Origin of the sequence: Flexivirga meconopsidis, from assembly GCF_026162425.1 — a bacterium.
Classification (GTDB): domain Bacteria; phylum Actinomycetota; class Actinomycetes; order Actinomycetales; family Dermatophilaceae; genus Flexivirga; species Flexivirga meconopsidis.
In genome coordinates this window covers 792,448-1,023,133 of record NZ_JAOBQJ010000001.1, presented here as the reverse complement: position 1 = coordinate 1,023,133, position 230,686 = coordinate 792,448, and the positions used below count along the sequence as shown (strand labels likewise).

Genomic DNA, 230,686 nt, shown 5'->3' with positions numbered 1-230,686 from the left:
GTGCCGATCGGCTGACGTCAAGTCAGTTACGGCGCAGGATCGCGACCAGGAAGTCCGACTCCGGACCGAACGGCCGCACGTCCCACGTGCCGAGAAGCGTGTCCGCGACCAGGCCGCCACGGTCGGCGTCGGCGAGGAAATCCTCGAACGCATAACCCCGGCCGGCGCCGAACCCGATGGCCGCGCGCCCGCCGGGCACGAGGTGCGCAGCCAGTCGCTCGAGCACTCGTGCTCTGGTCGTCGGCGCGAGGAAGGTCATCACGTTGCCGGCGCTGACCACCAGGTCGAAGGGTTCGGCGACGCCTGCCGCCGGCAGGTCGAGCGTGGCCAGATCCTGCACCAGCCACGTCGGCCCCGGGTGGTCCTGCTTCGCCGCCTTGATCAACGTCGGGTCGACATCGACACCGACGACCGTATGGCCCGCCCGGTGCAGGGCAGCCCCGACCCGGCCGGGACCGCAGCCGGCGTCGAGGATGCGCGCACTACGCGCCGCCATCGCATCGATCAGCCGCGCCTCGCCGTCCAGGTCGGCACCGTCGCGCGCCATGGTGCGGAAGCGCTCGACATACCAGCTCGAGTGCTCGGGGTTCTCCTCGACCTGACGCATCCAGAGGCTTTTGTCGACCATCACCCCATCGTGCCCGGTCGGGGCTACCCGTTCCTCAGCGAGGCGCGCCGAACGCCCGCGCCCTGCTGGCGGTATGCCACCCGCACCCGATCCGCCAAACGCGCCCATCGCCCGACGACAGCTCCTATGGTCGGACCCATGGAAGACAACGGATTCCTGCACCGCTACTACCTCAACAACCCGGGTCGCTTGATGCACAAGTGGATCCACTACTTCGACATCTACGAGGACCATTTCAGCCGCTATCGCGGCACCGACGTGCGCTTCCTGGAGATCGGCGTCGGCCGTGGTGGCAGCCAGCAGATGTGGCGCGACTATTTCGGACCCGACGCCGACATCGTCTGTCTGGACCTTGAGGACCTGTCCGATCGGGTCGACCCGAAGGTGGCCACCTTCTACCAGGGTGACGAGACCGACACCACGGTGCTCCAGCGGATCGTCGACGAACACGGGCCGCTCGACGTCGTGCTCGACGACGGCAGCCACATCAGCTCGCACATGGTCAAGACCTTCGAATTCCTCTACCCGACGATGGCACCGGACGGCGTCTACATGATCGAGGACGTGCACGCGTCATACAGCCCGCCGCACGAGGGCGGCTACAAGCGAGCAGGCACGATCATCGAGTACACCAAGGACCTGCTCGACCGGCTCAACTTCACCTACGTCAAAGAACTTCCGCGGGACGACAAATTCGGGCGCACCACGCAGGGCATCCACATCTACGACTCGATCATCGCCTTCGAGCGCCGCCCGAAGGCACACCCGCAGTGGCTGATCACCGGCGGCAGTGGACGTCTCGGCGACTGGGCCTTCCAACCCCGTCCCCCGGTGCACGACCTGCCCGGCGACTGACCTCACCCAACCCATGCCCGGCCGGCTCAGCACACCTTCTGCAGGTCGACCGCGTTCGCCATGATGCCGTAACCGGTGGCGTTGGGGTGGATCCAGTCGGGGCTGGCGTATGCCGGCAGCAATTGTGTCGGCTTGGCCGGATCCCGCACTGCCGCATCGAAATCCACCACCGAGTCGAAGGCGCCCGAGCTGCGGATCCAGCTGTTCACTTGTTGCCGGATCGCCTCGCCTTGCGGGGTATACCCCTCATATCCCTCGTATGGCGTGAGCGTCCCGCCGACGACGGTCACGCCCTGCGCATGACCCTGCTTGATCAGCGACTGATAGCCGGCGGTGATCTGATCCGCGGTGATGCCCGGGATGGTGAGGATGTCGTTGATGCCTTCGAGCACGACGACCGATTTGACCCCGGGTCGGGCGATGTCCCGCGCGAAGCGGTCGACACCGGGATCACCGGCCTCGGGGACCAATCCCCCTGCCAGCAGCCGGTTTCCGCTGATCGACTGATTGAGCACACCGCACTGCTTCGGCCCTGGGCGGGCCATCAACCGCTTCGCGACCTGGTCGGGATAGCGCAGGTCCGCATCGACCGGGGTGCCGTTGCCATCGGTGATCGAGTCGCCGAAGAAGGCAACCGTGCCCCGGGCCGGAGTACGCACCGAGATGCCGGACAGGAAATAGCGAGCCGAGTCCTGGACCGCGAATGCCGCTCCCCCGTTTGCGGATTCGTCGCCGGTTGCCGTGTAGTTGGTGCTCAACCCCAGCCAGTGCCAAGTCACCGGACCGGTCGCTTGCGGGAAGTAGGACGACACCACGACCTCGGAGCCGGCCTCCGCCCGGAAGACCACCGGGTCCGACTGCACGTCCTCACCGGCCGGGATGGTCACTGTGCGCTGTCCGCCGAAGGTGACCCCACGCACGCTGCGCGGGTCGACGGCGGCACCGCCAGCGGCCGCTCGCCGAGCGACAGTCGTAGCCCCGATGACGAGCGGACGATCGCCATACAAGTTGCTGAACCGCAACCGAATCGCGCTCCCACCGACCGAGATTCGCGCTACCTGGCGTAGTGTCTGGTCGCCGAAACCGGTGGCTGACGTCCCAGTCACGCCGTGCGTAGCGACTGCGACGCCCCAGGTGCCAAACCATTTGTTGGCGCCCCCGGACGTCGCGGCAGTCGCCGGCACGACGAGCGCGACAGTCATGCCTCCGGCCGCGACGACGGCAGCGCACCACCGAATCCCCTTGCGTTCGCTCACCATTTGTCCAACACCGTCTCCGGCCCGTCCTTCGCGATCTGCTGTGCCTTGTCGTAGCTCTCGATGAGGTTCTGATACTTCGGCACGATGAGTTCGGCCATGAGGTCGCGCCATGGCAACCAGTCCTTCTGGTTCCAGGTCTTCATGAGGTAGGCGATGACTGCATAGGTGTCGATCGGCACCGCACCGGCCTGCACGATGCGGGCCAGCGTAAGCTCGGTGGCCATCGTGGTCCAGTTGCCCGAGGCGTCGATCACCGCGAAGACACGGTATCCGGCGGCCAGCGCGTCGACCGTGGGGAACGCCAGGCAGACACTGGTGAGGCAGCCGGCGATGATCAGCGTCTTGCGGCCGGTCTTCTCGATCGCAGTCACGAAGTCCGGCATCTCCCACGCATTGATCTGACCCTGGCGGGCGATGTAGGTCGCATCCGGGTTGTTGGCGTGCACCTCCGGGATCAGCGGGCCATTGGGCCCGTCCGGCACGGATGCCGTTGTCAGCGTTGGGATCTTGGTGAGGTATGCCGCGCGCGACAGCGCGGACACGTGCCGCCGCAGCGCCGACTCCTCGATGTCCTGCACCAGCTGGAACAGCCCCGACTGGTGGTCGATCAAGCACATCACCGCGTCGTCAGGATCGACGACCGCCGGCATCTTGTCGAAGTTGGCTGCTGCGGTCATGACGGAATCCCTTCCACGATCTCCTTGAGAATGCCGAGCTGCTGGTAAAGCGTGATCCGATCCCAGAAGATCCACGCTTCCTTCAACTGGTTCTTGTCGTTGTAGACCAGGCGCATCGCCGCCTCGACGTCGAAGGACTTCCCGGTCGGCTGGATCACCTTGCCAGTGGCTACGTCGGTCATCGGTCCGGTCATGGTGGCGGTCACCCGCTCCCAGGACGCTGCGGTGTCACCTTCGATCGTGATGCCGATGCTGTTGAATTTGATGTCGGGCAGCGCCGACCACAGCATCGTGAAGAAGCTGACCAGCTTTTGTGCGTCGAGTGGCTCCGGGTTCTGCGGCTGGTGCATCACGAAGTCATCGCTCGCCAGGTCCAGGATCTGTTGCGGATCATGGGAATTGCCCGCCGCGAGCCAGGCGCGCACGTCGTCGTGGGTCGGCATGATTGCTGCTCCTTGCTGTTTGGTGATTCGACTGTTCAGGTTTCTCCGGCCGGCTCAGGCCGGTGCATCCGCCGAGACCTGATGGATCTCGGCCACGAAGCCGCCGAGGAACTGCACCATCGCGCTGGTGCGGCCATTGGCCGTATGCGGGTCGGCGACGACCTGCGCGCCGGCTGCGGTCGCGGTCGCGAGCGTCGCCGTGAGGTCGTCGACCACGAAGCCGGTGAAGTCCCACCCGTAGGGGTAGGGCTGATGGCCGTTGGTCTCCAGCACCAGCAGACGGCCGTATCCCGACTCGTAGGTGACCCGCCGGATCGTGGTGTCCGGCATCCCGACCTCCGCGCCGTCCGCGACAGGGTCGTCGGTCTGCACCGTGCCGCGAGTCAGTGTCGTGAATGCCGCGAGGAAAGGATCGATCGTCAACGGCCCCAGGTAGATTCGCGCCTCCGGGATATGCGTCAACTCCGGGAAGCCCATCTCCGCCGGCGGCTCGTAGAACTGCAGAGCGCTGCCGCCGGGCAGCCGCACGATCGACTGTAGGCCACCGAGGTCGTCGAAGGGCGCCACCGCGAAATCCAGGCCGGCCTCCGTCGCCCGGCCGATCATTTCGTCGCGGCGACGGATGCGGTAGCCGTGCTTGTCCTGGCCGAACGGATATGGGATCGGGGTGGAGAAGCCGAACAGCGAGAGCAAGCCGTAGGGCGACAGCAGCACCGACACCACCGAAAGACTCGGCTGCGGGCAGATATTGAGCTCGCCGTACGTTTTGACCTCGCCGCCGAAGACGGCCTGCAACTGCTCGGTGAGCGGCGCCATGTCGGCGAACGTGGTGTAGATGTGCGTGGAGTCGTATGCCGGGCCGTGCCCCTCGTCCGGCTCGTAGTCAGGCTCGGCGCCCGGTGCGGGCTCGGTCGTCGCCATCGCTCACCACCCGCTCACAACTCGCCCTTGGGCGAGCCGTCGCTGCTCGGCACCGGCGTGAGGAGCATCCAGTCGGACGGTCCCGCTGCCAGCGACGCGACGTCGACTCCCGCCTTCTGCAACGAGTCGCCGTTGGCATGACCCTCGAACGCCTCCTGCGACGCCCACTTCTCGATCGTGACGAACTTGCCGTCGCTCTCGTGCAGGGCATAGAGATCGCAGCCATCCTCCTGATGCACGATCGGCAGCAGCCTCTGAAAGGCCTCTCGTACGGCGTCCTGCTTGCCTTCGGCGGGGGTGATGACCGCGGTGATGACGACTGCGGACATGACGACACTCCGTTCCGCGTGGGTCGGGCGCACCTTTTCGCCGTGGTACGAAAAGCGCGACCCCGAATCGGTAATTCCCAACCCTTGCAGGGTGATTCGAGGTCGCGCCATATGCGAACCTCCACAGATCCGGTATCTCGGCTGTGGATGTCCACACTCGTCAGGTCAGGCCGGCAGCTGCTCTGCGATCCAGGAGACGACCTGATCGGCAACGAAAGCGATCTGCTCGTCCTGGCCCTGCAGGTAGTGCGTGCCACCCTCGACGGGCACCAGCCGCTTGCGCTCGTGCGGCACTGCGTCATACATCATCCGCGCGTAGCTCGGGAAGCAGACCTGATCGGCGGTGCCGTACATCACCAGGGTCGGCACGCTGGTGTGCCGCAGTTGCCGCGGGCCGTCGCAATTGGACTCGTCGATGCTCCATTGACTGAGCCAGGACCGCAGGCTGGAGTAGTGCCCGAGCGTCGCCGGCATCATGTTGGCCTCCTCGGCCGTGCCCCACACCGTGCCGGGGACGCGATCGGACGGATCGATCGTGCCGTCGAGGAAGCGGGGGTCGGCCGCGGTGCCGTGTATGACGAAGGGCAGGTCCTTCACCGGACCCTCGGCACGCTTGAGCTCGTCGAGCTGGTCATGCACCCACGCGGTGATCCGCCGGTTGCGGGCGACCTGCGCGGCGCGGTAACGGACGAGGAAGTCCTCGTCGTACGGCGCGGTGCGCGAGCCGTCGAACAGGTCGAATTCCGGGTCCCGCTGGGTCGGGTCCTGCTCGTCGAGGATCGCCGGGTCGAGCCAGTCGGTGTAGACCAGTGCCCGCCCCGGGTGCGCCATGAGGGAGATGAGGCCGTCCACCGGCGGCAGGTGCGCCGCAGTGAGATCGACCGGGTCCCCGGCGGGGGTGGCGGTGATCGTCGGATGCTCGGCCTGGCTCTGATAGAGCGCCGCGAGTCCGCCACCGCCGGAGTTGCCGACCAGCAGCACGCGCTCGTAGCCGCGGTCGCGCAGGAATGCCACCGCGGCGCCGATGTCGAGCACGCAGTTCTCCATGATCAGCGAACTGTCGTTGCCGAGGTAGCGCGTGGTCAGGCCCACGGCGTCGACCCCGCGGGCGGCGAGCGGCTCGAGCAGGTAGTGACCCATGAAGTTGGACGCCGGATGCGTCACGATCACAACGGTTTTCGACGGCTGCTCCGCCTTGTGCAGGGTGCCCCAGATCTTCCCCGCCATGCGAGCGATGCCGGAGTAGATCTCGATCGTGTTGCTGGTGGCCATCGGGATGGCCAGTAGTTCGGGCATGGTGTTCCTCGTTCCTCGCCGCGTGCGGCGCTGTTGCCGATGAGTCAGGCGCCCGCGGCGCCGGGTCCGCGACCCGACCACGTCCAGGCATAGGCGGGGTCCTCCGCGGCGCGGCCGCCCTCACCGAGTCCGAGCGGCCGGAAGGTGTCGACCATGACCGCAAGCTCTTCGAATTTGGTTGTCCCGAGCGATTTTTCGATCGCCCCGGGGTGAGGCCCGTGCGCGTACGCGCCGGGGTGCAGTGACACCGACCCGAGGTTGATGCCGGAGCCGGCGCGGGCGGTGTAGTCGCCGCCCGCGTAGAACATCACCTCGTCGCTGTCGACATTGGTGTGGTAGTAGGGCAACGGCACAGCCTGCGGGTGATAAGCAGCGTTGCGCGGCACGAAGTTGCACACCACGAAGCCCGCTCCCTCGAAGACCTGATGCGTCGGCGGCGGCTCAACGATGCGGCCGGTGATCGGCTCGAAGTCGTCGACGTTGAACGTCAGCGGGTAGAGGCCGCCGTCCCAACCGACAACGTCGAACGGATGCGTCTCGTAGACCAGCCGGGTGCCGACGACGCCACTGGGCGAGTCACCGCGGTGTTTGACGAGCACTTCGACGTCGGTGCCCTCGACGACCAACGGCTCCGTCGGCGCGTGCAGGTCCCGCTCGCAGTATGGCGAGTTCTCCAGGAACTGCCCGTAGCGCGACATGTAGCGGTCCGGCGGCGCGATGTGACTGTTCGCCTCGACCGTGTAGAGCCGCAACGGTGCTCCCGCATCGGGCAGCCAGCGGTGCGTCGTCCCACGCGGCAGGATGACGTAGTCGCCGCTGCGGGCGTGCAACATGCCGAAGACCGTCTCGACGGTGGCGCCGCCACCCTCCACGAACACGCACTCGTCACCCATGCTGTTGCGGTAGTAGGGCGACGGGGCGCCAGCCACGACGTAGCCGATGCGCACGTCGTCGTTGCCGAGGATCAACCGGCGCCCGGTGACGGGATCGGTTTGCTGCCAGTCGTTCTCGCCCCACAGCTCGTGCAGTTTCAGGTGTCGGGCCAGCACCGGGTGGTTGTTCGTGGTGGTGAGGTCCGGCAGCTCCCACACGGTGCTGTCGACGATCGATGACGGCACGCCCTTGTGGTAGAGCAGCGAGGAGTTGGACGCAAAGCCCTCCTCCCCCACCATCTCCTCGTAGTAGAGACCGCCCGCGCTCCCGTCGCCCGTCGGACGCCGAAACTGGGTGTGCCGCTTGGGCGGGATCTCGCCGACTCGTTGGTAGAAGCTCACGTCATACCTCCTGCGGTTCGACGTCGGGCGGCACGTAGCCGCGCTCACCCGGCAGGGTGTAGGGCCCACCGTCGACCTCGGCGACCGGATCCGGCCGGTTGTCGAACTCCAACTGCAGCGCCCGGGATATCACCGAGTTCATCGCGTAATAGCCGACGATGTAGGTCAGTTCGAGGATCTGCTCGTCGCTCAGTGCGGCGCGCAGGGCGTCGAAGACCTCGTCGGCGACCCGTCCGCGATCCAGAGTCAGGGCGTCGGCATACGCCAGCACGGCGCGTTCGGCCGGGGTGAACAGATCGGATACCTGCCAGGCGCGGATCGCCGAGATCCGCTCGTCGGTCTCACCCTGCGCACGCAACGCCTTCGCGTGCTGGGAGTAGACGAACTGACTGCCCACCGACCACGCGGCCCGGGTCTGGCCGAGCTCGCGCAGGCGCGGATCGAGCACCCGGGCCGGATTGTGATACATGGCGTAGGCGTCGACGAAGTGCCGCAGCACATCGGGCACCAACGCGAAGACGGTCCACCAGTCACCGGGGGTGCCGGTCTCGGTCCCAGGCTCGGCCACCGGGTCGCGGTCGCCGAAAACCTGCTGGTACATCTGCGCGGTGTAACTGTCGGTCACTTCGTCGCGCGGAATCTGACGTAGTCGTGGCATGTCACGCCTCCTTGACGAAAAACCTTGTCATTCCTGGTATTCGGCGCCGATGACGATCGCGGCGAGCCAGGCACGCTCGGTGCCGTTGTTGGTCCAGCGGTGGCGGGTGGCGTTCTGGACGACGGTGTCGCCGGCCTGCAGCACGGTGCTGACGCCGTCACCGACGTCCATCGTCACCTCGCCGGACAGCACGACGATGAAGTCGATCGAGTTGGTGCGGTGCATGCCGGGGTTGTCCTGCTCCATCACCTCGAGCAGTCCGGGCACCTCACGCTGCATCTCGGCGACCGCCTCCTCCATCTGGTCCTCAGCGGGGAAAGTCACCTCGTCCGCCGTCGGCACGCTGAAGATGCTGAAGTGGTAGCCGCCGGGCGGCGGGCAGAACGGCGGGTACTGCGTCGGGGAGCCGTCGTCCGGGAAGGTGGGCGCCTCGGTCGCACCCCAGAGCGACACGGTGGTGATGCCACCTCCGAGCGCTAGGGCAACCTCGGGTACCTGCTCGTCGGAGGCGATGACCGGGATGCCTTCCTTGTGCCCGGTGACGACGCGGCGAACGTTCTTCATGACTACTCCAAACATTGATGCTGCATTGAGGGCGCATGCGGTTTGCATACTATGTGACCTGCGACACTGTGCTGCAACGCCGACCCTACGCCAGATGTTCCCGACGGTCTCCTTTTTTGCATGCAATTAAGCTAGGGTGTTGGTATGACGACAACGGACCCGAGCACCGCGGCCAGCACCTTCTCGACGGCCAGCATCAGCACCGCCGCAGCGCGCGAGGTCATCGCCGCCGCCGAAGCGGAGGCGGCCGCGATCGGCGTGCCCAGCGTGATCGCAGTCTGCGACGCGGGCGGCATCCTCAAGGCCTTCTCGCGGATGGACGGTGCCGCGCTCATGTCGGTGCAGGTCGCCCAGGACAAGGCCTACACAGCGGCCGGTTTCGGGATGCCGACCGACGGCTGGCACGACTTCATCAAGGACGACGCCCCCCTCGCAGCCGGGGCACCAACGGGCATCGACCGTCTGGTGATCTTCGGCGGCGGCTATCCGATCATCGTGAACGGCGCGGTGGTCGGGGCCATTGGCGTCAGCGGCGGCCATTACGCACAGGACATGCAGGTCGCGCGCGCCGGACTGGCCCACCTCGAGTGACGTGCAGCCACGCCGATGCGGCGACGGCGGCGGCGCCCGAGTCGCCAATGGCGGAAGATGGCTCCATGACGACCGAACGGCACGGCGACGCCCAGGACTCCGACCTGTCCGCAACGGCTCCGCGTCAGAAAGCGAGCGCCGTGTATGAGGACCTGCGCACCCGCATCCTCGGCGGCCGGCTTGAGTGCGGAGTCTGGCTGCGGGCCGAGGCACTTGCCGACGAGCTCAACGTCAGCCGCACCCCGGTGCGCGAGGCGTTCCGCCAGCTGGCCTCGGACGGTCTCATCGAGCTCATCCCCAACCGTGGCGCCCGGGTGGCGCTGATCAGCGACGAGGATCTCGAGGCAACCTACGAGCTGCACGCCATCCTCGAGGGGTATGGCGCACGCCGCGCTGCCGAGCTGCAGCTCGCCGACGTCGGGCGGTTGCGCGAACTGTGCGATGTCATGGAACGCACGCTCGCCACCGGCGATGCGGACCGGTATGACGAGATCACCCGGCTCAACCTGGAGTTTCACGGCGATATCCACCGCGCCAGCGGCAACGTCGCGCTGCCCGGCATGATCGCCGGTTTCGCGCAGCGGTCGCTGGTGCGCCACACGTTTGCCAACTACACCCCCGCCGAGATCGAGCGGGCCTTCGACCAGCACCGCGAGATGACCGACGCCATCGAGGCCCGTGACGGGGCGCTCGCCGAGGCGATCATGCGGTCCCATGTGCTGGGCGCCCGCACCACCCTGCGCCGGCGGCTGGCCGAGCTCGCCGAGCAGGACGAGGCGTCCGCCTCCTGACTTCGAGGACCAGATGAAGTTCGTTCGCCTGACCCATGACGGCTCCCCACGCCTTGGCGCACTCACCGAAGATGGCACCGTCCGGCTCACCCCGGCAGGAGTCACTCTCGGTCAGCTGCTCGCTGACCGGTCGCTGCGCGAAAACCTCACAGCCACAAGTGAATCGGTCATTCCATTCGACCCGACGACGCTGCTGCCGTCACTCGAGCCAACCGCGCTGATGATCAATGTCGGCGCCAACTATCACGAGCATGCACTGCCGTCGCAGGACGCGCCGGTCCCGTCGGTGACGTGGTTCAGCAAGGCGCCGCAGACCTGGATCGCCGCCGGCGCACCCATCCGGTTGCCGGTCGAGTTTCCCGACCGGGTCGACTACGAGGGTGAGCTCTGCGTGGTGTTCGGCGCAGACTGTCACCGGGTCAAGGCAGCCGACGCGTGGGACTACATCGGGGGTTATACCGTGCTCAACGACGTCTCGGCTCGGGACGCCTGGCCGCAGTTGTCGGCCGCGACCACGCCGGCCGAGGAACGCGCCGCGTGGAACCGCATGCTGCTCGGCAAACAATTGCCCACGTTCGGACCGGTCGGACCTGCCGTGGTCACCGCCGACGAAGTGACCGACCCGTTGGCGATGACGCTGACGACCACCCTGAACGACGAAGAGGTGCAACGCACCACGGTCGCGAAGATGAAGGTCGGCATACCGGATCTGGTCGAGCAGTTGTCACGCTACTTCGCCTTTCGCCCCGGTGACGTGATCAGCACTGGCACCCCGGGTGGCGTCGGTCAGGCTCGTGGCCGCTTCCTGCGGGCCGGCGACCGGGTCACCGTGTCGGTGGATGGTGTCGGAAGGCTGACCAATCCCGTTGTCGATTCGTCATTTTCGCCATCACCCTGAGCGAAGTTAGCGACCTGGAGCACCCAGCACAGCTCCCCGATGACCGCCGGTGAGCGCAGGTCGGCATCCACCAGCCGGCCGTAGTGGGCGAGTCGATTGCGCAGCGTGTTGGGGTGCACGAACAGCGCCGCCGCCGCGCGTTCGACCTGCATACCGTGCGCGAAGTACGTACGCACCGACATACCAAGCGCGTCACCCGCATCACCCAAGGCAGCCAGCGGACCGAAGTAGCGTCCGCGTAGTGCCGCGGTCACGTCCTGGTCGTCGACCATCGCCGGGCGGATGCCCAGCGAGGTCATGTCGTGGCTACCGGTCATTCCGAAGCAGGTGAGGGTGCGCAGCACCCGGGTGGCGAGTCGGTAAGACTCCGGTAGCTCACCGAGTGGGACCGACGGGCCGAGGGCGACCTGCAACGGCGCGGGCACCGGGGGTGGGTCGGCGACGAATCCGGCCAGATCTCCGTCTGACTCGGCGAGTATGCCGACCGCGCCGTTGCGCTGGTCCAGTCCGAGCGCATGGGCGAGCTCGCTCAGCGCTCCCTCGAGCGGCATCCGGACCCGGACCGCGCGATAGTGCAGCTCCGGGTCCAGCCCGTGGTTGCGCGCCTGCTGGACGAGTTCTGCCGCCGCGAGGTTGCCCACCAGCACGTCGTGCACGAATGCCGCCCGGTCACCCCGGTCGGACCGCCCGAGCGTGCGTTCGGTACGACGGAAGCCGCGGGCCATGAGCACTGTTGCGATGTCCTCCCAGGCGAGCGCAGCCTCCACGAACTCGTAGAGCGCCTGGCTCGGCAGCTCCAATCGCCGAGCGACGCGATGAGCCTCGGTGACCAGCGCGCTGACCCCGATGTGCCAGGCACGGGTCAGATCCTCGAAGGCCACTCCGCGGCGTGCTCGATCCGCACCTGCCGCGTCGAGGATCCGTGCATCACCGACGCCGACCGGCACCCCGGAGGTCCACGCATGCTCCAAACTCGTGCGATAGGCCATCCCCAGGTCGAACTCGGCAGTCAGCTCGCCTGTGCCGGGATAGGAGCGCAACTGGTGGCGGGCGGGCTCGCGCACTCGGGCGAGGACTTCGCGTTCGGCGAGGGCCAATGCTTCGAAAAGACGCTCAGCGCCGACCGATTCGTCGTCCGAGTTGCCCGATCGGTCCATGACGGCCGCCCTTCTTATGTCAAGACTAGGCGCTTGGACTGGCCGGCTGGCCCAAACCAACCGCCCAGTTCCGCGCAACTCACCGAGTCAGGTCGAGACCGGATCGAACGATCGAGTCCGTGTCGATGCCGTGATAGCGGTAGACGCTCTCCAGGTCACCGGCCTGACCGAAGCCGGTGACTCCGAGTTGCACCGACGGCACCCGGTGTATGCCGGGCAGGAACGACAGCGTGTGCGGGTGCCCGTCGAGAACGGTCAACATCGGCGCAGCGCGGTCGGCGCTGAATGCCGAATCGAGCACGGCCGTTGACGCCGCACCGAGCCCGCGCCGTGCCTGCACCGCCCGGTAGACCAGGTCGGGACTGGTCACGCACACGACGTCCACGGCAATTCCCATGTCCGACAAGCGATCCGCGGCTGCCATTGCCTCCGGCACGACCGCGCCTACGGCGGCGATCGTCAGCTGCGGGGTGGTTTCGCTGCGGCGCAGCAGGTAGGCGCCGGCGACCGCCTGCCGACGGCGGCGTTCCCGGGCCGCCGGGTCGGTCGGCACGTCGGCGAGGGTCTGATCGACCGGTCGGGTCGACAGCCTCAGATAGACCGACTGACCGTCGGGTCGACCCAATTGGCCCAGCCCGGCGAGCAGCGCCCACTCGGTGTCGAGCGCGAACGCCGGCTCGTAACTGATGCAGCCCGGCTGCTCCAGCCCGATCGACGGGGTCTTGACCGACTGGTGTGCACCTCCCTCGGGGGCGAGACTCACCCCCGAGGGTGTGCCGACCAGGATGGACTGACCGCCGGCGTAGATGCCGAAATGCCAAGGTTCCAAGGCGCGTTCGACGAACGGGTCGTAGAGCACGCCGATCGGCAGCAACGGCTGGCCCCACCGACTCCACGTCGCGCCGAGCTCGCCGATCGCGCTGACCAGGTTGGTCTCGGCGATGCCGAGTTCGATGTGCTGCCCGGCCGGCCGCTCGCGCCAGTGCAGGATCGTCTCGGCATCGTCGGCAAACCAGTCGTTGCGTTCGGTGGCCGACCACACCCCGACCTTGTTGACCCAGCCACCGAGGTTGGTGCTGGAACTGACGTCCGGACTGACCGTCACCACTCGTTCGCCGACGGCTGGTGCCGCCCGATTCAGGTCGAGCAGGGCACGACCCAGAGCTGCCTGTGTTGTGGCGGTGCCGCCGGGGGTCCGCCCGAGATCGGCTGGCACTGCTGGTGGTTCGGTCGTCACCTGCTCCGAACGGTGCAGTCGGGCAGCGGCCACGGCACACGCCGCAGCCTCGGGTGTCCCGTCCGCAAATCGCTGCCATGGCCGCTCGGCGTCCATCCCGACCCGCGCCGCCAACTCGGCGAACTGCGTCTCGGTCAGTAGTGCCGAGTGGTTCTGCGGGTGTCCCTCGGTGGCCAGGCCGAAGCCCTTGACCGTGTAGGCGAAGATGACCGTCGGCCGGGTGTCGTCGATGCTGTCGAACGCTTCGTCCAACGCGGTGTGGTCGTGGCCGCCGAGGTTGCGAATGGCGTCATACAAGGTGTCGTCGGGCAGGTTGGCCACGAAGGTGCGCAGCTCGTCGGCATACGGCCCGGTCCCCGGCAGCCGGTCCCGCAGCTGCTCAGGGGTGCAGCGCAGCAGCCGCTGATACTCCGGGTTGGTCATCTCGTCGATGCGGGTGCGCAACCGCTCGCCGCCGGGTCGGGCGAACAGTTCCTCGAGCAGTCGCCCGTACTTGACGTTGATCACCTGCCAACCGGCAGAGGCGAACATTCCCTGCAGGCGACCGGCGCCGATGTTCGGCACCACCCGGTCCAGCGACTGCCGGTTGAGGTCGACGATCCAGACGATCTCGCCGAGCTCGGCCACCATCGGGTCGATCACGGTCTCCCAGATCGCGCCCTCGTCGAGCTCGGCATCGCCGAGCAACGAGTACTGCCGACCGGTGCCGGCGGTCTCCGGAAAATGACCGTCCACATAGCGCCGCGCAATGGCACCCCAGATCGGCGCCGTCGCACCGATGCCGACCGAACCGGTCGAATAGTCCACGGGGTCGGGATCCTTGGACCGGCTCGGGTAGGACTGCAGACCGCCGAACGCGCGCAGCGTGGGCAGGTAGCTCTCGTCGAGCTCACCCAACAGATAGTTGATCGCATGCAATACCGGAGATGCGTGTGGCTTCACCGACACCCGGTCCTCGGCTCGCAGATGCCGGAACCACAAGGCCGTCATGATCTGCACCATGGACGCGCTCGACGCCTGGTGACCGCCGACCTTCAGCCCGGTCGGGTTGGGTCGGACCCGGTTCGCGTGGTCGATGATCGCAGTCGAGAGCCAGAGAACTCGGTTCTCAATGTTGTTAATAACCGACTCGGCGGTCGCTGCAGCCGGCACGTTTGCGGGCGGACTGTCGGGTGCGATGGTCATCGGGACCTCCAATATGATGCCGGCGATCGGCATGCTCTGCGGGTTCTCGGATCTTCTCGCGGCCGATGTGCCGAACGAATCCGCGCCATCGTCGCCACGGGGGTCAACACATCTCCACCGCCGATTATTGCATGCAATTCTAGCCGGTCTGTTCGCGGCCACATCCGTACACGTTCTCCCTAGACTTGGACACCGCTCGTCACGCCGTCAGCCGGAAGTAAAGAGGCCGCCATGACCCGCACGCTCATCGTCGACGGCGCCAACGTCGTCGGCTCCCGGCCGGACGGTTGGTGGAAGGACCGCGCCGGTGCCGCGCAACGACTGCACGCACGCCTTGACCGGGCCGACCTGGACTTCGACCGAGTCGTCCTCGTGTTGGAGGGCAAGGCGAAGGCCGGCGTGGCCCAGGCAGATTCGGGTCCGGTCGAAATCGTGCACGCGCCGCGCGAAGGTGACGACGAAATCGTCGAGCAGGCGGGGCAAGCGGTCCGCGCCGGCGAGCAGACGACGGTCGCGACCGCCGACCGCGGCCTGGAAAGCCGCGTTCGCGCGGTCGGCGCCGCTGTCATGGCGCCGGGCAGCCTGCTGCACGAGCTTCCCGACTGAGGCGGAACAACTCCGCTACCCGGCATCGACGACAGCCGGGAGTTTTCGTGTATCGACTTATTTTCGAATATTTGTTGATGTTGCGAATGCAATCTGCTTGGGTGATGCGCATCACATCGGAGGTTGCGTCATGACCGATTACGACGTCATCCAGATCGGCTTCGGACCGGTCGGACAGGCACACGCCGCATTGCTCGGCCGGCACGGGCACTCGATCGCGGTATTCGAGCGCTCGCCTTCCCTCTACCCGCTGTCGCGCGCTGGCCACGTCGACCACGAGGCGATGCGCATCTTTCAGAGCGTCGGGGCCGCCGACGCCATCGAGCGCCACGCCATCCCGATCCCGGACTACGACTGGGTGAATGCGGCCGGCGACATCCTGCTGCACCTGGACTGGAACCAGTCGACGCCCTCCGGCTGGCGCTCGGACTACCTCATGTACCAACCCCACGTCGAGACCGCGCTTCGTGCGGCGGTCGACAAGGTGCCCGAGGTCGAAGTGAACCTCGGGTGGGAGGCCACCCGCATCGAGCAGTTCGACGATCACGTGGAGCTGACAGTCCGCGAGGGCACCCGCGACTCCGGCTCATGGGCTCCGACCGGCCGCACCCGAACAGTCACCGGCCGTTACCTGATCGGCGCCGACGGGGCGGGCTCCTTCACTCGCCAGTCGGCGGGAATCCGTTGGGACGACTACGGATTCGAGGAGGACTGGCTCGTCCTTGATGTCCGCCCGAACGACCCGGACATGCACATCGACATGCCAGAAGCCGGGCAGATCTGCGACCCTGAGCGGCCGATCTCGTTGTTCCGGTGGCTCGGACGCGAGCACGCCCGCTGGGAGTTCATGCTGCTGCCGGGCGAGACACCGGAGGGTATGACGCAGGAATCACGCGGCTGGCAGCTGCTGAAGCGCTGGGGCGTCACCCCGGAGAACGCGTCGATCGTCCGGCGTGCGGTCTACACGTTCCGCTCGCTGCTGGCCAAGGACTTCCGGTGCGGTCGCATCGTGCTCGTCGGAGACGCGGCCCATCTCATGCCGCCGTTCATGGGACAGGGCATGTGCTCCGGCTTCCGCGACGCGGCGAACCTCGCCTGGAAACTCGACCTGGTGCTGCGCGGTGTCTGCCCGCAGGCCCTGCTCGATTCCTACACCGACGAGCGTCGGCCGCACGTCGATCAGGTGATCAGGACCTCCATCGAGCTTGGCCGGATCGTCTGCGTCAGCGACCCCGACGCGGCGGCCGAGCGTGACCGGTTGTTCCTCTCAGAGCAAGCGCCGCCGCCTGCTCCGTTTCCCTGGATCACCTGCGGAATCATCGATGCGGCAACCGATTCCGAGGCCGGCCACCTCGCGGTGCAGGGCAGGGTCTGCACCGGTGACCGCACCGGACGAGCGGACGATGTGCTCGGTAACACGTGGCACCTGCTCAGCCCCGACGGCGAGCTGTTGAACGGCATCGACACCGCCGGACGTGCCGTGCTCGACGCGATCGGTGCACGGGCCGTCCACGTCAGCCGATCACGGCGCGGCGCCGACAGCGTCGTCGACGTCGATGCCACCTATCACGCGTGGTTCCGGGACGGCGGCTTCCGGGCGATCATCGTGCGACCGGACTTCTACAGTTACGGAACCGCCTGCACCAGCGAGGAACTCAACCATCTGCTCGGTCGGCTGGGCGAGCAGCTCGGGGTGCGGACAGCAGGCGCGCTGCGTCCCGCCGGCGTCATTCGGTAGGCCGGAGCCGGGCCAGTCTGGTGCGCAGCCGTTCGACCCGGTGGGAGTTGCCGGGCAGCGTGACATACCGGTCTCCGAAGGCCGCCAGTAGCGCATCGTCGAGCCGTCGTACCGCACCGGGCGGGGTGCGATATGCCATCACCCGGTCGATCTCGTCGGTGTCGACCGCGCGCAGAGCGCTGGCCAGGTCGGCGAGCGAGCCGATGCCGAGTTCGTGCACGAGGCCGGCAATCCACGCGTAGTGATCGGGACGCGACCAGCCCGCCTCGGCGTACTGGCCGGCGAGGTATGCCGCCAGCTCACGCGGGCTGATCCGGTCGTCGGCGACGTCGTGCTCCTCTGCCTCGGGCACCGCCCGGCTCAGCGTGTCCCGGATCGTGCTGAACTCCTGGTCGGCCAACTCCAGCAGGCCCGCCGCAAGCGTGAAGCGACGATCGAAGTCGGAACGGTGCGCCCTGGGCACCGTTCCCTTGTAACGGATGTCGTGCTCGAACTCGGCCCACGCGTGCTGCAGCACTGTGCGGATCTGCACCTGCAACTGGCGCCCCTCCAGCCCAGGGTATGACGGGACGTCCTCCTCGGCAGGGCGTACCTGAAGGTGCCGGCTGGCGTATCCGAAGCGTCCTTCGCTGGCGGTCTCCTGACCGAGGTCGCGGTCGTCGAGGACCACGGCCTCGGCCGCGAGGAGCTCGGCGACCGCGGCGACGTCGCCGCGCACGTAGGTGATGACCCGCACCCCGATCAAATCGCCGATGTCGTGCAGGGGGTCGGCGTAGAGCGGCGCATCACCGGCCCGTCGACCGGCCTTCTCGGCGAACGACGCGATGCTCTTGGCACGGCCGGTCACGCTCAGGTAGTTCAGGCCCGCGTCGTCGAGGATCCCGGTCACGAGCGCCACTGCCTCGGTTGCGGCCAGCTGCAGTTGCGGGAAGCGCGCGGCATACTCCTGGGTCGCGCGACGGACGACGTCCACCCGACGCTCAACCTTCGGCACCCGCGGGGAAGGCTTCAGGTCAGCGGGCAGGCGCGGGGTGACGATATAGCCGTCGGCGAAGTTGCCGTAGGTGACGACGGCGGCCGGTGACCGCTCGCGCAGCAGCACGACATACGCACAGACGACCGCGTCGACCTGGTCCTCGGCGTCGCGCAGCTGCGACTTGCGGGTGGCCCGCTCGATGCCGGTCACCAGGTCGCGCCAGGCCGCCGAGGACACCAGCCGCATCTGCGGCTGGGCCGCGGAGAGTGACTCCAGCAGGCGCACGAGGGTGAGCAGCTCGGCGCGAAGCTGCTCCAAGGTGCGGCCGGGTTTGTTCTTGTATTTCAGGGTCCGGCCCAGCCGGAACAGCGCCACCGTCGCCGGATGCGGGTAGACCTCGACGGCGCGCCGTGGCGCGGTCGACGTCGGGTCCATGTCGAGGCTCAACGCCGCGCAGAGGCGTGCCCCGCGCGTGCCGTCCGGGAACTTTCCGGTGTTGGTCGGGTGCGCTCCTGCTTGGAAGGGCGCGAAGTCCCGGCCGAGATCCTTCTCCGCCTGCCGACTGCCCGTGGCGTTGGTGACCACCAGCGGTGCGTCGACGCCCACCACGCATCGGTCGTCCAGGTATGGCGTCAGCGCCTGCACGATCTCGGCGTCGGACACCACCGCCGACAGGTGCGCCAGCACCCCGTCATCGTCCAGCACCGCGACACCGGTTGGGTTGCGCGAGCCCCACGCGAGGTCGAGACCGACGAAGTACATGGCAGGCAGCATGCCGCATCAGCACCCGGATGCCGCAGAACGCGCAGCTCGAGTGCCGACACTCGGCCGGTCCGGAGAGGTAACAAGATGCCATGGCCGGTTGGCTCCCTGCCGAATCCCTTCCACGGTGCCCCCTGCTGGCCCATAGTTCTGGTGTGCGCTCAACACGGAGCGCCGAACTGGGAGGGGAAACCTAGTGAAGACCTGGATCAAGAAGTCCGCGATCGTCGCCGTTGCAACCGCTAGCGTCGTGGGGGGCATCACGACGGGGTCGCAGGTGACGCACCGCGCATCGGCTCGTACGTCCGGAGTCGTACGAGCCGATGGACCAGGGCAGCCTAGCCCGCTGTGTGTCGCCTGCTGGTAACGGTGCAGCGGATCGACGGTTCAGTGTCGACCTGAGGACGGCGATTCACGCCGAGACAATTGAATGATCAGGAGCTACCGCTCTTGAGGGCAGCCGGGCCATCTCGTACTCCGCGAGGTGGCCCTGCTGTTTGTGTCGGCCATGGGGTGAGTACCACCGCTGTCCGTTCGGTGGACCGCACTAGGGTGGCGTGACCGGCCGGCACCTGGACCCGCGAACCGGCCAGGATCAACTCCTCGACGACGACGTCGAACATGTCGTCACTGACCGCCAGGCTCGCGATCGGCGCGTGGTCCCCGGCGTGGATCAGAGCGTGCGATGTGGCGCGTCGGCCCGGCAAAGCGTTCCACTGGGCCAGCAGCCGATCAGCCGCCGCGTCATCCTCGACCTCGAGCGCCGTGGCGCACCGCTGATCCATGGTCGACATACGCCTTCTCCTTTCGTATGGCGGTGCAGCCGCCCTCTACCCCGCAACCTGCCGGTGAGCTGCGGTCCCGCATTACGCGCTGCGCGGCAGTTGCGCATCGGGCTCCTCCTCGGCAGTCGGCGGGGGCACGTTCAGCGCATCGAGGCCGAAATGCTGCCGCACCCAGTCGTCGTCGTACACGCTGTCGAGGTAACGCTCGCCCAGATCCGGTGCGATCGTGACGGCCGACAGCTTCCGGGCCGGGTCGTGGGTCGCGAGCCAGTCGAGTGCACCCGCGAGCACCGTTCCGGTGGATCCTCCGAAGAGGTATCCGCCGGCGGCGAGTTCGCGACATACCTGGATGCCGCGGATCTCCGGCACCAACACGAAGTCATCCACGAGATCGGGGTCGAACATCGCCGGCGGCACGCCCGCACCGAGGCCGGGTACGTGTCGCGGACCGGCGGGCGTACCGAAGGTGACGCTGCCGACGCTGTCGACACCGACCACCCGGGTGCGTCCGCCGGTGGTTTCCCGGACGTACCGAGCGCAGCCCATCAGCGTTCCAGTAGTGCCGGCACCGACGAAGAGCACGTCCAGGTGCGGGAAGTTACGCAGCACGGCCGGCGCGGTGCGACGGTAGTGCGCACCCCAATTTGCCTCATTCGCATACTGATTCAGCCATAGATGCCCCGGCCGCCCGGCGAGCTCGCGGACGACTCGCAACCGGGCGCCCAGGTATCCCTGCTCAGGGTCCGGCCGGGTGACGACGTGCACCTGTGCCCCCAGTGCGCGCATCAACCGCAGGGTCACTGGGTTGCACCGGTCGTCGGTGACACAGAGAAAGCTCAGCCCCCGATGAGCGGCGATAGTCGCCAGTGCGACACCGAGATTGCCGGAGGACGACTCGACCAGGGTGGTCCCGGCAGGCAGCCGCCCCTCGGCCTGCGCAGCGTCGATCATGGACGCGGCGGCCTTGAGTTTGATGGAGCCAGCCAGGTTGGCTCCTTCGACCTTGAGGTGGATGGGTCGGCCCACGATCGGCTCGGCGTCGACGAACAGTTCGTCCTCGTGGAAGTCCTCCGGTCGGCTCACGACGGGCATCGGGCCCACCCCGTGACGTCGGATCCGATCGGGCGCCGGTTCGGCCGCCCGGAAGGTGCAGTGCGCATCGATCCCCCTCGGCGTAGGTCGCGCCGTGCCCGAAAGTCCGGGGCCGGCGCCGACAGCTGTGGTGTACGCCGCCGACGCTAGGAGGGTCGCTCATCGCCGGGTTATCGCCACGCTTTCGTATGGCGGGGGCCGCTCGCCCGATGGGCGCTGGTCAGGCGGGGATGCTCGACAGCGCCGTCCCGGCCGGTGCCGCGAGGCGGGCACAGGTGGCTATGACCTCGCTGATCCCATAACGGAAGGTGCCGATGTCGTCTCGGCCGACGATATGCAGCACCGATTCGTCGACGAGCGCCTCGAGCGCGCGGCGCGTCTCGCCCACCGGACGAGCCACCAGTCGGGCGACGTCGACAGCGGTCAGGTCGGTGTCGGCCCGGAGCGCCATCGCCTCCAGCGCGACGAGGGATGCCGGCCGTAGATGCGCCCGAATCGACCGGACCGCAGCGTCGCACCCGGCATCGGCGTCGCAGATCTCGCGCAGCAGCACCTCGGTCTGCGCGGCAAGGTCTCCTACCGTCCAGTGCGGGCGCTTGTCGAGCAGACTGCAGACACCGACCACCACGGCAGGTGCGCCGCCGGTGATCGCGAGCACCGCGTCGAGCACGTTGGGATCGTCGTCCCGCTGGGCGTCGGCGACGTGCGAACGCAGATAGTCGCGGGCGACCTCGCGCGACCACGGCCGCAGTTGCAGCACCTGCGCGGCGCCGCACCGTCGGCTGCGGGAGGTCGCGATCACCAGCGAGTCCGGTCCGCTGCGCGGCAGCCGAGCGAGCATCGAGGACGGGACTGCATCGAGCACCAGCACCGTGCAGCGGGTGGCCAGCACGGCCTCCACATGATGGCGGAGCATGGCTACCGGTGCGTCATCGACCTGCACCTGCGGGCTCAGTCGGCGCAGCGCCGCAATCAGTACCCGGCGCTCGACCTCGTCCTCTTCGACCCGCTCGACTCCGACAACGTGGACCCCATCCGTCGCGAGCCCCGTCATACCTCGAAGCCAGCCTTGGATCAGGGTTGTCTTGCCCACCAGCGGTTTTCCGGTGATGACGACCGGTTCGTCACTGCCCTCACGGCCATCCCAGAAGCCGTCGAGCAGGGCAAGCTCGTGCTCCCTGCCGAACACTGGTCGGCTCCCCTCAGAACGCCGGCCGCCGGGGCGTGGCCGGTCGACTGGCGCCGCCGCCGGAGCGCCGGTCTCGGTCAGCAGTCGCGCCTGGAGCCGCTGGAACTTATCGTCCGGTTCAATGCCGAGGTTGTCCCGCAGGTAATCGCGATAGCTGCGCAACTGCTCCAGCGCGTCGACGCGGCGCTCGACCGCGCACAGTCCGTCGATGAGCAGCCAGCGTGCCTGATCTCGGGTCGGATGGGCGGCGACGAACTCGTGCAGCTCCGGCAGCGCCTCACGCTGTCGGCCTGCGTCGCTCAGCCAGGCGAACCGCTCCTCCTCCGCATCCAGTCGGCGCTCGGCCAACCCTTCGGCGACCGTTCGAATGTCAAGCGCGTCGAAACCTTGGTAGGCCTCCCCCCGCCATACGTCCAAGGCACGGTCCATCAGGATGATCGCGTGCTCGATATTTCCTGACCGACTGCTGTGGCGCGCTGCCTCGACCCCCGCGCAGAACCCATCGGTGTCGAGGTCGAAGGCATCCATCACCAGGGCATACCCTGGCGCGACGGTCCGGATCGTCTGCCGACCAGCGGCGTAGGGCGCAAAGATCTTGCGCAGGTTCGCCACGCAGATCGCGATCTGGGTGCGATGCGTTGCCGGTGCTCCCTCGCCCCAGATCACATCCGCCAGGGTGTCCACCGCCACCGGTCGACCGTGCGCCATCGCGAGCATGGCCAGCACCGTCTGCTGGCGCCGTCCGCCCAGGCAGAGTTCGGCGCCGTCGGCGCCCGCTCGAAGCGGTCCGAGCAAACCGATCTCGATGCGCCCGGCACCGCTCGTCCTACCCCACCCGTTCGTCATCAATGTTTCAGTCATCGCTGACCGCCTCCCCGCGCCGACCGGCGCACACTCGTGACGAGATCGAGGGTGCGTCGGTCGAGGCGGAGGTCAGGGTCGTGTCAGCGGCAAGTCAGCACGACATCCGTTCCAAGTCACGCGCTTTGCGGCAGGTCTCCCTCGCGGTGCCGCGCGCGCTCGGCAAGTGCGAGAAGCACGGCGGGCACCAGCGTCGCGAACGAGGTGCCGAGCACCCACGCGAACGGTGTGCCGAACGCGTTGCCCGGCACCACGTTGGGGTGTTGCAGGCTGTGTTGCACCGCAACCGTGACCAGGGTCGCCGAGATCGCTCCGCCGATGCGCTGCAGCAGGTTCAGCTGCGGGGAGGCATCGGGCACCGAGGACGACGGAATGCTGGCGAAGGCACTGGTCATGGCGGGCACGATCGTCATGCCGACGCCGGCGCCACGCACCACCAGACACGCCAGGATGAGCGTGTATGACGTGTCTGCGCGCAGCGACAACAGCGGCGCAGTGGACACCAACGTCAGCGTGATGCCGAACAGCATGGTCGCTCCGCAGCCGAACCGCTTGATCGCCCTGCTGGACACGGCGGCCGAGCCCAGCACTCCGGCACCGCCGACCGAGAGCAACAAACCGGTGGTCACACTGCTGTTGCCACGACCGAGCTGCAAGTAGAGCGGCATGACGACCATCGGCCCGTAGAGCACGAAGCCGAGCATGAAGACGTTGCTGGCCGAGAGCCGGTAGATCCGGTTGCTCAGCAGGCGCAGGTCGGTCATCGGCGCGCGCTGCCGCAACTCGCAGCGCACGAAGATCATCCCCGTGGCAACAGCACCGGCCAGCACAAGCGCCGCCGTCTGCGTCAGACCCTGGGCGACGCCCATCAGATGGATCGCGAGGACCAGCAGCACGGCGGCGGCCGACCCGGTGACCGCCCCGAGCTTGTCGAGCGGAATCTGCTGGCGATGATCGGAATTGCGCGGGATCGTGCGCAGTGCGCGAACCAGGCAGAAACCGCAGATCGGCAGGTTCACCCAGTAGACGGCCGGCCAACCACCCGCCTCGATCAACAAGCCACCAATGGTCGGGCCGAGCAGCGGGCCGACGAGCATCACCGACCCGCTCAACGCCTGCACCTTGGCGATCCGCTCACGAGGCACGCTTTGCACGAGCAGGATCGTGGCTGCGGGCGCGAGCACACCCCCGGCAAGCCCCGACACGACACGGCCGGCAACCAGGATTTGCAGCGTCGGCGCGAATGCGCACATCGCTGACCCGGCGGCGAATCCGCCGACAGCAGAAGCAAATACGGTGCGGATGCCGAAGCGTCTGGTCATCCAACTCACCAAGGGCATTGACGCGGCAAGCGCGAGCAAGTAAGCGGTAACGACCCACTGCACATCGCTGAGTCCGCCGAGGCTGCGCGCGGTGGCGTCGAGGGAGACGTTGACGACGGTGCTGTCGAGGAGTGGCAGGAAGGAACCGACGATGGACAACACGACGATGCTGAGCGGAATCCCCATGCTCCCTGGCGACGAAACACCCTGTTTTTCAGTGATTTTCGAGTCTGAGGCAGCGTGCCGTGGCCGATACGCTTGAATGGTCACGAGAGCAGCTCCTGAATCTCGTCGAGTAGCGACTCGGCGGTGTCGCGCGCCCCGGGCCCGTCGCGGTGGCAGATCGTCACGGTCAATTGATCCCGACTGGTGAACGCGCTGACGAACATTGCCGAGTAGGGCACCAACATCGGCAGGGTGAACAACCGTCGCGCGGTCAGGCCGCCACCGCTGAAGTTCGGCAGGTGCGCGGTGCCGTGGTCCGAGATCACCGCACTGCAGGGGTGCCATTCGATGCCGTCGCGCACCTCCGGGCCTGCCGCAGCGTCGGACAACGTCTGGGCGAAGCCGTTGCTGCCCCGATAGCCATTGACCAGCGGAGCGGCTTCCTTGGCCGACATGAGCGCGACAAGCAGGTCGCCGTGCACCGCCGACCAGTCATCGGTGGCATCGACGTCGAGGAAGATCGGCGCGCTCAGGTTTGCCGTCGACCGCACCGACTTGTCGTGCCGCCGCATGTCGACGGGTATGACGACGCGGGCGTCACCGTCGGTGCCCGGCCGTGGCGCCCGGCGGGCGACGGCCACCGCGATCCGAGCCGCGACGCCAGCCTGCCCACCGACGGTGATCGTGCGCTGGGTCCACACCGGACGACCGGCGTCAGCTAGGTCACCCGCAGGTGCGAAGGGCGAGGCGAAGGACCCGACCGAACAGGGCTGGAAACCTCCGTCCCGCACGGTCAACCCAGCTGCCCTGGCTGCAAAGTGTGCGTCGGTGAGCGCGCTGAATGAGCCATGCGGCTCCTCGCCCCGCATCGCGCGGAAGATGTCGTGCACCCAGTGCTCGAGCCCGCGGCCATCGGACACGGCGTGGCTGGTGCGGAAGATCAGCAGATGAGGTTCACCGGCACGACCAGGCTGCACGATGACATCGGCGACCGGACCCCGGACGATATCGAAGCCCTCGTAACACCACGGGTGGGCAAATCCGTTGTCCCGCAACGGAACAGCAGGATCGATGATTCGAACACCGGGTGGCTCACCACCCTCCTTCCACCAGGTGCCCTTGCGAGTGACCCGCATGCCGGGGTTGGCGTCGGTCGCGCGGTCGACGGCTGCGGACAAGGCGGTCAGATCGAGGTCTCCGGCGCACTCCACGACCAACTGGATAGTGCACGCGCTGCCCTTGACGAGGGCGTTGAGATAGGAGCGCTCGACGTGCGACACGCGCCGTCGGTAGCTCGTGACGTCGATGACGGTCATGACAATCCTTCGATCGAGACGGGTAATGGTTGGCCGGCCGCGAGCGCCACATGCGCTCGCAACGCCGGCAGATACGTCGAACGGACCCACCAGGCGTCGGAGACCCGGCGCCAGCCGGGCGACCACGGCGGGACCGGGACCACGTCGGGCTGACGCCCGACCCAGCCTGCGGCTTTGAGCATGGCTTCGATCTCGCTGAAATCGCCTAGTCCTACTGCCCTTTCGACGCTCGGAGCGTCGGGTAGGCCGAGCTTTCGGCGCGCCCACAGCATCGTGTGCGGCCGCTGCCGGTCGTCCTGCACGTCGACACCGACTGGGCCAACGGTCGAGAGCGCGACGGCTGCGATACCGGGCACGCTGGACGTCGAACCGTGCACACCCAGCTCGGGCCACTGCCAGCGTCCAAATCGGTCGACAGTGGGCGCTCCCGGATCCGCGCCGAGCAGTTCGGTTGCAGCACGTCGCAGCTCCACACGAGCAGAGACCGAACGGCGGCGGCCGAAGTCGTCGTGTGCCGGGGTGGTGGAACGCCGTACCCACCACCGCAGACCCCAGAACGGGACGGCGGACCGCCTGGCGTCTTTGGCGGTGGTGGGTGTGGCGTTCATGAGTCGATCCGCTCAGCAGGAACCGACGACGGCCGCGTGGTAGCTCGCGCCATACGCGAAACTGGAAAGGAGTGCGACCCCTGTGGCGTTTGCCTGCAGCCGGTCCAGAGCCGCGATGAGACCGAAACCCGCTGCGGAGCCATAGGTTTCGCCGACAATCTCCTTGGGCGCAATCGTCTCGGCGCTCTCTAGTCCGGCCGCCTTCATGGCGAGCTGTTCGGCGTCGTCGACCAGGGCGTAACCGTTGCCCGCCGACACGAACAGGTCCACCGCCTCATGACCGGAGCGCTTCAGCGCGAGCTCAAAGGACCGGCCCCATGCAGCGCCGTCGTCAGCCAACCGCGCGCCACCGGCGTTGTCGGCGCAGGCCCCGAAACCGAGGAAGCGGCCGATCGGTGCACTACCGGCCGCCTCGGCGGCCTCCTCGGTCTCCAGCAACACCGCGACCGCTCCGTCGGCCAGGACCGACCCAGTGCCTCCACCGACTCGGACCACGCCGTCCGCCGCGTAGGGATGAATCCGCGCCTGCACGTCGAGCGCGACCTGCGGGAACTCATCGACGACGACCACCAGGATCCGGTCCGCGGCGCCGCGCTCCATCACCTTCGTCGCAAGATGTAGCGCGTCCAGCGCGCTGGTGCCGCCACACGTGAGCGTCGCGGCGTAACCCCGGTAGCGGTTGAGCATCGCCAGGTGTCCGGCGGCGGCGTTGACGACGGTATTCGGAAAGGCGAGTGCGTTAGCGCCGGAGACCCCGCCTCGGACCAGTCCGGTATGGAAGTCGCCCACTGCACTCAACGGACCGAAGCCAGTCCCGAACACGACACCGGTGTCGGCAGCCACCGCGCGGGATGGCTTGCCGATCTGCGCGTAGAGATCGGTGACGGCCGCAGCTGCGAGGATGCTCATCGGATCCATGCGACGCGCCTTCGCCGGGTTGATCTTCCGGGCGAGTGGCCGGGTGTCGATCGCCCCGAAGGCGATCGAGCCCAGCCCCGCGATGTCACGCGGAGCGCCGAAGGTCGACGACCCATCGCGCAGAGCGGTCCGCAGCTCGTCCGAGGTCACCGCCTCCGCGGTGAGCCCCGAAACACCGCTGATCACAACCTTCTTCGCTTTTGCCTGCGGGAGTCTTTCCACCCGTCCGGGCGCGGTCAGCACCACTGACGCGTTGTTGCCGCCGAAGGCGAAGGAGTTGGACAACGCGACCGAGGTGTCCTGCTTACGACCGGCCTCGGGCACGATGTCCAGCCCGCTGCGGTCGGCGGCGTCCCCCGTGTTGACTGTGGGGGGCAGCATCCCGTGGTGGATCGCCAGCACCGAACAGATCGCCTCCACGGCCCCGGCCGCACCGAGTGTGTGCCCAGTCATCGACTTCGTCGAGCTGACTGCCGGAGCTGACTGGCCGCCAAGCAGCAACCGCACCGACTTGGGCTCGACCGCGTCGTTGGTCGGGGTCCCGGTGCCGTGCATATTGATGTAGTCGACGTCGGTCGCGGTCAGCCCGGAGCTGCGCAGCGCTTCGGACATCGACCGAAGCGGCCCGTCACCCGACGGGTCGGGCGCGGTCTGGTGGTAGCCGTCACAGGTGAGGCCATAGCCGGTGACCTCGGCGTACACGGTCGCGCCGCGTTCCTGCGCCGACTCAAGCGTCTCCAGGACCAGGAATCCGGCACCCTCGCCGAGGGTCAGGCCGTCGGACGCGGCCAACGGTGAGCACGGGCCTTCGGCGAGCGCACCCAGGCTGCTGAAACCGTATGCCGACAGGGAGGCGAGCGGGTCGACGCCTCCGGTCAGCACGGCGTCAACCTCGCCGCTCCACAACAACTCGGCCGCGTAGCCGATCGCGACCGCGCTGGCGGCGCATGCGTTGGAGGTCACCGCCCGGGGACCGGTCACCCCGAACCCGGCGGCGAGTGCGTCGGCGGCGCTATGCAACACCGATCTGGCGGCCAGCCCAGGAGCGGAGCTATCGGCACCGTTGACCAGGTAGTCCCGATGGAATTCCTGCAGGCTCGGCATCGGGCCAAGGCTGCTGCCGACGATGAACCCGAGGCGCTCGCCCAGCTGCCCGGGGTCGATCCCTGCGTCCTGCAGGGCTTCTCCGATGGCGACCGAGCCGAGGCCGACGCAGCGGTCGACTCCGTCCTCACCCTCGAAGGCTGCCTCGCCGACGAGCGCGGTCGGCATACCGGAGGTGTCGAACAACGTGTTCTCCCGGATACCCGGTCGACCAGAGACGAGGGAATCCCAGCACTCCTGCACCGTGTTCCCGACGTCGCAGATCAGTCCAAGGCCGGTGACTACGACTCGTGTCATGCTGCTCAGCCCATCCGCTCGGTGGTCGACCGGGAGACAACCCGCGGGATGCTGACCGTCTGCAGCTCGGCATCGCCCGCTTGCAGCTCGGTGCCCGAGACCCAGAACGGGGCGTCGACCACCACGAAGGCGAGCCGCTCGGCGGGGTTGCCGGCGGGAGCCTCGAACGCGACCGAACCGACGACGGTGTCACCCGCGCGCACCTCGGCCCCTGGCTCGAGTGCCGCGTCGTTCGACACGACCACGGGTGTGATCTTGCGGTCGTCACGGGTGGGGGCGGCCAAGGCGTCCGACCCGCGGAACTCACCAATGCGCTGCCAGTCCACCAACCACGCCAGGTCGGCAGCGCTGACGTCCAGGCCGGCGAATCCTGCTGCATAGAAAGGGTTTCCGGCCTCTGCCTGCACGCGGCTCAGTCCGGTGGCGGAGACCTGTCGGCCCCCCTCGCCCTCGGTGGTGGCAAGCACGTGCGCGCGGACCTGCTCGAAGGTGTCAGACAGCAGCACGTAACCGTACTCTCCGGTGGTGCCGACGCGGGCGATGTAGTGAGTGCCGTCGACACCATCGACCTCGGCCGGTGCACTCTGGTGCAGGATCAGACCCGAGATGTCGAAGTCGAGGTAGTGGGCCGCGACCTTCCATGACGCAGGTCCTTCCACCGCGACAACGCCCCATCCGGCGGGCGCGACGTCGATCTCGACGCCATCTGCGGCCTGCGCGAAGAATGCCTCGACGTCGGCGACGGCGACCGGGGTCTGCGTCAGCAGCCAGGTCTCGTCTTCGAGCTCCCAGTGGGTGACGACCGCGAACGGCTCGGCGTCGTCGGTGAGCAGCAGTACCTCGCGGACCTGATCGGGCTCGACGAACTCGGTGCTCTTGGACAGCACGGTGTCCAGGTAGTCGAGGCGGTCGGCGCCAGTTACGCGGACCAGCACGCCGGCCGGCTGATAGCAGGCACTGCCGCTACGGACCGTGTCGTAGTCGGCCGCAGCAGTCTCCTGCTGGCCGGGGAGCAGTTCGGTGTCAGTGCTGAGTGTCATGGCTGATGTCCTTTGCAGTGAGTGGTTTTCGGATCTTGTCCGGTGCGGTTATTGATGCCTTATGCCGGTTGTTTCAGGGCGTTCTCGGTGGCGTCGAGCGGATGGTTGAGCACGGCGAATCGCCAGGTCGCGGTGGCTTGCTGCGCGCACCCCGAGCGGGTGAGGCAGCCGACCAGTGGGCCGGATTCGGTGGATCGCACCAGAATCTCGGGGTGGTCACCCCCTGCGTCCGACGAGTCGATGTGCAGCCACCGGCCATCGCGAAGCGGCAGGTCGACTGCGCTCGCCCAGCGCTGCCACCGCTCCCCCAGTGGATGTATGACGGGAGTCCCGCCCGGCGACCAACAGACCGCGTCAGCACGGGACGGGCTGTCCGGCGTCAGCCAGACGACCAGTTCCCCATCGGCCGCGGGTGTGCTGTCAGCAACGGCCACGGTGAGCGCGGCGATGCCGGCTCTCGCCGAGCTGACCGCCCGCAGGGACAGGCCTTCGTAGCGGAGCGATCCCGCCTCGTCACTCCATCTTCCCGGCTCAGGCACACCCCAGCCGATTCCGTGGCTACGGGACTCACGGGTGACGTCTCGGGTCACCCAGACGCCGGCCGACCAACGCGGGTTGTGCGCGAACGACCGCGACCGCGGATGGGCGGAGCGGAACACGTTGCGCGCGAACGGCTTCCATCCGATCACGCCGCCCGCCGCAGCATCGGAGCGAGCCGTCTGCGCATGTGCCTCCTGCGCGTCGGTGCGTCCTGGCAGTGCGTCGACCGACCCGGTCTCGCCTGCCCGGGCGAGGGTGTCTTGCGCCATACCGAAGTGGATGCGCAGGCCGGGGTCGTCGCTCGGGTCGAAGCGACGTTCGAGCATGGTGCTGGTGACCACGCCTAGTCCGGTTACGTCAGCAGTCACCGTGATATCACGGCTGAAATCGTCCTGGTGCCAGCGGATTTGGCTGCCAGGTTGGAGCAGGCGCTGCGCTGCCGGGAGTTGACCCGTGTCGCGCACGCCGAGCCCGTCACCGATCGGATCGGTGCGATCTTCCTGCGACGTGGAGACCCGCACCCAACCGGTGCGCAAGCCTGCGAGGTGATAGCTGCGCAGTAGGAGCTGGGGCTCGACATTCTCCGCGACAAATCGCTGAAACAGTGCATCCGGTGTCAGGCTGAAGTGGCATTCGATCCGACCATCCTCGAGCTCTTCGGCGACGGTCACTCCGTCCGGCCGCCGTTCGACCGTCAGCGTGCGTGGGTGTCCAGCTCGCCAACCAGTGACGCGGCCACGGCCCGCCGTCGGCCACAGCGAGGTGAACACCGGGCCGAGGTGATCGGGGTGCGAGACCTCGGCGCTGCCATCCGGGTTGACCCGGAGCAGCAGGTCGCCGGCGGAGACAGCCACCGCGTCGGCGGTAGGCGCCGAGATCGGTGCGTCGCACTCCGACGAAGGTGCCTCGTAGCGGTAGCCGTCCATCTGCGCACTGAGCACTACCTTGCGGTCGATGTCGATCACGGTGTCGATCTCGAAATCACTTATGGCAAACGGCACTCGAACAGTGCGACGGCCGTCGGAGGTGACCTCCAGATCACCGTCGAGATGTGTGGGCAGCGCACGCGGGATGAACCGGGTGGTCGCCTGGTCACGGATGCGATCGCGGATATGGGTCGGCAGCGTCGGATGGATCTGCTGCAATACCAGAGGCAGATAGTTGCACAGCTGCACGTTGCCGTCCGCCCCCGGCACAGTACGGTCGATCGCGACGCAACCGACCCTGCGATAGAGCGTGTAGGCGGCGGTGTTCGCAGGGTTCACCGTCAGTCGCAACACGCCGAACTCGGTGCCGACCATGCGCTCCACCGCGTCACCGAAAAGTGCCGCGGTGAGTGTTCCCCGGCGATACTCCGGCGCCACGAAGAACATGTCGGCGATGAGCTCACCCGGGCCTGCGACCCGTCGACCGTCCGAGCGGAACAGCCCGAACGTGCCGACCAGCCGGCCATCGGTTTCGGCGACCAGAAAGGTCTCGGTGTCACGATCGGCGAGTTCCTGCAGCAACTGGTCGGCGGTGATCCCGCCAGTGACCGGGTTGGGGACGTCACGGTGTCGGTTGAACAACTCCGCAACGTCACCCGCGTCCGCCGGCTGGAAGTCTCGAACGGTGGTCATCGTTGTCTGCCTTACGGTTTCAGGCCGCCTGCTCGGCGACTCGTTCGGTCACGGTGAGGGAGCCGGCGGCAACGAGTTGCCCGTCGACCTCGGCCTTCACCTGGACCGGCCTGAGGCTGCCGAACGACTCGCCGAGCTTCGCGGTGAGGTCCAGTCGGTCGCCTGGCCGGACGAGCGCGGCAAACTTCATCTTGTTGATCGCGCCCAGGTAGCCGACCTTCTCCGAGACGGCGTCGTCTGCGGCCGCACTCAGTTCGAGATGCTCGGAGATGTAGACGACCGCGACCAGCTGAGCCATCGCCTCGACGATGAGGACGCCCGGCATGATCGAGTGAGTCGGGTAGTGACCGGCGAAGTGCGGCTCGGAGATCGTCACATTCTTGACACCCCTGCCCGACCTGCCGGGCTCGACGTCATACGCCTTGTCGAGCATCAGCATCGGCCACCGGTGCGGCAGCATCTGCAGCAGCTGGTCGGCGCCGTAGCTGAACCGCCCGCTCATCAGGCCGACTTCGCTTCGATGAAGTCCATCATTGCGTTGATGGAGCCGAATGCCTCGGTGTCGCTGTCGGAGATCGCGACGCCGAACTCCTCCTCGACCATCACCACGATCTCGAGGGTGTCCAGGGAGTCCATCTCGAGGCCGCGGCCGAACAGCGGCTGGTTGTCGGAGATCAGCTCGGGCGAGGTTTCCAGGCCGAGGCTGTCGATGATGCGTGACTTCAGCGTCCAGTTGTTGTCGAAGCGACGCTGCGCCTTGTCCTTGATCGCGTCGTAGGTCTGTGCCATGGTCCTGCTCCTTCATTGGTCATGTATGACGAAACATGCTGTCTCGTAGGGGTTTTGAGGATGATTTGAGTCTGGTGGGCGGCGTTATCCGTTGATCATTCCGCCGTCAACGGTGAGCGTTTTCCCGGTGATATAGGACGCCTGCGGGCTGGCGAGAAAGGCGACCGCGGCCGCGACCTCCTCAGGCTGCCCCACCCGCTGCAGCGGGATCGCTGCGACCGCCTGCTCCAGGGCCGGCTTCGGCACGGTGCGGGTCATGCTGGTCTCGATGAACCCTGGCGCCACGACGTTGACCCGGATCTTCTTGGCCGCAACCTCGGCCGCCATCGACTTGGCAAGCGCGATGATGCCGCCCTTGCTCGCGGAGTAGTTGGGCTGGCCCGCGCGACCGGCCACTCCGCTCGTCGAGGCGATCATCACTATCGAGCCGCCGGTACGGAACATGTGCTTGGTCGACTCACGAGCGGTCAGGAAGGTCCCGGTCAGGTTGGTGTCGATCACCTGTGACCACTTCGCGCTCGCCATGGCAGCGACGAAGCCGTCGGCCGTCACCCCTGAGTTGAGCACCGCGACACCGACCTTGCCGAAGCTCGCGGCGAGCTCGGCGAACATCCCGGTGATGTCCTCCTCGCACGAGATGTCCGCGCGCACGACGTAGGCCTCGCGACCGGCCGCGCGCACAGCCGAGGCAGTCTCCTCGGCGCCGTCCTTGTCGCTGTTGTAGTGGACGGCGACGTCGCAGCCGCACCTGGCGAGCGCGACGGCGCATGCGGCGCCGATGCCGCGTGATGCCCCGGTCACCAATGCCCTTGTTCCTGCTTCGAATTCGATCATGCGCCTGCTCCTTCTCCGGTTTCTGTCCGATCTAGTCCATTGGCCTCCACAAGCTGCACCCGCAGTTCGCTCACATAGGTCTGGGCCTCCTCTGGCCCGGGCAACCAGGTCTGTTCGACCTCCGGCAACATCTCGCTGACCGTGATCGGGAGGCTCGGGTCGCGGCGCTCCGCCGCACGGGTCATCGCGGCGAACATCGCGACGAAAACGGGGGACGTCAGGTCGAAGAAGACGGGTTTCTCCTCTCCCGGGAACTTGGCGAAGACTCGGTCCGGAAGCCCGATGTGCCTCTGCCAGGCGCGAACCGACCGGTAGTCGCGCGCATCGTTCCCGCCCGCCGCACCGATAAGGTTGAGATCGCCAGGCAGCACCTTCCAGGTCTCTCGGAAGATGACGAGCCCGTCGAGGCTCACCCGTGGCACGTGTCGGCCGCCAAGTCCGACCTTGAAGGCATCGGCCGCAACGATCGACAACGGCACGCCCCAGAATTCGGCGATGCTCCATTCCCGGCCGTCGGCGGCACGCACCACCCGGTGGCCCTCGGCGGTCCGGCACAGTGCGAGCTCCCCAACCGGCAACACCGCACCGCGGTCCCGCAACGGGGCTTTGCTGAATCCGACCAGCGTGTCGGTCGGCCCGACCACTGCGGGCACGAAACGCCCGGTGTTGCGCCGCCACCCGAACGGGAACGCCGGCACCACCCGCCCGCCACCGCATTGCGCGTCCACCGCACGGCGCACCTGCTGCTGCTCATCGAGCGACCAGGTGAACGCGGGAGTGTCGAGCGACGGAATGCATGCGTGCAGTTCACCGACAACGACGGTGAACCGACCCGCCGCGAGGTCGTCGACGCTGCGGGCGCAGACCTGCAGGTCCGGACTGTGGATCGCGGCGTGGCGCCACCCCGGCGCCGGCATCGTGCCGAACACCGCGGCGAAGCGGTCGGCGCACTCGGCGGCGCTGAGCTCGATGGCGCGCTGCTCCAGATCCGCCGGACCGACCGCCAGCACCTCACCCCAGGCATCGGCAAGGGCGGCTTGAGCGCGGTGCAAGGGCAACTCACCCTCGCCCCAGAACATCCGGAGCACCTCTGCCCAGATCTCCGCGAGCGGAACATCCTCATCGGTCGTTCGAGCAACCCTGTCGGTGGCGGATTCGATCGCTTCGGTGTATTCCTGAGCAAGCCGGCCAGAGAACCAGTTGGCCGAATCAGCAAGCATGGCAAGGGGTTCGGCGACCGCATCCAACAGTTGTGGACCGATCGTGAGATCGCCGGCGCGGGTGGTGTCCTCGACGCAGATATCCCGGCCGGCATACGCCTTGCCCTGCCCGCGTGCGGTCGGGTCTTTGCCCGTCACCGCGACGAACTCGCGCTCCAACTCGGTGAAGGCCGCCACGAGCTGCTCGGCGGTGCCGGCGCGTGCAACGCCGTCACGAGCTTCTTTCAGCCGGCCCCAGAGGGCGAACAGTTCGGCACGCAGCCGAGGTTCCCCGACCCGGCCGATGCGGGTGTCGAGCACCTGCTCGGCATCGATCGCGATCGGCAGATTGGCACCCCAGGTGAGCAACCGCTTGCGCGCTAGCCGCTGGACGACCGCGTGCGCGGTCTGCTGGACCTCGGCGACGGGGCGGTCGGCGGTTTCGGCGACGACGGATGCGATCTCGTCGATCGTCCGGTCGCCGTCAGCCTCCCGCACCACCCAGGCCTCGATGCTTGTGAGGCGTTCCGGCCGGCGGCCGGGGACCACGATGCTTCCGCCTTCGTCGTCCAGTTGCAGGCTGAGGTCGGGTCGGAGGTATGGCGGGAGCCAGCGACGCACCTCGGCGCGTCGGGCGAATGCCTCGCCGACCTCAAGCACCGCCCACGCCTCGAAAGCGCAGTGCCTCCGGTCGACCAGCTCGTCGGCGGCGCGGAACTCGGCGACCGTGGGCGTGTCCGGGTCGATGTCGACGAACTGGATCGGGCCGAAGAAGCCGATCGTTTCGGCTTTGCTGCAGTAGCGCTGCCAGTAGCGCGCGACGATCCGCTCGCGTGCGCGTGCCTTGCTGTTGCGCCGCTCGATCGGGGTCGCGAGGACCTTGTCGAGATACTCCAGGAACGGTCGGTTCTGCCAGGCGATCGCCAACCGGAACCTACTGTCGGCGCACACGTGATGCAGCAACTCGGCATCGCGCAGGCTGTGTTCGGCGTACTTGTCGGCGAAGTCGCCTTCGCTCTGGTTGCCGGCGATGGCCTGGTCCGCATCCTCGGCCAGCTCCGGGTCCCCGAAGGCAGCGAGCTCCTCCACCGCGAAGCCGGCTGACCGGACGGCGACGGTCTTCCAGAGCCGCCACCGGGTGTCACCGAGTGGCACTACCGCTCCAAAGTCGTTGCCGCCTTTTACGATTGGTTCGATCAGTTGCGTCATGGCGCCACCTCGACGGGTCGTGCTGACAGTGCACGCGCCAGCCGCGCGATGCCTTCCTCGGTCTTGTCCGGCGAATTCGCGCTGAAGCACAGCCGGAGGCAGTTGCGGTAGTCGTCCTGCGCGCTGAAGAACGCGCCCGGCACGAAGGAGACGCCTTCGGTGGCAGCCATGGGCAACAGGTCACGGGCGTCCAGTGAGACGTCGTCATGGGTGAGCCACACGTAGAAACCGCCACCCGGTTCGTTCCACGTCCAGCCCGATGCGTCACCGAAGGTCTCCGCGAGTGCCCTCGTCATCGCGGCGCCCTGACGGCGGTAGGTGTCGCGATAGTCGGCGACCAGCCCCTTCCAGTCGCCGAGCGCGAAGAAACCGGCCGCGATCGCGTGGTTCAACGGTGCCGGCGACAGCGTCATCGACTCCACGACATGGGCGAGGCGGGCACGCACGTCCTCCGGAGCGCTGATCCAGCCAATGCGCAGGCCGGGGGCGAAGATCTTGGAAAACGTCCCGAGGTAGATCGTGGACGGGGCCAACTCGGCGAAGGGCACCGGCGTCGGCTCGCCGTCGAACGACAGCAGACCGTAGGGGTCATCCTCGACGATCCGGACGCCACGGTCCGCGCACGCCGCGGCGATGAGTTCGCGACTGACCCGGTCATGGGTCGCGCCGGTCGGATTGTGGAAGTTGGGATTCGTGTAATAGAGCGCCGGCCTCTCCGGTGCGGCATCCAACTGCGCGGCCAGGCTCTCCTCCGTCAGGCCGCCAGTGATGTCGATCGACACGATGCGCGCGCCCGCCGCCCGGAAAGCCGCCAGCGCGCCCGGGTAGGTCGGCGCCTCGCATGCGATGACCTGGCCCTCCCGAGCGAACGACTGGGCGATGGCCGCCAAACCCATCTGCGATCCGGCCGTGGGTATCACCGAACGCGGATCGGCCGGCACCCCCGATGCCGCCATTACTGAATCAATCGCTCGCGCAAGACCTTTCGAGATACCTGGGGTGGTGTACTGCAGGATCGTCGCTCCGCCGAGCAGGAGCATCCGGTGAGCATCGTCGGCGATCTGCTCCCACGGCAGAACCGATAGGTTCGGCATCCCGCCGGCGAACGAGATCGTGCCCGGCTTGGTGCTGAACAAGTCGGGACTCGAGGCCGTGTCCTCGCGGATCACGACGCCACGTCCAGCGGCTGCGCGGTCGCCTCGGCGATCGCGCCCCACAGCCCGTCGATGGTGCCGAGCTTGCCGGAGGCGATGTCACCGGGCGACAACTTGATGCCGTATCCCCGCTCGACCGCGATGTAGAGACCGAGGGTGGCCATCGAGTCCATGCCGAACTCGACGAAGAGCTTGCCGCCGTCGAGCGGCCGCTCGACGCCTTCGGGAAGGTAGTCGTCCAGGAGCTGGGTGAAGGTGGTGTCCATGATTTTTCTCCTCGTTGATGTGATGTGTTGTCGATGGCTGGATGGATCGGGATCAGGCGCCGGCGGGTGCTCGGCCCACGGCCGTGCCGCGACGTTCGGCGACGACGGCGCCGAGCGCGACACGGTCCGGTTTTCCGTTCTTGGTCAACGGAATTGAGTCGACGTGCAGGATGAGGTTCGGGCGGCGTGCGATGTCGAGACTTTCCATCAGCGCCTGAGTGATCGCCTTCTCGGGAAGATCGCCGACCACGCACAGCACCAGGCGTCCGTCGTCGCCCGGTTTCAGCGCGACGGCCTCCTCGACCCCGTCGAGGCGCTCGGCGGCGGCCTCGATCTCGGTGAGGCTGACCCGGATGCCCTGCCGCTTGATGACGTCGTCGTCGCGGCCGCTGAAGTAGAGGTAGCCCTCATCGTCGAGCCAGCCCTGGTCGCCGGTGTGCAGTTCGAGGCCGCCGTCATACGCGACGTATTGACGCTGGCGGTCCAGTGGCATCCGCCAGTAGCCGGCCATCATCGTCGCGCCGCGTACCACGATGGTGCCGATCGAACCGGCCGGCAGCTCTTCGCCTGCCTCGTCGACAATGCGGATGCTGTTGCCAGGGATCGCGCGCCCGACCGATGTCGGTCGAGTGACGAGTTCGTCCGGCCGAAGGATGCTGATCCGCTTGCACTCGGTCATGCCGTACATCGAGGCGTACTCCGCTGCGGGGAAGACCGTTTGTAGTTCGCGCCAAAGGCTTTCGCCCATGCGGGCACCGGTGTTGGTGAACAGTCGCAGGCCGCTCTCGACCGGGCGGCCGGCGGTGAGCATCAGCAGCATCTGAGCGAGCGAGGGCACGAGCGGCGCAACCGTCACCCGGTGGCCGACGATGAGGTCGACGAGCGAGGTATCCATGTCACGGCCGGCGAGAAGCACGGTGCCGCGCGCCGCGACGGTGAGGAATACCTGGTAGAGGCCGTAGTCGAAGGCCAACGGCAACCGCAGCAGCACGACGTCGTCGGGGCGGTAGCGCAGCACCTGACCCACCGAGGCGGTCGCCCGCAGGACGGCGTCGTGCGGGCACATCACGCCCTTGGGGGCGGACGTCGTGCCGGAGGTGTAGAGCAACAGCGCAAGATCCGTGCTGCCGGTCGCGTAGGGCTCATCGGCAGCGGCATGCACGTCCAAGGCTGTCAGCCAGGCGTCGCGCCGCCAGACGACGGACTTGACTGCGCAGCTTGTATTTTCGTCATCAACGATGACGACCGACGCCTCGCAGTTGGCGGCGACCTGCTCCAACTGGGTGGCAGTGAGGTCGAGATGAACCGGCACCGCGACAGCTCCGATGCGCGCAGTCGCGAAGATGAGGGCAACCGTGTGCCGATCCGGGGATGCGGTCAGCACCACCCGGTCCGACGGCGCGACGCCTTCACGAGTAAGCGCTGCGGCGTGCGTCACCGTCAACTCGCCCAGCTGCCGATAGGTCAACTCACCATCGCGGTCGATCAGAGCGGTCTTGTCCGGGGACGTGGCGACCGCCTCGTTCAGCAGGTCGAAGATGCTCGACACGGTTCCTCCTTCGGGTAGCTCGAGGTGCATGACCCGATTCGACCGCCACTCCCTTCCGCATCGTTATTTCGTTCATCAGCAACCGATTTAAGGCAGCGATAAGGGCCTGCTCCGCGGTGACACAAGAACGGCCCCGGGGCCGGATCGTGTCGATCCGACCCCGGGGCCGTTCTTTGGTAGCCGGAGCGTCCTATGCGACGCGACTCATCCGCTGCAGGGTTGCCGGCGTGCTCACCGGTCGCATGGTGACGCCCGCTAGCACCCGCTTGGCCATGCCAGTGAGGGTTCCGGCGGGAGGGAGCTCCACGAACGTTCGCGGCCCAAGCCGCGAAATGCTGTCCATCACCAAGTCCCAGCGCACCGGCGACACGAGCTGATGGACCAGCGAATCTGCCGCTGCCACACCGGATTCGAGTGGCTGACCGTCCCTGTTCGACAACCAGGTCGCGGCCGGTTCGGCGAAGTGCTCCTGCCCGACGGCGGCAGCGAAAGCAGGTTGGGCGGGAAGCATCGCGTCGGTGTGAAATGCCCCGGCGACCGACAGCGGACGCACTCGCACGCCCTCAGGTGCCCGCTCTGCAAGTGTCGCGAGGCGCTCGACCGACCCTGCGGCGACTACCTGTCCGGCCGAGTTGCGGTTGGCGACCTGCAGTCCGCAATCGGTGACCAAGGCGGCCACGACGTCCGGGTCGCCGCCGAGCAGCCCGGTCATGCCCGTGGGCCGCAACTCGCACGCCCGCGCCATCTCCCGACCGCGGACGGCGGCCAGGCGGATGGCCTGGTCAGGTTGCAGACACCCAGCAGCAACTGACGCGACCAGTTCACCCACCGAATGGCCAGCGGTGACAATCGGTCCGTCGCCGGCAAGTGTTGCGGCGGGCGCCACCTGCAGGGCGAGCAGCCCGGCCGCGACCAGCAACGGCTGCGCGACATCGGTGCGGACGATTCGATCGGCCGGCGCCTTGGTGCCAAGGTCGAGCAGATCGAGGTCGGCGATCTGCGACCACCGCTCGACCAGCTCTCGCAATTGCGGGTCGCGCACCCAGCTGGCCAGCATCCGCGGCGTCTGCGCGCCCTGACCGGGTGCGACGACGACCGTGCTCGGCGCGTTCACCGGCGGGCCAGCTTCCGGGCCGACCCCGCCTGCCGACGGCTGCGCATGTCGCGCAGCGCTGCGTCATACGCATCGGGCTGCGGTTCGGCGACGGCGGTGCGGTTGCCCGGGTGCACGAACTTGCCGAGCAGCGCAACACCGATCATCGCCGCGGCCATGATCAGGAAGGCGACGTGCACCGAATCGGCGTAGCCGGACTGGACCGCGTGGGTGAACGCGGCACTGGGACTGCCCTCGTGTCCACCCCCGGTGGCGCAGGTCCGGCCACCGCCGATGCTGTTCGCGACGCACTCGGCGGCGCTGCGCGGAGCACCCAGTTTGCCGAAGCTGGTGGTCAGCTTGTCGGTGAACTGCTGCGTCACCACCGCCGACATCGCGGCCAGTCCGACGGCCGCACCGAAGTTGCGCAGCGTCTGGAAGATCCCGGTGATCTCTCCGTATGACGAGGAGTCACCGCGGTTCAGCCCGTCGGTGCTCGCCGGGGTCAGCATCAGGCCGATGCCGGCGCCGGCCATGATCGCCGGCCACAACTGCGGGCCGACGAATTTGCTCGCGTCGAACGACAGGTCGCCCATAATGCTGGCCCACCAGTAGAAGCCGCCGGCACCGATCGCGCCGCCGAGCATCAACGGGATCCCCGCTCCACGCCGGTCGAAGATGCGGGCGCCCACCCGGCTGCCGACGACGAATCCGATGAAGAACTTCAGCATCGCCAGACCGGAGTTCTGCGGCGACAGGCCTTGGGACACTTGGCCGTACACGCTGATGAAGAAGAACAACGGGATCATCGCCGCCGAGGCGAGTGTCACCGCCGCAGCCGACGCGGCAAAACCGGCGTCCTGGAAACGACGCAACTGCACGAGCGGGTGCTTGGTGCGCGCTTCGAGCGCGAAGGCCATCAGCAGCACGCACGCACCGGCTGCCGCGACAGTCAGCGCGGTGCGCTGTGGCCAACTGGTGGACTGTTGCACGCCGAGGATCAGCAACGTCATGCCGACGGCAATGAGCACCGCGCCGCGCAGATCGATCGGCGCGCGCGACCGGGTGCGCGACACGGAGGTGACGCTCAGCACTAGCAGGGCCAGCACGGCGATCGGGACATTGATCCAGAAGATCGCTCGCCAGTCGACGTCGGCCAGGTAACCGCCGACGATCGGGCCGATTGCAGTCATCGCGCCGGTGATGGCGAAGAACCACGCCATCGCGCTGCCGCGGCGACGAGAGTCCACCGAGCCGGCGACGATGCCCAGCGCCGCAGGAAACATCAGGCCGCCGCTGGCGCCCTGCAGCACGCGGGCCGCGATCAGCCAGCCGGCCGCCGGCCCGCCGGACGGGGTGAGCGAGCAGAGCACCGACGAGACCAGGAAGCCCGCCGTGCCGAGCAGAGCCATGCGCTTGTCGCCGAACCGGTCGGCGAGTTTGCCTCCGAGCGCGAACGTGGCCGCGGTGGCGAGGACGTAACTGTTGATGCCCCATTGCAAGGCGTCGTGCGAGATCCCCAGACCGGCCTGGATGGCCGGGCCGCAGATCGCGACGATCGTCTGGTCGATCATCACCATCGACACGGCGAGGATCGACGCCGTCAGGGCGGTGTACTTCCCGATCGGTGATCGTTGTGTCTGACTCATCATCTCTCCGGTCAAGTCGGCGGCACGCTGCATCGGATCGGCAGGTATGCCGGGGGTTCCGCTCATTGCCGTCCCACGTTGACCGAGGCGCTTATCGCCGCTTTATCGGTCGGATATTCTGCAGCCGGTAGCGGAGATCGGCTGCAGATCGCAGAGGTCCGGACTCCGGCGGGTAGTAGTGGAGGGGCTTTCCTTGGCGGCGATCGGCCATGACGAGACAGAGCAGGGCGACGCCGCCGAACTGCTGGCAGCCCTGCGCCCCACTGGGATCGATTCCCAGACGCTTGCCGCATACCTCTACGTCGTGCGCAAGCCCGGCTGCTCCGGTGATGAAGTGGCCGATCATCTCGGGGTGTCGGACGCCGAGCCCCTACTCGCCGATCTGCTCAGCGAACGGTTGATTGGCGAGGAGGAATCCGGCGAGCTACGTGCCCTCTCCCCCCGCTCGGCCCTGCTGCGGCGCATCGACGAGGAAGAGGCGCAGCTGCAGCACCGACGCACCCAATTGCTCACCGGTCGCCGGGCTGCCGAGTTGCTGCTCGACGAGTACGAACAGGCACGCGTCTACCGCGAGGACGTCGTGGAGGTGCTTGCCGATCGGCACTCGGTGATGGACCGCATCAGTGAGCTCGTCATGTCGCTGCAGCGTGAGTCCCGCGCGATGATCACGACCGAGCAGGACCCAGAGTCGCTGAAGTCCGCCAAGGCGCAAGATCTCGAACTCATCGACCGCGGACTCGACGTGCGCACGATCGTCTTGGCGGGGCACCTGCGCCGATCGCGCGAACTGCTCGACTATCAACTTGAGATGGCCGACGCCGGCGCGCAAGTGCGGGTCGCGACCTCGCTACCGACCCGCCTTACGATCTGGGACCGGTCCGCGGCGCTGCTGCCGATCGACCCACTCGATCCATCACGTGGCGCCTGTCTCGCAACCATGCCGGGGTTGGTCGACGCGTTGGTGCAGACCTTCGACGCGTGCTGGGAGGCGGCAGAGCCGCTGTCTCGGTACGTGTCCGGATCTACCGGCAGCAGAACCGATTCCGAGGATTCCTGGACACCGAGCCCGCTCGAGCACGAGGTGTTGCGGCTGCTCGCCGGCGGGCACAAGGACGAGTCCATCGCCCGGCGGGTCGGTATGTCGCTGCGTTCGGTGCGCCGGGTGATCGCCAAGATCAGTCAGGAGCTCGACACCTCCTCGCGCTTCCAGATGGGTGTCCGCGCGATTCAGCGAGGGCTGATCTAGCACCGGACCTCACGCGGGTATCGCATCGTCCTGCAGCACCGGGCTCGCTTCGCCGGTCGTCATACCGAATCGAGTCACGCCCGCCGGCAACGCCCCGCAACCGCTGACCATCGCACCCAGCTGTGACCAGGTCGGGGGGTGCCAGGTGACCTGCACCTGCGCCGACCGAGAGGGCTCGGCCAAGCGGCGGTAACGCATCGTGCGGTATCCGTCGGCCAATGCATGGAAGGCCTCATGCACTGCCACGTGTGAGTTGTCCGTCGCGTGCACCCGGGCGGTCGTGCCGACGAAACGCACCACTGCGACCAGCGGTCCGGCAGCTGGCAGAGGGCGGGCAGCGAACTCAATCAGCGCCTCCTCAGCACGACGCTCCCGCATCACGTGCGTCCAACCGGCGATGGGCTTGCCAGGTGCCGGCGCGAACACTCGGCAGGGCACTCGCGCCAATCCCACCGCAACGGCCGCCGCCGTGCGGTGCGCCCCGTCCAGCACCATGAAACGGCCGTCGCCGAGGGGCGCGACCGCCACCGGTACGACGACTCCTCGACTCTCGATCTGCCCGGTCAACGCCGCAAGTCGCGACGGCTCGACCGTCTCGTGCTGCACCAGCGCACCCGGCGCCAGCATCCTGATGAGACTGCTCATCGTTCCCCACCCTCTCGTCCGTGCTCTGTCACCGGTCGGTCGACCGGTGACGTCCCGGAGCGTAGAAAGCCGGGCGGCCCTGTCGCACGGTCCCGAAGCACGCGTCAGATCGGTGTCAGCGAGGCGTCACGGCCGCTTCCTACCGTCGAGATCACGAGCACACCGGCATACCCGTGCCATCGGCGAAAGCGAGCAGCAGACCATGCATTCCTCCAGCCCCGCGGTGACCACCTCCATCCAGGGTGTGTCCGTCGCGTCGATCGCGCGAGACGTGGGCACCCCCGTCTACGTGTATGACGCAGCGGTGCTGCACGACACAGTCACGCAGGTGGCAATCGCGCTGACCGACCGTGCTCGACCCGCTTTCCGGCTGCAGGCCAATCCCAATGTCTCGGTCTGCGCCGCGATTCACACGGCGGGTGCGGTGGCGGTGGTCGGGTCGCCTGCCGAACTGACCACCGCTCTGCTCGCGGGCTGCGACGCCGACCAGATCGTCTTCGCAACCGTCGACGCCTCCGAAGACGTCGAAGCCTGCCTGCGCTCGGGTGTCGGTGTGATCGTCGCCGCCGATCTCGAACAACTCACGCTCATCGACCGGGTCGCCACGGCCCGCGGCACCCGTGCTCCCGTCGGTGTGCAGCTCGACCTCGGCATCGACGAAAAGGACCTGGGCAAGGCAGCGTTCGCCGCCCGATTCCCGTCGCTCGACCTGATCGCAGTGCGGTCGAACAGGCCACCGGCCAGTCTTTCGCGCGCGGTGGCCGGGCCGGACAGCGTTCGCCACCTGATCGACACAGCCCGGCGCATCGACCAGATGCACCCGCTGCGGCTCGTCCTGCTCGGGGACGACCTGAACCCGACGGTCTCGAGCGCCGCCCAGTCCGACGCAGACCAGCTGAGCGCCTTCCTCGAGCCGGTCGGAGCCGCCGACGTGCTCGTTGAGTACGGCCTCTCCTTCACCCGCCCGGCCGGCCTCCTGGTCGCTCGTGTCCGGAACGCCACGGACCGCGGCGACACCCAGCACGTCGTCACCGACATCGACCTGGTCACCGATCAGCACCAAGCCGCTCCTGTGCTCCTGCCCGACGACGAAGGTCGCGGGGAGCGTGCATCGTTGCTGCGCGGCCCCGACCCAAGTGGCCAACCCTCACCGGTGCAGCTGCCCGTTGTCCGACCCGGCGATCTGCTCGCCGTCCGCCATGGCGGGCCCGTCGGCGTGCCAATGCCCATGCGCCAGGTGCTCTCACGAGGCCTACCTGCCGAGGTTCTGGTCGCCGATGCCCAACCGCGACTCATCAGGGTCGCCGATACCACCGAAGACCTACTGCGCGGTCAGCGACTGGTCCGCAGTGAGCACAACCCGAGCCGAACGGGTCGGGCACACCCGATCGGGTGACGCGGGAAGCGTTGACCCACAACACATTTCATCAGAAAGGAAGCATGTGATGACACTCGCACCGACCCGCTACGGCACTGAGACCGACACGTTCGGCCTCGTCGTTGGCGCGCTCTCCGAGGTACGCGGCCGGCCAGTCCTCGACGCGACCGCGGACACGTCCCTGTTTCACGAGATCGGCCTGGACTCCACCGGCGTGCTCGACCTCCTGCTGCATCTGTCCGATGCGTTCGGCGTCGAATTCGACGTCGAGGAGCTGCGGATGCGCGATTTCGCGACTGTCGGCACACTCACCGCATTCGTGCAGCGCGAGACCGGACGCTGAGCCCGCGCTATGGCCATCGCCCCCAGCCCCGTGCCGGAGTTTGCCGTCATCGGCGGCGAACAGGTCGAGACCTACCTCGCCGGACGCGAAACCGAGACCATCGCCTTGGTCGAGAAGACGTATCTGCTTCACCACCAGGGCGATACGGTCAATCCACCGTCCTACTTCCTGCGCTTCCCGGACCGGCCCGAAAACCGCATCATCGCCTTGCCGGCCTCGGTCGGCGGCTCAATCGGGGTCGACGGCGTCAAGTGGATCTCCAGTGTGCCGGGCAACGTCGCGCTCGGGGTGCCCCGTGCCTCGGCGGTGAGCATCCTCAATGACCCCGCGACCGGCTACCCGCTCGCTTGCGTGGAGTCTTCCATCATCAGCGCGACCCGCACGGCCGCATCGGCCGCGCTCGCCGCGACAGTGCTCGGCGCTGACCGCCGGATCGAGACCCTGACGATCGTCGGCGGCGGGCTCATCGCCCGCTACGTGTTGCACTACCTGCTCGCTGCCGGCCTGACCTTCCGTCACGTCACGCTGTATGACGCCTCGGACTCGCACGCCGCGGAGTTCGCCGAACACTTGACGCGCACCTTGGCCGACACAACCGTCTCGATTGCCGAATCTGCAGGATCTGCAGTGCGATCCGGCGACCTGGTGCTGCTGACGACGGTCGCTCCCGAGCCCTACCTCACCGATGCTTCCGACTTCGACCACGCGCCGCTGGTGCTCAATGTCTCATTGCGCGACGTGGGCGTCGACGTGGTGCTGACTGCGTGCAACATCGTCGACGACGTCGAGCACTGCCTGAAGGCCGACACCTCGGTACACCTGGCCGAGCAGCGCACCGGAAACCGCGACTTCCTCGACGGGACACTGGCCGACGTGCTGCTGGGCCGCGTGCAGGTGCCGTTCGACCGGACGGTGGTGTTCTCCCCGTTCGGTCTAGGCGTACTCGATCTCGCGGTCGCCAAACGCATCTACGACGAACTGCGCGACACCGGCGCGTTGCGGGAGCTGCCGGGCTTCTTCCACGAGTTGCAGCGGTTGCCGTGACCCCCGTCATACCCGAAGGAAGGAGGGCCGATCATGCAAGCACACGTCTGGCTCGCACGGCGCGACAGCGCTGACCCCGCTGGCCTGAGCCCGCGAGAGTTGTTGCGCCGCAACAAATATCAGCAGGAAGACGACCGAGAGCGGTTCACCACCGGCGCCACGCTCGCCCGCTACGCACTGCGCCGGCTGACGATGGATCAGTCCGCCGAAGTGCACCGTGAGTGCCCCGAATGCAAGGCCCAGGACCACGGTCCGGTCGGCGCGGCGGGCGCTCACGCCGGCGAGTGGTCGCTGTCGGTCTCCCACAGCGGGGACCTGGTCGCGGTCGCCATCGTGCCTGGGCCAGAAGCCGTCGGCGTCGACGTGGAGGTCGCCGACCTGGAAACGATCAACCGGGTGCGTCGCCTGCTCTGCCGGGACGATGAACTCGCCGAGGACCTTGCCGCACCGGACCTGCACGAGGCGCTGCTGGTGCGGTGGGTACGCAAGGAGGCGATCCTCAAGGCGGCCCGGATCGGTCTCGGTGTGCCGATGCGTCATCTGCGGGTGAGTTCCTCTGCCGAGCCGGCAGCGCTGCTCAGCTGGTCGGAGCGATCCGTGCCGGACGGATTCAACGCCCGGCACGTGGTGTGCGAGGACCTGCCGCCCGAGGTGCTCGCCGCGGGCGACGACCGATCCAGAGGTGCGATCGCGGTGCGCGGCACCAGTGAGCTCTCGGTGCGCCTGCACTGGGTCGGTGCGGAGCTGGCAGCAGTGCGCGCGCACGACACCTCCCCCGCAACCGAGTTGGTCGGTTGCACCGGCTGAACAAGACCCTCGGCCGCCCACCCACGCCCCCGTCATACCGCATTTCCCCCGGTATGACGGGGGTTTCGCGCGTCCCGGGGCGCTCCGGGGCGCATGGCCGCAACACCCTGCCATGTCAGTTTGTGCCCCTTCCGAAACCCTTCGCATCGACTCCGGGCCGACCCATAGTGGTGACATCGCAGCGAGCGGACGATCAGGAACCGCTCACGAGAGAAGTTGTCGAGGAAGTCATGAAGATCAATCTTCTGGGGTGGGTTTCCCTTCGCGATGACGGTGTCGGGGTGCCGCTGGTCTCTCGGCAGGCACGCACCCTGCTCGCGTTGCTGGCGCTCGAGCCCGGGCGGTCGCTGTCCGCGGACTACCTGGTGGACCAACTGTGGTCCGACGCCGAGTTGGGCAACGCGCGTAACGCCCTGCAGGCCAACATCACCCGGCTGCGGCGAGCGCTGCGAGCCGGCCTCGGCACCGAGCGGGGGGACGCGCTGCTGCAGACGGTCGAGGGAGGTTACCGATTGGCGCTTCGCCCGGAGGAGGTGGACGTCTTCGCGTTCGTCGGCGAGCTTCGGGAGGCTGAGATGCTCGGCCGCGGCGACCCGGTGCGCGCCACGCACCTGATCGACACCGCACTCGCCCGCTGGCAGGGATCGGCACTCGACGGGGTATCGGACGCTCCGGCGCTGCGCGCCGAGCGGGTCCGGCTGACCGAGCGCCGCACCACTGCTCTCGAATTGCAGGCCGGGCTGCGGCTGGAGGCAGGCGACGTGCGGTCGGCGATCGCCGACCTGACGCACCTGGTCGAGATGCACCACGAGCGCGAGAATCTCAACGAGCTGCTGATGATGGCGCTCTACCTCGACGGGCGTCAGACGGAGGCTCTCGACGTGTTCCGGCGAGTCCGCAACCGGCTGCGCAACGAGCTCGGCGTCGACCCGAGCCACCGACTCAACCACCTGCACCAGGCGATCCTCAGCCACGATCCGAAGCTGTCCCGACGTTTCCACCGCGACGCCCCTGTCGGCGCCGTTGCGTGACAGCCACGACAAGGCAACAGGAGCACCCGCGATGACCGACCTCAACGACCGCACCCTCGGCGACCTCGAACGCCGACTCGAACTCACCGAGTTGCCCACGCCGACGCTGCAGGAGCGCACCGCGCAGCTGCACCGGATGCAGACCGACCTGCGATCCGGAGGCGACATCGAGGCCACCGAACGCCAGCACCGCAAGGGCAAGCTGACCGCCCGCGAACGCCTCGACCTGCTCTTCGACGACGGCACCTTCCACGAGATCGAAGGGTTCCGACGGCACCGGGCGACCGGTTTCGGCCTGGAGCATCGGCGCCCTGCGACCGACGGGGTGGTCACCGGCTGGGGCCTGGTGCACGGTCGCCGAGTGTTCGCCTACGCCCACGACTTCCGCATCTTCGGTGGAGCGCTCGGGGAGGCGCATGCGCAGAAGATCTGCAAGGTGCTCGATCTGGCGGTCAGCGCTGGATGCCCCGTGGTCGGTGTCAACGACGGAGCCGGGGCCCGGATCCAGGAGGGCGTCACGGCGCTCGCTGGTTACGGCGAAATCTTCCGTCGCCACGTCACTGCCTCCGGCGTCATACCCCAGATCAGTGTGATGGTCGGCCCATGCGCTGGCGGCGCGGCATACTCCCCGGCGCTGACCGATTTCGTCTTCGCCGTCGAGGGCATCGCGCAGATGTTTGTGACCGGACCAGACGTGGTGGCCGCAGTCACCGGAGAGTCGGTCGGCATGGACGAATTGGGCGGCGCCGCAGTGCATTCCGAGATTTCAGGGGTTGCTCACTTCGCCCATGACAACGAGGCCGACTGCTTCGACGACGTGCGCTTCCTCCTCTCGCTGCTCCCGCAGAACAACCACGATCATCCTCCGGCCGACCAGGTCGTCGACGACCCGACCGACCGTCGCGTCGACACACTCTGCACGATGGTGCCGGCCGATCCGAAGATGCCCTACGACATGCGGGCGGTGATCAACGAGCTCGTCGACGACGGGCAATGGATCGAGGTCCACGAACGCTGGGCGCGCAACGTCGTGTGCGTGCTCGCCCGGATCGGCGGCGAGGTCGTCGGCATCGTCGGCAATCAACCGACCGTGCTCGCCGGCGCACTCGACATCGCGGCGTCGGAGAAGGCAGCCCGTTTCGTCACGATGTGCGACACATTCGGCATCACCCTGGTGACCCTGGTCGACGTTCCCGGTTTCCTGCCCGGGGTCGACCAGGAGCGGCGCGGCATCATCCGACACGGCGCCAAGTTGCTCTACGCCTACTGCAATGCGACCGTGCCGCGCATCCAGGTGGTTCTGCGCAAGGCGTATGGCGGCGCATACATCGTGATGGACTCACGCTCCATCGGCTGCGACTTGTCCTTCGCCTGGCCGACCAACGAGATCGCGGTAATGGGCGCCGAGGGCGCTGCCAACATCATCTTCCGCCGGGAGATCGCCTCGGCGCCGGACCCAGAACTGGCCAGGCGCGAATGCATCGCCCGCTACCGCGACGAGCTCATGCACCCCTACTACGCGGCCGAACGTGGCCTGGTCGACGACGTGATCGACCCGGCGCTGACCCGGACGGTGCTGGCGGACGCGATTGCGACGCTCACCCGCAAGCGGGTCCGGCTACCCGAGCGCCGGCACGGCAATCAGCCCGCATAGGCGCCCCACGAAGTTCTCAGCCACCCGCCTCCTCCGGCACCAAGCGAAACAGCCTGATCCGACGGTCCCCGGCCCAGCGCACGTAGCTGTCATACCCCGGCCACACCCGCACCAGCTGTGGCCAGACACGGTCCCGCTCGGCATCATCGAGCGGGACCGCGCGGACCGGGAGGCCCGCCGTGCCGAGCTGGATCTCGGCGTGCGGGTCGTGCCGCAGGTTGAGCACCCACGCGGGGTGGTTGGCCTGCCCGAAGTTCGAGCCGACCACCACATAGCCACCGCCGTCGCGCACGTAAAGCAGCGGCACCGCACGTGGCCGGCCGGTGCGGCGTCCGGTGGTGGTCAGGGTCAGCTGCGGCAGCAGCGCGGTCGGCACCACATGCACGCGGCCGCCGGACCAGCGCGTCACCGCCTTGTCGACCGGCACCAGCTTGCGGACCGCGAACGCCACCGGCTTGATCGTGGTCAGTCCGCCGAGAAACCGGGGCAGGTGGGGGTCGGTCGTCATACAACCGCAGCCTAGGTCGTATGACGCCGCATGCGGCGCGACGGGACGGGACTGCGCGGTCGACACCTTTCGCTCGTAGCATGGCGGGCATGTCGAACAACTGGTACGACGTGCCGACCGGCCGTGACCGCAGCGATCCGGAGGCGCAGCGGGCAGCCAACGACGATTTCCTCTCGTCCTGGGATGAGGAGCCGCCGGGCCCGCCGGATGACGGTTACGCCTATTACGACGACGGCGGCGGGGACGGCGGAGGTGGCGGCTACGGCGGCCTGATCCCCGGTCTGTTGATCGGTGCCGGCGTCGCGGCGCTGTGCGCGATCGGCATCTACGTGGTGGCCGACCGGGGCGACAACTCCTCATCCCAGCAGCAGCAGTCGGTCTATACCTATACGCAGAGCGGTACGGCGAGCACGGTCACTCAGGCACCGAGCACATCGACACAGACGGTCACCGGTGAAGGCGGGACCAAGACGGTCACCGTGCAGGCACCGCCGGTCACCGTCACCAAGAATGCCGGCGGCGGCGAGCGGACGGTCACCCAGACCAAGACCACCACCGTGAAGGAGACCTCGAAGGAAACCGCGACCGCAACCGAGACCAGGACGGCGACGGCGACGACGACCAAAACCGAGACCGCACCGCCGAAGACCATCACCCGCACGGAGACGGTGACCGTCAAGCCGGGCAACGGCAACGGCAACGGCTGAGCCGTATGTCGGGGGGCGCCCTTAACCCGCGTGCTGCTGCACGACGGCACCAAGCCGCGGCAGCGCCGCCTTCACGTTGTCCTTGGCCTTGCCCCGCAGCCCGTTGTACGCGCGCTTGAGCGGCTCCCGGTCCGTCGCGGCGGCCCGCCGGTCGGTCACCTGCAGCAGCGCATCCGCAACCTCGTCGCCGCGGCCGGACAGGTAGCTGCCGAAGTCACCGGCGCCGCCGAAGTCGGCCCAGAACGGCTGCAGCGCCGCCGCGAAGTCCGGCAGCATCCGGTCGGTCGCGGTGGTGGCGATGGTCGGGCTCACCTTGCGAATCGCGGCATATCCACCCTTGATCGCTACTCCGCCCAGTCCCTTCTTGCCCTTGACCTCGGCATCGATGACACCGACCAGGTCGGCCACGACGGCGGGTCGGGTGTCGGCGGCGAGCAGGGATTCGGACAGCGTCACGGGGGGTGCCTTTCGCAGATGTATGGCGGGAGTCCCGCGCAGTCTATGCGGGTGTCCGGCCGCGGACGCACCGCAGGCGCCGACCCCGGTCCCGTCAGACGGCGAACGCCGCGCCCGTAGCGGGCGCGGCGTTCGTCGTCTGATCGGTGTTCGGCTCAGAACCGGCCGTAGGCAACCGGGTTGCCGTAGACGGCCTGGATCTTCACCACGTCGCCCGGCTTCGGCGCGGCGACCATCATGCCGCCGCCGATGTAGATGCCGACGTGGTAGGCGTACGACGAGCTGCCGTAGAAGATGAGGTCACCCGGCTGCGGGCTCGACACCTTGGTCGCAGCGAACATCTGCGCCGTCGCGGTCCGCGGGATCGACTTGCCGGCCTGCGCGAAGACGTACGAGCTGAAGCCCGAGCAGTCGAAGCCGGCCGGGGTGTTGCCGCCCCAGACGTAGGGGACGCCGACGTACTGCTTGGCAATGGCGACCACACCGGAAGCGGCGGGCAGCGTCGGCTGCGGCTTCGGCTTGGGTGCCGGCTTCGGCTGAGCCTTCGGCGCCGGGTTGTACTCGGTGTTACGCGGGGCCTGGGTGGGGCGCGACTGCGAGCGCGACACCGACGAGGTCCGCGGACGCACCTGGGTCTGGGACCGCTCCTGGGTCTGGCTCTCGGCCCGCGGCTGGGTCTGCGTCTGGGCCTGGGTCTGCGCACTGGCGCGCTCGGTGGAGGCCGCAGCAGTCTGCTGGGTCTGCTGAGTCTCCTGCTTGGGCTCGGCCTTCTTCTTCGGCTTGACCACCAGCTGCTTGGCCTCTGCCGAGGTGGCCAGCTGCGGCTTGGCGTCAACGGTGGCGAGCAGCTGCTTGGCCTGCACGGCCTCGACCGGGGTGGCGGTCGTCGCAGCGTGCCCGGAGCCGGAGAACGAGGCGACACCGGTCGCCGCGTCGGCGGCCTGCGGGGCGGCGATGGAGGCGACGAGGCCACCGGTCACGGCCACAGCCGCGGACACCCGCGCGGTCGAATTGAAGGTGGTCGAAAGCTTGCTCGGGGCGCGGTGGCGACCGCGGGGGGCAATAACGGACACGAAGTACCTCTCCTGCGCCTACGAGGTGAGCTGTCGGGCTCGGGTGGAGATACCCGGTCTCGGCGCAACAATCCCCGTGATGTTGCGACGCTACTTGGCCCCAAGGACGGCTTTCGCCGCCCGGTGGTGGTTCCCCCGCTCCTGCCGGCGGTAATCAGCACTCCCGGCTGGCTGGCAGGACTCGGCGTTGCCATCCGGGGGACCTCCGGTCGGAGGGCCGGACAAAAAGGTACACGGCTGGCATTCGAAAGTCACAGTGAGGTCACGACCTGCGGGCGAGTCTGTGTGCGCGCTTTGTCACCCCGGCCCGGAACCGTTGCAACGACGGGGTTTTCAGCCTGCGTCGACGAAGACGTGCGACGCGACGTCGCGGGGTAACGAAACGGCTTCGACCGAGCCCGCCTGCACCAGCACCCGGTCACCGTCGACCTGCGCGTGCACGGCGGCACCAGGCGCGATGCCACCGGCGGTGAGCACGCTGATCGCATCCTGGTCGGCCTGCGCGGGCTCGCCGATGCGACGTACCACGAAGTTCGCGGATGCGGCGGTGATGACTTCGGTCAGCGGACGCACCCCGTCCCGGAACTTCTCGACCGTCTCGCGCTCCCCGAGCTCCTCAAGGCCGGGGATCGGGTTGCCGTATGGCGACAGGTGGTGCTCGTTGAGCAAGGCCAGGATCCGGCGCTCGACGCGCTCACTCATCACGTGCTCCCAGCGGCACGCCTCGTCGTGGGCATATTCAAGGTCGACGCCGAGGACGTCGACGAGCAAGCGCTCGGCGAGGCGGTGCTTGCGCATCACTCGAATCGCGAGCGTTCGACCTTCCGACGTCAGCTCGAGGTGCCGGTCACCGGCGAGGGTCAGCAGGCCGTCCCGCTCCATGCGGGCGACGGTCTGCGAAACCGTCGGGCCGGAGTGCCCGAGTCGTTCCGCGATCCGCGCGCGCAACGGCAGGATGCCCTCTTCTTCGAGGTCGAAAATGGTACGGAGGTACATCTCCGTGGTGTCGATCAGCTCACTCACAGGCCTAAGCCTGCCACTTCGCTCTGACGGCTGCTATTTCGACCGCAGCCGGCAATATGCGATTGAGTCGCAGCTGAATTTTCTGTCCGGCGCGGGAATGGTCCGGCGCCGACCTCCGTTGTACGGGTTGGATGTCGTGGACTCCTCCCCTCTGACCTCGACATCCCGAACCGTCCGGTTCCACGGACGGGGTGAGCGGGCCGGTTCGTCCGGCCCAGCTCGGACGGCTGGCGCACTCCCCCTGGGCGCCAGCCGCTTCCTTTTCCCGGCCGGTTCCGGGTCCGGTGGTGACGTGATCTTTAACCCGTTGCGCTCGGCCGCCTAGCCGTTTTAGCGTTGCGGCACACGGGAAAGGAGGTGGTCCAAGAGTGAATTCTCAAAGGACGCGTGAGGTGGTTGCGCGCTAGCGCAACCTACGTTCGTCCCGGCTACCTCCGGTCAGCCGACTCAAGGACGAAACGGACGTTCGGTAGCTACTCCAACGCAGCCACCGCAGCCCGTGGGTGTGCGATTCGTCCAACGCACAAGCCGGCACCGCCGGAGCCCACGGGCTGTCCCATGCCCGCCAGCCGGCCGCCACTCCCCCGCCTCAGGGCTGCCGGCGCTCGATCCGCCAGGTTTCGGGGTTGGCAAGGTCACCATCGGCGCACCGCACGTAGACCAGCCGATCGTGCAAACGGCTGGCCCGGCCCGCCCAGAACTCCACCTCGTCGCAGCGCACGGCATACCCGCCCCAGTGCACCGGCAGCGGCACGTCGTCGGCGCTGCCGGTGTCCGGCCACTTGCGCTCGTATGCCGCAACGGCGTCCTCCAACTCGATGCGCCCGGATGCGGGTTCGGACTGCCGCGACGCCCACGCGCCGATCCGCGAGCCGTAGGGCCGGCTCTGGAAATACTCGGTGACCGTCTCCCGGTCGAGTTCCTGCGCGGTGCCGACGAAGCGGATCGCGCGGTACATCGCCGGCCAGGTCAGCGCCGCGGCGATGCGCGGATTGGCTTGCAGGTCAAGGCCTTTACGGCTCTGCAGGTTGGTGTAGAAGCCGGGCCCGGCCGGCGTCAGATAGCGCAGCAGCACGGTCCGCACGTGCGGCTGACCGGCGCCGTCGACGGTCGCCACCGAGATCGCGTCCGGCTCCGGCACGTCACCGCGCTCCTCCTGCCGGATCCGCGCATCGTCGACCCACCGCTCGACGACCGCCCAGGGCGCGGGCGGCAGCTCACTCTCGTCCAGTCCCTCGCCCGCGTAGTCCCACCGCTTGATCGGCTGCATGCGCCCGACGCTACCGGTGGGAGACTGCTGCGCTGTGACCACCCAGCTCGTCATCCCCGATTCCCTCAAGCCCGCTGACGGTCGCTTCGGCTCCGGACCGAGCAAGGTCCGTGGCGAGCAGTTGGCGGCGCTGCAGCAGCTCAGCCCCGAAGTGATCGGCACCTCGCACCGGCAGGCGCCGGTCAAGGCGCTGGTGGCGCGCGTGCGATCCGGCATCGCCGAGCTGTTCGGGCTGCCCGACGGTTACGAGGTCGTGCTCGGCATGGGCGGCAGCAATGCCTTCTGGGACGCGGCCGCGTTCGGCCTGATCCGTGACCGGGCCGCGTTCGGGGTGTGCGGTGAGTTCGGCGGCAAGTTCGCCTCGGTCGCCACCCGCGCACCGTTCCTCGGGGAGCAGACCGTGGTGGAGGCCGAGCCGGGCACCGCCGCCGTGCTGGGGGCGGTCGACGGTGCGGACGCCTACGGCTACGCGCAGAACGAAACCTCCACCGGGGTGATGACGCCCGTGCACCGAGTGCCCGGCGCCGGCGCCGACGCGCTGATGCTGGTCGACGCGACCTCGGCCGCGGCCGGGTTGCCGGTCGACCTGAACCAGACCGATGCCTATTACTTCGCGCCGCAGAAGGGCTTCGCCTCCGACGGCGGCCTCTGGCTGGCCACGATGTCGCCCGCGGCCCTCGACCGCATCGCCGAGCTCAGCGCAGACCGCTGGATCCCGGACGTGCTCAATCTGCAGATCTGCGTGGACAATTCGCGGCTCGACCAGACCTACAACACGCCCGCGATCGTCACGCTCGCGCTGCTCGCGGAGCAGCTCGACTGGATGCTCGCCCACGGCGGCCTGCCCTGGTGTGTCGATCGCACCGCGGCATCCAGCCGCACTCTCTACGACTGGGCGGACGCCGCGGACTTCGCGAGGCCGTTCGTGAGCAACCCGGCGTCCCGGTCGCAGGTGGTCGGCACGATCGACTTCGACGGCGTCGACGCGGCAGAGGTCGCGAAGGTGCTCCGGGCCAACGGCATCGTCGACACCGAGCCCTACCGCAAGCTGGGCCGCAACCAGCTGCGGATCGGCATGTACGCCGCGGTCGATCCGGCCGATGTCGCTGCGCTCACGGCCTGCATCGACTACGTCGTCGATCACCTCTGAGCACCGCAGGACCCGCTGACCATTCACGCAGGCGGGTCGGTCACGATGGCCTGATGACCGGCGACCTCAATCTCACCCGGGACGAGTGCGCCCGGCGCAGCGCAGCCCTGACCACGCACAGCTACACGGTCAGCCTCGACTTGAGCGCCGCAGCCGATCCCGAAGTCGCCACCTTCGAGTCCGTCTCGACCGTGCGCTTCACCAGCACCGACGAGGAGACCTGGCTCGACCTGGTCGCCGACGAGGTCACCGACGTCACGATCAACGCCACCCCCTCCCCCATCTCGTATGACGGGGCACGCCTCCTGCTGGACGGTTTGCGCACCGACGGCAGCGAGAACGTCGTCCGGGTCGTCGCCCGTTGCCGCTACAGCCACACCGGCGAGGGCATGCACCGGTTCACCGACCCGGCCGACGAAAACACCTACGCCTACACGCATTTCGAGCCGACCGACGCGCGCAAGGTGTTCGCCTGTTTCGAACAACCCGACCTGAAGGCGCGCTTCACCGTCAGCGTCACCGCACCCGCTGCCTGGCACGCGTTCGGCAACCAGCCGGTCACCGAGCAGACGACAACCGCCGGGGTCCGCACCACCACGTTCGCTCCGACGCCACCGCTGTCGACCTACCTTGTCGCCGTTGCGGTCGGACCGTTCCACCGGAGCAGTGCGACCTGGACGATCGAGCGCCCCGACGGCAGCACTCAACAGGTCGATCTGGGCGTCGGCTGCCGCGCGTCGATGGCGCCGCATCTGCCCGCCGAGGAGATCTTCGAGATCACCCGGCGCGGGCTCGACTTCTTCGACGCCGCCTTCGAATTCCCTTACCCATGGGGCAAATACGACCAACTGTTCATGCCCGAGTACAACATCGGCGCCATGGAGCATCCGGGACTCGTGACGTTCAACGAGAACGTCTACCTTTTCCGCGGCGCGACGACGACCGCCCAGCGCGAGTCGCGCGCCGAGGTGATCATGCACGAGATGGCGCACATGTGGTTCGGCGACCTGGCGACGCCGCGGTGGTGGGACGACACCTGGCTGAAGGAGTCCTTCGCCGACCTGATGGGCTACCTCGCTGCGACCGAGGCCGCCGGATTCGACGGACCCTGGCTGACTTTCGCGCTGCGCCGCAAGCAGTGGGCCTACGAGCAGGACCAGCTGCCGACCACCCATCCGATCGTCGCGGATGTGCCCGACCTGGACGCGGCGCGAGTCAACTTCGACGGCATCACCTACGCCAAGGGCGCGGCCGTGTTCAAGCAGTTGATGTCGTTCGTCGGCCGGGACGGGTTCTTCGCCGGTGCCCGGGAGTACTTCCGGCGTCACGCGTTCGGGAACACGACTCTCGCCGACCTGATCGACTGCCTCGAGGACGCCACCGGCCGCGACCTGACCGGCTGGGTCGATGCCTGGCTGCGCACGTCCGGGCCGTCGACACTGTCGGCCGATGTCTCGGACAGCACCGTCACCATCGCCCAGCGGGCCACCGATCCGCTGACCGGCGAGCGCGTGCCGCGCGATCATCGGGTAGTGCTCAGCGCGTTCGCCGACACTGCCGCCGGTCTGCGCCGGACCCTGTCACAGCCGGTGACCATCACCGGCGACACCACCCTTGTCGAGCTTCCGGAGGACACCCAGGTCGACCTGGTCGCACTCAACGACGAGGACCGCACTTACGCGATCACCTGGTTGGCACCGGACCAGGCGCGGCTCGTGGCCGCCGGCGTCGGCCAGGTCGAGCCGGCCCTCACCCGGGCCGTGCTCTGGTCGACGCTGTGGAATCTCACCCGCGGCGCCGAGCTACCGGCCAGCCAGTTCCTCGACGCCGTTCACACCAATCTGCCGGATGAGCCGGATGCCGGATTGCTGGCCCTCGCGTTGGGCATGGCGCGCACCGCGGTCACCGACTTCCTTCCCCCAGCGGCCCGACGGGCCGCCGGCGAGCGGCTGCTGCACCTGGTGGAAGCCGGTGTCGCTGCTGCAGATCCGGGTTCGGACCTGCAGCGGGCATGGACGTCGGCGCTCGCCGACATCGCGCCGCTCACCCCGTCGGGTGCGGCACCAGTGCGACGCGTCCTCGACGGCGAGCTGCCCGGTCCGCCGATGCCACCGAACCTGCGCTGGGAGCTCGTGACGGCGCTGGCCACCCTCGGCGCAATCGAGGAGCGGGAGCTGCACGCCGCCTACGCCGCCGACCACACGATGACCGGCGCCACGGCATACGCCAGGGCACTGGCGAGCCGGCCCGGGGTCGCGGTCAAGGAGGAGGTGTGGCGCCAACTCACCGCGGGCACCGGCCTCACCAACGACCGGCAGCGCGCCCTGCTGTCCGGCTTCGTGCACTCCGCACCGCAGGACGTGGCCGGCTTGCGCGATGCCTACTTCGCGGGCCTGAATACCTGGTGGCGGACCCAATCCCGCACGATGACCGGCCGGCTGGTCGCCGGCCTCTTCCCGCAGACCAGCGTCGATGAGGGCAGCAGCGACAACCCAGTGGTCGCCGCGGCGCGCGACTGGCTGAAGGACAACCCGGACGCGCCATACGTGTTGCGACGCGGCGTCGTCGAGCAGCTCGAGCACACGGCGCGGCGGCTACGAGCCCAACAGCTCAGCTGACCAGCCAGGACAGCACGGTGACCCCGATCAGCGAGACGAGCGCGACGACGACCACGATGCGTTGGGTGCGGGGCTTCATCATCTGACGTACACCTCAGGCAACTCTTTCGGTCTCGGCGACGTCGCGCGGACGCACCTCGAAATGCGGAATCGGTCGACCCTCGAGGCGCACCCGCAGATCCTTGCTACGCATCAGATAGGTCATCGCGGCCACCACGGTAGCTGCCGTGGCGATGCTGCCGACCAGGATGGTCCACCGGGCACCGAACTGCGCGCCGATCCAGCCGATCACCGGCGACCCGAGCGGGGTGCCGCCCATGAAGATCGCCATGTAGAGCGCCATCACCCGACCGCGCATCACCGGCGTGACGCTGAGTTGCACGGTGGCGTTGGCGGTGTTGAGCATCGTGATCGCGCAGAGCCCGGTCGGGATCAGGAACACCGCAAACAGCAGGTATGACGGGGCCAGCGCAGCGAGCGCGGAGAACACCGTGAAGCCGGCGAGCGCCATGATCAGGATCCGCAACCGCGGCCGCTGCCGACGAGCGGCCATCAGCGCGCCCGCCAGCGAGCCGATCGCCATCACCGACCCGAGTAGGCCGTATTCGGCTGCACCGCGGTGAAATACGGTGGTCGCCATCAGCGCGATGGTGATCTGGAAGTTCATCCCGAAGGTGCCGAGCATGAACACCATGAACATCACCAGCATGATGTCCGGCCGGTGCCGCACGTAGGCCAGCCCCTCGCGCACCTTGCCCTTGCCGCGGACCTGCGGTGCGGGGTCGAGCTCGGCCGGGTGCATGACCTTCAGCGCGATCAGCACCGACACGAACGAGAGCGTGTTGAAAATCAGCGTGTTGCCCGTGCCGATCAGGCCGATCATCAGGCCGGCAACCCCCGGGCCGATCAGCCGGGCCGCGTTGAACGACGTGGCGTTGAGCCCGACGGCGTTGGTCAGCAACTGCGACGGGACCATCTCGGAGACGAAAGCCTGCCGGCTCGGGTTGTCGAGCGCGGTCGCCACTCCCTGCAGCGCCGCCAGCAGGTAGACCTGCCACAGCTGCACGACCCCGGCGAGGACGACGGCGGCGAGGATCGCGGAGGTGATCGCGAGCGCGGTCTGGGTGCCGAACAGCACCCGCCGTTTCGGGAAGCGGTCGGTGATCGCGCCGGCGAACGGCGCAAGCAGGACAACCGGCGCGAACTGCAACGCGGTGACGATGCCGAGTGCGGTGGAGTCGTGGTCGGTGAGTTCGGTCAGCACCAACCAGTCCTGGGCGGTGCGGCCCATCCAGGTGCCGATATTGGACACCAGCGCGCCGGTGAAATAGACGCGGTAGTTGTAGACGGCCAGTGAGGCGAACGTGCGACTCACCTGGCGGTCACCACCCGCTCCAGGATGTCGACGGCCTCCCGCAGCACCGCGCACTCCTCGTCGCTGAGGCCACCCATGTGGCTGCGCATCCACTCCTCCCGCGACCGGCGAATGTCGGCCAGTCGCGCCCGTCCGTCACGGGTCAGGTGCAGTCGCACCTGACGACCGTCGTCGGGGTCGTCCTCCCGACGCACCAGACCCTGGTCCACGAGCGCGCTGACGGTCCGGGTCATCGACGGCGCGCTCACACACTCGATCTGCGCCAGCTGTCGTGGGGTGAGCACTTCCTTGTCCAGCTTGAGCAGCACCGTCGCCTGGTGCGGGGGCAGGATTGCCTCACCGGAGAAGCGGATCCGGCGGCTCATCCGCAACACCACCGAACGCAGATCACCGGCCAGCTTGCGGCGCTCGGCAGAAGTCATCTAATTAGCATAGCTCATTACTCAAGCTAACTATTTTGCCGCGGTCCGGCGACTCGGCCCGGCGACCATCCAGCCGCACCCCCGACGGGTATCATCGGACTCCCAGGAAACTTCCAGGGTTGCGGAGGAAGGTGGGCTGCATGAGCGCGATCAGTTCACCCGAGGCCCGCTTGCTCGTCGTCGAGGACGAGACCAACATCCGCGAACTCCTCGCGACGAGCTTGAAGTTCGCCGGGTTCGAGGTGCACACCGCGGCCAACGGCAACGAGGCGATCTCGGTTGCCGGCAATCACCACATCGACCTGGCGGTGCTCGACGTCATGCTGCCGGACATGGATGGCTTCACCGTCACCCGCAAGCTGCGCGGCAACGGCTTCGACGTGCCGATCGTCTTCCTCACCGCACGCGACGCGGTCGAGGACAAGGTCAAGGGCCTGACGGTGGGCGGCGACGACTACGTCACCAAGCCGTTCAGCCTGGAGGAGGTCGTCGCCCGCATCCGTGCGGTGCTGCGCCGCACCCACGTCGAGGACGAGACCCGGTCCACGGTGCAGGTCTCCGACCTGGAGCTCGACGAGGACTCCCATGAGGTACGCCGGGGCGGCCACGTCATCGAGGTGTCCCCCACCGAGTTCAAGCTGCTGCGCTACCTGATGCTCAACCAGGGCCGCGTGCTGTCCAAGGCGCAGATCCTCGACCACGTCTGGGACTACGACTTCCGCGGCGAGGCAGGCATCGTCGAGAGCTACATCTCCTACCTGCGGCGCAAGATCGACGTCGGTGACGCACCCGCTCTGATCCACACCAAGCGCGGCGTCGGTTACGTGCTGCGCGCCCCGCGCGAGTGACACTTTTGGTGTGACCGACAGCAGCAACTCCCCTCTCGCGCGCATCCGTCGCGAACTCCAGGCGATGCCGCTGCGACTGCGCGTCAGCGCGCTGCTGGTATTGCTGCTCGCGGTGGCGCTGCTCATCACCGGCGCCGCGGCCACCGCGCAGGTGCGCAGCTTCATGACGCAGCGCCAGGACGCCGAATTGCGTGCAGCACGTGCGTATCTCGTCGACGGTGCGGTGAAGAATCGAGCCACCGAGCAGCAGGCGTTCGCCTACGTGCCGACCAACACCTACGCGATCTCGCTGCAGGGTGTCGACGGCACCGAGGAGAGCATGATGACCGGCCCGGGCGACAAACGGAACCCGGCGTCGGTACCCGCCATACCCAAGCTGACCGCGTCGGACTCGCGGGTGCGCTCCGGCCGGGTCTTCACCGTCGGGTCGAAGGCCGGCGGCGGACGATGGCACGTCGTGGCGGGCACCGTCGACGACTCCGGCACGACCTATGTATATGCCGTCGCCGTCTCGATGGACCACACCGACGAGGTGGTCGACCACCTGGAGCTGGTCATCGTGCTCGTCGGTCTGCTGGCGCTGCTCGCCTGCGCCGTGCTCGGCTGGTTCGCCGTGCGCCGCACGCTGCGCCCGCTGCGTCAGATCGAGGACACCGCCCGCGGCATCGCCGCCGGCGACCTCACCCGGCGCGTGCCGGCACCGCGCGCCCAGGACGAGGTCGGCAGCCTCAGCAAGTCGCTCAACGTGATGCTCTCCCGAGTGGAGGACTCCTTCGCCGTACGACGAGCCTCCGAAGAGCGGATGCGCCGGTTCGTCGCCGATGCGTCGCACGAGCTGCGCACGCCGCTCGCGACCGTTCGCGGATATGCCGAACTCTTCCGGCAGGGTGCGGTCTCCGGCGAGGCCGACACCCGGGCCGCGATGCGCCGTATCGAGGACGAGGCGACCCGGATGGCCGTCATGGTCGACGACCTGCTGCTGCTCACCCGGCTCGACCGGATGCACCGCGACGCCCCGGCGGCCGACCGGCCGCACGTGCCGATCGACCTGACGGTGCTCGCCGCGGATGCCGTGCAGGACGCGACCGCGATCGACCACGACCGATCGGTGCGGCTGCGCGGTCTCGGCGGACCGGTGCGACCAACCATGGTGCTGGGCGACGAAGCCGCACTGCGCCAGGTGGTGACCAATCTGATGGCCAACGCGATCCGCTACACCCCGCCCCGCACCCCGCTCGAAGTCGTGGTCGGCACCCAGGGCGGCACCGCCGAGCTGCACCTGGTCGACCACGGGGCCGGCATCGCCAGCGACCTGCGGGAGCGGATCTTCGAACGGTTCTACCGAGCCGACCCGTCACGCAACAGCGAGCACGGGGGCAGTGGGCTCGGCCTGGCCATCGTGACCGCGATCCTGCAGTTGCACGACGGCGTGGTCGAGGTCCGTGACACCCCCGGTGGTGGCGCGACGTTCGTGGTGAAAATACCCTCGACAGCAGACCCGGAGAGTTCGGACGACGAGCCCGCCGGAGGCACAGGAACCCCACAGTATCGACGAAGCGGTGCGACAGCCGACCCGACTTGAGTAGCTGTCGCCCCGGTACAAAGCGGGCATCACACATCAGGAGGGCGTGAGCAGATGTCGTTCGACCAGCACCGGTCCGACCAGCCGCAGGAGGACCCCCGGCGGGGTCAGGACGCCGACGCGACCGGGTCCATCTACTCCGGCGACGAGCACACCTCCCCGATCCCGCGCTCTCCCGAGCAGCCGTATGACGCAGGCAGTCGCCCGGCCGACCCGTTCGCGCCGCCCCAGCAGCAGCCCGGCACCGCGTCGTCCGCGCAGCACTACGGCCAGCCCTACGACCCGGCTTCGCAGCAGCAGTCCTACGCCCAGGGCGGATACGGGCAGGGCCAGGCATTCGGCGCCGGCGCCCACTCGCAGCAGCCGGCACCGGCATACGGGCAGGGCGGCTATGGCGGGGTGAGCACGACCACCGCGCCGCGTAAGCGCGGCCGCAGCTGGGCCGCGATCCCGATCGCGGCGATCCTCGCGGCCGCACTCGCCAGCGGCGGCACCTACGCGCTCACCCACGACGACAACGGAAGTTCGGCCGCGACCGGCGGCAACACCACTGTGGTGAACGCCAATCCGGCCGACTTCGCCGACGCGGGCTCGGTCAACTGGTCGGCCACCGCGTCCAAGGTCACCCCGAGCGTGGTGTCGATCACCGTGCAGAGCGGCAACAGCGGCGACCAGGGTTCGGGCGTCATCCTGGACAAGAGCGGCAACATCGTCACCAACAACCACGTGGTGACCGGGTCCGGTGCGAAACCGACGGTGCTGGTCACGCTGAGCGACAACAAGACCTACCAGGCGAAGGTCGTCGGCACCGACCCGAGCACCGACCTCGCGGTCATCAAGCTGGAGGACCCGCCGAGCAACCTGACGCCGATCAGCATGTCGAGCAAGAAGCTCGTGGTCGGCCAGCCGGCGATGGCGGTCGGCAACCCGCTCGGCCTGGCCGGCACGGTGACCACCGGCATCGTGAGCGCGCTGAACCGTCCGGTCACCACCCAGGCGGTGTCCCCGAACGACGGTGGGAACAACGGCGATCCGTTCGGGGGCAACAACGGAGGCGGAAGCGGGGGGCAGTCCTCGCAGGCCACCACGGTGACGACCAACGCGATTCAGACCAGCGCAGCGATCAACCCCGGCAACTCCGGCGGAGCACTGGTCAACGGGTCCGGGGAACTCATCGGGATCAACTCCTCGATCGCCACTCTCGGACAATCCTCAGCTTCTTCCCAGTCCGGAAACATCGGCATCGGGTTCGCTATCCCTGTGCCCGTCGTTCAGAACATCACCAGCCAGCTCATCAAGAGCGGCAAGGCGACCCACGCCCAGCTCGGGGTGCAGGTGTCGACCCAGACCAGCACGGTCAAGGTCGGCGACGCGATCGTGCAGGCGGCGAAGGTCGTGAAGGTAAACGACGGGTCCGCGGCCGCCAAGGCCGGCATCAAGGTGAACGACATGGTCGTGCAGTTCAACGGCAACCAGGTGGTGGGCTCGGACTCGCTCGTCGGCTTCGTCGGCGCCGAGAAGCCGGGCACCAAGGTCACGCTGACCATCGTGCGCGATGGGAAGCAGCAGAACGTCCCGGTCACGCTGGGTGAGGCATCATCCTCGTGACGCGGTGACGATGAGGATCGCCGGGTGACTCTCCCTTCCTCCGTGCTCGGCGGTCCTGACGGGGTGGATCCGGCTTGTGACGGGGCCGGATCTCGCGAGGGGCGCCTCTGTGGCGATGTCCGTGGGAGGGATTGAGCGTATAGTCGCTCTTCCCCCACCGACAGCCACGAGAGGCGCCCCTTTCGTCATGCCTGAAACCAGCTCGTATGCCGATGAGCTCGCCCACGAACGCGCCTACCTGACCGACGCTCGCGCCGACCTTGCCCGGATGCGCGCGAGCGCGGAGTCCCTCGATGCATCCCGCGGAAGCGACGCCGACTCAGCTGCCGTGCTGGCCGAAGTGCTCGCCCGGCGGGTCGCAGCGCTGCAGGACGACCCGCACACCACGCTCTTCTTCGGCCGGATCGACAGTGACGGCAATGCCGGTCCGGCCGGCTCCGGCCGGCACTACATCGGCCGGCGCCACGTGAGCAGCCCGTCCGGTGACCCGGTGGTGCTCGACTGGCGTGCGCCGATGTCGACCGCGTTCTACCGCGCCTCGCACACCGAGCCGATGGGGGTGTCGTTGCGCCGCAGGTTCGGCGTGGACCGCGGGCAGATCACCGCGATCGAGGACGAGCACCTCACCAACCGGGCCGAACCCGAAAAGTCGAGCGACATCCTCGCCTCGGAGATCGAGCGTCCGCGCACCGGCCCGATGCGTGACATCGTCTCCACCATCCAGCCGGAGCAGGACGAGATCGTCCGGGCCGACCTGGCCACCTCGGTCTGCGTGCAGGGTGCACCGGGCACCGGCAAGACGGCGGTCGGGCTGCATCGCGCGGCCTGGTTGCTCTACACCCACCGCGACCGGCTGGACCGCTCCGGCGTGCTCGTCGTCGGACCCAACCGCGCGTTCCTGGAGCACATCAACGCCGTGCTGCCGGCACTGGGCGAGGTCCGCGTCGAGCACACGACCGCCGCAGAGCTGGTCGCGCACGCACCCGCGAAGGCGACCGAGTCGACGCAGGCGGCCGTGCTCAAGGGCGATCCGCGGATGGCGGACCTGCTGCGCAACGCGCTATGGGCGAGGGTCACCCGCGCCGACGAAGCCCTCGTCATACCGCGCGGGGCGCGCAAGTGGCGCATTCCCGCCTACGAGGTGCAGGAGATTGTCGACGAGCTGAAGTCGCGAGGTGTGCGCTACGAGGCCGCCCGCACCATGCTGCCGATGCGCCTGGCGCACGCGGTGCTGCTGCGGATGGAGCGGTCCGGGGACTCCCCCGACGACCGGGTGCAGGCGGCGATCGCGAAATCGGCGGCGATGCGGGGGTACGTCGCGACCATCTGGCCGGCCGCTGAGCCGCGTCAGGTGTTGTTTGATCTGTGGTCATCGGCCGACCGGATCGCCGAGGCCGCGGATGGTGCGCTCTCCGGAAACGAACAGGCAATCTTGTTGTGGCACAAGCCTGCCCGCACCAAGGGCAGCGCGAAGTGGTCAGCTGCCGACCTCGCCCTGCTCGACGAACTCGGCGACCTGATCGAACGGACGCCATGCCTCGGCCACGTGGTGCTCGACGAGGCGCAGGACCTGTCGCCCATGCAACTGCGGGCCGTCGGCCGCCGCTGCTCCACCGGGTCGGTCACCGTGCTCGGAGACATCGCGCAGGGCACCACGCCGTGGGCGACCGACTCGTGGCAGGAGGCCATGACGCACCTCGGCCAGCAGGACCATCACCTCGAGGTGCTGGACCGCGGCTTCCGGGTGCCGGCGTCGGTCATCGAGTTCGCCGCGCGCCTGCTGCCCAGCATGGCCCCCGGGCTCGGCGCGCCCAGCTCGGTGCGCAGCAATCCGGGCGTGCTCGAGGTCCGGCAGGTCGACAGCTCCGCCTTGCCGACCGCTGTGACCGAATCCATTACTGCGGCAATGCGATCCGAGGGATCCATCGGCGTGATCGCACCGAATGCCGACGTCGCGAAGGTGTCGAAGGCGCTGCGCTTCGCCGGCATCGAGCACGGTCGGCTCGACGCAGATCACGGCGACGACGCCGACCATCGGGTCCAGTTGGTCCCCGCGACGGTCGCCAAGGGACTGGAGTTCGACCAGGTGCTCGTGCTCGAACCGGCGGCGATCGCCGCCGCCGAGCCCGACGAGCGCACTGGACTGAGACGGCTGTATGTCGTTCTCACCAGGGCGGTTTCGGCACTCACCGTGCTGCACAGCGAGCCGCTCCCCGACCAGCTCTGTGGATAACTTCTGCAGCGCGTCGGCCGGACTGCCTAGCGTCGACACATGACGTCCGCACCCCGCGGACACCGTGTGGAGGGATCGACATGCAACCCAGTGGCACCGGCGCATACGCCGTCGACAGCAACCAGCTCGACCAGCACAGCCGCGATGTGGCCAACGTGGCCGAGGAGATCGCACACCTGATGGGGGTGATGGACGGCAAGCTGCACGCGCTGCAGGGCACCTGGAAGGGCCAGGCATCCGGACAGTATGCGCAGCTGCACGGCGAGTGGAAGGCCGCACAGACGAAGGTGCGAACGGCACTGACCGACATCGGTCTTGCACTCGGCTCGGCGAGCACCGCCTACTCGCAGGTGGAGGCCGACGTCACCCGGGCATTCACCCCCAAGTGACCGGCGAAGCGGCGCCGACGGCCGGTCAGCCGGCCGTCGGCGCCGGCTTCCTCACAGGCTCGCGGCGAGTTCGGTGGCTTGCCGGATCGCCCGCTTCGCGTCGAGCTCCGCGGCGACGTCGGCGCCACCGATCACGTGTCTCGCCGCATCGTCGTCCGCGGCAAGGTCACGGACCGATTCCTGACCGGCGCACACGACGATCGTGTCGACCTCGAGCAGCCGCTGCTGCGGCGCGGCCTTGCCCCTGCGCACGGTGACGTGTAGACCTGCGTCGTCGATACGGTCATAGCTGACGCCGCCGATCATCTCCACCTTGGCGTCCTTCAGCGCGGCGCGGTGGACCCAGCCGGTCGTCTTCGCCAGGCCCTTGCCCAATGGTGCGGGCTTGCGCTGCAGCAGGTAGACCGTGCGCCGTGGCTGCGCCGGCCGCTTCTCAGTCAGTCCGCCGACCGCGGCCGGGTCCTGCGTGACACCCCACTGCTCCTGCCACTCCGACAGCTTCTTATGCTGATCGTCCAGCAGGAACTCGCTGACATCGAAGCCGATGCCGCCCGCGCCGATCACCGCTACCCGCTGACCGGCCTCGACCTCACCGCGCAGCAGTGCGTCATACGCCACCACCTTCGGGTGCTGGATGCCCGGGATGTCCGGCACCCGCGGCCGCACGCCGGTCGCGACCACCACGTCGTCATAGCCACGAAGTTCGGCATCGGTCGCGGTCACCCCGAGGCGGACGTCGACACCGAGCACCTCGAGCCGGCGCTGGTAGTAACGGACGGTTTCGGTGAACTCCTCCTTGCCTGGGATGCGCATCGCCAGCCGGAACTGCCCGCCGATCTGCGAGTCACGCTCGAACAGCGTGACCCGGTGCCCCTTTTGCGCCATCGACACCGCCGCGGCCAGGCCGGACGGCCCCGCCCCCACCACCGCGACCTGCTTGCGGCGGGCCTGCGGCACGCCGAGCAGCACGAGCTTGGTCTCCCGGCCGGCGCGCGGGTTGACCAGACAACTCGCCTTCTTGTTTGCGAACGTGTGGTCCAGGCAGGCCTGGTTGCACGCGATGCAGGTGTTGATCTCGTCGGCGCGGTCCTGCCCAGCCTTGACCACGAAGTCCGGGTCGGCCAACAGCGGCCGGGCCATCGAGATCAGGTCGGCCTGACCGGAGGCGACGATCTCCTCACCGACCTCGGGAGTGTTGATCCGGTTGGACGCCATGACCGGGATGCCGACCTCTTGTCGCAGCCGGGCCGTCCAGTCGACGAACGCGGCGCGCGGCACCGACGTGACGATCGTCGGCACCCGCGCCTCGTGCCAGCCGATGCCGGTGCCGAACATCGAGGCCCCGGCCTGCTCCAGACGCTGCGCAAGGGTGACGACCTCATCCCAGGTCTGACCCTTTTCGACCAGGTCCACCAACGAGATGCGGTAGTCGACGATGAAGCCGGCACCGACGGCGTCCCGCACCCGGCGGACGATTTCGGCCGGGAAACGCATGCGCTTGTCGGCGGTGCCACCCCAGGCGTCGGTGCGGTCGTTGGTGCGAGCAGCGAGGAATTGGTTGATCAGATAGCCCTCGGACCCCATGATCTCGACGCCGTCGTAGCCGGCCCGCTGCGCCAGCCGGGCCGCTCGCACGTAGGCGTCGATGGTCCGCTCGACTCCCTTGGCCGAGAGCGCGCGTGGGCGAAACGGCGTAATCGGCGACTTGCGACCGCTCGCGGACCGGATCATCGGGTGATAGCCATATCGACCAGCGTGCAGGATCTGCAACAGGATTCGACTGTCGTGCTGGTGCACGGCATCGGTGATCCGGCGGTGCTTGTCGGCAGCGCGCGCGGTCCGCAGCAGCGATCCGGCCGGCAGCAACCAGCCCTCGACATTGGGTGCGAAACCGCCGGTAATCAGCATTCCGGTGCCACCCTCGGCACGGGCCGCGAAGTAGGCAGCGAGCTCGACGAAGTGTTTGGACCGGTCCTCGTAACCGGTGTGCATCGAGCCCATCACCACCCGGTTGCGCAGCGTGACACCGTCGATGGTGATCGGGGACAACAGGTGGTCGTATGCCATCAGACCTTCTCTCGGGTGGGGGTGGACCGGGCGAGTTTGCTTGTCGCCGTGGTCATTTCGCCGTCGAGCGCGGCGAGCATCTCGTCACACCACTCGACGTAGCCGCGTTCTTGCCGGATGCCGCCGCGCAGCACCAGCCAGACCGGCAACTCGTCGCCGGACAACCGCGCCGGATCCGGAAAGTGCCGCTGCTCGTCGGCCAGGTAATAGTCCAGTTGCGCCGCGTGCGCCGCCCGCTGCCGACGGATGTCCGCCACAATCGCCGAGCGGTCACCGAACGGCATCGCGCGCACCTTGACGGCGAACTCGCTGCGCTGAGTCGTCTCAGCCGTCGGTTCGCGGGTCCACTCGGTCAGGCGGATCTGACCGGCGCCGGTGAGGCGGTAGACGGTGCGGTCGGGCCGGACTCCGCCACCGGAGTGCCGCTTGCCAGTGATCAGCCCATCGGCGTCCATCCGGGCCAGCACCCGGTAGATCTGCTGATGCGTCGCGGTCCAGAAGAATCCGATGGACTTGTCGAAGCGCCGGGTCAGGTCGTAACCGCTCGCGGGCTGCTCGGCGAGCGAGACCAGGATCGCGTGCTCCAACGACATGCGCCGAGTGTCATATGCAACAAGGTGCATGTCAAGGAGTCCGGCACTCGCGCACTCGCCGCATCAATCGGGGTCGCCCGGTGTCTGATACCCGGCAAATTTGGCATTTTTCCGACACGGCGGAGACCCGTCGCACGAATGAGCTTCTGGACGGACGCCCGTTCAACTAAGTTGCGGACAATGGACATCATTGCGACCACCCAGAGTGAACGCCGGGGTCCGAAGTTTCAGGCGCGAAGGCAGCAACTCGCCCAGGCCGCGCTGGTGACCCTCGCGGAATTGGGCTATGCCCACACCAGCCTGCGGGAGATCGCGCACAACTCCGAGTTCTCGCACGGTGTCGTGCACTACTACTTCAGCGACAAGGCCGACCTCATCACCGAGTGCGTCGCCTGTTTCCGTAACCTCTGCGTCGACGCCTACGCCGACGTGCTCGCCGAGGCACAGACGGCACAGGAGCTTCGCCAGGCCGTCATCGACCGCCTCACCAACCGCATCTCTACCAGCTGGCCGTACCAGCGCATCTGGTACGACCTGCGCACCCAGGCGATGTTCGACGAGACACTGCGCAATGACGTCCAGTCACTCTTCACCCTGTTCTACGACACGACGTGGCAGATCATCACCCGCTACGCCGAACTCGCCGGAGTGACCCCGGTGGTCGGCCCGGAGCTCAGCCATTCGATGGTGGACGGCCTGACCCAACGCGCCGTGGCCCGCTACGTCCACGGCGACACCGAAGCGATCCCGGCTTTGCGCAGCGGCCTCAACAGCCTCTTCGACATCATCGTGCCGACTGACTGACGCCAGTCTCAGAACTTCACCTGGGCGCCCATCACCACCGTCCGCGCCTCCGGAAGCCGGTAGTACTCAGCGGGATTGGCCGCGTTGTGCGCCATTGCCAGGAACAGCCGCTTGCGCCATCGCGGCATCACCCGGTCGCGCCCACCGTGCACGGTGATCCGGGACAGGAAGTAGTAGACGTCGTCCGGGTCGACCTCGACGCCTTGTTTGCGAGCCAGCCGCAACGCGGCCGGCACATTCTGATCGTCCTGGAAGCCGAAGTTGAGTCGCAGATGCCGGATCGCGTCATACGCGTCGCCGAGCACCGCTGCCTCCACCCGATCCTGCGCAGCCACATGCGGCACGTTGTGCGACACCGCGGACACGATGAACACCCGCTGATGGATGACACTGTTGAAGGAGGCGTTCTCCCGCAGTGCGAGTGGCACCGTCGGCACGTCGGGGTGCAGGAAGACAGCCGTGCCAGGCACCTTGGTCACCGGGCACGAGTGCAGCCAGTCGAGAAACTCCTCGATCGGGCCCTCGAGCTCGGTCCGCCGCTCGGTGACCACCCTGCTGCCGCGTCGCCAGGTCAGCATCGCCGTCGCGACGGCGACCGCGATCAGCATCGGCAGCCAGCCGCCGTGCAACACCTTGGTCAGGTTCGCGGCGAAGAAGGTCACCTCCAACGCGCCGAAGAGCACGCCGACCAGCACCAACTGCCACCTCGGCCACTGCCACGCCGATTCGGCATACACCAGGAACAGGGTCGTGGTCAGTAGGAAGGTGCCGGTGACCGCGAGTCCGTAGGCCGTGGCGAGCTTGTCCGATGAGCGGAACACCACGAGCAACACCATCACACCGACGAACAGGGCCCAATTGACCGCGGGCACGTAGATCTGCCCGCTCTCGCTCTGGGAGGTGTGCCGCACGGTCAGCCGCGGCAGGTAGCCGAGACGCTCGGCCTGTCGCGAGACGGAGTAGGCGCCCGAGATGACCGCCTGCGATGCGATCACCGTCGCCGCGGTCGCGAGCACCACCAGCGGCCACTGCAGCGCCGACGGCGCGAGCAGGAAGAAGGGGTTGCTCACCGATGACGGGTGCTCCAGGATCAGCGCGCCCTGCCCGAGGTAGTTGAGCGTGAGGCACGGGAAGACCAGGAAGAACCACGAGCGCCGGATCGGCGCCTTGCCGAAGTGACCCATGTCGGCATACAGCGCCTCGGCACCGGTGATCGCGAGCACGACCGCACCCATCGCGACGAACGCGACATACGGCCGGTCGATGATGAACTCCAGCGCGTATGACGGCGAAAGCCCTTTGATGACACCGGGGTTCGGGATGACCTTGGCCAGGCCGAGTCCGCCGATGGTGACAAACCAGAGGACCATCACCGGCCCGAAGAAGCGACCGACCGCTGCGGTGCCGAACCGTTGCACGAGGAACAGCCCGGTGATGATCAGCGCGCCGAGCGGCACCACCCAGTCCTGCAGTCCCGGTGCCGGCACCTCCAGGCCCTCGATCGCGGACATCACCGAGATCGCCGGGGTGATCACACTGTCGCCGTAGAACAGCGAGGCGCCGATCACCCCGAGCAGCATCACCAGCCCGAAGCGGCGGCCACCCGGTCGCACATGTCGCCGGGCCAGCGCGGCGAGCGCCATGATGCCGCCCTCGCCGTCGTTGTCAGCACGCAGGATGAAGCTGACGTATTTGATGCTGACGACCACCGTGATGGACCAGAAGACCAACGAGATGACGCCATACACATCACCCGGCGACGACCGCACGGTGTTGTGGTCGATGGAGAAGACCGTCTGCAGCGCGTAGAGCGGACTGGTGCCGATGTCGCCGAAGACGACGCCCAGCGCACCCAGCGCCATCGTGGCGAAGCCGGCCCGAGGGGCCGATCGGTCGGGGGTGTTCACGAGGCGTCATTGTCCACCAGTTAGCTGCAGGTATGACGAAGCGGCCGCCCTCCCTTGCGGGAGGACGGCCGCCTCAAGCCGAAGTCTTGCTCGAGACTCCGTTTGGAGTCGGGGTCCCCGCCAAGTATCGGAGCGAGGAACGAGCGGAGAACTTCGTGGGGTGATCAGAAGCCCGACATTTCCGGGCTTCTTCCTCACCCTCCGCTTCGTCAGAAGCCCATGTCGCCCATGCCACCCGACGGGTCGGCCGGCATGGCCGGGGTCTTCTCCGGCTTGTCGGCGATGACCGCCTCGGTGGTCAGGAACAACGCGGCGATCGAGCCGGCGTTCTGCAGCGCCGAGCGGGTCACCTTGGTCGGGTCCGGGATGCCCATCTTCAGCATGTCGCCGTACTCGCCGGTGGCGGCGTTGAGGCCCTCACCGGTCGGCAGGGAGCGCACCTTGGCGGCGACGACACCCGGCTCGAGACCGGCGTTGGCGGCGATCTGCTTCAGCGGCGCCTCCGAGGCGACCTCGACGATGTTGGCACCAGTGGCCTCGTCGCCCTTGAGCTCCAGCGCGTCGAACGCGCCCTTGCCGGCCTGCAGCAGCGCAACGCCACCACCGGCGACGATGCCCTCCTCGACCGACGCCTTCGCGGCGCGGACGGCGTCCTCGATGCGGTGCTTGCGCTCCTTCAGCTCGACCTCGGTGGCCGCGCCGACCTTGATGACCGCAACGCCGCCGGCCAGCTTGGCCAGGCGCTCCTGCAGCTTCTCGCGGTCGTAGTCGGAGTCGGAGTTGTCGATCTCGGCGCGGATCTGGCTGACCCGGCCCTGGATCTGGTCGGCGTCACCGGCACCCTCGACGATGGTGGTCTCGTCCTTGGTGACCACGATCTTGCGTGCCTTGCCGAGCAGGTCGAGCTCGGCGTTCTCCAGCTTGAGGCCGACCTCCTCGGAGATGACCTGACCGCCGGTCAGGATCGCGATGTCGCCGAGCATTGCCTTGCGGCGGTCGCCGAAGCCCGGCGCCTTGACGGCCACGGACTTGAACGTGCCACGGATCTTGTTGACGACGAGGGTCGAAAGTGCCTCTCCCTCAACGTCTTCGGCGATGATCGCCAGCGGCTTGCCGGACTGCATGACCTTCTCCAGCAGCGGCAGCAGGTCCTTGATCGAGGAGATCTTGGAGTTGACGATCAGGATGTAGGGGTCGTCGAGCACGGTCTCCATGCGCTCGGTGTCGGTCACGAAGTAACCGGAGATGTAGCCCTTGTCGAAGCGCATGCCCTCGGTGAGCTCGAGCTCCAGGCCGAAGGTGTTGCTCTCCTCGACGGTGATGACACCTTCCTTGCCGACCTTGTCCATCGCCTCGGCGATGAGCTCGCCGACGGACGCGTCGCCACCGGCGGAGATCGCCGCAACGGCCGCGATCTGCTCCTTGGTCTCGACGTCCTTGGACGCCTTGGTCAACTCGTCGGACACCTTGGCAACAGCGGCCTCGATGCCACGCTTCAGCGCCATCGGGTTGGCCCCGGCGGCAACGTTGCGCAGACCCTCCTTGACCATGGCCTGTGCGAGCACGGTGGCCGTGGTGGTGCCGTCACCGGCGACGTCGTCGGTCTTCTTGGCGACTTCCTTGACGAGCTCGGCGCCGATCTTCTCGTACGGCTCGTCGAGCTCGATCTCCTTGGCGATGCTCACACCGTCGTTGGTGATCGTGGGCGCGCCCCACTTCTTCTCCAGAACGACGTTGCGGCCCTTCGGGCCGAGAGTGACCTTCACGGCGTCGGCGAGGGTGTTCATGCCCCGCTCCAGACCGCGCCGGGCCTCCTCGTCGAATGCAATGGTCTTGGCCATGTGCAGTCCAATCCTCACGTGATTGTCGTACGAAGTCAGTTGTATGACGCCCGCGACGGACGAGCCAGGCGCGCCGCGGCATTCGGAACCGCGCCGCACACGCGGCCCTCGTCATACATCCGATTGTCACTCTCAAGCAGAGAGTGCTAATGCCCATTATTGGCACTCTCCACCCGAGAGTGCAAACGGCATCGGGGTCGACCGTTCGCCCCCGCCCCGTCTCGTCATCCGGACCAGGCGTTGACGGCGACTGTGAGCTGGGTCACGATCCTTTTCCAATTGATTTCGTAAGTCATACGAAACATTCTCTTGAAGGGCGAACTCGGTGCCGAACCCCGCACAACCGGCCGACACCCGCGATCGGGTGCTGGCAGCGATCCGGGACACTCGCGCGGCGACGGTCAGCGAGTTGGCCGACCGCACCGGCCTGTCCCGGCCGACCGTCGAGTCGTCTCTCGCCAGGCTCGTCGAGGCGGATCTGGTGCGCCAGGAGCAGGAAGCCCGCTCGAACGGCGGTCGCCCCGCACGGGTGAGCCGCTTCCGCGCCGATGCCGGTGTCGTCGCCGGCATCGATTTGACCGGTGCCGAGGTCCGCATCGTGGTCGCCGACCTCGCGGGCGAGCTGCGGGCCGTGTCGCCGGGCGGTACACCGACCCCGACCCAGGACCGTCAGGAGCTGTCGCCGCTCGCTGCGCTGCTCGAGGAAACCCTCCTGCTTGCGGGTCTGCAGAAGGGCGATCTGCGCGCCGTGGGCATCGGCGTCGCAGGTCTGGTCAGCGTGGACGGTGTGCTGGAGACTGCGCCCGAGGTGAAGGCCTGGCAGGGCCGCAACCTGGGTGAGTTGTTCAGCGAAGCGCTCGGCGTCCCCGCCACCGTCGACAACGACCTCACCCTCGCCGCGACGGCCGAGGCGCAGGGACCCGCGCTGGCCGACTCACCGATCGGCATCTACGCCTCGACCTGGTTTCACGTCTCGGCACGCACCGTCGTCGACGGCAAGGTGCTGCGTGGCCGGCGCTCGGGAGCTGGCGAAGTCGGGCTACTGGCCGCGTTCGCAGACGCCGACACCCCGTCGGGCACGCTGCGCTCGGCACTGCCCGAGGTGATCGGGTCGCTGCAACGACTGCGTTCGGACGCCGACGACCCGGAGGGCAACGTCACTCTCGAGCGGCTGACCACGGCAATGGCACCGTCCATCGCGGCGCTCAGCCTGGCCACGGACCCGGACCGGATCGTGCTGGGCGGCGAGCTCGGCGTCTTTCATGACCTGATCGCGCCCCGCCTGACCCGGGCCATCCGCGACGCGATTTCCCTCGACTCGTTCTCCATCGACGTCGTACCGAGTGCGCTCGGCGACCATGCCGTCGCACTCGGGGCCCTGCATCACGCATTCACCCACCAGCCGGAAGCGATCTACGGAACCCCACACATGACAGCCCCCGCCATACCCACGCTCGAAGCTGTACGCGCTGCCACCGAGTCGGCTGCCCTGACTCCCTTCGACGCGGCGATCATCGGCGTCGGCGCGCGCGCCGGACTCGCCCGCCACGTGACCGCGGTGGGTGGCAGCATCGTCGCCGCGGTCGACCCCGACCCCTCGACCGCGCAGGCAGCCCGCGAGCTGTTCGGGGAGGACGTGCCGCTGCTGCCTGACGTCGACACCCTGCTGGAGCGCTTCCCGTCGTTGGACGGCGCCATCGTGGCGAGCCCCGACGACACGCACGCCGACATCGCCGTGCAACTGCTGCAGGCCGGCGTGCCGGTCTACCTGGAGAAACCGCTCGCGATCACCACGGCCGACTGCGACCGGGTGCTGGAGACGGCTCGCGCGACCGGGACCAAGCTGTATGTCGGCCACAACATGCGGCACATGCACGTCGTCCGGCTGATGAAGCAGATCATCGACCGCGGAGAGATCGGCGAGGTCAAGGCGATCTGGTGCCGGCACTTCGTCGGCACCGGCGGCGACTTCTACTTCAAGGACTGGCATGCCGAGCGGGCACGCGCCGGAAGTCTGTTGCTGCAGAAGGGTGCTCACGACCTCGACGTCATGCACTGGTTGGCTGGGTCCGCGACGCGGGAGGTCACCGGCATCGGTGACCTCGCGATCTACGGACAGGTCAGCGACCGCCGCGACAACAGTGACCGACGGATGCGCGACTGGTTCTCGACCGACAACTGGCCGCCGCTCAGTCAGACCGAACTCAACCCGGTCGTCGACGTCGAGGACATCTCGATGATCATGGGCCGGCTCGACTCGGGGGCGCTGATCAGCTATCAGCAGTGCCATTTCTCCCCCGACTACTGGCGCAACTACACCGTGATCGGCACTGAGGGACGCCTGGAGAACTTCGGCGACGGAGAGGGCGGCGAAGTGCGAGTCTGGAACGCGCGGTCCGGATTCCTGGAGAAGGGACACGTGCAGTACCCGATCGTCGGCGACGCGCACGGACACGGCGACGCCGATCGCCTCACCATCGGCGAGTTCGTGCAGTTCGTCCGGGCCGGCACAGCGACCGACACCTCACCGGTATCAGCACGTGATGCGGTCGCCGCCGGCGTCGCCGGAGCGGAGTCAATCCGGAACGGCAGCAAGCCAATCCGGGTGCCTCAGGTCGCGGAGTCGGTGCTCGACTACTTCGCGAACAACCAGCGAGACGACGGGAACGACCGCCGATGACCCGCTATGCACTGCGCCGGGTCGGCTTCATGATCCCAACCTTGATCGGCTCGACCTTCCTGGTCTACCTGTTGGTCTTCCTGATCCCCGGCGACCCGGTGCTCGCGCTGGCCGGCACCAAGCGGGTGTCGCCCGCCACCGCGGAGGCGATCCGCAACCAGTACAACCTGAACGACCCGTTCGTCGTGCAGTACGTGAAGTACCTCGGGAACGTCCTACATGGCGACTTCGGCACCGACTTCAACGGCAACTCGGTGATTTCCACGATCGGCACTGCCCTGCCCTACACCGTCGCCCTGGCGCTGACCGCGTTTGCGTTGAAGCTGGTCATCGGGTTGTTGCTCGGAGCGTGGGCCGGACTGCGCCCGGGCAGGACGGCCGACCACGCCAACCTCGCCTTCACGATCCTGTTCCTCGCAGTGCCCGGCTTCCTGGTCGCCTATCTGGTGCAGTATGTGCTCGGCATCAGGCTCCACCTCCTGCCGATCTCCGGCGTCCGGCATGGCTACCCGGTCGCGTTCGTCCTGCCAGCGTTGGTGTTGGCGCTCGAAACCGCTTCTCCCCTGGCCAGACTCACCCGAAACAGCCTGCACGAAGTCCTTCGCTCGGACTATGTGCAGACCGCGCGCGCCAAGGGCGCCAGCCCGTCCCGGGTGCTCTGGCGGCACGCGTTGCGCAACGCCTTCGTGCCCATCGTCACCTATCTGGGGTTGTCGATGGCCAGCCTGCTCGGCGGGTCGGTGCTCGTGGAGTACATCTTCAATCTGCCAGGTCTCGGCGGCTCGCTCGCGCAGGCGATTCAAAGCCAGGAAGGTCCTGTCGTCGTAGGCATCTCGGTCTTCCTGTTGCTGTTCTATCTCGTCTCGGCATTGTTGATCGACCTCCTCTACCCCGTCATCGACCCGAGGGTGCGCCATGCTTGATCAGACTCAGAGCGCGATCGCCACCGATCGGACGGCAGCCACTCGCAGGGTCGCTCCGACGAAGCGTGGCAACCCGACCCTTCGCGCGCTGCGTGCTGCGTGGCGTCGGCCAACCTTCCTCGTCGCCGCCGTCATCATCATCACTACCTGCCTGATGGCTTTGGTTCCAGCGCTTTTCACCTCGACCGATCCACAGGACTGCACGCTGAGTAACTCGCGCAAGGGCGTGTCGGCAGGACACCCGATGGGTTACGACATGCAGGGGTGCGACTACTTCAGCAACGTCGTGCACGGCGCCCGGACCTCCATGGAGGTGGGAGTGCTCACCGCACTGTTCATCTTCATCGTCGCGCTGATCACCGGATCATTGGCCGGCTACTTCGGCGGCATCGTCGACAGCGTGGTCTCCCGATTGGCCGACGTCCTGCTCGGCATGCCGGTCATGGTCGCGAGCCTCGTCGTGCTCTACCAATTCCGGGAGCGCACCATCTGGACGATCGTGTTCGTGCTCGTACTTTTCGGCTGGGCCGGCACCATGCGCTACATGCGCGGCAGCGTGCTTCAGGTGAAGAACAACGAATACGTCCAAGCGGCAAGGGTTCTAGGAGTCTCCAGTCTCACCATTCTGCGTCGGCACGTGCTGCCCAACGCGATCATGCCGCTCATCGTGATGACGACCCTCGGCGTCGGAGCTGGGATGACCGCAGAGGCCGGTTTCGCGATCCTCGGTGTCGGACTCAAGTTGCCCGCCTACTCATGGGGCCTGCAAATTGCCCAAGCCAGCCGTGACGGCAACTGGCAGCTCGCGCCACACCTGATGCTGTTCCCCGCCCTGATGCTCGGACTGTGCACTCTTGCCTTCGTCGTCATCGGCGAAACCTTGCGTGACGTGCTCGATGTCAGGAGTCGATGACCTTGCCACTGCTACAGATTCGCGACCTTCATATCCGCTTCCAGAAGGACGGAGCTCAGCTCGACGCAATCTCAGACCTCAGCCTGGACATCGAGCGAGGGAGCACCACCGTCGTACTCGGCGAGTCAGGGTCGGGCAAGAGCCTCACTGCCAAGGCAGTGATGGGCCTCTTGCCTCCGGGCGCTGAGGTCGTGTCGGGGTCCGTCCGCTTCGACGGCCGCGAGCTGGTTGGTCTCGCCGATCGGGAGCTGCGCCGTTTGCGTGGGGATGCGATCGCGATGATCTTCCAGGACGCACTGACGGCTCTCAATCCAGTCACGCCGATCGGCAACCAGATCGCGGAAGTGCACCGCATCCACGAACGAATCTCCAAGCGTGAGGCGTGGTCCCGCGCGGTCGCGTCCCTCGACGCGGTCCGCATCCCCGATGCCGCGCGACGGGCGAAGGACTACCCCTTTCAGTTCTCCGGAGGCATGCGCCAACGCGCGATGATCGCCATGGCCATCACCCGCAACCCGGATCTGCTGATCGCCGACGAACCGACGACAGCGCTCGATGTCACTGTGCAGGCGCAGATCCTCGAATTGCTCGATGATCTCCGTGCCGAGCGCAACCTGGCGTTGCTGTTGATCACCCACGACATCGGGGTCGCCGCGCAGTCCGCAGACAACGCCGTGGTGATGTATGCGGGCAGACTGGCCGAACGCGGCACGATCGGCGAGATCCTCGACGAGCCCGCTCATCCCTACACCTCCGGGCTGCTCGGCTCCGTGCCCGGGCCGGAGCATCGCGGCCGCGACCTGCCGACGATCCAGGGCGCTCCGCCGTCCCTGGACGACCTGCCCGGCGGATGCGCCTTCCATCCACGCTGCGCGCTGGCCACGGACGTATGTCGTGACCGGCTCCCGGCCAGGACCGACTTCACCACCACCCACACGACGTGGTGCCACCATGCCGAGGAGGCGCTCGATGGCCAGCCCGCTGCTGCAACTGTCTGATGTGCATCGCAACTACCGGGTGCGCAGCACCCCGCTGCGACGACACTCGGGCGAGGTGCACGCCGTCAACGGTGTCGACCTGGTCGTCCGGCCCGGGGAGACCGTCGGCATCGTCGGCGAGTCCGGCTGCGGGAAGTCGACCCTTGCTCGACTATTGGTTGGCCTTGAGCAGCCGACGTCCGGCACGGTGAGCTGGCGCGGAGACGACGTCTCCGGGCTGAACCGGGCGCAAAGACACCATTTCCACCGCAGCATTCAGCTGGTCTTCCAGGACCCGCACGCGTCGTTGAATCCACGTCGTAGCATTCGTGATTCGGTTGCCGAGGGCATCCTGACCCACGGCTTGGTGCCGCGCAACCAGGTCGAGGACCGAGTGACCGAACTGCTGTCGCAGGTCGGGCTGAACGCCGGTTACCTACACCGTTACCCGCACGAACTGTCCGGCGGCCAGCTGCAGCGCATCGGCATTGCTCGAGCGCTGGCCGTCGAGCCGCAGCTGCTCGTCTGCGACGAACCGGTGTCGGCACTCGACATCTCGATCCAGGCCCAAGTGCTGAATCTGCTCAACGACCTCAAGCGAGAACTCGATCTGGCGATCGTCTTCATCGCGCACGACCTCGACGTCGTGCAGCACATGGCCGACCGGATCGTCACGATGTACCTGGGCAAGGTGGTCGAGTCAGGCCCGTGCGAGGAGGTCTACGGGACTTCCGCGCATCCCTACACCTGGGCACTGTTGTCGGCGACACCGCGTCGCGCCGGATCGGACCGGGAACGCATCATGCTTCAGGGCGATCCGCCCTCACCGGTGGAACTTCCCACCGGGTGTGTTTTTCACACCCGGTGTTTCGCCGCCCGGGCGGAGTGTTCCACACAGTCTCCAGCTCTTCTCCCCGTAGCCGGAGCCACCGAACAGCATTCTGCCGCCTGCCATTTCGCTGACGAGATCGCCAAGTCTTCGACCAGCATCCCGCAGAGCGCCTGACCCACACTCGACCGTAGGACGCCCCCATGGTTCTCATTCGGCCTCGCCGCACCGCCGCAGCTCTCGCCGCCGCAACCTGTGCCGTCACGCTCTCTGCGTGCGGACTCAACGGGCAGAAGGCAGCGCTCGGCGCCGGCGACACCTCACGCACGCTGACCGCGGTCACCATGGGGACGATCAAGCACCTCACCGGCCCCCAGGATCCTGGATCGCAGATCGCGATGACGATGTGCGAGGGGCTCACCCGGCTGGACGCCACCAACGGCGTGCGGATGGCGGCCGCCAAGTCGGTCACCACGACGGACAACAAGACCTGGAAGGTCGTGCTGCAGCCGAATCGCACCTTCGACAACGGTGAGCCGATCACCGCCCAGACCTGGGTCGACTCGTGGAACTTCACGGCGTACGGGCCGAACGGGCTTGTGTCCAACTACGCATTCGAGCCCCTCCAGGGGTACGACGCGCTCAACCCCGAGAACCCGGACAGCAAGCCGAAGACCGACAAGCTGTCCGGTCTGAAGGTCGTCGACAAGTACACCTTCACGGTGACAATGGCTGCCCCGAACAACGAACTGCCTTTCATGCTCAGCGGATTGGCGTTCTGCCCGATGCCCAAGTCGGCGTTCGAGGACCCGGCCGCTTACGACAAGCACCCGATCGGCAACGGGCCCTACAAGTTCAGCTCCTTCGACGCGCGTAAGGGCGCGGTGGTGGTCGACAATCCGCGCTACCGCGGTTGGCGGCAGCCGAGCCCACCGTCCGCGATCGAGTTCCGGGTCTACAACGACGCCAACACGGCGTACAACGACGTGGCCGCCGGCAACGTCGACATCATGCGCAACCTTCCACCCGCGCTGGTGTCCCAGGCGAAACGGACACTGGGACCGAAGGGGGTGACGGTGATGCCAGCGAATGTGTTGGAGCAGTACGTCACCTGGCCGACCTACCTCGACAAGTCGTATCCGGCGGAAGTCCGTAAGGCGTTCTCGATGCTGATCGACCGTGAGGGAATCGCCAAGTACCTATTCCTCGGTTCCAGTGCCGCCGCTCGGTCCCTGGTGCCCAACTCGGTGACGTCCTACCGTCCGGATCCGTGCGGGCAGACCTGCGACTACAACCCGGCAGAGGCGAAACGTCTGCTCGACAAGGCTCAGTTCCGCGGCACGATCCCGGTCTATTACGCCTCCGACTCCGCGGCGAACGCGACGACGGACGCCTCGACGGTGACTGCAATCACCAATGCAGCAAAGCGGGTCGGGCTTACCATCGAACCGAAGCCGACACCCGGCAATCAGCTGACCGAGATGGTTTCTGACCACGCGCTCACCGGACCGTCGATCCAGTTGTGGGGCTCGTCTTTCCCGGGGTCGTCCGAATGGATCGCATCCATCCAAGTGGATGCGAACTACGGTCTGAAGTACCAGAATCCGACGGTTGCGACCGCAGTCAAACGCGCGGTAGCCGCGCCGTCCCGCGCGGAGTCGGACCGGGCGTGGAACACCGCCGAGGACCAGATCCTCGCCGACCAGGTGATGCAGCCGCTGTTCTACCAGCGGGAGTACATCGGGCACCGGCCCTGTGCCAGACCCGGCGCGAGCGGTGGCGACATGATCATCGTGCGCACCGAGTTCACCTGCCGCAGTTGACGTTTGGTGAGCCTCACAACCCCAGCGACCGGCCGACGATCTCCTTCATGATCTCGGTCGTCCCGCCGTAGATCGTCTGGATGCGGGCGTCGGCATAGGCCTGCGCGATCGGATACTCGGCCATGTAGCCGTAGCCGCCGTGCAGCTGCAGCCCGGTGTCGGCGATCTTCTTCTGCAACTCGGTGGTCCAGAACTTCGCTCCGGCCGCATCGGCGACGCTGAGCTCACTGGCGACGTGGCGCCGGACGCAGTCGTCGACGAAGATCCGGGCGACCTGGGCCTCGGTGGCCATCTCGGCGAGCACGAACCGGTTGTGTTGGAACTTGCCGATCGGTCTGCCGAACGCCTGACGTTCAGTCGCGTAGTCGAGCGACAACTGCAGGATCCGCTCGATCGCCGCCGCCGCGATGACCGCGATCGACAGCCGCTCCTGGGGGAGGTTCTGCATGAGCGAGACGAACCCGCTGCCTTCGGGACCGAGCAGGTTCTCCTTCGGCACCTTGACGTTGTCGAAGAACAGCTCGGCGGTGTCCTGCGCGTGCATGCCGAGCTTGTCCAGGTTGCGACCGCGCTCGAAACCGTCCATCCCGCGCTCGACCACCAGGAGGCTGATGCCCTTGTGTCCGGCATCGGGGTCGGTCTTGCAGACGACGATGACCAGGTCGGACAGGATCCCGTTGGAAATGAACGTCTTCTGACCATTGAGCAGGTAGTGGTCGCCTTGGTCCTGCGCGGTCGTCGCGATGCCCTGCAGGTCACTGCCGGCGCCCGGCTCGGTCATCGCGATCGCCAGGATCTGCTCACCGCGGCAGACGCCGGGAAGCCACCGCTTCTTCTGCTCATCGCTCGCAAGCTGCAGCAGGTAGGGCAGGATGATGTCGTTCTCGAGCGCGATGCCGAGACCGTCGACGCCGAGCTTCACCTGCTCCTCGGAGAACGCGACGTTGAAGCGGAAGTCGCTCGCCCCTCCGCCGCCGTATTCCTCCGGCACCGCCATCCCGAGCATGCCGGCTCGACCGGCGGCCTCCCACACCTCACGGGAGACGATGCCGTCGGTCCGCCACTTCTCGACGTGTGGCAGCGCCTCCCGCTCCAGGAAGGTGCGCGCCGATGCGCGGAACGCCTCGTGATCCTCGTCGAAGAGGCTGCGCTTCATTTGCCGTCCTCGAAGCGCTCCCCGCGGGCCGCCTTGTCCTGCAGCAACTTCGGGACCGCGAACCGATCGCCATAAGCCTCCTGCAGCTCGTTCGCGCGACGCTCGAATCCAGCGAGGCCCCCGTCATACCCGTTGATGAACTGCAGGACACCGCCGGTCCACGCCGGGTAGCCGATGCCGAAGATCGAGCCGATGTTGGCGTCCCGGATGCTGGTCAGCACCCCTTCTTCGAGGCAGCGCACCGACTCGAGCGCCTCGACGAAGAGGAACCGCTCCTTGATGTCGTCCAGCGGGATCTGTTGCTCGGCAACGGGAAACAGCTTGGCCAGGTCGGGCCAGAGGTCGCCGCGCTTGCCGTTCTGGTCGTAGTCGTAGAAGCCTTTCCCAGCCTTACGACCCGGCCGGCCCTGCTCGATCATCGTGTCGATGACCGTGCCTGCTGGGCTCTCCGGCACCTGCTGCCCCTCGGCCCGCAGTGCGTCCTCGGTGGCCTTGCGGATGCGCTGCATGAGCTCGAGATTGAGCTCATCGCTGATCTGCAGGGTGCCGACCGGGTAACCGGCCTGCGTTGCGGCGCGCTCGAGTGAAGTCGGGTTGACGCCCTCAGCCAACATCGCCAGGCCCTCGTTGGTGAAGGTGCCGATGACGCGCGAGGTAAAGAAGCCGCGCGAATCCTGCACGACGATGGGCGTTTTGCCGATCTGCAGCACCAGGTCGTATGCCGCGGCAAGTGTCTCGTCGCTGGTCTCGGCACCGACGATGATCTCGACCAGCTGCATCTTGTCGACCGGCGAGAAGAAGTGCAGCCCGATGAAGTCGGCCGGGCGCTGCACCCCCTTGGCGAGCTCGGTGATCGGCAGCGTGGAGGTGTTGGTCGCGAGCAACGCGTCCGGCGCAACGTGATCGACGACCTCGCCGAAGACCTTCTGCTTCAGAGTCGGGTCCTCGAAGACCGCCTCGATCACCGTGTCGCAGCCGCTGAGCGCCGTGGGGTCACCGGTCGGCGTGATGCGGGCGAGTAGCGCGTCGGCCTTCTCCTGCGTGCTGCGACCTCGGGCAATCGCCTTGTCCAGCAAGCCTTTCGAGTAGTCCTTGCCCTTGTCGGCAGTGGCGTCGTCGACGTCCTTCAGGACGACGTCCACCCCGGCCTTGGCCAGCGAGTAGGCGATGCCGGCACCCATCATCCCGGCGCCCAGCACGCCGACCTTGCGCGCCTGCCGGGGTGCCGGCCCCGAAGGACGGGAGCCGCCCTTCTTGATCGCCTGCAGGTCGAAGAAGAACGCCTGGATCATGTTCTTGCTGATCTGCCCTGCCGCCAGCTGGGTCAGGTAGCGGCTCTCGATGCGGCTGGCAGTGTCGAAGTCGACCTGCGAGCCCTCGACGGCGGCGGCGAGGATCGCATAGGGCGCCTCGTAGGGCGCGCCCTTGAGCTGCTTGGTCAGCGACGCCGTGAACGCGGGGATGAACTCCTTGATCGGGCCCCCGGCGGGCGTGCCACCCGGGATCTTGAATCCCTTGACGTCCCAAGGCTGCACGGCGTCGGGGTGCTCCGCGATCCACGTGCGCGCAGCCTGGATGGCGGCATCCTGGTCGGCGACGACGTCGTCGATGATGCCGACCTCGCGTGCCTGCGCGGGACGAAGCTGCTTGCCTTCGCCGAGCACCTTGGTGAGGGCATCCGCCAGGCCGAGCATGCGCACGGTGCGGGTGACACCGCCACCACCAGGCAGCAGCCCCAGCGTGACTTCGGGGAATCCGAACACGCCGGCGCCCTCGGTGGCGATGCGGCGGTGCGCGGCGAGGGCGATCTCCAGGCCTCCGCCGAGAGCGGAGCCGGCGAGGACGGCCACGACCGGCACACCGAGCGTTTCGATGCGCCGCAGGTCGCTCTTCATCGCCTCGGCGCCACTGAAGAACTCGCCGGAGGTCTCCGGGGTCACCTCGCGCAGGCGGGTCAGGTCGCCGCCGGCGAAGAAGGTCTTCTTCGCGCTGGTGAGCAGCACGCCGACGATCTCGTCCTTGTGCTCCACCAGCCAGTCGGTGGCCTCACGCAGCGAGCGGCGGAAGGCGTCGTTCATGACGTTCGCCGAGCCGTTGGGGTCGTCGAGGACGAGGGTGACGACGTTGTCGTCGTCCTTGCGAAGGGTGATGGTCTCGGTCTGCAGCACGTCGGCCACGGTGGTTCCTCTCGAAAGCTGGTTGGTCAGGTGCCGCGAATCAGTGGAGCGACTCGACGATGGTGGCGATGCCCATGCCGCCGCCGACGCAGAGCGTCGCGAGGCCGAATCGCTTGTCCTGGCGCTCCAATTCGTCGAGCAGGGTGCCCAGGATCATCGCGCCGGTGGCACCGAGCGGGTGGCCGAGCGCGATCGCGCCGCCGTTGACGTTGACGATCTCGTGGTCGACGTCGAGGTCACGCATGAAGCGCATCGGCACCGCCGCGAAGGCCTCGTTGACCTCGAACAGATCGATCTGGTCGACGGTCATCCCGGCCCGGGCGAGCGCCTTGCGCGCGGCCGGCGCGGGGCCGGTGAGCATGATCGTCGGGTCCGCGCCGGACACCGCAGTGGCGACGATCCGTCCGCGTGGGGTGAGCCCCTGTGCCGTGCCGGACTCCTCGGAGCCGATGAGCAGCAATGCCGCGCCGTCGACGATGCCGCTGGAATTGCCCGCGTGGTGCACGTGATCGATGCGCGGCACCCAGTGATACTTCTCCAGCGCGACGGCGTCGAAGCCGGCCTGGTCACCGATCGTCGCGAACGACGGCTTCAGGGCCGCAAGGCTCTCGACCGTGGTGTCCGGCCGCAGGAACTCGTCGCGTTCGAGCACCGTGACGCCGTTGTTGTCGCGCACCGGCACCACCGCGCGGTCGAAGCGGCCGTCGGCCTGCGCCTTGCCGGCGCGGCTCTGGCTCTCGGCCGCGTAGGTGTCGACGTCCTCGCGGCTCCAGCCCTCGATGGTGGCGATCAGGTCGGCACCGATCCCCTGCGGCACGAAGCCGGTCGCGTGCGCGGTCTCGGGGTCGAAGGCCCAGGCGCCCCCATCAGAGCCCATCGGCACGCGCGACATCGACTCCACGCCACCGGCGAGAATCAAGTCGTGCCAACCCGATCGGACCTTCTCGGCGGCAGTGTTGACTGCTTCCAGGCCGCTGGCGCAGAAGCGATTGAGCTGCACGCCGGCGGTCCTCGGCGGCAGGCCCGCCGCGAGCGCGGCCGTCTTGGCGATGACCGAACCCTGGTCGCCGAGCGGGCTCACGACACCGAGGATGACGTCGTCGATGGCGGCCGGGTCGAGTCCGGTATGCCGCTGCCGCACCTCGTCGATCAGACCGGTTACCATCTTGACCGGTTTCACCTCGTGCAGCGAACCGCTCGCCTTGCCCCGGCCCCGGGGGGTGCGGATCGCTTCGTACACATACGCTTCCACAGGCATCAGGAGTTTCCTTTCGGTCCGGCGTCGGCCGGCTTGATCGCTCCGGCGTCGGCCAGTGCTGTCAGTTGATCGTCGGTATAGCCAAGGTCGTGCAGGATGGTGGCGGTCTCGTCGGCGCCGCCGTCAGCCGGCAGCGTGGTAGGGGTGTGGCTGAACCGCGGAGCGGGTGCGGGATGCCGCAGCCCGTCGCGTTCGACATACACCTCACGGTCGGCGAGGTGTGGATCGCCCGTGACTTCGGCCGGCTCCAGCACGGGAGCGACGCAGGCGTCGAGGCCGTCGAACGCCGCGATCCATTCGTCGCGGGTCTTCTCGGCAATGCGGGATGCGAACACGGATCGGGTTGCCGGCCAAGAGGATTGGTCGAGCTGCGCGGCAGGGTCGAGGTCGAGCTCGAGCCCCTGCAGGAGCTGGCCGTAGAACTTCGGCTCCATCGCCGCGACCGACAGCCACCTTCCGTCGGCTGTGCGGTAGGAGCCATAGAACGGAGCACCGCCGTCGAAGACGTTGCCGCCGGGTGCAGCGGCCCACAGCCCCGACGCCAGCATCGCCTGGTGCATGCCGGTGAGCAGTGCCGCGCCGTCGACGATGGCCGCGTCGACCACCTGCCCTTCGCCGGTGCGTGCAGCCGACCACAGGGCGCTCAGCACGCCCACCGCGAGCAGCATCCCGCCGCCCCCGAAGTCGCCGAGCATGTTGAGCGGTTGAGTCGGTGTGCCGTCGGCAGCAACGCACGGGGCAAGCGCTCCGGACAGTGCGATATAGCCGAGGTCGTGGCCCGCCGTTGCTGCGCGCGGGCCGGTCTGCCCCCAGCCGGTCATCCGTCCGTAGACCAGCCGCGGGTTGATCGCGAGCAGGGCCTCGGGGCCGAGCCCGAGTCGTTCGGCGACGCCCGGGCGGAAGCCCTCGGTGAGCACGTCGGCGGTCGCGGCGAGCTTGCGGACGGCTTCCTGCGCCTCAGGCTGCTTCAGGTCCAGCTGCATCCAGCGGCGGCCGCGGTTGAGCACACCATGCGTCGGCCGCATGGCCTCCTCGTCGTCGCCGGCAAGGCGGCCGACGCGGATCACCTCCGCGCCGAGGTCAGCCAGCAGCATGCCGGCGAACGGTGCCGGCCCGATCGCCGACAGCTCGACGACCCGGACCCCGGTGAGCGGCCCGGTCACTTCTTGCCGCCCTTGACGAAAGCCGCTGCCAATGCGACGAATTCGGGGTCGGCGAGGCGGGCTACCTGTCCGTCGCGCTCCAGGTCCAACGCGGCGTCCAGGCCACCGATGGTCGCCTGATTGATCGCCCGCTTGGTGGCCGCGAGGGCCCCGGCCGGGCGATGCACGAGAGCCGTGCAGATCTGCGCGATCCGATCGTCCAGCTGGTCGGCTGTGCAGACCTCGCTGATCAGGCCGGTGGCGACCGCATCGCGCGCGGAGATGCGTTCGCCGAGCAGCGCCGCTCGCATGGCGCGTGAGCGGCCCATCGACGCTGCGAAGGTCAGCGTGGTGCCACCGTCCGGCATCAGTCCGATGCCGGTGAACGGCAGGAGCAGGTAGGCATCGTCCACCGCGAGCGCGATATCGGCGGCGAGGGCATAACCCGCGGCAACCCCTGCTGCGAGCCCGTTCAAAGCTGCCACAACAGGTTTCGGCGATGCGGTGATGCGCCGAATGACCTCGGAGGTGGCCTCCATCGCTGCTGCCGGGTTGGCGCTGAGCTGGTCCGCACCGGTCAGGTCGGCGCCACTGGAGAAGGCGCGGCCGGTGCCGGTGAGGACCAGCACGCGCAGCTGATCGTCGGCCTCGACCCGGTCAAGGCCGGCAAGCACGGCGTCCTTGACCTCGGTGTCGACCGGATTGAGCCGGTCCGGGTTGGTGAAGCGCACGGTCAGCACCTGACCGTCGGCGCTGACCGCGGCGTGTGCGGTCTCACTCATTGCTGCACTGTCCCCTCGTCGGCCGCGACCTGCTGTCGCAGTGTGGCTTTCACAACCTTGCCCGAGGCGTTGCGCGGCAAGGCGTCGAGCAGGTGCAGCTCGGTCGGCTGCTTGTAGCGCGCGAGCCTGCCGTCGGCGAAGTCACGCAGTTGCTCGATGGTCAGTGAGGCGCCAGGTCGCAGGGCGGCGACCGCCACGACGGTCTCGCCCCACTTGTCGTGCGGGCGGCCGACGACGGACACCTCGGCGATGTCCGGGTGGTCGGCGAGGGCATTCTCGACCTCGACGCAGTAGACGTTCTCACCACCGGTGATGACCATGTCCTTCACCCGGTCGACGACGTAGACGAATCCCTCGTCGTCGACTCGGACCAGGTCACCCGAATGGAACCAGCCACCCTCGAATGCCGCTGCAGTTGCTTCGGGTTGACGCCAGTAGCCGAGCATCTGGGTAGGGCCGCGGTAGAGGATCTCGCCCACCTCGCCGGGTGCGACGTCCTGCCCGAGCGGATCGACGACCCTGGTCGCCAGGGTCGAGATCGGCTTGCCGACGGAGCCAAGCTTGCGGATCGCGTCCCGCTCGCCCAGCATGCAGGTCACCGGGCTCATCTCGGTCTGGCCGAAGACGGCGACGTTGGCCCCGCCGGGGAAGGCCTGCGTCATACCGCGCAGGAGTTGTTCGGTAGCCGGTGCCGCTCCCCAGCTGAGCACCCGCAACTGCAGGTCGCGCGGTGACCGCGACTGCTCGGCGACCATCGCCTGCCACTGCGCCGGCACCAGGAACGTGCCGGTGACGTGCTCGTCGCGCATCAGGTCGAGCGTCTCGCCGGCGTCGAACGCCGCAGTCGGCTGGAGCACCACCGTGGCCCCGGCGAGCACCGTGCCGCTGAAGACGCCGAGGCCGCCGATGTGGAAGAGCGGCGTGCCGAGCAAGGTGATGTCGTCGTCGCTGCTCTGCCAGGCGCGCAGGCAGGTCACGCCGTTGCCGTGCAGGTTGAGGTGGCTGAGTACGGCACCTTTCGGGCGGCCGGTGGTGCCCGAGGTGAACATGATCAACGCCGGGTCGTCCTCGGCGACGTCGACCACCGGGTGCTCCGGATGGTCGGCGCCGACGAAGGCCTCCCAGGCGACGCCCGCGGCGGGAGCTTCGCTCGCGGCAGTCACCACGACCCGCGGCGCGATGTCGGCGTCGGCGAGCGCCGCCTGCAGGCTCGGCAGCAGCGCCGCATCGACGACCACGACCGCAGGCTCGGCGTCGCCGAGCAGCACCGCGAGCTCGGGCGGGGTGAGGCGGAAGTTGAACGGGACGGCGATCGCGCCGAGCTGCTGGGCTCCGACGACCGCGTCCAGGAACTCGGGGCGGTTGAAGGTGAGGAGTGCGACGCGGTCACCCTTGCGGACGCCGCCGGCATACAGCGCATTGGCGAATTTGCTTGCGCGCTCCTGGAATTCGCGCCAGGTGATCGTGTCGCCCTGCCAGCGGAACGCCGCCTTCTCCGGCTGCTGGAAGGCGTGCCGGGCCACCAGGTTGGGCCACGTCGTACGGCGCACAGCGCGAGTCTCCGCGTCCAGCGGCGGCACATCGGGAACGACGGTCATCGGCATTTCCTCCGGGGAGCACTACACCTGTGCAGCGCCATACTTACATAGCGATCGCTAAGCTGGCTAGAGTTCCGGGCAGAAAGGAGCGCGATGACCACGAAGACCGCCGACTGGCGGGTCTACCCCGCCGCCGAGCTCACCCCGATCCTCGCCGCGTCGTTGACCGAGTTTGCCGAGCACGGGTATGACGGCACGTCCGTGCGCTCAATCGCGGGTCGCGTCGGGGTGACCGTGCCCGCTCTCTACTACCACCATGAGAACAAGCAGGCGCTGCTCGTCGCGTTGCTCGACCGGGCGATGGAGCTGATCACCAGCCACAGTGAAGCGGCAGCTGCAGAGGCCGGCGCCGACCCCCGAAATCGGCTGAGCGCGATCGTCGAGGCGATCGTGCACTACATGGTGCAGTGCCGCGACCTGGCGTTCCTCAACTCCGAAATGCGCTCTCTCACAACGGAAAACCGGGCGCGCTACGTCGCGCAACGGGACCGGGTCGACCAACTGCTGCGGGACTGCATCCAGGCCGGCATCAACGACGGGAGCTTCGGCGTTCCGTGGGCCAGCGACGCCACCCGCGCCATATTGTCGATGTGTCAGGGCATCGCCGGCTGGTACGACCCGGCCGGCACCGAGACACCGCAGGTCATCGCCGACCGTCACGTGCACCTCGCACTGGCGATGGTGGAGGCCGGCGACACCCGCCTCACCGAAGGAGCAAAGAAGGCATGAAAGGTCTGTCCGGAAAGACCGCGATCGTCACCGGCGCGAGCCGCGGCATCGGCTTCGCCGTCGCACAGCGGCTCGTGGAGGAGGGCGCGAACGTCGTCATCACCGCGCGCAAGGAAGAGGCTCTCGCCGAAGCCACCCGCACGCTGGGCGAGCGTGCCCGTTACGTGGCGGGAAAGGCGGACGATCTGGACCACCAGGACGAGGTGATCGCGACCGCGCTGGACTCCTTCGGCAGTCTCGACTTCATGGTGAACAACACCGGGATCAACCCGGCGTACGGGCCGTTGATGGACATCGACACCGGTGCTGCCCGAAAGATTATGGAGGTCAACGTGATTGCCGCGCTCTCCTGGGTGCAGAAGATCCAGGCAGCCTGGCAGCGCGAGCATGGCGGCGCGATCGTCAACATCGCCTCGGTCGCCGGTCAGCGTCCGGCGCCGGGCATTGCGATGTATGGCGTCAGCAAGGCTGCGTTGATCCATCTCACCGAGGAACTCGCCTTCGAGCTCGGCCCGAAGGTGCGGGTGAACGCGGTCGCCCCGGCCGTGGTCAAGACCGACTTCGCCAAGGCGCTCTACGACGGCCGCGAGGATGAGGTGTCTGCGTCATACCCGTTGCAGAGGCTGGGGGTGCCCGATGACATCGGCAGCGTGGTGGCCTTCCTGCTGTCGGACGACGCCGGCTGGATGACCGGTCAGACGCTGACCATCGACGGCGGTGTCCTCCTGAACGGTGGCGCGGGATGAGTGAGCTTCCGGGGCTGGATCTCGAGCGACTGCAACGGTTTCTGGCCGACGAGGCACCGACGCTCTTCGACGGTCCCCTGACCGGTGAGGTGATCGCCGGCGGCAAGTCCAACCTCACCTACATCGTCACCGACGGCACGAGGGAAGCCGTCGTCCGTCGCCCTCCACTTGGACACGTGCTGGCGACTGCGCACGACATGGGCCGGGAGCACCGGGTGATGGCGGCCCTTGCCGACACTCCCGTCCCGGTGCCGACGATGTATGCCGAATCGACCGACACCGACGTGATCGGCGCGCCGTTCTACGTGATGGAACGCGTGCAGGGCACGCCCTACCGAACGGCCGAGGAGCTCAATCCCCTGGGTTCGCAACGGGTTCGAGCGATCGCCGACGACGTCACGGACACCCTCGTCGCGCTGCATGCGGTCGACCCGGCGGCAGTCGGGCTCGGCGACTTCGGCCGCCCCGAGGGATATCTCGAGCGTCAGGTGCGTCGCTGGCGCAAGCAGATGGACGGCTCCCGCAGCCGCGAGCTCGCCGGCGAGCAGGAGCTGCACGAACGCCTCGCGGCATCGATCCCCGCGCACAGCGACGCGACGATCGTGCATGGTGACTACCGCATGGACAACACCCTCGTCGATGAGAACGACAAGGTGACCGCCGTACTCGACTGGGAAATGGCGACTCTCGGCGATCCGCTTGCCGATGTGGCACTGATGCTGGTCTATCAGTCGCTCGCCGAGATCGCGCCGCATGCGGTCTCGACGGTGTCCCAGGCAGATGGGCACCCGAGTCGCGCGGACATCGTGCGGCGGTATGGCGAGAAGTCAGGCCGCGACGTCAGTCACCTGGCGTTCCACGAGGCGCTTGCCTACTACAAGCTGGCCGCCATCCTCGAGGGCATCTACTTCCGTTACCAGCAAGGTCAGACCGTCGGGGCCGGCTTCGAGCAGGTTGGTGAGTCGACCGAGCCGCTGATCGCGGCGGGGCTCGCCGTCATACAGGACTATTCCGTCAAGGATTGAGGATTGCCAATGGATTTCGCGTATGACGAGAAGACCGAAGAGCTGCGTGGCCGGGTGCGCGCGTTCCTCGACGACGAGGTCACGCCGGCCGAGCCGGTATTCGAGGAGCAACTCGCCGCACAGCCCGACCCCTGGGCGTGGAGCACCGTTCCGGTGCTGGAGGAGCTCAAGGACAAGGCCAAGTCGCAGGGCCTGTGGAACCTCTTCCTGCCCGGCGACAAGGGCGCCGGCCTGACCAACGTGCAGTATGCGCCGCTCGCCGAGATCCTCGGCCGGTCGTCGCTGGCGTCGGCCACGATGAACTGCGCGGCGCCGGACACCGGCAACATGGAGGTGCTCAACGAGTTCGGCACGCCGGAGCAACAGGAACAGTGGCTGAAACCGTTGCTGGCTGGGCAGATTCGCTCGTCGTTCGCGATGACCGAGCCCGATGTCGCGTCGTCGGACGCGACCAACATTGCGACCCGGATCGAGCGCGACGGTGACGAATATGTGATCAATGGTCGCAAGTGGTGGATCACCGGCGCGATGGACCCGAACGCCAAGATCTTCATCGTGATGGGCAAGTCCGACCCGTCCGCCGAGCGGCACCGGCAACAGTCGCAGATCCTGGTGCCACGCGACACCCCGGGCCTGACGATCAAGCGCGGGATGACCGTCTACGGCTACAACGACGCCGACCACGGTGGTCACGCCGAGTTGGAGTTCACCGACGTGCGGGTGCCGGCGAGCAACCTGATCGGCGACGAGGGTTCGGGCTTCGCGATCGCGCAGGCCCGTCTCGGGCCGGGCCGCATCCATCACTGCATGCGCTCGATCGGCTTGGCGGAGAAGGCAATCGAGCTGATGTGCGAGCGCGCGGACGGCCGCACCGCGTTCGGCCGGCCGCTCAGCGAGCAGGGGGTGATCCGCAACTGGATAGCCGAGTCGCGGGTCAAGCTCGAGCAGCTGCGGTTGCTGGTGCTCAAGACCGCCTGGCTGATGGACACCGTCGGCAACAAGGGTGCGCACACCGAGATCCAGGCGATCAAGATCGCGACCCCGGAAACCGTGCAGTGGATCCTCGACAAGGCGATCCAGACGCACGGTGCGGGCGGTCTGTCGCAGGACTTCCCGCTGGCACGGGCGTATGCCGGGATCCGGACGCTCCGTTTCGCCGACGGCCCGGACGAGGTGCACAAGGCCTCGCTCGCGCGGCGCGAGTTGCGGCGGCAGGCGGCCGAGCGCGACGGGCGCGGCAACTGACCCGCGACTGATGCGAACGCGACGAGGGGGACCACCTGCTGGTGGTCCCCCTCGATAAGTTCGGTGCGGCCGGTCAGTCGCGGTCGCGGTCGAGCTCGAAGCCGAGCCGGCGCGCGGTGCGCTGCCGCATCCGGCCGGCCCGCAGCCGCTGCAATCGCTTGACCAGCATCGGGTCGTGGCGGAGTGCTGCCGGGGTGTCGATGATCGCGTTGAGCACCTGGTAGTAACGGGTGGAACTCATGTCGAAGGTCTCGCGGATCGCCTGCTCCTTGGCACCCTGGAGCTTCCACCAGTTGCGCTCGAAGGACAGGATCGCGACATCGCGCTCGCTCAGCTCGGCGTCACCGGTCGGCATCACCTGCTGGTCGGCGGCAGCCATGCGGAAGTCCCTTCGTCGTGATCGATGTCCGGGCACGATGATAGGCCCGAATCACACGCGTGTCATTCCGGCAAGCATCTGCATCGGCATGTCGTGGCGGATGTGACTGGAGTGATCAGCGCGAAGCGGCGATGTCCGACAGCCCACGCACCGCGAGCAGCGGTGTCCCGCGCAACCACAATGCTCCAAGCGCCCCGACCAGGCCACCGGCCATCACCGTCGGCGCGACTCCGAGGCTGGCGCCGGCCGCCCCACCGATGAGTGCCGCGAGCGGACGGACGCCGTAATTGATCGTCGAGAACGCGCCGGACACCCGCGAGCGCAGCCCGTCCGGGGTGACCACGGCCGACACCGCATTGTTGTTGACGTCGTAGAGCATGATCCCGAACGCGCAGAGGAACTCCACCCCGGCGAGGACCGCGATCGCGCCGACGCCGCCACGCGGAGCGAGCGGCAGCGCCATACAGGGCAGTGAGCCGAGCACGGCACCGCATGCGATGGTCCGGCCGATGCCCAGCGCGGCCGAGCACCGCGTCGCGACGACCGCACCGAGCAACGCACCCAGGGCACCGATGCCCATCGCGAGGCCGATCTCGCCGGGATCGAGCAGTAACGTCCGGCTCGCGAAGAGCACCACGAGGGCGAGCACGACGAAGTTGCCGAAGTTGAGCGTCGTGGAGCACAACAAGTTGGCACGCAGATAGTCGTTGCGCCGGATGCACCGCAGGCCGGCAAGCACGCGCGAGCCGATCGCGCCGTCGGAGCGGTCGGGCTTCGCCTCCTGGACGCGGACCCTGGAGAGCGTGATCGCCGAGACGAGGAAGGACCCTGCGTCGGCCAGCAGTGCGATGGGTGCGCCGAGCACCTGCACGAGGCCACCCGTAAGTGGCGGACCCACGAGCGAGGCCGTCGAGCGCGACGTGCTGAGCATCGAATTAGCCTGCAAATATTGCTCTTTGCGGACCAATGACACGAAGAATGGCGGCCACGCGGTCGACTGGACGACTGCCGCGAAACCGGCAAGAAGGGCGACCGCGAGCAGCAACGGAAGGCTCAGTGCACCCAGCGCGTGCGCGACCGGTATGACGCACAAGACCGCCGCCTGCGCGACCGCCGAGGCGATCATCACCGCACGCTTGCTGCGCCGGCCGTCGACCCAGACCCCGACCACGATCGCCACGAGGTATGGCGCCCAGGCCGCCGCCGTGAGCAGCCCGACCTCGAAGGCACTGGCGCGCATCGTGGTCACCGCGAGCAGCGGCAGCGCCAGGCCGGAGATCTGGCTGCCGACCATCGACACCGATTCGCCGGCCCAGAAGGTGACGAACCGGTGATCGCGCCAGAGCAAGGGCGGCGCGGAGGTGTCAGTCGTCATCGCTTGCCGACGGCATCGTCCAGAGCAGCATGCGCACCGGACGCGCGTCACCCGGGATCGTGCCGTCGCCGCTCTTGCGCCGGACGTATGGCGCCAGCAACTGCTCCCAGGCGGCTTCAAGCTCGGCGAGTTCGTCGGCGCTGAGCAGGATCGTGGTGTTGGCGCGACCGGCGAGTTTGCGCCATACCAAAGGCAATCGGGGCTCGTCGTCCTCCCGCCAGCGCCCGACGAGGTCGCCTTCGGTGCGCTCGGTCGCGGCGAGCAGCGCGGTCTGCGCGGTCGCTGACTCGTCGTCGGTGACGACCATCCGGTAGCCCCGCGAGGTTGCTTCCCACCAGCGCTCCCGGCCGCTGCCGGGGTGGTCGCTGTCGCGGACGAGGCCGTGCTCGGCGAGGTGCCGCAGGTGCCAACTGGTCACTGACGGCGTCGCGCCGACGTCGGGCGCGAGCGCAGTCGCAGTGCTCGGTCCGTCGGCGTTGAGTTTGGCCAGGATCGCCAACCGCACCGGGTGGGCCAGTGCGCGCATGCCCTTGGCATCGAGCTCGACGTCGCCATACGGATTGGCCATGCGGGACTCCGTTAACGTGAGAGAACTCTCTTGAGAGGAGCCTCTCACGTCATACGGGCGGCGGCAAGGGAGCACTTGTCACGTCACAGGTGGACTTGTCACGTGAAGGAACACGTGACAAGTCCACCGTTGACGTGACAAGTCCACCGTTTGTGGACGAGCCCGGACTACTCCATCGAGTCGAGGATCGCCGCGATGTCCTCGGTGCTGGTGTTGGGGTTGACCACCGCGAAGCGGGCGAGCGTCTCGCCGTTGTGCGACGTGGGTACGACGAACGCCGACTGCTCCTCCAGCAGCTTGTCCGACCAGGCCTGGTAGTCCTTCGGATTCCAGCCGGCGCGACGGAAGACGACGACCGACAGGTCGGGCTCGCGCACCAGCTCAAGGTAGGGCCGCTGCTCGATCTGCGCAGCGGCGAACCGGGCGATCGACAGGGTGTGCTCGATCGCCTCGGTGTAGGCGTCGGTGCCGTTGGCCACCAGCGAGAACCAGAACGGCAGGCCGCGCGCCCGGCGGGTCAGCCCGATCGAGTAGTCGGTCGGGTTCCAGTCAGGTGCCTCGGTCAGCACGTCGAGGTATGACGCGTGCTGGGTGTGCGCGGCGCGGGCGAGCGCCGGCTCGCGGTAGAGCAGGGCGCAGCAGTCGAATGGCGCGAAGAGCCACTTGTGCGGGTCGACGATGAACGAGTCGGCTCGTTCGACCCCGGCGTACTTGTCGCGGACGCTCGGCGCGGCGAGGCCGGCCCCGCCATACGCGCCGTCGACGTGGAACCAGATGCCGAACTCCTCGCACACGTCGGCGACGGACTGGAGGTCGTCGATGATGCCAAGGTTGGTGGTGCCCGCGGTGGCCACGACCGCGAAGAAGGTCTCCGGCCCGTGCTCGAGGATCGCCTTGCGCAGGTTGTCGCCGGTCAGTCGCAGGTTCTCATCGACCGGCACCTGGACGAGATCGGCGTCCATGACCTCGCACGCCGACTGGATGGACGAGTGCGAACCCACCGTCGCCGCCACCCGAAATGGCCTGGTGTTGTTGCGTGCTCGGGCACTCGCGCGAGCGGCCACCAGCGCTGACAGGTTGCCGATCGTGCCGCCCTGCACGAACGCACCGCCGGCGGACTCGGGCAGCCCCGCAAGGTTTGCGATCCAGCGGAGCGCCTGGTTCTCGGCATACACCGCACCGGCACCCTCGAGCCACGACCCGCCGTAGATCGACGACGCACCGACGACCAGGTCGAACATCGCGGCCTCGCGGGTGGGCGCGCACGGAATGAACGAGAGGTAGCGCGGGTGGTCGGTCGACAAACAGGCCAGCGCAAGCTCGTCCTCGAAGAGCCGCAGCGCAGCCTGACCACCCATCCCCTGCGCCGAAATCGCACCACCGGCAACGGATTCCAGCTCGCTCGCGGTGCGCGGCGCATCAAGGGGCACCGGATCGAGCGCGAGTCGATCGGCGGCATACTTCAGGATCGCCTCGCCGAGTTGCGAGGTCTCTTCGGTAAAGCTGTGCACCCTGCGAAGTGTAGGACCCGTGAGCGTCCCCGCAGGCCGCCTGGTTAGCTGGACGTATGACGGTGCGACCCCTGCAAGAACTCGTCCACCCGTCCTGGCTGCCGGTGCTCGAGCCGGTTGCCGACAAGGTCACCGCGTGCGGCGAGTTTCTCCGCGAGGAGGTCGCGTCGGGCAACGGCTACCTGCCTGCTGGCGACAAGGTGCTGCGGGCCTTTGAGCAACCGCTGGACGACGTGCGAGTGCTGATCGTCGGCCAGGACCCCTATCCCACGCCGGGTCATGCGGTCGGACTGTCGTTCTCGGTGGCGCCGGAGGTCAACCCGGTCCCGCGCAGTCTGCAGAACATCTACCAGGAAATGACCAATGATCTCGGGTGTGCCCGTCCGGCCACCGGCGACCTCTCACCATGGGCAGATCGCGGCGTGTTGCTGCTCAACCGAGTGCTGACGGTGCGCGCCGGCCAACCGGCGAGTCACCGCGGCAAGGGCTGGGAGCATGTCACCGCCGCCGCGATCAACGGCTTGGTCGAGCGTGGCGGCCCGCTCGTCGCCATCCTCTGGGGACGCGACGCACGCAACCTGGCACCGCATCTCGGGCAGGTGCCGTATGTCGAAAGCGCCCACCCCTCACCGCTGTCGGCACATGCCGGCTTCTTCGGATCCCGGCCGTTCAGCCGCGTCAACCAGTTGCTCGCCGAGCAGAGCGCCGAGCCGATCGATTGGAGTCTGCCGTGAACCCGGCACCGCATCATTGGGAGAGATTCGTCGCGATCGGCGACTCCTTCACCGAGGGCATGGTCGATCCGTCGCCGGCCATTGATGACGAGTATGTCGGCTGGGCCGATCGGCTCGCCGCTTGCCTGGCGGACCGAAATGCCTCTGCCGGAAAGCCTTTCGGCTATGCCAACCTGGCGATCCGCGGCAAGTTACTCGCCGACGTCACGGGACGGCAGCTGCAGAACGCGCTGGAGCTGCAACCGGACCTGATCAGCATCGTGGCCGGTGGCAACGACTGCCTGCGCCCGAAGGCCGACCTCGACGCCCTCGCCGACGAGCTCGAAGGCGCCGTGGTCACGGCGCGGGCCAGCGGTGCGGATGTGTTGCTGTGCAGCAGTTTCGACCCATCTGCCGCGCCGCTGGTGCGTAAGGCGCGACCGCGTGCCGCCATACACAGTGCGAATGTGTGGGCCATCGGCCAGCGACAGGGTGCGTATGTCGTCGATCTGTGGACCCTGCGGGCGCTGCGCGATCCGCGGATGTGGGGCGTCGATCGGTTGCACCTGTCGACACAGGGCCATCAGCGGGTGGCGGCGCAGGCCGCGTGGACGCTCGGTCTGCGCGAGGGCGACCGCGACTGGGCGGTGCCCCTGCCGCCCGCTCCCCCGCTCGGGCGGCTCGAGGCGGCGCGCGGGCACGCCACCTGGGCGCGCGAGTATCTCGCTCCGTGGCTGCAGCGCCGGATCCAAGGCCGCAGCTCGGGTGACGGCCGATCACCCAAACGTCCTGAGCTTCAACCATTTTCGTCAGGAGAGGCGCTCCATGACTGACAACCGCGGTGCTCTGATGGCCGCCGAGATCGCCGAACAGCCGGAGATGCTTGAGCGCATCCTCGGCTCGCAGCAGGCTGCGCTCGCGCCGGTGGTGCAGCGGCTGCGCGACTACAACCCGCACACCGTGCTGCTGGTGGCACGCGGCACGTCTGATCACGCGGCGCTCTACGCGAAGTACCTCATCGAGACAAGGCTCGGCCTGCCCGCCGGGCTCGTCTCCACCTCCGCTTACACCGTGTATGACGAATCTCCCCACCTGCAGGGCGTCGTGTGGATCGCGGTCAGCCAGTCCGGCGGCTCCCCCGATCTCGCGCAGTCGACGAAGGCGGCACGCGAATCCGGTGCGCTGACAATCAGCCTCACCAATAGCGAGACCTCGGCAGTGCAGGACGCGGCCGAGATAGCGCTGCACCTGGACGCCGGGGAGGAGCGCTCGGTGGCGGCGACGAAGACCTACACCGCGAGCCTGCTCTGGCTGTGGCTGCTGATCGAGACCTGGGCGGGAGGGGACACCTCCGCAGCCGGCCGGGTGCCGCAGTGGGCGGCGGACTCACTTGATCTGCCGACAGTGCCCGACGTCGCCTCGCGCTACCGCTTCGTCGACAAGCTGGTCACGACATCGCGCGGTTTCGCCTACCCGACAGCCCGTGAGTCGGCATTGAAGTTGATGGAAACCTGTTATCTGTCGGCGCATGCCTTTTCGGGTGCCGACCTCATGCACGGGCCGCTCGCGATGATCGACGAGGATCGGCCGGTCATCGCGATCGTTCCGGAGGGTCGCGGGGGTGCCGCACTCGAGCCGGTGCTCGGGTCGTTGCGTGAGCGCGGCGCAGACGTCTGTGTCGTGGGTCCGGCTGCGGTGCAACCGGATTCGCCGGTCTCGATCACGTTGCCATCCGGCATGCCGGAGCAGCTCGCGCCGATCGCGCAGATCATCCCGCTGCAGCAGCTCGCCCGGTTGATGGCGCTGTCGCGCGGTTACGACCCGGACCACCCGCGCGGGCTGCGCAAGGTGACCGAGACGCGCTGAGGCCGGCTGCCCGAGCGCGCAGCTACCCCGCGGTACGCCCGGCAAAAGTCGACCCTCGGCATACATCCACGCCGTGACGCGCCGAATCTTCGGCGTGTTGCTATGCCGAGGGTCGAGAAATGCCGGTGTCCCCGGAGGCGTCGCTACTGCGCGAGCTCGGCCGTGATCGCGGCGACGAAAGTGTCGATGTCGGCCTCGGTGGTGTCGAAGGTGCACATCCACCGCACCTCGCCGGTCGACTCGTCCCAGAAGTAGAACTTGAACTTCTCCATCAACCGCAGCGAGACCTCGTGCGGCAGGATCGCGAAGACCGCGTTGGCCTGCACCGGCCGCGGCACCGTCAGCCCGGGCAGCTCGCGCACCGCATCGGCGAGCCGCTGCGCCATGGCGTTGGCGTGAGTTGCGTTGCGCAGGTAGAGATCTCCCGACAACAGGGCGATCAGCTGGGCCGAGACGAAGCGCATCTTGGAGGCGAGCTGCATCGACTGCTTGCGCAGGAATTTCACGCCCCGCACCCGGTCGGGGTTGAGCACGACGATGGCCTCGCCGACCATCAAACCGTTCTTCGTGCCGCCGAAGGACAGGATGTCGACGCCGGTGTCGGTGATCAGCTCCTGGAACGAAACTCCAAGAGTGGCAACGGCATTTGACAGCCGCGAGCCGTCGACGTGGAGGGCCCATCCTTGCTGGTGCGCATAGTCGGCGATCGCCCGGATCTCGTCGATCGTGTATGCCGTGCCGAGCTCGGTGGTCTCGGTGATCGACACCACGCCCGGCTGCGCGAAGTGCTCGTCCCCCATCCGGTCGGGCACGGTGCGCAGCAGGTCCGGGGTGAGCTTGCCGTCCGGGGTGTCGATCAGGTGCAGCTTGAGCCCGGCAACCTGCTCCGGCGCGCCACCCTCGTCGACCGTGATGTGCGCCGTCGACGTGCAGATCACCGACTCCCACCGGTGGGTAACCGACTGCAGCGCAACAACATTGGCGCCGGTGCCGTTGAACACTGGGAACGCCTCGGCCTGCGCGCCGAAGTGGTCCCGGAAGACATCCTGGAGCCGCTCGGTGTAGACATCGTCGCCGTAGGCGGTCTGGTGGCCGTCGTTGGCGGAGGCAATCGCGGCGAGCACCTCGGGGTGGATGCCGGAGTAGTTGTCACTGGCGAACCCGCGCAGCGCAGGGTCGTGCAACGGCTGGGGTGCGGTGTCTGGCGTCGTCACGGCTTCATCGTCTCGATCGACCCGTTGACCTCGTCGGCCGGCCGATCGAACAGCTGGACCATCCAGGTCGCGAGCTCGGCGACCGGGGTGAATTTCTTGTAGCCGTCGGGCTTTTCAGCCTGCATTGCCGGGGTGACGAGCGCCAGGATGCGCACGATCGCAGCGGCCGCGTCGGTGTCCTTGTATGACGCGGCGACGCTCCGCAGCCACATCTCGGCGCCGGCCTTGGCGGTCAGGTAGGCCGCGTTGGTCGCACTCGGCTTGTCCAGCCCGGTGGTGGAGACGATCGCCATCCGGCCGTGCGGGGACCTACCGATCGACTCGTGCAGCGCGCGTGTGGCGTGTTGCAGAGTGCGAATCAGGTTGGCCTGCAAGAACTCCCAGTCGGCGAGGTCACCTTCGACGATGCCCTTGCCGCCGCGCCAGCCGCCGACCAGGTGCAGCAGGCCGTCGACGCGACCGTGCTGGCGCACCAGCTCCGCACCCCATTCGATGGTGGCCGGCTCGTCGAGCAGGTCGACGACCGAGGCGATCACGCGATCGGGTGCGATGGCAACGACCTCATCGAGGCGCTTCTGGTCGCGTCCGGCCGCGATCACGGTGGCACCGGCGGCGGCCAGCGCCTCGACCGTGGGGCGGCCGAGGTCGCCGGCGGCGCCGGTCACGACGACGACGGAACCCTGCAGGGTGCTCATGCGGGTGCTCATGCGGGGTCCCCGCGAAGTATCCGGAGGAGCGAAGCGGGGGAGGAACTTCGTGGGGTGCTCATGCGGCTGCGGGCTCGGGAGTGGCGGCGGTAATGCCGGCGGTGGAGTCGATCACGTCCTTCATCTTCTTACGGAGTGCTTCGTAGAACACGTTCAGGGGGAATTCGTCCGGCTGCACCAGGTTGGTCAGTTCCTTGACCGGTCCGTCGAGCGGGAGCGCCGAGGCGCCCTTGGCCCAGGTCGAGGCGGGATGCGGCGCGACATACGAGCTGACGAACTCGTAGGCGGCGAGCCAGTGTCCGACCCGCGAGCGGTCGATGCCGCTGCGGTAGAGGCGTTCGACGTCCTCGCAGAGTGCGACGACGACCTCGGGCACCCGCCGCCAGTCGAACGACAGCTTGTTGTCGGTCCAGTGCAGCGCATTGTTCTTGTGCAGGTAGGCGAACATCAGCTGGCCGCCGAGCCCGTCGTAGTTGCGCACCCGGTCACCGGTGATCGGGAAGCGGAAGAGCCGGTCGAAAAGGATTGCCAGCTGCACCGAGCGCGCGTAGGGCTGGCCCTCGGCCTCGAGCGCGACCGCCTGACGGAAGGTGTTGAGGTCGCAGCGCAGCTCTTCCAGCGCATACATCCAGAACGGCATCCGCTGCTTGATCATGAAGGGGTCGAACGGCAGGTCGCCGTGGCTGTGCGTGCGGTCGTGGATCAGGTCCCACATCGCGAAGGTCGACTGCGCGAGCTGCTGCGAGGCGATCAGTCGCTCCCCGTCCGGCGGCAGCTGCAGTGACAGTAGCTCGGACGCGGCACTGACCACGCGGCGGAAGCGGGCGCCCTCCCGGTCGCAGAAGATGGCGCCCCAGTGGAACTTCGGAACCTCGCGCATGGCAACGGTTTCGGGGAAGAGCACGGCGGAGTTGCTGTCGTAACCCGGGGTGAAGTCGATGAAGTTGACGGGCAGGAACATCGGGTTGTCGTACGTCTGCTCGACCTGCGCCAGCCAGTCGGGCCAGGTGACGCTGATCAGCAGCGCCTCGAAGACCCGGTCGGGGTTTCCGTTCTGGGTGTACATCGGGAAGACGACCAGGTGCTCGGTGCCGTCGGCGCGCGACTGATCGGGGCGGAAGAGCATGAGCGAGTCGAGGAAGTCGGGCACGCCGAAACCACCGTCGGCCCACTTTGCGAAGTCGGCCGGCAGGGCGTAGAGGTAAGCGGCGTCGTGCGGGAATCGCGGTGCCAACGCTGCGATTTCGCCGACGATGATCTGCACCAGCTCAGCCGCGCGGGCGTGCGACTGCTCGTCGGGGATCGAGCCGTCCTTGACCTGCATCAGGCGCAGCTCCTCGACAGCGGACTTCAGCGAGGCCCACTCGTCGGTGCGCTCGACGCCGGAGCCCAGCGGGGTGACGCCAGTCTGCGGCCGGCGACCGGCGGCGGCCCAGGTGACCAGGTTGGTCCAGAAGCGACGGTGGTCGAGCTCGTCGATCGAGTCGTCGCCGACCAGGTCGGAGTCGGCCAGCACGACGACGCGGCCTGCGCCATACGGCAGGGCGACGGCGAGCGGCTGCCGGGCGGGGTATGCCGTGTCGCTGGTCCGCGCGAGCACCTGGGCGTCAAGTGCAGCAGAGGCGTCGAGCACGCCGGCGCGGTAGAAGCACAGCTCGTCGACACCGGCGAGCAGGCCCTGGCCGAGGCCGCCCTCGACCTGCGCGAGCACCCACGTGGCGTTGTCGTGGAAGCGACGGCCGCCCTCGCGGGACTCGTGGACCGTCGTGCTCACGACGCGGACGCCGAAGCGGGCGAGCAATGCGCTCACGTTGTTGCCGTAGGTGTCCTGGTCGCACTCCGCGAGGACGACGAGGCCGCCGCCCTGTTCGACGTACTGCACGACCGTGTCGATCTCGGCCTCGTCGAAGACCGGCGGCAGGTCACCGGTGACCCGCTCGGCCTGCTCACCGGCGAGGTGGTCGATGACCAGCACGTCGGCGCCGGCGAGCGCGGCGTCGTCGATGCGGCCGGAGTCGTGGCCGGTCACCTCGAAGCCGCGGGCGCGCAGGGCGTCCGCAGCGAGTTCGAGCGAGGAGTCGGCCGGGTTGGCGGGGTTCATCCGCGCTGCGGTCTCCCGACGCAGCGCCCATGCGCTGCTGTGTGCCTGTTCGACCACGACCTTCGGGAAGACGCTCATATCGGCCACCTCTTTCGCTCTTCGTCGGAAATTTTGCCGTCTAACTCATCGTAGGCAGTAAATATTGCGGTCGCCAACCCGGGTGCGCTCGGGCGTGTGACCCGCATTACGCTCCCTCGTATGCCGGTCGAACGCGTCCTTCCCACCACCGATGCTGCCGACCTGATCGAACTCACCCGGGAGATCGCGCGTCGCGAACTCGCGCCCAGGGTCGAGCAGGCCGAGGCCTCGGCCACTCCCCCGCGCGAAGTCTTCGGCACCCTCGGCCGCGCCGGGCTGCTGTCGCTGCCCTACCCGGAGGAGTATGGCGGGGGCGGCCAGCCCTACGAGGTCTATCTGCAAGTGGTCGAGGAGCTCGCCGCCGCGTGGATGAGCGTTGCCGTCGGCGTCTCGGTCCACTCGCTGACGGTGTTCCCGGTCGACAAGTTCGGCTCCGACAGCCAACGCAAGGTGCTGCTGCCGGACATGCTCGGTGGCGAATTCCTCGGTGCCTATTGCCTTTCCGAGCGGGAGGCGGGCTCCGACATTGCAAGCATGCGCACCCGGGCGACGGTTGCCGACGACGGCAGCGCGACGATCAGCGGCACCAAGAGTTGGATCTCCCACGCGGGCAAGGCCGACTACTACACGTCGTTCCTGCGCACCGACGACACCGGCGGCAAGGGCATCTCGTGCTTCGTGGTGCCTGCGGATGCTCCCGGGCTGAGCTTCGGCTCGCCCGAGCGCAAGATGGGCCTCGACGGCGACCCGGTGGCCGAGGTGCACTACGAGAAGGTGCCGGTGTCCGCCGACCGGATGATCGGCGAGCGTGGGCAGGGTATGTCGATCGCGCTCGCCGCACTGGATGCCGGTCGCCTCGGGATTGCCGCTGCCGCAACGGGATTGGCTCAGTCCGCCGTCGAGCTGGCTGCGTCATACGCCAAGGAGAGGGTGCAGTTCGGGCGGGCCATCGCCGATAACCAGGGCCTGGCCTTCCTGCTCGCCGACATGGACGCGCAGACCGCCGCTGCACGGGCCACCTACCTGCACGCAGCCCGGCTGAAGGACGCCGGCAGGCCGTTCAGCAAGGAGGCGGCGATCGCCAAGCTGATCGCGACCGACGCCGCGATGAAGGTGACGACCGACGCGGTGCAGGTGCTCGGCGGCGCCGGTTACACCAAGGATTTCCCTGCCGAGCGCTTCATGCGCGAGGCGAAGGTGACGCAGATCTTCGAAGGCACCAATCAGATTCAGCGACTTGTGATTTCGCGGCACCTGCTGCGCCAGGTCGGCAACGGAAAGGGCAGCAACGCATGAAGATCGACAACCAGACCGTCGCACTCGTGACCGGCGGCGGATCGGGCCTCGGCGAGGCGACCGCCCGGCGACTGCACGAGGCGGGGGCGGCCGTGGTGCTGCTCGACCTGCCCTCGTCGGCCGGCCCGCAGGTCGCCGAATCCCTCAGTGAGCGTGCGCGATTCGTCGCCGCTGACGTCACCGACGAGCAGCAGGTGCAGGCGGCCGTCGACTCCGCTGCTGAGCTCGGCACGCTGCGCATCGTGGTCAACTGCGCGGGGATCGGTACGCCGGGACGGGTGATCAGCAAGCGCGGTGTCTTGCCGCTGGAGGACTTCCGCAAGGTCATCGAGGTCAACCTAATCGGCACCTTCAACGTGTTGCGACTCGCTGCGGCGGCGATGGTCGACAACGAGCCGATTGACGGCGACCGCGGGGTGATCGTGATGACCGCCTCCATCGCCGCGTATGACGGGCAGATCGGCCAGGCGGCATACGCCTCCTCCAAGGGCGGCATCGTCGGCCTCACGCTGAGCGCGGCACGCGACCTGGCGGACAAGGGGATTCGCGTCGTCACGATTGCGCCCGGCACCTTCGAGACGCCGATGCTGGCCGGTCTGCCGAACGACGTGAAGTCGGTGCTCGAGGCTCAGGTGCCGCACCCGTCCCGGCTCGGTCAGCCGGCGGAATACGGCTCGCTGGTCGCCCACATCGTCGACAACCCGATGCTCAACGGCGAGGTCATCCGTCTCGACGGCGCGCTCCGGATGCCGCCCCGCTGACCCGGCCCGGGCTGGTCGAGTAGCCGAACCCGCTGGTCGAGTAGCGGCGAGGCACGAGCCGCGTATCGAGACCACGCCGCAGGTCTCGATACGCCTCCCCCGCTACGCTCCTCCGGCTACTCGACCAGCGGGATAACACGCCTCCCCCGCTGCGCGCCCTCTCGCCGAGGGGCTCACCTACCGTCGAGAGGCTCACATATTCGGGCTCCCGTAGCCGCATATTGGTGAGCCTGTGGGCGATAAGTGAGCCTCTCGGCGGAGGGTCAGTCAGGCCTGGGACGACTTCTGCCAGAGGTTGATCCCCTCGTCGACCGCGTGCCGGTCGATCTTCTTCAGCTCGTCCTCACTGAAATCGAGGTTGTCGAGCGCACCGAGGCTGTCCTCGAGTTGCTGCACGCTGGAGGCACCGATCAGCGCCGAGGTGACCCGCTTGTCGCGCAGCACCCACGCGATCGCCATCTGTGCGAGCGTCTGACCACGCTTCTTGGCGATGCGGTCCAGCGCCCGGATGTGCTTCAGCGCCTCATCAGTGAGCATCTTCGGATCGAGCGACTTGCCCTGCGCGGCACGGGAGCCGTCCGGCACCCCCTTGAGGTACTTACTGGTCAGCATCCCTTGCGCGAGCGGTGAAAACGCAATGCAGCCAACGCCGTTCGCACCCAACACGTCAAGCAGGTCCTCCTCGACCCAACGATTCAGCATCGAGTATGACGGCTGGCTGATCAGCAGCGGCGTGCCCATCTCGCGCAGGATCCGCACCGCTTCCCTGGTGCGCTCACCGCTGTAGGAGCTGATCCCGACATACAGCGCCTTGCCCTGTCGCACGGCGGTGTCGAGCGCGCCGAGCGTCTCTTGCAGCGGAGTGGACTCATCGAAGCGGTGGCTGTAGAAGATGTCGACGTAGTCGATGCCCATCCGCTGCAGCGACTGGTCGAGCGATGCCAGCAGATACTTGCGCGACCCGCCGCCCTGGCCGTACGGCCCCGGCCACATGTCGTAACCGGCCTTGCTAGAGATGATCAGCTCGTCCCGGTAGCGCTTGAAGTCCTGAGCGAAGATCGTGCCGAAGTTGCGCTCGGCCGAGCCGTACGGCGGGCCGTAGTTGTTGGCCAGGTCGAAGTGCGTGACGCCGAGGTCGAACGCCCGGCGCAGCACCGCCCGCTGCCGGTCCAGCGGCACGTCGTCCCCGAAGTTGTGCCACAGGCCGAGCGAGATCGCCGGCAGGTCCAATCCACTTGTGCCGCAACGGCGGTAGACCATGTCGTCATACCGGCGCTGATCTGCTTGGTAGTCGTCCGCTCGAAAAGTCACCGCAATATTCAATCGCACGGCCGGCAGCGGTGGGGTCAGGTCCGCCGCAACGATTCGTCCCGGGACGACGCCGCCCGGTAACATCGTGCCCGCTCCGGACCGACCGTCAGGCCCTCCGCAGCATGCCGGTGTAGCTCAGTTGGTAGAGCGCTTCACTTGTAATGAAGATGTCGCGGGTTCGACTCCTGTCACCGGCTCCACAGTTTGCGCGCATGCGCAACACTGACCCCATCGACACCACAACGCGCCCCGACACCCACGACCACGGCCCGAGCCGGCTGCGGCCGTGGACCTTCGTGATCGCGTTCGGCGTGGTGAGCCTCCTCGCGGACATGGTCTACGAGGGCGCGCGCAGCATCATCGGCCCCTACCTCGCGACCCTTGGTGCGTCGGCGGCGGTCGTCGGACTCGTAGCCGGCGCAGGCGAATTCATCGGATACGGCCTCCGGGTCATCTCCGGGTATGCCGTGGGCCGCACTCAGCGCTACTGGACCTGGACGATCCTCGGTTACGCGCTCACCGTGCTGAGCGTGCCGCTGATCGGGGTGACCGGCGCCGTCATACCGGCCCTGCTGCTCTACGGCACCGAGCGCCTCGGCAAAGCGGTGCGGTCCCCCGCCAAGGACACCCTGCTGTCCTACGCGTCCGCCGGCACCGGACGGGGCAGCGCGTTCGGGGTCCACCAGGCGCTCGACCAGACCGGTGCCGTCGCCGGGCCGCTGTTACTGGCCGCTGTGCTCGCCTGGCGTGAGGGCGACTACCGGCTGGCCTTCGGCGTGCTGATCGTCCCCGGCCTCGCGGTGCTGGCGGTGCTCTTCTGGCTGCGGCGGCGCGTGCCCGACCCGACCGTCTACGAGGACGAGGCCCGCGGTGCGGAGCCGGCGAAGCCCGACACACCCCGTGACGGCAGCCGGCTGCCACGCCGCTTCTGGTCCTACACCGCACTGGTCGGGTTGCTCTCCTGCGGCGTCGCGTCCTTCCCGCTGCTGGCTTTCCACGCGCAGACGCAGGGCCTGCTGACCGACGCACAGGTGCCGCTGCTCTTCGCGGCCGCGATGGTCGTCGACGGTGCCACCGGCCCGATCGTGGGCCGGCTGTATGACGCGCGCGGCCCGATTGTGTTGCTCGCGGTGCCGATCGCGGCCGGCCTGTCCGCGATCGCTTTCACCGACAACGCCGTGCTCGTCTGGGTCGGCGTCGCGATCTGGGGCGTGGTCAACGGCGTGCTCGACTCGACGGTGAAGGCGGTGGTCACCGAGCTCGTCCCCACCACCCGGCGGGCGGTTGCTTTCGGCTGGCTCGCGCTCTTCCGCGGGGCCTCGCTGCTGGTCGCGGGCGGCGTGCTCGGCTTCCTCTACGACCGTGGCCGCGTCGCGCTCATCGTGGTGATCCTCGCCGCCAACCTGGTCGCGCTCATCGGACTTGCTCCGTTGTTGCGGCGGTTGCAACCTGCTCGATAGCACCGTCGCGCAGGTCCAACGCGACGTCGGTGATGAGATCCTCCTGACCGCCGACCAGCCCGCGACGCCCAACCTCGACGAGGATCGACCGGACGTCGACTCCATAACGCTGCGAGGCGGATTCGGCGTGCCGCAGGAAGCTCGAGTAGACCCCGGCATGGCCGAGCGTGAGCGTCTCCCGGTCCACCCGGACCGGACGCTGCTGCAGCGGTCGCACCAGGTCGTCGGCGGCATCCTGCAACGCGTGCAGGTCGGCGCGGTGCTGCCAGCCGTGCAGATCGGCAACCGCGACGAACGCCTCGATCGGACAGTTGCCCGCGCCAGCTCCGTGCCCGGCAAGGGATGCGTCGACCCGCGTCACGCCCTCCTCCACGGCGACCACCGAGTTGGCCACCGACAGCGACAGATTCTCGTGCGCGTGTATGCCGAGCTCGGTCGTGGGCTCGAGAGCATCGCGCAATGCACGCACCCGCTCGCGCACATCGCGCATCGTGAGCCTCCCGCCGGAGTCGGTCACATAGACGCAGTGCGCGCCGTAGGACTCCATGAGCGCGGCCTGACGCGCCAAGTTTGCAGCGTCGCTGAGATGGCTCATCATCAGGAAGCCCGACACGTCCATGCCGAGTTCCCTTGCCGCAGCGATGTGTTGGGCGGCCACGTCGGCTTCCGTGCAATGCGTCGCGACTCGCACCGAGCGGACACCTGCGTCATACGCCTGCCGAAGGTCGGCGACGGTGCCGATGCCGGGGAGCAGCAAGGTGGTCAGCCGGGCCCGCGAGAGTTGACCCGCCGCTGTTTCGATCCACCGTAGGTCGGCGTGCGAGCCCGGGCCGTAGGTGAGCGACCCACCGGCCAGGCCATCACCGTGCGCCACCTCGATGCCGTCGACCCCGGCGGCATCGAGCGCTGCGACGATCCGGGCGACGTCGTGCGGCTCCATCCGGTGTCGCACGGCGTGCATGCCGTCGCGCAGCGTGACGTCCTGGAGGAAGATCCGCGGTGCGGGTGCGTCGCTCATCGAGCCACCTCAGCGCGCTGTGCCGCGACCGCCATGCCCTCGCCGACTCGCAATGCGGCGGAGGTCATGATGTCGAGATTTCCGGCATACGCGGGCAGGTAGTACGCGGCACCCTCGACCTCGAGGAACACCGAAACCTGGTGCGTCGCAGCGATTCCGCCGGTCAAGGTAGTGATCGGCTGGTCGTCCGGAACGGGCACGATCTGCACCTGCTGCTTGAGCCGATAGCCGGGCACGTATGCCGCGACATCAGCCACCATCGCCTCCACCGAGCGGCGCATGCGGTCCAGCGCCGCCTCGTCTGCCGCCTCGACAAGCGCGAGCACGGTGTCGCGCATGATCAGAGGCGGCTCCGCCGGATTGAGCACGATGATCGCCTTCCCGCGCGCCGCCCCACCGACCTCCTCGATCGCGCGGGCGGTGGTCTCGGTGAACTCGTCGATGTTCGCGCGAGTGCCGGGGCCCGCGGACCGGGAAGCAATCGAGGCGACGATCTCGGCATACGGCGTCGGCACCGTCCTGCTGATCGCGGCAATGATGGGGATGGTCGCCTGGCCGCCGCAGGTCACCAGATTGACGTTGTCGGCGTGCCGGCGCTGCTCGAGGTTGACCGCGGGCACCACGAACGGCCCGATCGCCGCCGGGGTGAGGTCGACCAGTCGCTTCCCGTATGCCGCCAGCCGCGCGGCGTTGGACCGGTGGGCGGCGGCGGAGGTCGCGTCGAAGACGATATCGATGTCGTCGAAGCCGTCCAGCTCGATCAGACCCTCGACACCGCGCGCCGTCGTCGGGATGCCGAGACGACGTGCTCGCGCGAGCCCGTCGGACGCATCGTCGATGCCGACCATCGCCACGAGTTCGAGTACGGACGAGAGCCGAGTTATCTTGAACATCAAATCGATTCCGATGTTTCCCGGCCCGATGACGGCCACCTTGACCCGGTTCATGAGACCTCCTCGAACACTGCTGTCACCTCGTCGAACCCGGAGCTGCGCGCGGTCACCGACCCACCCGGCGGCACGGCGACCATCGGTCCGAGCGCGCCGGAGAGGATGACCTGACCGGCGAGCAGCGGGTCACCAAGCGCGGCTGCGGTGCGCGCCAGCCACTGCAGCGCGACCAGTGGGTCGCCGAGACACTCCACACCCGCGCCTTGTGACACGACCTCGTCGCCGACGGCCAATGTCATCGTGACGTCTTTCGGCTCGACCTCCGCAAGAGTGCGACGATCCCTGCCCAGCACGTACTTCGCGGACGAGGCGTTGTCGGCCACGGTGTCACCGAATGTGATGTCCCAGTTGAGGATTCGGGAGTCGACGATCTCCAGGGCCGCCACGGCATACTCCACCGCGGAACGCACCTGGTGGAGTGTCAGCTCACCGTCCGCGAGATCGTCCCCGAGCACGAAGGCGATCTCGGCCTCGACCTTCGGCGCGATGAGCCGGCCGGTGGGCACGACACCGTCGACGCACTCCATCTCGTCGAACAACACCCCGAAGTCGGGGCGATCGACACCCAGTTGCTTCTGCACCGAGGGCGAGGTCAGTCCGATCTTGCGGCCGGTCACGGTCGCTCCAGCGGCCTGACGGTCGATGGTCAACTGGTGCTGGACGGCATAGGCCGCGGTGATGTCGTCGGCTCCGATCAGATCGCGCACCGGCGCGCATGGCCTCGCGGTCTCGGCTGCGCCGGCGAGTCGTCGGGCGGCAGCGCGCACTGCTTCGGCCGTGTCGGGTGAGTGGTTCATCGATCGTCACCGTTCGTGGGTATCGGCTGGGCGAGGCGCGGGAACAGCCGCTCAGCGTTGGATCGGTCTATGGCAGAACGTGTTTGCGGTGTCAGGTCAGCCCGTTCGTGCTCCTGCCTCATGTATTTGACAGCGAGCTTCGGCGCGAACGGGAAATCGGAGCCGTAGAGCACCTTCGCCCGGTCGGCGACCGCGAGCAGGCTCGGATAGGTCGCCGGTGTCGAGGACAGCGCGACGTCGAACCAGAAGCGCTGGAACATCTCCATCCGGTGGGCGACGGCACGATTCCGGTCCAGGGCAAGCGCGGCGAGCTTCCACTTCGGCTCGGTGCGCAGCGTGGTGAGCAGGATGCGATGCGCGACGTAAGGGACGAAACCGCCGGCGTGCGCGAGGATCCAGCGGACGCGCCGATAGCGCTCCATCGCCCCGGAAAGGATCAGGCTGATCGCGGTGCGGGTGGTGTCCAGCAGGAAGTCGGCGGTGAACGACGGGATGCCCTCGACCGGATCACCGGGCAGCTCGCCGGGATGCACGAAGACGACCGCGCCGCGTTCGTCGAGCAGGCCGAGAAGCCGCTCGAACGCCGGATCGCCCAGGTAGCTGCCGCCGTTGTTCGCCAGCAGCACGATGCCGTCCGCGTGCAGCTCGTCCAGTGCGAAGTTGGCCTCGGCGATCGCGCCGTCGACGTCGGGCAGGGTGAGCGTCGCGAACATTCCGAAGCGGTCAGGTCGCTCTGCCACGACACCCGCGGCGTACTCGTTGACCCGGCGTGCCCACCGGCGAGCCTCGCCTGCGTCGCCGAACCACACACCGGGAGTGGACACCGAGAGAATCGCGGTGGCGATGCCGTTCGCGTCCATGAGCCGCAATGACTGCTGTGCAGACCATTCCGGCAAGGGGATGCCACCTGGCTGAATCCCCTTGTCGTGGAGCAGTTTCGCGTAGTCGGGTGGGATGACGTGGTGGTGGACGTCAATCCGGTTGCCCTGGCTCATCGTGCGACCTCCCCGTCATACAGCCGCAGCAGCTGGGGCGCGGGTGACGGCTGACCTTGTCGTATGACGCAGAAGACATACTTGTCCGGGCGCAACACGACCACCGACCCTTGCCTCGCACCGGCGCGCCGCAGCCACCGATGCAGACTGTCGTCCACCGTCTCCAGGTCGACAAGCTCCCCGGTGGGACGGTCGTCACCCGCGCTGCCCTGGGGACGGGTGCCCATCTCGAACAAGGCGACCGGGGTCGGTGACAGGTGTGCCCACTCCGCGACGTCGACCACATCGCGCGGGTCGACGCCGATGCCGACCAGTGTCCATCCGGCACCGACGGCGTCGTCGAAGCGAACTGGGCGGCCGGAGTAGGTGCGGACCGGCGGCTGAGGCATCAAGGCTCCCTCGACACCGCGCACACCCCGCGCCGCACTGAAGTAGGCACCCCGCTTGAAACGCGGCTTCGGCTTGATCTTGGCCTCGCCGATTACCTTGCGTAGCACCGGCATTCGGCTGCCACCGGCGATCCCCCAGTCGCGTGCCCGGATCGCCCACGGATTGTCGGTGCTGACGACATCCTTGTTGAACACCGAAAGCGCGATCATCCCCCGCGCGTGAGGGCGCCGCTCGGCCTCGTAACTGTCCAGCAACGCTGGGTCCGCCCCGCGCAGTATGACGTCGGCGAGCTTCCAGGAGAGGTTGTCGGCGTCGCGCAGACCGGAGTTCATCCCCTGCCCGATGAACTGCGGCGTCATGTGCGCGGCGTCACCGGCGAGCAGCATCCGACCGGACCGCCACTGAGTCGCGATGAGCGCGTTGAAGGTGTAGACGAGCCGACGGTCGATGATCACCTCATCCGGATCAACATGGCGCGACAGCAATTGCTTTGCCTTCTCGACAGTTTCGAAGTCAGCGGTCTCGTCACTGTCGTGCAGCATGAACTCGAAGCGGTGTCGCCCGTCGGGCTGCGGACAACTGACGGTCGGCAGCGCCGGGTCACACACGAAGTCGAAGTAGGGCAGATGCCGGAACGCGTCGACTCCGTCCCTCGCACGCAGATCGATGACCAGCCAGCGCTGCGGAAAGCTCTTGCCCTCCATCGAGATGCCCAGCTGCGTCCGCACCGTGCTGCGGCCTCCGTCGCATGCCACGACATACCGTGCGGTGCTGGATTCGACTGTGCCGTCGACGAGTTCGATCTCTCCTCGACCGTATGACGCTCCCGCACACGCTTGATGTGTCACCCGGACACCATGGGAGTCCTCGTCGACCTCCAGCACGGCCCGCCCACGCCGCACGGTCACTCCCGGCCGATCCGCGAGGGTCCGCTCCAGCGTGCCCTCGAAGGCCGGTTGGTAGAGGAAGTTGGAGGTGGGCCAGCCGTTGCGCCGGCTCGGGTCGTTGAACCGGGCGATGACCGAGCCGTCGGCGCGCACCCACTGCACGGGCAGGTCGACGGTCATGTCGGCGTGCAGCTCGTCGGCAAGGCCGGCATTCTGCATGATGCGCAGGCATTCGTCGTCGGTGTAGACCGCGCGCGCCATGCCGTAGAACTCCGGTTCGCGTTCGAGCACAAGCACTTTCACGCCACGCAAGCCGAGCAGGTGTGCCATCGTCAGTCCGGTCGGGCCGAGTCCGACGACGCAGACGTCGTAGTCGGGGTCGCTGATCACGTCGCTCATCGGCCCCTCCCCCAGGGTGTGACCAGTGCGGGGTCGTCGTGCCGCAACGAACCGACGGCATGGCCGAGCTGCGCGAGGCGCTGACCGACGGCGGCGCCGACCTGGGTGTGCCCCCAGATCGAGATCGAGTCGTAGGTGCGTGGCGCCCACTCCGCCTCGAGCTCCGGGGTGATGATGATCGGGTCCCAGCCCAGTTCCCACTCGAAGCCCGACGGCGTGACGCAGTAGAACGACAACTCGCGGTCGTTGCTGTGCTGCCCGACGCTCCACTGCATCCGGAAGCCGTGCTCGGTCACCCGGCCGTACGCCGCGAGCAGATCATCGAGCGACACCACCTGAGTGTTGAGGTGCTGGATCGAGGTGCGGATCGGGTTCAGCGGCAACCCGTTCAGCCCGGCGACCGCGACCGAGTGATGCCGCTCGTTCACCCGCAGGAAGCGGATCCGCAGCCCGAGCCCGGCGATGTTCTCCTGGATCCAGTCCGACAGCCGGGCGTCGAACACTGATGCATAGTAGGCGCGGACTTGCTCGGGGCGGCGCGCGGTGAGGGCGAGGTGCCCCATACCGGCTCCGCCGGTGACGAAGCCCGACTGGAGCATCCGCAACGGGTCAGCGGTCAGCTGTGCCCGAGTGAAGATCTCCGTCGCCATTCCGTTGGGTCCGGGAAAACGCCACAGCCGTTCGACCCCACGCAGGGCGCACTCGTGCGGGGTTCCCTCGACCACCGGAAGCCCCGCCTCGTGCACCCGGGCGAGGACGATGTCGAAGGTCTCGTGGTCGCCGATCAACCAGCCGGCGGCGGTGACGTCTTCGGCGGTGCCGCGCCGGATCAGGAATCGGCAGACGTGGTCGTCGAGTCTGAATCGCATGGTGTCCCTGTCGAGTTCGTCGACATGCAGACCGATCGCGTCGGCAGCGAACCGGCGCCAGTCGGCGAACCTGTCGGACTCGACGACGACATACCCGAGCTGGACTGCGCCGAAGACATCACGCCCGGCCGTCGCCCCGGTCACCGCTCGCCGCCGAGGAAGTCGACGGCCAGCCGATTGAACAGCTCCGGCGCCTCCCACTGCACCCAGTGCCCCACCTGGGACGCCAGGTAGGCGTCGCAGCGCGGCATCGTCCTGGCGAGGGTCGCCGCTCCGGACGGGCGGTTGATCTTGTCCTCGGTGCCCCACACGACGAGCGTCGGCACCTCGCAGGTCGCCAAGCGCTTGTCGCGAGTCAGGTCCATTCGCAGCAGGGTTCGCGGGGCATTGCGGCCGCTCGGCCGACGCAGCGGCGGGTTGGCAATCACCTCCGGGTCGAGGCTGTCCCGGTAGCGACCATCGATGACGTCGTCCGGCAGCGCGGAGTCATCGGCGACCAAGTAGGTGCGGATGAAGGTGTTCATCTTCTCCCAGGTCGGACCGTCACCGGAGTAGTAGGACAGCAGCGCGTTGAGCCCCTTCGTCGGAAGCGCACGGGTGGTACCGATCCCGCCGGGGCCGTTGAGCACCATCCGCTCGACGCGGTCCGGCCGATCGAGTGCCAGCCGCAGCGCGGCTGCCCCGCCATACGAGTTGCCGACGAGGTGCGCACGATCGATGTCGAGCTCGTCCAGCAGTCCGCGCACCGATGCCGCCAGATCTCCGAAGGGATCGTCCGCATCGATGTACTTCGCCGACCGGCCATAACCGGGCAGGTCAGGTATGACGAGAGAGAACCGGCCCGCGAGCGCATCGATGTTGGTCCGCCAGTTCGCGACCCCGCTCGCCCCGGGTCCACCTCCGTGCAGGAGTACGACGGCCGGGCCCGAGCCCATCGTTGCCACGAAGATGTCGCGGGCGCCGACCCGGATGGTGCGTTCAGCGAGCTCTGTCATGGTCTACCAATCTGATGGAATCATCATCTTTGTGAACTTGATGAGTTCATCAGATATTGATGGATGCGTCAAGATGGTCGCGCACGGGACCGGCGAACGAGGAGATCGAGATGACTGCGGCATCCCCTGCGCCGGACGATGCGCCCCGAGTGACCGGGCACAGCCGCCGCAAGGCGCGCACGCGAGCCGCGCTGCTCCGCGCCGGGCAGGAACTATTGATCGAAGGTCGTTCCGAGGTCAGCATCGAGGAGATCACTGGTAGGGCGCAGGTCGGCTTCGGGTCCTTCTTCAACCACTTCCCCGGCGGGAAGGATGAGCTCTTCCGCGAGTCGGTGATGACCCTGCTCGACGCCTACTCGGCGTGGATCGGTTCTGCCACAGAGGATTTGACGGATCCGGCGGAAATCTTCGCACGCAGCTTCCGGCTGACTGGACGCCTCGCGATGAGCGAACCGGAGCTCTTGGCCCCTCTGCTCGCGACCGGCACGCGCGTCCTCGCCGTGCGGCGAGGGCTGCGCGAACGAGCACTCGACGACATCAGCCGCGGCGTCTCCGAGGGCCGCTTCATTCAGCAGGACCCTGAGGTGTTGCTGATGACCGTCGGGGGCGTCCTGCTCGGCTTGGTGCAGCTGGTGTCCGACCCAGACTCGAAGGCCGAGGAAGCGGTCATCGACCAGGTGACGGCGTCCTCGTTGCGCCTGCTGGGACTGACCGCGGAGGAGGCGGAGGAGATCGTCACGCATCCCCTGCCGGACCTCGCCGCCCTGGAGCAGTGGTCCTGACCGTCTCAATGGCCGGGGACAGCAACCACCCATCGGCCGTCGTCGCTCAACCACCGATCCAGCATGAGACCGACCCGGGCCAGATCGGCATCGAGCTGCTCGTCGTCCAGCACCCGCGTGGTGTAGGTGTGTTCCCACCGCTGCCCGGCCAGGGTGTATGCCGCACGCACGGCCACCAGGTCGGCGCCGGCTGCCGGCCTCACCGCCACTTCACTGACGACGCCGCAACCCAAATCGATTGTCCCGCTTGCAGTTTCGACCCATTCGCGGGTGTAACGCTGCACGAGGACCACGCCGGTTGCGAGGACGTGCTCCCGGCAGGTCGCGAGCAGCGCGGCTCGCTTGTCGTCATCCGGCACGTTCACCAGATGGGAAGCGAGCAGCACCGCGTCGAACCGGCGCCCGAGTCGCAGGTCCTCGATCGTCGAATGCACCGTCGCAGCACCCTCGATCAGGTCCAGCATGTCGAGCGACTCGTCCACCGCGGTGACCGAATGCCCAGCAGCGACAAGCGGATGCGCGAGGCGGCCGGCGCCTGCCCCGAGATCCAGGACCGACCCCGCCGGCCGGATCGCCGACTCCAGAAGGGCCGGGATCTCGCCGGCAGGCAACGCCGTCCACAGGTCGATCGGGCAGCCGTCGGGCGTCATACGGCCTGGGCCGCGGCCAACGACGTGCGAATGCCGGACGCTCATGCAAACGAGCCTAACCACGTGCGCCAAGCTGGAGTCGTGCCAGCATTGGATGATGAGTGGGCGACCCACCGGCCCGCGGTATTCGGCGTCGCCTACCGCCTGCTCGGCAGCGTGGCCGACGCCGAGGACATAACGCAGGACGTCTGGCTGCGCGCCAACGGCGCCGACCTGTCCGACGTCGCCGACCTGCGCGCGTGGCTGGTGACGGTGGCGGCTCGTCGTTCCTACGACATCCTGAAGAGCGCCAGAGTGCGCCGAGAGTCGTATGTCGGCCCCTGGCTGCCCGAGCCTTTGCTGACCGGTCCCGACGCATCAGGACCGGTGCTGGTCGACGAGTCGGTGACGGCAGCGATGCTGCTGGTGATGGAGCAGCTCACTCCGCCAGAACGCGTCGCCTTCGTATTGCACGATGTTTTCGACCTCGAGTTTTCAGCGATCGCAGCCATTTTGGAGGTGTCCACCGCGACCGCACGACAGTACGCGTCCCGAGCCCGACGCCGCATCGATGCCGAACGGCCCGCCGCGGAGGTCTCTCCCGCGCAACGCGAGCGCTTGCTACGGACGTTCCGGGCGGCGTACGAGGACGGCGACCTGGCCGGGCTGGTGCGGCTCCTGCATCCAGAGGTCGCCTACGTCACCGACGGCGGCGGCCGGGTGTTCGCGGCGCAAAAGAGCATCCATGGCGGGGAGCGCGTCGGCGAGGTCATGGTGCGCGTCGGCCGGCAGTGGCGGCCAGACCGCATCGACCTGGTCGAGGTCGGCGGCGAACTCGCGCTGATCTTCCACCGGGACGGCGCGATCTACTCGGTCGACACGGTGCAACTCGACGACGGACTGATCACCGCCTACCGCCGCGTCATCAACCCGGAGAAACTCACCCACCTGTGAATGTCACACCGGCGCAGGCTGTCTCGTCTCCCTAACGCCACCGACGACGGGAGACCCCATGCAAGCCATCACCGTGACCGACCAGGCAGCCGGAGCCGCAGGACTGTCACTGACCGACCTGCCGCACCCCCACGCCGCCGAGAACGACGTCATCGTCCAGGTGTATGCCGCAGGCTTCACCCCGGGCGAGCTCGCGTGGCCGGGCACCTGGACCGACCGAGCCGGCCGCGACCGCACCCCCAGCGTGCCCGGACACGAGCTGTCCGGCGTGGTCGTCGAACTCGGTTACGGCACAACCGGTTTGACCGTCGGTCAGCGCGTATTCGGGCTCACCGACTGGACCCGCAACGGCTCGCTCGCCGAGTATGCGGCGGTCGAGGCGCGCAATCTCGCACCGTTGCCCTGGGAGGTCGACGGCGTTGCCGCCGCCGCGATGCCGGTGTCCGGGCTCACTGCCTGGCAGGGCCTCTTCGACCACGGCCACCTGCAAGCCGGGCAGACCGTGCTCGTGCACGGGGCGGCCGGAGGCGTCGGCTCGATGGTCGTCCAGCTGGCGAAGGAGATCGGCGCGCGGGTCATCGGCACCGGACGTGCCGCCGACGCCGCCCGGGCGTCCGAGCTCGGCGTCGACGTCTTCGTCGACCTGGCCACCGACGAGCTCGAGCAGGCCGGCCAGGCCGACGTGGTCTTCGACGTCATCGGCGGCGAGGTGTTCGACCGCTCGCTCGACCGGGTCCGGCCCGGCGGCACGCTCGTCACCATCGCCGGGCCGCCACCGGCCCAGCCGGTCGACGGACGTGCGGTGTTCTTCGTCGTCGAGCCCAACCGCGCGCAACTGAGCGAACTCGCTGCCCGGTTGCGCGACGGACGCCTCACGCCGAAGATCGGCTCGGTGCGACCACTCGCCGACACGCCGGCGGCGTTCGCGCCGGGCGCACGGTCCTCGGGCAAGACGATCATCAAGGTCGCTCGGGATTGACCTGCGTCAGAGCACGGGAACGCTGCCACGGCCAGGTCATCAGCGCCCAAAGCACCAACAACACCAACGCCTCGACCGCGAGATAGGTCGGCCACGGACCCATGTAGTCCAGCACCGACCCCGAGTCGGGCTTGCGGTTGAGGAAGCCGAAGTTGGTGCCCGCCAGCGCGTTGAAGATCATCGCGAGAGCCGCCCAGGCGACGGTCGCGAGCAGCGCGCACCGATAGTCCCGCCACGTCGGGCGCATCCGCCGACCCCACGCCAGGTAGATCGCGGTCCACACCAGGAAGAGGTGCAGCAGGAAGAAGCTGAAAAAGGTGCTGTCCGGGAAGTCACCGCTATCGAGGTCGGGGGTGATCAGCGCCTGCGATCCGAGCACGAGCGCCCAGAAGTAGGTCAGCCCGAACGCCCAGTGCCGACCCGACCAAAGCGCATACGCCGCAACGATTTCCGAGACATCACTCAGCTGCAGCGGAAGCTCCGACAGCGTCGCCCGCTGCATCAGCTTGTCGACCGTGCCGGCCACGAAGGTCACCGCGAAGACAATCGCAGCGGCCCGCGAGAACCCGCGGGCCTGCTGCTGCGACTGATTCCTGCCGAGCCACACCAACCCGACTGCGCCCACCACAAAGATCGCGAGCACGACAAGATGAGACGTGCCGAAGGTTGCGAACTCGCGCTGCGTCATACCGACAGCTTCGGTCATCGACGATGAGTTTCCCAGCAACCCGGACTCATCAGGTATGACGCCGGCCCGCGCACGTAGCATCCGGTCGCCTGCGTCCGTGCACGCTCAGGAGTCGTGGTTCAGCTACCACCCAACACGTCGACCAGGAATCGCGCGAGATCCCTTTGCAGCTCGCGGGATTCGTCGAGCACAGCATCCATCAGGTAGAACCCGTGGATTGCACCGTCGTAACGCTTGGCGGTGACCGGCACCCCCGCACGTCGCAACTTCGCGGCGTAGCTCTCACCCTCGTCGCGCAACACGTCATACCCCGCAGTGGCGACGAATGTCGCCGGCCAGACCGAGAAGTCCGCGGCCCGCAACGGCGACACCCGCGGATCGTCGGCCAGGTCCTCGTCCACATAGTGCTCCCAGAACCACTTCATGTCAGCAGCGTCCAGCCCATACCCACTGGCGAATTCCAGGTAGGAGCCGCTCTCGCACAGTCTGTCGAGCGGTGGGTATATCAGGGCCTGGGCGGCGATCGGCACGCCAGCCGCCCGCAGCTCGGCGGTTGCTGCAGCGGCAAGGTTGCCACCGGCGCTGTCCCCGATCACGGCGATCCGAGTGGGGTCCACCCCAAGCTCCGCTGCGTTGTCATGCACCCACCGAATCGCTGCGACGCAGTCATCGAGCGGCGTGGGAAATCGGTGCTCGGGCGCCTTTTGGTAGTTGACCGTGACGACTGCAAAGCCGGTGTCTCGTGCCAAGACCGCGGCCGGCTCGTCGACCAGGTCGATGTTTCCGATCACCCAGCCACTGCCATGCAGCACGATGACCGCAGGCGCCGGCAACGGGGCCTTTCGCGCACGCATGATGCGCACCGGCAGGTCCGCGGTCGGGCCGACGACAAAGCGGTGCTCGACCTCCACGCCTTCTGGTGACGGACGCTGCATGTCGAGATAGCCGAGGACGGCGAGCCGCGCTTCCGGGACGGTCATCGCGGCAACTCCGGGGGCCCCGGTGGTCTCCGCCAGATGCGCCGCAGCTTGTGGATGCAAGGTCATTGAACTTCTCCATGGTTGGTGGTGAATGCCAGGACAGTTCCGATCAGAGCCATTCCGGCTCCGACGAAGATCGGTGATCGCCAACCGAGGCCGATGGTGATGGCCAGGCCTCCCAGGGCCGAACCGATCGCGTTGCCGAGGTTGAAGGCGGCGATGTTGGCTGCCGACGCGAGAGTCGGCGCGTCCCCTGCGAAGCGCATCACCCGCACCTGCAGCGCGGGCGTGGTGGCGAATCCGACCAACCCGATGACGACCAGCAGCACCGCGACAGGTGCCTTCCAGGACGCGACGCAGCCATAGCCGAACAACGCGACCGGCAGGAGGACCGCAAGGACGCGCAGACTCGCGGCGAGGTCCTTGTCCGCGGCGCGGCCGCCGACGACATTGCCCACGAACAGGCCGACACCGAACGCGATCAGCAGCCACGGGACGGCCGATGCCGGGTATCCCGTCACGTTCGTCACCAGTGGTTCGACGTAGATGAACGCGCCGAACAGGCCACCGAAGAGCAGCATTGTCAACCCCATCGAGACGATCACCTGCGGCCGCCGCAGCACGGCGTACTGCGCTTTGGTTTGCTGCGCAGGAGGAGCCGGTAGTGCCGGCACGAGCGTCCTGACACCGGCCATGGCAAGCACCCCGATGGCAGCAATGATCCAGAACGCCACTCGCCAGCCGAGTTGCTGGCCGATGAAGGTGCCGAACGGCACGCCGAGAACGTTGGACAGAGTCAGGCCCCCGAACATCACGGCCAGCGCACTCGCCCTGCGATGTGCCGGCACCAAGTCAACAGCCACGACCGCGCCGATCCCGAAGAATCCGCCGTGGCACAGCGCTGTGATCATCCGACCGGCAACGGCAACAACGAAATTCGGAGACAACGCGGTCAATGCGTTACCGAGCACAAAGAGTGCCAACAAGACAAGAAGGGCAGTTCTGGGCTGCCGGCGCGCCAGGAACGCAGTCACCGTGAACGCACCGACGACGACCGCAAGGGCGTAACCCCAGATGAGTGCGCCGGCGGCCGGCACCGTCACTCGCAGATCGGCCGCGACACTCGACAGTAGGCCGGAGATGACGAACTCCGTGAGTCCGATCCCGAAACCGCCGAGGGCCAGTGCATAGAGTCCGCCGCTGAGGCCCCGGCTGGACGTGCTCGACGGCGAGACTGTTACCGGACAGTCGTTTTCGGGCAGGGTAGAGCTAGGCATGACGATTCTCCTCGGAGCTGAGCGTGCCGCCAGATCGGCGCACGGTGGCGAGTGGCCTGTTTGCCGGTTACTCGGTGATGGAACTGCTCGCGAGTAGCCGCATGGCGGCATCGCTGGGTGATCCGGGCACGGCATGGTGCAGCAGCAAGCGGTGACCGTCGTTCTCGGGCAGGTGCAGGACCTCAAAGGTCAGGTCGAGTGGCCCGACGTCCGGGTGGTGGAACAGTTTCGTGCCGTGAGTGCAAAGCTCAACCGGATGCTCTGCCCAGATGCGGGCGAAATCCGCACTCGCGAGGCAGAGTTCGCCGACCAGTCGGGAAAGTCTCACGTCCCCGGCGAACGTGCCGGAGACGTACCGCAGGGAGGCCACCGCAAGGTGCGCCTCGAACTCCCACTGCCGGTGCAGCGACCGAGCGTGCTCCTCGAGAAACATCATCGCGACCTTGTTTGGGGGCGTCTCGCCATACGGTGCGGTGGCCGGCAGGTGCGGCGCAAGCAGAGCATGACCGAGCCGGTTCCAGGCAACGATGTCTTGCATGGGCGACAGGGCGATCGCCGCGATGTCGGGCATTCGGTCGAGTAGCACCGTGATGTCACCACGCAACCGGGGGCCGGCCGACGGGCCGCCCGCGGAGTCGGCCGCCAGGCGGTGCAGGTGTGCCCGCTCGGTGTCGCTCAGTCGCAGTGCACGGGCGAGGGCATCCAGCACCTGGGTCGAGGGATTGGAGGCAGCACCCTGCTCCAATCGCGTGTAGTACGTGAGTGATACGCCGGCAGCCTCGGCAAGCTCTTCTCGACGCAGCCCCGGCACGCGACGCTCACCGTAGACCGCTTCTCGGCCAAGGCCCGCCGCCTCTGGACTGACCGCGGCACGACGGCTGCGCAGAAACTCGGACAAGGCCGGGTAGCCCTGCGCAGGGGACTGGAGGTTGCCTGTCATGTCCGCCATCCTGCTACGCCGTCGCCGGTCGTACCTGTCCCTGCGAGTGCCACCCGTGTCCGCTGGCCGGACCACCAAGGCGGCCCCAATGTTGCAATATGCAATACTTGCAGTATGCAAGGCACCACTACGGCCGACACCCTCCAGCGGCTGACCCGGCAATTCCTCGCGGTCGCCACCCACAGCGTCGACGACGCCGCCGAGCTGACACTCCCGCAGATGCGCCTGCTCTTCGCAGTCGAGGAGCACCCGGGAGCGTCCTGCGCAGAGCTCGCGCGCGCACTCGCCGTGGCCGGCTCGACGGTGACCCGGGTCGCAGACCGCCTGGTCGACACCGGTCATCTACGTCGGTCGCACGGCGACCGCGGACGAGTCATCGTCGAGCTCGAACTGACCGACAAGGGCACGGCCGCAATCGATGACGTCGTGGCCTGGCGCAGCCGGTTCTTTGCCGACCTGGTGGCCGACCTGGACAACGACCCGGCTGCCGTGCGTGCGCTCACCACCGTGAGCGCTGCGCTCGACGCCGCATTGAGCACCGAGGTCACCCGGTGAAGCCGCAGCCTCGCCAGCGACCTCTCGGCGACTTCGCCATCACACCGGCGATGCTGCGCATCGCCTTCTTGGCCATACCTGTTGGCATGCTCGGCGCAGTCGCGGCATACCTGCTGCTGAAGCTGATCGGCCTGACCACCAACCTGGTCTTCTACGCGCGCTGGTCGACCGACCTCGTCGCCCCCGGTTCCCAGCACCACCCCTGGTGGCTCGTGCTCGGAGCACCCATCGTCGGCGGGCTGGTCATTGGCGTGATGGCCCGCTTCGGCTCGGACAAGATCCGCGGTCACGGCATGCCCGAGGCGATCGAGGCAATCCTCACCGGTGGCAGCAAGGTGCAGCCGAAAGTCGCTGTACTCAAACCGGTTTCGGCGGCAATCAGCATCGGCACCGGTGGACCGTTCGGAGCCGAGGGCCCGATCATCATGACGGGCGGGGCCATCGGCTCGATCCTCTCGCAGCACTTGCACCTCAGTGCCGACGAGCGCAAGACGCTGCTCGTCTCGGGTGCCGCGGCGGGCATGGCGGCGACCTTCAACACCCCACTTGCCGCAGTGCTGCTGGCGGTGGAACTCCTTCTCTTCGAATGGCGCCCGCGAAGTTTCGTCCCGGTCGGCGTCGCGGTGACAGTGGCCACGCTGCTGCGCGCGCCGATGCTGGGCAGCAACCCGATCTTCCCGGTGACCGCGACGGCACACATCCCGGCCGAAGCCACCCTGCTCGCCGCAGTCGTCGGCCTCACCGGCGGACTGCTCGCGATCGGGGTGACCTGGCTGGTCTACCGCTCGGAGGACGCCTTCGCCCGCCTGCCGATCCACTGGATGTGGTGGCCGGCGATCGGCGGTCTCATCATCGGCCTCGGCGGCCTGGTCGAACCGCGCGCGCTCGGTGTCGGATACGACGTGATCGACCAGCTTCTCACCGGGCAGGCCGGCCTGTCGCTCATTGCCGGCATCCTCGTGATCAAGACGCTGATCTGGGCGCTGTCGCTCGGCTCCGGCACAAGCGGCGGCGTACTCGCCCCCATCTTCATGATCGGCGGCGCCCTCGGCGCGCTGGAGGGACAGCTGCTGCCGCATGTCTTTCCCGGCTTCTGGGCGATGCTCGGCCTGGCCGCGGTCGTCGGCGGAGTAATGCGCTCGCCGCTGACCGGTGTCGTCTTCACCATGGAGCTCACCCACGCCTGGAGCGCGGCGCTGCCGTTGTTCGTCGCCTCGGTCGTCGCCTACGCGGCCTCCACGTTGCTGCTTCGCCGCTCGATCCTGACCGAGAAGATCGCCCGCCGCGGCCTGCACCTCACCCGCGACTACTCGACGGACCCGCTGGAGACGTTCTTCGTCCGCGAGGTCGCCGAGCTCGGACCGCAGCCCGCCGCCACCGCGAAAGCCCTACTGGCACAGGGAGGTCCGGCGCTCGAAGGATCGGCAACCGTGCGACACGCGGCATTCGTCTTCGCGACCGCCGACGGTGACCTGTGCGCAGTCCTCGAGGACGGCGAGCCGGTGGGCGTGCTCACCATGCGGGCGTTGCTCGTGCCCCGGCTGCACGACATCACCGAGGAGCAGGTGCGCGAGCGCCACCTGGGTCCGCGTCGCCGCCCCGCGGCGGTATGACGGGGGTCGCTCCCGGCATACGAAACGGCACCGGGCGCCGGCGATCCCTCGAGGATCGCCGGCGCCCGGTGCGCAGCGCAGCTAGCTCACATGCCCTTGGAGTTGAGGTACTGCTGCAGGGCCATGACCGTGCGCGCGTTGAAGTGCGATGCGCCGTCCCGCGGGATGCCCAGGTAACGCTGCATCGCCGCCGTGGTGATCGGGCCGATGATGCCGTCCTGGTTGACGCCGAGCCGGGCCTGCAGTGCGATGACCGTGCGCGCGCCCAAGTAGTTGGCGCCGTCCTGCCGGATGCCGAGCCAGTGCTGGGTCGAGCGGGTGGTCAGCGGGCCGACGATGCCATCGATCACGAGCGCGCGGTTGTCACTACGCGAGGTCGGCGGCTGCGGCTTCGGGGCCGGCGCCGGACCGCCGCCTCCGCCACCGACCTGGACCGCCAAGCCGTTGGCGCGGGTGAGACCGGCACGCTTGGAGCAGACCGGCCACGCGCCGGGGCCCTGCACGGCAAGCGTCTTCTGGGCGATGAGGATCTGCTGCTCACGCGTGGCGTACTGCGCGCTCGAGGCGTACTGCCCGCCACCGAAGCCGAGCCAGGTCTGCTTGGTGAACTGCAGACCGCCGTAGAAGCCGTTGCCGGTGTTGATCGACCAGTTGTTGCCGGACTCGCAGGTTGCGACCCGGTCCCAGACGTTCCAGGGGGTCTCGGCCTTCGCGTGGGACGCGGTGGCGAGGCCGGTGCCGACCGTGGCGCTCGACGCCATCACGACACCCATCGCGCGGCGACCCGCGGTGAACGGGCGCGCGACCTTGTGACGAGGTTGGTACGACAAGATCAAAGTCCTTTCCTGACGAACGCCTGCGGGGTCAGCTGTCGGGTTCGGGCGCCAGGTGCCCGGCCGGTTGGTGCCGGCTTCACCCCAAGACGAGCGTCGGCTCGCCGAATGTGGGTCCCCCGCCCTCTACGACCGGCACTCGGGGTATGTCGGTCGTGCGCCCGCGAGGTTCGACGTCCGGGCGCGCGGATGAAGCAATGCCATCTGCATGTGCGGTTGTTGATCCGATGTGCAGTTGTGCCCGGCGACTCCGCCGGGTCGAGCCGTTGCCCGAAGGCGGTAGCACGTTACGGGATTGACGCATGTGACACAAGGTGCGAGTTGGAAACCTGTGCATGACGCAAGCCGACACGCCGGGATGTGGATCTTTTCTTCGGCCAGGTGTTCGATTGCCCGGGCCTGCCCGGGCCGCGCTCGCCTACCGTCGGCGCGCGCGTCGACGGCGGATCGCCTGGCGATCCAGCGGAGCCGACATCACATCGCCCAGCACGACACCGGTGCTGATCGCGAGCGCGACCGCGGCGGCGCCCATCATCGTGCTGATCGCCTGCGCCTGAGTGGCGACCGAGGAGCTGACAATGCTGCCGGCGACGGCTTCGTACATACCGCGGAAGATCCGCATGCCGGGCAGCAGCGGCGACACTGCCGGGACGACCATCACCAGCGCCGGTGCCCCGAGCCGCAACCCGATCATCCGGCCGAGCACGCCGATCGCCACCGCGGCGATCGCGATCGAGGTCGTCGCGCCGAGGCCGGCGGAGGAGATGCCGAAGAGGTGGAACGACTTCGGCAGCCCGTTCGCCAGGAAGAGGCCGAGCCCACCGAGCAGACCGGCCGGCACCAGGTGCTTGGGCAGCACGCGCATCGTGACCGCGCCCGAGACACCACCGATCGCACCGCAGATCACCTGCAGCCACAGGGAGGCCGGCGTCGAGGTCAGCGAGAGTGCCTTGGGTGCGGTCAGCTCGAGGTCGAGCGCCTTGTCGATGCGCAGGGTGAGCGACAGTCCGGCGGCGACGCCGACGATGATTCCGGAGGTGGTCAACAACACCCCCAGCAACCGACCCGCACCGGTCACCGGATAGCCGGTCACCGCATCCTCGACCGCCGATGCCATCGCCCGACCGGGTAGGAGCACGACGATCCCGGCGGCCACGGCATACCCGAAATCGTTTGTGGTCATGGTGAGTCCGAGCCAGTGGTGCACTGCGACGAGGTAACCGAGCCAGGCGAGCAGCACCGACACGGCGGCGCCGATCGTCGCCTCGTAGAACGAGGGAACGGCCCGCTTGCTGAGCCAGCGGCCAATGCGGTCCACCAGCAGGGTCGAGACGATCGCGACAACGATCGCCATCGCGTGACCACCGAGCAACGCACACACCGAGCCGGCCAGTCCGGCATATCCGAGCGAGACCAGCCAGCGTGGGTAGAGCCGGGAGGACCGCTGGATGCGACGCAGCTTCTTGGTGGCTTCCTCGACGTCGTCGATGCCACCGGAGACCAGGTCCTCGACCAACCCGTGCACGGCGGTAAGGCGGGCGAAGTCGCGGGTGTTCGAGCGGACCACGCGCAGGAGGGTGACGGGTACACCGGCCGGCGTCGGGGCTTGCACCAGCAGCGATTGGTTGGTGATGTCCACCTCGACCCGGCGCAGCCCGGCCGCAGCGGCGACCGCGACCACCGCGGCCTCGACGTCCCGGGTGCCCGCACCGCAGCGCAGCAGCAACTCACCGACGCGCACCGCGAGCTCGAGCGCGCTCCGCACGGAGGCCTCCTGCTCGGGCGCCTCCATCGTCCGCGGGTCGCGGTATGGCGTGTGCCGCAGCGAGTCGGCGATCGGCAGAGGCTCGGTGACCGGCTCCCCTTGCAGGAAGCGCAACCGACCCGAGATCGGCAGCCCTCCCGGATCGGTTTCCTGCTGCTCCATCCGGACAGCGTATGACGATCAGGTGGCCGTCGGATATGACGCGCCTGAGCGCGCCCTGATTGCCTTATCTACCAGGAAGATTGGGCAACACGCCCTGCATCGGAACGCTGCTGTCGGTCTGGAACGGCCACCAGTTCGCGCCGGACGACAGGTGGGTCAGCGCCCACAGGCCGCAGATGATCGCGATCGCGATCAGCACCCCGACGATGATCTGGGTCAGCGGCTTCCCGCGGATCACGCCGCGCACGATGCTGCGCGACCCGCGGCGCAGCGGGATGCCGCCGGGTCCCCACCACATCACCAACAACGCGATCAGCATGCCGACGCCGAGCGGCGCCGGCCGGGCCAAGTAGGCCGAACCCCCTTGGGTCATCGACCACGCGAGCGCGACGACGGCTGCCGCACAGGCACCGACGAACGCCGGGATCAGCACCGTCAACACAGTCGCGAGTGCGGCCAGCACCCCGTGCCAGGGCGAGGTCACCGCAGCGACGAACCCGTCGGACTTGCGCCGCCCGCCGCTGAATCTCCGCAAGACCATGGATGTGACGGTCTTGTCGCACCACCGCGCCGCGATCGCCCACAACACCACCAGCACGAAACCCACCGTCGGCCACAACGCGGTGATCCCGACGGCCGCAGCCGCGAGCGCGGCGAGCGTGCCCGTGCGGGCCGGCTGACCGATGCGGGGGTCCGGCGGCGGCACGAACTTGCCGGGCGGGAGCGAGGGCACCGGACGGTCACCCTGCGGCGACGGCTGTGGGCGGCGTTGCTCGCGTGGCTCGAAACCGACCGGCGCAGAACGCTGTCCAGCGCCCCGGTCGTAGGGCAGTCGTTCCGTCCCGGGCGTCGCACCGCGCAGCCGCTCGGTGTCCGGGGCGGACGATCGGGGGCTCGGCACGAATGCGGTCGCCGGCTTGCCGGTGACGGGAGCGGCCTGCTGGCGGAAGGTCGTCGGCCGGCTGATCGCCTCGGTGGGCGGCTTGGTCGCCCGCATCGGGATGTGGCCGGTCTGTCCGCCGGAGGCAAAGACGTCGAGCTCGGCGAGCACCTCCTGCGCCGCCGGCCTGGCCGCCGGGTCCGGGTTGAGTGCGGCCTGCAGCAGCGGCCGCAGGCGGGGTTCGACCCCGGTGAGGTCCGCCTGCCCACGACTCACCCGATCCAGCACCACCGTCATCGGTCCGCGGCCGAACGGCGGCTGACCGGATGCGGCATACGCCAGGGTTGCCGCCCAACCCCACCAGTCGGTGGCCTGCGTGACCTCGGCGCCCTCGACGATCTCCGGCGACAGATAACCGGGCGTGCCCATCACCAGACCGGTTGAGGTGAGCCGAGCGTCGTCGGCGACGTGCGCGATGCCGAAGTCGATCAACACCGGGTCGTCGCCGACCAGCAGCACGTTGCCGGGCTTGAGGTCACGGTGCACGATCCCCGCCGCGTGTATGGCGCCGAGCGCGTCCGCAAGGCCCCGGCCCAGCCGGGCGAGCCGGGCCGCGCCGAACGGGCCGTCCTCCTCGACGACCTCGTCAAGGGGTGCGCCCGGCACGAAACTGGTGACCAGATAAGGACGTTCGCCGTCCACCTCGGCGTCCAGGAACGACGCGACGTTGGGGGATTTCACCCGCACGAGCGTGCTGACCTCACGGCGCAACCGCTCGCGGGCACCGGCGTCGTGCGCGATGTGGTCACGCAGCACTTTCACCGCGACGGGGTCGCCGTGCACGTCGAGTCCCTTGTAAACCACGCCCATGCCGCCCTCGCCGAGCCGGCCGATGAGCCGGTAGTTGCCGAGCAGCTGCTGGGTCGGTGGCAGGACGACGGTCGGGTCGTCGTAGGCCTCGTTATACGAGTCAGGGCCGCGGGTCGGCAGCCGATGCGTGCCGCTGCCGGCACCCGGACGGGCGGCATCGGCGCGGCGATCGGCGGTCATGTTGTCCACGGTAAGCGACAACGCCTGAGAAGCCGCAGAGACGCCCCGGGGTGCCGGAAGTCACGTCGGGGGCGGGCCTTGGGTCGAAGTCGGGTTCAGGTCGTGATGTAGGACTCGAGCTGATCGCGCTCGTCCTGCAACTCCTGCAGCCGGAACTTCACGATGTCGCCAATGCTCACGATGCCGACGAGCTTGTCGTCCTGCACCACCGGCAGGTGCCGGATGCGGTGCTCGGTCATCAACCCGGCGAGGCTGCGGATCTCATCCTCCGGCCCGCAGGTGTGCACGGTCCGGGTCATCAGCTCCGACACCGGTCGCTGCAACAGCCCGTCGGAGTGCTCGGGCAGCGCGCGGACGACATCCCGCTCGCTGATGATCCCGGTGATCGCCCCGTCGTCGACCACGACGACGGCGCCGATCCCGTGGTCCGCGAGGGTCTGCACGAGTTGCTGCACGGTGGTGGTCGCGGGGACGGTCACGACCTCGGGTCCCTTGCCCTTGATCAGCTCCTGGATGCGCATGTCTCACGGTATCCCCGGGTAGACCTCCCCGGCCAGATCTCGGTCAACCCGACGGGTCGGCGGTGCCGTGCGCCGATACCCTTGGACCCGGCGGGGCCCCGGCCGGATTCGTTCGTCGAAGGAGTTGTGCTCGTTGCCGAAGGACAGGTTCGACCTCGTGATCGCGGCCAACCGGCTTCCCGTCGACCGGGTCACCCAGGACGACGGATCGGTCGAGTGGCGACGCAGCCCCGGCGGACTGGTGACCGCGATGGAGTCGGTGATGCGCGGGCGCGACGGCGCGTGGATCGGCTGGTCGGGAGACCCGGGCGAGGCGCCCGAGCCGTTCCGCGAGGACGACATGCAGCTGCACCCGGTGCCGTTGTCGGCCGACGAGGTCAGCGACTACTACGAGGGTTTCAGCAACGGGTCGCTGTGGCCGCTCTACCACGACGTCATCGTGCAGCCGACGTTCAAGCGACGGTGGCGGGCGGCGTACGAGCGCATCAACCGGCGGTTCGCCGAGGCCGCCGCCGAGCTGGCCGCGCAGGGCGGCACGGTCTGGGTGCAGGACTACCAGCTGCAGGAAATGCCGGCGATGCTGCGCGAGCTGCGACCTGACCTGCGCATCGGCTGGTTCAACCACATCCCGTTCCCTCCGGTCGAGCTGTTCATGCAGTTGCCGGCCCGCGAGAGCCTGCTGCACGGGCTGCTCGGCGCGGATTTCCTTGGTTTCCAGCGCAAGGCAGACGCATACAACTTCCTCAACGCCTGCCGACAGTTGCTGGCGGCAAGTGTGAAGGGCGATGTCGTACGCCTCGCCGACGGTCACGCCACCCGCGCCGCCGCGGTGCCGATCTCGATCGACGCGCAGGCGATGGCCGACCTGGCCAACACTCCGCAGGTCAAGGCGCGGGCCGCCGAGATCCGCGAACAGCTCGGCGATCCCGAGCACCTGATGCTCGGTGTCGACCGGCTCGACTACACCAAGGGCATCCGCCACCGGCTCAAGGCGGTCGGCGAGCTCTACCAGGAGGGCACGCTCGATCCGTCCACCACGAAATTCATCCAGGTCGCCACCCCGAGCCGGGAACGGCTGGAGGCCTATCAGCACATCCGCAGCCAGGTGGAGCGCACGGTCGGCCAAATCAACGGAGACCACTCCCCGATCGGCGCGCCCGCGGTCACCTACCTGCACCGCTCCTTCCCGCGCGAGGAGATGGCGGCGTTGTTCCTGGCCGCGGACGTCATGCTGGTCACCCCGCTGCGCGACGGGATGAACCTCGTGGCCAAGGAATACATCGCCGCACACGACGGCACCGGAGCGCTCGTGCTCAGCGAATTCACCGGCGCCGCATCGGAACTCAAGCAGGCCTACCTGACCAACCCGCACGACATCAGCGCGTTGAAGCAGTCGATCATGAATGCCATCCAGGCGCCGCCCGACGTGCTCGCGCGCCGCATGCGCGCCATGCGCCGGCAGGTGATGACCCATGACGTGCAACGCTGGGCAGAGGATTTCCTGACCAATCTCGCCGCCGCACCGGAGCGCCCTCGCTGATGCCCCTGGAAAGCTCTCTCGCACAAGCCCTTTCGGCGTATGCCGCCCGCACTCCCGTCCTGCTCGCGACCGACTTCGATGGCGTGCTCGCCCCTCTGGTGCAGGACCCCTCCAAGTCCCGGCCGGTCGACGGGTCGATGGAAGTGCTTCGCGAAATCGCGCGCACGCCAGGCATTTTCGTGGCCGTCGTCTCCGGGCGTGACCTGGCGGCGCTCCGTCAGCTGACCGGCGTGACACCGCAGGACAACATCACGCTGATCGGCTCCCACGGCGCCGAACCGGACCGGGAGCTGCCGCTACACGTCGACTTCGACGATGCCGCGAGGCAGCGGCTCACGGGAGCGACGCGAGCACTCGACGCCGTCGTCGCCGCGCATCCCGGCACCCGGCTCGAGCACAAACCGGCCGGCGTCGTGCTGCACACCCGCGGCCTCTCCGAGGCGGCGGCCACCGCCGCGTCCCAGCACGCGCTGGCGGTCAACCTGCCCGGCGTGCACAAGATGAGCGGCAAGCAGATCGTGGAGTTCAGTGTGCTGCCGGTGACCAAGGGCCTTGCCCTGCAGGCCCTGGCCGAGCAGCACGGCACGGTCGCTACCTGCTACCTGGGCGACGACGTGACCGACGAGACGGCGTTCGCGGTGCTGCCCGCCGACGCCGGCAACGTCACCATCAAGGTCGGGCCGGGGCAGACCGGCGCGCGGTTCCGCATCGACGGCCCGGCCGAGGTCGTTGCGGTCTTCGAGGCCGTCCTGCGAGACCGCTGAGGCGGTTGGCCGCGGGGTTTGACCAGCCCATCCACGCAAATGCACACAATTTCGGACGTTTGCGCACACGCGGCCCCCGTCATACGACAAGATGGGGCTGTGGCCGACGTCACAGGTGACGTCGCCACTTCCATTCACAACGGATCGTCCGGCACGTTCCTGCCGGTGAAGGAGATGCATCAGCATGGCCACTGTCACGTATGACGAGGCAACCCGTGTCTATCCCGGGGCCGACGTCGCATCGGTCGACAAGCTCAACATCGACATCCAGGACGGCGAATTCCTGGTGCTGGTCGGACCGTCGGGTTCGGGCAAGTCGACCGCATTGCGCATGCTCGCCGGCCTCGAAGAGGTCAACGAGGGCCGCATCCTGATCGGTGACCGCGACGTCACCAACCTCTCCCCCAAGGACCGCGACGTCGCCATGGTGTTCCAGAACTACGCGCTCTACCCGCACATGACGGTGGCCGACAACATGGGCTTCGCCCTCAAGATCGCCGGCGTGCCCAAGAGCGAGATCCGCAGCCGCGTCGTCGAGGCCGCCAAGATCCTCGACCTCGAGCCGTTCCTGGACCGCAAGCCGAAGGCACTCTCCGGTGGTCAGCGGCAGCGTGTCGCAATGGGCCGGGCGATCGTCCGGTCGCCGCAGGTCTTCCTCATGGACGAGCCGCTGTCCAACCTCGACGCGAAGCTCCGGGTCCAGACCCGCACCCAGATCGCCTCTCTGCAAAGGCGATTGGGCGTCACGACCGTCTACGTCACGCACGACCAGGTCGAGGCGATGACGATGGGCGACCGAGTCGCGGTGCTCAAGGACGGCCTGCTGCAGCAGCTCGACACCCCGCGCCGCATGTACGACCACCCCAACAACGTCTTCGTCGCCGGCTTCATCGGCTCCCCCGCGATGAACCTGCTCGAGGTGCCGGTGACCGAGGGCGGCGTCAAGCTCGGCTCGATCGTGCACCCGGTCAAGCGCGACCCGTTGGCCAAGACCGGCGACAAGGTGATCGTGGGCATCCGCCCGGAGGACCTGACGCCCGCCAGCGAGGGCGGCATCCCGGTCGAGGTCGATGTCGTCGAGGAGCTTGGCGCGGACGCCTACGTCTACGGCCGCACCGACGTCGGCGGCGAGAGCGACAAGCAGATCGTCGCCCGCGTCGACGGCCGACAGGTGCCGGACAAGGGTCAGACCATCCACTTCGTGCCGAAGGGTGAGGGCGACCACCTCCACCTGTTCGACCCGGAGTCCGGCGAGCGCCTGGGCGACTGAGCTCTTTCGGCTCGATTCCGCGCGTCGGGACCCGCTGGCTGCGCTGCGCGGGTCCCGGCTGTCATCTTCGCGGCCTCTTTCGGCTCGATTCCGCGCGTCGGGACCCGCGAGATCTCTCGGCGGCATACCTCAATGAGGAGGTATGCCGCCGAGTTGCGTCATACCGGCTGATCGGCGAGCACAATGGACCCGTGGCTCTCGACATCACGACCGCCCGACCCTGGCCGGCCCTGCTCGACCTGCCCTGGCGGCTGCCGCTGGAGGACTGGCCGGAGGAACGGCTCGCCGCACTGCCGCGAGGCATCTCCCGGCACGTGGTGCGCTTCGTGCGGCTGGAGGGGCGGGTCATCGCGATCAAGGAGATCAAGGCCGACATCGCGCGGCGCGAGTACAACATGCTGCGCATGCTGCGACGGTTGGGACAGCCGGTGGTCGAGCCAGTCGGTGTCGTCGCGGGACGACTCACCAAGGACGGTGAGCCGCTCGACGCGTGTCTGCTGACCCGGCACCTGCAGTTCTCCCTGCCCTATCGAGCGATGCTCAGCCAGAACTTGCGGCCGGACACCGCGGCCCGGTTGATCGATGCCCTCGCCGTACTCCTCGTGCGACTACACCTGGTCGGCTTCTGGTGGGGCGACGTGTCGCTGTCCAACACGTTGTTCAAGCGGAGTGCCGGTGAGTTTGCGGCATACCTGGTCGACGCCGAAACCGGTGAGTTGCACGACAAGCTGACCAACGGCCAGCGCGAGCACGATCTCGACATCGCCCGGGTCAACATCGCCGGCGAGATGATGGACCTGCAGGCCGGCGGCTTCGTCGGCGAGGACATCGACCCGATCGCGATCTCCGACCGAATCATCCAGCGCTACAACGTGCTGTGGCAGGAGCTGACCGCCGTTGAGCGGTTCGACGCCGACCAGCGGTGGCGGGTGGACGAACGGATCCGGGTGCTCAACTCGCTCGGCTTCGACGTCGGCGAACTCGACATCACCACCGACTTCGATGGCACCACCATCCAGATCCAGCCGAAGGTCGTTGATGCCGGCCATCATTCGCGTCGCCTGCTGCGGCTGACCGGCCTCGATGTCGAGGACAACCAGGCGCGCCGGTTGCTCAATGACCTCGACGCCTTCCGGGCGGCCCACGAGCGACAGAACGACGATGAGGAGCAGGTCGCGCACGACTGGCTGATGCAGGTTTACGAGCCGATCACCCGCAGCGCTCCACCGGAGATGCGCCGCAAGATGGAGCCGGCGGAGCTCTTCCACGAGGTGTTGGAGCACCGGTGGTACATGTCGGAGAAGGCCCAGCGTGACTTCACCATTGAGGAAGCCGTGCAGGACTACATCGACACGGTGTTGCCCGACAAACCCGACGACAGCGCGGTGGTCGGGGTCGACACCGACGCCATACCCGTGCGGGCGAACCGCTGACCGACGCCCCGCCGCCTCGGTCAGGCGAGCGGGCGCCCCTCGGCATCGTCAATCTTGTGCAGTAGCAACAGGATGAAGTCGATCAGCGACCAGACGCCGCACGCTCCGAACGTGACCAGCTTCAGCACGCCGAGGCCGATCTGGCCGAGGTAGAACCGGTCGACGCCCAGGCTGCCCAGGAAGAAGGACAGCAGGACGGCGGTCATCCAGTCCTTGCTGGAGAAGACCCCGGGCACCTGTTTGGCCGGAAAGTAACCGCCGCCGCTCACACTGCGCACCGCGGTGTCGCCCTTCAGCGCGCCGGTCGCGGCGAGTTGCTGCAGCTGCGCATACGGCACCGGGCCCTGCTCCTGGCCCATGTTCATGATGAAGAACGAGTCCTGCGCCGGAGCGCCCCAGGCCGGACCGGGCCCCGGCTGCTGCGGGGGCTGCTGGGGGTAGGGCTCATTCGGGTTCGGCGTCCCACCGTAGCTACTCATCGTTGATCCCTCGTCGGGTGGATTGTGCGGGTCACCATACGTGACGTCGCGAACCGATCCCACGGTTTCATCACGGAACCGGGTGGTTGCCCCGTGCGTCTGCACTCCGAGCACGAAGCGTGCGAGGCTTCGGCACACCACCCGGTTCACGACCGGGTGCCCCATCGATGCAGGGAGGAATCGACAGCAATGTCCAACTACGGCAATAGCGGCGGGCAGGGACCGCAGGACCCCTACGGCCGGCCGGCACAGCCCGGATACGGAGAGCAGCCGAGCCTCGGCGGGCAGTATGGCGGCCAGCCCGCGCCGGGCCGGTACGGCGGTCCACAGCCTGACTCGTCCGGCCAGTACGGCCAGCCCACGCCCGGACAGTACGGTCAGCCGCAGTACGGTGGTCAGCCGCCGTACGGCGGGAACGCGTTCGGCGACCAACTGCCGCCCGACACCTACGCCAGCTGGGGCCAGCGGGTGGGCGCCTATCTGGTCGACGCTCTCGTCGCGCTGCCCGGCATCATCCTTTATGTCATCGGTGCCGCCATGCAGAACGTCTACGTGCTGCTGCTCGGCTTCCTGCTGATCGTCGGCATCCAGGCCTGGAACCGTTGGTACAAGGCCGGCACCACCGGGCAGAGCATCGGCAAGGGCGTCATGCACGTGCGGCTGGTGAGCGCCGACTCCGGCCGGCCGATCGGTCCGCTGATGGCCTTCGTGCGCGATCTCTGCCACTTCGTCGACGGCGTGATCTGTTACATCGGCTACCTGTTCCCGCTGTGGGACCGCAAGCGGCAGACGCTGGCGGACAAGATCGTGGGCACCGTCGTGCCGCACGGTGACAAGTAGTCCGTAGCAATCGTTGCGAGAGGGCCCGGAAGCTGCGCGCTTCCGGGCTCCTCAGCGAAACGGCAAGAACGTCAGGACTTTTCGGCCCGCTGCCGGGCGACTTCGTAGAGCGTGACTGACGCCGCGATGCCGGCATTGAGCGACTCGACGGTCGAGCTCATCGGCACCGACACGATCTGGTCGCAGGTCTCGCTGACCAGCCGCGACAGACCCTTGCCTTCGGAGCCGACGACGATGACGAGTGGCTCACCCGCGAGGTCCAGCGCCGGCAGTTCGACCTCACCGTCCATGTCCAGCCCGATGACGAAGAAGCCGGCCTTCTTGAATTCGTTCAGCGTGCGAGTCAGGTTGCCGGCCAACGCAACCGGGATGCGGGCAGCCGCTCCGGCGGACGTCTTCCACGCACTGGCGGTCATCCCGGCCGAGCGCCGCTCGGGCACGATCACGCCGTGCCCGCCGAACGCGGCGACCGAGCGGACGATCGCGCCGAGGTTGCGCGGGTCGGTGATCCCGTCCAGCGCGACCACCAGCGGGACGCCCGGTGCTTCGGGGTTGATCAGGTCGTCCGGGTGGGCATAGTCGTATGGCGGGACCTGCAGCGCGAGGCCCTGGTGTGTCGCCCCGTCGGTCATCCGGTCCAGCTCGGTGCGTTGCGCCTCCATGATCGGAATCGTCTGATCCGCAGCGATTTTCAGCGATTCCTTGACCCGGTCGTCGGAGTCGATGCGACCTGCGACATACAGTGCGGTGGCGGGTACACCGACCCGCAGCGCCTCGACGACGGAGTTGCGTCCGGCGATCACCTCACCGCTCTGCTTGGCGGACTTGCCTCCGGACCGCGACGGCGCCGATCGCTTGGTGGTCTCCGCCTTCCGGGCAGCCTTGTACGCCTTGTGATTTGGCCGGTCGCTCGCCTTGGGCGTGGGGCCCTTGCCCTCCAGACCGCGACGGCGCTGACCGCCGCTGCCGACGAGCGGACCCTTGCGCGAGTTGCCCTTGCGGACCGCGCCGCGACGGCTCGAATTGCCAGGCATGTCAGTCCTGTTCGTTAGTTGTGGATTTTGGGGTGGTGACGGTCCACCGCGCACCGTTGGCCGAGTCCTCGACCGCCACACCGGCTGCGGTGAGCTGCTCGCGGATCCGGTCGGCGGTGTCGAAGTCGCGCGCCTTGCGAGCCTGTGCCCGCTGCTCGATCAACCCATCGACGAGCACCGCGAGCGCGTCCTGCGTGCCGTCGACGGACGTTGAATGCCATTGCGGGTCACGGGGATTGACCCCGATCACGTCGGTCATCGCCACGACCTGCCGGGCGAGCTCGCGTGCGGCCGCAGCATCTCGCTCGTCGAGCGCGACATTGCCCTTGCGGATGGCGTCGAAGACGACGGCCAGCGCCCCCGACACCCCGAGGTCGTCGTCCATCGCGCTCGCAAACTCCTTGGGGATCTCCACCTCGGCGAGTTCGACGACCTCCCCTGCCGGCAGCGCGCGGTCGAGGAAACCCTCGATGCGGTCGACCGCAGCCGCGGCTTCGTCGAGCGAGGTCTCCTGGTATTCGATCGTCGACCGATAGTGCACGGTGCTGAGGTAATAGCGCAGCACGAGCGGGCGCACGGTCTTGGTCAGCTCGAGCACGCCGAGGGTGTTGCCGAGCGACTTGCTCATCTTCTCGCCGCCCATCGTGACCCAGCCGTTGTGCATCCAGTAACGGGCGAATCCCAAACCGGCGGCACGGGATTGGGCCTGCTCATTCTCGTGGTGCGGGAAGCGCAGGTCGATGCCGCCGCCGTGAATGTCGAAGGTGTCACCGAGCCAGCGCCGGGCCATCGCGGAGCATTCCAGATGCCAGCCTGGCCGGCCGCCTCCCCACGGCGTCGGCCATGCCGCAGTCTCGGGCTCACCCGGCTTGTGCCCCTTCCAGAGCGCGAAGTCGCGCGGATCGCGCTTGCCGCGGGGGTCGGCGTCGGCGGCCGGCTCCATGTCGTCGATGCTCTGGTGCGTGAGCTCGCCGTATGCGGGCCACGAGCGCACGTCGAAGTAGACGTCACCCGAGCCGTCCTCCGCCGGGTAGGCGTGCCCGGCGTCGATCAGCATCCGGATCAACTCGACCATGTCGGTGACGTGGCCGGTGGCGCGCGGCTCGTAGGTGGGCCGCTGGACCCCGAGCAGGTCGAGCGCGTCATTGGTCTGCCGCTCGAAGAAATAGGACCAAGCGATCCAGTCGGCGCCGGCCTCGGCCGACTTGGCGAGGATCTTGTCGTCAATGTCGGTCACGTTGCGCACCAGCCGCACGTCATACCCGTGCCCGACGGTGAGCCACCGGCGCAGGATGTCGAAGGCCACCGCGAAGCGGACGTGCCCGATGTGCGGGGCACCCTGGGTGGTGAGACCACAGATGTAAAGGCCGACCTTGCCTTCCTGCAGCGGCTCGAACGGCCGCTTGCTGCGGGACTGGGTGTCGTAGATCTGCAGAGTCACCCGGCGAGTTTATCGACGCGACGCAGGTGATCCTGAGCCCATTGACCAAGGGCGCGGTGACGCCTCTTTGGATCCTGTATACAGTGGTCCTCGTGGTCTTCCCAGTCCGGTGCTCAGTCGATTGCAGACGCCGTGATCAGTCGTCGCCGCGCACGGCATCGAGCGCCGCCGTCCGCGCCCGCTCGGCGTGGGCGCCGCCGATTCGACCGGCAACCGTCGCCTCGCCGCGGGCGATCGCATCGCAGAGCTGTTCGTGCTCGGACAGGCTTCGCGGGGCACGCAATTCGGCGCTCAACTGGAAGACCCAGCGCACCCGCCACTGCATTGGCCGCACCATGTCGTGCAGCAGTGCATTGCCGGCCAGCCGGACGATCTCGGTGTGGAAGTCGGAGTTGAGCGCGCTGATGGCGGCGAAGTCACCGGCGTCGGTGGCCCGGCGCGCCTTGTCCAGCACCGCCCGCAATCGGTCGACCGACACCTCGCCGGCCGCGACCCGCTCGGCGGCACGGGCCGAGGCGTACTCCTCCAGAGTGCGGCGCACGTCGAACAGATCGTTGATCGCGGCTTCGTCGAGGCTGGCCACCAGTAGGCCGCGACGCGGCTGGGTGAGGACGAACCCCTCGGCTTCCAGGACGCGCAGCGCTTCCCGGATCGGGTTGCGCGACACCCCGAGTTGTTCGGCCAGCTGGGTCTCGATCAGTCGCGCTCCCGGCTCCAGCCGCCCGTCCACGATCCGGGAGCGCAACTCGTCGGCCACCTGTTCGCGCAGCGGCCGGTGCGCATCGCCCAGTCGTTGCGCCGGGTCGGGCGCGCGCGTCGTCATACCGGACACAGTATGCAAACTTCCAAGCACCACGAAGGCGGAGTGACCCGAATGCGCGCAACTGGGGCTGTGTGGGGACGAGTGACCACCGTCCTCGATCCGTTCATCCTGGCGCTGGCCGCGGTCATCGGCTTCGCGGTGTTCCTGCCGGCAACCGGTGCCGCGGTGCCGGTCGTGGATCACGCGACCACCATCGGCATCGCGCTGCTCTTCTTCATGTATGGCGGCAGGCTCCCCACCGACGAGTTCGTCGACGGTCTGCGGCACGCCAGGCTGCACCTGACGGTGCTGGCCTGCACGTTCGTCCTCTTCCCGCTGCTCGGCCTGCTGATCCATCTGGCGACCCCGATGTTCCTGCCGCCGCTGATGGTGGCCGGGCTGCTCTTCCTCACTCTGCTGCCGTCGACGGTGCAATCGTCGGTGAGCTTCACCTCGATCGCGCACGGCAATGTGTCGGCGTCGATCTGTGCGGCGACCATCTCCAACCTGCTGGGGGTCGTGATCACCCCGCTATGGGTGCTGGTGGCGATGGGCGGCACAGTGACCCCGAGCTGGGCTTCGGTGCAATCGCTGGTGATTCAGCTGATCGTGCCGTTCATCCTCGGGCAGTTGTTGCAGCGCTGGGTGGGGCCGGTGCTGCGGCGCTACAAGACCTACCTGACCAAGGTCGACCGCGGCGTGATCCTGCTCGTCGTCTACGGCGCATTCAGCGACGACATGCGCGCGCACATGTGGACGCAGGTCGGTCTCGGTCCGATCCTGCTGACTCTCATCGTGTGCGCCGTGCTGCTCACGATCGTGATGTTCGCGCTCGCCGGCGCGACCCGGCTGCTGCGATTCAACCGGGCCGACCGCCTGGCGATCTTCTTCGCCGGCTCGAAGAAGTCACTGACCACCGGGCTACCAATGGCCGCAGTGTTGTTCGGTCCAAAACAGGTCGGCATCCTCGTCATACCGGTGATGATGTTCCACCAGCTGCAGCTGATCGTCTGTGCGCAACTGGCCCGCCGGTGGAGCAGGGATCCGGTGCCGGAGGCGCCGGACGACCGGGTCGCCGTGACGGCCGGTCAGTGACCGCGCGCGATCCATTCGGCGAGATCGGGTGCCTCGTCGCCGATCGTGGTGTCGTCGCCGTGGCCGGTGTGCACTACGGTCTCCGGCGGCAGTGACAGCAGCTTGGTGCGGATCGACTCCACGATGGTGTCGAAGTCGCTGAAGGAGCGACCGGTCGCGCCGGGTCCGCCCTGGAAGAGGGTGTCGCCGCTGAAGACCACGCCTTCGTCCGCGATCCGGAAGCATCACGCGCCCGGTGAGTGGCCGGGTGTGTGCAGGACATCCAGGCGGGCGCCGCCGACGATGATCTGCTGCCCGTCGGCGAGTTCGCCGGTCGGTGGCTGGTCGATCACCGCGTCCCAAAGCATCCGGTCGTCGGGGTGGATCGACACCGTCGCGTCCGGGTGCGCCGCGAGCACGTCGGCGACCGCGCCGATGTGGTCGTCGTGGCCGTGTGTGCACAGGATCTGGGCGAGCTTCCGGTCCCCGATCGCGGCCAGGATCGGTGCGGCGTCGTGTGCGGCGTCGATGACCACGCACTCGTTGTCGTCACCGACGATCCAGACGTTGTTGTCGACCTCCCAGGTGCCGCCGTCGAGACTGAACGTGCCTGAGGTCACGACCTTTTCGATGCGTATGGCGCTCACTCGCTCATGCCTTCGCTTCGTCGATCACGACGACGGAGCGCAGCACGTCACCGCGCTCCATCGACTCGAACGCACCCTCGACCGCGTCCAGTCCGATCCGCTCGCTGACGAACCCGTCGAGGTCGAAGCGGCCCTGGCGGTAGAGGTCGACCAGCATCGGGAAGTCTCGCGAGGGCAGGCAGTCGCCATACCAGCTCGACTTCAGCGCACCGCCACGACCGAAGACGTCGATCAACGGCAGCTCGACCGTCAGCTCCGGGTTGGGCACCCCGACCAGGACGACGGTGCCGGCCAGGTCGCGTGCGTCGAAGGCCTGCCGGTAGGTCTCCGGGCGGCCGACCGCGTCGACGACGACATCGGCGCCATTGCCACCGGTGAGTTCGCGGATCTGCTCCACCGCGTCGACACCCTTGGAGTTGATCGTGTGGGTTGCGCCGAATTCCTTTGCCTTCTCCAGCTTTCGGTCGTCAACGTCGACAGCGATGATCGTTGTCGCCCCCGCAACGGCGGCTCCCGCGATCGCGGCGTCGCCGACGCCACCGCAGCCGATGACTGCGATGCTGTCACCGCGGCCGATGCCGCCGGTGTTGACCGCGGCGCCGAAGCCGGCCATCACCCCACAGCCCAGCAATCCGGCCGCGACCGCCGACGCCTCCGGGTCGACCTTGGTGCACTGGCCGGCCGCGACCAGGGTCTTCTCGGCGAAGGCACCGATGCCGAGCGCGGGGGTGAGTTCGGTGCCGTCGGTCAGCGTCATCTTCTGGGTCGCGTTGTGCGTGTTGAAGCAGTACCAGGGCTTGCCCTTGGCGCAGGCGCGGCACTGACCGCAGACCGCACGCCAGTTGAGGATCACGAAATCACCGGGTGCGACCTCGGTGACGCCCTCCCCCACGGCCTCCACGGTGCCGGCCGCCTCGTGGCCGAGCAGGAACGGGAACTCGTCGTTGATCCCGCCCTCGCGGTAGTGCAGGTCGGTGTGGCACACCCCGCACGCCTCGACATTCACGACGGCTTCGCCGGGCCCGGGATCGGGTATGACGATGTCGACGAGTTCGACGGCCTCACCCTTGCTGCGGGAGATCACACCCTTGACGGTCGACGGCATGCCGGATCAGCTCCTCTTGACTGGACGCAGGTACACCACCCGACTCTAGGACGTGCCGCATTGCGCGTGGCAGCTGCCGAAATGCGCGGCGGTCAGTAGCGGCTGAGCACCAGGTTGGTCTTGAGTATGTCGGTGCGCAGCAACCAGCCGTGGGCGTCGGCGATGGCCATGGCGTCGGTCCGCAGTTGGGCCGCGGTGTCGTAGTCATCGGCCTTGAAGGACAACTCGACGACGGACTGCGCGGACTGTCCACCGGATGCCTTGATCGGCAGCACCTCGATCGCCGACTTGCTGCCCTCGAAGCTGCCCGCCCACTCGGTGGAGGTCACCGCGCCGTGGACTCGGGAGGCCTTCAGGGTGTTGGTGCCCCAGTTGCCGGACTTCCAATCGACAAGCTTTCCAGGGGCTTTCGACACCGCGATGTCGACGGCGTCGCTGTTGGACGGCATGCCAGTGCCGTCGACGTTGGTGCCGGGATCCTTGTCGTTGCTGAAACTCAGCGTCTGTTTGCTGTAACCCCAGTCGACCTCTGCGTCGTAATTGGTATCACTGGAGTCGAATCCGGCCGCGTTGGCCGTGTTCAGCGCCGCAGTGATGTCACCGCCGGTGACCGGAAAGCGCTTCTTGTAGGTGAGCTCGAGCGGGTCGCCCTGCTTGTTGCGCAGCCGCACGCTCCAGCCCTCGTTGTTCAGGTCGAGCGCATCGGTGTCGATGTACTCGTAGCTGCGCGCGCTGCCGTCACCGGTGATCCCGAACGCCGACCGCACGGCTGCCGTGGGGGCGCCGCCGCTGAGGGAATTCGTGCCGAGGTTCAGCTTGATTTCGTATGTCGGGGTGGCGTTGCTCGCGGCGGACGCGCTGGGCACCGTCGCGATGGTGGCGACCGGTGCAACGGCGACTGCGGCCAAGGTTGCGAGATGACGAACGGCGCTGCGGTTGCTCATAAGTCGCGAGTCTTATGCAGGGCGGGTGCGCCTCGAGCGGCGCGGACGTGAACTTCGCGTGACGGGTCAGTTCCGCTGCGACCGGATGCGGTCGAGCGGCACCGCGTGGCGGGTCCGTCTGTTGAATCCGGTGGTGGTGGTCGCCATGAAGAGTGAATTCAGCAGTGCCTCCTCCACGACGTCCTGGGTCGCCCGGAACAACGGGTCGAGCGCGACGTCCGGCAGGCCGGCCGGTGCGGTTGCGGTGTCGAACGCGATCGCGTAGTCGCCGCTGCCGCCTGCGTAGTCGGCGCCGACGCGGCCCATGGCGAAGACGGCGCGCTTCGCCATACGGCTGAGTTGGCGGCTGTCGGCACCCGTGTCGCACGCGAGCACGATCATGCACGAGTTTCCTTGGGGCGTCTCGGATTTCGGCGCCGGCACCTGCGTGCCCAACACGGTGAGGGTGCCGGTGAAGTTGGACTGGACAAGCGCACCAAGGGTGCAGTTGTGCCGGCCCGGGAGCGACACGAGACGAGATGACGTGCCGATGCCACCCTTGAAGCCGAGTGCTCCGGTGCCGGTGCCCGCTCCGACACATCCCTCGGCGACCGGCCCCGAGTCGGCAGACCGGAGGGCGTCGTGCACATGTTGCGCGGTGATCGGCCGGCGTCGGATGTCCGAGAGGTGCCCGTCGTTGGTCTCGCCGACCACCGGGTTGAGGCTGGTGAGCGTCTCATTGCCCGGTAGGTCGAGCACGTAGGAGACGAGCGCGTCAGCGACCCGGAACGCCGACAGTGTGCCGGTCAGCAGGATGGGAGTCTCGAGCTCACCGAGCTCGGCCAATTGCGTGGCGCCAACGAGCTTTCCGTAGCCGTTGCCGACGAAGAGCCCGGCAGGCAGCCGGCCACCTGCGCGGTCGAGCGCGTCCGGCACGATCGCGGTGACGCCGGTGTGCAGGTCGCCGTCGTCGAGGGTGGTGTGCCCGACCCGCACCCCCGGCACGTCGGTGATCGCGTTGTGCTCGCCGGTGTCGAGATCGCCTGGTGCGACCCCGAGGTCGCGTGCGCGGGCCCGGGACGGAGTGCTCATATGGCCTCGACCACGAGCGCGGTCGCGATCGCCGCGACGCCCTCGCCGCGGCCGGTCAGGCCGAGACCGTCGGTCGTCGTGCCGGACAGCGACACCGGCACCCCGCCGAGCGCTTCGGACAGCACGGCCTGCGCCTCGTCGCGGCGCTTGCCGATCTTGGGGCGGTTGCCGATCACCTGCACTGCGGCGTTGCCGATCCGAAAACCAGCATCGGACAGTATCTTTCGGGCCTCGGCCAGCATCGAGACACCGGATGCGCCGGCCATCTCGGGGCGGTCGACGCCGAAGTGGACGCCGAGGTCACCGAGGCCCGCAGCGGAGAAGAGCGCGTCGCATAGGGCGTGGGCGGCGACGTCGCCGTCGCTGTGGCCCTCGATGCCGCGCTCCCTCGGCCACTGCAGACCGGCCAGCCAGAGCGGACGGTCGTCGTCGGCGTAGGCGTGCACGTCGACGCCGATGCCGGTGCGAGGGATCGTCATGACAACTCCTTGCGGATGCGGGTGACTGCGGCAGCGACATCATCGACCGCGGTGTCGACCACCAGGTCGGCGGCCCACGGTTCGTAATCGCGCGCCTCGATCTGCGCCCAGCTCGGCTTGACCAGACCAGGCACGTCGGTAGCGCGGCTGGTCGCCCGGCGACGGTGCTGCTGCCGGTCGCCGCACGTCACCTCGACCTGCAGCGGGCGAGCACCGGCCGATGCCGCGACCTCCAGCCATCCCGCGCGAGACGCCGCGACCGGGTTGACCGAGTCGGCGACGACGCTGACTCCGCAAGCGAGGATGTCGCGGGCGGCGGCCATCGCCGCGGCATACGGGGCGATCTCGTCGGCGTCGAGCGCCCCGACGTCGGCGAGCGCCTGCTGGATCGAATCCACCCGCACGTGCGCGAAACCGGTTGACCGACAGAGGCTTTCGGCGAGCGTCGTCTTGCCGGCACCGGGCAGGCCACCGAGTATGACGAGCGTCGCGTCAGCCATCGGCGAGCAACCGATCGACGGTTTCGAGATCGGCTGGGATCGTCACCTTGATCGCCCGCGGATCGCCGTCGATCACCAGCACCTTCCCACCCTGTCGCTCGACCAGGCCCGCGTCGTCGGTCGCACCGACACCGTCGGCATGCGCGTGCTCCAGCGCCGCCCGGGTGAACCCCTGCGGCGTCTGGATGGCGCGCAGCGTCGCCCGGTCCGGGGTCGCGACGACGTGACCGTCGGCATCGATTTGCTTGATGGTGTCGGTCACCGGCAGGCCCGGCACCACAGCGTCGGCTCCATCGGCCACCGCGGCCGCCACGGCCGCGAAGAGCGACTGCGGCGCGAGTGCGCGTGCCGCGTCGTGCACCAACACCACGGTGACATCGTCCGGCAATGCTGCGAGGCCGGCCGCGACCGAGTGGGTGCGCTCGGCGCCGCCGGCTACGACGACCGCATCCGGCACCAGGGCGCGGAACTCGTCGAGGTGGGTGGCGGGGGCGACGACCACGACGGCGTGCCGGACGGCCGGTGGTCTCGATACGCCGGCATCGGCCGGCTCGTGCCTCGCCGGCCGATGCCGGCTACTCGACCAGCCTGAATCACTACTCATCCAGCCTGAATCACCACTCGACCGACCCGAGTCGCTGCGCGACCAGCCCTGCGCGCGGGTGACCGCGTGCTCGACAAGCGTGCGACCGCCGATCCGGACGAGGGCCTTCGGCATACCCGCTCCGAGGCGGGTGCCCAGGCCGGCCGCAACGACAACGATCCCGACGGAAACTCCGCCGGGATCGTTGGTCGTCAATGACTCGGTCAGGACGCGAGCACCTCGTCGAGGGTGGCCTCCGCCTTGTCCTCGTTGGTGTGCTCGGCGAGCGCCAGCTCGGACACCAGGATCTGCCGGGCCTTGGCCAGCATGCGCTTCTCACCTGCCGAAAGGCCACGGTCCTGGTCACGACGCCACAGGTCGCGCACGACCTCGGCGACCTTGATCACGTCACCGGACGCGAGCTTCTCCAGGTTGGCCTTGTAGCGGCGCGACCAGTTGGTCGGTTCTTCGGTGTGGTCCGCGCGCAGCACCTCGAACACGCGGTCGAGGCCTTCCTTGCCGACGACGTCACGGACGCCGACCAGATCGCAGTTTTCGGCCGGAACTTCGATCGTCAGATCGCCTTGCGCGACCTTCAGGACCAGGTACTGCTTGTCCTCTCCCTTGATCTTGCGGACTTTGATCTCTTCGATGAGGGCCGCTCCGTGATGCGGGTAAACGACCGTCTCGCCGACCTTGAAAACCATATGTTGTTTGCCCCTTTCGCGACCTCCAGAATACCACGGGTTGCGCAGGTCACATAAACGTTTCCGCAGGTCAGCGACCTGCGGAGGGTATGACGGCAGTCTTGACAACAGCGGCTCCGGCATGCATGGCACCACCCGTTCGGCTCCGGCGGAGCACTCGCGGCGCCGCCCGGTCATCTGCTGCGGCACGGGCCCGCTAGGCTGACGCGCGTGACGCGACGACTGCCCCTTCGCCATTCCAAGGCATCCCGTGCGGCGCTCGGTGCGCTGACTCTGGCCACCGCTGCGACCACGCTCAGTGGCTGCATGTATCTCTCGCCGGACCAGACCACGAAGAGTTACATCGCCTCCGACGGCACGACCGCCAAGGTCGGCGACGTCCAACTGCAGAACGTGCTGATCGTCACCAGCGACAAGGGGCAGCCGGGCACGTTGTCCGGGCTCGCGGTCAACAACGCCGAGTCGCAGGTCAAGTTGACCATCGCCACGCCCGGTGCGGCCAAGCGGGAAATCACCATCCCGGGCTCCACCGCCGTACGCCTGGACGGCAAGCCCAACGGCGCCGACCCGGCGACCGTGTCACCGGCGGTCAGCATCTCCTCGGTCGCCTCCCAGCCGGGCCTGGCCCAGCAGGTCGTCTTCTCCACCCCGAATGCCGGGGCGACCCAGGTGCAGGTGCCGATCCTGCTCAACCAGCCGCCCTACGGCAGCGCCGACCCGTCCCACCCGACCTTCACGCCGCCGGAGACCACCGGCGCCGAGGAGCCCCCGGCCTGATCGAACCCGTGCACCGGCCTCAGGCCGTCACGGCGCCTCGAACTTGTAACCCAACCCGCGCACGGTGACGATGTAGCGCGGGTTCGCCGGGTCCGGCTCGACCTTGGCCCGCAGCCGCTTGATGTGCACGTCGAGCGTCTTGGTGTCCCCGACGTAGTCGCTGCCCCACACCCGGTCGATCAGCTGCCCACGAGTCAGCACCCGGCCGGTGTTACGCAACAGCAGCTCCAGCAGCTCGAACTCCTTCAGCGGCAGCGCCGTCGGCTCACCGTCGACCACCACCGTGTGCCGGTCGACATCCATCCGCACCGGGCCGCTCTGCAGCGTCGCCGGCAGCAGCTCGTCAGCCTCCTGCCCGCGCCGCAGGACCGCCTTGATGCGGGCCAGCAGCTCGCGCGAGGAGTAGGGCTTGGTCACGTAGTCGTCGGCACCGAGCTCCAGCCCGACGACCTTGTCGACCTCGGAGTCCTTCGCGGTGAGCATGATCACCGGGACGTTGGACTTCTGGCGCAGCGCCCGGCATACGTCGACCCCCGACATACCCGGCAGCATCAGGTCAAGCAGCACCAGGTCGGCACCGCCCCGGTCGAACTCCACCAGAGCATCCGGGCCGGTCTCGGCGAGCGCGACGTCATAGCCCTCCTTGCCGAGCAGGTAGCCAAGCGGGTCCGAGATCGATTCTTCGTCCTCGACCACAAGGATGCGCGTCATGGAGTGACCTTCTTTCGGGGGTTGATCTGCGGAGTTCGTTCAGGCTGTATGACGGGGGCCGCGGGCGCCGGGCGCGCTGCGGGCAGCCGGATCGTGAACGTCGACCCCTGCCCCTCTTCGGACCACACGCTCACCTCGCCGCCGTGGTTGGCGCACACGTGCTTCACGATGGCCAGTCCGAGGCCGGTGCCGCCGGTGCGGCGAGAGCGCGCCGCATCGACCCGGTAGAAGCGCTCGAAGACCCGGTCGAGATCGGCAGGCGGGATGCCACGCCCCTGATCCTTCACGACGAGCGTGATCAGGTCAGGTCCGGGCTGCACGGTGACGCCGACCCGGGTGCCGGCATCGGAGTAGTTGAGCGCGTTCTCGACCAGGTTGCGGACCGCGGTGGTGATCAGGTTGCCGTCCCCGTAGACGTACGCGGGCTGCGACTGGTCGCCGAGCGCGGTCGAGATCTCGATGTCCCGGTCGGCGGCGACCACCTGCAGGTGATCGACCGCATCGCGCACGGAGGCGCGCACATCGACCAGCACCGGCTCGTCGAGGGTGTCGGCGACCTGCAACCGCGACAGCTCGATGATCTCCTGCACCAGCCGCGCCAGTCGCGAGGTCTCGACGTGCATCCGGCCGGCGAACCGGTGCACCGCGTCCGGGTCGTCGCGGGCGTCGTCCATCGCCTCGGCGAGCAGGGTCAGACCGCTGACCGGGGTCTTGAGTTCGTGCGAGACGTTGACCACGAAGTCGCGGCGGGTCTCCTCGACCCGGCGCGAGTGGGTGCGGTCCTCGACCAGCACCAGGACGTGCTGCTGACTGAGCGGAGCCACCCGCACGCCGATGGTCAGCCGGCCCTGGCCGAGCGGGCCGCGCGCCACGTCGAGTTCGACCTCCCGGACGTCGGCGTCCCTGCGCACGTCCCGCACGAGCCCGCGCAACTGCGCGTGCGACAACTCGGCGTCGCGGACCAGACCGAGCGCCTGGGCGCTGGCGCTGGAGCGCACGACCTTGTCCGACGCGTCGATGACCATGGCAACCGAGCGCAGGGCGTCGAGGACGTCGACCGCCGGGGAGGCCAGGGGCGACAGCGGCTCGGGCGGCGTCATACGAGCGGCAGGAGCGTGGTCGGGGCGGCGGGCTCGCAGCGCATATCCGGCAACGAGGCCGACGATCAGGGCCACCACCGCGGCGACGACTGCGAGCAACACGGCGCCCAATGTACGCACTCGCCAGGGTCACTCCGAACCGCCAGTGCGCCGTATGCCACCGGTCTGCCCGCTGTTCACCTGGTGTCCCGACCTCGTTCACCGCGTGCTGCGACGGTCGTCCGCGTCAGCCGCTTCGTGCTGCCCGAATATGGCGCGGCGTGACTTTCGACATACAGTGCTTCGGCCAATGGCCCGACCAGCGAGGATCTGAGACAACCATGCGCGATGCATTCCACGACGATCTCGACCGGATCTCCGACGACCTGGTCGAGATGACCTCAATGGTCGACGCCGCGATGAAGCGCGCCACCAGCGCCCTGCTCGACACCGATCTGGCGACGGCGGAGAGCGTCATCGCCGCCGACGACGACATCGACCAGCTGCGCCGGGACGTCGACGACCGCGCGGTCGACCTGCTCGCCCGGCAACAGCCGGTCGCGACCGACCTGCGCATGGTCGTCACCGCGATGCACATGGCCAGCGACATCGAGCGGATGGGCGACCTCGCCCGCCACGTCGCCAAGGTGGCCCGGATGCGCTACCCCGAACCGGCGGTGCCGGAGCCGTTGCGCTCGACCATCGGCGAGATGGCTGTCGTCGCCGAACGGCTTGCCACCGCTACCGGCAAGGCGATCGCCGACAAGGACGTGCGCGGCGCCAACGAGATCGAGAAGATCGACGACGAGATGGACCAGCTGCACCGCAAGATCTTCGGTGAGCTGCTGAACCAGACCTGGGAGCACGGCACCGAGGCCGCCGTCGACGCGACGCTGATCAGCCGCTACTACGAGCGCTTCGGCGACCACGCGGTCGCCGTCGCCAACCGCATCGTCTATCTGGTCACCGGCCGCTACGGCACCGAGGACGAAGGCCTGCAGGACTGATCCCGGCGGGGCTGCGGTCGCCCGAGACGCGCAAACCCGGCGATCTCGTAAGCGAGGGTGACGCCAGCCGCACGCTTGCTCACCAGACGCGCAACCACCCGGGCGATCCCGTAAGCAAAGGTGACGCCAGCCGCACGGTTGCTTACGAGACGCGCAACCACCCGGGCGATCCCGTAAGCAAAGGTGACGCCAGCCGCACGCTTGCTCACCAGACGCGCAACCACCCGGGCGATCCCGTAAGCAAAGGTGACGCCAGCCGCACGCTTGCTCACCAGACGCGCAACCCCAGCGATCCCGTAAGCAAAGGTGACGCCAGCCGCACGCTTCCTTACGAGACGCGGGGCGTGCCGCACGGTTGCTTACGAGACGCGGGAGACGCCGGCGGCGCGCAGCCGGTATGCCGTGACGACCTGCTGCATGAACGCGTCCTCCTGGATCCGCAGGCCCAGCAACGGGATCCGGAGCACGGTCTCACCTCCGACGACGACGGAGTTCTGCCGCAGCGCGTCCGCCAGGACGTTGGCCGGCTCCTGGTGGTGGGCGCCGTCGATTTCCACGAACAGCCGCACTCGTGGCCAGCCGGCGTCGAGATAGATGCGGCCGTGCGGGCCGCGGCGGATGACCTGCCGGGCCGGTGGTGGCAGACCGTGGCGACGGCAGGCGGCACCGAAGGCGAGCTCGCCGAGCGCCTGCGCACCGTCGATGACGTCGGCGACCACGGTGCGGATGAGCTTGCGGCGGCGATAGAGCCCCGCCTGCGGAAGTGTCCGTGCGAGCAGGTCGGTCGCCACCAGCCGCTGTTGCACTGCCATTGCGATGACGAGCGCCGCCGCCCGGTCGCTGATCGCCCACTGCGCAGCCCGCAGCACCGCCAATTCGCTGCGCACCCACGGAAGGTCCTCCGCGATCACCTGATCGGGGCCGTGCTCCCAGAGATCACCACGGATCGGCACCACGTGCCGGGTCACACCGCTCACGGCGATCGGGCTGCGCCCGTGCGGGACGGAGATGTGGACCGTCGGCTCACGCCAGCCGGTCAGCCCGGCGTGCTGCAGCGCGCTGACGCCGTCGAGTGCGCTCACCCGGCCGCTCTCCCAGACGGCACGATGTCGCAACGCCACCTCGTCGAGCTGTGCGGCAGTGAGGCCGATCGTGCGCAGACCGTGCGCCCGCCATACACCGGCGGCGAGGAGTCGGCGCACCTGCCACCGGTCGACCCCGAGGGTCCGCAACTGCGCTCGGGACAGCACCCACCCCTGCGGCTCGGCAGCCGCATGCAGGCGGCGCAACGTCATGGCGTCCACCCGAGCCACGGTGGTCGCAGATCGGCAGCCCGTCGTCGCGGGTCGCGAAAGTTGTGGACGGATGCGGCAATTCGCGGGAGATGTGGACGCGCACACGCCGCGGGATCCCGTAAGCAACAGTGCGCCTGACGTCACCCCCGCTTACGAGACGCGCAAGAGCCTCGCCGATCCCGTAAGCGACAGTGCGCCCGGCGTCACCCCCGCTTACGAGACGCGCAAGAGCCTCGCCGATCCCGTAAGCAACAGTGCGCCCGGCGTCACCCCCGCTTACGAGATGCGCGCAACCGCACGCTGGCTTACGAGACGCGCACCTGCCGCGGATCCCGTAAGCGACAGTGCGCCTGACGTCACCCCCGCTTACGAGATGCGGCCGTCGCGGATCCCGTAAGCAACAGTGCGCCTGACGTCACCCCCGCTTACGAGATGGGCCGGGACTTGCTGATCCCGTAAGCAACAGTGCGCCTGACGTCACCCCCGCTTACGAGACGCGCAACCACGCCCGCTTACGAGATGCGCGGGGCTCGCCGTCAGCGGCCCTGGTTGGCGACGGCCTCGGCTGCGGCCTTCGCGGCGACCGGGTCGAGGTATTCGCCGCCGGGAACGGTCGGTTTGAGGTCGTCGCCGAGGCGGTAGACCAGCGGCTGGCCGGTCGGGATGTTGAGGCCGACGATCTCCTCGTCGCCGATGCCGTCGAGGTGCTTGACCAGCGCACGCAGCGAGTTGCCGTGCGCGGCGACCAGCACGACCTTGCCGTCCTTGAGGTCCGGCACGATCGACTGCTCCCAGTAGGGCAGGAAGCGCTCGATGACGTCCTTCAGGCACTCGGTGCGCGGCATCTCGTCGCCGAGGTCGGCGTAGCGCACGTCGCCGTCCTGGCTGAACTCACTGCCGGGCTCGATCGGCGGCGGCGGCACGTCGAACGACCTCCGCCAGATCATGAACTGCTCCTCGCCGAACTCCTCCAGCGTGGCCTTCTTGTCCTTGCCCTGCAGCGCCCCGTAGTGCCGCTCGTTGAGCCGCCAGCTGCGGCGCACCGGGATCCAGTGCCGGTCGGCGGCGTCCAGCGCGAGGTTGGCGGTGGTGATTGCCCGGCGCAGCAGTGAGGTGTGCACCACGTCCGGCTGCACCCCGCCGTCCTTGATCAGCGCACCGCCGTGCTCGGCCTCCGCGCGCCCCTTGTCACTGAGTGGCACGTCGACCCAGCCGGTGAAGAGGTTTTGGGCGTTCCACTCGGACTCGCCATGACGAAGCAGCACCAAGGTGTAGGTCATGGCGTCATCTTAGGAGCGCGCCTGCTCGCCGTGGCCGTGGTCCAGCAGGTGGCGGAACGCCTCGAGGTTGCGCGTCGATTCGCCGCGGCTGATCCGCCAGTCCCACTCCCGCTGCATCGAGCTGCGAAAGCCAAGCACCAGCAGGTCGTTGAAGACGTCGTCGGACGCCTCCAGCACGGTGCCGAGCAGGGTGTCGAGGTAGTCCTCGTCCACGGCCGAACTCGGCACCCGGGCGACCACGTAGACGTCGCCGTGCTCATCCGTCGCATAGGCGACACCGGGGCGCCGCAGGTTGCGCCGCAGCAAGAACTGGGCGAACTCCGCGTGGTTCTCATCAGGATGCCGTATGACGAAAGCTGTTGCAGTCAAAGCAGTTTCGCCGGCCACCAAGGACACGACAGTCTTCAGCTTGCGCTCCCCCGGCAGGCTGACCACGAACTCCCCGTCGCGCGCGCCGAGCTCCCAGTCGATCTCGGCATCGGCCAGGTAGCGCTCGATGACGGCGGTGGTCTGGCTCACTTCAGATCGCCTCCTCGACTCGGGGCAACTCGGTCACCACATCGCTCACCGCGCCGCGCGCACGTGCGTAGACCTGCAGCAGCTGCTCTGCGGTCGCGTCCCAGCCAAACTCGCCAGCATGCCGAACAGCATTGTCGGACAACCGGGCTCGACCGTCCGCGTCGTCGAGCATGGCTGCGATCGCAGTCGCCCATTCCTCCGGGTCGTGCCCATCCACCAGTCGGCCGGCGTCCCCCACCGCCATCGGCAAGCCGCCGACATCCGCGGCGAGGACCGGTGTGCCGCAGGCTTCCGCCTCAAGGGCGACAAGGCCGAAGGACTCTGAATACGAAGGAACCGCAAGCAAATCCGCCGCGCGATACCACTCCGCAAGCTCCACTCGCGAGACCGGAGGCACGAACTGCACCACATCCGCTATGCCCAGGTCGCGCGCGAGCTGCTGCAGCGCACGCGGCTTGTCGAGCCCGCTGCCGCTGGGGCCGCCGAGCACCGCCACGACCAGCCGGGACCGCCTGGCCGGGTCGAGCTCCAACAGCCGGGCGACCGCGCGCAGCAGCACGTCCGGCGCCTTGAGCGGCTGGATGCGGCCGACGAACAGCACCACCTCCGCGTCGTCCGGCAGACAGACCGCAGCGCGAGCCGCCGACCGGCTGCCCGGAGTGAAGGTTTGCAGATCCACTCCGGGAGAGACGATTTCGACGCGATCGGGGTCTGCGTCATACAGCTCGATGAGCTCGCGTGCCTCCCGCTCGGTGTTGGCGACGAGGACGCTCGCGGCCCGGACCACCTGCTCCTCACCGATCTCCCGGCCAGTGGGTTCGGGCCGGTCACCCTCGGCCAGCGAGGAGTTCTTCACCTTCGCCATCGTGTGCATCGTGTGCACCAACGGCACATCCCAACGATCGGCGGCAAGCCAACCGACCTGACCGCTCAGCCAGTAGTGCGAGTGCACCAGGTCGTAATGGCCTTCGGGGTGCCGCGCCACGTGTCGCATGACCCCCGCGGCGAAGGCGCAAAGCTGACCGGGCAGGTCGTCCTTGGCGAGCCCTTCATACGGCCCCGCGTCGATGTGTCGCACCAGCACCCCAGGCGCCAGCCGGACCGTGTCGGCCAACGCCGCCGAGGTGCGCCGGGTGAAGATCTCGACCTCGACCCCGCAGGCGGCGAGCCGCTTGGCGGTCTCGACCACATAGACGTTCAGACCGCCGGCGTCACCCGTGCCGGGCTGATCCAGCGGCGAGGTGTGCACGCTGATCATCGCCACCCGATGCACGGGAGCGGGCGTCTTGCGGTCGGCAGTCACCGATCCAGTCTCGCACCGCGCCGGTGGTCGGCCGCGACCGAGGACGGCATTCGAGATCACCCGGACGCGGGACTGCCCAGCCGCTGCATTGCTGAAGTACCTTGATCGACATGCGTGGCGAGGGCATGCAACTGCGGGTGCTATCCGCCGTCGAACTGCGATGCGGCGCCGACACCCTCCCCCTCAGCCAACTGGAAAGAGCCCTGCTCGCGCGCGTCGCGGTGGGCACGAACGCGGCGGCGAGCGTCGACGCGCTGGTCGCCTGGATCTGGGGCGGCGAGGCGCCCACCTCCGCCCGCAACCGGGTGCAGGCGCTGGTCTCCGGGCTGCGCCGAAAATGCGATCGGCCACTGCTGGAGACAACCAAGTCCGGCTACCGACTGGCCGACGAGGTCGAGTCCGACCTGGCGACCTGGCGAGACCTGGTCGCGGCCGACCCCGAGCTGGCGCCTGACGAGCGGTGGCGCTCGCTCGACACCGCACTCGCGCTCTTCGACGAGGCGCCGTTGCAGAACATCCCGGGCACCGAGGACGTGCGCCTCGCCCAGGAGACCCTGCAGTCCGACCGGCTCGCCGTCCTCGAGGAGAGCGGAGATCTCGCGCTGGGCCTGGGAGAGCTGCGGGGGCTGGCATCGACTCTCACTCAGCTGGTGCAGGAGCATCCCTTCCATGAGGCATTCGTCGCCCAGCTCATGCGAGCGCTCGCGGCGACCGGCCGGCAGGAGGAGGCTCTACGGGTCTATCGCGACACCTACCGGCGACTGAGCGACGAGCTCGGCGTCGGGCCGTCGGACGTGCTGCGGGCGGCCCATCACGACGTGCTGCACGGCACCGCGGCACCGGACCTGGCCGCGTCCAGCGGGGACCAGGATGGGACCGAAACCGTTGCCGCACAGGCACTTCCGATCCCCCGGATGCTCCCTCGCGACCCGGCCAACTTCGTCGGACGCGACGCCGACGTGGAGACCATCCGGCGCGCGGCCAGCGATGCGCTACGCGCGCCGGTGACCGTGAGCATCACCGGCACGACCGGTGTGGGCAAGAGCGCACTCGCCGTGCACGGCGGACGCTTGATCCAGGCCACCTTCCCCGACGGGACCTTGTATGCCGACCTCGGCAACGGAGATCAGGCACTCGCGGTCGGTGAGGTGCTCGGGTCGTTCCTGAGATTGCTCGGTCTGCGGGGTGACGCCATACCGGAGGAGCTCGCGGACCGGGTCGGGCTCTTCCGGTCGATCCTGGAACACCGCCGGGTGCTGATCGTGCTCGACAACGTCGCGGAGATGACGCACGAGGCGACGGCCGCGCTGGAGCTATTGGTGCCGGTGGCCGCGGGTTCGATGGCGATCGTGACCTCCCGCACGGCGCACCACGACCTGCCCGACGCGCTCGCAATCCGCTTGCGCTCCTTGCAGATCGACGAAGCGACCGCCCTGCTCGCCGCAATGCTCGGCGACGACCGCGTCGCCGCCGACCGGGACGGCGCGAGTGCCCTGCTCGACGCGACCGGCCGGCTGCCGCTGGCCATCCGTCTGGTCGCCGGCCGCCTGGTCAATCGTCCCGACCGGCAGTTCGGGGACATGGCCCATCGCCTGGTCTCGCAGCCGATGCAGGACCGCGATCCGCTCGAGGGCCTGCGCGAGAGCGTGCGGATGGTGTGGGAGCGCCGTTCGCCGGCTCAGCAGAGCGCCATCGGCTTGCTTGCCCGGCTGCCGGTGGCGGGGTTCAGCGCGTGGCTGCCCGGCGCCCTGCTCGGTGACGAGGACGCCGGTGACGAACTTATCGAGGCGCTGCTGGCGACCAACCTGATCGAGCCGGTCACCACCGACGACGGGATGACCCTCTACCGGTTGCACGACCTGGTGACTCAGTTCGTCACCTCGACCCACCGGGTCGACGACGCCGACGTGACGGCGGCAACGGTGTCGATCGGCCGAGCGCTCCTGCGTCGGGCCGCCGCCGGGCACAACGTCTTTCATCGGCGGCTGGTCCCCTCTCCGCCACCGTTGACCGACGACGACAATGCCCCGCTCACGAGCAACGCGGTGGCGGTCCGGGAGTTCTTCCGGTCCGACGGGGCGGCGATGCTGACGATCGCAGACGCGCTGGTCCCCACCACACCCGACCTCGCGTGGCGGCTCGTGCTCGCGTCGGCCAACGCACAACACACCTTCAGCGGGCACCGCAGTTGGTTGCGGGTGGCGACCAGCGTGCGGGCGCGGTTGACCGGACCGAGCGCGGACCAGCAACTGGGTCGTGCCCTGCTGCAGCTGGCGGAGTCCTGGCATCGGCAGGATCTGCGCTCGCAATCGCAAGATGCGCTGAGCCTCGCCGAGGCGGCGCGCAAGGCGCTCACGCTGCTCGGCGAGACCGACGGCGCGGCGGCGGCCGACATCGTCGTCGCACACGCTGCGGTCTCGCTCGGTCGTCGGGCGGCCGCTGAGCGCGCGCTCGACCGGGCCGAGAGCCTCCTGCGCCACCACCCGGACGCGACCTACCCGGGGTGGGCCTGCGCCATACGCGGGTTGTTGCACAACGACTACGACGAGCTCGATGCCGCCGAACACGAGCTGGTGCGTGCCCGGGACATCCTCGCCGGCGACGGCGACCGGATCGCCTACGCGACAGCCACCATCGAACTCGCCCGGGTCGAGTGGCGCCAGCACAAGCTCGGCACGGTGAATGTGCTTGTCACAGAGGCTATTTCACTGCTTCAGAAGTACAACGAGCAGCACCTGCTGTCCTATGCGCTCGATGCGCGCGCCGAGATGAGCTATCAACTCGGCCGTGACGAGCAGGCACTCCAGGAGGCCGATGTCGTATGGCGCAGGGCCGTCGACTCGGCGGACGACTTCCTCGCCGCACGCGTGCGCCGGACCCGCGCACGGGCACTGGCCGCCCTCGACCGTCTGGACGAGGCCGAGTCCGAGCTGCGGGCCAGCATCGAGGAGTGCACCACGCTCGACCGGCCGCTGAGTGTGGCCGCGGCGATGCACGACCTGTCCGCGGTGCTCAGCGCCCAGGGCAGACACGCCGCAGCCGCCGAATTGCGCCGCCTGGAACGAGCCGCGCGTGCATCGGCAGATCTCGCGTGCCGCGAGGAGTTCGACGAGGCATACGGCCGCGAAGTCGGTCAGGACGCCGGGCCTGCCGGACGCTGACTCCGACCGGCCGACGGCTCTCACGCGCCGTGCGGCGTGCAGCCTCGCGGCAGGAGCTGCGAAACCACCTGCGGAGATCCCGCAGCGATGTGGTGACGGTGTCAGCCGGCGAGGCCGGTGGTCGCCAGGTAGAGCGTGCCCTGCCCGGACGCCACGGCATCAGTGGCGGTCGCGTCGAGGAAACAAGACTCTCCGGACGCCAAATCCACTGTGCCGTCTGGACATTCGACCCGCACCGACCCGCCGAGCGCGAGCGCGATGCGCGGGCCGTCCTGCCCGGGGAGGTCTGCCGGGTCGGCGCCTGGCTGCACCACGTGCAGTTGGAAGTGCGGCACGTCGATCGGGAACGACTGCACCCGGCAACCGGCCGACTGCTCAGGCACCATCGTGCGGTGCACATCGACGATCCGCAGCAACTCCTCCACATTGATCTGCTTCGGCGTCAGGCCGGCGCGCACGATGTTGTCGGAGTTGGCGAGGATCTCCACGCAGGTGCCGCGCACGTAGGCGTGCAACACACCCGCCGGCACGAAGATGTAGTCGCCCGGCTGCAGCACGCGGTGCACCATCATCGGCAGCACCACCAGACCGATGTCCCCGGGGAACTGCTCGGCGATGCGCAGCACGGCGTCGATGGCATCCGCTGCGGCACCGTGCTCGCGCCCGCGGCAGGAGGCCATCACCGACTCGACCAGCCGGGTCCGCTCATCGCCCGCAGTGCGCAGCACGGCGGCGAGAAGCGCTGCCATCGGCTCGGATTCGGCCGCTGCGCCGTCGACGAGCCGGGTCAGCTGCGCCACCTCGAGGGACCTCAGCAGTGCGGCTGCCTCGTCATACGGACGGAGACCGGCGAAGATCTCGTATGGCGTGACCGCGACCAGCGCCTCGGGCTTCGGCCAGCCGTCCGCATAGGTGCCGGCCGGCGCGTCGAGCGCCTCCTGCGCATTGGGGTGGGTCTGGATCGACAGCGCGCGCTCCGGGGCGAGGACCTTGAGCAGGAACGGGAAGCGGCCGCCGAACATCTCGACCACCTGCGCGCCCATCGTGCCGACCGGATCGTCGGCCACGAGCTTGTCCAGCGTGCTACCTGCGATGCCGGACGGCGCCGCCTCGTGAGCCCCCATCCAGAGCTCGGCCTCGGGCTCGGCGGTGGGCGCCGCCCGTCCGGTGAGTTCGGCGAGGACAGTGCGCGAACCCCAGGCGTACGCCTGGATCTGCGGGCTGAGCTTGCCGATCATCTACGCGCCTTTCGGGCCGAGGAAGTCACCGATCAGTGACCGCACGCGCGGTCGGTGCGTCCACAGGATGCCACCCGGCGGGAGCACCTCGAGGCGGGCATCCGGCAACAGGTCGGCGAGTTCCTCCGCGACGTGCACCGGGTGCGCCGGGTCGTCCTCCTGCGCCAGCACCAGCACCGGTGCGGTGACCCGTCGCAGCGTCTGCCGGTCGGTCATGGCCACTTCGTAGGGGATGGTGCGCAGGGCACGCGACACATCGGTGCGGACGATCGTCGCGGCCTGGTCGCGGCACCAGCCGACGACCTCCGGGCGGCGGCGCTGGTCGGCCGGCTGCTCGGCGAGGAGCAGTCGCGCGACGCCGTCGACATCGCGCTCCTGCGCCAGCTCGCCCATCTGCACGAGCCGGTCGAGCGCGGCGTCTCGCCTAGCCAGGTCAAGGACAGCGGGTATGACGAGCACGATGCGCTCGAAGCGACCCGGCTGCGACTCCAGCAGGTGGCACAGCGCACCCGCACCCATCGACACGCCGAGTGCCTGGGTGGCTCCGACGTGGTCGGCAACGGCGCCAAGCTCGGCGGCGAGCGCGGCGTAGGTCCAGGGTGTCTCGGGCGACGACGAGGCGCCGTGCCCGCGGAAGTGGAAGAACGCGCGACTGCCGGGGACCGACCCGCCGAATGGGCGCGTGGTCGCGATTGAGCCTGCCAGTCCGTGCGCGAAAACCGTTGTCGGTTCACCGGATCCGGTGATCAGGTATTCGAGCGCGCCGTCCTTGGTCGGCAGCAGCGAGGTGCGTGCGGTGGAGCTGGGAAGGGGGTTCGGGCTCACCACGGACCGTAGGGACCGCTGTTGTTGCGCTTCGCGGTGCCGATGACCTTCTGCAGGGCCGGGCGGACATCGGCCAGGTAGACCGCTGCGCCAACCACTGCGGCGATCCCGAAGATGCTGAGCGGGTTGGTGATCACCAGGAAGCCGAGCACCGCGGCGACCGCGGTGATCGCCAGCCAGGCGGGTTTGCTCAGTTTCCCGGCCGCGGTGAACGCGTCAGGACGCCGCCGGATGCAGTCGGCCAGCGCGAAGACCTCCATGGCGAACAGCACGACGCCGAGCACTAGCGCCACGTATCCCTGCAGTTCGAAGAGGTTGCCCATATCGGCAAGCCTAACCCGGACGCGTTCAGCCCACGGTCAGACTCCGACCGCGGTGACCGCACCGACCGGCTCGCCGTGACCGAGGACGTCCATCTTCCCCAGTGCGTCGACCGCCGGGCCGTCGATGCCGGCCCGGCGCAGCAGCGCTGCCATCACCACCGGCCGGGCGCGCTGGGCCCCGTCGGCGATCTTGACCGCGAGCCCGCGCCCGTCGGGCAGGCCGACCGCGTAGACCGCCTCGGCCCCGTCCTTGGCGATCAGGCCGTCCACCCCGCGGATCAAGGCGGTCACGTCCCGATGGGTGCCGCCGAGGTATTCGGGGTGCCGGCGGATCGCGTCGCGGATCGTGGCCTCGTGACTGCCGTCTGCGGCCGCAGCAATGGCGCCGAATGCGCGGGCCAGCCCGGCCGGCGAGATCGCCATGACGGGCGCACCACAGCCGTCGATCGCGGTCGCGGCGATCGGCTCTGCGGCACGCTCGCTGACCGTCGTCGCCATCGCCTGTTGCAGCGGGTGGGCCGGATCCCGATACGTCGCGGTGTCCCAGCCGTTCAGCACGCAGGTGGCGAGCATCGCGGCGTGCTTGCCGGAGCAGTTCTGGGTGATCGAGGTCGGGCCGTTGCCGGCGCGGAGCCACTCGTCGCGGGTCGTCTCGTCATACGGCAGATCGGGGGTGTTCTGCAGGTCATCCTCGGTCAGTCCCGCTCCGGCGAGTATGGCGCGCACGCCCTCCAGGTGGAACGCCTCACCGGAGTGGCTCGCGGCGGACAGCGCGATCAGCCGTGGCTCCGGCAGGGTGAGCCCGGAGCGCAGCATCGCGAGAGTCTGCATCGGCTTGTTCGACGACCGCGGGAAGTGCGGCGCGGTGGCGTCGCCGATCGCGAAGTCGATGTCCCCGTCAGGGGTCGTCACGACGGCGACGCCACGGTGGACGGATTCGACGAAGCCGCCGCGCTCGACCTGCGCGACGACGGGTGCTTCGGACAGGGCGGTGAACGATGCAGACACGTCCTTGACGATAAGGGCGCCCCGTCATACCCCGGCGAGGGGGCCGGTTGGCGACAACGAAAAGCGCCCGCCGGCAAGCTGTTTCGCTGCCGGCGGGCGCCTTCGAGATCACGCGAGAGGTCAGGCCTTCTTCGCGGTCGTCTTCTTGGCGGCCGACTTCTTGGCCGGCGCCTTCTTCGCGGTCGTCTTCTTGGCGGTCGCCTTCTTGGTCACCGCGCGACGAGTCGGACGCTTCGCGGTCGGCTTGGCGGCACCCTCCTTGGCGGCGTTGCTGCGCTGCGCGGTCTTGGCCTCGGCCTCGAGCTCAGCGGCCTCGTCGCCGACGCGGCCGGCGAGCTCGGCGACACCCTTGGCGGCCTCCTTGCGCGCGGCGAACACGGCACTCACCGCGGTGTCCTGGGTGTCCGAGACGGTCTTGCGCGCCTGGGCGACGGCGGCCCTGCCACGGTCGGTGACGTCGTCGACCTGCTCGGTCAGCTTCTTGGCGGCCGGCTGGTTGCGCAGCTCGCGAGTGACGTTCTCGCCGCGCTCGACCAGGCCGTCCCAGCCCTTGGCGAGCTCGTCGTAGGTGCGCTCGAAGCCACCGGCGACCGACTCGTAACGCTGGGTCGCGACCGACGGCAGCGCCTCGACCTGCTCGCGAACACCGTTGACAGTGCTCACGATCCGGGTCTGCACATTCTTGGGGGCGAGCTCGCTGCGGAACGCGGCGGCGGCGCCGGCAGCGCTGTCGAGGGTCTCGCGGACGTTCTCCACGGCGTAGTCGGCGACGCCGACCAGGGCGTAGAACGGGGCAGGGTCGAGGGTCTTCTTCAAAGTGTTGGCCATGAGGTGCCTACCTTTCGGTGTCGGTGCCGTGAAGCGGCGAGGGAGTCGGTTAGTTCAGTCGCCCACGAAGGATTCGTAGACGTCGAGCAACGCCTTGCGCTGCCGGTCGGTCAACCGGGGATCGGCCTTGATCGCGCGACGTACGTCGAGCTCGGTCGCGCCGTCCGGGACGGCATCGAGGATGCCGGCCTGCACGTAGAGCTGCTCGGCCGAAATGCGCAGGCCCTTGGCGATGGCCTGCAGAATCTCGGCACTGGGCCGCTTGAGCCCTCTCTCGATCTGCGAGAGATAGGGATTGGAGATCCCGGTGCGCTCCGCGAGCTGCCGCAGCGAGAGTTGCGCCTGCTGGCGCTGCTCCTTCAAGTAGCTGCCCACGTCACTCACCGGGTTCGGACTCACAACTCCATCATGCTAACTGTAGTTAGCATTTTGCAAGCTGGAGTGAGCGTGAGGCGGGTCACACCGCGCGAAACTCACCGAAAAGGTGCGCGCCACGCCGCGAAACCGCCGTACGACGGCGCGCCGGCCACCTATTCGGCGAGTTATGCCCCAAGCCCCGCGAAACTCACCGACAAGGTGCGCGCCACGCCGCGAAACCGCCGTACGACGGCGCGCCGGCCACCTATTCGGCGAGTTATGCCCCGAGCCCCGCGAAACTCACCGAAAAGGTGCGCGCCACGCCGGGAAACCGCCGTACGACGGCGCGTCGGCCACCTATTCGGTGAGTTATGCGCGCGGCGCCCGACCTACGGGGCGACGATCGGCGTCTGCGCCGCGGCGATCTCCCCGGCGTACAGCGTGGCGTCGAGGGGGGTGTTGCGCTTCACCACGCCGAGTGCGATCGGCCCGTCATCGACGTGCCGGGCGACCGAGGTGATCCGCCCGACCGGCCGCTCCCCCGGCGCGGTGACCAGGTCGGCGCCCGCGTCCGGCAGCAGGTGCCCGGAGCCGTCGAGATGCAGGAAGACCAGCCGCCGCGGCGGCTTGCCCAGGTTGTGCACCCGCGCGATCGTCTCCTGGCCGCGGTAACAGCCCTTGTGCAGATGCACCGCCGTGCGCAGCCAGTCGAGCTCGTGCGGGATGGTCCGATGGTCGGTGTCGGCACCCAGCCGCGGGCGCCAGGCAGCGACGCGCTCGGCCTCGGCCGCCCAGGTGCCGGCGAGCGGCCGGTCACCGATCTCCTCTATCAAGCGCTCCCGCGGCACGATCAGCTCGCGCCAGGCCCGGCCGGCCGCCGGATGCGGATCCACCTCGCTGTATGCCGCAGTGTCCGATCCGAGCTGCGGCCACGGATCACGCCAGGCAATCACACCGCGCGAATCCAGCTCTGCGGGAAGGGATTCGGCACCGATCGGCTCGCCGAGCACTGCATAGGACCCGGTCACGTCGGCAACCTCGACGCGCAGCATGAAGCGCATCTTGTTCAGCCATTCGACAAGCGCCGGCGCGGTGCCCGGCTCGACGCTCAACCAGGTCGTGGCACCGTCATCCACCACGTGCAGCGCGTGCTCGATGTGCCCGTGCGGGCTAAGCACCAACGTCTCAGTGGAGGTGTATGGCGCCAGGTCGGTCAGCGCCTGGGTGGTCATCGAGTGCAGCCAGCTCCGCCGGTCCGGGCCGGTCACCGTGACCACGCCGCGGTGGGAGAGGTCGACAACGGCCAGGCCCTGCTCCAGCAGACGCTGCTCGCGCATCGGATCGCCGTAGTGCGCGGCGACACCGGCGTCGATCCCCTCACCGGGCACCGCACCGTGGCGTTCGAGCAGCGGGCTGTCGTTGGTCGTCGCGGTCACTACACCAGCGTACGTCCGGGCGAGGTGAGCGCTGGAGGGCCGCCGCCCACTTACACTTTCGGCCATGACTCGGGACGACCAAGGCGGATTCGACGACTTCTCGTTCGACGACGTGGCGGGCGAGCGGCGCCTGCCGCAGCACGACGCCCGCGTGCGACGGACCGCCGGGCCCACCGAGACTGCGCAGACGACGACCGAGCCGGCCGCAGAGCAGCAGCCTGCCGCCGAGCCGGCCGAGGCCTCCGGCGAGCGCGCGCCATTTGCCGACGAGGACCTGAGTCAGCTGCCTCCAGCCTCGCCTGCGCCCGAGGGTTCGACGCACCGGTCGCACTCCGGCCGCGGCCGCTCGCGCGGCTCGGGCTCCGCGTCCGGTGGATCAGGCGGGTCCCGCGGCTCCGGAGGCTCGGGTGGATCCGGCCGCGGCGGCCGTGGCCGCAAGCGGACCAAGAAGAAGGCCGGCTGGCTCAAGATCACCCTGCTGACACTGGGGTCCATGGTGCTGGTGATCGCCCTCGCACTGGGCGGCTTCCTGCTCTACCTCAACCACGTCCTCGGCTCCAACATCAAGCACGGTGCGGCCCTGCCCAGCAGCAAGGTGAAACCCGCTGCGGACGCTGGGGATTCACAGAACATCCTGCTGATCGGCAGCGACACCCGCTCCACCGACCCGAAGAACACCTCCGACGGGCGTTCCGACGTCATACAGCTGGTGCACATCAGCGACGGCAACAAATCGGTGCAGGTGATTCACTTCCCGCGTGACATGTACGTCTCGATCCCGGGGCACGGCAAGAACAAGATCAACGCGTCCTATGCGTATGGCGGGCCGGCGCTCCTGGCGCAGACCATCTCCGACCTGCTGGGCGGTGTGGTGATCAACCGCTACGCGATCATCGACTTCCAGGGCTTCGCCGACCTGACCGACGACCTCGGCGGCGTGAACGTCTACGTCGCTCAGCCGTTCAACGAGAAGGGCTACGGCAACTTCAAGCAGGGCTACAACACGATGAACGGCAAGGAGGCGCTCGGCTTCGTGCGCGAACGCCACCAGCTCGCGCAGGGCGATGTGGATCGCGGCCGCAACCAGCAGGCGTGGATAAGCGCGGTGGTGAAGAAGACGCTGTCGGCCGGCACCCTGCTCAACCCGGTCAAGCTGACCAACACGGTCGAGGACCTGACCAAATACACCACCGTCGACCAGGGCACCTCGACCGGCGACATCCGCGGCCTCGCGTTCGGCCTGCGCAACCTGCGCTCGGGTGACATCAGCTACTACACCGCGCCGCTCGACCCGAACAACCCGTTCGGCAACGACCCGGTCGCCGGTTCTATCGACAACGTCGACATGGCCCAGATCAAGAAGCTCGGCCAGGCCGTCTACCACGACAAGATGTCGTCGTACACCAACGGCAAGAACGAGATTCGCTGACTACCATCGGTCGGGTGCCGATCGAACTCGACCCGACCATGCATCCCGACCTCGCGCCGCTCGCCTGGCTGCTCGGCCAGTGGGAAGGGACCGGCGTCGCCGGCTACCCCGACCAGGACGAGGTCCAGTTCGTCCAACAGGTGAGCTGCACCCACGACGGTCGCCCGTTCCTGCGCTGGGAGGCACGCAGCTGGGTGCGCGCGGAGGACGGCAGCCGCGGCGAGCCCTTCGAGAGCGAGGTCGGCTACTGGCGCCCGCTGCCCGACGCCGACGTTGAGCTGCTGCTCGCCCATCCGACCGGCGTCGTCGAGCTCTACTACGGCAAGACCGAGCCGGCTAAGGCAGAGCTGCGCACCGACGGCGTGCTGCGCAGCCCGTCGGCCCGCGAATATACCGCCGGCCACCGCCTCTACGGCTACGTGCAGGGCGGGCTGATGTGGGCGACCGACATCGCCGCAATGGGCCATCCGCTGCAGAGCTACGCCTCCGCCCAGCTGCAACGGGCGGCCGGCCCGGTGTTCACCGCCGGCCCGGACGAGACCGCGACCGACGAGGTATGACGCTCAGCGGTTGATCGCCCACTGCGCCGCGTAGGCGACGACGCCGGTCGCCAGCACGGCCGCCGCGCCGTAGGCGAGGCGCGCGGCGGGTTCGGTGGCCGACAGGTCGGACAGCACCCGTCGTACGGCGGTGCCGACCGCGGCAGCCACCAGGCCGGCGATCAGCAGCACATTCCAGTGACCATCGGTGCCGAGGCCAACCAGCACGCCGACCGCGGCGCCGAGCAACAGGCTGATCGGCAGCACCCACTCCGCGGCGGCGCCGCGACCGAGCATGGTCTGCGCCACCAGGCCGAGCGCGCTCGCACCGGCGACGACCGCCACCGACACGTCGCCGAACGGGTGGGACGCCGCGCCGGCATAGAACGACCCGCTCGCCAGCACCGCGAGCCCGAGCGCGCTGCCGGCGATGGACAGCACCAACGCGTGCCGGCCGTCGGTGCGCAGGAGTTCGTGCAGAAACGCCAGCACCAGCGAGATAGCGAGGACCACGCTGAGCGCCCGCATGCCGTCGGCGGTGTCGCCGGAGAAGGCCACGACGCCGGCCGCGCCGAGGGCACCGACCGCGAGCACGGCACTGGTGCCGGGCGGGCGGGGCAGATCGAGCAACAGCGGCCAGCCCCAGGCGAGCACAAGGCTCGCGAGCAGCGCGGCATACGCGGTCACATCGTGCCCGGCGTAGCCACCGAGGATCAGCAACGCCGCCGCAAGCACCCCGGAGACGAGGCCGAGCGGGGCGACGGTGAGACGGGCGGGGGACGCGGTCACGCTGGCGGGTGGCACAGGGCGCATCTTCCCATCACCCGCCGGCGAACGGCGGTAACACCTCGACAGTGCTACCGGCCGCGAACTCGGCGCCCGCGCCGATCCGGCGGCCGTCGACCAGCAAGGACGCCACCGCGAACACCGGCTCCAGATCGGGGTGTGCGGCCACGGCGGCAGCCTGCAACTGCTCGGGATTGCCCGCCTCAAGTTGCTCCTCGTGCACACCGGCGGCGGCCTGCGCACCGGCCCAATAACGCACCGTGACCTGCTGCATGAGGCGGCCTTCCTGACGGTTTCGCGGAGTGTGGCGCCGGTCACCGCGGCACCGAACCCGGTGAGCGACGCTGCCGGGTTCTCTATTGTTGCAAGGTATGACGCGATCCCCGGACCACGGTTAGCCGTCTCGTGGCCCGACTGCTCCTGCTCACCGACTCGCCCGGCGCGAGTGTCGAAGTGCTGCCCGCACTCGGTCTGCTGGGGCACCGGGTGCGCATCCTGCCGCCCGAGCCGCAGGCCCTGGTCGAGCCGCCCGACTGTGACGTGGTGCTGCTCGACGCGCGCCGCGACCTGGCCGGCGCTCGCGGGCTGAGCCGGTTGCTGCGGACGAGCGGGCAGTCCGCGCCACTGCTCGCGGTGTTCACCGAGGGCGGTCTCGCAGCGCTGACCGCCGAGTGGCAGATCGACGACGTCATCCTCGACAGCGCCGGGCCCGCGGAGGTCGAGGCCCGAATCCGCCTCGCGACCAGCCGGGTCGCCCCCGAGGAGTCGGAGGAGCCGGCCCGCATCACCGCCGGTGAACTCACCATCGACGAGGAGGCGTATGCCGCACGCATCCGTGGCCGCACCCTCGATCTGACCTACAAGGAGTTCGAGCTGCTGAAACACCTCGCGGCCCACCCGGGCCGGGTATTCACCCGCGCCCAGTTGCTGCAAGAGGTGTGGGGTTACGACTACTTCGGCGGCACCCGGACGGTCGATGTGCACGTGCGCCGTCTGCGCGCCAAGCTCGGCCCCGAGCACGAGGCGCTGATCGGCACCGTGCGCAACGTCGGCTACCGCTTCGTCGGGTCGTCGGAGCAGCGGCAGCAGCAGGAAGCACCGAGCAACGCGTGAGCCGGACGCGACCGGCGTCGCAAATGCACCGGTGCGGCAGGATGAACTCGTGACTGCCGCATCCCCGACCGCCGCCGAAGAACTCCTCGCCGTCGCCGCGCGCGCGACCGCCGCCGACGGCGTCGAACCCTTCTCGGAAGCAACCAGGCTGGCGCTGCGTCATACCGAACCCCAGCACGTGATCCGCAGCGCCGACGCGGTCGTCGCGGGTGGGTATGTCGCGGACGACGGCTCGGCCGAGATCGTCGTCGACCCCGGCCACCGCCGCCGCGGCTACGGCGAGCGCATGGCGACCGCGGTGCTGCAGCAGCGGCCGGACGCCCGGCTCTGGGCGCACGGGGACCTGCCCGGGGCACAGGCGATCGCAGGCAGCCTCGGTCTGCAGGTGGTGCGCAACCTGTGGCAGATGAGCCGGCCGGTCGACGCCGACCCGCGGATCGAAACACCGCAGGTGCCAGCAGGTTTCACCGCTCGCACCTTCCACCCCGGCGATGAAGAGGCGTGGCTCGACCTCAATGCGCGCGCGTTCGTCCACCACCCCGAACAAGGCCGTATGACGAGGGCCGACCTCGACGAGCGGATGTCGCAGGACTGGTGGGACCCGCAGGGGCTGATCCTCGTCGTCGACGACTCCTCCGCCGTCACCTCGCCGTCATTGTCTGACTCGGCTGGCATCGTCGCCTCGCACTGGACCAAGATCGAGCCGGCCAATCCGAGCGAGGGAGAGGTCTACGTGGTGGCGGTCGACCCGGGGCACCAGGGCCACGGCCTGGGCAAGGTGGTCACCGCGCTCGGCCTGCAGCACCTGAAAGACCGTGGTGTCAGCCGCATCTCGCTCTACGTGGAGGGCGACAACGAGCCGGCCGTGGCGACATACACCCGGCTCGGTTTCGAGCGCAGCGCCGTCGATGTCATGTACGCGAGGCCATAAGCTGCGGCCTCGCCCCAGCTTTGCAACGATAGGAACCATGGACGCCACGGAGCCGGCCACTTCCCCCGCCGTCGATCCGGCCACCCAGACGGCAGCCAGCGACGCGTCGCTGGTGCGGCTGCAGACCCGCGCGGCGCAGCGCGCCCGCGGCTCCAACGGCCGCTTTATCCGGGTCGCGCCCGAGCTGGCGACGCCGGACGAGCAGCTACCCGACGACCGGTTCCTGGATCGGGAGATCTCCTGGTTGCAGTTCAACGAGCGGGTCCTGCAACTGGCCGGCGACCCCCTGGTGCCGCTGCTCGAACGTGCCCGGTTCCTGGCGATCTTCGCCTCCAACCTCGACGAGTTCTTCATGGTCCGGGTCGCCGGTCTCAAGCGCCGCATCGCCACCGGGCTGGCGGTTCGCTCCGCATCCGGGCTCGAACCGCGCGAGGTGCTCGACGAGGTCAGCAACGCCGCGCACGAGCTGATGCAGGTGCACGCGCGGATGTTCCAGACCCACATCCGTCCGGCCCTCGCCGACGAGGGCATCCGCATCGTCCGCCCGGGCGAATGGACCGACGGCGACCGCGAACACCTGAACACCCTTTTCCGCAACCAGATCTACCCGGTGCTGACCCCGCTCGCGGTCGACCCGGCGCACCCGTTCCCCTACATCTCCGGCCTGTCGCTCAACCTCGCGGTCGTGCTGATCAACCCCAAGACCGGCCGCGAGCACTTCGCCCGGGTCAAGGTGCCGCCACTGCTCCCCCGGCTGATCAAGCTGCCCGCCGGCGAGCAGGACGACAAGCTGTATGACGCGCGCTTCGTCACCATCGAGGACGTCATGGCCGAGCACCTGCAATACCTCTTCCCGGGCATGGAGGTGCGCGAACACTTCACCTTCCGGGTGACCCGCAACGAAGACCTGGAGGTCGAGGAGGACGACGCCGAGAACCTCCTGACCGCCCTGGAGAAGGAGCTCACCCGCCGGCGCTTCGGACCCCCGGTGCGCCTCGAGGTGGCCGACGACATGGACGACCACGTGATGGATCTGCTGATCCGCGAGCTCGGCGTTCGTGACGACGAGGTCTACCGACTGCCCGAGCCGCTCGACCTGCGTGGGCTGAATACCGTTGCCGATCTTGACCGTTCGGAGTTGCGGTGGCCGGCATTCGTCGCCAAGGCGCATCCGGACCTGGCACCGGTCGAACGCTCCGCACAGTCGGACGTGATGGAGGCCATGCGCGCGGGCGACATCCTGCTGCACCACCCTTACGACTCGTTCTCGACGTCGGTGCAGGCCTTCATCGAGCAGGCCGCCGCCGATCCGCACGTGCTCGCGATCAAGCAGACGCTCTACCGCACCAGCGGTGACTCGCCGATCATCGACGCACTGATCGACGCCGCTGAGGCCGGCAAGCAGGTGCTCGCGGTCGTGGAGATCAAGGCCCGGTTCGACGAGGAGAACAACATCACCTGGGCCCGCAAGCTGGAGCGTGCGGGCGTGCACGTGGTCTACGGGATGGTCGGGCTCAAGACGCACGCCAAGCTCTGCCTGGTGGTGCGCGAAGAGGGCGGCGAGATGCGCCGCTACGCGCACGTCGGCACCGGAAACTACAACCCGAAAACCGCTCGCCTCTATGAGGATCTGGGGCTGCTGACCACCGACCGGGAGGTGGGCGAAGACCTCTCGCGTCTGTTCAACCAGTTGTCCGGTATGGCGCCGCGCAGCAAGTTCAAGCGCCTGCTGGTCGCCCCGCGCTCGGTGCGCACCGGGCTGATCGAGCAGATCGACCGCACCATCGCCGCGGCGCGGGACGGCAAGCAGGCGCGGGTGCAGATCAAGGTCAACTCGATGGTCGACGAGGAGGTCATCGACGCCCTCTACCGCGCGTCGCAGGCCGGCGTCGACGTCGACATCTGGGTGCGCGGCATCTGCGCCATACGACCCGGGGTCGAGGGGTTGTCCGACCGGATCACCGTGCGCTCGATCCTCGGCCGCTTCCTGGAACACTCGCGGGTGTTCCGCTTCGTCATCGAGGGCGAGGACGACGTGGTCTTCATCGGCAGCGCCGACATGATGCACCGCAACCTGGACCGCCGGGTCGAGGCGCTGGTGCGCCTCAGCTCCGGTAGGCACATCGAGACGCTCGCTCGTCTGCTCGACCAAGCGATGTCGCCGGAGACGTCGTCCTGGCACCTGCACGGCGACGGACGCTGGGAGCGACACCACCTCGACACGGAAGGAAATCCGTTGCGCGACCTGCAGGCCGGGCTGGTCGAGACCTACGCCAAGCGCAAACGCAAGGCCCGCCGCCGGTGACGGCGCGCACCACGACCCGGCGCCCGACGACGGTGCCGGCGGCCGGTGCCGTGCTGTGGCGGCGCGACGGCGAGCAGTTGCAGGTGGCGTTGGTGCACCGACCCAAGTACGACGACTGGTCATGGGCCAAGGGCAAGCTCGACCCGGGCGAGACCTGGGTGAGTGCGGCGGCCCGGGAAGTGTTGGAGGAGACCGGTTTTCGACCACGCATCGGCATCCCGCTGCCGCGTTCGGTCTACTCGATGCAGCGCGGACAGCTGAAGGAAATCCGCTACTGGGCCGCCGAAGTGATGGGCGGCAGCGGCGAGTTGGAGAACGAGATCGACGAGGTCGCCTGGCTGAGCCCGGCGGCGGCGCAGACCCGATTCAGTTACGTGCGCGACGCGCTACAGCTGCAGGCGGTGGTCGATGCCCACCGCAGCAAGCTCCTGCAGACCTGGCCGCTGGTGGTGGTGCGGCACGGTGACGCGGTCGCCCGCAAGGGATGGTCCGGTGACGACTGGAACCGGCCGCTGGACGACCTCGGCAAACGGCGCGCGCGAGCCCTTGTGCCGGTGCTTGCGGCATACGGCGTGGAGCGAGTGGTGACCTCGCCGTCGGCCCGTTGTTACGGCACGGTGCAGCCGTATGCCGCTGCCGCCGGGCTGCGCCTGCGCACCAAGGACGGCCTGTCCGAGGAGGGTTTCGCCGCCGACCCGGCCAAGGCGGTGCGCCACACCGACCGGGTGCTCGAGCACGGCGAGCCGGCCGCGATCTGCACCCACCGGCCGGTGTTGCCCGCCGTGCTCGGCGATCTGCGACGTCGTACCACGCCAGGTTCCGGAGCCTCACGCGCTCTCGGCGAGATCGAACGGACCGGGATGGACAAGGGCGAGGCCCTGGTCTGCCAGGTCGTCGGCACCGGCAAGGGCGCTCACGTGGTCAGCGTCGAACGGCAGCGCCCGGCGGGGGCCTTTCTCCCCACGTTGTGACGGCATTCACCCGTTGTTCACCAACGCGGCGGTATTGCGTCATGCGACGTCCCTAGCGTCGGCGCGACGGGTGAATCGCTCGTCATCGCTGACCTGGAATCCCTCGAAAGGCACCACTCGTGAAGATCACGCGTATTGGGCGCGCCTCCAGCGTCGCCGTCGTCGCGGCGCTCGCGCTCGCTGCTTGCGGTAGCTCCTCCAACAACGACAGCTCCAGCTCCGCACCCGCGGGTGGCTCGGGTTCTGGCGCCGCCGCCGGCACCGCTACCGCATCCGGCGCGGGTGACTGCTTCTCCGGCAGCCTGAACGCAGCCGGTTCGACCGCGCAGCAGAACGCGATCACCCAGGCGATTTCGAGCTACCAGAGCAAGTGCAACGGCGCCAAGGTGTCCTACAACGGCACCGGTTCGGGCGCGGGCATCACCTCGTTCATCGCCAAGCAGGTCGACTTCGCCGGCTCCGACTCGGCGCTCAGCCCCGACAAGGGCGAGCCGGCCAAGGCCAAGGCCGCGTGCGGTTCGGACGCGCTGAACCTGCCGATGGTCACCGGCCCGATCGCAGTCGCGTTCAACGTCAAGGGCGTCGACAAGCTCAACCTCACCCCCGACCTGATCGCCAAGATCTTCTCCGGCAAGATCACCAAGTGGAACGACCCGGAGATCGCCGCCGCCAACAAGGGCGCGAAGCTGCCGGACACCAACATCTCGGTCTTCTTCCGGTCCGACGAGTCGGGGACCACCGACAACTTCACCAACTACATGAACAAGACCGCCCCGAAGATCTGGACCGACGAGAAGTCCAAGAAGTGGACCGGCAAGGTCGGCCAGGGCAAGTCGAAGACCGCTGGTGTTGCGACCGCGGTCAAGGCCACCGACGGCGGCATCGGCTACATCGAGTGGGGCTACGCGGTCCAGAACAAGCTCAACTTCGCCTCGGTGAACGGCGTCGAGCTGACCGGCGCGTCGGCGGGCAAGGCCGTCGAGGCCGCGCAGGTCGTCGGCACCGGCAAGGACCTGTCGCTCAAGCTGGACTACACGACCAAGGAGCCCGGCGCCTACCCGATCATCCTGGTCACCTACGAGATCGTCTGCTCCAAGTACGCCGACGCGACCAAGGGCAAGAACGTCAAGTCGTTCCTTTCCTACATGGCGTCGCCGGACTTCCAGAAGACCCTCGAGGGCGTCGGCGCGGCCCCGCTGCCGGCCGAGATCCAGAGCAAGGTCGTCGACTCGATCAACTCGATCAGCTGACGATCCGACAGCATCACCTGCGGGGGTATCGCGAGGCACGCGATACCCCCGCAGCCACGATCGGCCCCAGATAATGAGAACCAAACCTCCCGCCATACGCACCCCCCGGCTATCAGGTATGACGCTGCCTGAGCACCTCACGGAGATCAGATGAGTTCATCGACCGGCGCCTCGCTCTCGGACGAGCTGCCCGACCCCGACGGACGCCCGCCACTGCGCGGTGACGACGCCAACACCGGCCGCGCCGGCGACAAGGTCTTCGGCGGCCTGGCCATCGGCAGCGGCATCGTCGTCATTGCAATGGTCGTGCTCATCGCGATCTTCCTGCTCTTCCAGGCGATCCCGGCGATCGGCGACGACAAGGTCAACTTCCTCACCAGCCGCGAGTGGAACGTCTCGGGTCGCCGCTTCGGCATCCTGCAGATGTTGTGGACGACGGTCGTCACCTCCGTCGTCGCCCTGATCATCGCCGTGCCGTTCGCGGTCGCGATCGCGCTCTTCCTCACCCACTACGCACCCAGATGGTTGGCCGGCCCGGCCGCCACGGTGATCGACCTGCTGGCCGCCGTGCCGTCGATCGTCTACGGCCTGTGGGGCGTCATCATCGTCGCGCCGAAGTCCGAGGGCCTGCAGAACTGGCTCAGCGACGTCCTGGGCTGGTTCCCGCTCTTCGCCAAGGTGCCAAGCGTCGGCGGAGGCACCACGATGTTCCTGGTCAGCATCGTGCTGGCGATCATGGTGCTGCCGATCGTCACAGCGCTCACCCGCGAGGTCTTCTCGCAGGCGCCGGCGGCGCACCAGGAGGCTGCCCTCGCGCTCGGCGCCACCAAGTGGGAGATGATCCGCACCGCCGTGCTGCCCTTCGGCAAGCCCGGCATCATCAGCGCCTCGATGCTCGGTCTCGGCCGGGCACTGGGCGAGACCGTCGCCGTCCTCTACATCCTGTCCGCTCTGCCGGACAGCTCGAAGTGGACCTGGTCGCTGTTCAACGGCGGAGACACCTTCGCCGCCAAGATCGCCAACAGCGCCTCCGAGTTCACCGGAGGCACCTCGACCGGCGCCTACATCGCGGCCGGTCTGGTCCTCTTCATCCTGACCTTCGTGGTCAACGCGGTGGCGCGGGTCGTCATCGAGCGTAGGAAGGCATTCAGCGAATGAGCCTTGATGTGAAGGATATTCCCGCTTCCGAAGCCGGTGACCTCGGCGGCATCGACCACGGCAAGTCCGGCATTCGCGTGCTGAAGAACAACATCGCCACGGTCCTGATCTGGGCGGCGTTCCTCATCGCACTGATCCCGCTGGTGTGGATCCTCTGGACGGTGCTGTCCAAGGGCCTTTCCACGATCCTCACCGTGACCTGGTGGCAGAAGGACCAGTCCGGGGTCGGCGCGCCCGGCTTCGACACCAACGTGCGCGGTGCTCGTCACGCGATCATCGGCACCCTCGAGATCGCGGCGGCGACCTCGGTCATCGCCATCCCGATCGCGGTGATGACCGCGATTTACCTGGTGGAGTACGGCCGCGGCAAGCTCGCCCGCGGGGTGAGCTTCATGGTGGACATCCTTTCCGGTGTTCCGTCGATCGTCGCTGGTCTGTTCATCTACGCGGTGTGGGTGACTTTCTTCGGCTGGAAGCTCAACGCGTTCTGCAGCTCACTCGCGCTGGTGCTGCTGATGGTCCCGGTGGTCTGCCGGTCGACCGAGGAGATGCTGAAGCTCGTCCCGAACGAGTTGCGGGAGGCGTCATACGCGCTCGGGGTGCCGAAGTGGAAGACGATCGTCAAGGTCGTGCTGCCGACGTCATTCTCCGGCATCGTCACCGGTTCGCTGCTCGGTTTCGCCCGCGTCGCCGGTGAGACCGCACCGCTGCTGATTCTCGCGCAGTACACCCAGTTCCTGAACTACAACCTCTTCTCCGGGAACATGGCCGCGTTGCCTACGCTGATCAATGTCAACGTGCCGAACATGGCCGGTGACCAGGTCAGCGCCGACCGGGTCTGGGGCGCCGCCTGCACGCTGATCCTGCTCGTGCTGGTCATCAACCTCCTGGGCCGATTGATCGGCCGCCTCACTCGGGTCAAGAGCTGACCCCTTCGACGACTGACTCCCACCACTAGCAGCTAGGAAGCAACACATGGGCAAGCGCATCGACGTCAAGGACCTGAACGTCTTCTACGGGGACTTCAAGGCCGTCGAAGGTGTCTCGATGACGGTCGAACCGCGTTCGGTGACCGCGTTCATCGGTCCGTCGGGCTGCGGGAAGTCGACCTTCCTGCGCACGCTCAACCGGATGCACGAGGTCATCCCCGGCGGTCACGTGCAGGGCAAGGTCATGCTCGACGACGAGGACCTCTACGCACCGGGGGTCGACCCCGTCGCCGTGCGGCGCACCGTCGGCATGGTCTTCCAGCGGCCGAACCCGTTCCCCACCATGTCGATTCGCGACAACGTGATCGCCGGGCTGCGGCTCAACGGGGTGAAGAACAAGAAGGTGCTCGACCAGAAGGTCGAGGAGTCGCTGCAGGGCGCCAACCTCTGGAACGAGGTCAAGGACCGGCTGAACAAGCCGGGCGCGGGCCTGTCCGGTGGTCAGCAGCAGCGCCTCTGCATCGCGCGCGCGATCGCGGTCGAGCCGCAAGTGCTGCTGATGGACGAGCCGTGCTCGGCGCTCGACCCGATCTCCACGCTCGCCATCGAGGACCTGATCGGCAAGCTCAAGGAGCAGTACACGATCGTGATCGTGACGCACAACATGCAGCAGGCCGCCCGCGTCTCGGACAAGACCGCGTTCTTCAACCTCGAGGCCACCGGCAAGCCGGGCAACCTGATCGAGATGGACGACACGCAGCAGATCTTCAACAACCCGAGCAAGAAGGCCACCGAGGACTACATCTCCGGTCGCTTCGGCTGATCAGTCGCCCTCGTATGACGTGAGCTTCGTCATACAGATCGGATGTTTGCCGGATTCAGGTGTTCTGGTCGGGTGCCCGACCTGCATCATTGAAGGGTGGTCAAGGACAAGGAGTCCCGACGCCCACGGTTCCTCGCCCGCAAGGGCGACACGCTGAAAGTCGCCGACTCCGCAGGTAAGAAGCACACCGCCCAGGTCGTCGCACTCGACGACGACCTCACCAAGGAGCATGGCAGTTTCGCCTTCGGCTACTGCAAGAGCTGCGACTGGACCGGCCGCGCCCGACGATCGCGCGACAAGGCTCGCGACGACGCGCGTGACCACCACAAGCTCTGCGACGGCAAGGGCAAGGTGGTGCTCGGAGTCACCGACCACCGCTGAGCGCCGCGGTCAACGCGGGGCCCGCGTGGGATCAATCACGGGCCGGCCGGTCAGGGATGGAACAAACCACCGGGTGCATGCCGTTAGGCTTCATGTTGCGTCGGGCCGCGGCAGCCCCGGGTCCCAAAATTCGCCGCTACGAGCGGCCGTGCGCCGTGAGGCGCTCCCGGCCCGACGCAGCTACTCTCGCTAACTCAGATCCCCAGCCCGCCATGCGTTCGCCGCACGGTGCAGGTCATGGGCGGTCGTGAGCAACTGGGCTGCGCTACGCGTCGCCTCGGCGGCTGATGCGTCGTCGACCACGTCGTGCTCGTCGGCCCGATAGGCACGGCCGATGGACACCACCCGGCAGAACGCCGACGCCCGGTCCAACGCCACCGCCAGGTCGCCGTCGAACACGCCGGTGAGGATCGCATCGACGAGCTCGCGCAGCGCTTCCGGCGACGGCGGCTCCGCAGCACCGGCCACCGCATGCGACACATCCGCGTGGTGCCGGCCGAGGTCGTAATCAATGGCGACCCCCACCCCGTCCCGGCGCACCCACTCCCGGATCGCATAGAGCCGCCAGAGCGCACCCGGCAGGCTCACCGCAGGGCGTCCGGCCCACAGCTGCGCGACGGTCGACATGCCGAGTTCGTCGACCAGAGTCACCAACCGCCGCGTCAGGTCCGGGTCGTCGGCAGCACGTCCGGTGCCGACCAGCACCGCGGCCGTCTCGTGCGCCACCTCGGAGACTTCGGCGGGATCGAGTCCACTCTCCTGGGCATCGAGCGCACCGGGGCTGAACATCGCCGGCCGGCGCGGCTTGCGAGGCTCGTCGCCGTGGTCGGTCATGTCGCTCCTTCGCCGCGAGGGATTGATCTGACCGGTCGAGGGTAAGCGATCGCCCTGGGAGCCAAACGGGCAGAACGTCGTGTGAGGTGTTAATCCATCCGGTTGAGACCAAGGACCACGACGACCGCCTGGCCGGCGGCGTTGCTGGCGGCCAGGTCGACCTCGGCGTCGATGCCCCAGTCGCCATCCCCGTCGGGGTCGGAGACCACCTGGCGGACTTGCCACTTCTCCTTGCCTTCGTCGATCCGCAGGTATGACGGGCCGCGCGCATCGGCGTCGAGCACCATCTCGTCGTGGTCGGCAAAGTATGCGGAAAGGTCGTCGTGCCAGGCGGATTCGTCCATCACGGTCTCAGTGGGCGGTTCGGTGGAAGCGGCGACAGAGCGCTCGAGAGCGGCAAGAGCGATCACGTCCCGGCGCGCGGCCAACTCCAGCCGGTGGAACATGCCGCGCCGGATCTGGACCCGGAATGCCTTGCCGTTGGCGGTGATCGGGCGTGGCGTCAACGGCACTTCCGCGGCGCGCTCCTCGTGCAGCGAAGGGTTGGCCAGCTCTTCCCACTCGTCGAGCAGGCTGGAGTCGGTCTGCCGGATGACCTCGCCCAACCATTCGATGAGATCACCGAGTTCGTCGTTCTTGCGCGCATCCGGCACGGTCTGCCGCAATGTGCGATAGGCGTCGGTGAGATAGCGCAGCACGATGCCCTCGGACCGGGCGATGTCGTAGAAGCGCACCAGATCGCCGAAGCTCCAAGCGTTTTCGTACATCTCCCGAACCACCGACTTCGGCGACAGCTCGGTCTCACCGACCCACGGCTGGCTGGCCCGATAGGTCTCGAAGGCGGCATCAAGCAACTCGGCCAACGGTCTTGGCCAGGTCACGTCCTCCAGCAGCTCCATCCGCTCGTCGTACTCGATCCCGTCCGCCTTCATCTTCGCGACGGCCTCCCCGCGCGCCTTGCGCCGTTGCGCCAGCAACACCGGACGTGGGTCCTCCAGGATCGACTCGATCACCGACACGACGTCGAGTGCCTCAACCTCGCCGTCGGTCCCCTCGACCGCCGGCAGCACGTCCAGGGCCGCGAGCGCGAAGGGTGCCAGCGGCTGATTGAGCGCGAAGCCTGACTGCAGGTCGGTGACGAGTTGCACACCTCGTCCGTCGGGCAGCGGCTCCGGCAGCCGCTCGACGACCCCTGCGGTCAGCAGCTCCCGGGTGAGGGTGATCGCGCGGCGGGCGAGCCGCCGTCGGCGCCGTTCGTCCTCGTGATTGCCGCGCACCAGGTCGCGCACCGCGACATACGGATCGCCTTCGCGGGCAATGAGATTGAGCAACATCGAGTGGGTGATCCGCATGCGTGAATGCAGCGGCTCCGGGTCGGCGGATACTAGCCGCTCGAAGGTCTCCTCGGTGTAGTTGACGAAGCCTTCCGGTGGCTTCTTGCGCTGCACCTTGCGCAGCTTCTTCGGGTCGTCACCGGCCTTGGCGAGAGCGCGGGCGTTCTCGATCTGATAGTCCGGCGCCTGCACCACGACCGACCCGCTGGTGTCGAAACCCGCGCGGCCGGCCCGTCCGGCGATCTGGTGAAACTCCCGCGCCTTGAGCAGCCGCTGGCGACTGCCGTCGAACTTGGTCAGCCCGGTGAAGACCACGGTGCGGATCGGCACGTTGATGCCGACGCCTAGGGTGTCGGTGCCGCAGATGACCTTGAGCAGCCCGTCCTGGGCAAGCGTCTCGACCAGTCGGCGGTACTTCGGCAGCATGCCGGCGTGGTGCACCCCGATCCCGTGGCGCACCAGGCGGTTCAGCGTCCGCCCGAAGCCGGCAGAGAAGCGGAAGCCGCCGATGATCTCGCCGATGCGGTCCTTCTCCTGCCGGCTCAGCATGTTGATGCTCATCAGGGCCTGGGCCTGCTCCAGAGCGGCTGCCTGGGTGAAGTGCACGACGTACGCCGGGGCTTCCTTCGCCTGCAGCAGCTCCTCGATCGTCTCGTGCAGCGGAGTCATCGCCCATCGGAACGCGAGCGGCACCGGACGCTCGGCGGTCGCGACCGTCGTCGTCGGCCGACCAGTCCGGTCGGTGAGCTCCTTCTCGAAAAGGGCAACGTCGCCCAATGTTGCTGACATCAAAAGAAATTGCGCCTGCGGCAACTCCAGCAGCGGCACCTGCCATGCCCAGCCGCGCTCCGGCTCGGAGTAGAAATGGAACTCATCCATGATCACCAGGCCGACGTCGGCGCCCGAGCCCTCGCGAAGGGCGATGTTGGCCAGCACTTCCGCCGTACAGCAGATCACCGGGGCGTCCGGGTTGACCGAGGCGTCGCCGGTCAGCATCCCGACGTTGTCGGCTCCGAAGACCTCGCACAGTGCAAAGAACTTCTCCGAGACCAGCGCCTTGATCGGCGCGGTGTAGAAACTGACCCGGTCGCCGGCGAGCGCCGCGAAGTGTCCTGCCGTCGCCACCAGCGACTTACCGGATCCGGTCGGTGTCGCCAGGATGACGTTGGCGCCGGCGAGGAGTTCGATGATCGCCTCGTCCTGGTGCGGATAAAGCGTCAGTCCGCGGGAGTCGGCCCACTCGACGAAGCGCGCATAGATCTCGTCGGCATCGTCGGTGGCCGGGAGTCGGTCGGTGAGGGTTGTCGTGGTCATCGCCCGCTCATGATCGCAGGCGGGCGCCCTCCGGGGCGTACGCGCCGTGCGTTCGGCACAGCCACCGCAGCGCGTCGGGTATGGCGGAGACCCACACACTCATCCGGTGACCGACGCGCCGCCAGGTCATCGAGGTCACCGACATCGGCGGCCGCGCATCGCGCGCGAAACGCTCGCTCACTCTCCCGGAGACCGGGTCCTGCAGGGCAACCAGCACCCATGCCGACACCCTCGGCGGCGCATCGCGCTCCATCCGCAGCAGGTCGTACCGAGCCGGCAGCGACTTGCCGAATGGGTTCCAGGAGTTGAAGATCGGCTTGAAATAGCCACCGAGCACGATCATCGAACCGAAGCGGTCGGGGTGGTTCATGGCGGTCACCGCGGCGCACCAGCCGCCGGCGCTGTAACCGAGCGTGGTCCACGACGCCGGATCCGGCCTGACCCGCAGATTGCGGATCACCCATTGCGGCACATCCTTGCTCAGCCAGGTGTTCATCGGCATGCCCGGGCCGTCGACGCACTCGGTGTCGAGGGCGCCCGGCGTGTAGTCCGGTGCCACGACGATCGTCGGCGTCATACGCCCCTCGCGGACCAACTTGCCGATGACCTGACCGATGCCGATCGGTCGACGCATGTCTCCGGGGCCGCCCGGCACGCCGTGGAAGGCCTCGATCACCGGGAAGGTGCGGTGTGACTGCGCCGGATCGGTGTATGCCGCAGGCAACCACAGCACCAGTCGCGTGGGGCGCCCGGTCGGGCCCGGGACGCGCACCGTGACGTACTGCCCGCCGCCGCGCGGGTGCGCGCGCAACCGCATGGTCCCCTCGGTGCGCTCGCGACTCGCGGCATACGACGTCCGGGCCTGCGCGTCGGCGGCGTCCGCCGACCGGTTCGCACCGAGCAGCGGGAGGCTCGCGCCATGAGTTGCCTCGACACCGTGTGGTTTCGCCTGGCCGAGCAGGTCATTGCGCAAGTCACCCCAGTCGGCATACCAGCCGTTCTGTTGATTGAGCGTCGCACCGACCGCGAGGACGACCAAAAACGTTGTCAACGCTTGCATTCCAACTCGACCGGTGACGGCGAGCACGGTGCGCCCGGAAAATCTCGGCCACCAGATCACGCCACCGGCGAAGGCAGCGACCGCCAGCAGCCAGCAAAGCAGCACCGTGCCGGTGCCATTGGGTTCCACGACGACAATCCCCCGATTCCGTCAGCACCGCGGGCGCCCCGATGCGCCCAGCGGACACATCATGCCCGGCAATCCTGAATGCTTCAGGAGGCGGCTCGCGCCGGGGCGAAGGCCGGGAGGGTCTTGCCCAACCAACCCAGGCCGACCGGCAGCGCGGCCATGAAGACCGAGATGCGGTGCCCGACCCCGGGCTGGCTGAAGGTGGTCACCGACAACGGCGGGCGCGCGACCCTGGCCAGCTGCGCGGATACCTTGCCGGAGGTGGGGTCGGCGTCGGCCACCTGCAGCCACAGGCTGGTCCGCGGCGGGCGGTCCGCCGCGAGCTGCAGCAGGTCGTAGCGTGCCGGCGGGCCGGCCTTGCCGAACGGGTTCCAGTTGGTCAGCTCCGGGGTGAAGTAGCCGCCGATGACGATGCTCGCGGCATACCGGTCCGGGTGGAGCAGCGCGGCCATCGCCGAGCACCAGCCGCCGGCGCTGTAGCCCATGGTTGCCCAGGAGTCCGAACTCGTGCGCACCCGGAAGTGTGCGCTGATCCATTGCGGCACGGTCTGGGTCAGCCAGGTCTCCATCTGCACGGCACCGCCGTTGAGGCATTCGGTGTCGACCGCGCCGGGCATGTAGTCGGGGAAGACGAGGATCGGCTCGCCGACCTTCTTGTCGGCGATCGCCTTGGCCATCACTCCCTCGACGTGGTCGACCAGCTTCCAGTCCAGCGGGCCGCCGGGTGCGCCGTGGAAGCCTTCGATGACCGGGTAGAGGCGATCCTGCTGCTTCGGATCGGTGTATGACGCAGGCAGCCACACGATGACCCGCCCGAGACGCCTGCCCTTCGGCAGGCCGGTCAGACCCGGCACGGTGACCCGCACATACTGACCTGTCGGTCCCGGACTGGGGATCAGCTTGAGGCTGCGCTCCGTCGCGACCCGCGTTGCCCGGAACTTCGCTACCGCCGAATCATCCTGTTGTTGCTGCATTTTCGGGTCGACCCGCGGTTGCGGTTTCGCGCCGGCGACCTTTGTCTCGCCCTTGGCAGCCGACGGTTGCACCCCGAGCGCCGCGTCGCGCACCTCACCCCACCCGACATACCAGTCGTACTCGTGATTGAGCGTGGCGGTCGCAGCGGCCAGAGCACATACGATGACCGCGACCTGGGTGGCCAGCCGGGCGGCGATGCCCCGGATGCTGCGCTCACCGATGAACTGCCAGAACCACACCGTCACGCCGACGACACCAGCCGTCAGCAGCCACAACGCGATCATCGTGCCCAGACCGTTTGGGCCCATGGCTCACCCACTCCCCCGACTTACGAACACGCCACCTGGACTCGAATGGTCATCGGTCAAACTGGACGGACGGTGGCAGCCCCCTGCACGTACGGCGCAGGCTACGTGACGGCCCGGGCGGGCGGTCGGGCGGATGTGACGGGCACGCGGGCGCCGACTACGCTGGGCCACCGCAACGCAGGGGCCTTTAGCTCAATTGGTAGAGCTGCGGACTTTTAATCCGTAGGTTGTGGGTTCGAGCCCCACAGGGCCCACCAATTGTTTTGGTCATGACGTCGGGGACGTCGATCCTGAGGCGTGAGCCGGCGGCTTTCCGCCGGCGCTGCTGCGGGTGGTCGTGACGGTCTCCATGGCTTGCGACGCGGATGGGAATCCCAGGTAGCTTGCCAGCAAGACCATCAGGGCGGACGGCGCAGCGTCATTGACACCGTGTCGGCGCGCCAGTGTGAGGTGCGTGCGAAGGCGTTCGTCGGTGACACCTTGGGCGGTCAGTGCCGTGATGATTGCAATGCTGCGGTCCCGGTCGGTCAGGGCGGGGTTCGACCATGAGCCGCCGCCGGCGGCGGCAATCGCCGCGTCGGCAAACATCGTCCCGACGCGAGCGGCCAGCTGCTCCGGCACGTTGTCTTCAGGGGCCCCAAGGATCGCGGCGTACACGCCAATCCCTCGAGAACGTACCGCCGCTGACTCGACCGCGGCTGCCTCCGTGCCTTTCATGACTCGGCCCGGTCGTAAAATGCGCGGGCCGTATGCGCGATCCATTCGGGTCGCTCCCATCGCGGCCAACGCTGGCGCGCCGTTGCGTCAATCGTGGCAACCGCGGTGTCGGCGGACACCCCGGTTCGGCGGATCCGACGGGCTTCGTCGCGTACCCACGACAGGTACTCGGCAACGCGGTGCAACAGGTTGATGTCGCTTACCTCTCCGTGCCCGGGGACAACGACTTCCGGCTGCCACGAGATCAGCTCGTGCAAGAGTCTTATCCATCCGTCCCCGTCCGTGTCAGTGTCATACGGCGGGAAGTACGGAGTGATCGGGAAGATGTCCGTCTCAAGCAGGTCCCCGCCAAAGAGCACTCTGTCATCGACGAGTACCACTTGGTCCGAGCCGGTGTGTGCAGGACCGACCGAGCGCAGCAGCGCGGTGCGGGCGCCGAGGTCGAGCTCCAGTTCCCCTTCGTAGGTGATGTCCGGGTCGACCAATTCGACGCCGGCCAGGTACTCGGCAGTGGAGGCGCTCAGCCCGCGGAACATCTGGAGGTAGCCCGGTCCTTTGCGCCGCAGATCGGTGCGTTGTCCACGGTTGAAGACAATGGTCGCCTCATCGCGAAACGCCTGCGCGCCGAACCCGTGCTCGGGGTGGAAGTGGGTGACGGTGAGGAACATCTTCCGCCCAGGGGCAAGCGCCCGCGCGCGCTCCAGCACGTACGAGCCGTTGCGTGGACCCATGCCGGTGTCAATCACCAGCACCGACGTGTCGCCGACCACGATGCCCACATTCGGCACGAGCTCGACTCGCCGATCCGGGATGACAAACACACCGTCGGCCACGGGCGCCGGCTCGCCTTGCACGATCGGCGCGGGACTCATCGAGACGTCGGGCGGCGCGTCTGCGGACATCGCCGCTTGGTGTTGATCAGCTACTTCGGTCCGTTCGCGGTGCCCCATCAGGTATCCCTATCTGATCGTTGTTCAGATGCGTAGGTTCACCGTAACAGGCAAACTGATCAGTGTTAAGTTGCAAGTATGTCGAGTTCGTACCATCACGGGGACCTGCGTGAGGCACTGTTGGAAACAGCGGGCAATCTGGTCGCCGAGCGCGGCGTGGACGGCTGGTCGGTGCGCGAGGCGTCGGCGCGTGTCGGGGTCAGCGCCAGTGCGGCCTACTACCACTTCGCATCACGCGATGATCTGCTCACCGCACTCTCGATCCGCGCGCTGAATCGACTGGGCGAAGCCTTGCGGGAGGCCACCGAGTCCGCCGGTGGTGGTGATGTCCTCGCTCGGTTGTGTGCCTACGCTCGCTGCTACGTACGGTGGGCGTGCGACGAGCCAGCGGCCGCGCAACTGGCCTTCAGCCCGGCCCGGCAGCGGCAAACCGGCACGGTCGATCCGCATCCGCACCAGGTGTTGGACGACGAACTCGATCGTCTCGTGGAAAGCGGCACCCTTCCCCGGCAGTCCAGACCGGGCGCGGACTTCCTGGTGTGGTCGGCGGTACACGGACTTGCCGAGCTGGCACACCTCAACCTCGTACGCGGCAACGGCCCCACTGATCTGGATCTGCTCAGCGACCGGCTCGTGCGAGCGACCATGTACGGTCTGCGCGACGAACACTCAGCGCCAATCCCGGCGGTGGGCTCCAACCACACCGAGGCATAGACTCCCGGTCAATAGCTTCCGACTTCTGTCTCACTTGAGTGGCTCGGGCGTCACGGACATCAGGACGACGTCGCGGACCGCAGTATGGAACCTCGCGCAGGGCCGGTGCAGGACTCTCGTGCACGATGCACACAAGCGCACGTCCGCGGATTTGGTGAAATACCCACCAGCCTCACCCAAAACTTGCTGGTCCTAGTCTGATCAAATGGTCAGCGCGAAGAAGCAGCCTCAGCCGGACGATGCCGGCGTCGAGCACAATGTGTCCAGCCCCGACGATCGGAACCGGATCCATGAAGCGGCTGCCAAACTCTTCGAGTCGCAGGGCTATTCGCAGACGACGCTGACGGAGATCGCGCGGCTCGCCGGAGTGTGCCTCGACGTGGTCGAGGAGCATGGGCCGAAGATCAGGCTGCTCGGTGCGGCGTTCTGGGCGCGGTTCGCCGGGGACGAGCAGGAGCTCGATCTCGCGACATACCCACTGGCGGATTTCGATGCTACCGATGTGGCGGCGATCGCCCGGGTGATCAAACCGGTGATCGACGGCATGGCCGCGTCGCTGGGCGTGCTCCGGGCGATCGAGGACGCCGCAACCTGTGACTCGGAGGCGGCGTCGTTGCTCGAGGACCTGCAGTTCGCGCACCGGTCCGACACGTTGAAGATGCTCGCCCAGCACCCGGGACTCTCGGCACGGCGGCGGCGCAGCGTCGCGGACGTCCTGATCTACACCTTCTCCCACCACTGCTATGAACACCTCGTCATTGGCTGCGGGTGGTCGCGTGAGCGATACCGAAGGTGGGTCGCCGAGCACATCGTCACGACCATCGACTCGGTGCTCCCCGCCGGTCGCTGACCGCCGCGACGACGGACTCGATCCCGGGCGCTTCGGCTGCCTGCCGCTGCAGGCGGGCCGCCGATCGGCGATATGCCTGCTGCGACAGCAGGCGGTGCAGTGCCCGCTCAGCACGGGCGCGGGGGATCTGGTTTCGCCGAATCCCGATGCCCAGACCGCTCCAGCGCACCCGCGCCGCGACCTCACCCTTGTCCTCGGACGCACCAACCGAGAGCACCGGGACGCCATGCCGGATCGCGAAGCCGACCCCGCCATACCCGCCGTTGGTGACGAACGCCGACAACCGAGGAAACACAGCGTCATACGGAAGGAACGGGCTGCGCCGCGCGTATGACGGCAGCCGCCCAAGGTCCATGGAATCCGGCGCCGAGATGACCAGGTTGAGCGCCATCCCCTCCGTCGCCTCGACGACGGGCAGGATCAGGTTGTGCGGATCGGGGACTGCCGAACCCTGTGTCACCAGCACGGTTGGCCGGTCCGGATCGAGGCCGCTCCACCAGTCCGGCAGCGGGTGATCCCCGTCGCCGCTGCGCGAGAGCGGCCCGGCGAATCGCACCGGCACCGTCCCTTCCCGTGGGTATTCGAACCCGGGGACGGTCAGCTGCACGATCTCGTCGACCCACGACAGCCAGTCCATGACGAACCCCGGCAGTCGAGCGCCTGCGCCGGCGGCTGCCGTGGCCGCCGCCGACTGCAACGAACCGAAGACGAGGCGCTCAATCGCCAAGCGCGCCGCCGCGTTGCGGACTCGGCCGGCAACGCCGGTGGTGGGCGCCCACCCCGTGCCGACCGGCGGCACGCCCACGGCAGGCAGGTTGAGCGGGTTGCAGCCGAGCGCAACCACCCGGGGACGCGGCCCGGTGTTGAGCGCGAGTGGGATCACGCCGAAGAACATCGTCTCGGCCAGAACGGCGTCGGTGGGCTCAGCCGCGATGAGGCGGTCTATCGCACTCGCCTGCGCCGTCATCGGCCGCAGAAAGCCGTGCTCGAGGTCGAACTTCGCCTGGGCGAGTCCGCGCAGCTCCCGACGCTGCGGGAACCATTCGTCCATCGCAGTCTCGTCGAAGTCGACCTCCGCGGGTAGCGGGACCCATTCCACGCCGGCACGTTCGACCTGATCGCGAAACCGGCTACCGGTCAGCAAACGGGTGCGATGCCCGCGCTGCACCAAGCCTTCCGCGGCCGCCAACGCCGGCGCCACGTGCCCCTGAAACGGCGCTGCACAGACAAGCACTGAACTCATCGAACCTCCCGGGTGTTAATTGACTACACTATAAGGGTAGTCAATTTGGAGGGTATCGATGCCGCCGGCCAGACGGGCATATCACTCACAGCTTCGCGCCGACCGCGCTCGACGCACCCGAGCAGTCATCGTGCAAGCCGCGGCCGAACTCTTCGCGCTGCACGGGTATGCCGGGACGACCTTGTCGCAAGTAGCTCAGCAAGCCGGGGTGAGCCTCGAGACGGTGAAATCGCTTGGCCCGAAAGCGAATTTGCTGCGGGCAGCCTTCGAGTCTTCCTTCATCGGCGACGAGCGCGACCCGTCCCGACCGCCGTTCGAGCTGAGTTCACTCGACCTGTCGAACAGCTCGGTGGTCGCGCGACTGTTACTCCCCGTGGTCAACGGCTTCGCCGCCTCGAGCGGGATCTACCAGGCTTTGGAATCAGCTGCGGCAACCGAACCCGAAGCGGCCGCATTGCGCGAACAACTGCTGACGAGCCAGCGAGACGACCTCGCGGGGATGCTCGCCGCGCACGGCGACGTCCCGCCTGCTCGGCGCCACGGTGTCACCGATGAGCTGACGTTCGTCGTCTCCCACACGGCATACGGGCATTTCGTGCTGCGCTGCGGCTGGTCGGCCGATCGGTATCGCCGATGGGCCGCCGAGCGAGTGGCCGCCATCCTGCGAGCGGCATCCCGCTGAAGGTGCGCCTCATGCTCCGACTCCGCCCAACTTCGGCCAGCCGTCTGAAAGACTGACCACCCACCGGCCACCACGTGCAAGGGTGATGCATCGAATGAGCGGAATGCAGTTCGGGATCTTCACGGTCGGCGATGTGACGCGTGACCCGACCACACTCACAACGCCGAGCGAGCACGAGCGCATCAAGGCCACGGTGGCGATCGCCAAGAAGGCGGACGAGGTCGGCCTCGACGTCTTCGCGACCGGCGAGCACCACAACCCGCCGTTCGTGCCGTCGTCTCCGACCACGCTTCTGGCCTACATCGCCGCCCAGACCGAGCACCTGCTGCTGTCGACATCGACCACCTTGATCACCACGAACGACCCGGTGAAGATCGCCGAGGACTTCAGCGTGCTGCAGCACCTGTGCGACGGCCGCACCGACGTCATGCTCGGCCGCGGCAACACCGGGCCGGTCTACCCGTGGTTCGGCAAGGACATCCGCGCCGCCATACCGCTGACCGTCGAGAACTACCAGCTATTGCGCACCGTCTGGGACGACGAGGTCGTGAGCTGGAGCGGCAAATTCCGGGCCGCACTCCAGGGCTTCACACTGGCACCGCGCCCACTGGACGACGTGCCTCCCTTCGTCTGGCACGCATCGATTCGGTCTCCCGAGATCGCTGAATTGGCAGGCTATTTCGGCGACGGGTTCTTCGCCAACCACATCTTCTGGCCGCCGTCGCACACGCAGCAACAGGTCGAGCTCTACCGACAGCGCTTCGCCGACTACGGCCACGGGGCCCCCGAGCAAGCGATTGTCGGACTCGGTGGCCAGATCTTCATGCGGCGTAACAGCCAGGACGCGGTCAGGGAGTTCCGGCCCTACTTCAACGAGGCGCCAGTCTACGGCCACGGGCCGTCACTCGAAGAGTTCACCCGGGAGACGCCACTGACCGTCGGGTCGCCGCAGGAGGTCATCGAGCGCACTCTCGGCTTCCGTGAGTACGTCGGCGACTACCAGCGCCAGCTTTTCCTGATCGACCACGCCGGGCTGCCGCTCAAGACGGTGCTCGAGCAACTCGATCTGCTCGGCGAGGAGGTCGTGCCGGTGCTCCGGGAAGAGTTTGCAAAGGGGCGGCCCGCAAACGTACCCGACGCTCCGACTCACGCGTCGTTGCTGGCTGCCAAGGAAGCTGCCGACACCGCCCCGAAAGCCGAACCCCAAAGCGCACCAACCACTTCGAAGGATGATCAGGCATGACCACCATCGCCGTGGTGACGGCTGGACTGCGCGAACCCTCAAGCACCCGGCTGCTCGCCGACCGGCTCGCCGAGGCGGTCCGGCAGGATCTGCCGGCCGGCAGCGTCGAGTTGCCGGTGATCGACCTGCGGCTCTATGGCAAGGCGCTGATGGACGCCACGCTCACCGGATTCGTCAGCCCGGAGCTCCAGTCCGCGTTCGACACGCTCGCCTCTGCCGACGGACTGATCGCCGTCACCCCGGCGTTCAACGCCTCGTTCAGTGGACTCTTCAAACTGTTCTTCGACGTCCTGCCGCTGCCCAGCCTGGACGGCATGCCGGTGCTCATCGCGGCCACCGGCGGCACCGAACGACACTCCCTGGTGCTTGAGCACTCGCTGCGCCCGATGTTCTCCTACCTACACGCGATCGTCGCTCCCACGGCCGTGTATGCCGCTACCAGCGATTTTGGCGGTGACGGCAGCGACCTCAGCCCCCGAATCGACCGCGCCGCAGCAGGATTCGTCAGGCTCCTCACTGCGTGCGGGCCTCGACATACGCCCGCCCCCGCTGGCGGCGACGAACTAGATCAGATGCGCGCCCTGCTCGGCGGCATACCCAACACCGGCAACCCGAATGGAACGGAGCACCGATGACCAACACCGAAACCTGGCCGGCCCTGGCGGTCGACAGCTGGACCGACACCCGCAAGACCTTGCACCTCTGGCTGCAGATCGTCGGCAAGATGGAGATGGTCTCCACTCCGCTGGTCAACCACTGGTGGAACGTCACCTTCCAGGTGAGCGCTCGCGGCTTTCGCACCGGGATGATGTTCTTCGAGGGTCACCCCTTCGATGCCGAGTTCGACTTCATCGACCACAAGTTCTATCTCCGTCGCGCAGACGGCCACGAGGTCGCCATCGCACTGGAGGCCAAATCGGTCGCGGCCTTCTACGGCGAGGTGCAGGACGCGCTCCGGACGCTGCGCCTGCGCTGCGACATCGTGCCCAGCCCCAACGAGGTCGACCCGGCGGTGCCGTTCGCCGAGGACACCGAGCCTCGCCCGTATAACGCATCGGCGGCGCAAACCTTCTGGCGTCAATTGGTAGCTGTGCAAAGGACTTTCATGATCTGGCGCGCCGGCTTCGCGGGGAAGGACAGCCCGACCCAGCTGTTCTGGGGGTCTCTCGACCTGTCCTGCGTGCGCTTCTCCGGGCGCGGCGCGCCGAAGCCACCGCCGGCGCTGCACGTGCCAAACCTGCCGTCGTGGGTGATGGACGAGGCCGAGAGCCGGGAGAATTTCGCGGCCGGCTTCTGGGCCGGCGGTTCGGCAGAGGGCTCGTTCTACACCTACGCCTACCCCGAGCCCGACGGCTTCCGGTCCGGCAAGGTCAGCGTCGGCAAGTTCGACGACACCTTGGGCGAGTGGATCCTGCCCTACGACGAGGTGCGCAACAGCGACGACCCGGACGCGATGGTGCAGGCATTCCTCAACGAAACCTATGGGCTGGCGGCCGATCTCGGAAACTGGGATCGCACACTGCTCGACGTCGACCCGCACCGGCTCGACGCGCAGATCTATCACGGCGCCGACCGGTCGCCCCTCTACTGATCCACTCCCGAAAGGCCGCAGCCACCGATGCCCGACTGGACCGCCCGCATAGTGCAGGACGTCGACGACCTGGACGTGTCGGTGTTCGAGGCGCTCGCCACCACCGACAGTCCGCTGCTCGACCGATTGATGCCCCGGCTCACCGATGCAGCGGACCACTCCAAGCTCTGGCTCGGCATTGCCGCCCTGCTCGGGGTGAGTCGCAAGCGGCGTGCACAACGTGCGGCGATGCGTGGTGTCGCCACCATCGCGATGAGTAGCCTCATCACCAATCAGATTGCGAAACGGACCAATCGGCGACCGCGACCGTCCTTGCGGTCGGTGCCCCTCAGCCGGATGTCCCGGCGGCTGCCGACCTCGACCAGCTTCCCGAGCGGCCACGCCTCGAGCGCCGCCGCCTTCGTGACCGCGGTGAGCCTCGAGCTGCCGGCGCTGGCCTACCCGCTGCGGGCGCTCGCCGGCCTGGTCGGCGTGTCCCGGGTCGCGACGGGTGCGCACTACCCCTCCGACGTGGTCGCCGGCTGGTTCCTCGGCAGCACGGTGGCCCGCATCGGCGGAAAGCTCGTGCCGCCGGCGGCGCCACCCGAAAAGCACCTGCACCACCGTGCTCCCCTGCAGCTCGGCGAGCGCCCCACCGGGCGCGGCGTCGTGCTGGTCGTCAACCCCGCGTCGCACAGCGGGCAAGGTGCGGATGTGCTGCGCAAGGTGCAACGCAAGCTGGCGGACGTGGAAGTCGTCGAACTCCGCAAGGAGGACGATGTCGAGCAGGTGATGCGCGAATCCGCTTCTCGGGCAGAGGTTCTCGGTGTGGCCGGCGGTGACGGCACCGTCCGCTCGGCAGCAGCGGCAGCCATCGCAGCCGGCGTGCCGCTCGCCGTCTTCCCGGCCGGCACCTTCAACCACTTCGCCAAGGACGTCGGCGCATTCGGCCTGGACGCCGCGATCACGGCAGTCAAACGCGGCACCGCGGACAAGGTCGACGCGGCATACCTCAACGACGAGATCTTCCTCAACACCGCGAGCATCGGTGCCTACACCGACTTCGTGGAGATTCGCGAGAAGTACGAAGGACGCATCGGCAAGCCGCTCGCCGCGGCGTGGGCGGCGTTGGTCGTCAAGGACCGCAACCTGCGGGTGCGGGTGGACGACACCACCAGCGAGATCAACCTGCTCTTCCTCGGCAACGGCAAGTACCAGCCGAGTGGCTTCGCACCGGCATTCCGGGAGCAGATGAGCGACGGCCTGGTCGACCTGCGCATGCTCGACGTCGCCGGACCCTTCGGACAGCTGAAAGTATTGGCAGCGTTGCTGACCGGGCAATTGGCGCGCAACAAGCGCTATCACGAGCTCAGCGCTCCCGAGATGCAGATCGACATCCTCAACGGCCCGGTCAGGGTGGCCCGCGACGGAGAGCTCGGCGAGATGACCGAGTCGTTGCGGGTGCGCGCCGACCGGCGGGCGCTGACCGTCTTCTGTCACGACGCAGCGTTCTGAGCGCAGCTGGTCTCGATAGACACTGACCTCGATACGACACTGGTCTCGATACGCCGTCCCCCGCTTCGCTCCTCCCGGCTACTCGACCAGCAAGACCCAGCTACTCGACCAGCTAGACCCGGCTACTCGACCGGCGGAGAAGACTTGACTTGGTCCAGAAAACTCGGAAGGGTGAGTCACGTGCCGGACCACTTCGAGGAGACGCTGCGCAAGGCCGGTCTGCGCGTGACGCAGCCTCGGCTCGCCGTGCTGACCGCCGTGCGCGACCATCCGCACGCTGACAGCACGGTCATCGCCGAGTCGGTCCGCGAGCAGTTGCCGACCGTCTCCCGGCAGGCCATTTTCGACTGCCTCAACACCTTCGCCGACACGCACCTGGTGCGCCGCATCCAGCCCGCGGGCTCGGGCGCACGCTACGAGCTGCGTGTCGGTGACAACCACCATCATCTCGTCTGCCGCTCCTGCGGCGCGGTCGTCGACGTCAACTGTGCCGTGGGCGAGGCGCCGTGCCTGCACACCACAGACGACCACGGTTTCCAGATCGACGAAGCCGAGGTCATCTACTGGGGTGTGTGCCCCGATTGCGTTGCCGCGCAAAAAGTTTCACCCACCTGAGTACGACACCGAAAGGAAGTCATGAGCACCACCGACGAACAGCCTCTGGCTGAGATCAACGATGAGGACGCGGGCGGCAAATGCCCGGTTATGCACAATCTCATCCCGCCGACGCAGGGTGACGCCAACCAGCAGTGGTGGCCGCAGCGGCTCAACCTGAAGATTCTGGCCAAGAACCCGGCGGTCGCCAACCCGTTGGGCGAGGACTTCGACTACGCGGCCGCATTCAGCAAGCTGGACCTCGCGGCCGTCAAGGCGGACATCGGCACGCTGCTCACCAGCTCCCAGGAATGGTGGCCGGCCGACTTCGGCAACTACGGCCCGCTGATGATCCGTATGGCGTGGCACAGCGCCGGCACCTACCGCGTCCAGGACGGCCGCGGTGGCGGCGGCACGGGGCAGCAGCGCTTCGCCCCGCTGAACTCCTGGCCGGACAACGTGCTGCTCGACCGTGCCCGCCGCCTGCTGTGGCCGGTCAAGAAGAAGTACGGCCAGGCGCTCTCCTGGGGTGACCTGATGATCCTGGCCGGCAACGTGGCCCTGGAGGACATGGGCTTCAAAACGTTCGGCTTCGCCGGCGGCCGCCCGGAGGCCTGGGAGCCGGATGACGACGTCTACTGGGGCCCGGAGACCGAGTGGCTCGGCGACGAGCGTTACACCGGCGAGCGCGACCTCGAAAACCCGTTGGCCGCAGTGCAAATGGGCCTGATCTACGTCAACCCGGAAGGCCCGAACGGCGAACCCGACCCGTTGAAGTCCGCGGTCGACATCCGCGAGACCTTCGGCCGGATGGCGATGAACGACGAGGAGACCGTCGCCCTCATCGCCGGTGGCCACACCTTCGGCAAGACCCACGGCGCGGCGCCCGCCGACGAGGTCGGCCCGGAGCCCGAGGGCGCGCCGCTGGAGCAGAACGGCATCGGCTGGAAGCAGCCCTTCCAGACCGGCAAGACGGTCGACGTCATCGGCTCCGGCCTGGAGGTCACCTGGACCTACCACCCGACCCGCTGGGACGACGAGTTCTTCCACATCCTGTTCGGTTATGAGTGGGAGCTCATGGACTCCCCCGCGGGTGCCAAGCAGTGGCGCCCGGTCAACAACGGCGGGGCCGACATGGTGCCGGAGGCGTCCGGTGACGGCAAGCGCGAGCCGCGCATGCTGACCTCCGACCTTGCGCTGCGCTTCGACCCGGCATACGAGAAGATCTCGCGCCGATTCATGGAGAAGCCCGAGGAGTTCGCCGACGCATTCGCGCGTGCGTGGTTCAAGCTGACCCACCGCGACATGGGCCCGAAGTCCCGCTACCTCGGACCCGAGGTGCCGGCCGAGGACCTGATCTGGCAGGACCCGGTCCCGCAGACGCAGGCACCGAGCGCCGAGGCCATCGCGGCCGCGAAGCAGCAGATCGCCGACGCCGGCTTCTCGGTGTCCGACCTGGTCAAGACCGGTTGGGCCGCGGCTGCGTCATACCGCAACTCCGACAAGCGAGGCGGCGCCAACGGCGGCCGCCTGCGCCTGGAGCCGCAGAACTCCTGGCAGGTCAACGACCCGGCGGCCATCGGGCCGGTCGTGACCAAGCTGGGACAGATCGCGCAGGACACCGGCATCTCGTTCGCGGACGCGACCGTGCTGGCCGGCAACGTCGGCGTCGAGCAGGCGGCCAAGGCCGCCGGACACGACGTGGAGGTGCCGTTCACGCCGGGCCGCGGTGACGCCACCCAGGAGCAGACCGAGGTCGACTCGGTCGCCTACCTGGAGCCGCGCATCGACCCGTTCCGCAACTACACCGACTTCGAGCCGGTCGCCCCGCTGGAGTACCACCTGATCGACCGGGCGAACCTGCTGAATCTCAGCGCACCGGAGATGACCGTGCTGATCGGCGGTCTGCGGGTGCTGGGCGCCAACACCGGTGACAACAAGGACGGGGTCCTCACCGACCGTGTCGGTCAGTTGACGAACGACTTCTTCGTCAACCTGCTGGCACTCACCACCGACTGGAAGCCGGGCGACACCAAGGGTTCCTACGTGGCGACCGGGCCGGACGGCCAGACCTGGACCGGCAGCCGCGCCGACCTGGTGTTCAGCGCCAACTCCGAGCTGCGTGCGGTCGCCGAGGTCTACGCCTCCGACGACGCCGCCGCCAAGTTCGTGCAGGACTTCGTCGCCGCCTGGGCGAAGGTCATGGACAACGACCGGTTCGACGTGAAGAAGTAGCAGCGGCATACGAGAAGGGCCCGTGGCGCGATCGCCACGGGCCCTTCCTTGTTCGTATGACGGGGGCTGCGACCCTCAGGCGCGCCCCTGACGGTGCGCCACGTCGTACTCGTGCTGCTTCTCCGCGGCGCGGAAGAACAGTGCGCCGCCGCCGAAGCCGACGAAGAAGGTCGCGAGGGTCTGACCGATCCACTGCGCGTCGCCCTGGAAGAACTCGCACAGGATGACCAGCACCAGGACGATGCCGGGCACCACCCAGGACTGCACCTGCCAGCTGCGCGGTTTGACCAGCAGCGAGGCGATGATGCCGACGACGAAGCCGAGCACCGGGCCGGTCAGCCAGGTCGGGCCGGGCAGCGACGAGGTGTCCGGCTGGAAGATGAAGTTGAGGAAGAGCAACAGGATGAATGCGCCGAGGGTGATCACCACCCAGAGCAGGCCCTCCTGCTTGGCGTTCAGGTCAGAGCCGGGCGCGGCTTTGACGGGCGAGTTGAAGATTCCCATGTGCTGCACTCCTCGGACGGGGAACTACCACCGTACTCGTCGGTCACTTACCCGGAAGTTACCGCAGATCGGGCGGTTGTGGTGTGGGTAACACGTCGCAAGGCCATAACGCCGCGGCCCGATGGGGCGAGCCCGGACCGGTTCGCGGGCTACCATCGCGCCCATGAGGGCACGTATCGGGGGAATTTTCCGGGCACGGCGTCGCGCGTTCGCGGCGGTAGCGGCCAGCGGACTGTTGACGTTGGCGGCGTGCACGAGCAGCGGCTCGGACGGCGGATCGAACGCCGCGTCGACCGGCGGATCGCAGGCAACACCAACGGGATCGAGCGCCCCGTCGGGTCAATCGGGCAGCGCGTCGAGCGCTGGCTCGAGCTCGGCGTCGGCCAGCGGATCGGCGCAGGCCGGTCCTCGCATCACCGGCAAACCGGCGTCGGTCACCGTGCTGGTGTCCGGTGACGAGCTGCCGCACCCGGAGCTGATCGCCGACGCGAAGCGCAATGCCGGCGGCACCGGCTACGACTTCAGCCCGATGTTCGAGCAGGTGAAGGGCCCGGTGAGCTCGGCGGACGTGGCGATCTGCCAGATGGAGACGCCGCTCACCAAGACCGACACCGATCTGTCGCACGGCATCAGCATCAACGCGCCGCACGAATTCGCCTCCGCCATCAAGGGCGCCGGGTATGACGGGTGCAGCACCGCCAACAACCACGCCTTCGACCGCGGACTGGCCGGCGCCCGCTCGACCCGCGACATCATGCAGCAGGTCGGGCTGAAGGCGGCCGGCCCGGGCCCCGACGCGTCGACGCCGGGCCAGCCGGTCTTCTACGAGGCCAAGGGCCTGAAGATCGCTCAGCTGTCCTACAGCTGGACACTGGACAACACGATCGGCAACCAGACCAAGGTGCCCACCGGAGCGCCGTGGTTCGCCAAGAACCTCTACTCGGTGGTCGGTGTCGCCGGGATCGTCGCCGACGCCAAGGCGGCCCGCGCCCAGGGCGCGGACCTGGTGCTGGTGTCCATGCACTGGGGCATCGAATACACCCCGAACCCGAGCGCCGAACAGCGCCAATTCGCTTCGGGCATCCTGAATTCCGGGCAGGTCGACTACATCATCGGCAACCACCCGCACGAGGTGCAGCCGTGCGAGAAGATCAACGGCAAACTGGTCAGCTACAGCCTCGGCAACGCGATCTCTTCGCAGGGACTGGGTGTGCTCAGCCTCCCGGCCGCCACGCAGGACGGCGTGCTGATGTACGTCACGTTCACTCGGGACAACGCCGGCAACGTCAGCCTGAGCCAGAAGTTCCGTCCGACCTACGTCGACCGGCAGAACGGGCACGTCATACAGCTGGTGACGCCGAAGTCGAATCCGCAGTCGTGGCAACGGACTACCTCGGTGCTCACCGCGAACGGCAACCCTTGCGGAGCACAGGCCGTGCAGTAGACCGGCGGCGCTTCGGCATGATGGGCACATGGCTCGAGGAGTGACCGGCACCTACCGGCTGCAGCTGCACGCGGGCTTCACCTTCGCCGACGCGGCCGCGCAGGTGGGCTATCTCGCCGACCTTGGCGTTTCGCACCTCTACCTGTCGCCGATCCTGCAGGCCGCGCCCGGCTCGATGCACGGGTATGACGTCGTCGATCACGCCCGGATCAGCGACGAACTCGGCGGACTGGCCGGCTTCGAGGCCCTTGCTGCCGCTGCCCACGAGCACAGCCTGGGCATCGTCGTCGACGTCGTGCCCAACCACATGGCGTTCGTGGCGCCCGAAGTGCTCAATCAGCAGGTCTGGCAGGTGCTGCGCGACGGTCGGGATGCCGCGACCGCCGACTGGTTCGACATCGACTGGAAGGCCGGCGGCGGCCGGATCGGTCTGCCGGTGCTGGGCAAGCCGCTCGACGAGGTCCTCGCCGACGGCGAGATCACCCTGGAGAAGGCGTCGGACGGCGACGAGCCGGTGCTGCGTTACTACGACCACGTCTGGCCGCTCGCGCTCGGCACCGACACCACCGACGATGTCGCCGAACTCCTGCAACGCCAGCACTATCGGCTCGCCTCGTGGCGGGACAAGGATGAGGTGCTCAACTACCGCCGGTTCTTCGAGGTGGACGGGCTGATCGCCGTCCGGGTCGAGTTGCCGGAGGTGTTCGAACAGACCCACCGCCTGCTGTTGCGGCTGCATCATCAAGGGCTGATCGACGGCTTCCGCATCGATCACCCGGACGGCCTCGCAGACCCGACCGGCTATCTCGAACGCCTCACCGCTGCCTGCGCCAAGGGCACCCCGATCTGGGTGGAGAAGATCCTCGAGCCGGGTGAGCGCCTGCCGTCCTCGTGGGCGTGCGCCGGCACCACCGGGTATGACGCGCTGCGCGTCGTCCAGGAGGCGCTCACCGATCCGGCCGACGCGTCGGTGCTGCACGACACCTGGGTGGCGGCCGGAGGCGATCCGGACTACGCGCACGTGGTGGAAACCGCAAAGCGCCAGGTGGTCGACAAGTCGCTCGGTCCCGAGGTCGACCGGTTGACCCGCCGTGCCCGGGAGACACTGCCGGATCTCGACCCGGAGCGGTTGCGGGAGGCGGTCATCGAGCTCCTCGTGGCGGGCGAGGTCTACCGCGCGTATGTGCGCCCCGACCACCGGCTGTCGCAGACCGCCCGTGCCCGGCTGCGCGACGCGTTCACTGAGGCGGTCAACCGCCGACCGGACCTGCGGACCGAGCTGGATGCACTTGTGCCGCTGACGACGCTGGCCGAAGACGAAGCATCCGCAACCGATTTCGGCGTCCGGCTGCAACAAACCTGGGGGCCGGTCATGGCCAAGGGCATCGAGGACACCACGTTCTACCGGTGGCACGAGTGCATCGCGCTCAACGAGGTCGGCAGCGACCCGAGCCGGCTGCCGGTCTCGTCGCCGCAGGCGCTGCACGAGTCGGCCGCCGACCAGCAGCAGCACTGGCCGCGGACGATGACGACGCTGTCCACCCACGACACCAAGCGCAGTGAGGACGTGCGCGCCCGGCTGCTCGCGGTCGGTGGCGATCCGCAGTCGTGGCAGACGATTTCGGCGGTCACGCTGAGCGCTGCCAAGTCTGCAGGGGTCGACGGGCCGACCGCGCACTTCGTCTGGCAGACACTGCTCGGTGTCGGCGAGATCAGCGAGGAGCGGCTTTCGTCATACCTGGAGAAGGCGCTGCGCGAGGCGAAGCTGCACACCGCGTGGGTCGACGGCGACCCCGAATATGAGCGCCGTGTCATCGATTTCGCGCTTGCCGCCGCGACCGGCGGACCTGTGCGGGAGGCGATCGACCGGGCGCTGGCGGCGGGCGTCCGTGCGATCCGCGCCACGGTGCTCGGGGCCAAACTGCTGCAGCTCACCATGCCGGGCGTCGCGGATGTCTACCAGGGCGCCGAGCTGGTCGACCTCTCGCTGGTCGACCCGGACAACCGGCGACCGGTCGACTACGACCGGCGGCGCGAGTTGCTGAGGCAGACCGGCGACGGATCATTGGATGCCGAGAAGCTGCACCTGGTTGCCGCCGCGTTGCGTGCCCGCCGTGAGCATCCGCGCGTTTTCGGGCCCGAATCGTCATACCGCCCGGTCGAATCCAGCTCCGAGCACCTGCTTGGCTTCAGCCGGTCGGCACCCGGCGGCCGCCTCGCCGAGGCTTTCGGTCGCGGCGGCCGCAGCACCTTCGTGACGCTGGCGACCCGCGCACCGGCTCGCCTGTCCCGAACCGGCGGCTGGGCCAACGCCACCTTCCAACTGGGTGCCGGCCGCTGGCGCGACCGCATCTCCGGCGTCAGCCACGTCAGCGACGGACACCTCGGGGTCGCCGACGTGCTCGGCAGTTGGCCCGTCGCGCTCCTGGAGAAGGAGGACTAGCAGCGATGACCGAATTCGCAGTCTGGGCACCACGGGCCGAACGCAGTGTCGATCTGCTGCTCGGCGACTCGACGACGCCGATGAGCAACGACGGCGAATGGTGGCGCGCGGATGTGGAGGCCGTGCCCGGTGACCGCTACGCGTTCAGTGTCGACGGAGGTGACGAGCGGCCGGACCCGCGCTCGCTCTCGCAGCCCGACGGGCCGCACTCCCGGTCCGCACTGGTCGATCTCGGCGCGCACCGTTGGACAGCTGCCGACTGGCCGGGCACTCCCCTGCAGGGCTCGGTGATCTACGAGCTGCACGTCGGCACATTCACCGACGGCGGCACCTTCGACTCCGCGATCGAGCGGCTGGATCACCTTGTCCAGCTTGGCATTTCGATGGTCGAGCTGATGCCCGTCGTCGCGTTTCCTGGTGAGCGCGGCTGGGGATATGACGGCGTCTCGCCATACGCGGTGCATGAGGCGTATGGCGGGGCCGCCGGTCTGCAACGGTTCGTCGACGGCTGCCACGCTCGGGGCCTCGGCGTATGCCTGGACGTTGTCTACAACCACCTCGGGCCGAGCGGCAACTACCTGCCCGTCTTCGGCCCCTACTTCACCGACCGCTATCAGACCCCGTGGGGCTGGGCGGTCAACCTCGACGGACCCGAAAGCGACGAGGTCCGTGGGTATTTCATCGACAACGCGCTGATGTGGTTGCGCGACTTCCACCTGGACGCGCTACGGCTCGACGCCGTGCACGCGCTCTTCGACGAGCGGGCGGTGCACTTCCTGGAGGAACTCACCGGGCGGGTCGACGAGCTGGCGGCCTCGCTTGGTCGGCCGCTGTCGCTCATCGCGGAGTCCGATCGCAACGATCCGCGCACCGTGAGCCCGCGCGACGACCACGGCGCCGGCCTCGGTCTGCACGCACAGTGGGCGGACGATGTGCATCATGGGCTGCATGTCGCCCTGACCGGCGAATCCCAAGGTTATTACGCGGATTTCGCGCAGACCGACGCTCTGGCGAAGGTGCTCACGACCCCGTTCTTCCACGACGGCACCTGGTCGAGCTTCCGTGGACGACACCACGGCCGGCCCGTCGACCTGACCGAGGTCGAGCCGTGGCGTTTCGTGGTGTCGCTGCAAACGCACGATCAGGTCGGCAACCGGGCGACCGGGGACCGGCTCTCGCAACTGGTCGGCACCCGGCGCCTCGCCTGCGGTGCCGCGTTGCTGCTGACCAGCCCCTACACGCCCATGCTCTTCATGGGTGAGGAGTTCGGCGCGTCCACTCCCTGGCAGTACTTCACCGACCACCAGGACCCGGAGCTTGCGGCCGCAGTGTCCAAGGGCCGTCGCGCGGAGTTCAGTGAGCACGGCTGGTCTGCGGATGTGCCTGACCCGCAAGCACTTTCGACCTTCGAAGACTCCAGACTGCATTGGGCGCAAGCCCACGAGGGCGACCACGCGACGTTGTTCGACTGGTATGCCGAGCTCATCCGGCTCCGGCGCGAGATCCCCGCGCTCGGCAGCGGCACTGCCGGTCAGTGGCCGGCGTTGCCCGCCGTGCGGCGTGCCGGCGGCGGTGTCACCGTGCGCCGTGGCGCCTACCTGGTGATCTGCAATCTCGGGCAGTACGAGATGTCCTCACCCGGCGAGCTGGTGGCGTCGTTCGGCGACGTCGAGACCGATGCCATTGAGTCCGGCGGCCCGGTCGTCACAGTCGGCGCCGAGTCCGTCGCGATCGTCCGGCTGCCCGACCCAGCCGCACCGCCCACGTGAGCGCCCGACTGCTGGTGTTGCACCACTCCCCGACCCCGCTGCTGCGTGAGCTGCTCGACGCCGTGCTCGCCGGGGCGAGGTTCGACGAGATCGAGGGGGTCGACGTCGACGTCGTCGAGGCGCTGTCGGCGACCGTCGATGACTTTCTCACCGCCGACGGCTATCTGCTGGGCACTCCCGCCAACTTCGGCTACATGTCCGGCGCGATGAAGCACGCCTTCGATTCCACCTATGACGACACCCGCGGGAAGGTCTCGCGACGACCGTTCTCCTTCTGGATCCACGGGCGCTCCGACACCACCGGTGCCCGCAGATCACTGGAGTCGATCACCACCGGACTCGAATGGCGGCTCGCCGCCGAACCGGTCGAGATCCTGCGCGCACCCACCGACGCACAGCGCGAGGCACTCACCGAACTCGGCGGCACGCTCGCCGCGCTGGTCGCGTCGGGCTGAGGTGGGGCGACGTGCGGTGTCGCGCGTGGCGTGTGGTGCGCACACAAGCCGCAACCGTTTCGCGTTATGCACGCCTCCAGCCCGCGCACCGTGCACAAGCCGCAACCGTTTCGAGTTATGCACGCCTCCAGCCCGCGCACCGTGCACACGGCGCAACCGTTTCGCGTTATGCACGCCTCCAGCCCACGCACCGTGCACACGCCGCAACCGTTTCGCGTTATGCACCCCACCAACCCGCGCACTGCACACACGCCGCAACCGTTTCGCGTTATGCACGCCACCACCCCACCCACCGTGCACAAGCCGCAACCGTTTCGCGTTATGCACGCCCGACTGGCGGCGGGTGACTGACCGGGGCCGCAGGCCGGTGCGGCAGGATGCTCGGGTGAACCCTTCCACCGCGATAGCGACCGTGCTGCTCGACGAGCTGATCCGGCAGGGAGTCCGTGAGGTCGTCCTGGCGCCGGGTTCGCGCTCCGCACCGCTGGCGTATGCCGCGGAGGCAGCCGAACGCGAGGGCCGACTGCGACTGCATGTGCGTGTCGATGAACGCGCGGCCGCGTTCCTCGCGCTCGGGCTGGGCAAGGCGACCAGGCTGCCGGTGCCGATCATCACCACCAGCGGGACCGCGGTCGCCAACCTGCACCCCGCGGTGCTGGAAGCGGCGCAGGGTTACGTGCCAATGATCGTGCTGACGGCCGACCGGCCGCAGGAGCTTCGCGGCACCGGGGCCAACCAGACCACCGATCAGGTGAAGATCTTCGGCGGCGCGACGCGCTGGTTCCACGAGTTCGGCACTCCGGAGCGCCGCAACGGACAGCAGGCGATCTGGCGGTCGGTCATCGGACGCGCCATGGCCGAGTCGCAGGGTTACCCGTCGGGGGATCCGGGCCCGGTGCACCTCAACGTGCCGTTGCGCGAACCGCTCGTGCCGGATGCGACTGCTGACATCGGCAACACCGATGCTCCCGACTGGCCCGAGTCACTCGCCGGCCGCCCGCATGGCGAGGCGTGGCTCAGTCTGCGAAACCCGCACTCGCACAAGAAGTCCGCAGTCGAGGGCCCCGGCATCGCGCCCGTGCCACGCACCCTGGTGCTGCTCGGTGACCTGCCAGACCCGCAGGACGCGGCCGAGTTGTCGGAGCTGGCAGATGCGGCGGGCTGGCCGATGCTGGCCGAGCCGTTCGGCGCCTACCGACGCGGTCGGGTCACCCCGCACGGGCCGCTCCTGCTCCGCGCTCACGGCTGGCTCGAGGAGCACCTTCCCGAGCGGGTGCTCGTCGGAGGCCGCGTCACCCTGGACCGCGAAGTCGTTGCGCTACTGCGCAATCCGGCGGTCACCGTCGAAGCGGTCACCCCGCTCACTTCGTGGTCCGACCCGGGCCACGTCGTGCGGCGCGTCCACGACTGGGACGACATCGAACGCAGCCACGAGGCGGTCTCCGCGTGCGCCGACCGTGCGTGGGCGTCAGCGTGGCGTGCGGCCGGGCAGGTCGTGTCGGCGACAGCTGCTCCGCTGATCGAGTCGAGCTGGCCCAGCGGGCCTGCCGTCGCCCGCACAGTGTCGCGCAACCTGCCGGAGCGCGGGGGCATCTACCTCGGGTCGTCCAACACGATCCGCGACCTGGACCTCGCACGCGACCCGCGAGAGGTTGCCCGTGGTGTGGTCGCGGTGGCCAACCGGGGCCTCGCCGGCATCGATGGCGTCATCTCGTCCGCGATCGGCTTCGCGCTCGCGCACGCGCCGCACCCGACCGTCGCGATGGTCGGTGATCTCACCTTCCTGCACGATGCCAACGCGCTGCTGATCGGCCCGGACGAGCCCCGCCCGCACTTGACGATCGTCGTGATCAACGACAACGGCGGCGGCATTTTTGCCACCCTGGAGTCCGGCAAACCCGAACTCTCCGGACCCTACGAACGCATCTTCGGCACCCCGACCGACACCAGCATCGGGCAGCTGTGCGCCGCCCATGGGGTCCCCCACGAGATCATCGACGACCAGGAGGCCCTCGCCGACCGGATCAGCAGGCCGGGCAAGGGGATTCGGGTTTGCGAGGTGCGCATTCCGCGGACCGGTCAGCGGGAGTTCCGCCGGCAGCTGGGCGACGCAGTCGACGCGGCCCTCAGTTGACCTCCTCGGACCGGACGCCCCAGCTCGCCGACCAGGTGGCGCCGGGCTCGAGCACGATCAGCGCCTCCCCGGTGGCGAATGCGCCGGCGGGGCAGGTCATCGGCTCCACCGCCACGCCGGTATGGCGAGCGCGTCCGGACGGAAGGCTGTCCCCGGTGAACGCCTGCGCGTAACCGAAGTCGGCGGCGTCCGCCCACAGCGTCGTACGACGTCGGCCGTCCGACACGCTGATCCGCCACCGCCCGTCGTCACCCGCCGTCAGCCCGGTGAACGCCGTGTCGATGACAGCCCCCGTTATCTGCCGGGGCGACCGGAAGTCGACGTCGCTGCCGGCGACCGACGCGCGGCCGGTGGGCAGCAACCGGTCGTCGACGGTGAGGAACTGCGCGGCGGGTAGCGACAAAGTAAGCTCGTCGACGGCGTCCTCGCCGACCGTCAGATAAGGGTGCGCGCCGAACCCGAACGGCGCCGGCGCGGCGCCGAGGTTGGTCGCCGACGGGGTCACCGTCAGGCCTTCGTCGCCGAGTTGGTAACGCACTCGCAAGTCGAGGATCGCGTCCCAGCCCGGGGATGGCATCAACCGGTAGCCGACGATGAGGGCGGAGTCGGCTTGCTCCACCAGCTGCCAGTTCGCCCACCGCACCAGGCCGTGCGACGCGTTGAGCTTGGCCGGCTCGGTCAGCGGCAATTGCTGATCCTTGCCGTTGAAGGTGTAGCGACCGTCGGCGATCCGGTTCGGCCAGGGCATCAGGAGCTGCCCACGGCCGCCGTCCGCCCTCGCATCCACCGGGTAGCCGAACAGCGCCGGGCGGCCGGCGACGTCATACGCACGGATGCCGCCGCCGACACTGACCGCCGTCAGCCGTTGCTCGCCATAGGAGATCGTCCATTGTTCGCCGGAGGGCGAAAGCGCTTCTGTCTCAGGCATTCCCGAGGATCTCCTTGGCCTGCTCGCGCATCTCGACCTTGCGGATCTTTCCGGTCACGGTCATCGGGAATGCATCGGTGACGTGGACGTACTTGGGGATCTTGTAATGCGCGAGTTTGCCGTCGGCGAAGGCGCGCACGGCCTCGGCGTCGAGCGGCGGTTCGCCGGATCGCATGATGACCCAGGCCATGAGTTCCTCGCCGTACTTCTCGTCGGGCACGCCCACGACCTGCACGTCGGCGATTGCCGGATGGGTGTAGAGGAACTCCTCGATCTCGCGTGGGTAGATGTTCTCGCCGCCGCGGATCACCAGGTCCTTGATCCGGCCCACGATCGCGACGTAGCCGTCATCGTCCATCGTGGCGAGGTCGCCGGTGTGCATCCAGCGAGCCTGGTCGATCGCCTCCGCGGTCTTGTCCGGCTGGTCCCAGTAGCCGAGCATCACACTGTAACCGCGGGTGCAGAACTCCCCGGTCGCACCGCGCGGCACGGTCAACCCGGTCGCCGGGTCGACCACCTTGATCTCGAGCATCGGCATCACCCGACCGACGGTCTCGGTGCGCCGGGCCAGGTCGTCGTCGGTGCGGGTCATGGTCGACACCGGCGACGTCTCGGTCATGCCGTAACAGATCGCAACCTCACCCATGTTCATCTCGGCGATGACCCGCTTCATCACCTCGACCGGGCACGGCGAGCCGGCCATGATGCCGGTCCGCAACGTGCTCAAGTCGTATGACGCCTCACCCTTGTCCAGCAGGGCAAGCTCGGCGATGAACATCGTCGGCACGCCGTAGAGCGACGTGCAGCGTTCTGCCGCAACGGCTTCCAGGGTTGCGGCCGGCTCGAACGACGGCGCCGGGATGACCATGCAGGAGCCGTGCGAAGTCGCCGCCAGGTTGCCCATCACCATGCCGAAGCAGTGGTAGAACGGCACCGGCAGACAGATCCGGTCCTGCTCGGTGTAGCCGACGAGCTCACCGACGAAGTAGCCGTTGTTCAGAATGTTGTGGTGCGAGAGAGTCGCGCCCTTGGGGAAACCCGTTGTCCCCGAGGTGTATTGGATGTTGATCGGGTCGTCCGCGGACAGCCCGGCCGACCGGGTCGCGAGGTCGTCGTCGGTCGTCGAGGACGCCTTCGCCAGCAGCTCCTCCCAGCTCGGGTCGCCGATGTAGACGACCTGTTTGAGGTCACGCACATCGGGGCGCACCTGCTCGACCATCGATCGATAGTCAGAGGTCTTGTGCTGGATGGCGCTGACGAGCATCGACATACCGGATTGCTTGATGACGTAGGCCAATTCGTGGGAGCGGTAGGCCGGGTTGACGTTGACCAGGACGGCACCGACCCGCGCGGTCGCATATTGCAGCAGGGTCCACTCCGGGCAGTTGGGCGACCAGATGCCGACGCGGTCGCCCTTGTCGATGCCCGCAGCCATCAGTGCCTTGGCGAGCTCGTCGACGGCCTTGTCGAACTCGGCGTAGGTCCAGCGACGACCACTGGGCAGATCGACGAGCGCGTCGCGCCCGGAGTGCTTCTCGGCGGTGCGCCGCAGGTTGTCGGCGATCGTGTCGCCGAGCAGTGGCGTGTCGGAGATCCCGCTGGCGTAGGACGGTTGGGCGGTGGTGGACATGCTGCAACTCCTCATGTGACCGGCGACACGTTCAGCTTAAGTGGACGCGGCGGAATAGGCTTCCGGGGTGCCCCGATCCGCACGCAGCTTCGCCGACGACATCCGGGCGCGCAGCGACGAGCAACTGCGCGCCCTGTTGCGCGCACGGCGCGACCTGGCCCGGCCGGCGCCGGCCGACGTGACTGCGCTGGCCGCTCGCGCCGCGACCCGCGCGAGCGTGCAGCGCGCACTGGAGAACCTCACGGCGGACCAGCTGCGGGTGCTCGAGGCGCTGGTCGTCGGAGGCCAGGACGAGGCCGCCGCCCTCCTGGACGCGCCGGCCCGAGCTGTGCGGACCGCGCTCACCAGACTCTGGGACAGCGCGCTCGTCTGGCGTAGCCCGGAAGGCTATCGCGCCGCCCGTGCCGTGCCGGAGATCCTCGGCACACCAGCGCGTCTCGGGCCCACAGTCCGCGAGCTCGGGGTGCGCGATCGCAGCCCGGACGCACCCGCTGCCTACGAAACTCTCTCGCCCGCGGCGCGGTCCGCCGTCGACCGTCTCCGCTGGAGCAGTCCTCGGGCCAGCTTCGACGGCGAGTCGGCCCGCAGCATCCGGGACGAGCTGGTGCAGGCGGGCCTCGCCGCGCCGACCGACGACGGCATCGTCATACCTCGGGAAGTGGGGCTCGCGCTGCGCGGCGGCCGGCTCTACCGCGACGGCCTGACCCCGCCGACGGTGCCCGCGTCCGTGCTCTCCCAGACTGACGTCGACGCAGCGGCCGGTGCCGAGACACTCGAGCTGCTGTGGCGGGTCGAGGCCCTCGCACTGTTGTGGGAGTCGGATCCGCCACGTGTGCTGCGGTCAGGCGGACTCAGCGTGCGCGACCACCGGGCAGCGGCGACCGCCCTCGAGGCGACCCCCGCACTCGCAGCGTTCGTCATCGAGATCGCCTACGCCGCAGGGCTGCTCGGCCCGGACGGTGATTTCGAACCGAGCTGGCTCCCCACGAGGCTGTATGACGAATGGGCCGCCGCGGCTCCGGCCGAGCGTTGGGCCACTCTGGCCGCGGCCTGGCTCGACACCGCCCGTGCTCCCTCGTTGGCCGGCACGAACTCACCCCAGGGCGGCGTGATCAATGTGCTCAGCACCGACGTCGGCTGGCCGATGATGCGCAACCGGCGGCTGGATGTGCTGCAGATCCTGCACGACCTGGACGAAGGCACAGTCGCCGCAACAGATTTCGTCGATGCGATGCTCCACTGGCGCAGGCCGCTCCGGCTGCCGGAGGGAGCGCCCACCAGGGCCGACGAGGTGCTGCGCGAGGCGGCCTGGCTCGGGATCACCGGGCGGGGTGCGCTGTCGTCGCCGGGACGTGCGCTGATCGACGGCGGCGATGCGGCGGCCGCCATCGCTGCTGCGTTGCCGGTCGCGGTGGATCACGTGCTGTTGCAGGCCGACCTGACGGCTATCGCCCCGGGACCGCTGACCGAGGACCTACGGCGGCTGATGCAACTTGCTGCCGACGTCGAATCCCGAGGCGGAGCAACGGTTTACCGCTTCACCGAGAGCAGCGTGCGACGGGCGCTCGACACCGGCATACCCGCCGCCGAGCTGATCGCGAAACTGTCGGACGCAAGCCGCACCCCCGCACCGCAGCCGCTGGAGTACCTCATCCTCGACGCCGGCCGGCGGCACGGCCAGACCCGCATCGGCGCGGCTGGGTGCTATTTGCGCAACGATGACGCCGCCACGCTTGACGCCGTCGTCGCCGACCGACGCCTGTCACCCCTGCAGCTGCACAAGATCGCCCCGACGGTGGTCGTCTCCCCTGCGCACCCCGGCACGGTGCTGGAAATGCTTCGGCAGCACGGGTATTCACCGGTTGCGGAGGGTGCGGACGGACACGTCGTGCACGCCGGCCGCGATCATCCGCGCGCACCGCAACGCCGGGAGAGCTCGGCAGGCGTCCGGCTGGACAGCGTCGACGACCGGGTGATCGACCAGTTGCTGACCCGGCTGCGCCAGGGCGATGCCGTTGCAGCGCAGGCCGCGCAGAAGGAAGGTCCACGCATCCCATCGACCGATCCGACCGTGACCCTCACCCGTCTGCACGATGCGGTGGCCGACCGTGCTCCGGTCTGGATCGGCTTCGTCGACACCGACGGCGAGCTGCGCCGCACGCTCTTTCGGCCCGAGCGCGTCGAGGGCGGCCGGGCCACCGGGTCGGTCGGCGACGGCAACGAGCGCCGCACCTTCTCGATCCACCGGATCTCCGGCGTGGTGCCTGCCTAGCTCGCGCGCGGTGTGCCCGGATGCTCGCCACGGGTCAGCGACTGACGTACTTCGCCGCTCACTGACGTCACCGGCAATGAGTGACGTCATTGCAAGGACGCCACTCATTGCGTACGTCGTCATTCGCCACGCAACGACGTCAGTCGACGGTTGGGCGCGCCCACTCCTCGCGGGTGATCGCGTATTCGACCTCGCCTTGCTCGGTCCCGGGCAGCGGGTCGTCGAAGTGCGGGTGGAAGGTCCGCACGTAGCGCAGGCCGACCTTCGACATGACGGCGCGTGACCCCTCATTGACGGCCATGGTCTGCGCGATGACCCTCGCCATACCGACGGATTGGAAGGCGTGGCGCAGCAATTCGCGGGATGCCTCGCTCGCATATCCCTTACGCCAATGGTGCTTCGGGATGCGGTAGCCGAGTTCGGCAACAGCGGGGTCGTCCGGCCGATCAGGGCCGTGCGCCTGGGACAGCATCATCAGACCGGCGAAGTCGTGCGTCTCGTCCCGGAGGAAGGCCATCCAGTATCCGAGCCCGGCGATCTCACGCCCGAGCGCGATGCGCTTCAGGTGCGACGTGGCCACTTCGTCACGGTCCCGAGCCCGGCCCCACAGATAACGCAGCACCTCCGGGTCGGCGTCGAGTTCAACCTCCAGCTCCAAGTGCTCGTCCCGCAGTGGCTCGAGCACGAGGCGCTCGGTGTGCAGCACCGGCTGCGCCATACCCCTTCCTTCCCCGAGTGGGACGCTCAGCGCACCCCGCCCATCAGCTTCAGCACCGGTCGGTTGCCGGCGGCGACGAGCACCGCGACGACGATTGCAATGATGCCGAGAGTCCAGAAGTACGGCGACTCATTTGCCGAGTCGTAGGCGCTGCCGAGCTTGCCGGCCATCGTCGAGCCGAAAGCCACCGACAGGTAGAACAGCCCGACCATCTGTGAGGTGAATGCCTCCGGCGCGAGCTTGGTCGACAGCGACAGGCCGACCGGCGACAGGTTGAGCTCGGCCAGGGTGAAGACGAGCAGGATCAGCGCGAGCCCCCAGATCGGAGCCGCCTGCGCACCCGAGGGCATCAGCAGGAACATCAAGAACGCGACGCCCATCAAACCGACGCCCAGCGCGAATTTGTTTGGCGTGGAAGGCTGTCGCGGCCCAAGGCGCGTCCACAGCGCCGCGAAGAGCGGCGCCAAGGCAATGATGAAGACCGGGTTGATCGACTGCACCCACGACTGCGGGAAGTCCCACCCGAGGAAGTTGCGGTCGAGCCGCTTGTCGGCGTAGACCGCCACCACGGTGAACTGCTGCTGATAGAGCGACCAGAAGACCGTGCTGGCCAGCACCATCGGCACGAACGCCCACACCCGACGGCGCTCCACCGGCGTGACGCGTGGCGTGCGCAGCAGGAAGGCGAAGTAGCCGACGGCCGCAATGCCGATGATCCACAGGACGATGTCGGCAAGGTTGTCGACGTTGATCGTGCCGAGTCCGACCAGCACCGCGATGACCACAGCGACCGCGACAGCGCCACCAATGTATGGCGCAAACTGCTTGCGCGGCAACGGATTCGGGACCTCGTGCGAGCTCTGCGGGAGCTGCCTGCGGAAGATGGTGTACTGGGCAAGTCCCAGCGCCATACCGACTGCGGCCGCGCCGAAGCCCCAGTGGAAGCCCTTGTTCGTCTGCAGCCAGCCGGTCAGCAGGGGACCGATGAAGGCTCCGAGGTTCACACCCATGTAGAACAGCGAGAAGCCGCCGTCGCGTCGCTCGTCGTCCGCGGCGTAGAGGCTGCCGACGACGACTGTCGCGTTGGCCTTCACGCCGCCGCTGCCGACCGCGACACACACCAGGCCGACGGCGAGACCGGTCACGCCCGGCAGCGCCGCGAGTGCGATGTGTCCGATCATCACCAGGATCGCACTGGCGAAGAGGGTCCGCTCGCTGCCGAGCAACCGGTCGGCGACCCAGGATCCGGCGATCGCCGACAGGTAGACCAGGCCGCCGTACGCGCCGACGATGCCGGTCGCTACCTGCTCGGAGTAGCCGAGACCGCCCTCCCCCGCGGAGTAGTAGATGTAGTAGGCGAGGATCGCCTGCATCCCGTAGAACGAGAAGCGTTCCCACATCTCGACGCCGAAAAGGTTGGCGAGCGGCCACGGGTGGCCGAAGAACCGGGTGTCGTCGGTTCCGCGTGCCGCGGTCCGGGTGTCGGTTGGTGCGCTAGACATCGGGGCAGTGTTGCATATCGAAATATGCGTTCAGCCCGATGCCCCCGCTGCCGCAAGGGTCTGGCTCCTACCGGGCCTCGGCAAAGCTCCGATGACAGGTGTCAGAAGATGCGGACCCGCTGATCGTCCGACAGCGACATACCGTCGCCCTCGACCACGCCGAACGCCTCGTCGAACTCGGTGAGATTGCGTGCCACGTTGGCCCGCGCATCGATCGGCGAGTGCGGGTCGATGGTGATCAGCCGTTTGGCCTCCGCCTCACGCGCCTTGCCGCACCAGACCTGCGCCCAACCGACGAAAAACCGCTGCTCGGGGGTGAACCCGTCGAGTTCGGGAGACTTCTCGGTTTCCTGCGCGATTTGGAAGGCCTTGTAGCCGATCGTGAGACCCCCGAGGTCACCGATGTTCTCGCCGACGGTGAGCGCACCGTTGACGGTGTTGCCCGGTGCGTCACGCGGCTCGACACTGTTGAACTGCTCGATCAGCTTGCCAGCCAACGCATCGAAGCGTTCCCGGTCGCCGGCGGTCCACCAGTCGGTGAGGTTGCCGTCGCCGTCATACCGCGAACCCTGGTCGTCGAAGCCGTGGCCGATCTCGTGCCCGATCACGCCGCCGATGCCGCCGTAATTGACCGCGTCCTCGGCGTCGACGTCGAAGAACGGCGGCTGCAGGATTGCCGCCGGGAAGACGATCTCGTTCATCACCGGCATGTAGTAGGCGTTGACGGTCTGCGGGGTCATGAACCACTCGCCGGAGTCGACGTCGTCGCCGACCCGGTCAACCATCCGGTCGACCTCCCAGGCGGTCGCCGCGGCGATGTTGCCGATCAGGTCGTCGGAGCGAATCTCTATGGAGGAGTAGTCCTTCCACTCCTGCGGATAGCCGATCTTCGGGGTGAACTTGGCGAGCTTCTCCAGCGCCTTGGCACGGGTCTCCTCGCCCATCCACGGCAGCGTCTCGAAGTCGCGCCGGTAGGCCTCCACGATGTTGGCGACCAGTTGCTCCATCCGCTCCTTGGCGTGCGGAGGGAAGTGCTTGTCGACATACAACTGACCGGCGGCCTCGCCGATCAGCCCTTCGACCAGGGCGACGCCACGCTTCCAGCGCTCGCGATTTTCCGGGATGCCCGACAGGGTGCGCCCGGCGAAGTCGAAACGCTCGTCGACCATCGCCTGGTGCAGGTATGGCGCGCGCTCCGACACCAGGCGCCAGGTCAGCCAGGCCTTCCACTTCTCCAGCGGCTCGTCGCGCAGCGCCTCGGCGAATCCGGTGAGGTAGGAAGGCTGTTCGACGTTGACCGGGTCGAGAATGCGCGCCTCGGCGCCGACGCCGTCGAGCCAGGCGTCCCAATCGACGCCCGGGCTGACTTCTTCCAGCTCAGCCCGGGTGAGTTTGTTGTAGGTCTTCACCGCGTCGCGTGAGGCGACTCGATCCCAGTGCGCCTTGGCCAGCCGTGTCTCCAGCTCCATCACCTGATCGGCGAGCGACTCGTGGATGCCGGCCAGTCCGAGCAGCCGGCGCATGTGCGCGACGTACTTCTCCCGCGTCTCGGCGTGCTGCTCCTCGCGGTAGTAGGACTCGTCGGGCAGACCGATGCCGGCCTGCATGACGTAGAGGATGTAGTGCGCCGAATCCTTCGCATCCGCAACCGAATAGAAGCCGACGAACCCGTCGACACCGCGGCGGGTGAGCTGCCCGGACACGCGAAGCAGGTCGGACTTGCTCTGTGCCTCGTCGATCAGTTCCAGGTCGTCGGCCAGTGCCCCGGCACCGATCTTCTCGATGCGCTCGGTGTCCATGAACGATGCGAAGAGGTCACCGACCTGCCGGCGCGGCGTGTTCGGCTCGGAATTGCTGGCCGCGGCCTCCTCGATCAACTCGTGAACGGCCTGCTCGGCGTCCTCGCGCAGCTTGTCGAAGGTGCCGTATCGCCCACGGTCCGAGGGGATTTCGTTCTTCGCGACCCAACCTCCGTTGACGAATCCGAAGAGGTCGTCCTGTGGGCGGATCGAGCGGTCGAAGTTCTCCAGGGTCACGCCGGACTTCATGTCGTTCACTCCTCTTTCTGAGTATGACGAGGCACGCTGCGGGTTCAAATTATGCTGGCCGCTGCAGGTTCCGCAGCGGGTATCGGCCGATGACTCAACCGGCGAGCGCCTTGACCACGCGCGACGGGGACGGGCGCCCGAGCTGCTGCGCCATCCAGGCCGAGGTCTCCACCAGCTTGTCGAGGTCGACGCCGGTCTCGACACCGAGACCGCGGCACATCCAGGCCAGGTCCTCGGTGGCGAGGTTGCCGGTCGCCGACTTGGCGTAGGGGCAGCCGCCGAGTCCGCCGGTCGACGCGTCGACCACCGTGACGCCGTGGCCCATCGCGGTGACCGTGTTGGCGAGCGCCTGCCCGTAGGTGTCGTGGAAGTGGACAGCAGTGGACTGTGCGGGGATGCCCTTGGCGTCCAGCGCCGCGAGCAGCTCGGTGACGTGCCCCGGCGTACCCACGCCGATCGTGTCGCCCAGGCTGAGCTGGTCGCAGCCGAGATCCATCATCCGCCGGGACACGTCGACGACCTGGTCGACCGGCACCGGGCCCTCCCACGGGTCGCCGAAACACATGGAGACGTAGGCGCGCACCCACAGCCCAGCCTCCCGCGCCCGCTTGACGACGGGGGCGAACATGTGGATCGACTCCTCGACCGTCCGGTTGAGGTTTTTGCGGGCGAAGGTCTCGGTCGCCGAACCGAAGATCGCGACGGCGCCGACCCCGGCGGCGAGCGCGCCGTCCAGGCCACGCTCGTTGGGCACCAGCACCGGCCGTTTCGGACCGCGACCGACCTCACCCAGCTGCGCGAGCAACTCGGACGCATCGGCCAGCTGCGGGATCCAGGACGGCGGCACGAACGAGGTGGTCTCGACCGTCTCCAGCCCGGCGTCCACGAGGCGGCGGATGAACTCCGCCTTCACGTCGGTCGGCACGACCGCCTTCTCGTTCTGCAGTCCGTCACGCGGTCCGACCTCGTAGATCGTGATCGCCTCGGGCATCGTCGGCATTGACGCGACCTGTGGCAAGTCCATACCGCCATGCTGCCACTAGCTGCGCACCGCCGCGGCACCCGGAAGGATTCCGGGCCGCCGGGCGTTATGCGTAGGCGGCTTTTCTTCGAAGGGACTCACCACGTGACCGACGGACCACTCATCGTCCAGAGCGACAAGACCGTGCTGCTGGAGGTCGACCACCCGCAGGCGACCGACGCCCGGCGGGCGATCGCGCCGTTCGCCGAGCTGGAGCGGGCACCCGAGCACATGCACACCTACCGGGTGACACCGCTCGGGTTGTGGAACGCCCGCGCGGCCGGGCACGACGCCGAGCAGGTCGTCGACGCGCTGATCCGCTACAGCCGCTACCCGGTGCCGAACGCGCTGCTGATCGACGTCGCCGAGACGATGGACCGCTATGGCCGGCTGCGGCTGACCAAGGACGACGACGGTCGACTCATCCTGACCTCGACCGACCAGGCCGTGCTCACCGAAGTGCTGCGACACAAGAAGATTGCGCCAATGGTCGGCGAGAAGGTCAGCGACTCCTCGGTGTTGGTGCACCCGTCGGAGCGCGGCGCGATCAAACAACAGCTGATCAAGGTCGGCTGGCCGGCCGAGGACGAGGCCGGTTACGTCGACGGTGAGGCGCACCCCATCTCGTTGCAGCAGGACGGCTGGTCGTTGCGGCCCTACCAGCAGCAGGCGGTCGACGGCTTCTGGCACGGCGGCTCCGGCGTGGTCGTCCTGCCCTGCGGCGCCGGCAAGACTCTGGTCGGCGCGGGCGCGATGGCACAGGCCCAGGCGACCACGCTGATCCTCGTCACCAACACCGTCTCGGCCCGGCAATGGCGCGACGAGTTGCTCGCCCGCACGAGCCTCACCGAGGACGAGATCGGCGAATACTCCGGCGCCCGCAAGGAGATCCGGCCGGTCACCATCGCCACCTACCAAGTGCTGACGCACAAGCGGAAGGGCGTCTTTCCCCACCTCGAACTGCTCGATGCCCGCGACTGGGGCCTCATCCTGTATGACGAGGTGCACCTCCTGCCCGCGCCGATCTTCCGGATGACGGCCGACCTGCAGGCCCGGCGCCGACTCGGCCTGACCGCGACCCTGGTGCGGGAGGACGGCCGCGAGTCCGACGTCTTCTCGCTCATCGGCCCCAAGCGCTACGACGCGCCCTGGAAGGACATCGAGCAGCAGGGCTACATCGCGCCCGCCGATTGCGTCGAGGTGCGGGTGACCCTCGACGACAGCGACCGGATGGCCTACGCCACCACCGAGCCCGACGACCGCTACCGCTTCGCGTCCAGCGCGACCGTGAAGGACTCGGTCGTGGAGCAACTCGTCGACCGGCACCGGGGCGAGCCCACCCTCGTCATCGGCCAGTACCTCGACCAGCTGGAGACGCTCTCCGACCGGCTGGGAGCGGAGCTGATCACCGGCGAAACGCGAGTCGCTCAGCGGCAGAAGCTTTTTCAGCAGTTCCGCGACGGTGAGATCAGCACGCTGGTCGTCAGCAAGGTGGCCAACTTCTCGATCGACCTGCCGGAGGCCAGCGTCGCGATCCAGGTGTCCGGCACCTTCGGCTCCCGCCAGGAGGAGGCGCAGCGCCTCGGCCGGGTGCTGCGCCCGAAGGGCGACGGTCGCGCCGCGCACTTCTACACGGTGGTCACCCGCGACACGGTCGACGCCGAGTTCGCCGCCCACCGACAGCGTTTCCTCGCCGAGCAGGGATACGCCTACCGCATCATCGACGCCGACGACCTGAATGACGCCCAGCCCGCCACCTGATCGTTTCTGCCGAATCCGCGCGCTCGCCGGCCCGACCTGACCTAGGTTGACACCTGACCAGCCAAACACTGGTCGTTCCGCAGGCGGAGGTGGAGGTGGAGGATGTCTCCCAGTCACGGTCGTCATCGCGCTCGGCGCAGCCTGTCGGCGCCCGCCAAAGCGCTGCTCGCCGCAGCGTGCGTCATCGCCTTGGTGGCGGTGGGGCTGCTCGTGACCCGGCCCTGGGACGACGGGTCCACGACGGCCGGAGACGCGGGCACGCGGCCGAGCCGCTCGTCGCCGTCGGCCGGCTCGTCGAGCGCGGGCGGGACGCCGATCGTGGCAGTGTGGACCGGCACCCCGGACGACCCCATGGTCACCAAACTCGCTGCCCGGATGGGTAATTCGTCATACCACCTGGTGGCGGCGAGCTCGGAGTCCGAGGCCGATGTCCTGCTCACCACGGGCACGACGTCAGGTCCGGCACAGGTGGCAACCACGCCGGTCGTGCTCGCGATGCCACCGGCGATGGCGCAAGTGGCCGGCACGCCGACCCCGCAGAACCTGCAAGCCTGGATGAATGGCAAGAAGACCTGGGCGAGCGAGGGCAAACCGGCCTGGGGCAGATTCACGCTGACCGTTCCGGACCCGAAGTCGAATCCGCTCGGTGCGGTGGCCTACGGAGCACTGACGACGATGGTCAACGGCGGCCCGATCACCGCGGAGCCGAACCTGCTGCAGCCCACTGATGCCGAACTCGCGGTGCTGCACGCCGGTCAGGCGATGAACCCAGTGCCGACCACGGCAGCGGCCGACGCGACCCTCGACGCGTCCAGCGTCGACGCCTTCGCGGCGAAGACCTCGGGGGTCCTGACGACCGAGCAGGCTGTGATGGCGCACAACGCGACGCGTGGCGCGCTGTCCTTCTTCCCGATCCCACTGCTCGGCGGAGTCGCTGCTCTGCCGGTCAATGCAGCCGTGGCGCCGCAGGCGAAGAATCGGCAGGCGGCCGGCATGGTGCTGCGCGACCTGCGTTCCGCCGACGGTCGCGAGGCGCTCAAGGCCGCCGGCTTCCGCGGCCCGAAAGGCGAAGCGCCGGACTCCCCCACAGCGCTGAAACTCACTGCGCCACAATTCTTTTCGGATGCACAACTGGCCGCCGCACGCACCGGCTTCGCAACCGCCCAACGGCGCAACTCGATCCTGGCGGTGCTCGACCTGTCCGGCTCGATGAACAACACCTTCGGCACCACCGGCCAGAGCAAGATCGCCCTCCTCAAACAGCTGACCGGCCTGTCCTACACCGTCGCCTCACCCAAATCGGTGTCGAGCGTCTGGTTCTTCGCCAGCCGCGGCGGCAAGGACGAGGTGTATGACGAGGCGCCGCTCGCCGAGAACGACAAGCTGATCGACGGCAAACGGCACGCCGAGAGTGTCATCGAGCAGACCCAACGCCAGTCAGCAGTGGGTGGCACGCCGCTCTACCTGGCGATCGAGCGCGCCTACGACTACGCGGTGAAGAATTACACCCCGGGGATGACCAACCAGGTCCTGGTGTTGAGTGACGGCGCCGACGAGGACAACTTCAACTCGCTCACCGTCGACGAGACTGCCGCCTATGTCGCGCGGCGGTACAACCCGGACAAACCCGTCCAGCTCACCCTGCTGCTCACCAGCCCCAAGGAGAACGGCGCCGAACTGTCGAAGATCGCGGCCGCCGGGCACGGCAAGGCCGTGCCGGTGACGTCCGAGGCCGATGTGCCGAAGATCTTCGCCGCGGCGATCCGGAGCTGATCGACTCGCCCGCGCTATCCGGACAACCCGCCGCGCCATACGGATGAAATGACCGAACTACCGCCCAGTCATTGAGAATTCGGGCCTGAACCCTGTGCAGGCTGACGCTTGTTTGCTTCGGTGATGCACGTCACATCACGGTGACGTAGAGCAACCAGGAGAAGCCCACATGTGCGAAGACCACGCGACCCCGAGCGACGCGGCACAGCCGACCGAAGCCTCCCGAGGGATGGGGCGACGGGCCCTACTGCGCGGCGCGTCCGCGACCGGCGTGCTCGCCGGAGCCGGTCTGCTGGCGGCAGCCGGCCCGGCATCGGCGAGCAGCACCGGCAGTCCGAAGCGCCCCTTCGGCCCGCTCGAGCTCGTCCTGCTCGGCACGGAGGCCGGCCCGCCGCCGGAGGCCTACCGGGCCGGCATCTCCACCGCGCTCGTCGTCGACGGCAAGACCTACCTGATCGACTGTGGCCGCGCATCGGTGACGCAGTACAAGAAGGCCGGGCTGAAGTATGCGTCGCTGGAGGCGATCTTCCTGACTCACCTGCACGCCGACCACATCGCCGACTACTACAACTACGTCATGCTGAGCGGCCTGCCGTCGAGCATCGACAAGGACATGATCGCCGGACCGGTCAAGGTCTGGGGGCCCGGACCGGCCGGTGCGCTGCGGCCGGCATTCGGCGGTGCACAGGTGCCGACGGTGGCTCCTGCCAACCCGACACCGGGCACCATCGACCTGACCACCAAGCTCGATGAGGCCTACGCCTACAGTCACAACGTCTTTCTCCGGGACAACGGCTATCGCGACCCGCGCACGCTGCGTCAGCTCACCGAGATCGCCGTGCCGGACGTCGGTCAGTCACCGCTCGGCGACACCGCACCACCGATGAAGCCGTTCAAGGTCATGGAGGACGACCGGGTCAGCGTGTCGGCGGTGCTGGTGCCGCACGGCCCGGTCTTCCCGGCGTTCGCCTTCCGCTTCGACACCGACCACGGCTCGGTCACGTTCTCCGGTGACACCCGGCTCAACGACAACCTGCTCGGGCTGGCCCGCGGCAGCGACGTGCTGGTGCACGAGGCAATCGCCGACCCGCGCAAGATCGGCTTGACCGGCGCGCAGCTGGACCACCAGCTGCAATCGCACGTGCTCAACTCCGAGGTCGGCGGTGTCGCCCAGCGGTCCGACGTGCCGCACCTGGTGCTGTCCCACCTGGTCGACTGGGGCCGCGAGATCAACATCGGCGAGTGGACCCGCCTCGCGCGGCGCGGGTATGACGGCAAGGTCACCGTCGGCCAGGACCTCATGCGGCTCACGGTCGCGCGCCGCTGACGGTCGCGCTCGTCATACGGGGGCGGACTGGTCACGTCAACTGGGGACTTGTCACGTGCAGGAACACGTGACAAGTCCCCAGTTGGTGGACGAGTCGCCAGTTGGTGGACAAGTCCCTACTTAGTGGACAAGTCCCCAGTTGGTGGACGAGTCCGTCAGTCCCGCAGGTAGGCCAGCACTGCGAGCACCCGCCGGTGCCCGGTGGTGTCATCGGGCGACAGCTGCAGCTTGGCGAAGATCCGCTGGGTGTGTTTCTCGACCGCTCCCCCGGTGACCACGAGGCGCTGTGCGATGGAGGCGTTGGACAGCCCCTGCGCCATGAGTTCCAGCACCTCCCGTTCGCGCGGAGTGAGCGCCTCCAACGGATCCCGACGCCGGGTCATCAGCTGGGCCACCACCTGCGGATCGAGCACCGTGCCACCGGCCGCGACCGAGTCGACCGCGCTCAGGAATTCGTCGATCTCGCCGACGCGGTCCTTCAGCAGGTAGCCGATGCCGCCGGTGCCGGCCGCGAGCAGCTCGTCCGCATACGCTTCGACGACATACTGCGACAGCACGAGAATCGGTGCGGTTGGCCAGGATTCGCGGATCCTCACCGCGGCTCTCAGCCCCTCGTCGGTGCCGGTCGGCGGCATTCGTACGTCGGTGATCACCAGCTCGGGGCGCTCCCGTAGTGCGGCCTCGACCAGGGCCTCACCGTCGCCGACGCCGGCCACCACCTGGTGACCGGCGTCGGAGAGGATGAGTTGTACGCCTTCGCGCAAGAGGGTCGAATCATCGGCCAGCACGATCCGCATGCGCCTCAGATTAAGGGAAACGCCCCCATGATCGTGGTCGGTCCACCCACCGGCGACTCGATCGTCAGCGTGCCGCCGACCGACCGCACCCGGTTCTGCAGGCCGAGGATGCCCTGACCCTTGGACGGGTGCGCCCCGCCCTGGCCGTCGTCGGTGACCGACACCAGCAGGTCGCCACCGGAGACCTGCAAAGACACCAGACCCTGCGTGGCGTTGCTGTGCTTGGCGACGTTGGTCAGCGCCTCGGTGACCACGAAGTAGGCGGCCTGCTCAATGTGCGGCGGCAACGCGGCCACCTCGCCGAGGTCGGCCTCGACCGACACCGGGATCATCGACCGCCCGGCGGCCTCCCGCACCGCGGCGACCAGCCCGCGGTCGGCCAGCACGGGCGGCGCGATGCCCTTGGACAGTGCCCGCAGCTCGTCGAGGGTCTCCTGCGTGGAGGCAATCGCGGCACGCAGCCCCATCACCGCGTGTGAGTCGTCCCCGAGCTGGCGCTCCATCCGCGCCAGGTCCATCTTCAATCGCACCAGTCGCTGCTGCGGTCCGTCGTGGATGTCCCGCTCCAGCCGGGACAGCTGCGCGGACTCCGCGGCGCGTCCGGCGTCACGGGTCTGGGTCAGCTCCTTGATCTGCTCCTCCTGCTGGATGCGGCACAGCATCGAGGTGGCAAACAGCCCCTGCACCCGGGCCAGGCCAATGTTGACCGCCGGCAGGGTGGCGAGGAAGAACAGGCCGAGCACCACGTTGAACACCAGCGCCAGCGGGTAGGAATGCAGCCCGATCAGCTCGGCGAGGTCCTGGTTGTCGCCGCGGTTGTGCAACGCCCACCCATAGATCGGCCAGGTGATCCCGGCGAGCGCGGCGGCCCACCAGCTGAGACTGATGATCCAGGTGATGGTCGAGACGATCCAGGCGATCATCGACCAGGCGACGTCCAGCCAGACCTGCGGGCTGCCCGCCGCCCGGACGGCGTATGCCGGGAGTGTCTCGCCGGTGCGGCGGCTGAGCGGGCGCGCGGCGGGCGCCGGCATACCGACGAACTTCTCGATCAGGCGGCGTTCGAGGGCGGCGCCGGCCGCGGCGACCGCGATGGCGGGCGGCAGCGCGACCGGTGCGAGGACCACCGAGAGGCTGATCGACAGCAGGGTGACGTTGATGCAGAACAGCGCCAGGTGGATCGGCCAGGACAGCAGCAGATAGGCGCTGCTGGCGAGCGTCCGGCGCACGAGCTGCGGCAACGGTGTCTTGAACGGGACGGGTAGGCGCTCGTCGGACACAGCCGAACTGTCGCGCATCTGCATCAGAAATGTCATGTCATTCACGCTATGGACGCCGACGCGTCCCGCCGATCCCGCGGACCGGTCAACCCGATGTCGGGCCAGCCCGACACCCGATCCCGCGCGAGCCTGCTAGAAGATGCCATCGAGCAGGTTCTGCACCGGGTCGATCGCGAAGTAGACCACGAACAGCGCGGCGATCAGCCACATCAACGGCGGCACCTGCTTCACCCGGCCGCGGGCGAGCTTGACCACCACGAAGGCGATGCAGCCGGCGCCGATACCGACGGTGATCGAATAGCTGAACGGCATCAGCACGATGGTGAGGAATGCCGGGATCGCGATGTCCCAGTCGCGCCAGTCGATGGCGCCGACCTGCTGCATCATCAGGAAGCCGACCAGCACCAGCGCGGGCGTCGCCGCCTCGTAGGGCACCATCTCCACGATCGGTGCGAGGAAGGTCGCCAGCAGGAAGAGCACGCCGGTGACGATCGCGGCCAGGCCGGTGCGCGCGCCCTCACCGACACCTGCGGTGGATTCGACATAGCCGGTGTTGGAGCTGACCGCGGCGGCGCCACCAGCAGCGGCGGCGACCGAGTCGACGATCAGGATCTTCTGCGCGTCGGGCGGGTTGCCGTCCTCGTCGAGCAGGTCGGCCTCGGCGCCGATCGCGACCATCGTGCCCATCGTGTCGAAGAAGTCGGCCAGCACCAGCGAGAAGATCAGCAGCAAGGCGGTGATCACACTGATCTTGCTGAACGACCCGAATAGGCTGAAGTGCCCGAGCAGCCCGAAGTCCGGGGTGGCCACCCAGCTGTCCGGGATCTTCGGCACGTTGAGACTCCAGCCGGTCTCGTTCTTGCCGTCCGGCGTGCGGGCGCCGAGGTTGCCGATCGCCTCGACGATCAGCGCGAGCACAGTGGTCGCCAGGATCGCAATCAGTATGGCGCCCTTGACTTTTCGCACGTAGAGCGCGATCACCAGGACCAGCCCGATCGCGAAGACGAGCACCGGCCAGCCGTTCAGCTGACCGCCGACGCCGAGCTGCACCGGGGTGCCCGCACCCGCGCGCACGAAGCCGGCGTCGAAGAGCGCGATGAAGGTGATGAACATGCCGATGCCCACACTGATCGCGGTCTTCATCGGCGCCGGCAGTGCCTTGAACGCCGCCACCCGGAAGCCCGACACGACCAGCACGAGCATCACGATGCCCTCGAGCACGACCAGACCCATCGCGTCGGCCCACGTCATGCCGGGCAGGGCGGCGATCGAGAAGGTGACGAACGCGTTGAGGCCGAGGCCGGTCGCGATCGCGAGCGGGTAGTTGGCGATCGCGCCCATCGCGATCGTCATCACGCCGGCGACCAGACAGGTCGCGGCGGCGATCATCGCCAGGTGCGGCTGATCGGTGCCGCCGCCGAGCAGTTCGCCCTTGCCGCCGTTGTCCCGGACGGTGCCGATGATCAGCGGGTTGAGCACGATGATGTAGGCCATCGCGAAGAACGTCACCAGGCCACCGCGGATCTCGCGGCCGATGGTCGAGCCACGGGCGCTGATCTTGAAGTAGCGATCGACCGGGTTCAGGGCGGGGGCGGGCGCTGACACGGGCTAAAGATTAGGGCCCCAGTAGGCTGCTGCGTGTGACGGATCCGGAACCCGACGAGCTGCTGCCGGTCAAGGTGGACGTGCTGCGGGTGGTCGAAGTGGGCATCGCGCTGTGGGTCGTCGCGCTGATCGTGACTCTCGTCATACCGTCGCTGCACGAGGGTGGCCGCGACTGGTGGCCGTGGACCTGCGCCACCGGTGCCGCGCTCGGCGCGCTCGGCTGGGCCTACGTGCGACGCGGCCGCGGCAACGCCTCGGCCGCCTGAGGGTGCTTCCCGTCGCGCATCGAAGGGTGCCAGAGTGGCGGTATGACGCAAGCGCCCACGACGCAGGAGACCTCCACAACTGTCGTGCTCTTCGGAGCCACCGGCGACCTGGCCCGCCGCAAGCTGCTGCCCGGACTCTTCCGGCTCTTCGCGACCCGTCTGCTCGGTGACCTCCGGGTCGTCGGCACCTCGATGGAGGACCTGACCCGGGACGAATTCATCGAGTTGACGCGCAAGTCCATCGACGACTTCTCCAAGCATGCGGTCGACGAAAAGATCTGGGGCGCCTTCGCCAAACGCCTTTACTACGTGCCGAGTTCGGCCGGTCCGGCCGCACTGGAGAAGACCGTGCGCGAGGCGGAGGAGGGTATGCCGGAGCCGATCCAGCTCCTGCATTACCTGAGCGTGCCGCCCAAGGCGGCACTCGACGTCATCGGGACGTTGCGTGAGGCGGGCCTGGTCAAGGGCGCCCGGGTGATCATGGAGAAGCCGTTCGGCACCGACCTGGCGAGCGCGCGGGCGCTGAACGCCGCGGTGCACGAGGTATTCGACGAGCAGCAGATCTTCCGGATCGACCACTTCCTCGGCAAGGAGGCGGCGCTGAACATCCTGGCGTTCCGCTTCGCCAACGGTCTGTTCGAGCCGATCTGGCACCGCAACTTCATCGAGCACGTGCAGATCGACGTGCCCGAGGAGCTGGGACTGGAAGGCCGCGCCGGGTTCTACGAAGGCACCGGCGCGTTCCGCGACATGGTCGTCACGCACCTGTTCCAGGTGCTCGGTTTCACCGCGATGGAGCCACCGACGTCGCTGGAGCCGGAGGCGATCACCGAGGAAAAGAACAAGGTCTTCCGGTCGATGCTGCCGCTGGAGCCGATGGACGTGGTGCGCGGGCAATACCAGGGTTACCGCGACGAGAAGGGTGTGCACCCGGAGTCGGAGACCGAGACGTTCGTCGCCCTCAAGTGCCGCATCGACAACTGGCGGTGGGCCGGCGTGCCGTTCTACCTGCGCACCGGCAAGAAGATGGCCGAGGGACAGCGGATCATCTCGATCGCGTTCCGCGAACCGCCGAAGTCGATGTTCCCGCAGGGCTCCGGTGTCGGCCAGCACGGGCCGGACCACCTGACCTTCGACCTGGCCGACGAGGCGCGAATGTCGTTGTCGTTCTATGGAAAGCGGCCTGGGCCGGGCTTCCGGCTGGACAAGCTGTCGATGCAGTTCGCGGTGCACGACACCGACTGGGCCGGTTCGGTGCTGGAGGCCTACGAGCGGCTCATCTACGACGCCGTGCGCGGTGACCGCACGCTGTTCACCACGGCCGAGGGCATCGAGCGGCTGTGGGAGATCAGCCAGCCGCTGATCGACAACGAGCCTCCCGTGCGCCCCTACGCACCCGGCTCCTGGGGGCCGAACCAGATCCACCAGCTCGTCGCGCCGCGCACCTGGCGGCTGCCGTTCGAGCGGAAGTGGCGCGAGAAGCACTGAGCGGCGGGTGGTTCGCACATCTCGCGCGACCGTCGTCACAAAAAGTGCAGCCCGCGCGGGACCGGACCGCCATACCCCCAGGCGGTCAGCTGCTGACGTCGACCGCGAAATCGTCGAGCACCGGCGCATCGATCTGCTCGGGTGCGGGCTCGGGGATGTCGCTCTCGCTGTGCGCGCCGCACCCGTGGTCGAGCGAGACGACCCGGCCGTCATCGGGCGACCACTCGCCCGCGCAGACGCCGAAGACACTGCGCAGCGCGCCCGGCATCGGCACGAAGAAGCCGCAGGTGGTGCAGTGCATGCTGGCCTGCTCGGCGACGTCGGTGTGCGGGCCGGAACTGCCGTCATACCAGCGCTGGGCGGCGGCGTCCCGGCCCTCGGCGGACAGCACGCGCGGTCGCCCGAGGCCGAGCTCGAAGAACGCGACCTGGTCGACGTCCTCCTCGCCGGTGGCCTCGAAGCCCTGCTCCAGCAGCGGGTCGTCGGCGACGTAAGGGCGCTCGTCACCGGCGCCGAGGTCGCCGGGTGCGAGACGCTCGACATACGGCACCCAGTCCGGGGCGAGTACGGCGGCGTCGGTCGGCAACAGGTTGGTTTCGCACACCGTCGCGAACTTCTGCCGCGGCGCTCGCGCCACCGAGATCGCCCAGTGCCAGCCGACGTATCCGCGGGAGAGGCACTGGAAGTAGTGCATCGCAATGCGCTCGCCGAGCATCACCGAGCCGGCGTGATCGCCGACCGTGCCCGGCTCCGCGATGCTGAGCGCAGCCTCGTGGGCGAGCTCGACCGCACCCAACAGGACCTTGTCGGACTTCGTCTTCTCTGCCTTGGCCATGACTTAGACCTCGAGATCGTCCGCGACCGCGCGCAGCACGGCCACGATCTTCGCGCCGTGGCGCTTGTCGGGGTAACGGCCGCGGCGCAGGCCGTTGCCGAGGTCGTCGAGCAGCTTGATGAGGTCCTCGACGATGACCGCCATATCGTCGGCGGGCTTGCGGTGCCGCGCGGCGAGCGACGGACCCTGATCGACCAGCGTCACGCTGAGCGCCTGGGCGCCGCGACGCCCTTCGGCGACCGAGTACTCGACCCGGGTGCCGCTCTTGACCGCGGTGGTGCCGCTGGGCAGCGCGCTGGAGGGCAGGAAGACGTCCTGTCCGTCGTCACCGGAGACGAAGCCGAAACCCTTGTCGGCGTCGAAGAACTTGACCTTGCCGGAAGGCACCGTGCCACCTACTCGTGAATGTCGTCGGGAAACGTTGTCGTCGGGTCGGACGCGCCGGCGCTCCCCTGCCGAGCCCGCGCAATATCCAACCGCGCAAGATTAACGCCTCGGTGCGCCCACCCACGAATCCTTTGGCCGTATGCCGGGCAGCCCACCGGTCACTCAGGCCAGTTCGGCCACCCTGCCGGTCAGCTCGGTGAGCGAGCCGACGACCAGGTCGGCACCGGCCTCCCGCAGGGTTGCGGCGTCGTGCGGCCCGGTCGTCACGCCGACCGCGAGTGCATCGGCGGCGTGGGCCGCCTGTTGGTCGCCCACGTGATCACCGACGTATGCCGTGGCCGCGTACTCCCGCAACGGTCCCGCCTTGTCACGCGCGAACAGGTCGCCGACCACGACGTCCGGCCGGATGCCGACGTGCTCCAGCACTGCCTGCACCGCGACCGGATGCTTGGCACTGACGACGAGCACCGTGCCGCCGGCTGCGTGGATGGCGTCGACGAGTTCGACCGCGCCGGGCATGGCGACGGTCACCTCGATCGCGTGCTCCAGGTAGTGGGCGCGGTAGTCGGCTGCCGCGGACGCCACCTCGTCCGCCGGCAGAAAGTGCGAGAGGTTGTCCCGCAGCGGCGCACCGAGCAGCGGCCACAGCTGCGCGTCGGTCGCGTCGACACCGCGGGCGTGCAGCACGTGCTTCATGCAATCGAGGATGCCGCGGCTGGAGTCGACCAGCGTCATGTCCAGATCGAATCCGACGGTGAGACTCATCGGCCGGATCGTTTCGACAGCCGGTCTCGTAGCCGCCTGGCGTGCCGGATCGGGGCGGGTTCTGGGTCGGGCGTGACGCCGCGGACTCGGGTGCCGTGCATGCGATCGATCATCGCCTCTGCGCACCACGGGACGAGCGTCGGGTTGCGCAACCAGGTCACCCCGAGCTGACCGAACGAGCGAAAACGTGCTGGCAGCAACCGAATACCACGTCGCTGCTTGTCATATCCGAGGGCGATCGTGAATCTCTGCGCGATCACATCGGGTGAGACCCGCGGTCCGCGGATCGAGTTGGCGATATTGCTGCCGTGCACGATCTGCAACCACATTGGCGGCGTGCGGACCCGCAGCTGCGGGCCGACGGTGCGCAGCTGCGTGTGCTGCGGGTGGCCGAAGATCGTGTAGGGCAGCCGGCCGGGCGCGCGGCGCTCGATCAGCGACTGGAACGCCGCCGACGGCTGGTCGTGCAGGTATACCGCGCCGGCGCGGTCCACCTGCACCCCGCGTGCGAAGTCGACATACAGCCGCTCCTGCCGATCGAACTGCGCCTGCACGGTTTCGACGAAGTCGACGGCGAGCGCGTCGTCACTGTCGACCCGCGTCGAGATCAGGTATGGCGCAGCCGATCGTTCGGCGAGCTCGCGCGGAAGCGCCTGCAGAAACATTTCGTGGGTCCACACCGGCTCGAACACGTCACCGGCGAGCTCCTCGATCGCAGAACGGAATTCGTCCGACGAACGATCATCGAGGAACACCAGCCACCGCGCCTTCGCGCCCTGCTGGCCGGCGACGGAGGGCAGCAGCGCATCGAGGAAGAACGCGAGCCGGTAGAAGAGCCAATCCTCGTCCGGCGGGTCCTGATCGGGCACGAAGACCGCGCTGAACCGCGTGATCAGGAAGTGGTCGAACTCTGCCGCCGCACCGGCATCAACGGGCATACGGGTCGTCCGGGTTACCGGGCTTCTGCTGGGGCGGCCGCCCGTCCGGGTAACCCTCCGGCGGGTACTGCTGACTCGGATAGCCCTGGTAACCCTGCGGACCCGGGTAGTAGCCGCCCGGGTAGTAACCGCCCGCGGCCTGCTGGGCGAGGCGCCGCTCCTTGCCGGAGTTGGACAGTTTGACGATGCCGACGATCAGCAGGATCACGCCGGCGATGAAGGACAACGCCGCGACACCGATGCCAATCCCGATTGGGAGAGCCAGGTTGCGGCCGAGCTGACCGGCAACATCGGAGTCCATCACCTTTGCCGCGCGGCCGCAGGCGATCCGGTAGTCGCCGGTGCTCGTCGGGCTGAAAGTGCCCGCTCTGGTCCAGGTGGTGCCGCGCGAGGAATAAGACAGCGCACCGGTCGCCTCCTCGACCGTGACGCTCGCGCCGTCCGGGCCGGTGACCCGGCACTTCGGCTGGAGGCCCTCGGCGTAGTCGCCCTCGACCATGATCGACCGGGCGGCAAGTCCGCTGTTGATCGAGTAGGTCCCGCCGGAGGGAATCGTGGGCTGCTGGTTGATCGTGTCCAGACCGGTCACGACTCCCCGCCAGATCCCGATGCCGAGCGCGGCGGGAGCCAGGAGCACGATCAGCACCGCCCCGATCACGGTGAGCGCGACGCCGCGTCGCTTGGGCAGCTGCATGGTTTCCCCTCCGGTGGTGCGTTGCGGTCAGCAGATCACGCGGACTGGGCGCGCCACAACCTCGCGTAGGCACCGTCGGCGGCGAGCAGTTGCTCGTGCGTGCCGCGTTCGACGATCTGCCCCCGGTCGAGCACCACGATCAGGTCGGCGTCGCGCACGGTCGACAGCCGGTGCGCGATGGTCAGTGTGGTGCGCCCCCGGCTCACGTCGTCCAGGGCCAGCTGCACGGCGCGCTCGGTGGCGTTGTCGAGTGCGCTCGTCGCCTCGTCGAGCACCAGCACCGGCGGATCGCGCAGGATGGTGCGGGCCAGCGCCATACGTTGTTTCTCGCCGCCGGAGAAGCGGTGGCCACGGGCGCCGACGACGGTGTCGTAGCCGTCCGGCAGCCCCATGACCAGGTCGTGCACCTGGGCGGCCCGCGCGGCCTGCTCGATCTGCTCGTCGGTGGCGTCCGGCCGCGCGTAGCGCAGGTTCTCCCGGATCGTGGTGTGCAGCAGGTAGGTCTCCTGCGAGACGACACCGACCAGGCCGGCGACGTTCTGGAGGGTCATCTCCCGCAGGTCGACTCCGTCGATGTGCACGCTGCCGGTCGTCGGGTCGTGCAACCGGGAGACCAGCCCGGCGAGGGTCGACTTGCCCGAGCCGGTGGCGCCGACGAGAGCCACCTGCTTGCCGGCCGGAATGGTCAGGTCGATGCCGGTGAGCGCGTCGCGGTCGGCACCGTCGTAGCGCAAGCCCACGCCGGTCAGCGTGACCTCACCGCGCGCGGTCTCGGCGTCGACGGCGACCGGGTCGGCCGGGTCGTCGATGTCGACCGGCAGGTCGAGGTATTCGAAGATGCGGCTGAACAGAGCCATCGAGGTGACCACTTCGGCGCCGACATTGAGCACCCCGAGCACCGGCCGGAAGAGCGCCGCTTGCAGGCCGGTGAAGGCCACAAGCGTGCCGATCGTCATACCGCCGCTCGTCGCAGGCAGACCCGCCGCCAGGTAGATCAGCGCCGGGATCGCGGCGAAGATGATCGCCATCGTGCCCATCCGCCAGCGACCGGCCATCTGGGACTGGACCTCGAGTTCGGTGAGACCAGAGGAGGTTTCGCCAAATCGCCGCGCCAGAGCCGGCCCGGAGCCGACGGTCTTGGCGAGGGTGACGCCGCTGATCGACAGCGACTCCTCGATCTGGGTCTGCAGATCGGCGAGCGCACGCTGCGCCTTGTTCTGTATGGCGCGCCGCAGCCGCGCCACGCGTCGCGTCAGGTAGATGGCCGGCGGCAGGATCAAGAGGCTGAGCAGCGACAGCCGCCAGGACAGCACGACCATCGCGACGGCCGTGCCGACCGCGGTGGTGACGTTGGTGGCGATCGAGGTCGCGGTGCCCGTGACCACGCCTTGCATGGCGTTGACGTCGTTGGTCAGTCGCGACTGGAGCTCGCCGCCGCGGGTACGGGTGAAGAAGCCGAGCGGCATCCGCTGCAGGTGGGTGAACAGGTCGGTCCGCAGCCCGTGCATCACGCGCTGCCCGATGCCGGTCGCGAGATAGGTCTGCACGATGCCGAGCCCTTGCGTGATGACGGTGACCGCGAGCATGGCACCGACGAGGGTGAGCAGCAGCGAGACGTCCTGCTGCGGGATCGCAGTGTCGATGAGGTGCTTGGTGAGGAACGGCGTGATCAGCCCGACCAGCGAGCTGACCACGATGATCGCGGTGACGATGGCGAGCGGCACCTTGTGCGGGCCGAAGAGACCGGCAATCCGTCGCAACGACACCGGGTGCTCGCTGAGCTGCTCGACGTCCTTGGGGTCCTTGCGGCGACTGGCCCGGGTGCCGGCGGGCGGACCCTGCCG

Annotated in this window: 206 protein-coding genes, 2 tRNA genes, 1 pseudogene and 2 riboswitches (2 of these 211 running past the window's edge); of the genes and pseudogenes, 86 read left to right on the top strand and 123 right to left on the bottom strand. The window is 68.1% G+C overall.

The window, feature by feature from the left end; translation table 11 throughout:
• Positions 1–15: the 3' end of a hypothetical protein gene (locus N2M23_RS04920; RefSeq protein WP_265443726.1), read on the top strand. Its footprint begins 723 nt before the window's first position; the window shows 15 of its 738 coding nt (coding positions 724–738); its start codon lies off the left edge, out of view; it ends in the stop codon at positions 13–15.
• Between the two features lie 7 nt (positions 16–22).
• Here the strand turns inward: N2M23_RS04920 and N2M23_RS04915 are convergent, their stop codons facing one another.
• On the bottom strand, positions 23–628 hold the full coding sequence (locus N2M23_RS04915; RefSeq protein ID WP_265443725.1) for a class I SAM-dependent methyltransferase: 606 nt from the start codon (positions 626–628) through the stop codon (positions 23–25).
• Between the two features lie 138 nt (positions 629–766).
• Here N2M23_RS04915 and N2M23_RS04910 point away from each other — a divergent pair, with 138 nt between their 5' ends.
• Positions 767–1,483 carry a class I SAM-dependent methyltransferase gene (locus N2M23_RS04910; RefSeq protein WP_265443724.1) on the top strand — a complete coding sequence of 239 codons (717 nt, stop codon included), beginning with the start codon at positions 767–769 and terminating at the stop codon, positions 1,481–1,483.
• 26 nt (positions 1,484–1,509) lie between these two features.
• Here N2M23_RS04910 and N2M23_RS04905 read toward each other — a convergent pair whose 3' ends face one another.
• The 9 genes from N2M23_RS04905 to N2M23_RS04865 all read right to left on the bottom strand — a co-directional run bounded on the left by N2M23_RS04905 (position 1,510) and on the right by N2M23_RS04865 (position 8,904).
• The gene (locus tag N2M23_RS04905) at positions 1,510–2,739 is read right to left on the bottom strand and encodes an SGNH/GDSL hydrolase family protein (RefSeq protein WP_265443722.1); all 1,230 of its coding nucleotides are present in this window, start codon (positions 2,737–2,739) and stop codon (positions 1,510–1,512) included.
• Positions 2,736–3,419 carry an isochorismatase family protein gene (locus tag N2M23_RS04900; RefSeq protein ID WP_265443721.1) on the bottom strand — a complete coding sequence of 228 codons (684 nt, stop codon included), beginning with the start codon at positions 3,417–3,419 and terminating at the stop codon, positions 2,736–2,738. The genes N2M23_RS04905 and N2M23_RS04900 overlap by 4 nt, the downstream gene beginning before the upstream one ends.
• On the bottom strand, positions 3,416–3,862 hold the full coding sequence (locus N2M23_RS04895) for an ester cyclase (protein WP_265443719.1): 447 nt from the start codon (positions 3,860–3,862) through the stop codon (positions 3,416–3,418). Before N2M23_RS04895 ends, N2M23_RS04900 begins: the two co-directional genes overlap by 4 nt.
• Positions 3,863–3,916: 54 nt before the next feature.
• Entirely contained in the window at positions 3,917–4,783 is an 867-nt protein-coding gene (locus N2M23_RS04890; RefSeq protein WP_265443717.1) for a hypothetical protein, read from the bottom strand.
• A 14-nt stretch (positions 4,784–4,797) separates the two neighbouring features.
• The gene (locus tag N2M23_RS04885; RefSeq protein WP_265443715.1) at positions 4,798–5,112 is read right to left on the bottom strand and encodes a putative quinol monooxygenase; all 315 of its coding nucleotides are present in this window, start codon (positions 5,110–5,112) and stop codon (positions 4,798–4,800) included.
• Between the two features lie 165 nt (positions 5,113–5,277).
• Positions 5,278–6,408: an alpha/beta hydrolase gene (locus N2M23_RS04880; protein WP_265443714.1), complete on the bottom strand. Its 1,131-nt coding sequence runs from the start codon at positions 6,406–6,408 to the stop codon at positions 5,278–5,280.
• A gap of 44 nt (positions 6,409–6,452) precedes the next feature.
• Positions 6,453–7,682: a homogentisate 1,2-dioxygenase gene (locus N2M23_RS04875; protein ID WP_265443713.1), complete on the bottom strand. Its 1,230-nt coding sequence runs from the start codon at positions 7,680–7,682 to the stop codon at positions 6,453–6,455.
• Position 7,683: 1 nt separating this feature from the next.
• On the bottom strand, positions 7,684–8,340 hold the full coding sequence (locus N2M23_RS04870) for a carboxymuconolactone decarboxylase family protein (protein WP_265443712.1): 657 nt from the start codon (positions 8,338–8,340) through the stop codon (positions 7,684–7,686).
• Positions 8,341–8,367: 27 nt separating this feature from the next.
• Positions 8,368–8,904: a cupin domain-containing protein gene (locus N2M23_RS04865; RefSeq protein ID WP_265443710.1), complete on the bottom strand. Its 537-nt coding sequence runs from the start codon at positions 8,902–8,904 to the stop codon at positions 8,368–8,370.
• Between the two features lie 144 nt (positions 8,905–9,048).
• On the opposite strand from N2M23_RS04865, the gene N2M23_RS04860 reads away from it, so the two are divergent.
• From N2M23_RS04860 to N2M23_RS04850, 3 genes are all read left to right on the top strand, one after another.
• A complete protein-coding gene (locus N2M23_RS04860) occupies positions 9,049–9,495 on the top strand; it encodes a GlcG/HbpS family heme-binding protein (protein WP_265443708.1) in 447 nt (148 codons plus the stop codon).
• Positions 9,496–9,560: 65 nt separating this feature from the next.
• Positions 9,561–10,286: a GntR family transcriptional regulator gene (locus N2M23_RS04855; protein WP_265443706.1), complete on the top strand. Its 726-nt coding sequence runs from the start codon at positions 9,561–9,563 to the stop codon at positions 10,284–10,286.
• Positions 10,287–10,299: 13 nt separating this feature from the next.
• Positions 10,300–11,184, top strand: coding sequence for a fumarylacetoacetate hydrolase family protein (locus N2M23_RS04850; protein WP_265443705.1), 885 nt, complete (start codon positions 10,300–10,302; stop codon positions 11,182–11,184).
• Here the strand turns inward: N2M23_RS04850 and N2M23_RS04845 are convergent.
• On the bottom strand, positions 11,073–12,341 hold the full coding sequence (locus N2M23_RS04845; protein ID WP_265443703.1) for a PucR family transcriptional regulator: 1,269 nt from the start codon (positions 12,339–12,341) through the stop codon (positions 11,073–11,075). The genes N2M23_RS04850 and N2M23_RS04845 overlap by 112 nt on opposite strands.
• Positions 12,342–12,420: 79 nt before the next feature.
• Positions 12,421–14,763, bottom strand: a complete 2,343-nt coding sequence (locus N2M23_RS04840) for a transketolase-like TK C-terminal-containing protein (protein WP_265443701.1) — start codon at positions 14,761–14,763, stop codon at positions 12,421–12,423.
• 231 nt (positions 14,764–14,994) lie between these two features.
• Between N2M23_RS04840 and N2M23_RS04835 the strand changes: the two genes are divergently transcribed.
• The gene (locus tag N2M23_RS04835; RefSeq protein ID WP_265443700.1) at positions 14,995–15,369 is read left to right on the top strand and encodes an NYN domain-containing protein; all 375 of its coding nucleotides are present in this window, start codon (positions 14,995–14,997) and stop codon (positions 15,367–15,369) included.
• A gap of 130 nt (positions 15,370–15,499) precedes the next feature.
• A complete protein-coding gene (gene mhpA, locus N2M23_RS04830; protein WP_265443699.1) occupies positions 15,500–17,107 on the top strand; it encodes a bifunctional 3-(3-hydroxy-phenyl)propionate/3-hydroxycinnamic acid hydroxylase MhpA in 1,608 nt (535 codons plus the stop codon).
• Here the strand turns inward: mhpA (N2M23_RS04830) and N2M23_RS04825 are convergent.
• The 19 genes from N2M23_RS04825 to N2M23_RS04735 all read right to left on the bottom strand — a co-directional run bounded on the left by N2M23_RS04825 (position 17,097) and on the right by N2M23_RS04735 (position 41,509).
• The gene (locus N2M23_RS04825; protein ID WP_279671444.1) at positions 17,097–18,857 is read right to left on the bottom strand and encodes a DUF429 domain-containing protein; all 1,761 of its coding nucleotides are present in this window, start codon (positions 18,855–18,857) and stop codon (positions 17,097–17,099) included. The genes mhpA (N2M23_RS04830) and N2M23_RS04825 overlap by 11 nt on opposite strands.
• Positions 18,858–19,279: 422 nt before the next feature.
• Positions 19,280–19,639, bottom strand: coding sequence for a hypothetical protein (locus N2M23_RS04820; RefSeq protein WP_265443698.1), 360 nt, complete (start codon positions 19,637–19,639; stop codon positions 19,280–19,282).
• Positions 19,640–19,711: 72 nt separating this feature from the next.
• A complete protein-coding gene (gene sbnA, locus N2M23_RS04815) occupies positions 19,712–20,722 on the bottom strand; it encodes a 2,3-diaminopropionate biosynthesis protein SbnA (RefSeq protein WP_265443697.1) in 1,011 nt (336 codons plus the stop codon).
• 220 nt (positions 20,723–20,942) lie between these two features.
• The gene (locus N2M23_RS04810) at positions 20,943–22,772 is read right to left on the bottom strand and encodes an AfsR/SARP family transcriptional regulator (protein WP_265443696.1); all 1,830 of its coding nucleotides are present in this window, start codon (positions 22,770–22,772) and stop codon (positions 20,943–20,945) included.
• A 116-nt stretch (positions 22,773–22,888) separates the two neighbouring features.
• Positions 22,889–24,280, bottom strand: a complete 1,392-nt coding sequence (locus N2M23_RS04805; protein ID WP_265443694.1) for a DHA2 family efflux MFS transporter permease subunit — start codon at positions 24,278–24,280, stop codon at positions 22,889–22,891.
• 80 nt (positions 24,281–24,360) lie between these two features.
• Complete coding sequence (locus N2M23_RS04800; protein ID WP_265443693.1) at positions 24,361–25,575, bottom strand: hypothetical protein; 1,215 nt, start codon at positions 25,573–25,575, stop codon at positions 24,361–24,363.
• Positions 25,572–26,183 carry a 4'-phosphopantetheinyl transferase family protein gene (locus N2M23_RS04795; protein WP_265443691.1) on the bottom strand — a complete coding sequence of 204 codons (612 nt, stop codon included), beginning with the start codon at positions 26,181–26,183 and terminating at the stop codon, positions 25,572–25,574. Before N2M23_RS04795 ends, N2M23_RS04800 begins: the two co-directional genes overlap by 4 nt.
• Positions 26,184–26,195: 12 nt before the next feature.
• Complete coding sequence (locus N2M23_RS04790) at positions 26,196–28,502, bottom strand: beta-ketoacyl-[acyl-carrier-protein] synthase family protein (protein WP_265443690.1); 2,307 nt, start codon at positions 28,500–28,502, stop codon at positions 26,196–26,198.
• A gap of 5 nt (positions 28,503–28,507) precedes the next feature.
• Positions 28,508–29,542 (bottom strand): hypothetical protein, encoded by a 1,035-nt coding sequence (locus N2M23_RS04785; RefSeq protein ID WP_265443689.1) that lies wholly within the window; start codon positions 29,540–29,542, stop codon positions 28,508–28,510.
• A 59-nt stretch (positions 29,543–29,601) separates the two neighbouring features.
• Complete coding sequence (locus N2M23_RS04780; protein WP_265443687.1) at positions 29,602–31,701, bottom strand: GNAT family N-acetyltransferase; 2,100 nt, start codon at positions 31,699–31,701, stop codon at positions 29,602–29,604.
• 19 nt (positions 31,702–31,720) lie between these two features.
• Positions 31,721–32,203, bottom strand: a complete 483-nt coding sequence (gene fabZ, locus N2M23_RS04775) for a 3-hydroxyacyl-ACP dehydratase FabZ (protein ID WP_265443685.1) — start codon at positions 32,201–32,203, stop codon at positions 31,721–31,723.
• Positions 32,203–32,490, bottom strand: a complete 288-nt coding sequence (locus N2M23_RS04770; RefSeq protein ID WP_265443684.1) for an acyl carrier protein — start codon at positions 32,488–32,490, stop codon at positions 32,203–32,205. The genes fabZ and N2M23_RS04770 overlap by 1 nt, the downstream gene beginning before the upstream one ends.
• A gap of 84 nt (positions 32,491–32,574) precedes the next feature.
• Positions 32,575–33,324, bottom strand: a complete 750-nt coding sequence (fabG, locus tag N2M23_RS04765; RefSeq protein WP_265443683.1) for a 3-oxoacyl-ACP reductase FabG — start codon at positions 33,322–33,324, stop codon at positions 32,575–32,577.
• Complete coding sequence (locus N2M23_RS04760) at positions 33,321–35,732, bottom strand: lantibiotic dehydratase (RefSeq protein WP_265443680.1); 2,412 nt, start codon at positions 35,730–35,732, stop codon at positions 33,321–33,323. The genes fabG and N2M23_RS04760 overlap by 4 nt, the downstream gene beginning before the upstream one ends.
• Positions 35,729–36,901, bottom strand: a complete 1,173-nt coding sequence (locus N2M23_RS04755; protein WP_265443678.1) for an aminotransferase-like domain-containing protein — start codon at positions 36,899–36,901, stop codon at positions 35,729–35,731. The genes N2M23_RS04760 and N2M23_RS04755 overlap by 4 nt, the downstream gene beginning before the upstream one ends.
• On the bottom strand, positions 36,898–37,152 hold the full coding sequence (locus N2M23_RS04750; protein WP_265443677.1) for a hypothetical protein: 255 nt from the start codon (positions 37,150–37,152) through the stop codon (positions 36,898–36,900). Before N2M23_RS04750 ends, N2M23_RS04755 begins: the two co-directional genes overlap by 4 nt.
• Before the next feature lie 52 nt (positions 37,153–37,204).
• The gene (locus N2M23_RS04745; RefSeq protein ID WP_265443676.1) at positions 37,205–38,701 is read right to left on the bottom strand and encodes a class I adenylate-forming enzyme family protein; all 1,497 of its coding nucleotides are present in this window, start codon (positions 38,699–38,701) and stop codon (positions 37,205–37,207) included.
• A gap of 190 nt (positions 38,702–38,891) precedes the next feature.
• Positions 38,892–39,815, bottom strand: a complete 924-nt coding sequence (locus N2M23_RS04740) for an ACP S-malonyltransferase (RefSeq protein WP_265443675.1) — start codon at positions 39,813–39,815, stop codon at positions 38,892–38,894.
• Complete coding sequence (locus tag N2M23_RS04735; RefSeq protein ID WP_265443674.1) at positions 39,812–41,509, bottom strand: MFS transporter; 1,698 nt, start codon at positions 41,507–41,509, stop codon at positions 39,812–39,814. Before N2M23_RS04735 ends, N2M23_RS04740 begins: the two co-directional genes overlap by 4 nt.
• 112 nt (positions 41,510–41,621) lie before the next feature.
• On the opposite strand from N2M23_RS04735, the gene N2M23_RS04730 reads away from it, so the two are divergent.
• Positions 41,622–42,689, top strand: a complete 1,068-nt coding sequence (locus N2M23_RS04730) for a helix-turn-helix domain-containing protein (protein WP_265443672.1) — start codon at positions 41,622–41,624, stop codon at positions 42,687–42,689.
• 9 nt (positions 42,690–42,698) lie between these two features.
• On the opposite strand, the gene N2M23_RS04725 is transcribed toward N2M23_RS04730, so the two are convergent.
• Complete coding sequence (locus N2M23_RS04725) at positions 42,699–43,334, bottom strand: ParB N-terminal domain-containing protein (protein WP_265443671.1); 636 nt, start codon at positions 43,332–43,334, stop codon at positions 42,699–42,701.
• A gap of 202 nt (positions 43,335–43,536) precedes the next feature.
• On the opposite strand from N2M23_RS04725, the gene N2M23_RS04720 reads away from it, so the two are divergent.
• The 6 genes from N2M23_RS04720 to N2M23_RS04695 all read left to right on the top strand — a co-directional run bounded on the left by N2M23_RS04720 (position 43,537) and on the right by N2M23_RS04695 (position 49,591).
• On the top strand, positions 43,537–44,730 hold the full coding sequence (locus N2M23_RS04720) for a type III PLP-dependent enzyme domain-containing protein (RefSeq protein ID WP_265443669.1): 1,194 nt from the start codon (positions 43,537–43,539) through the stop codon (positions 44,728–44,730).
• 49 nt (positions 44,731–44,779) lie between these two features.
• Positions 44,780–45,055, top strand: coding sequence for an acyl carrier protein (locus N2M23_RS04715; protein ID WP_265443668.1), 276 nt, complete (start codon positions 44,780–44,782; stop codon positions 45,053–45,055).
• A 9-nt stretch (positions 45,056–45,064) separates the two neighbouring features.
• Entirely contained in the window at positions 45,065–46,099 is a 1,035-nt protein-coding gene (sbnB, locus tag N2M23_RS04710) for a 2,3-diaminopropionate biosynthesis protein SbnB (RefSeq protein ID WP_265443666.1), read from the top strand.
• A 33-nt stretch (positions 46,100–46,132) separates the two neighbouring features.
• Positions 46,133–46,906 (top strand): 4'-phosphopantetheinyl transferase family protein, encoded by a 774-nt coding sequence (locus N2M23_RS04705; protein ID WP_265443665.1) that lies wholly within the window; start codon positions 46,133–46,135, stop codon positions 46,904–46,906.
• A 230-nt stretch (positions 46,907–47,136) separates the two neighbouring features.
• A complete protein-coding gene (locus N2M23_RS04700; protein WP_265443664.1) occupies positions 47,137–47,937 on the top strand; it encodes an AfsR/SARP family transcriptional regulator in 801 nt (266 codons plus the stop codon).
• 31 nt (positions 47,938–47,968) lie between these two features.
• Positions 47,969–49,591, top strand: a complete 1,623-nt coding sequence (locus tag N2M23_RS04695; protein WP_265443663.1) for an acyl-CoA carboxylase subunit beta — start codon at positions 47,969–47,971, stop codon at positions 49,589–49,591.
• A gap of 16 nt (positions 49,592–49,607) precedes the next feature.
• Here N2M23_RS04695 and N2M23_RS04690 read toward each other — a convergent pair whose 3' ends face one another.
• Positions 49,608–50,099, bottom strand: coding sequence for a nitroreductase/quinone reductase family protein (locus N2M23_RS04690; protein ID WP_265443662.1), 492 nt, complete (start codon positions 50,097–50,099; stop codon positions 49,608–49,610).
• 89 nt (positions 50,100–50,188) lie between these two features.
• Here N2M23_RS04690 and N2M23_RS04685 point away from each other — a divergent pair, with 89 nt between their 5' ends.
• Complete coding sequence (locus N2M23_RS04685) at positions 50,189–50,806, top strand: hypothetical protein (RefSeq protein ID WP_265443660.1); 618 nt, start codon at positions 50,189–50,191, stop codon at positions 50,804–50,806.
• A gap of 21 nt (positions 50,807–50,827) precedes the next feature.
• Here the strand turns inward: N2M23_RS04685 and N2M23_RS04680 are convergent, their stop codons facing one another.
• From N2M23_RS04680 to pdxH, 4 genes are all read right to left on the bottom strand, one after another.
• Entirely contained in the window at positions 50,828–51,262 is a 435-nt protein-coding gene (locus N2M23_RS04680) for a DUF6918 family protein (protein WP_265443658.1), read from the bottom strand.
• Positions 51,263–51,417: 155 nt separating this feature from the next.
• The gene (locus tag N2M23_RS20915; RefSeq protein WP_265443657.1) at positions 51,418–52,335 is read right to left on the bottom strand and encodes a C40 family peptidase; all 918 of its coding nucleotides are present in this window, start codon (positions 52,333–52,335) and stop codon (positions 51,418–51,420) included.
• A riboswitch (cyclic di-AMP (ydaO/yuaA leader) is annotated at positions 52,336–52,505 on the bottom strand.
• A 163-nt stretch (positions 52,506–52,668) separates the two neighbouring features.
• Entirely contained in the window at positions 52,669–53,358 is a 690-nt protein-coding gene (locus N2M23_RS04670; RefSeq protein WP_265443656.1) for an iron-dependent transcriptional repressor DtxR, read from the bottom strand.
• Between the two features lie 589 nt (positions 53,359–53,947).
• Positions 53,948–54,628, bottom strand: coding sequence for a pyridoxamine 5'-phosphate oxidase (gene pdxH / locus N2M23_RS04665; RefSeq protein WP_265443654.1), 681 nt, complete (start codon positions 54,626–54,628; stop codon positions 53,948–53,950).
• On the opposite strand from pdxH, the gene serC reads away from it, so the two are divergent.
• Both serC and pepN read left to right on the top strand, forming a co-directional pair.
• The gene (serC, locus tag N2M23_RS04660; RefSeq protein ID WP_425270179.1) at positions 54,627–55,778 is read left to right on the top strand and encodes a phosphoserine transaminase; all 1,152 of its coding nucleotides are present in this window, start codon (positions 54,627–54,629) and stop codon (positions 55,776–55,778) included. The genes pdxH and serC overlap by 2 nt on opposite strands.
• A gap of 53 nt (positions 55,779–55,831) precedes the next feature.
• On the top strand, positions 55,832–58,396 hold the full coding sequence (pepN, locus tag N2M23_RS04655; protein WP_265443650.1) for an aminopeptidase N: 2,565 nt from the start codon (positions 55,832–55,834) through the stop codon (positions 58,394–58,396).
• Positions 58,397–58,490: 94 nt separating this feature from the next.
• On the opposite strand, the gene N2M23_RS04650 is transcribed toward pepN, so the two are convergent.
• On the bottom strand, positions 58,491–59,771 hold the full coding sequence (locus tag N2M23_RS04650; RefSeq protein WP_265443649.1) for an MFS transporter: 1,281 nt from the start codon (positions 59,769–59,771) through the stop codon (positions 58,491–58,493).
• Positions 59,768–60,193: a MarR family winged helix-turn-helix transcriptional regulator gene (locus tag N2M23_RS04645; protein WP_265443647.1), complete on the bottom strand. Its 426-nt coding sequence runs from the start codon at positions 60,191–60,193 to the stop codon at positions 59,768–59,770. Before N2M23_RS04645 ends, N2M23_RS04650 begins: the two co-directional genes overlap by 4 nt.
• A 140-nt stretch (positions 60,194–60,333) precedes the next feature.
• On the opposite strand from N2M23_RS04645, the gene N2M23_RS04640 reads away from it, so the two are divergent.
• The 5 genes from N2M23_RS04640 (at position 60,334) to N2M23_RS04620 (ending at position 66,853) form a co-directional block, all read left to right on the top strand.
• The gene (locus N2M23_RS04640) at positions 60,334–61,041 is read left to right on the top strand and encodes a response regulator transcription factor (RefSeq protein WP_265443646.1); all 708 of its coding nucleotides are present in this window, start codon (positions 60,334–60,336) and stop codon (positions 61,039–61,041) included.
• Between the two features lie 10 nt (positions 61,042–61,051).
• Complete coding sequence (locus tag N2M23_RS04635) at positions 61,052–62,623, top strand: sensor histidine kinase (RefSeq protein WP_265443644.1); 1,572 nt, start codon at positions 61,052–61,054, stop codon at positions 62,621–62,623.
• Between the two features lie 54 nt (positions 62,624–62,677).
• Positions 62,678–64,231 carry a S1C family serine protease gene (locus N2M23_RS04630; RefSeq protein ID WP_265443643.1) on the top strand — a complete coding sequence of 518 codons (1,554 nt, stop codon included), beginning with the start codon at positions 62,678–62,680 and terminating at the stop codon, positions 64,229–64,231.
• A gap of 187 nt (positions 64,232–64,418) precedes the next feature.
• Positions 64,419–66,464, top strand: a complete 2,046-nt coding sequence (locus N2M23_RS04625) for a HelD family protein (protein ID WP_265443641.1) — start codon at positions 64,419–64,421, stop codon at positions 66,462–66,464.
• A gap of 80 nt (positions 66,465–66,544) precedes the next feature.
• Positions 66,545–66,853 (top strand): WXG100 family type VII secretion target, encoded by a 309-nt coding sequence (locus tag N2M23_RS04620; RefSeq protein ID WP_265443639.1) that lies wholly within the window; start codon positions 66,545–66,547, stop codon positions 66,851–66,853.
• Positions 66,854–66,904: 51 nt separating this feature from the next.
• On the opposite strand, the gene N2M23_RS04615 is transcribed toward N2M23_RS04620, so the two are convergent.
• Both N2M23_RS04615 and N2M23_RS04610 read right to left on the bottom strand, forming a co-directional pair.
• Positions 66,905–68,920, bottom strand: a complete 2,016-nt coding sequence (locus tag N2M23_RS04615) for an NADPH-dependent 2,4-dienoyl-CoA reductase (protein ID WP_265443638.1) — start codon at positions 68,918–68,920, stop codon at positions 66,905–66,907.
• Positions 68,920–69,513 carry a PadR family transcriptional regulator gene (locus N2M23_RS04610; RefSeq protein ID WP_265443637.1) on the bottom strand — a complete coding sequence of 198 codons (594 nt, stop codon included), beginning with the start codon at positions 69,511–69,513 and terminating at the stop codon, positions 68,920–68,922. Before N2M23_RS04610 ends, N2M23_RS04615 begins: the two co-directional genes overlap by 1 nt.
• Positions 69,514–69,693: 180 nt before the next feature.
• Between N2M23_RS04610 and N2M23_RS04605 the strand changes: the two genes are divergently transcribed.
• Positions 69,694–70,317 carry a TetR/AcrR family transcriptional regulator gene (locus tag N2M23_RS04605; RefSeq protein ID WP_265443636.1) on the top strand — a complete coding sequence of 208 codons (624 nt, stop codon included), beginning with the start codon at positions 69,694–69,696 and terminating at the stop codon, positions 70,315–70,317.
• A gap of 8 nt (positions 70,318–70,325) precedes the next feature.
• Here N2M23_RS04605 and N2M23_RS04600 read toward each other — a convergent pair whose 3' ends face one another.
• A complete protein-coding gene (locus tag N2M23_RS04600) occupies positions 70,326–72,224 on the bottom strand; it encodes a potassium transporter Kup (protein WP_265443635.1) in 1,899 nt (632 codons plus the stop codon).
• A 209-nt stretch (positions 72,225–72,433) separates the two neighbouring features.
• Positions 72,434–74,065 (bottom strand): chaperonin GroEL, encoded by a 1,632-nt coding sequence (gene groL / locus N2M23_RS04595; RefSeq protein WP_265443633.1) that lies wholly within the window; start codon positions 74,063–74,065, stop codon positions 72,434–72,436.
• Between the two features lie 325 nt (positions 74,066–74,390).
• On the opposite strand from groL, the gene N2M23_RS20910 reads away from it, so the two are divergent.
• From N2M23_RS20910 to N2M23_RS04565, 6 genes are read left to right on the top strand one after another with little or no spacing between them, the layout of a single operon-like run.
• A complete protein-coding gene (locus N2M23_RS20910) occupies positions 74,391–76,745 on the top strand; it encodes an ROK family protein (protein WP_265443631.1) in 2,355 nt (784 codons plus the stop codon).
• A complete protein-coding gene (locus N2M23_RS04585) occupies positions 76,742–77,668 on the top strand; it encodes an ABC transporter permease (RefSeq protein WP_265443629.1) in 927 nt (308 codons plus the stop codon). Before N2M23_RS20910 ends, N2M23_RS04585 begins: the two co-directional genes overlap by 4 nt.
• On the top strand, positions 77,661–78,581 hold the full coding sequence (locus N2M23_RS04580) for an ABC transporter permease (protein ID WP_265443627.1): 921 nt from the start codon (positions 77,661–77,663) through the stop codon (positions 78,579–78,581). The genes N2M23_RS04585 and N2M23_RS04580 overlap by 8 nt, the downstream gene beginning before the upstream one ends.
• A complete protein-coding gene (locus tag N2M23_RS04575; RefSeq protein WP_265443625.1) occupies positions 78,578–79,579 on the top strand; it encodes an ABC transporter ATP-binding protein in 1,002 nt (333 codons plus the stop codon). The genes N2M23_RS04580 and N2M23_RS04575 overlap by 4 nt, the downstream gene beginning before the upstream one ends.
• On the top strand, positions 79,551–80,564 hold the full coding sequence (locus N2M23_RS04570) for an ABC transporter ATP-binding protein (RefSeq protein WP_265443624.1): 1,014 nt from the start codon (positions 79,551–79,553) through the stop codon (positions 80,562–80,564). Before N2M23_RS04575 ends, N2M23_RS04570 begins: the two co-directional genes overlap by 29 nt.
• Before the next feature lie 26 nt (positions 80,565–80,590).
• Positions 80,591–82,210, top strand: coding sequence for a peptide ABC transporter substrate-binding protein (locus N2M23_RS04565; protein WP_265443622.1), 1,620 nt, complete (start codon positions 80,591–80,593; stop codon positions 82,208–82,210).
• Positions 82,211–82,223: 13 nt separating this feature from the next.
• Here the strand turns inward: N2M23_RS04565 and N2M23_RS04560 are convergent, their stop codons facing one another.
• From N2M23_RS04560 to N2M23_RS04535, 6 genes are read right to left on the bottom strand one after another with little or no spacing between them, the layout of a single operon-like run.
• Positions 82,224–83,366, bottom strand: a complete 1,143-nt coding sequence (locus N2M23_RS04560) for an acyl-CoA dehydrogenase family protein (protein ID WP_265443620.1) — start codon at positions 83,364–83,366, stop codon at positions 82,224–82,226.
• Complete coding sequence (locus N2M23_RS04555) at positions 83,363–85,543, bottom strand: 3-hydroxyacyl-CoA dehydrogenase NAD-binding domain-containing protein (RefSeq protein WP_341870578.1); 2,181 nt, start codon at positions 85,541–85,543, stop codon at positions 83,363–83,365. The genes N2M23_RS04560 and N2M23_RS04555 overlap by 4 nt, the downstream gene beginning before the upstream one ends.
• Positions 85,544–85,583: 40 nt before the next feature.
• Entirely contained in the window at positions 85,584–86,801 is a 1,218-nt protein-coding gene (locus N2M23_RS04550) for an acetyl-CoA C-acetyltransferase (RefSeq protein WP_265443619.1), read from the bottom strand.
• Positions 86,801–87,964 (bottom strand): CaiB/BaiF CoA transferase family protein, encoded by a 1,164-nt coding sequence (locus N2M23_RS04545; protein ID WP_265443618.1) that lies wholly within the window; start codon positions 87,962–87,964, stop codon positions 86,801–86,803. The genes N2M23_RS04550 and N2M23_RS04545 overlap by 1 nt, the downstream gene beginning before the upstream one ends.
• Entirely contained in the window at positions 87,961–88,725 is a 765-nt protein-coding gene (locus tag N2M23_RS04540; protein ID WP_265443617.1) for an enoyl-CoA hydratase-related protein, read from the bottom strand. The genes N2M23_RS04545 and N2M23_RS04540 overlap by 4 nt, the downstream gene beginning before the upstream one ends.
• On the bottom strand, positions 88,722–90,323 hold the full coding sequence (locus N2M23_RS04535) for a long-chain-fatty-acid--CoA ligase (RefSeq protein WP_265443615.1): 1,602 nt from the start codon (positions 90,321–90,323) through the stop codon (positions 88,722–88,724). Before N2M23_RS04535 ends, N2M23_RS04540 begins: the two co-directional genes overlap by 4 nt.
• 93 nt (positions 90,324–90,416) lie before the next feature.
• On the opposite strand from N2M23_RS04535, the gene N2M23_RS04530 reads away from it, so the two are divergent.
• From N2M23_RS04530 to N2M23_RS04515, 4 genes are read left to right on the top strand one after another with little or no spacing between them, the layout of a single operon-like run.
• Positions 90,417–91,052, top strand: a complete 636-nt coding sequence (locus N2M23_RS04530) for a TetR/AcrR family transcriptional regulator (protein WP_265443613.1) — start codon at positions 90,417–90,419, stop codon at positions 91,050–91,052.
• Positions 91,049–91,798 (top strand): SDR family oxidoreductase, encoded by a 750-nt coding sequence (locus N2M23_RS04525; RefSeq protein ID WP_265443612.1) that lies wholly within the window; start codon positions 91,049–91,051, stop codon positions 91,796–91,798. The genes N2M23_RS04530 and N2M23_RS04525 overlap by 4 nt, the downstream gene beginning before the upstream one ends.
• Positions 91,795–92,823, top strand: coding sequence for a phosphotransferase family protein (locus tag N2M23_RS04520; RefSeq protein WP_265443610.1), 1,029 nt, complete (start codon positions 91,795–91,797; stop codon positions 92,821–92,823). Before N2M23_RS04525 ends, N2M23_RS04520 begins: the two co-directional genes overlap by 4 nt.
• Before the next feature lie 9 nt (positions 92,824–92,832).
• Positions 92,833–94,068, top strand: coding sequence for an acyl-CoA dehydrogenase family protein (locus N2M23_RS04515; RefSeq protein WP_265443608.1), 1,236 nt, complete (start codon positions 92,833–92,835; stop codon positions 94,066–94,068).
• A 73-nt stretch (positions 94,069–94,141) separates the two neighbouring features.
• On the opposite strand, the gene N2M23_RS04510 is transcribed toward N2M23_RS04515, so the two are convergent.
• The 4 genes from N2M23_RS04510 to N2M23_RS04495 all read right to left on the bottom strand — a co-directional run bounded on the left by N2M23_RS04510 (position 94,142) and on the right by N2M23_RS04495 (position 97,901).
• On the bottom strand, positions 94,142–94,447 hold the full coding sequence (locus N2M23_RS04510) for a DUF3263 domain-containing protein (RefSeq protein WP_265443606.1): 306 nt from the start codon (positions 94,445–94,447) through the stop codon (positions 94,142–94,144).
• Positions 94,448–94,562: 115 nt separating this feature from the next.
• On the bottom strand, positions 94,563–95,822 hold the full coding sequence (locus tag N2M23_RS04505; protein WP_265443605.1) for an MFS transporter: 1,260 nt from the start codon (positions 95,820–95,822) through the stop codon (positions 94,563–94,565).
• Positions 95,812–96,390: an ArsR/SmtB family transcription factor gene (locus N2M23_RS04500; RefSeq protein ID WP_265443603.1), complete on the bottom strand. Its 579-nt coding sequence runs from the start codon at positions 96,388–96,390 to the stop codon at positions 95,812–95,814. The genes N2M23_RS04505 and N2M23_RS04500 overlap by 11 nt, the downstream gene beginning before the upstream one ends.
• A 167-nt stretch (positions 96,391–96,557) precedes the next feature.
• Positions 96,558–97,901 (bottom strand): pyridoxal phosphate-dependent decarboxylase family protein, encoded by a 1,344-nt coding sequence (locus N2M23_RS04495; protein WP_265443602.1) that lies wholly within the window; start codon positions 97,899–97,901, stop codon positions 96,558–96,560.
• Between the two features lie 56 nt (positions 97,902–97,957).
• Between N2M23_RS04495 and N2M23_RS04490 the strand changes: the two genes are divergently transcribed.
• From N2M23_RS04490 to N2M23_RS04480, 3 genes are read left to right on the top strand one after another with little or no spacing between them, the layout of a single operon-like run.
• Positions 97,958–98,635: a uracil-DNA glycosylase gene (locus N2M23_RS04490; RefSeq protein ID WP_265443601.1), complete on the top strand. Its 678-nt coding sequence runs from the start codon at positions 97,958–97,960 to the stop codon at positions 98,633–98,635.
• The gene (locus N2M23_RS04485; RefSeq protein ID WP_265443600.1) at positions 98,632–99,447 is read left to right on the top strand and encodes an SGNH/GDSL hydrolase family protein; all 816 of its coding nucleotides are present in this window, start codon (positions 98,632–98,634) and stop codon (positions 99,445–99,447) included. Before N2M23_RS04490 ends, N2M23_RS04485 begins: the two co-directional genes overlap by 4 nt.
• Positions 99,440–100,480 (top strand): SIS domain-containing protein, encoded by a 1,041-nt coding sequence (locus N2M23_RS04480; protein ID WP_265443599.1) that lies wholly within the window; start codon positions 99,440–99,442, stop codon positions 100,478–100,480. Before N2M23_RS04485 ends, N2M23_RS04480 begins: the two co-directional genes overlap by 8 nt.
• Positions 100,481–100,623: 143 nt before the next feature.
• Here the strand turns inward: N2M23_RS04480 and N2M23_RS04475 are convergent, their stop codons facing one another.
• The 3 genes from N2M23_RS04475 to N2M23_RS04465 are packed head-to-tail and all read right to left on the bottom strand — an operon-like array spanning position 100,624 to position 104,580.
• Positions 100,624–101,694 carry a threonine aldolase family protein gene (locus tag N2M23_RS04475; RefSeq protein WP_265443598.1) on the bottom strand — a complete coding sequence of 357 codons (1,071 nt, stop codon included), beginning with the start codon at positions 101,692–101,694 and terminating at the stop codon, positions 100,624–100,626.
• Positions 101,691–102,401 carry an SDR family NAD(P)-dependent oxidoreductase gene (locus N2M23_RS04470; RefSeq protein ID WP_265443597.1) on the bottom strand — a complete coding sequence of 237 codons (711 nt, stop codon included), beginning with the start codon at positions 102,399–102,401 and terminating at the stop codon, positions 101,691–101,693. Before N2M23_RS04470 ends, N2M23_RS04475 begins: the two co-directional genes overlap by 4 nt.
• A gap of 58 nt (positions 102,402–102,459) precedes the next feature.
• The gene (locus N2M23_RS04465; RefSeq protein ID WP_265443595.1) at positions 102,460–104,580 is read right to left on the bottom strand and encodes a DUF6421 family protein; all 2,121 of its coding nucleotides are present in this window, start codon (positions 104,578–104,580) and stop codon (positions 102,460–102,462) included.
• 120 nt (positions 104,581–104,700) lie between these two features.
• On the opposite strand from N2M23_RS04465, the gene N2M23_RS04460 reads away from it, so the two are divergent.
• Together N2M23_RS04460 and N2M23_RS04455 are read left to right on the top strand one after the other, a co-directional pair.
• Positions 104,701–105,876, top strand: coding sequence for an acyl-CoA dehydrogenase family protein (locus N2M23_RS04460; protein WP_265443594.1), 1,176 nt, complete (start codon positions 104,701–104,703; stop codon positions 105,874–105,876).
• On the top strand, positions 105,873–106,637 hold the full coding sequence (locus N2M23_RS04455; protein WP_265443592.1) for a 3-hydroxyacyl-CoA dehydrogenase: 765 nt from the start codon (positions 105,873–105,875) through the stop codon (positions 106,635–106,637). Before N2M23_RS04460 ends, N2M23_RS04455 begins: the two co-directional genes overlap by 4 nt.
• A 267-nt stretch (positions 106,638–106,904) precedes the next feature.
• Here N2M23_RS04455 and mgrA read toward each other — a convergent pair whose 3' ends face one another.
• Positions 106,905–107,948, bottom strand: a complete 1,044-nt coding sequence (gene mgrA, locus N2M23_RS04450; RefSeq protein WP_265443591.1) for an L-glyceraldehyde 3-phosphate reductase — start codon at positions 107,946–107,948, stop codon at positions 106,905–106,907.
• A gap of 124 nt (positions 107,949–108,072) precedes the next feature.
• On the opposite strand from mgrA, the gene N2M23_RS04445 reads away from it, so the two are divergent.
• Both N2M23_RS04445 and N2M23_RS04440 read left to right on the top strand, forming a co-directional pair.
• Positions 108,073–108,148: transfer RNA gene (locus N2M23_RS04445), tRNA-Thr, on the top strand.
• A 12-nt stretch (positions 108,149–108,160) separates the two neighbouring features.
• A complete protein-coding gene (locus N2M23_RS04440) occupies positions 108,161–109,408 on the top strand; it encodes an MFS transporter (protein ID WP_265443589.1) in 1,248 nt (415 codons plus the stop codon).
• Here the strand turns inward: N2M23_RS04440 and dmpG are convergent.
• Genes dmpG through N2M23_RS04405 form a run of 7 tightly spaced genes read right to left on the bottom strand, consistent with a single transcriptional unit; the run spans position 109,362 to position 116,708 of the window.
• Positions 109,362–110,426 carry a 4-hydroxy-2-oxovalerate aldolase gene (gene dmpG / locus N2M23_RS04435; RefSeq protein WP_265443587.1) on the bottom strand — a complete coding sequence of 355 codons (1,065 nt, stop codon included), beginning with the start codon at positions 110,424–110,426 and terminating at the stop codon, positions 109,362–109,364. The genes N2M23_RS04440 and dmpG overlap by 47 nt on opposite strands.
• Positions 110,423–111,373, bottom strand: coding sequence for an acetaldehyde dehydrogenase (acetylating) (locus N2M23_RS04430; RefSeq protein WP_265443585.1), 951 nt, complete (start codon positions 111,371–111,373; stop codon positions 110,423–110,425). Before N2M23_RS04430 ends, dmpG begins: the two co-directional genes overlap by 4 nt.
• Positions 111,370–112,173 carry a 2-keto-4-pentenoate hydratase gene (locus N2M23_RS04425; RefSeq protein WP_265443583.1) on the bottom strand — a complete coding sequence of 268 codons (804 nt, stop codon included), beginning with the start codon at positions 112,171–112,173 and terminating at the stop codon, positions 111,370–111,372. Before N2M23_RS04425 ends, N2M23_RS04430 begins: the two co-directional genes overlap by 4 nt.
• Positions 112,170–113,168: an amidohydrolase family protein gene (locus tag N2M23_RS04420; RefSeq protein WP_265443581.1), complete on the bottom strand. Its 999-nt coding sequence runs from the start codon at positions 113,166–113,168 to the stop codon at positions 112,170–112,172. Before N2M23_RS04420 ends, N2M23_RS04425 begins: the two co-directional genes overlap by 4 nt.
• Positions 113,165–114,844, bottom strand: coding sequence for a bifunctional 3-(3-hydroxy-phenyl)propionate/3-hydroxycinnamic acid hydroxylase MhpA (gene mhpA / locus N2M23_RS04415; RefSeq protein ID WP_265443580.1), 1,680 nt, complete (start codon positions 114,842–114,844; stop codon positions 113,165–113,167). Before mhpA (N2M23_RS04415) ends, N2M23_RS04420 begins: the two co-directional genes overlap by 4 nt.
• Positions 114,841–115,857: a VOC family protein gene (locus tag N2M23_RS20905; protein WP_265443578.1), complete on the bottom strand. Its 1,017-nt coding sequence runs from the start codon at positions 115,855–115,857 to the stop codon at positions 114,841–114,843. Before N2M23_RS20905 ends, mhpA (N2M23_RS04415) begins: the two co-directional genes overlap by 4 nt.
• Positions 115,854–116,708, bottom strand: coding sequence for an alpha/beta fold hydrolase (locus N2M23_RS04405; RefSeq protein ID WP_265443577.1), 855 nt, complete (start codon positions 116,706–116,708; stop codon positions 115,854–115,856). Before N2M23_RS04405 ends, N2M23_RS20905 begins: the two co-directional genes overlap by 4 nt.
• Before the next feature lie 110 nt (positions 116,709–116,818).
• Between N2M23_RS04405 and N2M23_RS04400 the strand changes: the two genes are divergently transcribed.
• On the top strand, positions 116,819–117,490 hold the full coding sequence (locus tag N2M23_RS04400; protein ID WP_265443576.1) for a TetR/AcrR family transcriptional regulator: 672 nt from the start codon (positions 116,819–116,821) through the stop codon (positions 117,488–117,490).
• A gap of 5 nt (positions 117,491–117,495) precedes the next feature.
• Here the strand turns inward: N2M23_RS04400 and N2M23_RS04395 are convergent, their stop codons facing one another.
• A complete protein-coding gene (locus N2M23_RS04395; protein ID WP_265443575.1) occupies positions 117,496–118,185 on the bottom strand; it encodes a class I SAM-dependent methyltransferase in 690 nt (229 codons plus the stop codon).
• 36 nt (positions 118,186–118,221) lie between these two features.
• Here N2M23_RS04395 and sigJ point away from each other — a divergent pair, with 36 nt between their 5' ends.
• Positions 118,222–119,073, top strand: a complete 852-nt coding sequence (sigJ, locus tag N2M23_RS04390) for an RNA polymerase sigma factor SigJ (RefSeq protein WP_265443573.1) — start codon at positions 118,222–118,224, stop codon at positions 119,071–119,073.
• Positions 119,074–119,131: 58 nt separating this feature from the next.
• A complete protein-coding gene (locus tag N2M23_RS04385) occupies positions 119,132–120,052 on the top strand; it encodes an NADP-dependent oxidoreductase (RefSeq protein ID WP_265443571.1) in 921 nt (306 codons plus the stop codon).
• Here the strand turns inward: N2M23_RS04385 and N2M23_RS04380 are convergent.
• The 4 genes from N2M23_RS04380 to N2M23_RS04365 form a co-directional block, all read right to left on the bottom strand.
• On the bottom strand, positions 120,033–120,758 hold the full coding sequence (locus N2M23_RS04380; protein WP_265443570.1) for a YwaF family protein: 726 nt from the start codon (positions 120,756–120,758) through the stop codon (positions 120,033–120,035). The genes N2M23_RS04385 and N2M23_RS04380 overlap by 20 nt on opposite strands.
• A gap of 101 nt (positions 120,759–120,859) precedes the next feature.
• The gene (locus tag N2M23_RS04375) at positions 120,860–121,786 is read right to left on the bottom strand and encodes an alpha/beta hydrolase (protein WP_265443569.1); all 927 of its coding nucleotides are present in this window, start codon (positions 121,784–121,786) and stop codon (positions 120,860–120,862) included.
• Positions 121,783–122,997 carry an MFS transporter gene (locus tag N2M23_RS04370; protein WP_265443568.1) on the bottom strand — a complete coding sequence of 405 codons (1,215 nt, stop codon included), beginning with the start codon at positions 122,995–122,997 and terminating at the stop codon, positions 121,783–121,785. Before N2M23_RS04370 ends, N2M23_RS04375 begins: the two co-directional genes overlap by 4 nt.
• A 67-nt stretch (positions 122,998–123,064) precedes the next feature.
• Positions 123,065–123,937, bottom strand: coding sequence for a helix-turn-helix transcriptional regulator (locus tag N2M23_RS04365; protein WP_265443567.1), 873 nt, complete (start codon positions 123,935–123,937; stop codon positions 123,065–123,067).
• 114 nt (positions 123,938–124,051) lie between these two features.
• On the opposite strand from N2M23_RS04365, the gene N2M23_RS04360 reads away from it, so the two are divergent.
• Both N2M23_RS04360 and N2M23_RS04355 read left to right on the top strand, forming a co-directional pair.
• Positions 124,052–124,492, top strand: a complete 441-nt coding sequence (locus N2M23_RS04360) for a MarR family transcriptional regulator (protein ID WP_265443565.1) — start codon at positions 124,052–124,054, stop codon at positions 124,490–124,492.
• Entirely contained in the window at positions 124,489–126,105 is a 1,617-nt protein-coding gene (locus N2M23_RS04355; protein WP_265443564.1) for a chloride channel protein, read from the top strand. The genes N2M23_RS04360 and N2M23_RS04355 overlap by 4 nt, the downstream gene beginning before the upstream one ends.
• An 86-nt stretch (positions 126,106–126,191) precedes the next feature.
• Here N2M23_RS04355 and N2M23_RS20605 read toward each other — a convergent pair whose 3' ends face one another.
• The 4 genes from N2M23_RS20605 to N2M23_RS04335 form a co-directional block, all read right to left on the bottom strand.
• On the bottom strand, positions 126,192–126,935 hold the full coding sequence (locus tag N2M23_RS20605) for a transglycosylase family protein (RefSeq protein WP_279671417.1): 744 nt from the start codon (positions 126,933–126,935) through the stop codon (positions 126,192–126,194).
• A gap of 8 nt (positions 126,936–126,943) precedes the next feature.
• Positions 126,944–127,086: riboswitch (cyclic di-AMP (ydaO/yuaA leader) on the bottom strand.
• A gap of 270 nt (positions 127,087–127,356) precedes the next feature.
• Positions 127,357–128,865, bottom strand: coding sequence for a threonine/serine exporter family protein (locus N2M23_RS04345; RefSeq protein WP_265443562.1), 1,509 nt, complete (start codon positions 128,863–128,865; stop codon positions 127,357–127,359).
• Between the two features lie 64 nt (positions 128,866–128,929).
• Positions 128,930–130,795: a serine/threonine-protein kinase gene (locus N2M23_RS04340; protein ID WP_265443560.1), complete on the bottom strand. Its 1,866-nt coding sequence runs from the start codon at positions 130,793–130,795 to the stop codon at positions 128,930–128,932.
• A gap of 95 nt (positions 130,796–130,890) precedes the next feature.
• Complete coding sequence (locus N2M23_RS04335; RefSeq protein WP_265443558.1) at positions 130,891–131,316, bottom strand: CBS domain-containing protein; 426 nt, start codon at positions 131,314–131,316, stop codon at positions 130,891–130,893.
• A 133-nt stretch (positions 131,317–131,449) separates the two neighbouring features.
• On the opposite strand from N2M23_RS04335, the gene N2M23_RS04330 reads away from it, so the two are divergent.
• From N2M23_RS04330 to N2M23_RS04315, 4 genes are all read left to right on the top strand, one after another.
• The gene (locus N2M23_RS04330) at positions 131,450–132,856 is read left to right on the top strand and encodes an alpha,alpha-trehalose-phosphate synthase (UDP-forming) (protein WP_265443556.1); all 1,407 of its coding nucleotides are present in this window, start codon (positions 131,450–131,452) and stop codon (positions 132,854–132,856) included.
• The gene (gene otsB, locus N2M23_RS04325) at positions 132,856–133,620 is read left to right on the top strand and encodes a trehalose-phosphatase (protein ID WP_265443555.1); all 765 of its coding nucleotides are present in this window, start codon (positions 132,856–132,858) and stop codon (positions 133,618–133,620) included. The genes N2M23_RS04330 and otsB overlap by 1 nt, the downstream gene beginning before the upstream one ends.
• 184 nt (positions 133,621–133,804) lie before the next feature.
• A complete protein-coding gene (locus N2M23_RS04320; protein WP_265443553.1) occupies positions 133,805–134,890 on the top strand; it encodes an ABC transporter ATP-binding protein in 1,086 nt (361 codons plus the stop codon).
• Between the two features lie 191 nt (positions 134,891–135,081).
• Positions 135,082–136,323 carry a DUF4032 domain-containing protein gene (locus N2M23_RS04315; RefSeq protein WP_265443552.1) on the top strand — a complete coding sequence of 414 codons (1,242 nt, stop codon included), beginning with the start codon at positions 135,082–135,084 and terminating at the stop codon, positions 136,321–136,323.
• 20 nt (positions 136,324–136,343) lie between these two features.
• Here the strand turns inward: N2M23_RS04315 and N2M23_RS04310 are convergent, their stop codons facing one another.
• Entirely contained in the window at positions 136,344–136,802 is a 459-nt protein-coding gene (locus tag N2M23_RS04310; RefSeq protein ID WP_265443550.1) for an NINE protein, read from the bottom strand.
• Between the two features lie 189 nt (positions 136,803–136,991).
• On the opposite strand from N2M23_RS04310, the gene N2M23_RS04305 reads away from it, so the two are divergent.
• Positions 136,992–137,642: an RDD family protein gene (locus N2M23_RS04305; RefSeq protein WP_265443548.1), complete on the top strand. Its 651-nt coding sequence runs from the start codon at positions 136,992–136,994 to the stop codon at positions 137,640–137,642.
• A gap of 71 nt (positions 137,643–137,713) precedes the next feature.
• Here the strand turns inward: N2M23_RS04305 and rlmB are convergent, their stop codons facing one another.
• From rlmB to N2M23_RS04290, 3 genes are all read right to left on the bottom strand, one after another.
• Positions 137,714–138,676, bottom strand: coding sequence for a 23S rRNA (guanosine(2251)-2'-O)-methyltransferase RlmB (rlmB, locus tag N2M23_RS04300; RefSeq protein ID WP_265443547.1), 963 nt, complete (start codon positions 138,674–138,676; stop codon positions 137,714–137,716).
• A gap of 1 nt (position 138,677) precedes the next feature.
• Positions 138,678–140,117, bottom strand: a complete 1,440-nt coding sequence (cysS, locus tag N2M23_RS04295; RefSeq protein WP_265443546.1) for a cysteine--tRNA ligase — start codon at positions 140,115–140,117, stop codon at positions 138,678–138,680.
• Positions 140,118–140,253: 136 nt separating this feature from the next.
• Positions 140,254–140,940, bottom strand: a complete 687-nt coding sequence (locus N2M23_RS04290) for a GntR family transcriptional regulator (RefSeq protein WP_265443544.1) — start codon at positions 140,938–140,940, stop codon at positions 140,254–140,256.
• Positions 140,941–141,021: 81 nt separating this feature from the next.
• On the opposite strand from N2M23_RS04290, the gene N2M23_RS04285 reads away from it, so the two are divergent.
• Complete coding sequence (locus tag N2M23_RS04285; RefSeq protein ID WP_265443542.1) at positions 141,022–142,014, top strand: bile acid:sodium symporter family protein; 993 nt, start codon at positions 141,022–141,024, stop codon at positions 142,012–142,014.
• Here N2M23_RS04285 and N2M23_RS04280 read toward each other — a convergent pair.
• The 8 genes and pseudogenes from N2M23_RS04280 to N2M23_RS04245 all read right to left on the bottom strand — a co-directional run bounded on the left by N2M23_RS04280 (position 142,008) and on the right by N2M23_RS04245 (position 148,029).
• Positions 142,008–142,640, bottom strand: a pseudogene (locus N2M23_RS04280) (MBL fold metallo-hydrolase). The gene N2M23_RS04285 and the pseudogene N2M23_RS04280 sit on opposite strands and share 7 nt — an antisense overlap.
• 4 nt (positions 142,641–142,644) lie before the next feature.
• On the bottom strand, positions 142,645–143,745 hold the full coding sequence (locus tag N2M23_RS04275) for an S-(hydroxymethyl)mycothiol dehydrogenase (protein WP_265443540.1): 1,101 nt from the start codon (positions 143,743–143,745) through the stop codon (positions 142,645–142,647).
• Between the two features lie 92 nt (positions 143,746–143,837).
• Positions 143,838–144,689, bottom strand: coding sequence for a hypothetical protein (locus tag N2M23_RS04270; protein ID WP_265443539.1), 852 nt, complete (start codon positions 144,687–144,689; stop codon positions 143,838–143,840).
• A 66-nt stretch (positions 144,690–144,755) separates the two neighbouring features.
• Positions 144,756–145,760 (bottom strand): P1 family peptidase, encoded by a 1,005-nt coding sequence (locus N2M23_RS04265; protein ID WP_265443537.1) that lies wholly within the window; start codon positions 145,758–145,760, stop codon positions 144,756–144,758.
• Complete coding sequence (gene ispF, locus N2M23_RS04260; RefSeq protein ID WP_265443536.1) at positions 145,757–146,239, bottom strand: 2-C-methyl-D-erythritol 2,4-cyclodiphosphate synthase; 483 nt, start codon at positions 146,237–146,239, stop codon at positions 145,757–145,759. Before ispF ends, N2M23_RS04265 begins: the two co-directional genes overlap by 4 nt.
• Positions 146,236–146,739, bottom strand: coding sequence for a P-loop nucleotide/nucleoside kinase family protein (locus N2M23_RS04255; protein WP_265443534.1), 504 nt, complete (start codon positions 146,737–146,739; stop codon positions 146,236–146,238). The genes ispF and N2M23_RS04255 overlap by 4 nt, the downstream gene beginning before the upstream one ends.
• Positions 146,732–147,538, bottom strand: coding sequence for an IspD/TarI family cytidylyltransferase (locus N2M23_RS04250; RefSeq protein WP_265443533.1), 807 nt, complete (start codon positions 147,536–147,538; stop codon positions 146,732–146,734). Before N2M23_RS04250 ends, N2M23_RS04255 begins: the two co-directional genes overlap by 8 nt.
• An 8-nt stretch (positions 147,539–147,546) precedes the next feature.
• Entirely contained in the window at positions 147,547–148,029 is a 483-nt protein-coding gene (locus N2M23_RS04245) for a CarD family transcriptional regulator (RefSeq protein WP_145225015.1), read from the bottom strand.
• Between the two features lie 210 nt (positions 148,030–148,239).
• Between N2M23_RS04245 and N2M23_RS04240 the strand changes: the two genes are divergently transcribed.
• The gene (locus N2M23_RS04240; protein WP_265443531.1) at positions 148,240–148,806 is read left to right on the top strand and encodes a hypothetical protein; all 567 of its coding nucleotides are present in this window, start codon (positions 148,240–148,242) and stop codon (positions 148,804–148,806) included.
• 27 nt (positions 148,807–148,833) lie between these two features.
• Here the strand turns inward: N2M23_RS04240 and N2M23_RS04235 are convergent, their stop codons facing one another.
• Both N2M23_RS04235 and N2M23_RS04230 read right to left on the bottom strand, forming a co-directional pair.
• Positions 148,834–149,517, bottom strand: coding sequence for a response regulator transcription factor (locus tag N2M23_RS04235; protein ID WP_265443529.1), 684 nt, complete (start codon positions 149,515–149,517; stop codon positions 148,834–148,836).
• Entirely contained in the window at positions 149,514–150,719 is a 1,206-nt protein-coding gene (locus tag N2M23_RS04230) for a sensor histidine kinase (protein WP_265443527.1), read from the bottom strand. Before N2M23_RS04230 ends, N2M23_RS04235 begins: the two co-directional genes overlap by 4 nt.
• Before the next feature lie 218 nt (positions 150,720–150,937).
• Here N2M23_RS04230 and phoU point away from each other — a divergent pair, with 218 nt between their 5' ends.
• Positions 150,938–151,603, top strand: coding sequence for a phosphate signaling complex protein PhoU (gene phoU, locus N2M23_RS04225; RefSeq protein WP_265443526.1), 666 nt, complete (start codon positions 150,938–150,940; stop codon positions 151,601–151,603).
• Positions 151,604–151,962: 359 nt separating this feature from the next.
• Here the strand turns inward: phoU and N2M23_RS04220 are convergent, their stop codons facing one another.
• From N2M23_RS04220 to mshA, 4 genes are all read right to left on the bottom strand, one after another.
• Positions 151,963–152,898: a hypothetical protein gene (locus N2M23_RS04220; RefSeq protein WP_265443524.1), complete on the bottom strand. Its 936-nt coding sequence runs from the start codon at positions 152,896–152,898 to the stop codon at positions 151,963–151,965.
• Positions 152,899–153,434: 536 nt separating this feature from the next.
• Complete coding sequence (locus N2M23_RS04215; protein WP_265443523.1) at positions 153,435–154,178, bottom strand: phosphoglyceromutase; 744 nt, start codon at positions 154,176–154,178, stop codon at positions 153,435–153,437.
• A 9-nt stretch (positions 154,179–154,187) separates the two neighbouring features.
• Entirely contained in the window at positions 154,188–154,697 is a 510-nt protein-coding gene (locus N2M23_RS04210; RefSeq protein ID WP_265443521.1) for a type III secretion system chaperone family protein, read from the bottom strand.
• Between the two features lies 1 nt (position 154,698).
• Complete coding sequence (gene mshA, locus N2M23_RS04205) at positions 154,699–156,000, bottom strand: D-inositol-3-phosphate glycosyltransferase (protein WP_425270178.1); 1,302 nt, start codon at positions 155,998–156,000, stop codon at positions 154,699–154,701.
• A gap of 110 nt (positions 156,001–156,110) precedes the next feature.
• Between mshA and N2M23_RS04200 the strand changes: the two genes are divergently transcribed.
• Positions 156,111–159,161 carry an AfsR/SARP family transcriptional regulator gene (locus N2M23_RS04200; protein ID WP_265443520.1) on the top strand — a complete coding sequence of 1,017 codons (3,051 nt, stop codon included), beginning with the start codon at positions 156,111–156,113 and terminating at the stop codon, positions 159,159–159,161.
• A gap of 101 nt (positions 159,162–159,262) precedes the next feature.
• Here N2M23_RS04200 and manA read toward each other — a convergent pair whose 3' ends face one another.
• The 7 genes from manA to ygfZ form a co-directional block, all read right to left on the bottom strand.
• Complete coding sequence (gene manA, locus N2M23_RS04195; RefSeq protein ID WP_265443519.1) at positions 159,263–160,399, bottom strand: mannose-6-phosphate isomerase, class I; 1,137 nt, start codon at positions 160,397–160,399, stop codon at positions 159,263–159,265.
• Positions 160,400–161,224 carry an alpha/beta fold hydrolase gene (locus N2M23_RS04190; protein WP_265443517.1) on the bottom strand — a complete coding sequence of 275 codons (825 nt, stop codon included), beginning with the start codon at positions 161,222–161,224 and terminating at the stop codon, positions 160,400–160,402.
• On the bottom strand, positions 161,221–161,547 hold the full coding sequence (locus N2M23_RS04185; protein WP_265443515.1) for a DUF2516 family protein: 327 nt from the start codon (positions 161,545–161,547) through the stop codon (positions 161,221–161,223). Before N2M23_RS04185 ends, N2M23_RS04190 begins: the two co-directional genes overlap by 4 nt.
• 36 nt (positions 161,548–161,583) lie before the next feature.
• Entirely contained in the window at positions 161,584–162,555 is a 972-nt protein-coding gene (locus N2M23_RS04180) for an asparaginase (protein WP_265443514.1), read from the bottom strand.
• 120 nt (positions 162,556–162,675) lie between these two features.
• On the bottom strand, positions 162,676–163,383 hold the full coding sequence (locus N2M23_RS04175; RefSeq protein ID WP_265443513.1) for a hypothetical protein: 708 nt from the start codon (positions 163,381–163,383) through the stop codon (positions 162,676–162,678).
• Positions 163,384–163,437: 54 nt separating this feature from the next.
• Positions 163,438–163,782 carry a helix-turn-helix domain-containing protein gene (locus tag N2M23_RS04170; protein WP_265443511.1) on the bottom strand — a complete coding sequence of 115 codons (345 nt, stop codon included), beginning with the start codon at positions 163,780–163,782 and terminating at the stop codon, positions 163,438–163,440.
• A gap of 347 nt (positions 163,783–164,129) precedes the next feature.
• Complete coding sequence (gene ygfZ, locus N2M23_RS04165; protein ID WP_265443509.1) at positions 164,130–165,176, bottom strand: CAF17-like 4Fe-4S cluster assembly/insertion protein YgfZ; 1,047 nt, start codon at positions 165,174–165,176, stop codon at positions 164,130–164,132.
• Positions 165,177–165,240: 64 nt separating this feature from the next.
• Between ygfZ and N2M23_RS04160 the strand changes: the two genes are divergently transcribed.
• Positions 165,241–166,605, top strand: a complete 1,365-nt coding sequence (locus tag N2M23_RS04160) for an LCP family protein (RefSeq protein WP_265443508.1) — start codon at positions 165,241–165,243, stop codon at positions 166,603–166,605.
• A 14-nt stretch (positions 166,606–166,619) separates the two neighbouring features.
• Positions 166,620–167,165 carry a heme-binding beta-barrel domain-containing protein gene (locus N2M23_RS04155; RefSeq protein ID WP_265443506.1) on the top strand — a complete coding sequence of 182 codons (546 nt, stop codon included), beginning with the start codon at positions 166,620–166,622 and terminating at the stop codon, positions 167,163–167,165.
• Between the two features lie 3 nt (positions 167,166–167,168).
• On the opposite strand, the gene N2M23_RS04150 is transcribed toward N2M23_RS04155, so the two are convergent.
• Complete coding sequence (locus N2M23_RS04150) at positions 167,169–167,948, bottom strand: hypothetical protein (RefSeq protein WP_265443504.1); 780 nt, start codon at positions 167,946–167,948, stop codon at positions 167,169–167,171.
• Positions 167,949–167,964: 16 nt separating this feature from the next.
• Entirely contained in the window at positions 167,965–168,204 is a 240-nt protein-coding gene (locus tag N2M23_RS04145) for a MoaD/ThiS family protein (RefSeq protein ID WP_265443503.1), read from the bottom strand.
• Positions 168,205–168,335: 131 nt separating this feature from the next.
• Here N2M23_RS04145 and N2M23_RS04140 point away from each other — a divergent pair, with 131 nt between their 5' ends.
• From N2M23_RS04140 to N2M23_RS04100, 9 genes are all read left to right on the top strand, one after another.
• Positions 168,336–169,043: a winged helix-turn-helix transcriptional regulator gene (locus N2M23_RS04140; RefSeq protein WP_265443502.1), complete on the top strand. Its 708-nt coding sequence runs from the start codon at positions 168,336–168,338 to the stop codon at positions 169,041–169,043.
• 49 nt (positions 169,044–169,092) lie between these two features.
• Positions 169,093–169,974 carry a mycothiol synthase gene (gene mshD / locus N2M23_RS04135; RefSeq protein WP_265443501.1) on the top strand — a complete coding sequence of 294 codons (882 nt, stop codon included), beginning with the start codon at positions 169,093–169,095 and terminating at the stop codon, positions 169,972–169,974.
• Between the two features lie 37 nt (positions 169,975–170,011).
• Positions 170,012–172,279: an RNA degradosome polyphosphate kinase gene (locus tag N2M23_RS04130; RefSeq protein WP_265443499.1), complete on the top strand. Its 2,268-nt coding sequence runs from the start codon at positions 170,012–170,014 to the stop codon at positions 172,277–172,279.
• Positions 172,276–173,250, top strand: a complete 975-nt coding sequence (locus N2M23_RS04125) for an NUDIX hydrolase (protein WP_265443498.1) — start codon at positions 172,276–172,278, stop codon at positions 173,248–173,250. The genes N2M23_RS04130 and N2M23_RS04125 overlap by 4 nt, the downstream gene beginning before the upstream one ends.
• 119 nt (positions 173,251–173,369) lie before the next feature.
• The gene (gene pstS, locus N2M23_RS04120) at positions 173,370–174,500 is read left to right on the top strand and encodes a phosphate ABC transporter substrate-binding protein PstS (RefSeq protein ID WP_265443497.1); all 1,131 of its coding nucleotides are present in this window, start codon (positions 173,370–173,372) and stop codon (positions 174,498–174,500) included.
• A gap of 150 nt (positions 174,501–174,650) precedes the next feature.
• Entirely contained in the window at positions 174,651–175,658 is a 1,008-nt protein-coding gene (gene pstC / locus N2M23_RS04115; RefSeq protein ID WP_265443496.1) for a phosphate ABC transporter permease subunit PstC, read from the top strand.
• 8 nt (positions 175,659–175,666) lie between these two features.
• Entirely contained in the window at positions 175,667–176,587 is a 921-nt protein-coding gene (gene pstA, locus N2M23_RS04110; RefSeq protein ID WP_265443495.1) for a phosphate ABC transporter permease PstA, read from the top strand.
• Positions 176,588–176,633: 46 nt separating this feature from the next.
• The gene (gene pstB / locus N2M23_RS04105) at positions 176,634–177,410 is read left to right on the top strand and encodes a phosphate ABC transporter ATP-binding protein PstB (RefSeq protein WP_265443494.1); all 777 of its coding nucleotides are present in this window, start codon (positions 176,634–176,636) and stop codon (positions 177,408–177,410) included.
• A 96-nt stretch (positions 177,411–177,506) separates the two neighbouring features.
• On the top strand, positions 177,507–177,791 hold the full coding sequence (locus N2M23_RS04100; protein WP_265443493.1) for a hypothetical protein: 285 nt from the start codon (positions 177,507–177,509) through the stop codon (positions 177,789–177,791).
• 189 nt (positions 177,792–177,980) lie between these two features.
• Here N2M23_RS04100 and N2M23_RS04095 read toward each other — a convergent pair whose 3' ends face one another.
• From N2M23_RS04095 to N2M23_RS04080, 4 genes are all read right to left on the bottom strand, one after another.
• Positions 177,981–178,625: a hypothetical protein gene (locus tag N2M23_RS04095; RefSeq protein ID WP_265443491.1), complete on the bottom strand. Its 645-nt coding sequence runs from the start codon at positions 178,623–178,625 to the stop codon at positions 177,981–177,983.
• An 89-nt stretch (positions 178,626–178,714) separates the two neighbouring features.
• On the bottom strand, positions 178,715–181,273 hold the full coding sequence (locus tag N2M23_RS04090) for a DEAD/DEAH box helicase (protein ID WP_265443490.1): 2,559 nt from the start codon (positions 181,271–181,273) through the stop codon (positions 178,715–178,717).
• Positions 181,274–181,280: 7 nt separating this feature from the next.
• Positions 181,281–182,462 (bottom strand): alpha/beta hydrolase, encoded by a 1,182-nt coding sequence (locus tag N2M23_RS04085; protein ID WP_265443488.1) that lies wholly within the window; start codon positions 182,460–182,462, stop codon positions 181,281–181,283.
• An 83-nt stretch (positions 182,463–182,545) separates the two neighbouring features.
• Complete coding sequence (locus N2M23_RS04080) at positions 182,546–183,745, bottom strand: alpha/beta hydrolase (RefSeq protein ID WP_265443487.1); 1,200 nt, start codon at positions 183,743–183,745, stop codon at positions 182,546–182,548.
• A 181-nt stretch (positions 183,746–183,926) separates the two neighbouring features.
• Here N2M23_RS04080 and N2M23_RS04075 point away from each other — a divergent pair.
• Positions 183,927–184,002: transfer RNA gene (locus tag N2M23_RS04075), tRNA-Lys, on the top strand.
• A gap of 10 nt (positions 184,003–184,012) precedes the next feature.
• Here the strand turns inward: N2M23_RS04075 and N2M23_RS04070 are convergent.
• Positions 184,013–184,402 (bottom strand): carboxymuconolactone decarboxylase family protein, encoded by a 390-nt coding sequence (locus tag N2M23_RS04070; protein WP_265443486.1) that lies wholly within the window; start codon positions 184,400–184,402, stop codon positions 184,013–184,015.
• A 56-nt stretch (positions 184,403–184,458) separates the two neighbouring features.
• Entirely contained in the window at positions 184,459–185,364 is a 906-nt protein-coding gene (locus tag N2M23_RS04065; RefSeq protein ID WP_265443484.1) for an MBL fold metallo-hydrolase, read from the bottom strand.
• Between the two features lie 126 nt (positions 185,365–185,490).
• Between N2M23_RS04065 and N2M23_RS04060 the strand changes: the two genes are divergently transcribed.
• Both N2M23_RS04060 and N2M23_RS04055 read left to right on the top strand, forming a co-directional pair.
• On the top strand, positions 185,491–186,126 hold the full coding sequence (locus tag N2M23_RS04060; RefSeq protein WP_265443482.1) for a TetR/AcrR family transcriptional regulator: 636 nt from the start codon (positions 185,491–185,493) through the stop codon (positions 186,124–186,126).
• Between the two features lie 205 nt (positions 186,127–186,331).
• Positions 186,332–186,976 (top strand): TetR/AcrR family transcriptional regulator, encoded by a 645-nt coding sequence (locus tag N2M23_RS04055; RefSeq protein WP_265443480.1) that lies wholly within the window; start codon positions 186,332–186,334, stop codon positions 186,974–186,976.
• On the opposite strand, the gene N2M23_RS04050 is transcribed toward N2M23_RS04055, so the two are convergent.
• A complete protein-coding gene (locus tag N2M23_RS04050) occupies positions 186,939–188,219 on the bottom strand; it encodes a glycosyltransferase (RefSeq protein WP_265443479.1) in 1,281 nt (426 codons plus the stop codon). The genes N2M23_RS04055 and N2M23_RS04050 overlap by 38 nt on opposite strands.
• Positions 188,220–188,349: 130 nt before the next feature.
• Between N2M23_RS04050 and N2M23_RS04045 the strand changes: the two genes are divergently transcribed.
• From N2M23_RS04045 to katG, 7 genes are all read left to right on the top strand, one after another.
• Positions 188,350–188,901, top strand: coding sequence for a TetR/AcrR family transcriptional regulator (locus tag N2M23_RS04045; protein ID WP_265443478.1), 552 nt, complete (start codon positions 188,350–188,352; stop codon positions 188,899–188,901).
• A 103-nt stretch (positions 188,902–189,004) separates the two neighbouring features.
• Positions 189,005–190,144, top strand: a complete 1,140-nt coding sequence (locus tag N2M23_RS04040) for an LLM class flavin-dependent oxidoreductase (RefSeq protein WP_265443895.1) — start codon at positions 189,005–189,007, stop codon at positions 190,142–190,144.
• Positions 190,141–190,779 (top strand): CE1759 family FMN reductase, encoded by a 639-nt coding sequence (locus tag N2M23_RS04035; RefSeq protein WP_265443476.1) that lies wholly within the window; start codon positions 190,141–190,143, stop codon positions 190,777–190,779. Before N2M23_RS04040 ends, N2M23_RS04035 begins: the two co-directional genes overlap by 4 nt.
• Positions 190,776–191,735: a DUF5996 family protein gene (locus tag N2M23_RS04030; protein ID WP_265443475.1), complete on the top strand. Its 960-nt coding sequence runs from the start codon at positions 190,776–190,778 to the stop codon at positions 191,733–191,735. The genes N2M23_RS04035 and N2M23_RS04030 overlap by 4 nt, the downstream gene beginning before the upstream one ends.
• 27 nt (positions 191,736–191,762) lie before the next feature.
• Positions 191,763–193,229 carry a bifunctional phosphatase PAP2/diacylglycerol kinase family protein gene (locus N2M23_RS04025; protein ID WP_265443474.1) on the top strand — a complete coding sequence of 489 codons (1,467 nt, stop codon included), beginning with the start codon at positions 191,763–191,765 and terminating at the stop codon, positions 193,227–193,229.
• A gap of 171 nt (positions 193,230–193,400) precedes the next feature.
• The gene (locus N2M23_RS04020) at positions 193,401–193,844 is read left to right on the top strand and encodes a Fur family transcriptional regulator (RefSeq protein WP_265443473.1); all 444 of its coding nucleotides are present in this window, start codon (positions 193,401–193,403) and stop codon (positions 193,842–193,844) included.
• Between the two features lie 21 nt (positions 193,845–193,865).
• Positions 193,866–196,058 (top strand): catalase/peroxidase HPI, encoded by a 2,193-nt coding sequence (katG, locus tag N2M23_RS04015; RefSeq protein WP_265443472.1) that lies wholly within the window; start codon positions 193,866–193,868, stop codon positions 196,056–196,058.
• Between the two features lie 75 nt (positions 196,059–196,133).
• Here the strand turns inward: katG and N2M23_RS04010 are convergent, their stop codons facing one another.
• Positions 196,134–196,562: a hypothetical protein gene (locus N2M23_RS04010; RefSeq protein ID WP_265443470.1), complete on the bottom strand. Its 429-nt coding sequence runs from the start codon at positions 196,560–196,562 to the stop codon at positions 196,134–196,136.
• A 163-nt stretch (positions 196,563–196,725) separates the two neighbouring features.
• On the opposite strand from N2M23_RS04010, the gene N2M23_RS04005 reads away from it, so the two are divergent.
• The 5 genes from N2M23_RS04005 (at position 196,726) to menD (ending at position 204,807) form a co-directional block, all read left to right on the top strand.
• The gene (locus tag N2M23_RS04005; protein WP_265443469.1) at positions 196,726–198,006 is read left to right on the top strand and encodes a CapA family protein; all 1,281 of its coding nucleotides are present in this window, start codon (positions 196,726–196,728) and stop codon (positions 198,004–198,006) included.
• Between the two features lie 28 nt (positions 198,007–198,034).
• On the top strand, positions 198,035–200,449 hold the full coding sequence (gene treY / locus N2M23_RS04000) for a malto-oligosyltrehalose synthase (protein WP_265443468.1): 2,415 nt from the start codon (positions 198,035–198,037) through the stop codon (positions 200,447–200,449).
• A gap of 5 nt (positions 200,450–200,454) precedes the next feature.
• Positions 200,455–202,218 (top strand): malto-oligosyltrehalose trehalohydrolase, encoded by a 1,764-nt coding sequence (gene treZ / locus N2M23_RS03995; protein WP_265443467.1) that lies wholly within the window; start codon positions 200,455–200,457, stop codon positions 202,216–202,218.
• The gene (locus tag N2M23_RS03990) at positions 202,215–202,673 is read left to right on the top strand and encodes a flavodoxin family protein (RefSeq protein WP_265443466.1); all 459 of its coding nucleotides are present in this window, start codon (positions 202,215–202,217) and stop codon (positions 202,671–202,673) included. Before treZ ends, N2M23_RS03990 begins: the two co-directional genes overlap by 4 nt.
• Positions 202,674–203,058: 385 nt before the next feature.
• Positions 203,059–204,807, top strand: a complete 1,749-nt coding sequence (gene menD / locus N2M23_RS03985) for a 2-succinyl-5-enolpyruvyl-6-hydroxy-3-cyclohexene-1-carboxylic-acid synthase (RefSeq protein WP_265443465.1) — start codon at positions 203,059–203,061, stop codon at positions 204,805–204,807.
• On the opposite strand, the gene N2M23_RS03980 is transcribed toward menD, so the two are convergent.
• Positions 204,800–205,735, bottom strand: a complete 936-nt coding sequence (locus tag N2M23_RS03980) for an aldose 1-epimerase family protein (protein WP_265443464.1) — start codon at positions 205,733–205,735, stop codon at positions 204,800–204,802. The two genes, menD and N2M23_RS03980, sit on opposite strands and share 8 nt — an antisense overlap.
• Entirely contained in the window at positions 205,728–207,365 is a 1,638-nt protein-coding gene (locus tag N2M23_RS03975) for an AMP-binding protein (protein WP_265443462.1), read from the bottom strand. The genes N2M23_RS03980 and N2M23_RS03975 overlap by 8 nt, the downstream gene beginning before the upstream one ends.
• A 67-nt stretch (positions 207,366–207,432) precedes the next feature.
• Between N2M23_RS03975 and N2M23_RS03970 the strand changes: the two genes are divergently transcribed.
• Positions 207,433–209,637 carry a helicase-associated domain-containing protein gene (locus N2M23_RS03970; RefSeq protein ID WP_265443460.1) on the top strand — a complete coding sequence of 735 codons (2,205 nt, stop codon included), beginning with the start codon at positions 207,433–207,435 and terminating at the stop codon, positions 209,635–209,637.
• Positions 209,638–209,776: 139 nt separating this feature from the next.
• Here N2M23_RS03970 and N2M23_RS03965 read toward each other — a convergent pair whose 3' ends face one another.
• The 4 genes from N2M23_RS03965 to N2M23_RS03950 form a co-directional block, all read right to left on the bottom strand.
• Positions 209,777–210,355 carry a GNAT family N-acetyltransferase gene (locus tag N2M23_RS03965; RefSeq protein ID WP_265443458.1) on the bottom strand — a complete coding sequence of 193 codons (579 nt, stop codon included), beginning with the start codon at positions 210,353–210,355 and terminating at the stop codon, positions 209,777–209,779.
• A gap of 26 nt (positions 210,356–210,381) precedes the next feature.
• Complete coding sequence (locus N2M23_RS03960) at positions 210,382–211,857, bottom strand: peptide MFS transporter (protein ID WP_265443457.1); 1,476 nt, start codon at positions 211,855–211,857, stop codon at positions 210,382–210,384.
• Positions 211,858–211,958: 101 nt separating this feature from the next.
• A complete protein-coding gene (locus N2M23_RS03955; protein WP_265443455.1) occupies positions 211,959–213,905 on the bottom strand; it encodes a M13 family metallopeptidase in 1,947 nt (648 codons plus the stop codon).
• A gap of 94 nt (positions 213,906–213,999) precedes the next feature.
• A complete protein-coding gene (locus tag N2M23_RS03950) occupies positions 214,000–214,929 on the bottom strand; it encodes a hydroxymethylglutaryl-CoA lyase (protein WP_265443454.1) in 930 nt (309 codons plus the stop codon).
• Positions 214,930–215,031: 102 nt separating this feature from the next.
• Here N2M23_RS03950 and N2M23_RS03945 point away from each other — a divergent pair, with 102 nt between their 5' ends.
• The 3 genes from N2M23_RS03945 to N2M23_RS03935 all read left to right on the top strand — a co-directional run bounded on the left by N2M23_RS03945 (position 215,032) and on the right by N2M23_RS03935 (position 219,787).
• On the top strand, positions 215,032–216,687 hold the full coding sequence (locus tag N2M23_RS03945; RefSeq protein ID WP_265443452.1) for a DNA repair helicase XPB: 1,656 nt from the start codon (positions 215,032–215,034) through the stop codon (positions 216,685–216,687).
• Positions 216,688–216,789: 102 nt separating this feature from the next.
• Positions 216,790–218,460, top strand: coding sequence for a vWA domain-containing protein (locus N2M23_RS03940; protein WP_265443451.1), 1,671 nt, complete (start codon positions 216,790–216,792; stop codon positions 218,458–218,460).
• 169 nt (positions 218,461–218,629) lie between these two features.
• Positions 218,630–219,787, top strand: a complete 1,158-nt coding sequence (locus N2M23_RS03935; RefSeq protein WP_265443449.1) for an MBL fold metallo-hydrolase — start codon at positions 218,630–218,632, stop codon at positions 219,785–219,787.
• Between the two features lie 155 nt (positions 219,788–219,942).
• On the opposite strand, the gene N2M23_RS03930 is transcribed toward N2M23_RS03935, so the two are convergent.
• The 3 genes from N2M23_RS03930 to N2M23_RS03920 form a co-directional block, all read right to left on the bottom strand.
• Positions 219,943–220,584: a response regulator gene (locus tag N2M23_RS03930; RefSeq protein ID WP_265443448.1), complete on the bottom strand. Its 642-nt coding sequence runs from the start codon at positions 220,582–220,584 to the stop codon at positions 219,943–219,945.
• 5 nt (positions 220,585–220,589) lie between these two features.
• Positions 220,590–221,900: a sensor histidine kinase gene (locus N2M23_RS03925; RefSeq protein ID WP_265443446.1), complete on the bottom strand. Its 1,311-nt coding sequence runs from the start codon at positions 221,898–221,900 to the stop codon at positions 220,590–220,592.
• Positions 221,901–221,996: 96 nt separating this feature from the next.
• Positions 221,997–223,469 (bottom strand): NCS2 family permease, encoded by a 1,473-nt coding sequence (locus N2M23_RS03920; protein WP_265443444.1) that lies wholly within the window; start codon positions 223,467–223,469, stop codon positions 221,997–221,999.
• A gap of 35 nt (positions 223,470–223,504) precedes the next feature.
• On the opposite strand from N2M23_RS03920, the gene N2M23_RS03915 reads away from it, so the two are divergent.
• The gene (locus N2M23_RS03915; protein ID WP_265443443.1) at positions 223,505–223,735 is read left to right on the top strand and encodes a DUF2530 domain-containing protein; all 231 of its coding nucleotides are present in this window, start codon (positions 223,505–223,507) and stop codon (positions 223,733–223,735) included.
• Positions 223,736–223,777: 42 nt separating this feature from the next.
• Entirely contained in the window at positions 223,778–225,223 is a 1,446-nt protein-coding gene (zwf, locus tag N2M23_RS03910) for a glucose-6-phosphate dehydrogenase (RefSeq protein ID WP_265443442.1), read from the top strand.
• Between the two features lie 85 nt (positions 225,224–225,308).
• Here the strand turns inward: zwf and N2M23_RS03905 are convergent, their stop codons facing one another.
• From N2M23_RS03905 to N2M23_RS03880, 6 genes are all read right to left on the bottom strand, one after another.
• Positions 225,309–226,058: a DUF3027 domain-containing protein gene (locus N2M23_RS03905; protein ID WP_265443441.1), complete on the bottom strand. Its 750-nt coding sequence runs from the start codon at positions 226,056–226,058 to the stop codon at positions 225,309–225,311.
• A gap of 3 nt (positions 226,059–226,061) precedes the next feature.
• Entirely contained in the window at positions 226,062–226,445 is a 384-nt protein-coding gene (locus N2M23_RS03900; RefSeq protein WP_171151190.1) for a cold shock domain-containing protein, read from the bottom strand.
• Positions 226,446–226,607: 162 nt separating this feature from the next.
• A complete protein-coding gene (locus N2M23_RS03895; protein WP_265443438.1) occupies positions 226,608–227,210 on the bottom strand; it encodes an HAD family hydrolase in 603 nt (200 codons plus the stop codon).
• Positions 227,207–228,148, bottom strand: a complete 942-nt coding sequence (locus N2M23_RS03890; RefSeq protein ID WP_265443437.1) for a glycosyltransferase — start codon at positions 228,146–228,148, stop codon at positions 227,207–227,209. The genes N2M23_RS03895 and N2M23_RS03890 overlap by 4 nt, the downstream gene beginning before the upstream one ends.
• On the bottom strand, positions 228,138–228,842 hold the full coding sequence (locus N2M23_RS03885) for a hypothetical protein (RefSeq protein ID WP_265443435.1): 705 nt from the start codon (positions 228,840–228,842) through the stop codon (positions 228,138–228,140). The genes N2M23_RS03890 and N2M23_RS03885 overlap by 11 nt, the downstream gene beginning before the upstream one ends.
• Positions 228,843–228,877: 35 nt before the next feature.
• A protein-coding gene (locus N2M23_RS03880; RefSeq protein ID WP_265443434.1) for an ABC transporter ATP-binding protein crosses the window boundary here: on the bottom strand, positions 228,878–230,686 show its 3' portion. 63 nt of this gene lie beyond the right edge of the window; 1,809 of the gene's 1,872 nt are visible here — the last part of the coding sequence; its start codon lies beyond the right edge, outside the window; the stop codon is at positions 228,878–228,880.

What these genes read in the sequence shown, in the direction of transcription:
- N2M23_RS04050 (WP_265443479.1), bottom strand. Translation starts at nt 188,219, where the DNA reads ATGAGTTCAGTGCTTGTCTGTGCAGCGCCGTTTCAGGGGCACGTGGCG.
- dmpG (WP_265443587.1), bottom strand. Translation starts at nt 110,426, where the DNA reads ATGAGCGACGCACCCGCACCGCGGATCTTCCTCCAGGACGTCACGCTG.
- N2M23_RS04895 (WP_265443719.1), bottom strand. Translation starts at nt 3,862, where the DNA reads ATGCCGACCCACGACGACGTGCGCGCCTGGCTCGCGGCGGGCAATTCC.
- N2M23_RS04760 (WP_265443680.1), bottom strand. Translation starts at nt 35,732, where the DNA reads ATGACGCAACTGATCGAACCAATCGTAAAAGGCGGCAACGACTTTGGA.
- rlmB (WP_265443547.1), bottom strand. Translation starts at nt 138,676, where the DNA reads ATGCCTGGCAATTCGAGCCGTCGCGGCGCGGTCCGCAAGGGCAACTCG.
- N2M23_RS04890 (WP_265443717.1), bottom strand. Translation starts at nt 4,783, where the DNA reads ATGGCGACGACCGAGCCCGCACCGGGCGCCGAGCCTGACTACGAGCCG.
- N2M23_RS04360 (WP_265443565.1), top strand. Translation starts at nt 124,052, where the DNA reads ATGCAAGGCACCACTACGGCCGACACCCTCCAGCGGCTGACCCGGCAA.
- N2M23_RS04185 (WP_265443515.1), bottom strand. Translation starts at nt 161,547, where the DNA reads ATGGGCAACCTCTTCGAACTGCAGGGATACGTGGCGCTAGTGCTCGGC.
- N2M23_RS04915 (WP_265443725.1), bottom strand. Translation starts at nt 628, where the DNA reads ATGGTCGACAAAAGCCTCTGGATGCGTCAGGTCGAGGAGAACCCCGAG.
- N2M23_RS04310 (WP_265443550.1), bottom strand. Translation starts at nt 136,802, where the DNA reads ATGAGTAGCTACGGTGGGACGCCGAACCCGAATGAGCCCTACCCCCAG.
- mhpA (WP_265443580.1), bottom strand. Translation starts at nt 114,844, where the DNA reads ATGAGCGACGTGATCAGCGACCCCGACTACGACGTCTGCGTCGTCGGA.
- N2M23_RS04375 (WP_265443569.1), bottom strand. Translation starts at nt 121,786, where the DNA reads ATGACCTTGCATCCACAAGCTGCGGCGCATCTGGCGGAGACCACCGGG.
- N2M23_RS03965 (WP_265443458.1), bottom strand. Translation starts at nt 210,355, where the DNA reads ATGGCGCAGCCGGTGCTGCACACCGAGCGCCTCGTGCTCGAGCCACTG.
- pepN (WP_265443650.1), top strand. Translation starts at nt 55,832, where the DNA reads ATGACCGGCGACCTCAATCTCACCCGGGACGAGTGCGCCCGGCGCAGC.
- manA (WP_265443519.1), bottom strand. Translation starts at nt 160,399, where the DNA reads ATGATCGGCAAGCTCAGCCCGCAGATCCAGGCGTACGCCTGGGGTTCG.
- N2M23_RS04860 (WP_265443708.1), top strand. Translation starts at nt 9,049, where the DNA reads ATGACGACAACGGACCCGAGCACCGCGGCCAGCACCTTCTCGACGGCC.
- N2M23_RS04380 (WP_265443570.1), bottom strand. Translation starts at nt 120,758, where the DNA reads ATGACCGAAGCTGTCGGTATGACGCAGCGCGAGTTCGCAACCTTCGGC.
- N2M23_RS04800 (WP_265443693.1), bottom strand. Translation starts at nt 25,575, where the DNA reads ATGACCGTCATCGACGTCACGAGCTACCGACGGCGCGTGTCGCACGTC.
- N2M23_RS04855 (WP_265443706.1), top strand. Translation starts at nt 9,561, where the DNA reads ATGACGACCGAACGGCACGGCGACGCCCAGGACTCCGACCTGTCCGCA.
- N2M23_RS04910 (WP_265443724.1), top strand. Translation starts at nt 767, where the DNA reads ATGGAAGACAACGGATTCCTGCACCGCTACTACCTCAACAACCCGGGT.
- N2M23_RS04645 (WP_265443647.1), bottom strand. Translation starts at nt 60,193, where the DNA reads ATGACTTCTGCCGAGCGCCGCAAGCTGGCCGGTGATCTGCGTTCGGTG.
- N2M23_RS04220 (WP_265443524.1), bottom strand. Translation starts at nt 152,898, where the DNA reads ATGACGTTGCGCCGCCTGCATGCGGCTGCCGAGCCGCAGGGGTGGGTG.
- N2M23_RS04065 (WP_265443484.1), bottom strand. Translation starts at nt 185,364, where the DNA reads ATGTCCGCAGACGCGCCGCCCGACGTCTCGATGAGTCCCGCGCCGATC.
- mhpA (WP_265443699.1), top strand. Translation starts at nt 15,500, where the DNA reads ATGACCGATTACGACGTCATCCAGATCGGCTTCGGACCGGTCGGACAG.
- N2M23_RS03905 (WP_265443441.1), bottom strand. Translation starts at nt 226,058, where the DNA reads ATGGCCAAGGCAGAGAAGACGAAGTCCGACAAGGTCCTGTTGGGTGCG.
- N2M23_RS04735 (WP_265443674.1), bottom strand. Translation starts at nt 41,509, where the DNA reads ATGAGCGGAACCCCCGGCATACCTGCCGATCCGATGCAGCGTGCCGCC.
- N2M23_RS04455 (WP_265443592.1), top strand. Translation starts at nt 105,873, where the DNA reads ATGAAGATCGACAACCAGACCGTCGCACTCGTGACCGGCGGCGGATCG.
- N2M23_RS04305 (WP_265443548.1), top strand. Translation starts at nt 136,992, where the DNA reads ATGTCCAACTACGGCAATAGCGGCGGGCAGGGACCGCAGGACCCCTAC.
- N2M23_RS04880 (WP_265443714.1), bottom strand. Translation starts at nt 6,408, where the DNA reads ATGCCCGAACTACTGGCCATCCCGATGGCCACCAGCAACACGATCGAG.
- N2M23_RS04145 (WP_265443503.1), bottom strand. Translation starts at nt 168,204, where the DNA reads ATGCAGCAGGTCACGGTGCGTTATTGGGCCGGTGCGCAGGCCGCCGCC.
- N2M23_RS04540 (WP_265443617.1), bottom strand. Translation starts at nt 88,725, where the DNA reads ATGAGTGAGACCGCACACGCCGCGGTCAGCGCCGACGGTCAGGTGCTG.
- N2M23_RS04460 (WP_265443594.1), top strand. Translation starts at nt 104,701, where the DNA reads ATGCCGGTCGAACGCGTCCTTCCCACCACCGATGCTGCCGACCTGATC.
- N2M23_RS04130 (WP_265443499.1), top strand. Translation starts at nt 170,012, where the DNA reads ATGGACGCCACGGAGCCGGCCACTTCCCCCGCCGTCGATCCGGCCACC.
- N2M23_RS04625 (WP_265443641.1), top strand. Translation starts at nt 64,419, where the DNA reads ATGCCTGAAACCAGCTCGTATGCCGATGAGCTCGCCCACGAACGCGCC.
- ispF (WP_265443536.1), bottom strand. Translation starts at nt 146,239, where the DNA reads ATGACGATCCCTCGCACCGGCATCGGCGTCGACGTGCACGCCTACGCC.
- N2M23_RS04700 (WP_265443664.1), top strand. Translation starts at nt 47,137, where the DNA reads ATGAAGATCAATCTTCTGGGGTGGGTTTCCCTTCGCGATGACGGTGTC.
- N2M23_RS04365 (WP_265443567.1), bottom strand. Translation starts at nt 123,937, where the DNA reads ATGACAGGCAACCTCCAGTCCCCTGCGCAGGGCTACCCGGCCTTGTCC.
- N2M23_RS04090 (WP_265443490.1), bottom strand. Translation starts at nt 181,273, where the DNA reads ATGACCACGACAACCCTCACCGACCGACTCCCGGCCACCGACGATGCC.
- N2M23_RS04690 (WP_265443662.1), bottom strand. Translation starts at nt 50,099, where the DNA reads ATGACGACCGACCCCCACCTGCCCCGGTTTCTCGGCGGACTGACCACG.
- N2M23_RS04885 (WP_265443715.1), bottom strand. Translation starts at nt 5,112, where the DNA reads ATGTCCGCAGTCGTCATCACCGCGGTCATCACCCCCGCCGAAGGCAAG.
- sbnB (WP_265443666.1), top strand. Translation starts at nt 45,065, where the DNA reads ATGGCCATCGCCCCCAGCCCCGTGCCGGAGTTTGCCGTCATCGGCGGC.
- N2M23_RS04030 (WP_265443475.1), top strand. Translation starts at nt 190,776, where the DNA reads ATGACCAACACCGAAACCTGGCCGGCCCTGGCGGTCGACAGCTGGACC.
- N2M23_RS04560 (WP_265443620.1), bottom strand. Translation starts at nt 83,366, where the DNA reads ATGAAGCGCAGCCTCTTCGACGAGGATCACGAGGCGTTCCGCGCATCG.
- pstC (WP_265443496.1), top strand. Translation starts at nt 174,651, where the DNA reads ATGAGTTCATCGACCGGCGCCTCGCTCTCGGACGAGCTGCCCGACCCC.
- N2M23_RS04340 (WP_265443560.1), bottom strand. Translation starts at nt 130,795, where the DNA reads ATGACCGCCGATCGCCGCGCCGATGCCGCCCGTCCGGGTGCCGGCAGC.
- N2M23_RS04520 (WP_265443610.1), top strand. Translation starts at nt 91,795, where the DNA reads ATGAGTGAGCTTCCGGGGCTGGATCTCGAGCGACTGCAACGGTTTCTG.
- N2M23_RS04160 (WP_265443508.1), top strand. Translation starts at nt 165,241, where the DNA reads ATGACTCGGGACGACCAAGGCGGATTCGACGACTTCTCGTTCGACGAC.
- N2M23_RS04565 (WP_265443622.1), top strand. Translation starts at nt 80,591, where the DNA reads ATGGTTCTCATTCGGCCTCGCCGCACCGCCGCAGCTCTCGCCGCCGCA.
- N2M23_RS04465 (WP_265443595.1), bottom strand. Translation starts at nt 104,580, where the DNA reads ATGAGCGTCTTCCCGAAGGTCGTGGTCGAACAGGCACACAGCAGCGCA.
- N2M23_RS04630 (WP_265443643.1), top strand. Translation starts at nt 62,678, where the DNA reads ATGTCGTTCGACCAGCACCGGTCCGACCAGCCGCAGGAGGACCCCCGG.
- N2M23_RS04235 (WP_265443529.1), bottom strand. Translation starts at nt 149,517, where the DNA reads ATGACGCGCATCCTTGTGGTCGAGGACGAAGAATCGATCTCGGACCCG.
- groL (WP_265443633.1), bottom strand. Translation starts at nt 74,065, where the DNA reads ATGGCCAAGACCATTGCATTCGACGAGGAGGCCCGGCGCGGTCTGGAG.
- N2M23_RS04585 (WP_265443629.1), top strand. Translation starts at nt 76,742, where the DNA reads ATGACCCGCTATGCACTGCGCCGGGTCGGCTTCATGATCCCAACCTTG.
- N2M23_RS04430 (WP_265443585.1), bottom strand. Translation starts at nt 111,373, where the DNA reads ATGAACCGGGTCAAGGTGGCCGTCATCGGGCCGGGAAACATCGGAATC.
- N2M23_RS04320 (WP_265443553.1), top strand. Translation starts at nt 133,805, where the DNA reads ATGGCCACTGTCACGTATGACGAGGCAACCCGTGTCTATCCCGGGGCC.
- fabG (WP_265443683.1), bottom strand. Translation starts at nt 33,324, where the DNA reads ATGATCGAATTCGAAGCAGGAACAAGGGCATTGGTGACCGGGGCATCA.
- N2M23_RS04835 (WP_265443700.1), top strand. Translation starts at nt 14,995, where the DNA reads ATGACCCGCACGCTCATCGTCGACGGCGCCAACGTCGTCGGCTCCCGG.
- N2M23_RS04420 (WP_265443581.1), bottom strand. Translation starts at nt 113,168, where the DNA reads ATGAGCCAGGGCAACCGGATTGACGTCCACCACCACGTCATCCCACCC.
- N2M23_RS04535 (WP_265443615.1), bottom strand. Translation starts at nt 90,323, where the DNA reads ATGACCGTCGTTCCCGATGTGCCGCCGCTGGACGCGGAGACTCGCGCT.
- N2M23_RS03980 (WP_265443464.1), bottom strand. Translation starts at nt 205,735, where the DNA reads ATGCCTGAGACAGAAGCGCTTTCGCCCTCCGGCGAACAATGGACGATC.
- N2M23_RS04405 (WP_265443577.1), bottom strand. Translation starts at nt 116,708, where the DNA reads ATGACAGAGCTCGCTGAACGCACCATCCGGGTCGGCGCCCGCGACATC.
- N2M23_RS04900 (WP_265443721.1), bottom strand. Translation starts at nt 3,419, where the DNA reads ATGACCGCAGCAGCCAACTTCGACAAGATGCCGGCGGTCGTCGATCCT.
- N2M23_RS04750 (WP_265443677.1), bottom strand. Translation starts at nt 37,152, where the DNA reads ATGGACACCACCTTCACCCAGCTCCTGGACGACTACCTTCCCGAAGGC.
- N2M23_RS04850 (WP_265443705.1), top strand. Translation starts at nt 10,300, where the DNA reads ATGAAGTTCGTTCGCCTGACCCATGACGGCTCCCCACGCCTTGGCGCA.
- N2M23_RS04870 (WP_265443712.1), bottom strand. Translation starts at nt 8,340, where the DNA reads ATGCCACGACTACGTCAGATTCCGCGCGACGAAGTGACCGACAGTTAC.
- N2M23_RS04290 (WP_265443544.1), bottom strand. Translation starts at nt 140,940, where the DNA reads ATGACGACGCGCGCGCCCGACCCGGCGCAACGACTGGGCGATGCGCAC.
- N2M23_RS04570 (WP_265443624.1), top strand. Translation starts at nt 79,551, where the DNA reads ATGGCCAGCCCGCTGCTGCAACTGTCTGATGTGCATCGCAACTACCGG.
- N2M23_RS04825 (WP_279671444.1), bottom strand. Translation starts at nt 18,857, where the DNA reads ATGCTGCCTGCCATGTACTTCGTCGGTCTCGACCTCGCGTGGGGCTCG.
- N2M23_RS04620 (WP_265443639.1), top strand. Translation starts at nt 66,545, where the DNA reads ATGCAACCCAGTGGCACCGGCGCATACGCCGTCGACAGCAACCAGCTC.
- N2M23_RS04080 (WP_265443487.1), bottom strand. Translation starts at nt 183,745, where the DNA reads ATGGGCCCAAACGGTCTGGGCACGATGATCGCGTTGTGGCTGCTGACG.
- N2M23_RS04780 (WP_265443687.1), bottom strand. Translation starts at nt 31,701, where the DNA reads ATGACCACCGTTCGAGACTTCCAGCCGGCGGACGCGGGTGACGTTGCG.
- N2M23_RS03895 (WP_265443438.1), bottom strand. Translation starts at nt 227,210, where the DNA reads ATGAGTCTCACCGTCGGATTCGATCTGGACATGACGCTGGTCGACTCC.
- N2M23_RS04480 (WP_265443599.1), top strand. Translation starts at nt 99,440, where the DNA reads ATGACTGACAACCGCGGTGCTCTGATGGCCGCCGAGATCGCCGAACAG.
- N2M23_RS04550 (WP_265443619.1), bottom strand. Translation starts at nt 86,801, where the DNA reads ATGCCTGTGGAAGCGTATGTGTACGAAGCGATCCGCACCCCCCGGGGC.
- N2M23_RS04395 (WP_265443575.1), bottom strand. Translation starts at nt 118,185, where the DNA reads ATGAGCGTCCGGCATTCGCACGTCGTTGGCCGCGGCCCAGGCCGTATG.
- N2M23_RS03940 (WP_265443451.1), top strand. Translation starts at nt 216,790, where the DNA reads ATGTCTCCCAGTCACGGTCGTCATCGCGCTCGGCGCAGCCTGTCGGCG.
- N2M23_RS04640 (WP_265443646.1), top strand. Translation starts at nt 60,334, where the DNA reads ATGAGCGCGATCAGTTCACCCGAGGCCCGCTTGCTCGTCGTCGAGGAC.
- N2M23_RS04265 (WP_265443537.1), bottom strand. Translation starts at nt 145,760, where the DNA reads ATGAGCACTCCGTCCCGGGCCCGCGCACGCGACCTCGGGGTCGCACCA.
- sbnA (WP_265443697.1), bottom strand. Translation starts at nt 20,722, where the DNA reads ATGCCCGTCGTGAGCCGACCGGAGGACTTCCACGAGGACGAACTGTTC.
- N2M23_RS04530 (WP_265443613.1), top strand. Translation starts at nt 90,417, where the DNA reads ATGACCACGAAGACCGCCGACTGGCGGGTCTACCCCGCCGCCGAGCTC.
- N2M23_RS04795 (WP_265443691.1), bottom strand. Translation starts at nt 26,183, where the DNA reads ATGAACGCCACACCCACCACCGCCAAAGACGCCAGGCGGTCCGCCGTC.
- N2M23_RS04580 (WP_265443627.1), top strand. Translation starts at nt 77,661, where the DNA reads ATGCTTGATCAGACTCAGAGCGCGATCGCCACCGATCGGACGGCAGCC.
- N2M23_RS04385 (WP_265443571.1), top strand. Translation starts at nt 119,132, where the DNA reads ATGCAAGCCATCACCGTGACCGACCAGGCAGCCGGAGCCGCAGGACTG.
- N2M23_RS04200 (WP_265443520.1), top strand. Translation starts at nt 156,111, where the DNA reads ATGCGTGGCGAGGGCATGCAACTGCGGGTGCTATCCGCCGTCGAACTG.
- N2M23_RS04685 (WP_265443660.1), top strand. Translation starts at nt 50,189, where the DNA reads ATGTCGAACAACTGGTACGACGTGCCGACCGGCCGTGACCGCAGCGAT.
- N2M23_RS04605 (WP_265443636.1), top strand. Translation starts at nt 69,694, where the DNA reads ATGGACATCATTGCGACCACCCAGAGTGAACGCCGGGGTCCGAAGTTT.
- N2M23_RS04840 (WP_265443701.1), bottom strand. Translation starts at nt 14,763, where the DNA reads ATGACCATCGCACCCGACAGTCCGCCCGCAAACGTGCCGGCTGCAGCG.
- N2M23_RS04095 (WP_265443491.1), bottom strand. Translation starts at nt 178,625, where the DNA reads ATGACCGACCACGGCGACGAGCCTCGCAAGCCGCGCCGGCCGGCGATG.
- N2M23_RS04470 (WP_265443597.1), bottom strand. Translation starts at nt 102,401, where the DNA reads ATGAGCACCCGCATGAGCACCCTGCAGGGTTCCGTCGTCGTCGTGACC.
- N2M23_RS04505 (WP_265443605.1), bottom strand. Translation starts at nt 95,822, where the DNA reads ATGACGACTGACACCTCCGCGCCGCCCTTGCTCTGGCGCGATCACCGG.
- N2M23_RS03960 (WP_265443457.1), bottom strand. Translation starts at nt 211,857, where the DNA reads ATGTCTAGCGCACCAACCGACACCCGGACCGCGGCACGCGGAACCGAC.
- N2M23_RS04370 (WP_265443568.1), bottom strand. Translation starts at nt 122,997, where the DNA reads ATGCCTAGCTCTACCCTGCCCGAAAACGACTGTCCGGTAACAGTCTCG.
- N2M23_RS04725 (WP_265443671.1), bottom strand. Translation starts at nt 43,334, where the DNA reads ATGAGCAGTCTCATCAGGATGCTGGCGCCGGGTGCGCTGGTGCAGCAC.
- N2M23_RS04040 (WP_265443895.1), top strand. Translation starts at nt 189,005, where the DNA reads ATGCAGTTCGGGATCTTCACGGTCGGCGATGTGACGCGTGACCCGACC.
- N2M23_RS04175 (WP_265443513.1), bottom strand. Translation starts at nt 163,383, where the DNA reads ATGGCCAACACTTTGAAGAAGACCCTCGACCCTGCCCCGTTCTACGCC.
- N2M23_RS04215 (WP_265443523.1), bottom strand. Translation starts at nt 154,178, where the DNA reads ATGACCTACACCTTGGTGCTGCTTCGTCATGGCGAGTCCGAGTGGAAC.
- N2M23_RS04035 (WP_265443476.1), top strand. Translation starts at nt 190,141, where the DNA reads ATGACCACCATCGCCGTGGTGACGGCTGGACTGCGCGAACCCTCAAGC.
- N2M23_RS04400 (WP_265443576.1), top strand. Translation starts at nt 116,819, where the DNA reads ATGACTGCGGCATCCCCTGCGCCGGACGATGCGCCCCGAGTGACCGGG.
- N2M23_RS04515 (WP_265443608.1), top strand. Translation starts at nt 92,833, where the DNA reads ATGGATTTCGCGTATGACGAGAAGACCGAAGAGCTGCGTGGCCGGGTG.
- N2M23_RS03885 (WP_265443435.1), bottom strand. Translation starts at nt 228,842, where the DNA reads ATGCAGCTGCCCAAGCGACGCGGCGTCGCGCTCACCGTGATCGGGGCG.
- N2M23_RS04510 (WP_265443606.1), bottom strand. Translation starts at nt 94,447, where the DNA reads ATGGCTGCCGCCGACCAGCAGGTGATGCCGACCGGTGACGCCGAGCTG.
- N2M23_RS03950 (WP_265443454.1), bottom strand. Translation starts at nt 214,929, where the DNA reads ATGGACTTGCCACAGGTCGCGTCAATGCCGACGATGCCCGAGGCGATC.
- N2M23_RS04610 (WP_265443637.1), bottom strand. Translation starts at nt 69,513, where the DNA reads ATGTCGTTGGAGCACGCGATCCTGGTCTCGCTCGCCGAGCAGCCCGCG.
- N2M23_RS03890 (WP_265443437.1), bottom strand. Translation starts at nt 228,148, where the DNA reads ATGCCCGTTGATGCCGGTGCGGCGGCAGAGTTCGACCACTTCCTGATC.
- treZ (WP_265443467.1), top strand. Translation starts at nt 200,455, where the DNA reads ATGACCGAATTCGCAGTCTGGGCACCACGGGCCGAACGCAGTGTCGAT.
- N2M23_RS04805 (WP_265443694.1), bottom strand. Translation starts at nt 24,280, where the DNA reads ATGGGGATTCCGCTCAGCATCGTCGTGTTGTCCATCGTCGGTTCCTTC.
- pstB (WP_265443494.1), top strand. Translation starts at nt 176,634, where the DNA reads ATGGGCAAGCGCATCGACGTCAAGGACCTGAACGTCTTCTACGGGGAC.
- serC (WP_425270179.1), top strand. Translation starts at nt 54,627, where the DNA reads ATGCGCCCGACGCTACCGGTGGGAGACTGCTGCGCTGTGACCACCCAG.
- N2M23_RS03955 (WP_265443455.1), bottom strand. Translation starts at nt 213,905, where the DNA reads ATGAAGTCCGGCGTGACCCTGGAGAACTTCGACCGCTCGATCCGCCCA.
- N2M23_RS04425 (WP_265443583.1), bottom strand. Translation starts at nt 112,173, where the DNA reads ATGAACCACTCACCCGACACGGCCGAAGCAGTGCGCGCTGCCGCCCGA.
- N2M23_RS04345 (WP_265443562.1), bottom strand. Translation starts at nt 128,865, where the DNA reads ATGGAGCAGCAGGAAACCGATCCGGGAGGGCTGCCGATCTCGGGTCGG.
- N2M23_RS04245 (WP_145225015.1), bottom strand. Translation starts at nt 148,029, where the DNA reads ATGGTTTTCAAGGTCGGCGAGACGGTCGTTTACCCGCATCACGGAGCG.
- N2M23_RS04785 (WP_265443689.1), bottom strand. Translation starts at nt 29,542, where the DNA reads ATGACACTCAGCACTGACACCGAACTGCTCCCCGGCCAGCAGGAGACT.
- N2M23_RS04060 (WP_265443482.1), top strand. Translation starts at nt 185,491, where the DNA reads ATGTCGAGTTCGTACCATCACGGGGACCTGCGTGAGGCACTGTTGGAA.
- N2M23_RS04010 (WP_265443470.1), bottom strand. Translation starts at nt 196,562, where the DNA reads ATGGGAATCTTCAACTCGCCCGTCAAAGCCGCGCCCGGCTCTGACCTG.
- N2M23_RS04055 (WP_265443480.1), top strand. Translation starts at nt 186,332, where the DNA reads ATGGTCAGCGCGAAGAAGCAGCCTCAGCCGGACGATGCCGGCGTCGAG.
- N2M23_RS04440 (WP_265443589.1), top strand. Translation starts at nt 108,161, where the DNA reads ATGCGCAACACTGACCCCATCGACACCACAACGCGCCCCGACACCCAC.
- N2M23_RS04525 (WP_265443612.1), top strand. Translation starts at nt 91,049, where the DNA reads ATGAAAGGTCTGTCCGGAAAGACCGCGATCGTCACCGGCGCGAGCCGC.
- N2M23_RS04845 (WP_265443703.1), bottom strand. Translation starts at nt 12,341, where the DNA reads ATGGACCGATCGGGCAACTCGGACGACGAATCGGTCGGCGCTGAGCGT.
- katG (WP_265443472.1), top strand. Translation starts at nt 193,866, where the DNA reads ATGAGCACCACCGACGAACAGCCTCTGGCTGAGATCAACGATGAGGAC.
- N2M23_RS04005 (WP_265443469.1), top strand. Translation starts at nt 196,726, where the DNA reads ATGAGGGCACGTATCGGGGGAATTTTCCGGGCACGGCGTCGCGCGTTC.
- N2M23_RS03925 (WP_265443446.1), bottom strand. Translation starts at nt 221,900, where the DNA reads ATGACATTTCTGATGCAGATGCGCGACAGTTCGGCTGTGTCCGACGAG.
- N2M23_RS04500 (WP_265443603.1), bottom strand. Translation starts at nt 96,390, where the DNA reads ATGGCCAATCCGTATGGCGACGTCGAGCTCGATGCCAAGGGCATGCGC.
- N2M23_RS04575 (WP_265443625.1), top strand. Translation starts at nt 78,578, where the DNA reads ATGACCTTGCCACTGCTACAGATTCGCGACCTTCATATCCGCTTCCAG.
- N2M23_RS04695 (WP_265443663.1), top strand. Translation starts at nt 47,969, where the DNA reads ATGACCGACCTCAACGACCGCACCCTCGGCGACCTCGAACGCCGACTC.
- N2M23_RS03930 (WP_265443448.1), bottom strand. Translation starts at nt 220,584, where the DNA reads ATGCGGATCGTGCTGGCCGATGATTCGACCCTCTTGCGCGAAGGCGTA.
- N2M23_RS04720 (WP_265443669.1), top strand. Translation starts at nt 43,537, where the DNA reads ATGCATTCCTCCAGCCCCGCGGTGACCACCTCCATCCAGGGTGTGTCC.
- N2M23_RS04770 (WP_265443684.1), bottom strand. Translation starts at nt 32,490, where the DNA reads ATGGCACAGACCTACGACGCGATCAAGGACAAGGCGCAGCGTCGCTTC.
- N2M23_RS04025 (WP_265443474.1), top strand. Translation starts at nt 191,763, where the DNA reads ATGCCCGACTGGACCGCCCGCATAGTGCAGGACGTCGACGACCTGGAC.
- N2M23_RS04705 (WP_265443665.1), top strand. Translation starts at nt 46,133, where the DNA reads ATGCAAGCACACGTCTGGCTCGCACGGCGCGACAGCGCTGACCCCGCT.
- N2M23_RS04270 (WP_265443539.1), bottom strand. Translation starts at nt 144,689, where the DNA reads ATGAGCAACCGCAGCGCCGTTCGTCATCTCGCAACCTTGGCCGCAGTC.
- treY (WP_265443468.1), top strand. Translation starts at nt 198,035, where the DNA reads ATGGCTCGAGGAGTGACCGGCACCTACCGGCTGCAGCTGCACGCGGGC.
- N2M23_RS04715 (WP_265443668.1), top strand. Translation starts at nt 44,780, where the DNA reads ATGACACTCGCACCGACCCGCTACGGCACTGAGACCGACACGTTCGGC.
- N2M23_RS04615 (WP_265443638.1), bottom strand. Translation starts at nt 68,920, where the DNA reads ATGGCATACGACCACCTGTTGTCCCCGATCACCATCGACGGTGTCACG.
- otsB (WP_265443555.1), top strand. Translation starts at nt 132,856, where the DNA reads ATGCCCCTGGAAAGCTCTCTCGCACAAGCCCTTTCGGCGTATGCCGCC.
- N2M23_RS04790 (WP_265443690.1), bottom strand. Translation starts at nt 28,502, where the DNA reads ATGACACGAGTCGTAGTCACCGGCCTTGGACTGATCTGCGACGTCGGG.
- N2M23_RS04490 (WP_265443601.1), top strand. Translation starts at nt 97,958, where the DNA reads ATGACGGTGCGACCCCTGCAAGAACTCGTCCACCCGTCCTGGCTGCCG.
- N2M23_RS04275 (WP_265443540.1), bottom strand. Translation starts at nt 143,745, where the DNA reads ATGCCGTCGACCGTCAAGGGTGTGATCTCCCGCAGCAAGGGTGAGGCC.
- fabZ (WP_265443685.1), bottom strand. Translation starts at nt 32,203, where the DNA reads ATGAGCGGGCGGTTCAGCTACGGCGCCGACCAGCTGCTGCAGATGCTG.
- N2M23_RS04335 (WP_265443558.1), bottom strand. Translation starts at nt 131,316, where the DNA reads ATGCGCATCCAGGAGCTGATCAAGGGCAAGGGACCCGAGGTCGTGACC.
- N2M23_RS04820 (WP_265443698.1), bottom strand. Translation starts at nt 19,639, where the DNA reads ATGTCGACCATGGATCAGCGGTGCGCCACGGCGCTCGAGGTCGAGGAT.
- N2M23_RS04865 (WP_265443710.1), bottom strand. Translation starts at nt 8,904, where the DNA reads ATGAAGAACGTTCGCCGCGTCGTCACCGGGCACAAGGAAGGCATCCCG.
- phoU (WP_265443526.1), top strand. Translation starts at nt 150,938, where the DNA reads ATGCGCGATGCATTCCACGACGATCTCGACCGGATCTCCGACGACCTG.
- N2M23_RS03975 (WP_265443462.1), bottom strand. Translation starts at nt 207,365, where the DNA reads ATGTCCACCACCGCCCAACCGTCCTACGCCAGCGGGATCTCCGACACG.
- N2M23_RS04255 (WP_265443534.1), bottom strand. Translation starts at nt 146,739, where the DNA reads ATGGCTGACGCGACGCTCGTCATACTCGGTGGCCTGCCCGGTGCCGGC.
- N2M23_RS04810 (WP_265443696.1), bottom strand. Translation starts at nt 22,772, where the DNA reads ATGACTGAAACATTGATGACGAACGGGTGGGGTAGGACGAGCGGTGCC.
- pdxH (WP_265443654.1), bottom strand. Translation starts at nt 54,628, where the DNA reads ATGCAGCCGATCAAGCGGTGGGACTACGCGGGCGAGGGACTGGACGAG.
- zwf (WP_265443442.1), top strand. Translation starts at nt 223,778, where the DNA reads ATGACGCAAGCGCCCACGACGCAGGAGACCTCCACAACTGTCGTGCTC.
- N2M23_RS03935 (WP_265443449.1), top strand. Translation starts at nt 218,630, where the DNA reads ATGTGCGAAGACCACGCGACCCCGAGCGACGCGGCACAGCCGACCGAA.